191 protein-coding genes, 7 tRNA genes and 3 rRNA genes (2 of these 201 cut by a window edge) are annotated in these 230,686 nt (G+C 43.0%); 146 read left to right on the top strand and 55 right to left on the bottom strand.

Features of this window, described 5'->3' with window-relative positions; genetic code table 11:
* The 3 genes from gltB (OCU48_RS11115) to gltB (OCU48_RS11105) all read right to left on the bottom strand — a co-directional run.
* Window positions 1–1,039, bottom strand: partial view of a glutamate synthase large subunit gene (gene gltB / locus OCU48_RS11115; protein ID WP_141344964.1) — the start only. It extends 3,425 nt beyond the left edge of the window; the window shows 1,039 of its 4,464 coding nt (coding positions 1–1,039); its start codon is at window positions 1,037–1,039; its stop codon lies off the left edge, out of view.
* Between the two features lie 401 nt (window positions 1,040–1,440).
* Entirely contained in the window at window positions 1,441–2,910 is a 1,470-nt protein-coding gene (locus OCU48_RS11110; protein WP_141344965.1) for a glutamate synthase subunit beta, read from the bottom strand.
* 2 nt (window positions 2,911–2,912) lie between these two features.
* Entirely contained in the window at window positions 2,913–7,454 is a 4,542-nt protein-coding gene (gltB, locus tag OCU48_RS11105; RefSeq protein WP_141344966.1) for a glutamate synthase large subunit, read from the bottom strand.
* Between the two features lie 522 nt (window positions 7,455–7,976).
* Between gltB (OCU48_RS11105) and mnmL the strand changes: the two genes are divergently transcribed.
* From mnmL to OCU48_RS11090, 3 genes are all read left to right on the top strand, one after another.
* A complete protein-coding gene (gene mnmL / locus OCU48_RS11100; RefSeq protein WP_141344967.1) occupies window positions 7,977–8,915 on the top strand; it encodes a tRNA modification radical SAM protein MnmL/YtqA in 939 nt (312 codons plus the stop codon).
* Between the two features lie 86 nt (window positions 8,916–9,001).
* On the top strand, window positions 9,002–11,371 hold the full coding sequence (gene arcB, locus OCU48_RS11095; RefSeq protein WP_141344968.1) for an aerobic respiration two-component sensor histidine kinase ArcB: 2,370 nt from the start codon (window positions 9,002–9,004) through the stop codon (window positions 11,369–11,371).
* 50 nt (window positions 11,372–11,421) lie between these two features.
* Complete coding sequence (locus OCU48_RS11090; RefSeq protein ID WP_141344969.1) at window positions 11,422–11,886, top strand: hypothetical protein; 465 nt, start codon at window positions 11,422–11,424, stop codon at window positions 11,884–11,886.
* Window positions 11,887–11,963: 77 nt separating this feature from the next.
* Here OCU48_RS11090 and arcA read toward each other — a convergent pair whose 3' ends face one another.
* The gene (gene arcA, locus OCU48_RS11085; protein WP_141344970.1) at window positions 11,964–12,677 is read right to left on the bottom strand and encodes a two-component system response regulator ArcA; all 714 of its coding nucleotides are present in this window, start codon (window positions 12,675–12,677) and stop codon (window positions 11,964–11,966) included.
* A 415-nt stretch (window positions 12,678–13,092) separates the two neighbouring features.
* Complete coding sequence (locus OCU48_RS11080; protein WP_141344971.1) at window positions 13,093–13,605, bottom strand: hypothetical protein; 513 nt, start codon at window positions 13,603–13,605, stop codon at window positions 13,093–13,095.
* Between the two features lie 427 nt (window positions 13,606–14,032).
* Between OCU48_RS11080 and thrA the strand changes: the two genes are divergently transcribed.
* The 3 genes from thrA to thrC are packed head-to-tail and all read left to right on the top strand — an operon-like array spanning window position 14,033 to window position 18,734.
* Entirely contained in the window at window positions 14,033–16,492 is a 2,460-nt protein-coding gene (gene thrA, locus OCU48_RS11075; RefSeq protein WP_141344972.1) for a bifunctional aspartate kinase/homoserine dehydrogenase I, read from the top strand.
* 2 nt (window positions 16,493–16,494) lie between these two features.
* Complete coding sequence (gene thrB / locus OCU48_RS11070; protein ID WP_141344973.1) at window positions 16,495–17,457, top strand: homoserine kinase; 963 nt, start codon at window positions 16,495–16,497, stop codon at window positions 17,455–17,457.
* Window positions 17,454–18,734: a threonine synthase gene (gene thrC, locus OCU48_RS11065; RefSeq protein ID WP_141344974.1), complete on the top strand. Its 1,281-nt coding sequence runs from the start codon at window positions 17,454–17,456 to the stop codon at window positions 18,732–18,734. The genes thrB and thrC overlap by 4 nt, the downstream gene beginning before the upstream one ends.
* Before the next feature lie 120 nt (window positions 18,735–18,854).
* Here thrC and grcA read toward each other — a convergent pair whose 3' ends face one another.
* On the bottom strand, window positions 18,855–19,232 hold the full coding sequence (grcA, locus tag OCU48_RS11060) for an autonomous glycyl radical cofactor GrcA (RefSeq protein ID WP_141344975.1): 378 nt from the start codon (window positions 19,230–19,232) through the stop codon (window positions 18,855–18,857).
* A 319-nt stretch (window positions 19,233–19,551) separates the two neighbouring features.
* Here grcA and nfo point away from each other — a divergent pair, with 319 nt between their 5' ends.
* The 3 genes from nfo (at window position 19,552) to OCU48_RS11045 (ending at window position 21,946) form a co-directional block, all read left to right on the top strand.
* Window positions 19,552–20,403: a deoxyribonuclease IV gene (gene nfo, locus OCU48_RS11055; RefSeq protein WP_141344976.1), complete on the top strand. Its 852-nt coding sequence runs from the start codon at window positions 19,552–19,554 to the stop codon at window positions 20,401–20,403.
* A 240-nt stretch (window positions 20,404–20,643) separates the two neighbouring features.
* Window positions 20,644–21,324, top strand: a complete 681-nt coding sequence (ung, locus tag OCU48_RS11050) for a uracil-DNA glycosylase (protein ID WP_141344977.1) — start codon at window positions 20,644–20,646, stop codon at window positions 21,322–21,324.
* A 70-nt stretch (window positions 21,325–21,394) separates the two neighbouring features.
* A complete protein-coding gene (locus tag OCU48_RS11045) occupies window positions 21,395–21,946 on the top strand; it encodes a hemerythrin domain-containing protein (RefSeq protein ID WP_141344978.1) in 552 nt (183 codons plus the stop codon).
* Between the two features lie 58 nt (window positions 21,947–22,004).
* On the opposite strand, the gene OCU48_RS11040 is transcribed toward OCU48_RS11045, so the two are convergent.
* Window positions 22,005–22,190: a DUF3545 family protein gene (locus OCU48_RS11040; protein ID WP_141344979.1), complete on the bottom strand. Its 186-nt coding sequence runs from the start codon at window positions 22,188–22,190 to the stop codon at window positions 22,005–22,007.
* Between the two features lie 401 nt (window positions 22,191–22,591).
* Here OCU48_RS11040 and OCU48_RS11035 point away from each other — a divergent pair, with 401 nt between their 5' ends.
* The 4 genes from OCU48_RS11035 (at window position 22,592) to OCU48_RS11020 (ending at window position 25,997) form a co-directional block, all read left to right on the top strand.
* Window positions 22,592–24,046 (top strand): alanine/glycine:cation symporter family protein, encoded by a 1,455-nt coding sequence (locus tag OCU48_RS11035; protein ID WP_141344980.1) that lies wholly within the window; start codon window positions 22,592–22,594, stop codon window positions 24,044–24,046.
* Window positions 24,047–24,151: 105 nt separating this feature from the next.
* Window positions 24,152–24,925, top strand: a complete 774-nt coding sequence (yaaA, locus tag OCU48_RS11030; RefSeq protein ID WP_141344981.1) for a peroxide stress protein YaaA — start codon at window positions 24,152–24,154, stop codon at window positions 24,923–24,925.
* Between the two features lie 51 nt (window positions 24,926–24,976).
* Complete coding sequence (locus OCU48_RS11025; protein ID WP_141344982.1) at window positions 24,977–25,531, top strand: GNAT family N-acetyltransferase; 555 nt, start codon at window positions 24,977–24,979, stop codon at window positions 25,529–25,531.
* A gap of 37 nt (window positions 25,532–25,568) precedes the next feature.
* On the top strand, window positions 25,569–25,997 hold the full coding sequence (locus OCU48_RS11020; protein WP_141344983.1) for a VOC family protein: 429 nt from the start codon (window positions 25,569–25,571) through the stop codon (window positions 25,995–25,997).
* A gap of 39 nt (window positions 25,998–26,036) precedes the next feature.
* Here the strand turns inward: OCU48_RS11020 and srmB are convergent, their stop codons facing one another.
* On the bottom strand, window positions 26,037–27,257 hold the full coding sequence (srmB, locus tag OCU48_RS11015) for an ATP-dependent RNA helicase SrmB (protein WP_017026883.1): 1,221 nt from the start codon (window positions 27,255–27,257) through the stop codon (window positions 26,037–26,039).
* A 74-nt stretch (window positions 27,258–27,331) separates the two neighbouring features.
* A complete protein-coding gene (locus tag OCU48_RS11010) occupies window positions 27,332–28,057 on the bottom strand; it encodes a tRNA1(Val) (adenine(37)-N6)-methyltransferase (protein WP_141344984.1) in 726 nt (241 codons plus the stop codon).
* 307 nt (window positions 28,058–28,364) lie between these two features.
* Here OCU48_RS11010 and brnQ point away from each other — a divergent pair, with 307 nt between their 5' ends.
* Window positions 28,365–29,678 carry a branched-chain amino acid transport system II carrier protein gene (gene brnQ, locus OCU48_RS11005; protein ID WP_141344985.1) on the top strand — a complete coding sequence of 438 codons (1,314 nt, stop codon included), beginning with the start codon at window positions 28,365–28,367 and terminating at the stop codon, window positions 29,676–29,678.
* 88 nt (window positions 29,679–29,766) lie between these two features.
* On the opposite strand, the gene fldB is transcribed toward brnQ, so the two are convergent.
* Window positions 29,767–30,285: a flavodoxin FldB gene (gene fldB / locus OCU48_RS11000; RefSeq protein ID WP_141345015.1), complete on the bottom strand. Its 519-nt coding sequence runs from the start codon at window positions 30,283–30,285 to the stop codon at window positions 29,767–29,769.
* Window positions 30,286–30,402: 117 nt separating this feature from the next.
* On the opposite strand from fldB, the gene xerD reads away from it, so the two are divergent.
* The 5 genes from xerD (at window position 30,403) to lysS (ending at window position 36,681) form a co-directional block, all read left to right on the top strand.
* Window positions 30,403–31,314, top strand: a complete 912-nt coding sequence (xerD, locus tag OCU48_RS10995; RefSeq protein ID WP_280176872.1) for a site-specific tyrosine recombinase XerD — start codon at window positions 30,403–30,405, stop codon at window positions 31,312–31,314.
* 52 nt (window positions 31,315–31,366) lie between these two features.
* Window positions 31,367–32,107 carry a bifunctional protein-disulfide isomerase/oxidoreductase DsbC gene (dsbC, locus tag OCU48_RS10990; protein WP_141344987.1) on the top strand — a complete coding sequence of 247 codons (741 nt, stop codon included), beginning with the start codon at window positions 31,367–31,369 and terminating at the stop codon, window positions 32,105–32,107.
* Window positions 32,108–32,168: 61 nt separating this feature from the next.
* Complete coding sequence (recJ, locus tag OCU48_RS10985; RefSeq protein ID WP_141344988.1) at window positions 32,169–33,908, top strand: single-stranded-DNA-specific exonuclease RecJ; 1,740 nt, start codon at window positions 32,169–32,171, stop codon at window positions 33,906–33,908.
* 117 nt (window positions 33,909–34,025) lie between these two features.
* A protein-coding gene (prfB, locus tag OCU48_RS10980; protein ID WP_141270722.1) for a peptide chain release factor 2 occupies window positions 34,026–35,124 on the top strand; the annotation gives its coding sequence in 2 pieces (ribosomal slippage) (window positions 34,026–34,100 and window positions 34,102–35,124; 1,098 coding nt in all).
* Between the two features lie 39 nt (window positions 35,125–35,163).
* Window positions 35,164–36,681: a lysine--tRNA ligase gene (gene lysS, locus OCU48_RS10975; protein WP_141344989.1), complete on the top strand. Its 1,518-nt coding sequence runs from the start codon at window positions 35,164–35,166 to the stop codon at window positions 36,679–36,681.
* A gap of 51 nt (window positions 36,682–36,732) precedes the next feature.
* Here lysS and OCU48_RS10970 read toward each other — a convergent pair whose 3' ends face one another.
* On the bottom strand, window positions 36,733–37,176 hold the full coding sequence (locus OCU48_RS10970; RefSeq protein WP_141344990.1) for a CBS domain-containing protein: 444 nt from the start codon (window positions 37,174–37,176) through the stop codon (window positions 36,733–36,735).
* A 247-nt stretch (window positions 37,177–37,423) separates the two neighbouring features.
* Between OCU48_RS10970 and queA the strand changes: the two genes are divergently transcribed.
* The 7 genes from queA (at window position 37,424) to ispH (ending at window position 44,871) form a co-directional block, all read left to right on the top strand.
* Window positions 37,424–38,476, top strand: a complete 1,053-nt coding sequence (gene queA, locus OCU48_RS10965; protein ID WP_141344991.1) for a tRNA preQ1(34) S-adenosylmethionine ribosyltransferase-isomerase QueA — start codon at window positions 37,424–37,426, stop codon at window positions 38,474–38,476.
* 308 nt (window positions 38,477–38,784) lie between these two features.
* The gene (gene tgt / locus OCU48_RS10960; RefSeq protein ID WP_141344992.1) at window positions 38,785–39,921 is read left to right on the top strand and encodes a tRNA guanosine(34) transglycosylase Tgt; all 1,137 of its coding nucleotides are present in this window, start codon (window positions 38,785–38,787) and stop codon (window positions 39,919–39,921) included.
* Between the two features lie 144 nt (window positions 39,922–40,065).
* Window positions 40,066–40,401 carry a preprotein translocase subunit YajC gene (gene yajC, locus OCU48_RS10955; protein WP_141270717.1) on the top strand — a complete coding sequence of 112 codons (336 nt, stop codon included), beginning with the start codon at window positions 40,066–40,068 and terminating at the stop codon, window positions 40,399–40,401.
* Between the two features lie 22 nt (window positions 40,402–40,423).
* Window positions 40,424–42,277, top strand: a complete 1,854-nt coding sequence (gene secD / locus OCU48_RS10950; RefSeq protein WP_141344993.1) for a protein translocase subunit SecD — start codon at window positions 40,424–40,426, stop codon at window positions 42,275–42,277.
* 14 nt (window positions 42,278–42,291) lie between these two features.
* On the top strand, window positions 42,292–43,239 hold the full coding sequence (gene secF / locus OCU48_RS10945; RefSeq protein ID WP_141344994.1) for a protein translocase subunit SecF: 948 nt from the start codon (window positions 42,292–42,294) through the stop codon (window positions 43,237–43,239).
* Window positions 43,240–43,327: 88 nt separating this feature from the next.
* On the top strand, window positions 43,328–43,759 hold the full coding sequence (gene fkpB / locus OCU48_RS10940; RefSeq protein ID WP_141344995.1) for an FKBP-type peptidyl-prolyl cis-trans isomerase: 432 nt from the start codon (window positions 43,328–43,330) through the stop codon (window positions 43,757–43,759).
* 167 nt (window positions 43,760–43,926) lie between these two features.
* Window positions 43,927–44,871 carry a 4-hydroxy-3-methylbut-2-enyl diphosphate reductase gene (gene ispH / locus OCU48_RS10935; protein ID WP_141345016.1) on the top strand — a complete coding sequence of 315 codons (945 nt, stop codon included), beginning with the start codon at window positions 43,927–43,929 and terminating at the stop codon, window positions 44,869–44,871.
* A gap of 65 nt (window positions 44,872–44,936) precedes the next feature.
* On the opposite strand, the gene OCU48_RS10930 is transcribed toward ispH, so the two are convergent.
* Entirely contained in the window at window positions 44,937–46,421 is a 1,485-nt protein-coding gene (locus OCU48_RS10930) for a carbon starvation CstA family protein (protein WP_141344996.1), read from the bottom strand.
* A gap of 218 nt (window positions 46,422–46,639) precedes the next feature.
* Here OCU48_RS10930 and OCU48_RS10925 point away from each other — a divergent pair, with 218 nt between their 5' ends.
* The gene (locus OCU48_RS10925) at window positions 46,640–46,984 is read left to right on the top strand and encodes a DUF2799 domain-containing protein (protein ID WP_141344997.1); all 345 of its coding nucleotides are present in this window, start codon (window positions 46,640–46,642) and stop codon (window positions 46,982–46,984) included.
* Window positions 46,985–47,041: 57 nt separating this feature from the next.
* Here the strand turns inward: OCU48_RS10925 and murQ are convergent, their stop codons facing one another.
* Together murQ and OCU48_RS10915 are read right to left on the bottom strand one after the other, a co-directional pair.
* Window positions 47,042–47,944, bottom strand: coding sequence for an N-acetylmuramic acid 6-phosphate etherase (murQ, locus tag OCU48_RS10920; protein WP_141344998.1), 903 nt, complete (start codon window positions 47,942–47,944; stop codon window positions 47,042–47,044).
* 8 nt (window positions 47,945–47,952) lie between these two features.
* Window positions 47,953–49,071: an anhydro-N-acetylmuramic acid kinase gene (locus OCU48_RS10915; protein WP_141344999.1), complete on the bottom strand. Its 1,119-nt coding sequence runs from the start codon at window positions 49,069–49,071 to the stop codon at window positions 47,953–47,955.
* A 94-nt stretch (window positions 49,072–49,165) separates the two neighbouring features.
* Between OCU48_RS10915 and nagZ the strand changes: the two genes are divergently transcribed.
* Window positions 49,166–50,155 (top strand): beta-N-acetylhexosaminidase, encoded by a 990-nt coding sequence (nagZ, locus tag OCU48_RS10910; protein WP_141345000.1) that lies wholly within the window; start codon window positions 49,166–49,168, stop codon window positions 50,153–50,155.
* Here the strand turns inward: nagZ and btsR are convergent.
* Together btsR and OCU48_RS10900 are read right to left on the bottom strand one after the other, a co-directional pair.
* Window positions 50,129–50,854, bottom strand: coding sequence for a two-component system response regulator BtsR (gene btsR / locus OCU48_RS10905; protein WP_141345001.1), 726 nt, complete (start codon window positions 50,852–50,854; stop codon window positions 50,129–50,131). The genes nagZ and btsR overlap by 27 nt on opposite strands.
* The gene (locus OCU48_RS10900) at window positions 50,847–52,532 is read right to left on the bottom strand and encodes a sensor histidine kinase (RefSeq protein WP_167496169.1); all 1,686 of its coding nucleotides are present in this window, start codon (window positions 52,530–52,532) and stop codon (window positions 50,847–50,849) included. Before OCU48_RS10900 ends, btsR begins: the two co-directional genes overlap by 8 nt.
* Before the next feature lie 266 nt (window positions 52,533–52,798).
* On the opposite strand from OCU48_RS10900, the gene OCU48_RS10895 reads away from it, so the two are divergent.
* Together OCU48_RS10895 and tyrA are read left to right on the top strand one after the other, a co-directional pair.
* Window positions 52,799–53,869 carry a 3-deoxy-7-phosphoheptulonate synthase gene (locus OCU48_RS10895; RefSeq protein WP_141345018.1) on the top strand — a complete coding sequence of 357 codons (1,071 nt, stop codon included), beginning with the start codon at window positions 52,799–52,801 and terminating at the stop codon, window positions 53,867–53,869.
* A 16-nt stretch (window positions 53,870–53,885) separates the two neighbouring features.
* The gene (gene tyrA / locus OCU48_RS10890; protein WP_141345002.1) at window positions 53,886–55,013 is read left to right on the top strand and encodes a bifunctional chorismate mutase/prephenate dehydrogenase; all 1,128 of its coding nucleotides are present in this window, start codon (window positions 53,886–53,888) and stop codon (window positions 55,011–55,013) included.
* 61 nt (window positions 55,014–55,074) lie between these two features.
* Here tyrA and ettA read toward each other — a convergent pair whose 3' ends face one another.
* A complete protein-coding gene (gene ettA, locus OCU48_RS10885; RefSeq protein WP_141345003.1) occupies window positions 55,075–56,742 on the bottom strand; it encodes an energy-dependent translational throttle protein EttA in 1,668 nt (555 codons plus the stop codon).
* Between the two features lie 198 nt (window positions 56,743–56,940).
* Between ettA and OCU48_RS10880 the strand changes: the two genes are divergently transcribed.
* Window positions 56,941–58,863 carry a transglycosylase SLT domain-containing protein gene (locus OCU48_RS10880; RefSeq protein WP_141345004.1) on the top strand — a complete coding sequence of 641 codons (1,923 nt, stop codon included), beginning with the start codon at window positions 56,941–56,943 and terminating at the stop codon, window positions 58,861–58,863.
* 32 nt (window positions 58,864–58,895) lie between these two features.
* Complete coding sequence (gene trpR, locus OCU48_RS10875) at window positions 58,896–59,192, top strand: trp operon repressor (RefSeq protein WP_141345005.1); 297 nt, start codon at window positions 58,896–58,898, stop codon at window positions 59,190–59,192.
* Window positions 59,193–59,248: 56 nt separating this feature from the next.
* On the opposite strand, the gene yjjX is transcribed toward trpR, so the two are convergent.
* The 5 genes from yjjX to bamD all read right to left on the bottom strand — a co-directional run bounded on the left by yjjX (window position 59,249) and on the right by bamD (window position 63,977).
* Entirely contained in the window at window positions 59,249–59,764 is a 516-nt protein-coding gene (gene yjjX / locus OCU48_RS10870) for an inosine/xanthosine triphosphatase (protein ID WP_141345019.1), read from the bottom strand.
* A 12-nt stretch (window positions 59,765–59,776) separates the two neighbouring features.
* Window positions 59,777–60,955, bottom strand: coding sequence for a prephenate dehydratase (pheA, locus tag OCU48_RS10865; protein WP_141345006.1), 1,179 nt, complete (start codon window positions 60,953–60,955; stop codon window positions 59,777–59,779).
* Window positions 60,956–61,082: 127 nt separating this feature from the next.
* On the bottom strand, window positions 61,083–61,442 hold the full coding sequence (gene hpf / locus OCU48_RS10860) for a ribosome hibernation-promoting factor, HPF/YfiA family (protein WP_141345007.1): 360 nt from the start codon (window positions 61,440–61,442) through the stop codon (window positions 61,083–61,085).
* 268 nt (window positions 61,443–61,710) lie between these two features.
* Complete coding sequence (locus tag OCU48_RS10855; protein ID WP_141345008.1) at window positions 61,711–63,162, bottom strand: MltF family protein; 1,452 nt, start codon at window positions 63,160–63,162, stop codon at window positions 61,711–61,713.
* A gap of 89 nt (window positions 63,163–63,251) precedes the next feature.
* Complete coding sequence (bamD, locus tag OCU48_RS10850; protein WP_141345009.1) at window positions 63,252–63,977, bottom strand: outer membrane protein assembly factor BamD; 726 nt, start codon at window positions 63,975–63,977, stop codon at window positions 63,252–63,254.
* 142 nt (window positions 63,978–64,119) lie between these two features.
* Here bamD and rluD point away from each other — a divergent pair, with 142 nt between their 5' ends.
* The 11 genes from rluD to OCU48_RS10795 all read left to right on the top strand — a co-directional run bounded on the left by rluD (window position 64,120) and on the right by OCU48_RS10795 (window position 74,725).
* Window positions 64,120–65,094, top strand: a complete 975-nt coding sequence (gene rluD / locus OCU48_RS10845) for a 23S rRNA pseudouridine(1911/1915/1917) synthase RluD (RefSeq protein ID WP_141345010.1) — start codon at window positions 64,120–64,122, stop codon at window positions 65,092–65,094.
* On the top strand, window positions 65,094–65,816 hold the full coding sequence (pgeF, locus tag OCU48_RS10840) for a peptidoglycan editing factor PgeF (RefSeq protein ID WP_141345011.1): 723 nt from the start codon (window positions 65,094–65,096) through the stop codon (window positions 65,814–65,816). Before rluD ends, pgeF begins: the two co-directional genes overlap by 1 nt.
* 89 nt (window positions 65,817–65,905) lie before the next feature.
* The gene (gene clpB, locus OCU48_RS10835; RefSeq protein ID WP_141345012.1) at window positions 65,906–68,482 is read left to right on the top strand and encodes an ATP-dependent chaperone ClpB; all 2,577 of its coding nucleotides are present in this window, start codon (window positions 65,906–65,908) and stop codon (window positions 68,480–68,482) included.
* Between the two features lie 506 nt (window positions 68,483–68,988).
* Window positions 68,989–70,541: ribosomal RNA gene (locus OCU48_RS10830) — 16S ribosomal RNA — on the top strand.
* A gap of 126 nt (window positions 70,542–70,667) precedes the next feature.
* Window positions 70,668–70,743, top strand: a tRNA-Glu gene (locus tag OCU48_RS10825).
* 2 nt (window positions 70,744–70,745) lie between these two features.
* A tRNA-Lys gene (locus tag OCU48_RS10820) sits at window positions 70,746–70,821 on the top strand.
* A 36-nt stretch (window positions 70,822–70,857) separates the two neighbouring features.
* Window positions 70,858–70,933 (top strand) — tRNA-Ala (locus OCU48_RS10815).
* Window positions 70,934–70,968: 35 nt separating this feature from the next.
* Window positions 70,969–71,044 (top strand) — tRNA-Val (locus OCU48_RS10810).
* Window positions 71,045–71,490: 446 nt separating this feature from the next.
* Window positions 71,491–74,380 (top strand): 23S ribosomal RNA (locus OCU48_RS10805).
* Between the two features lie 92 nt (window positions 74,381–74,472).
* Window positions 74,473–74,588 (top strand): 5S ribosomal RNA (rrf, locus tag OCU48_RS10800).
* The 16S, 23S and 5S rRNA genes sit together here with 5 tRNA genes alongside, the layout of an rRNA operon.
* Before the next feature lie 60 nt (window positions 74,589–74,648).
* Window positions 74,649–74,725 (top strand) — tRNA-Asp (locus OCU48_RS10795).
* A gap of 540 nt (window positions 74,726–75,265) precedes the next feature.
* Here the strand turns inward: OCU48_RS10795 and OCU48_RS10790 are convergent.
* The 5 genes from OCU48_RS10790 to rdgC form a co-directional block, all read right to left on the bottom strand.
* Window positions 75,266–76,096 carry a DMT family transporter gene (locus tag OCU48_RS10790; protein ID WP_141345526.1) on the bottom strand — a complete coding sequence of 277 codons (831 nt, stop codon included), beginning with the start codon at window positions 76,094–76,096 and terminating at the stop codon, window positions 75,266–75,268.
* A gap of 29 nt (window positions 76,097–76,125) precedes the next feature.
* The gene (locus tag OCU48_RS10785; protein ID WP_141345363.1) at window positions 76,126–76,581 is read right to left on the bottom strand and encodes a DUF6314 family protein; all 456 of its coding nucleotides are present in this window, start codon (window positions 76,579–76,581) and stop codon (window positions 76,126–76,128) included.
* 104 nt (window positions 76,582–76,685) lie between these two features.
* The gene (locus OCU48_RS10780) at window positions 76,686–76,940 is read right to left on the bottom strand and encodes a YfhL family 4Fe-4S dicluster ferredoxin (RefSeq protein WP_017028938.1); all 255 of its coding nucleotides are present in this window, start codon (window positions 76,938–76,940) and stop codon (window positions 76,686–76,688) included.
* A 3-nt stretch (window positions 76,941–76,943) separates the two neighbouring features.
* A complete protein-coding gene (gene trhP, locus OCU48_RS10775; protein ID WP_141345364.1) occupies window positions 76,944–78,317 on the bottom strand; it encodes a prephenate-dependent tRNA uridine(34) hydroxylase TrhP in 1,374 nt (457 codons plus the stop codon).
* Window positions 78,318–78,445: 128 nt separating this feature from the next.
* Window positions 78,446–79,354, bottom strand: a complete 909-nt coding sequence (gene rdgC, locus OCU48_RS10770; RefSeq protein WP_141345365.1) for a recombination-associated protein RdgC — start codon at window positions 79,352–79,354, stop codon at window positions 78,446–78,448.
* 181 nt (window positions 79,355–79,535) lie between these two features.
* On the opposite strand from rdgC, the gene phoB reads away from it, so the two are divergent.
* The 3 genes from phoB to OCU48_RS10755 are packed head-to-tail and all read left to right on the top strand — an operon-like array spanning window position 79,536 to window position 82,525.
* A complete protein-coding gene (gene phoB, locus OCU48_RS10765) occupies window positions 79,536–80,225 on the top strand; it encodes a phosphate regulon transcriptional regulator PhoB (RefSeq protein ID WP_141345366.1) in 690 nt (229 codons plus the stop codon).
* A 36-nt stretch (window positions 80,226–80,261) separates the two neighbouring features.
* The gene (gene phoR / locus OCU48_RS10760; RefSeq protein ID WP_141345367.1) at window positions 80,262–81,575 is read left to right on the top strand and encodes a phosphate regulon sensor histidine kinase PhoR; all 1,314 of its coding nucleotides are present in this window, start codon (window positions 80,262–80,264) and stop codon (window positions 81,573–81,575) included.
* Window positions 81,572–82,525, top strand: coding sequence for a PstS family phosphate ABC transporter substrate-binding protein (locus tag OCU48_RS10755; protein WP_141345368.1), 954 nt, complete (start codon window positions 81,572–81,574; stop codon window positions 82,523–82,525). Before phoR ends, OCU48_RS10755 begins: the two co-directional genes overlap by 4 nt.
* A 22-nt stretch (window positions 82,526–82,547) precedes the next feature.
* Here the strand turns inward: OCU48_RS10755 and ppx are convergent, their stop codons facing one another.
* Entirely contained in the window at window positions 82,548–84,080 is a 1,533-nt protein-coding gene (ppx, locus tag OCU48_RS10750) for an exopolyphosphatase (protein ID WP_208727131.1), read from the bottom strand.
* A 4-nt stretch (window positions 84,081–84,084) separates the two neighbouring features.
* A complete protein-coding gene (gene ppk1 / locus OCU48_RS10745; RefSeq protein WP_141345370.1) occupies window positions 84,085–86,178 on the bottom strand; it encodes a polyphosphate kinase 1 in 2,094 nt (697 codons plus the stop codon).
* 200 nt (window positions 86,179–86,378) lie between these two features.
* On the opposite strand from ppk1, the gene OCU48_RS10740 reads away from it, so the two are divergent.
* The 4 genes from OCU48_RS10740 to phoU all read left to right on the top strand — a co-directional run bounded on the left by OCU48_RS10740 (window position 86,379) and on the right by phoU (window position 91,777).
* A complete protein-coding gene (locus OCU48_RS10740) occupies window positions 86,379–88,559 on the top strand; it encodes an ABC transporter permease subunit (RefSeq protein WP_141345371.1) in 2,181 nt (726 codons plus the stop codon).
* Between the two features lie 61 nt (window positions 88,560–88,620).
* Complete coding sequence (gene pstA / locus OCU48_RS10735) at window positions 88,621–90,252, top strand: phosphate ABC transporter permease PstA (protein WP_141345527.1); 1,632 nt, start codon at window positions 88,621–88,623, stop codon at window positions 90,250–90,252.
* On the top strand, window positions 90,242–91,060 hold the full coding sequence (gene pstB, locus OCU48_RS10730) for a phosphate ABC transporter ATP-binding protein PstB (protein ID WP_141345372.1): 819 nt from the start codon (window positions 90,242–90,244) through the stop codon (window positions 91,058–91,060). The genes pstA and pstB overlap by 11 nt, the downstream gene beginning before the upstream one ends.
* A 15-nt stretch (window positions 91,061–91,075) precedes the next feature.
* Window positions 91,076–91,777, top strand: a complete 702-nt coding sequence (gene phoU, locus OCU48_RS10725) for a phosphate signaling complex protein PhoU (RefSeq protein WP_141345373.1) — start codon at window positions 91,076–91,078, stop codon at window positions 91,775–91,777.
* A 24-nt stretch (window positions 91,778–91,801) separates the two neighbouring features.
* Here the strand turns inward: phoU and OCU48_RS10720 are convergent, their stop codons facing one another.
* Together OCU48_RS10720 and OCU48_RS10715 are read right to left on the bottom strand one after the other, a co-directional pair.
* Window positions 91,802–92,542, bottom strand: a complete 741-nt coding sequence (locus tag OCU48_RS10720) for a copper homeostasis protein CutC (protein ID WP_141345374.1) — start codon at window positions 92,540–92,542, stop codon at window positions 91,802–91,804.
* Between the two features lie 217 nt (window positions 92,543–92,759).
* A complete protein-coding gene (locus OCU48_RS10715) occupies window positions 92,760–93,368 on the bottom strand; it encodes a peroxiredoxin C (protein WP_141345375.1) in 609 nt (202 codons plus the stop codon).
* 195 nt (window positions 93,369–93,563) lie between these two features.
* On the opposite strand from OCU48_RS10715, the gene OCU48_RS10710 reads away from it, so the two are divergent.
* Together OCU48_RS10710 and OCU48_RS10705 are read left to right on the top strand one after the other, a co-directional pair.
* On the top strand, window positions 93,564–94,475 hold the full coding sequence (locus OCU48_RS10710; RefSeq protein ID WP_141345376.1) for a hydrogen peroxide-inducible genes activator: 912 nt from the start codon (window positions 93,564–93,566) through the stop codon (window positions 94,473–94,475).
* 125 nt (window positions 94,476–94,600) lie between these two features.
* Window positions 94,601–94,912: a DUF6482 family protein gene (locus OCU48_RS10705; RefSeq protein ID WP_141345377.1), complete on the top strand. Its 312-nt coding sequence runs from the start codon at window positions 94,601–94,603 to the stop codon at window positions 94,910–94,912.
* Between the two features lie 17 nt (window positions 94,913–94,929).
* Here OCU48_RS10705 and mutH read toward each other — a convergent pair whose 3' ends face one another.
* Window positions 94,930–95,595, bottom strand: coding sequence for a DNA mismatch repair endonuclease MutH (mutH, locus tag OCU48_RS10700; protein WP_141345378.1), 666 nt, complete (start codon window positions 95,593–95,595; stop codon window positions 94,930–94,932).
* Between the two features lie 612 nt (window positions 95,596–96,207).
* On the opposite strand from mutH, the gene rppH reads away from it, so the two are divergent.
* The 6 genes from rppH to OCU48_RS10670 all read left to right on the top strand — a co-directional run bounded on the left by rppH (window position 96,208) and on the right by OCU48_RS10670 (window position 102,595).
* Complete coding sequence (rppH, locus tag OCU48_RS10695; protein WP_141345379.1) at window positions 96,208–96,726, top strand: RNA pyrophosphohydrolase; 519 nt, start codon at window positions 96,208–96,210, stop codon at window positions 96,724–96,726.
* Between the two features lie 12 nt (window positions 96,727–96,738).
* Entirely contained in the window at window positions 96,739–98,991 is a 2,253-nt protein-coding gene (gene ptsP, locus OCU48_RS10690; RefSeq protein WP_141345380.1) for a phosphoenolpyruvate--protein phosphotransferase, read from the top strand.
* 2 nt (window positions 98,992–98,993) lie between these two features.
* Entirely contained in the window at window positions 98,994–99,788 is a 795-nt protein-coding gene (locus OCU48_RS10685; RefSeq protein ID WP_208727135.1) for a sulfite exporter TauE/SafE family protein, read from the top strand.
* Window positions 99,789–99,810: 22 nt separating this feature from the next.
* Complete coding sequence (gene lgt, locus OCU48_RS10680; RefSeq protein WP_141345382.1) at window positions 99,811–100,635, top strand: prolipoprotein diacylglyceryl transferase; 825 nt, start codon at window positions 99,811–99,813, stop codon at window positions 100,633–100,635.
* On the top strand, window positions 100,635–101,486 hold the full coding sequence (locus OCU48_RS10675; protein WP_141345383.1) for a thymidylate synthase: 852 nt from the start codon (window positions 100,635–100,637) through the stop codon (window positions 101,484–101,486). The genes lgt and OCU48_RS10675 overlap by 1 nt, the downstream gene beginning before the upstream one ends.
* Window positions 101,487–101,638: 152 nt before the next feature.
* Window positions 101,639–102,595: a Solitary outer membrane autotransporter beta-barrel domain gene (locus OCU48_RS10670; protein WP_141345384.1), complete on the top strand. Its 957-nt coding sequence runs from the start codon at window positions 101,639–101,641 to the stop codon at window positions 102,593–102,595.
* A gap of 63 nt (window positions 102,596–102,658) precedes the next feature.
* On the opposite strand, the gene OCU48_RS10665 is transcribed toward OCU48_RS10670, so the two are convergent.
* Window positions 102,659–103,807 (bottom strand): Na/Pi symporter, encoded by a 1,149-nt coding sequence (locus tag OCU48_RS10665; RefSeq protein ID WP_141345385.1) that lies wholly within the window; start codon window positions 103,805–103,807, stop codon window positions 102,659–102,661.
* Between the two features lie 343 nt (window positions 103,808–104,150).
* On the opposite strand from OCU48_RS10665, the gene nhaR reads away from it, so the two are divergent.
* Window positions 104,151–105,038: a transcriptional activator NhaR gene (gene nhaR, locus OCU48_RS10660; RefSeq protein ID WP_141345386.1), complete on the top strand. Its 888-nt coding sequence runs from the start codon at window positions 104,151–104,153 to the stop codon at window positions 105,036–105,038.
* A gap of 84 nt (window positions 105,039–105,122) precedes the next feature.
* Window positions 105,123–105,422 carry an ArsR/SmtB family transcription factor gene (locus OCU48_RS10655; protein WP_141345387.1) on the top strand — a complete coding sequence of 100 codons (300 nt, stop codon included), beginning with the start codon at window positions 105,123–105,125 and terminating at the stop codon, window positions 105,420–105,422.
* A gap of 97 nt (window positions 105,423–105,519) precedes the next feature.
* On the opposite strand, the gene rpsT is transcribed toward OCU48_RS10655, so the two are convergent.
* Window positions 105,520–105,780, bottom strand: coding sequence for a 30S ribosomal protein S20 (gene rpsT, locus OCU48_RS10650; RefSeq protein ID WP_141345388.1), 261 nt, complete (start codon window positions 105,778–105,780; stop codon window positions 105,520–105,522).
* A 300-nt stretch (window positions 105,781–106,080) separates the two neighbouring features.
* On the opposite strand from rpsT, the gene murJ reads away from it, so the two are divergent.
* The 18 genes from murJ (at window position 106,081) to OCU48_RS10560 (ending at window position 127,658) form a co-directional block, all read left to right on the top strand.
* The gene (gene murJ, locus OCU48_RS10645) at window positions 106,081–107,640 is read left to right on the top strand and encodes a murein biosynthesis integral membrane protein MurJ (RefSeq protein ID WP_141345389.1); all 1,560 of its coding nucleotides are present in this window, start codon (window positions 106,081–106,083) and stop codon (window positions 107,638–107,640) included.
* A 125-nt stretch (window positions 107,641–107,765) separates the two neighbouring features.
* A complete protein-coding gene (ribF, locus tag OCU48_RS10640) occupies window positions 107,766–108,698 on the top strand; it encodes a bifunctional riboflavin kinase/FAD synthetase (RefSeq protein ID WP_141345390.1) in 933 nt (310 codons plus the stop codon).
* A gap of 94 nt (window positions 108,699–108,792) precedes the next feature.
* Window positions 108,793–111,624, top strand: a complete 2,832-nt coding sequence (gene ileS, locus OCU48_RS10635) for an isoleucine--tRNA ligase (protein ID WP_141345391.1) — start codon at window positions 108,793–108,795, stop codon at window positions 111,622–111,624.
* Window positions 111,617–112,138 (top strand): signal peptidase II, encoded by a 522-nt coding sequence (gene lspA, locus OCU48_RS10630; RefSeq protein ID WP_141345392.1) that lies wholly within the window; start codon window positions 111,617–111,619, stop codon window positions 112,136–112,138. Before ileS ends, lspA begins: the two co-directional genes overlap by 8 nt.
* A gap of 187 nt (window positions 112,139–112,325) precedes the next feature.
* Entirely contained in the window at window positions 112,326–112,661 is a 336-nt protein-coding gene (secG, locus tag OCU48_RS10625) for a preprotein translocase subunit SecG (RefSeq protein WP_141345393.1), read from the top strand.
* 15 nt (window positions 112,662–112,676) lie between these two features.
* Window positions 112,677–112,760, top strand: a tRNA-Leu gene (locus OCU48_RS10620).
* Between the two features lie 50 nt (window positions 112,761–112,810).
* Window positions 112,811–112,887: transfer RNA gene (locus OCU48_RS10615), tRNA-Met, on the top strand.
* A 208-nt stretch (window positions 112,888–113,095) separates the two neighbouring features.
* The gene (gene rimP, locus OCU48_RS10610) at window positions 113,096–113,551 is read left to right on the top strand and encodes a ribosome maturation factor RimP (RefSeq protein ID WP_141345394.1); all 456 of its coding nucleotides are present in this window, start codon (window positions 113,096–113,098) and stop codon (window positions 113,549–113,551) included.
* Window positions 113,552–113,574: 23 nt separating this feature from the next.
* Window positions 113,575–115,062 (top strand): transcription termination factor NusA, encoded by a 1,488-nt coding sequence (gene nusA / locus OCU48_RS10605; RefSeq protein WP_141345395.1) that lies wholly within the window; start codon window positions 113,575–113,577, stop codon window positions 115,060–115,062.
* A gap of 20 nt (window positions 115,063–115,082) precedes the next feature.
* Window positions 115,083–117,779: a translation initiation factor IF-2 gene (gene infB / locus OCU48_RS10600; RefSeq protein ID WP_141345396.1), complete on the top strand. Its 2,697-nt coding sequence runs from the start codon at window positions 115,083–115,085 to the stop codon at window positions 117,777–117,779.
* A 110-nt stretch (window positions 117,780–117,889) separates the two neighbouring features.
* A complete protein-coding gene (rbfA, locus tag OCU48_RS10595) occupies window positions 117,890–118,285 on the top strand; it encodes a 30S ribosome-binding factor RbfA (protein WP_141345397.1) in 396 nt (131 codons plus the stop codon).
* Window positions 118,285–119,235 carry a tRNA pseudouridine(55) synthase TruB gene (gene truB / locus OCU48_RS10590; protein WP_141345398.1) on the top strand — a complete coding sequence of 317 codons (951 nt, stop codon included), beginning with the start codon at window positions 118,285–118,287 and terminating at the stop codon, window positions 119,233–119,235. The genes rbfA and truB overlap by 1 nt, the downstream gene beginning before the upstream one ends.
* A gap of 564 nt (window positions 119,236–119,799) precedes the next feature.
* A complete protein-coding gene (gene rpsO / locus OCU48_RS10585) occupies window positions 119,800–120,069 on the top strand; it encodes a 30S ribosomal protein S15 (protein WP_141345399.1) in 270 nt (89 codons plus the stop codon).
* A gap of 347 nt (window positions 120,070–120,416) precedes the next feature.
* The gene (pnp, locus tag OCU48_RS10580) at window positions 120,417–122,540 is read left to right on the top strand and encodes a polyribonucleotide nucleotidyltransferase (protein WP_141345400.1); all 2,124 of its coding nucleotides are present in this window, start codon (window positions 120,417–120,419) and stop codon (window positions 122,538–122,540) included.
* Between the two features lie 119 nt (window positions 122,541–122,659).
* The gene (nlpI, locus tag OCU48_RS10575; protein ID WP_141345401.1) at window positions 122,660–123,571 is read left to right on the top strand and encodes a lipoprotein NlpI; all 912 of its coding nucleotides are present in this window, start codon (window positions 122,660–122,662) and stop codon (window positions 123,569–123,571) included.
* Window positions 123,572–124,014: 443 nt separating this feature from the next.
* Window positions 124,015–125,319, top strand: coding sequence for a carbohydrate porin (locus OCU48_RS10570; RefSeq protein WP_141345402.1), 1,305 nt, complete (start codon window positions 124,015–124,017; stop codon window positions 125,317–125,319).
* 301 nt (window positions 125,320–125,620) lie between these two features.
* Entirely contained in the window at window positions 125,621–126,631 is a 1,011-nt protein-coding gene (locus OCU48_RS10565; RefSeq protein ID WP_141345403.1) for a LacI family DNA-binding transcriptional regulator, read from the top strand.
* A gap of 19 nt (window positions 126,632–126,650) precedes the next feature.
* Window positions 126,651–127,658, top strand: coding sequence for a LacI family DNA-binding transcriptional regulator (locus OCU48_RS10560; RefSeq protein ID WP_141345404.1), 1,008 nt, complete (start codon window positions 126,651–126,653; stop codon window positions 127,656–127,658).
* Window positions 127,659–127,669: 11 nt separating this feature from the next.
* Here the strand turns inward: OCU48_RS10560 and OCU48_RS10555 are convergent, their stop codons facing one another.
* Both OCU48_RS10555 and ubiU read right to left on the bottom strand, forming a co-directional pair.
* Window positions 127,670–128,551, bottom strand: coding sequence for a U32 family peptidase (locus tag OCU48_RS10555; RefSeq protein ID WP_141345405.1), 882 nt, complete (start codon window positions 128,549–128,551; stop codon window positions 127,670–127,672).
* A gap of 14 nt (window positions 128,552–128,565) precedes the next feature.
* A complete protein-coding gene (gene ubiU, locus OCU48_RS10550) occupies window positions 128,566–129,579 on the bottom strand; it encodes a ubiquinone anaerobic biosynthesis protein UbiU (protein ID WP_141345406.1) in 1,014 nt (337 codons plus the stop codon).
* A 193-nt stretch (window positions 129,580–129,772) separates the two neighbouring features.
* On the opposite strand from ubiU, the gene ubiT reads away from it, so the two are divergent.
* From ubiT to deoD, 14 genes are all read left to right on the top strand, one after another.
* Complete coding sequence (gene ubiT / locus OCU48_RS10545; RefSeq protein WP_141345528.1) at window positions 129,773–130,309, top strand: ubiquinone anaerobic biosynthesis accessory factor UbiT; 537 nt, start codon at window positions 129,773–129,775, stop codon at window positions 130,307–130,309.
* Window positions 130,299–130,802: a GNAT family N-acetyltransferase gene (locus OCU48_RS10540; protein WP_141345407.1), complete on the top strand. Its 504-nt coding sequence runs from the start codon at window positions 130,299–130,301 to the stop codon at window positions 130,800–130,802. Before ubiT ends, OCU48_RS10540 begins: the two co-directional genes overlap by 11 nt.
* A 7-nt stretch (window positions 130,803–130,809) precedes the next feature.
* Window positions 130,810–131,211 carry a DNA polymerase III subunit psi gene (locus OCU48_RS10535; RefSeq protein ID WP_244312294.1) on the top strand — a complete coding sequence of 134 codons (402 nt, stop codon included), beginning with the start codon at window positions 130,810–130,812 and terminating at the stop codon, window positions 131,209–131,211.
* A complete protein-coding gene (gene rimI / locus OCU48_RS10530) occupies window positions 131,204–131,647 on the top strand; it encodes a ribosomal protein S18-alanine N-acetyltransferase (RefSeq protein WP_141345409.1) in 444 nt (147 codons plus the stop codon). Before OCU48_RS10535 ends, rimI begins: the two co-directional genes overlap by 8 nt.
* 341 nt (window positions 131,648–131,988) lie before the next feature.
* Complete coding sequence (gene hcp / locus OCU48_RS10525) at window positions 131,989–133,650, top strand: hydroxylamine reductase (RefSeq protein WP_141345410.1); 1,662 nt, start codon at window positions 131,989–131,991, stop codon at window positions 133,648–133,650.
* Between the two features lie 67 nt (window positions 133,651–133,717).
* On the top strand, window positions 133,718–134,701 hold the full coding sequence (locus OCU48_RS10520; RefSeq protein ID WP_141345411.1) for an FAD-binding oxidoreductase: 984 nt from the start codon (window positions 133,718–133,720) through the stop codon (window positions 134,699–134,701).
* A 106-nt stretch (window positions 134,702–134,807) separates the two neighbouring features.
* Complete coding sequence (gene prfC / locus OCU48_RS10515; protein ID WP_141345412.1) at window positions 134,808–136,397, top strand: peptide chain release factor 3; 1,590 nt, start codon at window positions 134,808–134,810, stop codon at window positions 136,395–136,397.
* A 97-nt stretch (window positions 136,398–136,494) separates the two neighbouring features.
* Window positions 136,495–137,268: a TatD family hydrolase gene (locus tag OCU48_RS10510; protein ID WP_141345413.1), complete on the top strand. Its 774-nt coding sequence runs from the start codon at window positions 136,495–136,497 to the stop codon at window positions 137,266–137,268.
* A gap of 201 nt (window positions 137,269–137,469) precedes the next feature.
* Complete coding sequence (locus OCU48_RS10505; RefSeq protein ID WP_141345414.1) at window positions 137,470–138,714, top strand: NupC/NupG family nucleoside CNT transporter; 1,245 nt, start codon at window positions 137,470–137,472, stop codon at window positions 138,712–138,714.
* Window positions 138,715–138,899: 185 nt separating this feature from the next.
* Entirely contained in the window at window positions 138,900–139,070 is a 171-nt protein-coding gene (locus tag OCU48_RS10500; protein WP_017028884.1) for a XapX domain-containing protein, read from the top strand.
* 370 nt (window positions 139,071–139,440) lie between these two features.
* The gene (gene deoC, locus OCU48_RS10495) at window positions 139,441–140,217 is read left to right on the top strand and encodes a deoxyribose-phosphate aldolase (RefSeq protein ID WP_141345415.1); all 777 of its coding nucleotides are present in this window, start codon (window positions 139,441–139,443) and stop codon (window positions 140,215–140,217) included.
* 82 nt (window positions 140,218–140,299) lie between these two features.
* Window positions 140,300–141,634 (top strand): thymidine phosphorylase, encoded by a 1,335-nt coding sequence (deoA, locus tag OCU48_RS10490; protein ID WP_141345416.1) that lies wholly within the window; start codon window positions 140,300–140,302, stop codon window positions 141,632–141,634.
* A 15-nt stretch (window positions 141,635–141,649) separates the two neighbouring features.
* Window positions 141,650–142,870: a phosphopentomutase gene (locus tag OCU48_RS10485; protein ID WP_141345417.1), complete on the top strand. Its 1,221-nt coding sequence runs from the start codon at window positions 141,650–141,652 to the stop codon at window positions 142,868–142,870.
* 74 nt (window positions 142,871–142,944) lie between these two features.
* Window positions 142,945–143,664, top strand: a complete 720-nt coding sequence (gene deoD, locus OCU48_RS10480; protein ID WP_141345418.1) for a purine-nucleoside phosphorylase — start codon at window positions 142,945–142,947, stop codon at window positions 143,662–143,664.
* An 81-nt stretch (window positions 143,665–143,745) separates the two neighbouring features.
* Here the strand turns inward: deoD and OCU48_RS10475 are convergent, their stop codons facing one another.
* Window positions 143,746–144,309 carry a YtjB family periplasmic protein gene (locus tag OCU48_RS10475; RefSeq protein WP_141345419.1) on the bottom strand — a complete coding sequence of 188 codons (564 nt, stop codon included), beginning with the start codon at window positions 144,307–144,309 and terminating at the stop codon, window positions 143,746–143,748.
* Between the two features lie 107 nt (window positions 144,310–144,416).
* Between OCU48_RS10475 and serB the strand changes: the two genes are divergently transcribed.
* The 3 genes from serB to fusA all read left to right on the top strand — a co-directional run bounded on the left by serB (window position 144,417) and on the right by fusA (window position 148,990).
* Complete coding sequence (gene serB, locus OCU48_RS10470; RefSeq protein ID WP_141345420.1) at window positions 144,417–145,334, top strand: phosphoserine phosphatase SerB; 918 nt, start codon at window positions 144,417–144,419, stop codon at window positions 145,332–145,334.
* Window positions 145,334–146,713, top strand: a complete 1,380-nt coding sequence (gene radA / locus OCU48_RS10465; RefSeq protein ID WP_141345421.1) for a DNA repair protein RadA — start codon at window positions 145,334–145,336, stop codon at window positions 146,711–146,713. The genes serB and radA overlap by 1 nt, the downstream gene beginning before the upstream one ends.
* 192 nt (window positions 146,714–146,905) lie before the next feature.
* Entirely contained in the window at window positions 146,906–148,990 is a 2,085-nt protein-coding gene (fusA, locus tag OCU48_RS10460) for an elongation factor G (RefSeq protein ID WP_141345422.1), read from the top strand.
* Between the two features lie 75 nt (window positions 148,991–149,065).
* Here the strand turns inward: fusA and OCU48_RS10455 are convergent, their stop codons facing one another.
* Window positions 149,066–150,772, bottom strand: coding sequence for an AMP-binding protein (locus OCU48_RS10455; RefSeq protein WP_141345423.1), 1,707 nt, complete (start codon window positions 150,770–150,772; stop codon window positions 149,066–149,068).
* A gap of 138 nt (window positions 150,773–150,910) precedes the next feature.
* Window positions 150,911–151,615 (bottom strand): helix-turn-helix domain-containing protein, encoded by a 705-nt coding sequence (locus tag OCU48_RS10450; protein ID WP_167496181.1) that lies wholly within the window; start codon window positions 151,613–151,615, stop codon window positions 150,911–150,913.
* A gap of 156 nt (window positions 151,616–151,771) precedes the next feature.
* Here OCU48_RS10450 and OCU48_RS10445 point away from each other — a divergent pair, with 156 nt between their 5' ends.
* The 13 genes from OCU48_RS10445 to OCU48_RS10385 all read left to right on the top strand — a co-directional run bounded on the left by OCU48_RS10445 (window position 151,772) and on the right by OCU48_RS10385 (window position 162,657).
* Window positions 151,772–151,954 (top strand): Flp family type IVb pilin, encoded by a 183-nt coding sequence (locus OCU48_RS10445; protein WP_141345425.1) that lies wholly within the window; start codon window positions 151,772–151,774, stop codon window positions 151,952–151,954.
* 152 nt (window positions 151,955–152,106) lie between these two features.
* A complete protein-coding gene (locus tag OCU48_RS10440; RefSeq protein WP_141345426.1) occupies window positions 152,107–152,280 on the top strand; it encodes a Flp family type IVb pilin in 174 nt (57 codons plus the stop codon).
* Window positions 152,281–152,367: 87 nt separating this feature from the next.
* A complete protein-coding gene (locus OCU48_RS10435) occupies window positions 152,368–152,877 on the top strand; it encodes an A24 family peptidase (protein WP_141345427.1) in 510 nt (169 codons plus the stop codon).
* A gap of 11 nt (window positions 152,878–152,888) precedes the next feature.
* Window positions 152,889–154,238 (top strand): AAA family ATPase, encoded by a 1,350-nt coding sequence (locus tag OCU48_RS10430; protein ID WP_141345428.1) that lies wholly within the window; start codon window positions 152,889–152,891, stop codon window positions 154,236–154,238.
* Window positions 154,235–154,966, top strand: coding sequence for a Flp pilus assembly protein CpaB (gene cpaB / locus OCU48_RS10425; RefSeq protein ID WP_141345429.1), 732 nt, complete (start codon window positions 154,235–154,237; stop codon window positions 154,964–154,966). Before OCU48_RS10430 ends, cpaB begins: the two co-directional genes overlap by 4 nt.
* An 8-nt stretch (window positions 154,967–154,974) precedes the next feature.
* Window positions 154,975–156,438: a type II and III secretion system protein family protein gene (locus OCU48_RS10420; protein WP_141345430.1), complete on the top strand. Its 1,464-nt coding sequence runs from the start codon at window positions 154,975–154,977 to the stop codon at window positions 156,436–156,438.
* A gap of 16 nt (window positions 156,439–156,454) precedes the next feature.
* A complete protein-coding gene (locus OCU48_RS10415; protein ID WP_141345431.1) occupies window positions 156,455–156,694 on the top strand; it encodes a hypothetical protein in 240 nt (79 codons plus the stop codon).
* A gap of 27 nt (window positions 156,695–156,721) precedes the next feature.
* Window positions 156,722–156,973 (top strand): pilus assembly protein TadG-related protein, encoded by a 252-nt coding sequence (locus OCU48_RS10410; protein WP_141345432.1) that lies wholly within the window; start codon window positions 156,722–156,724, stop codon window positions 156,971–156,973.
* A gap of 20 nt (window positions 156,974–156,993) precedes the next feature.
* Entirely contained in the window at window positions 156,994–158,208 is a 1,215-nt protein-coding gene (locus OCU48_RS10405; RefSeq protein ID WP_141345433.1) for a CpaE/TadZ family protein, read from the top strand.
* Between the two features lie 14 nt (window positions 158,209–158,222).
* Window positions 158,223–159,680, top strand: coding sequence for a TadA family conjugal transfer-associated ATPase (locus tag OCU48_RS10400; RefSeq protein ID WP_141345434.1), 1,458 nt, complete (start codon window positions 158,223–158,225; stop codon window positions 159,678–159,680).
* A gap of 12 nt (window positions 159,681–159,692) precedes the next feature.
* Window positions 159,693–160,658: a type II secretion system F family protein gene (locus tag OCU48_RS10395; RefSeq protein ID WP_141345435.1), complete on the top strand. Its 966-nt coding sequence runs from the start codon at window positions 159,693–159,695 to the stop codon at window positions 160,656–160,658.
* Between the two features lie 3 nt (window positions 160,659–160,661).
* Window positions 160,662–161,606 carry a type II secretion system F family protein gene (locus OCU48_RS10390; RefSeq protein WP_141345436.1) on the top strand — a complete coding sequence of 315 codons (945 nt, stop codon included), beginning with the start codon at window positions 160,662–160,664 and terminating at the stop codon, window positions 161,604–161,606.
* A 16-nt stretch (window positions 161,607–161,622) separates the two neighbouring features.
* The gene (locus OCU48_RS10385; protein WP_141345437.1) at window positions 161,623–162,657 is read left to right on the top strand and encodes a tetratricopeptide repeat protein; all 1,035 of its coding nucleotides are present in this window, start codon (window positions 161,623–161,625) and stop codon (window positions 162,655–162,657) included.
* A 48-nt stretch (window positions 162,658–162,705) separates the two neighbouring features.
* Here OCU48_RS10385 and OCU48_RS10380 read toward each other — a convergent pair whose 3' ends face one another.
* Window positions 162,706–164,079: an O-antigen ligase family protein gene (locus tag OCU48_RS10380; protein WP_141345438.1), complete on the bottom strand. Its 1,374-nt coding sequence runs from the start codon at window positions 164,077–164,079 to the stop codon at window positions 162,706–162,708.
* A 680-nt stretch (window positions 164,080–164,759) separates the two neighbouring features.
* Complete coding sequence (locus OCU48_RS10375; protein ID WP_208727129.1) at window positions 164,760–166,103, bottom strand: MATE family efflux transporter; 1,344 nt, start codon at window positions 166,101–166,103, stop codon at window positions 164,760–164,762.
* A gap of 294 nt (window positions 166,104–166,397) precedes the next feature.
* Here OCU48_RS10375 and galM point away from each other — a divergent pair, with 294 nt between their 5' ends.
* The 3 genes from galM (at window position 166,398) to OCU48_RS10360 (ending at window position 170,681) form a co-directional block, all read left to right on the top strand.
* Window positions 166,398–167,468 carry a galactose-1-epimerase gene (gene galM / locus OCU48_RS10370; protein WP_141345440.1) on the top strand — a complete coding sequence of 357 codons (1,071 nt, stop codon included), beginning with the start codon at window positions 166,398–166,400 and terminating at the stop codon, window positions 167,466–167,468.
* Window positions 167,469–167,840: 372 nt separating this feature from the next.
* Window positions 167,841–169,067 carry an ABC transporter substrate-binding protein gene (locus tag OCU48_RS10365; protein ID WP_141345441.1) on the top strand — a complete coding sequence of 409 codons (1,227 nt, stop codon included), beginning with the start codon at window positions 167,841–167,843 and terminating at the stop codon, window positions 169,065–169,067.
* A 309-nt stretch (window positions 169,068–169,376) separates the two neighbouring features.
* The gene (locus OCU48_RS10360; RefSeq protein WP_141345442.1) at window positions 169,377–170,681 is read left to right on the top strand and encodes a dicarboxylate/amino acid:cation symporter; all 1,305 of its coding nucleotides are present in this window, start codon (window positions 169,377–169,379) and stop codon (window positions 170,679–170,681) included.
* Window positions 170,682–170,793: 112 nt separating this feature from the next.
* On the opposite strand, the gene dapD is transcribed toward OCU48_RS10360, so the two are convergent.
* From dapD to OCU48_RS10345, 3 genes are all read right to left on the bottom strand, one after another.
* The gene (gene dapD / locus OCU48_RS10355) at window positions 170,794–171,825 is read right to left on the bottom strand and encodes a 2,3,4,5-tetrahydropyridine-2,6-dicarboxylate N-succinyltransferase (RefSeq protein ID WP_141345443.1); all 1,032 of its coding nucleotides are present in this window, start codon (window positions 171,823–171,825) and stop codon (window positions 170,794–170,796) included.
* A gap of 290 nt (window positions 171,826–172,115) precedes the next feature.
* Window positions 172,116–172,409, bottom strand: a complete 294-nt coding sequence (locus OCU48_RS10350) for a YebG family protein (protein WP_141345444.1) — start codon at window positions 172,407–172,409, stop codon at window positions 172,116–172,118.
* A 54-nt stretch (window positions 172,410–172,463) separates the two neighbouring features.
* On the bottom strand, window positions 172,464–173,396 hold the full coding sequence (locus tag OCU48_RS10345) for a LysR substrate-binding domain-containing protein (RefSeq protein WP_141345445.1): 933 nt from the start codon (window positions 173,394–173,396) through the stop codon (window positions 172,464–172,466).
* A 104-nt stretch (window positions 173,397–173,500) separates the two neighbouring features.
* Between OCU48_RS10345 and OCU48_RS10340 the strand changes: the two genes are divergently transcribed.
* The 4 genes from OCU48_RS10340 (at window position 173,501) to recD (ending at window position 184,195) form a co-directional block, all read left to right on the top strand.
* A complete protein-coding gene (locus tag OCU48_RS10340; RefSeq protein ID WP_141345446.1) occupies window positions 173,501–174,451 on the top strand; it encodes a TDT family transporter in 951 nt (316 codons plus the stop codon).
* 211 nt (window positions 174,452–174,662) lie between these two features.
* Complete coding sequence (recC, locus tag OCU48_RS10335) at window positions 174,663–178,094, top strand: exodeoxyribonuclease V subunit gamma (RefSeq protein ID WP_141345447.1); 3,432 nt, start codon at window positions 174,663–174,665, stop codon at window positions 178,092–178,094.
* A gap of 357 nt (window positions 178,095–178,451) precedes the next feature.
* On the top strand, window positions 178,452–182,036 hold the full coding sequence (gene recB, locus OCU48_RS10330) for an exodeoxyribonuclease V subunit beta (protein ID WP_141345448.1): 3,585 nt from the start codon (window positions 178,452–178,454) through the stop codon (window positions 182,034–182,036).
* Complete coding sequence (gene recD / locus OCU48_RS10325) at window positions 182,036–184,195, top strand: exodeoxyribonuclease V subunit alpha (protein WP_141345449.1); 2,160 nt, start codon at window positions 182,036–182,038, stop codon at window positions 184,193–184,195. Before recB ends, recD begins: the two co-directional genes overlap by 1 nt.
* Before the next feature lie 17 nt (window positions 184,196–184,212).
* On the opposite strand, the gene argA is transcribed toward recD, so the two are convergent.
* The gene (gene argA, locus OCU48_RS10320) at window positions 184,213–185,532 is read right to left on the bottom strand and encodes an amino-acid N-acetyltransferase (protein ID WP_141345450.1); all 1,320 of its coding nucleotides are present in this window, start codon (window positions 185,530–185,532) and stop codon (window positions 184,213–184,215) included.
* Between the two features lie 192 nt (window positions 185,533–185,724).
* Here argA and mltA point away from each other — a divergent pair, with 192 nt between their 5' ends.
* The 3 genes from mltA (at window position 185,725) to csdE (ending at window position 188,363) form a co-directional block, all read left to right on the top strand.
* On the top strand, window positions 185,725–186,819 hold the full coding sequence (gene mltA, locus OCU48_RS10315) for a murein transglycosylase A (RefSeq protein WP_141345451.1): 1,095 nt from the start codon (window positions 185,725–185,727) through the stop codon (window positions 186,817–186,819).
* A 278-nt stretch (window positions 186,820–187,097) separates the two neighbouring features.
* Window positions 187,098–187,910, top strand: a complete 813-nt coding sequence (gene tcdA / locus OCU48_RS10310) for a tRNA cyclic N6-threonylcarbamoyladenosine(37) synthase TcdA (RefSeq protein WP_141272076.1) — start codon at window positions 187,098–187,100, stop codon at window positions 187,908–187,910.
* Window positions 187,911–187,922: 12 nt separating this feature from the next.
* Complete coding sequence (csdE, locus tag OCU48_RS10305) at window positions 187,923–188,363, top strand: cysteine desulfurase sulfur acceptor subunit CsdE (protein ID WP_141345452.1); 441 nt, start codon at window positions 187,923–187,925, stop codon at window positions 188,361–188,363.
* Window positions 188,364–188,398: 35 nt separating this feature from the next.
* On the opposite strand, the gene csdA is transcribed toward csdE, so the two are convergent.
* The 4 genes from csdA to OCU48_RS10285 form a co-directional block, all read right to left on the bottom strand.
* On the bottom strand, window positions 188,399–189,610 hold the full coding sequence (gene csdA / locus OCU48_RS10300) for a cysteine desulfurase CsdA (protein ID WP_141345453.1): 1,212 nt from the start codon (window positions 189,608–189,610) through the stop codon (window positions 188,399–188,401).
* The gene (locus tag OCU48_RS10295) at window positions 189,603–190,208 is read right to left on the bottom strand and encodes a DJ-1 family glyoxalase III (protein WP_141345454.1); all 606 of its coding nucleotides are present in this window, start codon (window positions 190,206–190,208) and stop codon (window positions 189,603–189,605) included. The genes csdA and OCU48_RS10295 overlap by 8 nt, the downstream gene beginning before the upstream one ends.
* Window positions 190,198–191,088 carry a 2-dehydropantoate 2-reductase gene (gene panE / locus OCU48_RS10290; RefSeq protein ID WP_244312296.1) on the bottom strand — a complete coding sequence of 297 codons (891 nt, stop codon included), beginning with the start codon at window positions 191,086–191,088 and terminating at the stop codon, window positions 190,198–190,200. The genes OCU48_RS10295 and panE overlap by 11 nt, the downstream gene beginning before the upstream one ends.
* A 114-nt stretch (window positions 191,089–191,202) precedes the next feature.
* Window positions 191,203–192,006 (bottom strand): nucleoside-specific channel-forming Tsx family protein, encoded by an 804-nt coding sequence (locus OCU48_RS10285; RefSeq protein WP_141345456.1) that lies wholly within the window; start codon window positions 192,004–192,006, stop codon window positions 191,203–191,205.
* Between the two features lie 291 nt (window positions 192,007–192,297).
* Here OCU48_RS10285 and OCU48_RS10280 point away from each other — a divergent pair, with 291 nt between their 5' ends.
* From OCU48_RS10280 to OCU48_RS10265, 4 genes are read left to right on the top strand one after another with little or no spacing between them, the layout of a single operon-like run.
* The gene (locus tag OCU48_RS10280; protein ID WP_141345457.1) at window positions 192,298–192,867 is read left to right on the top strand and encodes an LON peptidase substrate-binding domain-containing protein; all 570 of its coding nucleotides are present in this window, start codon (window positions 192,298–192,300) and stop codon (window positions 192,865–192,867) included.
* A 24-nt stretch (window positions 192,868–192,891) separates the two neighbouring features.
* Window positions 192,892–194,271 (top strand): DUF4397 domain-containing protein, encoded by a 1,380-nt coding sequence (locus OCU48_RS10275; RefSeq protein ID WP_141345458.1) that lies wholly within the window; start codon window positions 192,892–192,894, stop codon window positions 194,269–194,271.
* A 43-nt stretch (window positions 194,272–194,314) separates the two neighbouring features.
* Window positions 194,315–194,902 (top strand): sigma-70 family RNA polymerase sigma factor, encoded by a 588-nt coding sequence (locus tag OCU48_RS10270; protein WP_141345459.1) that lies wholly within the window; start codon window positions 194,315–194,317, stop codon window positions 194,900–194,902.
* A complete protein-coding gene (locus tag OCU48_RS10265; RefSeq protein WP_141345460.1) occupies window positions 194,899–195,567 on the top strand; it encodes a ChrR family anti-sigma-E factor in 669 nt (222 codons plus the stop codon). The genes OCU48_RS10270 and OCU48_RS10265 overlap by 4 nt, the downstream gene beginning before the upstream one ends.
* A gap of 74 nt (window positions 195,568–195,641) precedes the next feature.
* Here OCU48_RS10265 and OCU48_RS10260 read toward each other — a convergent pair whose 3' ends face one another.
* The 4 genes from OCU48_RS10260 to OCU48_RS10245 all read right to left on the bottom strand — a co-directional run bounded on the left by OCU48_RS10260 (window position 195,642) and on the right by OCU48_RS10245 (window position 199,461).
* Window positions 195,642–197,042, bottom strand: coding sequence for an AmpG family muropeptide MFS transporter (locus tag OCU48_RS10260; RefSeq protein ID WP_141345461.1), 1,401 nt, complete (start codon window positions 197,040–197,042; stop codon window positions 195,642–195,644).
* A 74-nt stretch (window positions 197,043–197,116) separates the two neighbouring features.
* Window positions 197,117–197,662 carry a peptidylprolyl isomerase gene (locus tag OCU48_RS10255; RefSeq protein ID WP_141345462.1) on the bottom strand — a complete coding sequence of 182 codons (546 nt, stop codon included), beginning with the start codon at window positions 197,660–197,662 and terminating at the stop codon, window positions 197,117–197,119.
* Window positions 197,659–198,234 (bottom strand): YajG family lipoprotein, encoded by a 576-nt coding sequence (locus OCU48_RS10250; RefSeq protein WP_141345463.1) that lies wholly within the window; start codon window positions 198,232–198,234, stop codon window positions 197,659–197,661. The genes OCU48_RS10255 and OCU48_RS10250 overlap by 4 nt, the downstream gene beginning before the upstream one ends.
* A 75-nt stretch (window positions 198,235–198,309) precedes the next feature.
* Window positions 198,310–199,461, bottom strand: a complete 1,152-nt coding sequence (locus tag OCU48_RS10245) for a methyltransferase (protein WP_141345464.1) — start codon at window positions 199,459–199,461, stop codon at window positions 198,310–198,312.
* 204 nt (window positions 199,462–199,665) lie between these two features.
* On the opposite strand from OCU48_RS10245, the gene OCU48_RS10240 reads away from it, so the two are divergent.
* From OCU48_RS10240 to nqrM, 9 genes are all read left to right on the top strand, one after another.
* Window positions 199,666–199,968, top strand: a complete 303-nt coding sequence (locus tag OCU48_RS10240) for a BolA/IbaG family iron-sulfur metabolism protein (RefSeq protein WP_141345465.1) — start codon at window positions 199,666–199,668, stop codon at window positions 199,966–199,968.
* 336 nt (window positions 199,969–200,304) lie between these two features.
* Window positions 200,305–201,645 (top strand): Na(+)-translocating NADH-quinone reductase subunit A, encoded by a 1,341-nt coding sequence (locus OCU48_RS10235; RefSeq protein WP_141345466.1) that lies wholly within the window; start codon window positions 200,305–200,307, stop codon window positions 201,643–201,645.
* 3 nt (window positions 201,646–201,648) lie between these two features.
* Window positions 201,649–202,890 carry an NADH:ubiquinone reductase (Na(+)-transporting) subunit B gene (locus OCU48_RS10230; protein WP_141345467.1) on the top strand — a complete coding sequence of 414 codons (1,242 nt, stop codon included), beginning with the start codon at window positions 201,649–201,651 and terminating at the stop codon, window positions 202,888–202,890.
* Window positions 202,880–203,647, top strand: a complete 768-nt coding sequence (locus tag OCU48_RS10225; protein WP_141345468.1) for a Na(+)-translocating NADH-quinone reductase subunit C — start codon at window positions 202,880–202,882, stop codon at window positions 203,645–203,647. The genes OCU48_RS10230 and OCU48_RS10225 overlap by 11 nt, the downstream gene beginning before the upstream one ends.
* Window positions 203,647–204,279 (top strand): NADH:ubiquinone reductase (Na(+)-transporting) subunit D, encoded by a 633-nt coding sequence (locus tag OCU48_RS10220; protein WP_141345469.1) that lies wholly within the window; start codon window positions 203,647–203,649, stop codon window positions 204,277–204,279. The genes OCU48_RS10225 and OCU48_RS10220 overlap by 1 nt, the downstream gene beginning before the upstream one ends.
* A gap of 7 nt (window positions 204,280–204,286) precedes the next feature.
* Window positions 204,287–204,883, top strand: a complete 597-nt coding sequence (nqrE, locus tag OCU48_RS10215; RefSeq protein ID WP_141345470.1) for an NADH:ubiquinone reductase (Na(+)-transporting) subunit E — start codon at window positions 204,287–204,289, stop codon at window positions 204,881–204,883.
* 23 nt (window positions 204,884–204,906) lie between these two features.
* Window positions 204,907–206,133 carry an NADH:ubiquinone reductase (Na(+)-transporting) subunit F gene (gene nqrF / locus OCU48_RS10210; protein ID WP_141345471.1) on the top strand — a complete coding sequence of 409 codons (1,227 nt, stop codon included), beginning with the start codon at window positions 204,907–204,909 and terminating at the stop codon, window positions 206,131–206,133.
* A 99-nt stretch (window positions 206,134–206,232) separates the two neighbouring features.
* Entirely contained in the window at window positions 206,233–207,267 is a 1,035-nt protein-coding gene (locus OCU48_RS10205; RefSeq protein WP_141345472.1) for an FAD:protein FMN transferase, read from the top strand.
* A 9-nt stretch (window positions 207,268–207,276) separates the two neighbouring features.
* Window positions 207,277–207,510, top strand: a complete 234-nt coding sequence (gene nqrM / locus OCU48_RS10200; protein ID WP_017029139.1) for a (Na+)-NQR maturation NqrM — start codon at window positions 207,277–207,279, stop codon at window positions 207,508–207,510.
* Window positions 207,511–207,573: 63 nt separating this feature from the next.
* On the opposite strand, the gene OCU48_RS10195 is transcribed toward nqrM, so the two are convergent.
* On the bottom strand, window positions 207,574–208,830 hold the full coding sequence (locus OCU48_RS10195; protein ID WP_141345473.1) for a uracil-xanthine permease family protein: 1,257 nt from the start codon (window positions 208,828–208,830) through the stop codon (window positions 207,574–207,576).
* Between the two features lie 310 nt (window positions 208,831–209,140).
* Here OCU48_RS10195 and OCU48_RS10190 point away from each other — a divergent pair, with 310 nt between their 5' ends.
* From OCU48_RS10190 to OCU48_RS10145, 10 genes are all read left to right on the top strand, one after another.
* Window positions 209,141–210,361 carry a site-specific integrase gene (locus tag OCU48_RS10190; protein ID WP_141345474.1) on the top strand — a complete coding sequence of 407 codons (1,221 nt, stop codon included), beginning with the start codon at window positions 209,141–209,143 and terminating at the stop codon, window positions 210,359–210,361.
* Complete coding sequence (locus OCU48_RS10185) at window positions 210,354–212,618, top strand: hypothetical protein (protein ID WP_141345475.1); 2,265 nt, start codon at window positions 210,354–210,356, stop codon at window positions 212,616–212,618. The genes OCU48_RS10190 and OCU48_RS10185 overlap by 8 nt, the downstream gene beginning before the upstream one ends.
* Before the next feature lie 12 nt (window positions 212,619–212,630).
* Window positions 212,631–215,420: a hypothetical protein gene (locus OCU48_RS10180; protein ID WP_141345476.1), complete on the top strand. Its 2,790-nt coding sequence runs from the start codon at window positions 212,631–212,633 to the stop codon at window positions 215,418–215,420.
* On the top strand, window positions 215,413–215,964 hold the full coding sequence (locus OCU48_RS10175; protein WP_141345477.1) for a hypothetical protein: 552 nt from the start codon (window positions 215,413–215,415) through the stop codon (window positions 215,962–215,964). Before OCU48_RS10180 ends, OCU48_RS10175 begins: the two co-directional genes overlap by 8 nt.
* Before the next feature lie 386 nt (window positions 215,965–216,350).
* Window positions 216,351–216,947, top strand: a complete 597-nt coding sequence (locus OCU48_RS10170; RefSeq protein WP_141345478.1) for a restriction endonuclease subunit S — start codon at window positions 216,351–216,353, stop codon at window positions 216,945–216,947.
* Window positions 216,947–218,221 carry an N-6 DNA methylase gene (locus tag OCU48_RS10165; protein WP_141345479.1) on the top strand — a complete coding sequence of 425 codons (1,275 nt, stop codon included), beginning with the start codon at window positions 216,947–216,949 and terminating at the stop codon, window positions 218,219–218,221. The genes OCU48_RS10170 and OCU48_RS10165 overlap by 1 nt, the downstream gene beginning before the upstream one ends.
* Before the next feature lie 66 nt (window positions 218,222–218,287).
* Window positions 218,288–219,925 carry a class I SAM-dependent DNA methyltransferase gene (locus OCU48_RS10160; protein WP_141345480.1) on the top strand — a complete coding sequence of 546 codons (1,638 nt, stop codon included), beginning with the start codon at window positions 218,288–218,290 and terminating at the stop codon, window positions 219,923–219,925.
* Complete coding sequence (locus tag OCU48_RS10155; RefSeq protein WP_141345481.1) at window positions 219,925–221,073, top strand: restriction endonuclease subunit S; 1,149 nt, start codon at window positions 219,925–219,927, stop codon at window positions 221,071–221,073. Before OCU48_RS10160 ends, OCU48_RS10155 begins: the two co-directional genes overlap by 1 nt.
* Window positions 221,074–221,081: 8 nt before the next feature.
* On the top strand, window positions 221,082–223,670 hold the full coding sequence (locus OCU48_RS10150) for an AAA family ATPase (RefSeq protein WP_167496182.1): 2,589 nt from the start codon (window positions 221,082–221,084) through the stop codon (window positions 223,668–223,670).
* Window positions 223,670–226,855 carry a type I restriction endonuclease subunit R gene (locus OCU48_RS10145; protein ID WP_141345483.1) on the top strand — a complete coding sequence of 1,062 codons (3,186 nt, stop codon included), beginning with the start codon at window positions 223,670–223,672 and terminating at the stop codon, window positions 226,853–226,855. The genes OCU48_RS10150 and OCU48_RS10145 overlap by 1 nt, the downstream gene beginning before the upstream one ends.
* A gap of 105 nt (window positions 226,856–226,960) precedes the next feature.
* Here the strand turns inward: OCU48_RS10145 and OCU48_RS10140 are convergent, their stop codons facing one another.
* Window positions 226,961–227,266, bottom strand: a complete 306-nt coding sequence (locus OCU48_RS10140; RefSeq protein WP_141345484.1) for a helix-turn-helix domain-containing protein — start codon at window positions 227,264–227,266, stop codon at window positions 226,961–226,963.
* A gap of 105 nt (window positions 227,267–227,371) precedes the next feature.
* Between OCU48_RS10140 and OCU48_RS10135 the strand changes: the two genes are divergently transcribed.
* The 5 genes from OCU48_RS10135 to OCU48_RS10115 all read left to right on the top strand — a co-directional run.
* A complete protein-coding gene (locus OCU48_RS10135; RefSeq protein WP_141345485.1) occupies window positions 227,372–227,902 on the top strand; it encodes a hypothetical protein in 531 nt (176 codons plus the stop codon).
* On the top strand, window positions 227,896–229,275 hold the full coding sequence (locus tag OCU48_RS10130) for a DEAD/DEAH box helicase (protein ID WP_141345486.1): 1,380 nt from the start codon (window positions 227,896–227,898) through the stop codon (window positions 229,273–229,275). The genes OCU48_RS10135 and OCU48_RS10130 overlap by 7 nt, the downstream gene beginning before the upstream one ends.
* Before the next feature lie 107 nt (window positions 229,276–229,382).
* Complete coding sequence (locus OCU48_RS10125) at window positions 229,383–229,634, top strand: hypothetical protein (RefSeq protein WP_141345487.1); 252 nt, start codon at window positions 229,383–229,385, stop codon at window positions 229,632–229,634.
* A 347-nt stretch (window positions 229,635–229,981) separates the two neighbouring features.
* Complete coding sequence (locus OCU48_RS10120) at window positions 229,982–230,350, top strand: hypothetical protein (protein ID WP_141345488.1); 369 nt, start codon at window positions 229,982–229,984, stop codon at window positions 230,348–230,350.
* Between the two features lie 263 nt (window positions 230,351–230,613).
* Window positions 230,614–230,686, top strand: partial view of a hypothetical protein gene (locus tag OCU48_RS10115; protein ID WP_141345489.1) — the 5' portion only. 632 nt of this gene lie beyond the right edge of the window; 73 of the gene's 705 nt are visible here — the first part of the coding sequence; its start codon is at window positions 230,614–230,616; its stop codon lies beyond the right edge, outside the window.

Raw genomic sequence — 230,686 nt, 5'->3', positions numbered from 1 at the left:
AGCGACCATTGGACAACACTATACCTGCCGGTCCATCCCATGGTTCCATGTGCTTGGAGTTGAAATCATAGAAAGCCCGCAAATCAGGATCCATATCTGGATGGTTTTGCCATGCGGGTGGAACGAGCATTCGCATGGCTCTAAATATATCCATTCCTCCAGCAAGGAAGAGATCCAGCATGTTATCTAGGCTTGATGAATCCGATCCAGTTTCATTGACGAATGGAGCCGCAGTTTGTAGATCGGGCAACAGTGGTGAAGCAAATTTATAGGCTCGAGCTTTCGCCCACTGCCTATTCCCTTGAATGGTGTTGATCTCACCATTGTGAGCAAGATAGCGAAACGGCTGTGCCAATGGCCAGCGAGGTTGAGTATTGGTCGAGAATCGCTGGTGGAATAGACAGATCGCAGACTCAAGACGAAGATCTGCGAGATCAAGGTAGAAGCGCGGTAGATCCGCTGGCATACACAGGCCTTTGTACACGATCACCTTGGTTGAAAGGCTACAAATATAGAAGTCTTGTTGCTCAGCTAGTACTTTTTCAATTCGGCGTCGCGCTATATATAGGCGGCGCTCAATGTCTTTTTCACTCCAGCCTGCAGGCGCTGAAACAAAGACTTGCTCAATGGAGGGAAGGGATTCTAATGCGATAGGACCGAGGACATCACTGTTGGTTGGCACAGTTCGCCAGCCCTCTACTGATAGTGTTTCCTGTCCGAGTTCTTTATCAATGGTCGCTTTGCATTGTTCGCTGATAACAGGGTCGCGACTTAAGAAGAACATGCCAACGGCATATTGTTTACCTAGGTTCCATTGCTGTTCTTGGGCAATCATACGGAAGTAAGAGTCGGGTTTTTGTAGCAACAATCCACAACCATCACCCGTTTTACCATCGGCGGCAATACCACCTCGGTGAGTCATTCTATCCAGTGCTGATATGGCGGTACGTACCAATTTATGACTTGCCTCGCCTTCCATATGGGCGATTAATCCAAATCCACAGTTGTCTCTTTCAAAGCTCGGATCATACAAAGCCATCGCATTACTCCTTTTGCTCATTGCATTAGCAATGACATATCCAATGAATATTTAAGCATTCCAACGCCCAAAATATGTCACATTATGGATACATTTTTTTTGCATGGGTTTGACAAATTAAATCCAAAACAGAAAAAGGTCAAGGAATGAACGATGCAGAAGTAGGGTGATATGATACTAATCGTAGTAAATAACTGCTCATCCTAGCTTGTTAAAATACTCGATAACAGCGTTAGTATTTTTAATTGTAGAACAAATGCTTATCAAAGATTCCGCTTTGATTTTCAGCGCTATTTCTGATCACTGACTTACAGTGATTGGGGATGAGGCAGTTTATGCTAGATACAAAAAAGGCCAGCGTTGTTACGGCTGGCCAAAGATTGGAATTTTTAACTGTCTAACTATTCAGCAAGCATTAAAGAATCAGCTTTAGCTTCAAGGTTAGAGTTTTGCATTAGGTATTTGTCGATAGCGATTGCGCTTTCACGGCCTTCGTTGATACAGCGAACAACTAAAGATTGCCCTGTGCGCATATCACCGGCAGCAAATACACCTTTTTGGTTTGTTGCAAACCCTTCGGTTGTTACATTGCCTCGGTCATCTAGCTTGATGTCTAGTTGAGCTAAGATGCCTGTTGGTTCTGGATGTAAGAAGCCCATCGCTAGGAATGCTAAATCACAAGCGATCACTCGTTCGCTACCAGCAACTTCTTCAAATGATGGACGCTCTCCAGGAGCTGCGTCTTGCCAAACGATATCAGCAATGCGCAGACCGGTTACCTCACCTTTATCGTTACCGATAAACTCTTTGGTTAGGATATTCCAATGACGTTCACAGCCTTCTTCGTGAGAAGTGGTTGTTTTCATTATCATTGGGTATTGCGGCCATGGCATGTTAGCAGGGCGCTTCTCTGGTGGGATCGGCATGATCTCAACCTGAGTAATGCTTGCAGCTTTATGACGGTTAGAGGTACCTACACAGTCAGAACCTGTGTCACCACCACCGATAACGACAACATGTTTTCCTGCTGCGTGAATCTCTTCACTCTTTAAGTCCATGTCATTAGCACGACGATTGTTTTGACCCAAGAATTCCATAGCGAAGTGAACGCCGGAGAATTCACGGCCCGGAATTGGAAGATCACGCGGTACAGTAGAACCACCAGTGAGCAATACAACGTCAAAGTCTTGGCGTAATTGCAGAGCGTTGATATCAACGCCAATATGAGCATTGACCTCAAACTTCACACCAGCTTCAGCCATAAGATCAATCTTACGGTCAATAATATCCATGCTCAGTTTAAAGTCAGGGATACCAAAGCGCAGTAGACCACCTACTTTTTCGTCACGCTCAAATACAGTCACGCAATGACCGGCACTGTTTAGCTGTTCAGCAGCAGATAGACCAGCAGGACCACTACCAATGATTGCAACACTCTTGCCTGTACGTGCACGTGGCTTCTTCGGTTTCGCGTAACCTTCTTTATAGGCACGTTCGACGATAGTTTTCTCGATGTTACAGATAGTAATAGGGTCTTGGTTGATCCCTAATACACAGGCTGTTTCACACGGAGAAGGACATACACGCCCCGTAAACTCTGGGAAGTTATTAGTAGAGCTTAGGATGTTCCAAGCCTCTTCCCAGCTGTCTCGGTAAACCGCATCGTTGAACTCAGGAATAATGTTACCGATAGGGCAACCGCTGTGGCAAAAAGGTACGCCACAGTCCATACAACGAGATGCTTGAGTATTAATTTTTTCACCGAACTCTTCGTTGAGTACAAACTCTTTGTTGTCCTCGATACGAACAGATGGGTCGCGTTTTTGTGGAAGCTCACGACCGTGCTCCAAAAATCCAGTAGGCTTACCCATGATTAAACTGCCTCCGCTTCTGTTTGTTGCGCAGCTTTTGCCTCGCGTTTTTGAAGAACAGCTTTGTAGTCACGTGGCATTACTTTAACCAATGACTGCAAGCTCACCTCAAAATTGTCGAGGAAAGACTGACCAACCTCACTTCCTGTGAATTGAACATGTTTAGTTAGCATATCGAGTAGCAGAGCTTTGTCTTCTGCTTCGATAGGATCTAGGTCTACAAGCTCAGCATTAAGCTTGCTTTCAAAATCACCGCCTTTATCCCAAACGTACGCAACACCGCCACTCATACCAGCAGCAAAGTTACGACCTGTAGAGCCAAGAATTACTGCTACACCACCCGTCATGTACTCACAGCCATGGTCGCCGACACCTTCAACAACTACCTTAGCGCCGGAGTTACGAACACAGAAGCGCTCGCCTGCCAGACCACGGATGTATGACTCGCCAGAGGTTGCACCGTAGAAACATACGTTACCGACAACAATGTTGTCTTCAGGAACGATGCTTGAGTTAGCATTCGGGTAAAGTACTAGCGTACCGCCAGATAGGCCTTTACCCCAGTAGTCGTTTGCATCGCCCTCAACTTCAAACTTAACGCCTTTAGCAAGGAAAGCACCAAATGACTGACCTGCGCTACCGTTAAACTTAACGTTCATTGGTTCAGGCAGGCCTTGGTCTTTATACACCTTTGAAATTTCGTTAGACAACATGGTGCCTACACTTCGGTCAGTGTTGATGATTGGGAATTCAGCTTCAACAGTAGCGCCATTTTCTAAAGCAGGAATTGCCGTTTGGATAAGCTTACGATCCAATACATCTTCTAGATTATGGTTTTGCTCAATTTGATTAAATACGCCATCTTCCGCACGGGCAGGTTCCACGTGTAGAACAGGTGATAAGTCTAGATTTTTGTATTTCCAATGTGCGATATCTTCGCGTATTTTCAGCTTCTGGGATTGGCCGACCATCTCTTCGATAGTGCGGAAACCAAGTTCAGCCATGATTTCACGCATGCCTTCAGCCATGTATTGGAAGAAGGTTACTACGTCTTCTACGCGGCCATCAAAGCGCTCACGCAAAGTTTTATTTTGAGTCGCGATGCCTACAGGGCAAGTATTTTTATGACACTTACGCATCATGATACAACCTTCAACAACCAATGCGGCAGTTGCTACGCCCCACTCTTCAGCACCGAGTAGTGTTGCCACTGCAAGGTCTCGAGGTGTTTTCATTTGGCCATCAGACTGAACAACGATACGGTTACGTAGACCATTCTTCAGCAGTGTTTGGTGAGTTTCAGCTAGACCTAGCTCCCACGGTAAACCAGTGTGACGAATAGAGGACATTGGCGACGCACCTGTACCACCATCAAAGCCAGCAATTAGAACAACGTCGGCTTTTGCTTTCGCTACGCCAGATGCGATCGTACCTACACCGGCTTCTGATACTAGTTTCACGTTAACGCGACCAGTACGGTTTGCGTTTTTCAAGTCGTAGATAAGCTGAGCTAAATCTTCAATTGAGTAGATATCATGGTGTGGCGGTGGTGAAATCAAGCCAACCCCTGGAGTGGAGTGACGTGTTGCACCGATCCAGTCATCGACTTTATCACCCGGTAGCTGGCCACCTTCACCTGGCTTAGCTCCCTGTGCCATCTTAATCTGAACTTCGTCAGAGTTGGTCAGGTAGTAAGAGGTTACACCGAAGCGGCCTGAAGCGACCTGTTTAATAGCAGAACGCTCCCAATCACCATTCTCTTTACGCTCAAAACGAGATGGGTCTTCACCACCTTCACCTGAGTTTGATTTAGCACCGATGCGGTTCATAGCAACAGCAAGGGTAGAGTGTGCCTCGTAAGAGATAGAACCGAATGACATAGCACCTGTTGCAAAGCGCTTGAGGATGCTTTCGATTGGTTCTACTTCTTCAATTGGGACTGAGCCAGCTGGATTCTTAACAAAATCCAATTGACTACGCAGAGTCGCAGCGTTATCACCTTGGCTATCAACAGCCTGTGTGTATTGCTTAAACTGAGCAAAGTCTTTATTGCGAGTTGACTGTTGTAGAAGTGAGATTGTTTCAGGGTTAAACAGGTGTTTTTCACCACGTTGTTTCCACTGATAAACGCCGCCTACATCAAGCAGTTGTACTGGGATCTCACGCGTAGGGTAACCGATACGGTGACGGACCATCACTTCTTTTGCGATGTCATCAATCGTTAGACCCTGAATACGAGAAACCGTACCAGTGAAGTATTTATCGACAACAGATTTGCTGATACCTAGTGCTTCAAAGATTTGAGCACCATGGTAAGACTGCAGTGTCGAGATACCCATCTTAGAGAAGATCTTCAGTAGGCCGCCATTAACGCCCTTACGGTAGTTCTCAAATAGGTCTTTTATGTGCGTTTCTGGATCCAGTTTCTTAGTGCGCTGCAGGTCAACCATAGTTTCAATTACTAGATAAGGGTTGATTGCGTTAGCACCGTAACCGATTAGCGTTGCAAAGTGGTGCGTTTCACGAGCGTCGCCCGTTTCAACCACGATGTCACACTTAGCACGTAGGCCTTTACGGATCAGGTGATGGTGTACTGCGCCCACAGCTAGCATCGCTGGGATTGCAGCATGGTTTGAGTTCACTGCACGGTCAGTTAGAAGGATGATTGAGTAGCCATCGACTACGGCATCTTCTGCGTATTGGCAGATACGTTTTAGGGCACGCTCTAGCTTGCCTTTGTCTTCGCCTGCTTGGAATACGATATCCAAAGTTTTAGCTTGCAGGTGCTCATTATCGATAGCACGCAGTTTCTCAAGTTCAGAGTTTGATAGAACAGGAGACTCAAGCTCTACTTTTTGACAGTGTTCAGGAGTTTCAGTCAGTAGGTTCTGATCTTTACCAAGGTAAGTATTCAGAGACATAACCATGCGCTCACGAATTGGATCGATTGGCGGGTTGGTTACCTGAGCAAATAACTGCTTAAAGTAGTTAGAAAGGTGTTGAGACTGATGCGATAGCACTGCTAGAGGCCAGTCAGCACCCATTGCAGAAAGAGGCTCTTTGCCTTCTTTTGCCATTGGTACAATAATTTCGTTTACTTCTTCAGAGCTTACACCGAATGCTTGTTGTTTATGCAATAGGCGCTCTGCAGAAGGTTGGTTGAATTCATTTTCTGCGTCAGGCAATTTTTTCAGACTCAATAGGTTTTCTTCAACCCACTTCTCATACGGCTGAGCATTTGAGATTGAATCTTTTACTTCTTCATCTGAGATGATGCGACCTTGTTCAAGGTCAGCAACGAAGATACGACCTGGTTGTAGACGACCACGGAATTCAACGTTCTCTGGTTCAATTTCTACTACACCAGATTCTGATGCCATTACTAGGAAGTCATCTTTAGTTACTGTGTAGCGAGAAGGACGTAGACCATTACGGTCTAGTGTTGCGCCAACTTGAACACCATCAGTAAAACATACTGATGCAGGGCCGTCCCATGGTTCCATGATGTTCGCGTGGTACTGATAGAACGCACGACGCTTAGGATCCATGTTTTTGTTTTCTTGCCATGCTTCTGGGATGAGCATCATCAAAGCGTGTGGAAGAGTACGACCAGATAGCACTAGAAGCTCTAGAGCCATATCAAAGTTGGATGAATCTGAGCTACCTTCCTGACAGATAGGTAGAAGCATATCGATTTCAGCTTGGCTGAATAAATCAGATTCAAGAATTGCCTCACGTGCCTTCATCCAGTTCAGGTTACCGCGAACTGTGTTGATCTCACCATTGTGTGCAATGTAGCGGAAAGGCTGAGCCAGACGCCATCTTGGGAATGTATTGGTTGAGAAGCGTGAGTGAACCAAGGCAAGTGCAGTCACCATGGTTGGGTTCTGTAGGTCAAGGAAGTACTGAGGTACTTGCTCTGTAGTTAGCTGACCTTTGTAAACTAATGTCTTATAAGACAAAGAGTTGATATAGAAGTCATCGCCAATGTTAGAAACACTTTCCAGACATACTCGAACAGTATAGTTACGCAGAACGTATAGCTTTCTTTCAAGCTCCTCAGGTGTTGTGCTTGGGCCACCTGTAATGAATACATGTTCGAATTGAGGCTCAGTGCTTAATGGGTCGGCACCCAGCATTGAGTTATCTGTAGGCAGAACGCGATAACCTAGAACTTCAAGGTCTAGTCGTTGTGCATTGCGCTCTAGAATGTCGCGACACTGTGCACGTTTGTACTCATCACGAGGGAAGAGTACTACACCCACACCGTATTTCTCAAAAGACGGTAGGCGAATGCCCAGTTTAACAGTCTCTTCTAGTAGAAACTCATGCGGCTTCTGAAGCAGAATACCTGCACCATCGCCTGAACATGGATCACAGCCTTGGCCACCACGGTGTTCCATACGGGCTAGCATATCCAATGCTTGAGTTACAACTTGATGAGATTTTCGGTTTTTGAGGTGAGCAACAAAACCGATGCCACAAGCGTCATGCTCCAATTCAGGAGTATATAAACCTTGGGCTGATTGCTCTGTATCCAACATAGGTAAATCCTTCCAATCTAATGCGGCAGTGGGAGTGCTCCCGTGCCATTCCTTATAATTGTCTTCTTAAGGGCTAATTGTGTGCATTAGCCTGCTTCCATTCCGTCTCTCGCTGAAAAGTTTGCGAGAAAAACATTCCTTGGTCATTTCCAATATTTAGCTTCTGATTAATAGAATCTTATAAAGGTAGGTGCGGAATATGACCGACTATTCGTCTAAATCGAAGGCTTTAAAATAGCCGATTTTAGGCGATAGTTGTAACTATCCTACAATTTTGTCTAGCTTAATTCCAACTAAAGTTGCACCAAAATGGATTTTTTATGAACAGTTCCAGCTTACATTTATTTAACATTCTTGCGTTTATATTCACATGCAACCCTTTGCGTGAATAGTTAGTGCAAAAAATACCCATCGATATAAAAAGGTGAAAATGCTAAAATATGCGACCTTTGCTTGCAGGGATGTAATTAAGTTTCATGACAGGATGTCAGCCATAAATCGCTTTTACAGGTTAATAATCCAATGCAGTTACATGAACTCGTCAATACCTTAGGTCAGGACCTTCAACGTCGTTATGGCGAAAAGGTACACAAACTGACTCTTCATGGTGGTTTTAGCTGTCCTAACCGCGATGGAACGATTGGTCGTGGTGGCTGTACGTTCTGTAATGTCTCATCATTTGTCGATGAATCGACACAAGCACAAGCAATCCAAGTTCAACTGAGCGAGCGCTCCAAAGAAATAAAACGTGCTAAGAAATACTTTGCGTACTTTCAGGCTTATACCAATACTTTTGCAGAGGTTCAGGTTCTAAGAAGTATGTATGAAGAAGCTTTAGAGTCTGCAGATATAGTGGGGCTTTGTGTTGGAACACGTCCAGACTGTGTTCCTGATGCAGTGATGGAACTGCTGGTGGAGTACAAGCAAAAAGGCTACGAAATCTGGTTAGAGTTAGGTCTACAAACCGCGAACAACGATACTTTAAAGCGTATAAATCGTGGCCATGACTTCGAATGCTATGCAGATATAACCAAGAAAGCTCGTGAAAATGGCATTAAAGTATGTACGCACTTGATTGTGGGCCTACCTAAAGAGACCAAACAAGACAATATCGAAACATTACAGAAAGTACTAAAGGTTGGAACTGATGGTATTAAACTGCATGGTTTACATATTGTAGAAGGGAGTACCATGGCTAAAGCATGGAAGGCGGGCAAACTTGAGGCTCCAGAGCTTGATGTTTATGTTGATATTGCGTCAGATCTGATTCGAATGACACCTCCAGAAGTGGTTTACCATCGAGTATCTTCGGCGGCGCGCAGGCCTACTTTGTTATCCCCATTATGGTGCGAAAATCGCTGGCTGGCGATGACTGAAATAGGGCGAGCACTGGATCGCAATGGTGCGCAGGGCTCTCTTATTGAACAACCTTTTATCTACACTAAGCCGATATTGAGCTAACTTACCTCTAAATTACTCCCTTGCCTTACTTACTTTTACGGTTAGGCAAGATAGACTACAAGCAGTTACAGCAATTGGACTGCTTGATGAAACAGCTGAAAACCTACTCACAATACTACGTTGACCTACTGGTCAAACTCGGGATCTATCGATTCTCTTTTCTCATTGCCGTTGCATTGATCACTTTAGCGATCTTGGTACAGCTAGGTATTAGCTGGGTTCTAGTTGAAGAGTTTGAGTATAAGCACATGCTTCGTTCTCTCGCCTTTGGACTGATCATGACACCTTGGGCGGTGTATTTTATTTCGATAGTGGTTGAGCAACTTGAAGAATCTCGTCGCCGCCTGTCAAAACTAGTATCAAAGCTTAGCGATATGCGAGAGCGGGACTTAGAACTCAATAATCAACTTACCCAGAACTTAGATAAATTAAATCTCGAGATGAAAGAGCGCTTGTCCGCAGAGGAGTCTCGAGAGCAAGCGATGCTCGACCTTGAACACGAAGTGATTCAGCGAGAAGTCACTCAGATAGCCCTTTCTGAAAGAACGGCGCTACTGCGTTCATTTATCGATGCTTGTCCTGATTTGTTTTATTACCGCACTGCCGATGGTGTCTTTTCTGGGTGTAACCAAGCCGTAGAAAAACTCACCGGTAAGAAGGAAAAAGAGCTTGTTGGTTTAACGCCATGGCAGGTCTATAAAAAAGAGATCGCGCAACAGATCGTAGAGACCGATCAGATCGTGTTTGAAAACAAAGAAGAGCTCATCTACGAGCAATGGCTTGAGTACCCTGATGGTAGAAAGGCCTACTTTGAATTGCGTAAGGTGCCATTCTTCAACAAAGATGGCCAGCATCTTGGTTTAGTGGGCTTTGGTCGTGATATCACAGAGCGTAAGCTTAATGAAAAATCCCTAGAGAAGGCCAGCCGAGATAAAACTACTTTTATTTCTACTATTAGTCATGAGCTACGAACGCCACTTAACGGTATTGTTGGGCTTAGTAGAATGCTATTGGACACCAGTCTTGATAAAGAGCAGCGTCAGTATATGCAAACTATAAATGTCAGTGCGATTACTCTTGGGCATATCTTTAACGATATCATTGATATAGATAAGTTTGACCGTAATAAATTGGAGCTTGTTCCATCAGAGCTAAATTTTAATGACTTTGTTACTGAACTAGATAGTTTGTCGCGCCTTATGGCAGAACAAAAAAGCCTTAGGTTTGAGTTAGAGCGCTTAACCGATATGCCTGATAGCATTGTTGTTGATGCTACGAGGCTGCGCCAAGTGTTGTGGAACCTTATTAGCAATGCGATGAAGTTTACCGCTGAGGGCGGGGTATTCGTGAATGTGAGTGCTGACCCAACTGAAGACAACCAAATAGCGATTCGCTTTGAAATAGAAGATACCGGTGTTGGGATCCCAGAGTCTGAATTGGAAAAGATCTTTGCCATGTATTACCAGGTGAAGTCAGAAGAAGGTAATCTGCATGCTGTAGGTACCGGCATTGGTCTTGCTGTTTCCCAGTCGTTGATTAGAAAAATGGGTGGTGATATTTACGCAAATAGTGAATTGGGACATGGCAGTACTTTTACTGTTGAGATTGTCGTTCCGCGTGGAAAAGGCGTGACAGCGATAGTTGAAACCCCTGAACCACTGCAACGCCCCCTTTCTATTTTTATGATTGAAGATATTGAACTCAATGTCACTGTTGCCCGCTCCTTGATTAATAGCTTTGGTCATTCGGTTGATGTTGCTATGACAGGCCAAGAAGCCCTGAGTAAGTTTGAGCCAACCAAATACGATATCGTACTATTGGATATACAACTGCCTGACATGACAGGATTTGATATCGCAGAAGAGCTACAAAGTCGCTATACAAACTTACCTCCTATCGTTGCGCTAACGGCAAATCTAGTGAAGGACAAAACCGCTTATCGTGAAGCAGGAATGCAGGATGCGATTAGCAAACCATTATCAGCTAAAGCACTACGAAAAATATTGAAGAAGCTATGTTATTTAGATGATCAAAGCATCGATGAGAAAACTCACGCAACTAAGTCTGTGCTTGAAGACTCAGCTGTAGAGCAGGCCGTAACGGACGAATTGGTCGATAAAGAGATGCTAACTTCTTACATAGAGATCGTCGGCAAAAAGCCGGTTCTGGATAGCGTGGAGTTGTTTAAAGAAATGATGCCTGAATATGTCGCGATTTTGGACTCCAACTTGGTGGCAAGGGATCAAGACGCGATTGTCTCTGAAGCACATAAGATCAAAGGAGCGGCTGGCTCGGTTGGACTTAAGCGCATTCAAATGGTTGCCCAGCAAGCGCAGTCACCAGAGTTGCCTGCATGGTGGGAGAACATTAATGATTGGATCGATGAGATAAAAACCAGTTATCTCGCGGATATAGATGTCCTTAGAGATTGGATTGAACAAGAGTTTGATAAATAATAGGTTTATAATCAAATACATTCATAATGGTTTACGAACAGGAGTTAGCCATGAGAGTTAAAGTATTAGGAACAGTATTGCTTGGTTCTGCATTATTGTTTGGTTGTGCCTCTACAGGCGAACAAGTGCCTTGGATGGAAGCTGCATCAACAGTACAGGTTGAACAAACTAGTGTGACACTTGAATCAACCATGTGGGGCAATAAAATGCCGACCTTTGATGAGGTGCACTCTATTCCTCTACACGGCAGCTTAATCTTGAGTTCAAGTGATGCTATTCCGGCGGATCTAGGCGTGACCTCCATCTGGATTCGACACAATGGCGAGGCGTTTCAAATTGATGCTAATGCTTTTGATTTAGAAGCGGTTACTGAAAAGCAGTGGAAGATTTCATTTAAGCAGATGGAACACTACGACGGCAATTTTGAGTCTGCTGATGTAGCGGTAGAGTTGGAGAGTGATGTTCAAAAAATCTGGCTAGTTGAAAAGTCCGTTGATGTGGATACGGTTTACTAGTTCAAAACTTTGCTAAGTACAGAAACGAAAAAACCCAGCGCTAGCTGGGTTTTTTATAATCAATATACAATCGACTATTAGTCTAAGTCACCACAGAAGCGGTAGCCTTCACCGTGAATGGTCGCGATGATCTCAGGAGTACCAGCAACTGACTCGAAGTGCTTACGAATACGACGGATAGTTACGTCTACTGTACGATCGTGTGGCTTAAGCTCACGTCCAGTCATCTTCTTAAGCAATTCTGCACGAGTTTGGATTTTGCCTGGGTTTTCACAGAAGTGAAGTAGGGCACGAAACTCTGAGCGAGGTAGCTTGTAGCCTTCGCCGTTTGGATTAACCAAAGAACGGCTGTTGATATCTAGAACCCAACCGTTGAACGTGTACTTCTCAACGTTTTTGCTTTCTTCTTCATCTTTGCTCACATTCATTGAGCGAGAAAGAAGGTTACGAGCACGGATAGTGAGTTCACGCGGGTTGAAAGGCTTAGTGATGTAGTCATCAGCGCCGATTTCAAGGCCCAAAATTTTGTCAACTTCGTTGTCACGGCCAGTCAAAAACATTAGTGCAACGTTAGCTTGTTCTCTTAGCTCACGCGCTAAAAGCAGACCATTTTTACCTGGTAGGTTGATATCCATTATCACCAAGTTTACTGAGTTCTCAGAGATCACTTGATGCATAGAGTCGCCGTCGGTAGCTTCGAATACACTGTATCCTTCAGCTTCAAAGATGCTCTTGAGGGTACTACGAGTAACTTGTTCGTCTTCTACAATAAGAATGTTAGGGGTTTGCATTGGCTCTACCTAAACTTGTGTAATGGGTTTTAAAAGTATAAATTCTAGGCAAAAAAATAACATTAAGGTAATCATTTGTGCATACTTATTGATGCAGCTTATGACCTCTTTAACCTCAATGTCCCCCTCCTTGGAAATTCTCTAAGATACCTATATGTCCGTAAGTATCTTTCATTCTTAGCCAAATTAGTTGCGCATCATACCGACTTAACAGCTTTCTAACAATCGGTCTTTGTTAATTTATTTCACTTTATTGATTTAAATCAATCGATATTTTTAACAATGTTCCGAAAAGGTCGTGAAAAACCGTGATGTAGCTCTATATTACCTGTTGCTAAGTTACAGAACTGCGTATTGTAGTGTGACATGAAAGGAGGATAGTTACGCGGGTGTAAAGATCATGTGTGAGAAAAACTTAAAAACTGAACCCCAACTTCACTTCGATTGCACTTTGCCAGTCTTCGTAATCTAAGGTTGCTTTTAGATTAAGGCTTTCTGTAAGCATATATTTACCTGATAGTTCAGCCCCCATGGATTCAGCGATGCTCTCCTCGCTAGAGTCTGAAGCGGTGTAGATGGCACTGTTGAGCGACAGTTTTTGGTTAAATTGATAATTGACACCACTGAGAAACCCTCGGTTGGGTTGGCTATCACCTGAGTTTGAGATTCGGGTAGCGACAAATAAGTCTATGTTGTCGAGGACTGAATAGGCATACCCTGTGTCCATTCGCCATTCATCAAACTGTTCACCAGAAGTAGAGTCTGCAGACATGAATAGTCGGTGTGGGGATTGAGAACCCAAAGAAACAGCGCTGGCGTCATACTCTATTTCGTTGTCAAAATCAGAAGCAGCATGAGCGAATGCAGTCAGTAATAAAGAAGCAGCTAGTGCAGCAAAAAGTATCGCACTACGAACATTCAATCGCATTTTGCCTCCTAATCAGTCCTTTGAAGAGTATCAATTATGGATGGAGAAAAGACGATTTTCCATTCTGTTGGCAATAATTTGTTTGTCTAGTTTATGCAATATTGTGCACTTACTGTTTTTAGTTAAATTTTTCATGTTGTTATACGACCTTTGTACTCTCATTTTTATTACCAAAAATGAAAAATTAATCTGTTTTGTTAATTTGTCGTTGACGAATTAAAGCAAAATAGGTAATTCTAGAGTCAGACACAGAAAATAGATTGATTAGAATAGATTGATGAATACACGTAGCCTGATTACCCGAATGATTATTACCAGCACCACGAGTGTTGGGGCAGGCTGCTGAAAGAAACATTTTTTAAAAAAGGCCTGTATCCCACAAGATACAGGCCTTTTTTTTGACAATTTTTAGCTCAGGGAGAATGGAATGCGAGTATTGAAATTTGGAGGCTCTTCGCTAGCAGATGCAGATAGGTTTTTGCGAGCGGCGAACATCATTGCGAACAATGCGGATCAGGAAGAGCTAGCAGTAGTGCTGTCAGCTCCAGGAAAAACCACCAACAAGCTGGTAGCGATTATTGAAGCCGCTTTGCAAAAGCAAGGTGCTGAACTTCAGATAAAAGAATTGCGTAACTCTTTCACTGAGTTGGCGAGTGAGATTAAGCTAGAGTTACCAAACATCCAATTGGAAGAGTTTGAGGCTCAAGTTAAAGAGTCCTTAGATAATCTCGTTGAATTTGTTCAAGGTATTGAGCTTCTAGGCATGTGCCCAAACAACGTGAATGCTCGGATTATCAGTAAGGGTGAGAAAGTTTCTATTCGCTTGATGAGAGCAGTACTTGAAGCTAAAGGACAAGCAGCTGGTCTTATTGACCCAGTTCAGTACCTTTACGCGAAGGGTGACTACCTTGAAGCTATGGTAGATGTGGAAGTCTCAACACAAAACTTTGTTCAATCTCCGCTTCCAAAAGGGAAAGTACATTTAATGCCAGGCTTTACAGCCGGCAATGAAAAAGGTGAACTGGTTACACTAGGTCGTAACGGATCTGACTATTCAGCAGCAGTATTGGCTGCATGCTTAAGAGCCGATTGCTGTGAAATCTGGACAGATGTTGATGGTGTCTATAATTGTGACCCTCGCCTTGTAGAAGATGCACGCCTACTAAAATCTCTAAGCTATCAAGAAGCGATGGAGCTTTCTTACTTTGGCGCATCGGTTTTGCATCCAAAGACCATTGCCCCGATTGCCCAATTCCATATTCCATGCCTAATTAAAAATAGCTTTAACCCGCAGGGTGCAGGTACTTTGATTGGCCTAGATACTGGCGAAGATAATCTAGACATCAAGGGTATTACTACTCTGAATGAGTTAACAATGGTGAATGTCTCAGGCCCAGGAATGAAGGGTATGGTAGGCATGGCAAGCCGCGTATTTGGCGCCATGTCTTCAGCTGGCATCTCTATTGTTCTCATTACTCAGTCTTCTTCAGAATACAGCATCAGTTTCTGTATTGAAGCGGTGGATCGTCAGCGAGCAAAAGCCGTACTTGAAGATGCGTTTGAGCTAGAGCTAAAAGACAGCTTGTTAGAGCCTGTTGAATTTATTGACGATGTGGCTATTTTAACGCTAGTGGGTGATGGAATGCGCACCTCTCGAGGGGTTGCGTCTAAATTCTTTACCTCTTTAACTCAGGTGAACGTGAATATTACCGCCATTGCTCAGGGGTCTTCTGAACGAGCGATCTCGGCCGTTATTCCTGAAGATAAAATCTCTAAGGCCATTAAGGCATGCCATGAAAACCTATTCAACTCTAAGCACTTCCTTGACCTATTTGTTGTAGGTGTCGGTGGTGTTGGTGGTGAACTTGTGGATCAAGTAGCTCGCCAGCAACAAAAACTTGCGAAGAAAGGCATTGTAATTCGCGTATGCGCTTTGGCAAATAGCCAAGGTATGCTGTTGGATGGTGAAGGACTGAACCTTGAGCATTGGCGTGACCGCATGAGCAATGCAAGCGAGAAGTTCAGCCTAGCATCGCTAAGTGCAATGGTTCAGCGTAACCACATCATCAACCCTGTATTAGTCGATTGTACTTCTAGTGAGAACGTTGCGGGGCAATATGCGGACTTCCTTCAATCGGGTTTCCACGTAGTAACGCCAAACAAGAAAGCCAACACGGCGAGCATGGCGTACTACCATCAGCTTCGCCAGGTGGCACGATCTTCCCGTCGTAAACTTATGTATGAAACTACGGTAGGTGCAGGCTTACCTGTAATCGAAAACCTACAAAACCTGATCAATGCAGGTGATGAGTTAGTTAAGTTCAACGGTATCTTATCGGGCTCCCTTTCTTTCATCTTCGGTAAGCTAGATGAAGGTATGACACTAAGTGAAGCGACTAAGGTTGCTATGGATAATGGCTTTACTGAGCCAGACCCTCGTGATGATTTATCAGGTATGGATGTGGCGCGTAAGCTTCTTATCCTAGCGCGTGAAACTGGAATGGCGATTGAGCTAGAAGACGTGGTTGTTGACCAAGCGCTACCGCCAGGCTTTGATGACTCAGGTTCAATTGAAGAGTTTGTCGAGCGTCTACCGCAAGCAGATGCTTACTTCTCTGAAATGTCGAAAAAGGCTGCAGAAGAAGGCAAAGTACTTCGTTATGTCGGTGAAATTGTTGACGGAAAGTGCCGTGTTACGATTGCTGCGGTTAATGATGATGATCCGCTATTTAAAGTTAAAGATGGTGAAAATGCTTTAGCATTCTATAGTCGTTATTATCAACCAATCCCATTGGTTATGCGTGGCTATGGTGCGGGTACAGAGGTAACTGCAGCCGGTGTATTCTCTGATGTCATGCGTACATTGGGCTGGAAGTTGGGGATCTAAACATGAAAGAGAGTGTTTGTGTTTATGCTCCTGCATCAATCGGTAATGTGAGCGTTGGCTTTGACGTATTAGGAGCTGCGGTATCTCCTGTGGATGGTACGCTGCTTGGTGATCGTGTGATGGTCACAGCAGGAGAATCTGAATTTGAACTAAAAACAGCAGGTCGCTTTGTTGCAAAGCTACCTGCTGATGCGAAACAAAATATAGTGTATCGCTGCTGGCAAGTGTTTGCTCGAGAAATGTCGAGTAAGGGACTGCCTATACATCACCTAGAAATGACGCTAGAAAAGAACATGCCGATTGGTTCTGGACTAGGTTCAAGTGCTTGCTCTATTGTAGCTGCGCTGGATGCATTGAATCAGTTTCATGACAATCCACTTAACGAAACAGAGTTGTTAGCGTTAATGGGGGAAATGGAAGGCGAAATATCTGGTGGTGTTCACTATGATAATGTTGCACCTTGCTACCTTGGTGGTGTGCAGTTAATGGTTGAAGAGTTAGGCATTATCAGTCAAGAGGTACCAAGTTTTGAAAACTGGTACTGGGTGATGGCTTATCCTGGCATCAATGTGTCGACGGCCGCTGCGCGTGAAATCCTACCTGCTCAATATCGTAGACAAGATATTATTGCTCATGGGCGTCACTTGGCTGGATTTATTCATGCCAGCTATTCGGGACAGCCTGAACTTGCCGCTAAGATGATCAAAGACGTCATTGCCGAACCTTATAGACAGCGCTTATTACCTGGTTTTCCTGAAGCACGGAGTTATGCGGCAACCGCTGGCGCTCTGACCTCCGGAATTTCAGGTAGTGGTCCCACAATGTTTACTATCTGTGATAGTTTAGAGGTTGCGGAGCGAGTCAAATCTTGGCTTGAAGTTAATTATGTACAAAATGATGAAGGATTCGTGCACATCTGCAAGATAGATCAGCTGGGCTCGAAAGTAACAGGAAGTAAATTATGAAGCTGTATAACATCAAAGAAAATGACGAGCAGGTCTCTTTTGGACAAGCGGTTCGTCAGGGATTAGGTCGTAATCAAGGGTTGTTTTTCCCAACTGATATCCCTGTACTCGATAACATCGATGCGTTGCTCGAGGAAGACTTTGTAACCCGAAGCAGTAAGATACTTTCGGCGCTTATTGGTGACGAACTTTCTGAGTCTCAGGTATCTCAGATGGTAGATACCGCATTCCAGTTCCCTGCGCCTATCAAATCAGTAAAAGATGGCACCTATGCATTAGAGTTGTTCCATGGCCCTACGCTTGCGTTCAAGGACTTTGGTGGTCGCTTTATGGCTCAGTCACTAGCAACAGTTTCAGAAGGTGGCAAGATCACCATTCTTACCGCTACTTCAGGTGACACTGGTGCAGCGGTTGCCCATGCCTTTTATGGTATGGCTGATATCAACGTTGTTATTCTATATCCAAAGGGCAAGATCAGCCCTCTTCAAGAGAAACTGTTCTGTACGCTTGGTAAGAATATCCACACTGTTGCTATTGATGGTGATTTTGATGACTGTCAGGCATTGGTTAAGAAAGCGTTTGATGATGAAGCTTTGCGTCAAGAAATTGGCTTAAACTCAGCAAACTCAATCAACATTAGTCGTTTGATGGCTCAAATTTGTTATTACTTTGAAGCAGCTGCTCAGATGAGCAAGTCAGAGCGCGAAAATCTAGTGATTTCAGTGCCAAGTGGTAATTTTGGTAACTTAACCGCAGGTTTGCTTGCGAAAGCACTGGGCTTGCCGATTAAGCGTTTTATTGCGGCAACTAATGCCAATGATACTGTACCTCGCTATCTAAAAACGGGTAAATGGGATCCTAAGCCAACGGTTGCTACAACCTCAAACGCAATGGATGTTAGCCAGCCGAACAACTGGCCTCGTATTGAAGAGCTTTGTCAGCGTAAAGGTTGGGGATTAGATACTCTAGGAAGCGCAACAGTTTCTGATGAGCAAAGCGCTGAGAGTGTTAAAGCGCTCTATGATTCTGGTTACCTTTGTGAGCCTCATGGTGCGATTGCGTATCGCGCACTTCAAGAGCAACTAAATGAAGGTGAAACAGGATTATTCTTGTGCACCGCTCATCCGGCCAAGTTCAAAGAAGTCGTAGATGATATCCTAGGCAGCGATATTGAATTACCAGGTCCTTTGGCAAAGCATGCTGTAATGGACTTGCTATCAGAAGATCTTGCTAATGATTTCGACCTTCTAAAAGTCGTATTAAGAAAAGTTCAGTAACCTTTTTAATATAGAAAACGGCGCTTAGGCGCCGTTTTTTTATATCTGTAGCAAATGAACAGATATAAAAAAGCCCGGCGTGAATTGCCAGGCTTTTAGAATTTTTACTGAAGTTCTAGATTATAGAGACTCAGTGAAAGTACGTGCGATAACGTCTTTTTGTTGTTCAGCTGTTAGAGAGTTAAAACGTACAGCATAGCCCGATACACGGATAGTTAGCTGAGGGTACTTCTCTGGGTGCTTAACAGCATCTTCTAGCGTATCACGTTTAAGAACGTTCACGTTTAGGTGCTGACCGCCTTCGATTTTTGGTGCTTTTTCGATAGCGATTTCACGGCTCTCGTAGTCACCTAGATCTGAAGTTGGGATTACTTGATCTGCTTCATAGCCAGACGCTGCAATAACACAACGAGCTTCGTTTTTTTCAGAATCTAGTAGCCAGATAGAGTTTAGAAGCTCATCGTTAGCTGCTTTAGTGATTTGAATTCCTTGGATCATAATTTTCTCCTCAGCCACATATGTGGATTCGATTTACGGATAAACTTGGAGCTTTTTCAATCGCTCACTGCATGTTTGCCATTTTAATATTGATTTACGTCAAAAAACAACTAAAAACCATAATTATTTTAAGGTGTTTTCCATGACTATGATCAAGTTATAATTAATTCATTGATTTACCGACTGATCTTTAACAAGATTGGCGAAGTTAGCCGTTTTTGTGTAGTTATTTAACGACACCTGTATAAAATTTGTTGCTGTGCATGTTGAGCGTATCACGCTGTAAGTGGCAAAAATTAGAAGATAAAGAGAACCTTTTATGTCAACAAACAAGTTTATTGGTGCACATGTATCAGCCGCGGGTGGCGTGGAGAATGCACCTCTTAGAGCCAAAGAAATTGGTGCCAATGCCTTTGCCTTATTTACTAAGAATCAGCGTCAGTGGTTGGCAAAACCTTTAACGCAAAAAAGTATCGATTCGTTCAAGAAAAACTGTACGGCTTTGGGGTTTACTTCAGAACAAATTTTGCCACATGATTCATACCTAATTAATTTAGGTGCACCTGAAGAAGAAAAATTAGAGAAGTCCCGCGCTGCATTTATTGATGAAATGGAGCGTTGTGAGCAACTCGGTTTGACGTTATTGAACTTTCATCCAGGTAGTCACTTAAAGAAGATCTCAGAAACGGAGTGCTTAGCTCGCATTGCTGAGTCCATCAATCTTGCACACAAAGCGGTACCTAATGTCATTGCGGTTATAGAGAATACTGCGGGACAGGGTACTAACCTAGGCTGGCGATTTGAGCATTTAGCAGAGATCATTGAGCAGGTTGAAGATAAAAGCCGTGTTGGTGTGTGTATTGATACTTGCCACACTTTTGTTGCTGGATACGATCTACGAACGTTTGAGGCGTGTGAGGAGACGTTTGCAGAATTTGATCGAGTGGTAGGTATGCACTATTTGCGTGCAATGCACATCAATGATTCAAAAATAGTCTTGGGTGGTAAGGTCGATCGACACCATTCTTTAGGGGCTGGAGAAATTGGATGGGATTGTTTTAAGTATATTTGTCAGGACTCTCGTTTTGATGGGATCCCGCTAATCCTAGAGACCATCGAGCCTGAGATATGGAAAGATGAAATTCAAAGCCTGCGAGCGTTCGCGCTTTAAATTATTTTTTATATAATTTGCTTTTTTGGCATGCTTCTTCCATTACTTAACGTGACAGCCGTCACAAATAGAATTGGAGTGTGCCATGTTTACATCTATCTTTCCCCAAGCTCGTCCATGTCAACGTGGTCAAGGTCATCACCGCTCACCTCAGCGCAGCACTAAAAAGAAGTAATACCTAATTCCGACTCAGTATGCCAATATCTTCTTAATTGTTAGAAAGAAATAGAGAAGACGGCATTGAGTTGGCAAGATTTTATTGAACAGGAACACTCACAAGAGTACTTCCAAGCTTTACAGGCTTTTATTGATGAAGAGCGTGCGTCGGGTAAAGCTATTTATCCTATACCAGAGCATGTGTTCGCTGCGTTTGAGCAGACGCCGATAGAGAAGATAAAGGTAGTCATTCTGGGGCAAGACCCGTATCACGGGCCGAATCAGGCACATGGACTTAGTTTTTCAGTATTGCCGGGTAATAAAATCCCTCCCTCTCTTCGCAATATCTATAAAGAGCTCTCGCAAGATATAGAAGGCTTTGAAGTTCCAGAGCATGGATACTTAAAATCTTGGGCCGAACAGGGCGTGCTGTTATTGAATACGGTCCTGACTGTTGAACAAGGCAAAGCACACTCTCATGCTAAAAGTGGCTGGGAGATCTTCACACAAAGAGCCATTGAATATTTGGTTAACCATCAGAAAAACATTGTATTTATACTTTGGGGAGCACACGCTCAGAAGAAAGTAGCGAGCATCAATGCGGATGATCATTGTATATTGATATCAGCTCATCCATCACCGTTATCGGCTCGACGTGGCTTCTTTGGTTGTCGACACTTTTCCTTAGCCAATCACTATTTAGATCAACATGGCAAAAACAGCATAAACTGGCATATCCCAACAGCTAATTTGACACTTTTTTGAGGTATCCCTAAAACATAGATCGGTAAAATTGCTTAAACTTAAGACAATTATCGATATGGAGGGATGAATCATGATGATTGAAAGGATCCGTCGCGAGCACGGATACATGGTGCGCCTACTGGCGATCTTGAGAAAGAAGCTGATGCAATTGAAAAGTGAAGAGCCGATCAACTATGCCTTGCTAAAAGAGATTGTTGATTATCTATGTGATCACTCAGAAAAAACGCATCATCCTAAAGAAGATCTTATTTATCATTACTTTATTGAGAAGTATGGTGAGCAAGAGAAGATCAGTAACCTTGAGGCTGAACACATAGTTCTATCTAAGACTACCCATGAATTCTTAGATGCTGTTGAGATGATTCTGCAAGATGCTGTTGTTCCTCTAGATGTGTTTTCACGACAACTTGAAACTTTTATTCAAGAGCAAAAACGTCATTTAGATCTTGAGGAGCGTGAAGTTCTACCTTTGATCAATAAAACCTTTAGTACTTCAGATTGGCAATATCTCGAGAGAAAATGGGGTGCACAAGAAGACGACCCTGTGTTCGGCGAAACTATTGCTGACAAGTACAAGCAATTGGCTGAGAGAGTCAAGCAAACTGATAAAGAGTGTATTTAGTGTAGATATAAAAAAGGATGGGTTTAGGCCCATCCTTTGTCTTTCCGGGGAATCAGCTTTATAGCTGAATCTCTTCTAAGCGATATTCGCTGCATACGTCCAAATCCAACAACTCCTTTTGTAGTCTCTGACGATCTTTGATTGCTTCAATCTCTCGCCACTTACGTTTTACTGGTTTTGAGCGACCTCTACGAGTCCCACGTTCTTCTGATTCAAAGATACTTTCAAGTTGCAAGCCATCCATAAGCCATCCCTTCTAACTGTAATTAAGTACTTTTCTAGCGCATACCCAGCATGGGTTAAAAACCCTTTAACCAGCTAAGCAAGCTTGCCGACATTATTACCATGAACATTGCTACTTTATCTTTGAACTGTTTCGCATTTATTTCTCAATCGTGAAGCTTTTGTTCATCAATGAGCGCTATTTCACACTGATACATAACATAGCTGTATGAAAAATATACGGAAAAGTCTGTGATTTGATTTCTGATGACGATGACGGCATGATGCGCTCGAAAAATGTAATTCGAAGAATGATGTATGGGTAACCGTTTGCCTTCTACAATACTCAGGTCAAATTATAAAAAAACCGAGTAGTAACCATTCCATTGCTCTTAATTGAGCCTATTTGAGTACGAGGTTGATGTGACAGACATAATCAATTTAATGAACGATCTTCTTTGGGGATCAATCCTTGTTTATCTACTTGTAGGTGGCGGTATTTACTTCACCGTTCGTCTTGGTTTTATTCAGTTCAGACACTTTGGTCACATGTTCAGTGTCCTAAGAAACAGTCGTAAAGCAGACAAAGCTGGTATTTCTTCTTTCCAAGCACTTTGTACCAGTCTTGCTGCTCGTGTAGGTACCGGTAATATGGCCGGTGTTGCGGTAGCACTAACCGTAGGTGGCCCTGGTGCTATCTTTTGGATGTGGCTAATCGCTATGCTGGGTATGGCAACGTCGTTTGCTGAGAGTTCACTAGCGCAGTTATACAAGACCAAAGATGAAGACGGTAACTACCGTGGTGGCCCTGCTTACTACATGGAGAAAGGCCTAGGTATGCGTTGGATGGGGGTATTGTTCTCAATCTTCCTAATTATCGCTTTCGGTCTGGTATTTAACTCTGTGCAAGCGAACTCGATTGCGAGCGCGATGAACACTGCATTTGGTATTGATCCAATGTATGTAGGTATCGGTGTTGCAGTACTATCTGCATTCGTTATCTTCGGTGGTATTCGTAAAATTGCTCGCACTGCAGAGCTTATCGTTCCAGTGATGGCTCTAGCCTACCTTGCTCTAGCACTATTTGTGATGTTTAGTAACTTGGATAAAGTGCCAGATGTATTGGTTCTTATCTTTAAGAGTGCATTCGGTTTGCAAGAAGCTGCGGCTGGTGGCGTAGGTTACGCTATTGCTCAAGCAATGATTAATGGCATCAAGCGCGGTTTGTTCTCCAACGAAGCTGGTATGGGTTCTGCGCCTAACGCTGCAGCGTCTGCTACTCCGTATCCACCACACCCAGCATCACAAGGCTATGTACAGATGCTAGGTGTATTTACTGACACCATCGTTATTTGTTCTGCAACGGTTGCGATTATCTTGGTTTCAGGTGAATACGTACCTCATGGTGAAATTACAGGTATTGAGCTAACTCAACGAGCATTGACAGCAGAAGTCGGCGAATGGGGTGGTATTTTTATCGCTATCGCAATCTTCTTCTTTGCGTTCACGTCTATCATTGCAAACTACTCGTACGCAGAAACGAACCTTATCTTCCTTGAGCACAACCACAAAGCGGGTCTTAACATCTTCCGCGTGATTGTACTAGGCATGGTATTGTTTGGCGCTGTATCGAGCTTGCCGGTAGTTTGGGCTATGGCTGACGTTTCTATGGGCTTGATGGCTATAGTTAATATGGTCGCTATCTTGCTATTGTCAGGCATCGTAGTGAAGCTGGCAAAAGACTACAATCAACAGCTAAAAGCGGGTAAGGTTCCGACCTTTAACGCAGAAGACTACCCAGAGCTTCACTCTCAACTAGAAGAGGGAATCTGGGATGACCACGAAGAGCTTAAGGCTCAAGTGCAAAGAAACAAATAATCGAGAAGTCCGATTAAAACAATAGTAAGAGCCGTGCTGACTTAGCACGGCTTTTTTTATACCCTAGGGAAAATAAGGTAAGAAAACCGAGTTAAGGATATTGGTATGTTGATTTTAGTATCACCAGCAAAAACGCTAGACTTCGAATCACCATTGGCGACAGAACGCTACACACAACCAGAGTTTATTGCTGATTCAGCCGAGTTGGTGAAGGTTTGTAAAAAACTGACACCAGCCGATATCTCTGGTTTGATGAAGGTAAGTGATAAAATTGCTGGATTGAACGTGGCTCGCTTTCAAGAATGGAGCAAAACTTTTACGCCAGATAACTCACGTCCAGCGATCCTTGCTTTTAAGGGGGATGTCTATACCGGACTTGAGGCTGAGACATTTAGTGAACAAGACTTTGACTATGCTCAGAGTCACTTTCGTATGCTGTCGGGCCTTTATGGGTTGTTAAAGCCATTGGATCTTATGCAACCTTATCGTTTAGAAATGGGAACGAGGCTTGCTAATTATAGAGGCAGTAACCTGTATCATTTCTGGGGTGATAAGATCACCGATAAGGTTAATGAAACCTTGAGTGAGCAAGGTGATGATTTACTCATTAACCTAGCATCTAATGAGTACTTTAAGGCGGTCAAACCAAAGAACGTTCAAGGTCGAGTCATCACTCCTGTGTTTAAAGACCTGAAAAACGGCCAATATAAAGTGATTAGCTTTTTTGCTAAGAAGGCTAGGGGCATGATGGCGAAATACATTATTCAGAATCAAGTTGATAACCTTGAAGCGTTGAAGCAATTTGATTACGCGGGTTACTACTTTAGCGATACGGATTCCACCGCTCGAGAGTTAGTGTTCAAACGTGACCAACAGTAACAACCAGCCTTTAAGCCCAGCATCGGCTGGGTTTAGATTAAGGACGTTCCCATGATTCTAGACACTCCCAGACTTCTCTTGAGAGCATGGAAGCCGACGGATTTTGATGCCTTTGTGCAGATGAATCTCAGCCCAGAGGTAATGCGATTTTTCCCCGATACGCTGACACCAATACAAAGTGTAGAATCTGCACGACGTTTATCTGAAGAGTTGAATAGCTTAGGTTGGGGAATGTGGGCAATAGAATGTAAACGAACGCATCAATTTGTCGGTATGGTAGGCTTGCAGAAACGGTCGGCCGAAGACGGTATTCTGGATATTCCCTTTGTAGAAATTGCTTGGCGGTTGAAGACGGCATTTTGGGGGCAGGGTATGGCTCCAGAGGCTGCAAGTATTGTGTTAGCACATGCCTTTACACAACTGCAGTTCGATACCATCTACAGCTTAACTGCCTTGAGTAACCTTCCATCTCAGCGAGTAATGCAGAAGATAGGTATGCACAATACTGGTAAAGACTTTCAACATCCAAAACTCAACGTCGATTCTCCTCTTAGCTGGCACTGTCTATATAAAGTCACTCAATCACAGTGGTCAAACTCAAGATGATCCTAAACTAAGGGAGCATTTAATTGGGAGTAGAGTAATGGACGCGAGAGTAAGCATCATCACATTGGGGGTGTCTGATTTAAAGCGTTCACACGCCTTCTATTCTTCACTTGGCTTTCCCTCTAGTTATACTGAAGAACAAGATATTGTGTTCTTTAAAACATCGGGTGCCTGTGTAGCCCTTTATCCAATGCCAAAATTGGCCGAAGATATTGGTATAAAAATTCCAGACAATCAAAGCTTAATTCCGATGATAACCCTCGCGCACAATACCAAGACACAGTATGAGGTGGATGAAATCCTAGAACAGGCAGTGAAAGCCGGTGGAACTTTAGTTAAGCCCGCCGAGCGAGTATTTTGGGGTGGATATAGCGGTTATTTTCGAGACCCGGATGGGCATTACTGGGAGATAGCCCATGCTGATTTTTGGCAATTCAACGATGATGGCAGTTTGGTGATTGAGTAACAAAGAAAAATCCCCGACTCTTAAGAGTCGGGGATTATGTTATTTCTTCTTTTTCTTAGCCTTGGTTGCTGTTTTAGCCGCTGGCTTCTTTTTCTTTTTCTTAAACACTGGTTTTTTGTGCTTAGGACGAAGCTCTTTGATGAAACGCTCTTTTATGGCTTCTTTCGTGTAGCGCTCAACACGCTCAATCATTGATTGATCGTGTGCTTCGACGATAGATACAGCATTGCCTTTTTTACCTGCTCGCGCTGTACGACCAATACGGTGAAGGTATACATCAGCTGTGCGAGGTAGATCATAGTTGATAACATGGCTGACGTCTGGCAAGTCAATACCACGAGCGGCAACATCGGTTGCTAGCAATACGTTTACTTGACCATCACGGAAGCGAGCAATCGCGTTGTTGCGACGATCTTGAGGCATCTCGCCTTGGATCCAGCTACAAGGGATTTGCGCACTGTCCAATTGTTGACGGAGTTCAGCAAGACGCTCACGAGTCTTTAGGAAGATAATGCTTCTTTCCGCTTGCTCGGTAATGATGTGCTTAAGCAGTTCTAGCTTATGCTCTGCATCATCAGCACGGTGATACCATTGTTGAATCTTTTTACGTTCTTTTAGTGAAGGCTGTGCATCAATTTCTGCAGGATCTTTAAGTAGACCTTCAGTGAAGCCTTCAACGCCTTTGCCTTCGAGTGTTGCTGAAAACAAGAGCGTTTGTTTACGCCAGCGACACTCGTTAGACAGTCTGTCTACGATTGGACCAAAGCCCATGTCCAGCATTCGGTCAGCTTCGTCTAAGATCAACCATTCGATGGCACGGCAATCAAAACGCTCCGCATTGATGTATTCCATTAATCGACCAGGCGTCGCCACTACGATATCTTGGGTGGTTGACAAGATATCAGCGTGGTCTTGATACATAACACCACCGGTGATGGTGAAAATATTAAGGCTGGTATGTTTTGCTAACTCTTTAGCTTGCTCTGTAATTTGCATCGCTAACTCACGAGTAGGAGTTAGGATCAATACGCGTGCTGGACCACCACGGCGACGTGGAAAGTCTAAAAGGTATTGCAACGCAGGAAGTACAAAAGCGGCGGTTTTACCTGTGCCTGTTGGGGCAGAAGCTAGGATATCTCTACCGTCCAGGGCTTGAGGGATCGCTTCACTTTGTACTTTTGTTGGCCTTTCAAAGCCGATTTCTTCTATGGCTTTAATAAGGGATTGGTCTAAATCTAACTCAGCAAAAGTTCTTAACACTGCAGTGCTCCGCAAACGGGTGGACGATAAAAGAAAGTATTATAGTTTAATGGTGACGCACGTCACACTCTTATTTACATCTTTAAGTAAAAACTCTGTGTTAGCGCAACAAACTGTGGGCTATAGCCGTCACCTTTATGAATTATGAGCTCTGTTTCTTCGGTTGGATCGCTTTGAACCGCATTCAATTGCAATTCAAACAGGTAACGGGTGTGATCCTTTTTTTGTGTGGTTTTCACCTTGCACAACCGACTTAAATGCCATCCGTTGTCGGTAGCGCGCTGAATACACTGCTTCGCTTCTTCTGTAGGCAATATAAAACTCGCACTACCACCACTTAAGAGTAGCTCTTTACAAGAGTCTAGGAGTGCTGGATGAGATAGTGTATCGGTATGTCTAGCTGTGGCTCTGGTAGTGGATGAAGACTGTTCACCCGAATTGAAATAAGGGGGATTACAGATAATGGTATCAAATGCTGCCGTATTTGATTTAGAGAATGAGACGATATCCGAATGAACTAATTGGAAACGCGATCCCCATGGGCTAGCAACAAAATTTGTTTTTGCCGCTTCAATTGCGTGATCGTCAATATCGACAGCCACAATATTCAGTTCAGTGTTTCGTTGCGCGCACATCAGAGCCAGCAATCCCGTGCCTGTGCCTATATCAATTAGCTTGTTGCTTTGATTCACGTTTGCCCAAGCTCCCAGTAGCACTCCATCGGTACTCACTGGCATGCCACTATTCCCCCCCCAAATAGAGAAAGATTTGAACTGGAAGTTCTTTGTTTTTGCGGTCATGACGAAATTGAATCCTAGGTTGTTTGTAACGTGAATTGTGGTTTGTTTTATGCAAATGCAGTGTATGCAATGACTTTGTTATTACTTCTGAGTATTCTGTTGGATTTTAGTTTAGTTTGAAACACTGCTTTGCTGTGCTGATATTGGATTAATTCACTGCCAGTTGAGTAAAAAAGCGAAACTATATGGTGTTTATGGTTGTTTGCTTGAGATTCTTTATTGGTCTATTCATTATGCCTCTTATAAAAATTAATCATAGAGGCGCTGAATTGGCGCGTCCAGTAAACTATTTACCTTCGAGGTTGTTTTGAAGAAGAGCTTATCCATTTCAGACATTGTTGCACTTGGCTTTATGTTATTCGCATTTTTCTTAGGTGCTGGCAATATTATCTTTCCACCTATGGCTGGCCAATTGGCGGGTGAGAACCTGATACCTGCAATGGGGGGCTTTTTACTGACTGCTGCTGGACTGCCACTGATTACGGTTGTTGCGGTAGCTACAGCAGGTGGCACATGGGACCATCTAACTAGCGATCTTCCTAAAAAGGTAGCCTTGCTAATCGCAGCGCTGATTTTCATTATCATAGGCCCTGCATTTGCTGCGCCACGCGCAGGTCTAGTTGCCTATGAAATGGGTATTCGCCCGTTTGTTTCTCAACCAGGAATGCTACACCTTGCACTGTTTTCTATTGCCTTTTTTGTTCTTGCTATGGCGCTGGCTTGGGCTCAAGGGTCTTTGCTAGACACCATTGGCAAGGTGTTAACACCTATCATGTTTGTTGGCTTAGTCGCTCTATCTGTTGCTGTGGTTCTTAATCCTCAGGGGCCAATTATTCATGCTCAGGGCGACTATATAAGTCAGCCTTTTACTAAGGGTATCTTGGAAGGTTATCTGACAATGGATACCTTTGCTTCATTGATGTTTGGCATGCTACTTGTTCAAGCCATTAACTCTAAGGGTGTGACAGAGCGTAAAGATGTTGCCCGCTATCTGATTGCTGCTGGTGTTATTGCTGCTGTGGGTTTGTGTCTTGTTTATATTGCTCTGTTTTACTTAGGCGCGACTAGTAATGGCATTGCTGCAGGACTTGAGAACGGTGGAGCAATTCTTGCTGAATATGTGAAGGCTCTGTTTGGAGATAAAGGTCAGTGGGTTCTTTCTGTTATTGTGCTATTGGCTTGTTTAACGACGGCGGTTGGTTTGATTTCTGCAAGTTCAGATTTCTTCAGCAAAAATACAAAGCTGGGCTATAAGTTCTGGGTTGTTGTAAATGGCAGTGCTTGTGCGCTTGTTGCCAATGTAGGCCTTGCGCAGTTAATTGAGCTATCTGTTCCTGTACTATTTGCTCTCTACCCAATTGCCATTGCTTTGGTCGCACTTACATTTGTTCGACCATGGCTAGCTAATCCAAAATTGGCTTATCGTTTCGTGCTCATGATCGCTTTCATCTGCGCTTTAGTTGATGCTGCAAAAGTAGCAGGCTTCGATGTCTCTCTATTTAAATTCTTGCCTATGTTTGAGCTAGGTCTAGGTTGGGTATTACCGACTTCTGTTGCTTTGGTCGCTATGCTTTTCACCAATTCGCAACAATCGAAACTCGAGAAGCAAGTCGAAGCCTAGTTCATGTAGGACAACCCTGTTTTTGATATGTGAAAAACAATAAAAAAGGAGGCACTTTAAATGCCTCCTTTTTCTATTTCTGATTTATTTACAGAGAGTTAGCATATTCTATGAGAATTTGTTCACACCAAGAAGCGATGCGCTCATCACTAAAATCGTACTGAGAGTCTTCATCAAGTGCTAGCCCTACGAATTTGGAACCATCTTCGGTGAGTGCCTTTGAAGCTTGAAATTCATAGCCCTCTACTGACCAATAGCCAATAAAGCTAGGTTTGCTTGGCTGAAGCTGCTGATGAAGTAGTCCCATCGCATCCTGAAACCATTCGCCATATCCTTCTTGATCCCCTAAGCCGAATAACGCGACGTGCTTGCCTGTTAGCGGTACGCCATCTATGTCGTGCCATAATGCTCCCCAATCTTCTTGAAGTTCACCGAAATCCCATGTGGAAATCCCTAGAATCAAAAAATCATAGTCGTTCATCAGGGAGAGTGGGGTATCTTTTACATTGTGCAGATCTACAATATCGCTTCCAATGATGTCTCGAATTTTTTCTGCTGCCATTTCGGTATAGCAGGTGGTAGAGCCGAAAAATAGTCCTATTTTCATCATTTTAATTATAGCTAATGGCCATGCCTTAGATTCTACCTTTATTTTTACTAACTTTCAGTGTTCGCCACTAGCAATCAGCCTAATGCTTGTATACTTTAAGGTGACTATATTGGTATTACTGGAAGTTTTAGCTTGTTAAATCAAAATCTTATAGAGCAATTCTTAGACGCTATTTGGATGGAGAAGGGCTTATCAGAAAATACCTTGGCATCTTATCGATTGGATCTGAGTAAGCTATCGCAATGGCTTGAGCAGAACAAATCAGATTTAACCTCTGTCAGTTACCAAGAATTGTTAGACTATCAGGCTTGGCTGGTGGATAAGAATTTTGCACAGTCCAGTCGTGCGCGAATGTTGTCTGCTATGCGCCGGTTATTCCAGTATCTTTACCGAGAAAAAGTACGCGTTGATGATCCTAGTGCGTTACTAATTAGACCCAAGCTTCCAAAGCGATTGCCTAAAGATATTAGCGAGCAACAGGTTGAAAGTTTGCTCGATGCGCCTAATGTAGATGACCCGATAGAGCTTCGTGATAAGGCTATGCTTGAGCTTTTATATGCAACAGGTTTGCGAGTGTCGGAGCTTGTAGGACTGACCATGGAAAATATGAGCTTACGCCAAGGTGTTGTGCGAGTAGTCGGCAAAGGAGGAAAAGAGCGATTAGTTCCTATGGGCGAGAATGCCATTGATTGGATTGAACGTTTTCTTGCTCATGGCCGGTCTCAGTTGATGGGAGAAAATTCCTCGGATGTTGTCTTCCCAAGTAAACGCTCTCGTCAAATGACACGGCAAACGTTTTGGCATCGTATCAAGTACTATGCACAAATTGCGGGGATTGATGCAGATACCTTATCGCCACACGTGATGAGACATGCCTTTGCCACTCATTTATTGAACTATGGTGCAGACTTACGTGTCGTACAGATGTTGCTTGGACATAGTGACTTATCGACGACTCAAATTTATACTCATGTTGCCACAGAAAGATTGAAACAAATCCATCAGCAGCATCACCCAAGAGCGTGATCGTGCAGTTTTTATGCTCACACGCACTACCCATTATTTAGTAGGAAATTGTATGAATATTTTAGGTCGAGCTTTCGGCTTGGTTATGTGCTCTTTGGTTGCCTTTAGTGTGAGTGCAACAGAGTTTAACGAGGCTCAAATTAAGGAGCGATTCGCTAAAATCGGTGTATCCGTAATGCAAATTGATTCTATTGAGGTCGATGGATTAGTAGAGGTGACGACGAATCAAGGAACCTTCTATGCAACCCCAACGGGCGATTACTTTATTCCGGGTAAATTGTACTCTCTCGACGATAAAGGTAATTACCAAGATGTCGCTGCACTTAGAAATGGTCCAAAGATCGTAAACTTACTCGATCAAGCTAGCGATGAGATGATTATCTATAAGGCAGACAATGAAAAATATGTTGTGACTGTGTTTACGGATATCTCTTGTGGTTATTGCTTGAAACTGCACAAGCAAATGGCGGAGTACAATAAGCTGGGTATTACTGTGCGCTATCTTGCTTTCCCAAGAGCGGGTGATCGCAGTGACATCGGCCAAACCATGGCTAATATTTGGTGTAGTGCCGATCCTGCTAAAGCGATGAACGATGCGAAGTTACGCGGTGAAGACGTTAACGCTTCGAGCGACAGTATTCAGCAATGCCAAACTATGATTTCCGATCAGTACCAGTTGGGCAAAGCGATTGGTGTATCGGGTACTCCAGCGGTATATACCTCAAAAGGGATGAATGTTGGCGGTTACCTGTCACCATCAGATCTGTTGAAGCGATTAGAATCACAAGGCTAACCTTTATAAGCGCTGTCATTAATTACAGCGCTTTCCTTCCTCCTTACTAGACTAAGAAGCCATGATCGAGATTAAACGTCGTCCTGCTGCTGATATTTCCAATCTGCCCACCACACTGTCTGCATTGATGCGACGTATTTATGCCGCTCGTGGTATTGAGTCTTCGTTACAATTAGAACGCGGTGCCAAAGGCTTGCTTCCGCCACAAAAACTCCATGGTATCAAAGCAGCTGCAGCGCTGTTGTTGAGTGCTATTAAAGACAACAAACGTATTATTGTGGTTGGAGACTTTGATGCTGATGGCGCAACCTCTTCCGCGCTGTCTGTGCTGGCACTGCGTATGTTGGGCTCGAGTAATGTTGATTATCTCGTACCGAACCGCTTCGAAGATGGCTATGGTTTAAGCCCAGAGGTTGTAGAACAAGCCATAGAAATGGGCGTTGATCTCATCATGACCGTCGATAATGGTGTTTCTTCTATTGAAGGGGTGCGGTTTGCCAAACAAAACAATATTCAGGTTTTAGTCACGGACCATCACTTGCCAGGGCATGTTTTGCCTGAGGCCGATGCTATGGTTAATCCCAATCTTCATGAATGCGATTTTCCATCTAAGGCATTGGCAGGTGTTGGCGTTGCCTTTTATTTGATGGTGGCGCTACGCGCATTGATGCGTCAAACAAACTGGTTCAGTGAATCTGGCGTGGCAGAGCCGAATCTGACGGAATTGCTCGATTTAGTCGCACTGGGTACCGTTGCTGATGTTGTACCATTGGATGAGAACAATAGAATCTTAGTACATCAAGGTCTACAGCGTATTAGGGCTGGACTTGGTCGCCCAGGTATTCAGGCCCTCATTGAAGTGTCAAAACGAGAATCTAGCCGTTTGGTTGCGTCTGATTTTGGCTTTGCTCTCGGACCGCGTATTAACGCGGCTGGGCGATTGGATGATATGTCATTTGGTGTAGAGCTATTGATGAGCAATAACATTCATGCAGCGAGACGCATGGCAACTGAACTTGATGCACTTAATATTACTCGCCGAGAAATTGAAGAAGGAATGAAGCAAGAAGCACTCGCATTTTGTGAGCGATTGCAGTTCAGTGCCGATCAAGAAATGCCTTATGGAATTACGTTATTTCAGCGTGATTGGCACCAAGGGGTGATTGGCATCCTTGCTTCAAGAATCAAAGATAAATTCCATCGACCTGTTATTGCATTCGCTGATGGTGGTGACGGCTTGATTAAGGGGTCATGTCGTTCAATCAAAGGGCTGCATATGCGTGACGCCTTAGATAAGATTGACGTACAAAACCCTGGATTAATCCTAAAGTTTGGTGGACATGCCATGGCTGCAGGGTTGACCATTAAAGAGAGCGACTTTACTCGCTTTAGTGAGTTATTTGATCAAGCGGTTCGAGATGAGGTGGATGAGCATGCCTTAAAAGGTATTGTGTTGTCTGATGGCGAATTGACACCTGAAGAGTTTAACATGCACACCGCAATGGAGATCCGTAATGGCGGTCCTTGGGGACAAGCTTTTCCTGAACCTATCTTTGATGGCGAGTTCAAGGTGTTGCACCAAAAATTAGTAGGAGAGAAGCACCTTAAACTAATGCTTGAACCTCTGCACAAGTCTCATGCCACCAACATTATTATTGATGCGATTGCCTTCAATGTTGATCTACGCCGTTGGCCTGATCCCGCCACAACAAAGATCAGAATGGCCTATCGACTTGATATCAATGAGTTTAGAGGTAATCAATCTCTACAACTTATGGTTGAGCATATTGATGCTGCCTAATAAGGCAGCCTAGTTTTCTCATTCTTAATATCCACTAACTTCAAAATATTTCTGTATCTTGGTCACATTTTTGAGTAAAATTCCGCGGTTATTTTCTATTCAAAATATTGGCCCAAGATGTTTGAAATCAATCCGATTAAAAACCGCCTACAGGACGTGTCTGAACGCACGAATGTCCTGAGGGGGTACCTTTGACTATGACGCTAAGAAAGAGCGCTTAGAAGAAGTAAATGCAGAGCTAGAACAACCTGATGTATGGAATGAACCTGAACGTGCACAAGCACTAGGTAAAGAACGTGCATCACTAGAAGCCGTTGTTGAAACCATTGATTTACTGGATCAAGGTGTAGAAGACGTGGAAGGCTTGCTAGAATTAGCGGTTGAAGAAGAAGACCAAGAAACTTTTGACGAGATTGAACCTGAACTTGCTGAGCTTGAAGCAAAGCTTGCGAAGCTAGAATTCCGTCGTATGTTCTCTGGTGACCACGATGGTGCTGATTGCTACATAGATCTTCAATCAGGTTCAGGTGGTACAGAGGCTCAGGATTGGACCAACATGATGCTGCGCATGTATTTGCGCTGGGCTGATGCAAAAGGGTTCAAGACAGAGGTTATCGAGGTTTCTGAGGGTGAGGTTGCTGGTCTTAAAGGCGCAACAGTGAAGATCTCTGGTGAGTACGCTTACGGCTGGCTTCGTACTGAAACGGGCGTACACCGTCTGGTGCGTAAATCACCGTTTGACTCTAGTGGTCGTCGCCATACCTCGTTTGCATCTGCATTTATTTATCCAGAGATTGATGACAACATCCAGATCGATATTAATCCATCAGATCTTCGTATTGATGTATACCGCGCCTCCGGTGCAGGCGGTCAGCACGTAAATACCACAGAGTCTGCTGTTCGTATTACTCACGTACCGACTAATATTGTAGTTCAGTGTCAGAATGACCGTTCTCAGCACAAGAACAAAGACCAGGCAATGAAACAGCTTCGTGCTAAATTGTTTGAATTCGAGTTGCAGAAACAAAATGCTGAGAAACAAGCAAACGAAGATGCGAAATCAGACATCGGTTGGGGCAGCCAAATCCGTTCTTACGTATTGGATGACTCACGCATTAAAGATTTGCGTACTGGTGTTGAAAATCGTAATACCCAAGCCGTGCTTGATGGCGACCTAGACAAATTTATTGAAGCTAGCCTGAAATCAGGTCTGTAAGCTTTTCACCGAAAAAGAAGAAAACAGGATACATCGAAAATGACTGATGCTGTTCAAAATGAAAACCAACAAGAAGAGAATAAGCTAATTGCTGAGCGTCGTAGCAAGCTGGATCATATCCGCAAGACCTGCAAAGCAAATGGCCACCCAAATGACTTCCGTCGTGAGCACCTAGCTGGCGATCTTCAAGCGGAATTCGGTGAAAAGACTAAGGAAGAGCTAGAAGAGCTAAATCACATCGTAGCGATCGCTGGTCGTGTTATGGCGAAGCGTGGTCCTTTCCTTGCTATCCAAGAAACGTCTGGTCGCATCCAAGCCTACGCAGCAAAAGATGTTCAAAAGCAACTTAAAGAGCAATACCAAGGTCTAGACATCGGTGACATCATCGGTGTTAAGGGTGCGCTGCACAAATCTGGTAAGGGCGACCTTTACGTGAACATGGAAGAGTACGAGCTGCTGACTAAAGCATTGCGTCCACTTCCTGAGAAGTTCCACGGTCTAACAGACCAAGAGATGCGTTACCGTCAACGTTATGTAGACCTTATCGTAAATGAAGATTCTCGCTCTGCGTTCATCATTCGCTCTAAATTAGTGTCGTCAATCCGTAACTTCATGAGCTCAAAAGGCTACTTAGAAGTTGAAACGCCAATGATGCACGTGATCCCTGGTGGCGCAACAGCGCGTCCATTCATCACGCACCACAACGCGTTAGATATCGACATGTATTTACGTGTAGCTCCAGAGCTTTACCTTAAGCGTTTAGTGGTTGGTGGTTTTGATCGCGTATTTGAGATCAACCGTAACTTCCGCAACGAAGGTCTGTCTCCGCGCCACAACCCAGAATTCACTATGATGGAATTCTATCAAGCTTACTCTGACTACAAGGACCTAATGGACCTTACTGAAGAGATGCTAAGCACTGCGGCAATGGATGTACTGGGTTCAACCTCTATGCCTTACGGTGAAGAGACAGTGGAATTTGGTGGCACATACGCTCGCCTGAGCATGTTCGAAGCAATCAAGCACTACAATCCAGACCACGCTGAGATCCAAGCACTTACAGAAGCCGACCTACAAGATCGTGACAAGATGGTAGCGATTGCTAAATCTGTACACGTACAAGTAGAAACGTTCTGGACTTGTGGTCAACTTCTTGAAGAGATTTTTGGTGAAACCGCTGAACCTCAGCTAATTCAACCTACCTTTATTACTGGCTACCCAGCGGACATCTCGCCATTGGCTCGACGTAGTGATAGCAATCCGTTCTTCACTGACCGCTTTGAATTCTTCATCGGTGGTCGTGAAGTGGCAAATGGTTTCTCTGAGCTTAATGATGCAGAAGATCAAGATGCACGCTTTAAAGCGCAGGTAGATGCGAAAGATGCAGGTGATGATGAAGCAATGTACTACGATGCTGATTACATTACAGCGCTAGAGCACGGTCTTCCGCCGACAGCAGGTCAAGGTATTGGTATTGATCGCCTAGCGATGCTATTTACCAACACCCACACTATTCGTGACGTGATCCTATTCCCGGCGATGCGCCCTCAGCAGTAATCGCAGTTATAGAACAATGAGCAAGCCACATCAGCGATGATGTGGCTTTTTTTATGTCCCTGATTCTACCGGTTCCACTTCCTCTTGTAGTTCAAGTAGGTTAATCGCAATAGCGACAAAATCACTATCAGTAATAATACCGACCAACTTGCTATTTTGTACTACTGGTAGGCACCCAACTTTGCGTTTTTGCATCATCATGGCACTTTCTCGCAAGCCAGCATGAGGGCTAACGGTGATGACGCTCTTACACATAGCCTGGTTGAGGGGAGTCTCTAGGGTATAAGCGCTTTTGTCTGGGTTAATCTGCAAGCTAGAGTCCTGCGCGGCTAATATGTCCCTTTGAGTCACTAAACCCAATAGCTCATCATCAACATCGACAACAGGCACGTGTCTAACCTCGTGCTCTGCCATCAGCTTTTTAGCATCAGCCAAAGTGTTGGAACGCAACAGGGTGTAGGGGTTGCGAGTCATAAGCTCGGCAATTTTTATCATAATAATCTCCTAGTAAGTTCCTAATCGATTCATCTGATTTAACTATAGTAATCAGGCTCTATTTATACTTTGATTTACCCCTTAATTTGGATGAAAAAACGCAGAAAAACCGACTATCAGTTAAACTTGTGACCCGACAATATCTCAGCTGATTTTCGTTACTGATCGAGTATCTTTCCTTGATCTTGTCGGGGGGCAATCTATACTAGCGCCCTGCAAAATTTTTAGCCTAGGAACGTTAATCGCCATGCAAGTATCAGATTTTCATTTTGACCTACCCGATGAATTGATCGCGCGCTATCCAATGCCAGATCGTACTTCGAGTCGCCTGCTGCAATTAACGGGCAATAGTGGTGAAATTCAAGATAAAAGCTTTACTGACGTGCTGGACTTAGTAAATGAGGGTGATTTGTTAGTATTCAATAATACCCGAGTGATTCCGGCTCGTGTATTTGGCCGTAAGGCGAGTGGCGGCAAGATAGAGGTGCTGGTTGAGAGAATGGTGGATGAGCATACGATATTGGCTCATGTGCGCTCTTCAAAATCTCCAAAGCCGGGCACTGAACTGTTCCTTGGCGATAAAGATCAGTACGCAGCTAAAATGGTCGCTAGGCACGATGCCTTGTTTGAAATTCGCTTTACTTCTGATAAAGCCGTACTGCAGATCTTAGAAGAAGTCGGTCACATGCCTTTGCCTCCTTATATTGATCGTCCGGATGAGGACTCAGATCAGGAGCGCTATCAAACGGTTTACAATGAGAAGCCGGGGGCAGTGGCTGCGCCAACAGCGGGTCTGCACTTTGATGATGAGATCTTAGAAAAGATTAAAGCAAAAGGCGCAAACCTTGCGTTTGTTACCTTGCATGTGGGAGCGGGTACATTCCAGCCTGTACGTGTTGATAATATTCTCGAGCATCACATGCACGCAGAATACGTAGAAGTAACTCAAGAGGTTGTTGATGCAATCAACGAAACCAAAGCGAAAGGCGGTCGCGTTATAGCAGTAGGCACGACTTCTGTGCGCTCATTGGAGAGCGCAGCTCAAGATGCTGTTCGCAACGGCACTGGTTTAAAGCCATTCTTTGGTGACACAGATATTTTTATTTACCCTGGTTACGAGTTTCAGCTGATTGACTGTTTGCTTACCAACTTTCATTTACCTGAATCGACATTGATTATGTTGGTGAGTGCCTTTGCAGGCTACGATAATGTAATGGGAGCATACCAACATGCAGTGGAGCACAAGTATCGTTTCTTTAGTTATGGCGATGCGATGTTTGTCACTCGTAAGGGCTTGTAATACCAATCACAGTAAATGAGTGATCAGAAATAGCGCAGGGAAAACGCCGTTATCGAGTGTTTTAACCAGCTAGAGCGAACAGTTATTTGCTACGATTGGTATAAATTAAGTTGAAAAGTTAGATACCATTCCGGTTTAATTAGAAGGGTTCTATACAATTCATTTCGTGAGTGCTAGCTATGCTAGGAGGCCTTGTTTCACAAGGCCTTTCGCGTAAATCGCGACCACTCTTTTTTGGGACAAGTCGAAAGTAGATTATTGTCCTAAACTAACCGTCAGATTGTTTCTCTGGCACATTGGAGTAATTCGTGAAATTTGAACTTAAAAAAAACGACGGCACAGCTCGTCGCGGTCAGTTGCAGTTTGAACGAGGTTCGGTTCAAACCCCTGCGTTTATGCCTGTGGGTACCTACGGTACTGTTAAGGGTATGACACCAGAAGAAGTGAAAGGGACTGGAGCTGAAATATTGCTAGGCAACACATTCCACCTTTGGCTTCGACCTGGGCAAGAAGTGATGAAGTTACATGGTGATCTGCATGACTTCATGAACTGGCAGGGGCCTATCCTGACCGATTCAGGTGGCTTTCAGGTATTTAGCTTAGGCGATATCCGAAAAATCACAGAAAAAGGTGTTCATTTCCGCAATCCAGTAAATGGTGACAAAATTTTCATGGATGCAGAGAAATCGATGGAAATTCAAAAAGATCTTGGCTCAGATGTGGTCATGATCTTTGACGAATGTACTCCTTATCCTGCTACCCACAATGAAGCTAAGAAATCCATGGAGATGTCTCTTCGTTGGGCTCAGCGCTCGCGCGATCACTTCGATAAGCTAGAAAACCCTAATTCTTTATTTGGAATTGTACAGGGTGGTGTTTATGAAGACTTACGCGATGTGTCAGTTGAAGGTCTAACTAAGATTGGATTTGATGGTTATGCGGTAGGTGGTCTTGCCGTTGGTGAGCCAAAAGAAGATATGCACCGCATCCTTGAGCACACGTGTCCACAATTGCCTGAAGATAAGCCTCGCTACCTAATGGGCGTAGGTAAACCTGAGGACTTGGTTGAAGGTGTTCGTCGCGGTATCGACATGTTTGACTGCGTAATGCCGACTCGAAATGCACGTAACGGCCACCTATTTGTGACTGGCGGTGTGATCAAGATCCGAAACGCGAAACATAAAACCGATACAACCGCTCTAGATCCTGAGTGTGACTGTTACACTTGCCAGAACTATTCTAAATCGTATTTGCATCATCTAGATCGTTGTAATGAGATCTTGGGCTCTCGCCTTAACACCATTCATAACCTTCGTTACTATCAGCGCTTGATGGAAAGCATCCGCACAGCGATTGATGAAGACAGGTTTGAATCTTTTGTAGAAGAGTTTTATGCACGTCGTGATCGCGATGTGCCGCCGATGCTAAAAGCTGACGCAGAATAAAAAAACAAGCATAAAAGGAGATGTAATCATACAAATTGTTGCATCTTCTTTGGTGGCTTTATCGCTTGCCCCTTGAAAAAGGGCCGATGAGACCACATTTTGTCTTATAACTTAAATTTAGTATTTTTTTAAAGGGGATTTTTAATGAGTCTATTCATTTCTCAAGCTCATGCAGCTGCAGAAGGTGGAGCACAAGGTGGTGGTTTTGAAATGCTGATCATGCTTGGTATGTTCGCAGTTATCTTTTACTTCATGATTTATCGTCCACAATCTAAGCGTGTTAAAGAGCACAAAAACCTAATCGCTTCTATGAGCAAGGGTGACGAAGTTCTAACTAGCGGTGGTCTAGTTGGCAAGATATCTTCAATCTCTGAAGAGAATGATTTTCTTGCTATCGAACTAAACCCAAATAACGAAGTTGTAATCAAAAAGGACTTTGTTACTGCAGTGCTACCAAAAGGTACGCTGAAATCTCTTTAGGAACAGCTAGAGGATCCTCGCTGTGTTAAACCGTTATCCGTTATGGAAGTACTTGATGGTGGTTATGGCCATCTTAGTTGCGGCTTTGTACGCGCTTCCAAATCTTTACGGTGAAGATCCAGCCATACAAGTCACAGGGGCACGTGGTGCCTCTGTTGATATGGCAACCATGGATTCTGTCACCAATGCTCTCGATAAAGAGAACCTTTCCCACAAATCTATCGCCCTAGAGAATGGCTCCATTCTTGTTCGCTTTAGCGACACTGATACCCAAATCAGTGCTCGTGACATAATTAGCGAAGCGCTAGGCTCAGACCTTATTGTTGCACTTAACCTTGCTCCAGCGACCCCTCATTGGCTAGAAACCATTGGTGCGGCTCCTATGAAGCTTGGTCTTGATCTACGTGGTGGTGTTCACTTCTTGATGGAAGTGGATATGGACGCTGCGATGGACAAGCTGATTGCGCAGCAAGAAGAAGCTTTCCGTAGTGAATTACGTGAAGACAGAATTCGTTACCGTGCAATTCGCGCTGGTAAAGATTCAGTTGAAGTGATTTTGCGTGATGCTGAGCAGCTTGCTCAAGCGGAAACCACGCTTAAGTCTAAGCACCCAGACATGATCTTTGTTGATTCAGATAGCAATGGTCGCTTTATGCTGACGGCTACCTTCAATGATGCTCGTCTAACCGAAATTCGCAACTATGCTGTTGAGCAAAATATTACTATCTTGCGTAACCGTGTGAACGAGTTAGGTGTTGCTGAACCATTGGTTCAACGTCAAGGCTCTAGCCGTATCGTTGTTGAATTGCCAGGTGTTCAAGACACTGCACGTGCTAAAGAAATTCTAGGTGCTACGGCAACACTAGAGTTTCGTGAAGTGGATATGCAGGCTGACTTAGCCGCTGCTGCGAATGGTCGCGTACCAGCAGGTAGTGAAGTTAAGTACGATCGAGATGGTCGTCCGGCGGTACTGAAAAAGCGTGTCATTCTTGGTGGTTCTAGCATTACTGATGCAAGCTCAAGTGCTGACGAATATGGTCGTCCTCAAGTAAACATCTCGCTAGATAGCGAAGGTGGCAGCAAGATGTCTGCTTTCTCTCGTCAAAATATTGGCAAGTTGATGGCAACGGTATTTGCTGAATACAAAGACAGTGGTAAACGTACGCCTGAAGGTAAGGTCATCCTTGATAAACACGAAGAGGTGATCAACCAAGCGACCATCCAGTCTGCTCTTGGTCGTAGCTTCCGTATTACAGGTATTGATTCTGCTTCTGAAGCGCACAACCTAGCATTACTACTTCGTGCGGGTGCATTGATTGCGCCAATCTCGATTGTAGAAGAGCGCACCATTGGTCCTTCTATGGGTCAACAGAATATCGATATGGGTATTCAGGCATGTATCTGGGGTATGGTGGCAGTAATGCTATTTACTCTTATTTACTACCGTAAGTTTGGCTTTATTGCGAACATGGCGCTAATGGCGAACCTTGTATTGATTATCGGTGTGATGTCGATGATTCCTGGTGCGACAATGACGCTTCCGGGTATTGCCGGTATCGTATTGACTGTCGGTATGGCTGTCGATGCCAACGTTCTGATATTCGAGCGTATCCGAGAAGAGTTGCGTGAAGGGCGAAATCCTCAGCAAGCGATTCACCAAGGTTACGCGAATGCATTTAGTACGATTGCCGATGCCAACATTACAACGCTAATGACAGCAATTATCTTGTTTGCTGTAGGTACTGGTGCGATTAAAGGCTTTGCTGTGACTTTGTCTATCGGTATTTTAACCTCAATGTTTACTGCGATTATCGGTACGCGTTGTGTGGTTAACCTGCTGTATGGCGGCAAGCGTGTTAACAAACTGTCGATCTAATTGAAGGTATTTCCATGTTTCAAATAATGAAAGCTGACAAAACGATCGACTTTATGCGCTGGTCAAAAGGCGCAGTATTGTTTTCGTTGCTAATGATTGCAGCTTCTATCTATACCATTTCAACTAACTGGTTGAATTGGGGCCTAGATTTTACCGGTGGTACTCTGATTGAGGTGGGTTTTGAAAACCCAGCTAATCTAGAAGAAATCCGAGCCTCTCTTGATGAAAAAGGCTTTGGCGATGCAACCGTGCAAAACTTTGGTTCTGCTCGTGACGTAATGGTGCGTTTACGCCCTCGTGACGATCTACAAGGTGAGCAACTTGGTAGTCAAATCATTCGTGCTTTAGAAGAAGGCACTGGCGAATCAGTAGAGATGCGTCGTGTTGAATTCGTGGGCCCTAATGTTGGTGACGAACTTGCAGAGGCAGGTGGTCTGGCGATCATCGTTTCTCTTATCTGTATCTTGCTGTACGTATCTATGCGATTTGAATGGCGTCTAGCGGCTGGTGCGGTACTTGCACTAGCGCATGATGTTATCATTACGATAGGTATTTTCTCTATCATGCAGATTGAGGTAGACCTGACGATCGTAGCGGCGCTATTGACTGTTGTGGGTTACTCTCTCAACGATACCATCGTAGTATTTGACCGGATTCGTGAGAACTTCCGTAAGATGCGCAAAGGTGAATCGGTTGATGTTATCAACGAAGCGATCACTCAAACATTGAGCCGTACTTTAATTACTTCTGGTACAACCTTGTTTGTGGTTATTGCCTTGTTTACTCAAGGTGGTGCTAATATTCACGGCTTTGCAACTGCATTGCTATTGGGTATTACAGTAGGTACTTATTCATCTATCTACGTAGCTTCGAACTTGGCATTGAAACTAGGTGTCTCTCGTGAGCACTTAATGCCACCTCAAGTTGAGAAGGAAGGCGCAGAATTTGACGAAATGCCTTAAGCCTTCGTTTAATTTCTAGTAGTCTTTTAAAGCGGTCAACGGTGAGTTGGCCGCTTTTCTTTTGAGCCCAATGTTGTAAGGAAACACCATGTCAGTAATTTCAAATAACAGTGCAGTGACTATGCACTTTGCTATCAAGCTTGAGGATGGATCGATTGCCGATAGTACCTACCAAATGGGCAAACCCGCTAAGCTAGTGATAGGTGATGGTAGTTTGAGTGACAATTTTGAGGCTTGCTTGCTTGGTTTGCAGGCAGGAGACAAAAATAGTGTTGAGCTGAAAGCGGTAGACGCCTTTGGTTTGTCTAATCCAGATAACATTCATCATATGGATCGTGCCAAGTTTGTTGGTGAAGCTAAGGTGGAAGTAGGAACTATCATGGCGTTTAATGGCCCTGATGGTATGGAGATCCCAGGCATTATCACTGAGATTGCTGGTGATTCAGTAACCGTTGATTTCAATCACCCTTTAGCAGGCCGTGATGTGACTTTCGATGTGGAAATTGTCGCAATAGACTAACCCTCGAACATTTAACTCTTCAACTAAACTTACCTAACAGGAGTACCCATTCACTATTCATGGTCATTCCTGTCTTGAGGTTACCACGATAATATCGGTACAATGAGCGCGACTTTAGGTTGCTCATTGACTGGGTAACAAGGCCTTCACTAATGAAAGAAAAGACAATGGAAATCCTATTAGCTAACCCTCGTGGTTTTTGTGCCGGTGTAGACCGAGCAATTAGCATCGTCGAGCGAGCGCTTGAGATGTATCAACCACCGATCTATGTTCGTCACGAAGTGGTACACAACCGTTTTGTGGTCGAAGGACTTAAGGCACGTGGAGCCATTTTTGTTGAAGAACTTAGTGAAGTACCAGACGATAATATTGTTATTTTTTCAGCGCATGGAGTTTCTCAAGCCGTGCGTAAAGAAGCCAAACAACGTGATTTAACGGTGTTCGATGCAACGTGTCCTCTAGTGACTAAAGTGCACATGGAGGTTGCTCGTGCAAGCCGTAAGAGCATTGAAGTGGTACTTATCGGGCATGCTGGGCATCCAGAAGTAGAAGGCACCATGGGGCAGTACGCTAGCGAATCTGGTGGTATGTATCTAGTCGAGAAGCCTGAAGACGTCGACTTACTAACAGTGAAAGATTCATCAAACCTGCACTATGTAAGCCAAACGACGCTTTCGGTTGATGAAACTGCAGATGTTATTGATAGATTGCGCCAAGTGTTCCCTGAGATCCAAGGTCCACGTAAGGATGACATTTGCTACGCGACTCAAAATCGCCAAGATGCAGTACGCACAATGGCAAATGAAGTGGACGTCATGATAGTGGTTGGTTCTAAAAACTCCTCGAACTCTACGCGACTCAAGGAGTTAGCTGAGAAGCTAGGCACTCCAGCCTATCTAACAGATTGCCCTGAAGATCTTGATGCACAATGGTTTAAAGGGAAGAATAAAGTGGGTATGACAGCAGGAGCTTCAGCACCTGAAGAGCTGGTTAATACGATCCTGGATAAGATCAAAACCTTATCGGATTGCAATGAGGTGACAGAGATTACGGGTCGCGAAGAAAATATGTTTTTCGAAGTCCCTAAAGAGTTGCAGGTTAAAGCGATTTAGCTTTTATTTGAATAAAAAAACGGGCTCCCAATTGGGAGCCCGTTTTACTTTGTAATGATTGAATACTAAACGTTTTCTGTTATTGGTTTAGGCTTCTCCTCGTCAAGGTAATCATCTTCACCCTTGCCTTTAGAGATCTTAATTACTGTACCTGTAATACCTAGCATTGTTAGAACACCAACGATGGTAGAAATCTGCATACCTAGACCAAAACCAAGAGTTGAATTATTCAGGATGAAGGTAATAACTACGGTGGTCATGAACATTGCAGGAACCGTTGTTACCCAGTGGAATTTGTTGTGACGCAATAGGTAAGCCGAAGCGGTCCATAGCATCATTACTGCGGTTGTTTGGTTAGCAAAACCGAAGTAACGCCAGATAACACCGAAGTCTACTTGAGTTAGAATGCCACCTAGAACGAACAGTGGAACAGCCATCATTAGGCGGTTACGCATAGCTCGTTGATCTAAATTGAAGTATTCAGCAAGGATCAAGCGGCTTGAACGAAATGCAGTGTCGCCTGAAGTAATGGGTAGGATTACTACGCCTAGGAAAGCGATGATGCCACCAAATACGCCTAATAGACCAAATGATGAGTCATAAACTACTTTACCTGGGCCACCATTAGCAACAGCGTCAGATAGTGCCTCTACAGAGCCGAAAAATGATAGTGCTAGTGCACACCAGATAAGAGCGATAATGCCTTCACCAATCATTGCGCCGTAGAATACAAATCGTCCGTTCTTTTCGTTATCCATGCAGCGAGCCATCAATGGAGACTGAGTGGCGTGGAAACCAGAGATTGCACCACAAGCGATAGTGATGAATAACGCAGGCCATAGTGGTAGGTCGTTAGGATTCATGTTTGAGAACATATCCTTAACTTCGAAACCACCCATGATAGTGTGCTCACTTGACATAGCGACTGCTGAAATTAGGCCTACTGACATGAAGATAAGTAACGCACCAAACAGTGGGTAGAAACGACCGATGATTTTGTCGACCGGTACGATAGTGGCGATGATGTAGTAAGTGAAGATGATGGCGACCATGGTGCTCATAGTCACTGTCATATCGGTTTGGTCATTCACTAGATTTGTTATCATACCTGCTGGCGCTGATACGAAAACCACACCCACAAGAAGCAGAAGAACAATGGCAAAAATGTTCATAAAGTGTTTTGCGCCATTGCCTAGGTAACGTCCAGTCAGTGTTGGTACAGAAGCACCACCGTTGCGTACGGAAAGCATCCCAGAGAAGTAATCGTGTACGGCACCAGCAAAGATACAACCTAATACGATCCAAAGCATTGCCGCAGGTCCGTATAGTGCACCCATGATTGGACCGAAGATTGGGCCTACACCAGCAATGTTAAGCAACTGAACTAGGTAAACCTTTTTGGTCGACATTGGTACGAAGTCAACGCCATCTTGTTTAGTAATTGCAGGGGTTTGACGGTTTTCATTGATGCCGAATATCTTTTCTATCACGGCGCCATAGATAAAGTAGCCAGCAATCAATGCTGCTACGCAGGTAAGAAACCACATCATAACTATATTCTCTTTTGGTTACGGGTTTAAATCAGGTAAATTTCTGACTACATAGTATGAAAACCATGGTGCAACTACATTCAGAGCTTGGGTTAGTGGTCGAATAGCGGTTTAAGTGGCGAAATATCCCCTTGAGTGGTTTTAAGAAGTCTTACTTTTTAGATAATGTGATCTGTGTGTGCTAAGCTCTTAAAAAACAACATGTTAAGTGAGTCACAATGAAAGGATTTAAGCTGGTTCTACTTTCTACCATTCCATTTTTGTTTGCCTGCGCAAGTGGGGATGAGGCGTTAGCGGAGCAGGGGGACTGGGAAGGCATTGGTTACGCAGATGGTATGAAAGGGCGCACTCAGCGCTCTTATTCTACTCTTAATGAGCTTGGTCCAGCCAACATGGGAGATTATGAGCAGGGTTATAGCAAAGGCGTTACCGAGTTTTGTAACCCTAACTTTGCTTATCAGATGGGGGTGTCTGGTGTGTATTACGAAGGGGTATGTGAAGGGACCAAAGATGCACAAAAATTTCGTATGGAGTGGCAACGTGGTTGGAACGAGAGTAATTAACTTGGCTATTAATATAGTGAATTAATTACTCCTTTTATACGATCAAAAGTAAAGGATTTATCCGCGAATAAATCCTTTTTGTTTTTCTAATTGCAGCTCGGCTTGTTGCCTATTTTGTCCTGTGAGTTGCATCATAATTGCGAGCTTTACTTGCATCCCTGAGCTAAATAGGACATTTTCGGCCTCTTGCTCACTGCACTCGGTAGCTTGCATAATAATTCTTACCGCACGCGCATTGAGCTTTTCATTACTTGGTTTAACGTCAACCATGAGGTTTTGATAAGCCTTACCCACCTTAATCATACTGGCCGTACTCAACATATTGAGCACTAACTTCTGCGCAGTTCCTGCTTTTAGTCGAGTAGAACCGGTTAATACCTCAGGTCCCACTACGGGGCTAATTGCTATCTTAGCAAGAGAAGCAATATCTGAATCTGGATTGCAAGACAGTGAAATCGTATAGGCACCAATTGCATTTGCATAACTCAACGCGCCAATCACATAAGGTGTTCGTCCACTGGCTGCGATGCCAACAACAACGTCTTTATCGGTTAGGCCGAGTTGCTTTAGGTCTTGCTCTGCTAAGGTCAAGCTATCTTCTGCTCCTTCTTGAGCACGAAACATAGCCTCTTTACCTCCGGCAATTAACCCGATCACTACAGTGTCATCCACGCTAAAGGTAGGAGGACACTCTGATGCATCGAGTACGCCAAGTCGTCCACTGGTACCCGCGCCAAGATAGATGAGTCGACCACTCTGTTGGAATGCCTCGCAGATGTGCTCTACAGCCTTGGCTATGTATGGCAGCTCTTTTTGGATAGCCTTTGGGACTTCCGCATCTGCCTGATTCATTTTCTCAACGATGTCTAAATAGCTAAGGGTATCGATGTTCATCGTCTCAGGATTTCGATTTTCTGAGACTAATTTTGAGAGTGAGTTGATCAATGTATTTTGTGACATGTAAAACCTTATTCTGGGTTGTAGATGACGCCAAGGGAGGTTGCTTGGCGTGCCCCTGTGACTTTAGGTAGATTGCTAGGAAGATTGTGAATGCGGCGATAGGCTAACCAAGCAAAGGCCAGAGCTTCCATATAGTCTCCACTAATGCCTTGAGAGTCCGTGGTATCTATATTCCAATCCAAAAGCAGTGTCGTTAGTCTTTGCATGAGTGTTGTATTGCGAGCCCCACCGCCGCAAACTAACAACATGTCATCATGCTGAGTGCTGTAAAGTTGGCATTGCTGAGCAATACTAAGAGCTGTAAATTCCAACAATGTTGCTTGTACATCTTCAGCTGGCAATGGTTCTTCTAGCTTGTTAATAATATGTTCAAGCCATGCTAGGTTGTAATGCTCTCTTCCCGTGCTCTTTGGCGGAAGCTCCAATAGGTAGGGATCTTGTATCAATAGATTAAGTAATTGAGGTTGGATTTTCCCACTGCGAGCAAAAAGCCCATCATGATCAAATTGCTTATTAAGGTGCTTTTGTATCCAAGCATCCATCAACATGTTGCCCGGTCCAGTATCGTAACCAAGCACTTCTCGTGTGGGGTGAAGCACAGAGATATTTGAGATGCCACCGATGTTCAATACCAACTTACAGCCACTGGTTACTGCGAACAATGTCTGGTGATAGGCTGGCACCAAAGGAGCGCCTTGTCCGCCAAGGGCCATATCTTTTCGTCTAAAGTCGGCGACAGTGGTGATACCTGTGTTTACTGCAATTAGGTTGGCGTCACCAATTTGAGTGGTAAAGGGGAAATCGCCAGTCGGTTGGTGGTAAACGGTTTGGCCATGACAACCTATGGCGGTGATGTCCGAGGAATCTAACTTTAGATAAGTTAAAAAGGCCTTAACCGCATCGGCATACAGTAGAGCAAATTGATGGTCGAGAGTACCGAGCTCTTGTAGCGTTGTTGACTGCCCTTGGCAGACGTCAAGTGTTCTTTGTTTTAGGCCTTTGGGTAGAGGGAATTCAAATGTCTCGAGGCAATGAGTGTTGCCATGCTCAAAGTGAGCCAGTGCGAGGTCGACACCATCCAAACTAGTGCCAGACATGATTCCAATATAGAGCTCTTTTTTGTCCATATTTGAGGGGTCAAATTCGTTCAGTCATTGTCAAAATACAATAAACTGAATACTCTGCTAATGCCACACTAGATATGCGATATAAGGATGAAAGATGGGCCCGCTTTGGTTAGATGTTGAAAGCTTTGAAGTTGATGCAGAAGAAAAAGAAATCTTGCAGCACCCTACGGTAGGAGGTGTGATTCTTTTTGCACGTAATTACCATGATAATGAGCAGCTACAAGCTTTAACAGACTCTATCCGTTCTGCTGCAAAACGCCCAATATTGATTGGTGTCGACCAAGAAGGGGGGCGAGTACAGCGCTTTAAAGACGGCTTTACCCGCATTCCTGCTGCGCAAAGCTTCGCTACTCACGCCAATGGTGAGCAACTAGCAAAACAGGCCGGCTGGTTAATGGCCTCTGAAGTCATTGCACATGGTATTGACTTGAGCTTTGCTCCTGTTTTGGATCAAGGGCACCAGTGCTTGGCGATTGGTTCGCGTGCTTTTGGTGAAGATAAAGAGACCATACTTCGTCATAGCACAGCGTATATGCTTGGAATGAAACAGGCGGGCATGGCGACAACAGGCAAGCACTTTCCAGGGCATGGTGGTGTGATTGCTGACTCTCATAAAGAGACTCCCATAGATCAACGTGAGAACATTTTTGATCTCGATATGGATATCTTCCGTGCGCAGATTGAAGCAGGACTACTTGATGCCATGATGCCTGCACATGTGATTTATCCAGCCTATGACGATAAGCCTGCCAGCGGTTCTGAATATTGGCTAAAGTCGATACTTCGCCAAAAATTGGGCTTTCAAGGCTTGGTATTTTCTGATGATTTAAATATGGAAGGGGCGGGAGTGATGGGCGGTGCCGCAGATAGAGCAATACAAAGCCTAAATGCGGGATGTGATATGGTTCTGATGTGCAATAACCGTGAACGAGCAGTACAGATCCTTGATGCTCTACCTGTTACTGATGTACCAAAGGCACAACTGCTAATGAAGAAAAAGTCTTTCAGTTTGAAAGAGCTACGTGGAAACCGAGAATGGAAAGAAGCGACTGAAAGTTTAAGTAAAGCCGAGCTTTTCCTTTAACACCTTGAGATAGCGCCTACTTACAGGGGCTTGGTAACCACCGATGGTGATGATCTCTGCCAAGCCTTGGTCCAGTAATTTTATCTCGCGAATTGCTTTTGGGCTGACTAGATATTGCCGATGACAGCGCATCAGCGGAGTTTTCTCTTCAAGTACCTTCAAGGTTAATTGACTGCTAGTGGTGTGCTCACTTGTTTGAATGTTCACACCACTAATATCACTGTACGCAACTTCAATAGCTTCGACTGGGACGAGCATTATTCTATTGTGACCAATGCAAGGAACCTGCTCTAGGGTAGTTGGAGTAATGGCTGATAAATCAACACTAAGCTGCTCTTTCTTAAATCGTTTAATTAGACGACATACCGTTTTCTCTAATCGCAGAGGATCAACGGGTTTAAGAAGATAATCAAAGGCATTGTCTTCAAAGGCTTGCAAAGCATATTGATCATAGGCAGTAATAAACACGACCGCTGGCATAGTATCAGGGTCTAGCATGCTCAGTAATTCAATGCCCGATACCTGTGGCATGTGGATATCTAAAAACACCACATCTGGTTTCAAAGTATTGATCTTTTGTAGCCCTACTATGGCATTGGCTGCTTGATCAATGATTTCAATCTGTTGCGTTTGTTCAAGAAGCTCAATTAATTCTTCTCTTGCAAATAATTCATCATCGATGACTAGGGCCTTAAGCATGCTTGTCCTTATAGTTGTTTGGGATGATAAAACTCATTCGAGTGTAATCGTTAGGATTGCATTCAATCCTCAATTGATACTGCTCTCCAAAGTAATTGCTTAGACGCTTAGTGACGATTTGCATCCCAAGCCCTGTTTGATCTTTGTTTTCAGGCTCATAAGAACCGGCGTTATCTTCCACGGTAATGCGATCGCCGGTGGCATCTGTGCTGCTATAGATCTTGACTACGCCATTTTCCAGTAGGTTGGAAATGCCATGCTTGATGGCATTCTCAACTAGGGGCTGCAATGTGAAACTGGGTACCATTTTGTCTAACAGGTGCTCTGCAATATCAATCTCAACCTCTAAGCGATCGACAAAGCGTGATTTTTCGATAGTTAGGTAAGAATTAACGTGCGCTAACTCTTCTCTAAGAGTAACAAACTCAGTATTTCGCTTCAGATTCCCACGGAAAAATTGTGAAAGATGCTGGATAAGTTCTCTGGCTTTGTGAGGATCGCGACGCGTGATGGCGCTGATAGTGTTCAGCGCATTAAACAAGAAATGTGGATTTACTTGTGCGTGCAATAGTTTTATTTCAGCCTGAGAGAGCAGCATTTTTTTTTGTTGATATTCACTGTTAAGGATCTGGCTAGAAAGTAGCTCAGCAATCCCTTTTGCCATCGTCATATTGATGGATGAAAAAAGCTTCACCCTTGGCTCATAAAGTTTAATGGTACCTATTACTTTATTATCAGCAATAAGAGGAATAACTAAAGCAGAACCTAGCTTGCAGTCAGAGGAAAGGGAACATTGATAAGGGCTTTTTCTACCATCAAGATAGATAATTCGCTGCTCTCTGATGGAGGTGTGGGTGTATTCAGAAGAAATAGGGGTATTGGGTCTATGGTGATCCGAACCAATACCTTCGAAGGCTAAGATCTTATCTTTATCGGTAATGGCAACCGCGCCAACATGAGTTTCATCTTGAATAATAGAAGCAATTTTTTGGGCGCTTTGGGTATTGAGTCCATCAGACAGTACACCGATGGTTCTCTCTGCAATATTTAGGGCTCGCCTAGAATAAGCAGAAGAGTATTTCTCTAAGATGGCGCGCCTATCTTGTAGGATACTAATAAAGAACGCAGCGCCAAGGGAGTTGGCCAGAATCATTGGTATAGCGATAGCCTCTACCAGAGATATTGCTTGTTCCATGGGTTTTGCCACAATCACAATAATCAGCATTTGCATGATTTCAGCCACCAAGGTGACGTTAAATACAATTACTGCACTGAATAGGCGATCTGTTTTGCCTTTTTTGACCATATATAAGTGAACCAAGCCACCAATCAACCCTTCTGCTGTGGTGGAAATAGCACAAGCAAGGTCAGTGAACCCTCCCATTGAGTAGCGGTGCATTCCCCCCGTGAAACCTACCGCGAACCCAACCAGTGGCCCTCCAAATATTCCCCCAAGAACCGCACCAATTGCGCGAGTATTAGCGATAGCATCATCGATTTGTAAACCAAAGTAGGTGCCGAGAATACAGAACAGTGAAAACATGACGTAACAGATAAGTTTGTGGCTACGCCTTTCTGAAATATTGAGGAGAGGGATAACCAATGGGGTCTTGCTTAGTGTGTAAGCCACCATGAGATACACACACATTTGCTGTAGGAGAGAAAGGATTAATTCCATTTTTGGTAAACTCAGCGCATTAGATACTCCTAATTCTATACTTATTGTTGTTTTGAGCTGGATTTTTTATTGTGAAAACAAGGGGTAGAACATCAGTGAAGTGAATAGAGAGCGACAGCAAATAATTGCCATAACTCAGTGGTGTAAACTTTAACGTACGATAGGTGTATTTTTTGATGTACAAAGTGGTTGCTTTTAAATCTGGGTTCGGTATTGTTTCAAGCATACCTTGAAAGCTTATGTACAAATTTATTTACGGTGACACTATGCAACGCAGCGAACTTAGCAATATTCATATCAGTGACGAACAAATCCTTATTACTCCAGAAGAGCTAAAAGCGAAGATTCCTTTGAGTGAATCGGCAAGACAGTTTGTTCAACAATCGCGTGAAACGATTGCTGATATCATCAAGAAGAAAGATCATCGCTTATTAGTAGTATGCGGTCCTTGCTCTATTCATGATGTAGAAGCAGCTAAAGAATATGCGAAGCGTTTAAAAGCATTGTCAGACGTTGTCGGTGACCAGTTATACCTTGTGATGCGAGTGTACTTTGAAAAGCCTCGTACTACGGTAGGCTGGAAAGGCCTGATCAATGACCCACATTTAGATGGATCATTTGATATTGAACATGGCCTACACACGGCGCGTAATTTGCTGGTGGAACTGGCAGAAATGGGCATTCCACTTGCAACAGAAGCGCTAGACCCAATTAGCCCTCAGTACGTGGCAGATACCTTTAGTTGGTCAGCAATTGGTGCTCGTACTACTGAGTCTCAAACACACCGTGAAATGGCGAGTGGTCTGTCAATGCCTGTTGGTTTCAAGAACGGTACTGATGGTAGTCTTTCTACTGCTATTAACGCAATGCAAGCGGCATCCTCCAGTCACCGATTCATTGGTATCAACCGTGAAGGACAGGTTGCACTGCTGACAACTAAAGGTAATCCAGATGGCCACGTTATTCTTCGTGGTGGTAAACAAACTAACTACGATTCAGTGTCTGTTCGTGAGTGTGAAGATGAATTAGCAAAAGCGGGCCTAGATGCAGCGCTAATGATTGACTGTAGTCATGCCAACTCTCGTAAAGATTTCCGTCGTCAACCATTGGTAGCGTCTGATGCAATCCAACAGATCAGAGAGGGTAACAAGTCCATTATTGGCTTGATGATTGAAAGTAACATTAATGAAGGAAATCAAGGTTCTGATATTCCTCTAGACCAAATGAAATACGGTGTTTCTATTACCGATGCGTGTATCAATTGGGAATCAACTGAGGCACTATTAAATAAAACTCATGATGAGTTGATTCCGTTTTTACAAAACAGATTGAAGTAAGCAGTAGAGTACGAAAATGGCAAAGGAACTACAGGGTTTAAGAGATAAGATTGATTCAGTAGACAAGCAAATGCTTGATTTACTGGAGCAACGATTGAAGTTAGTGGAAGAGGTAGGTGAGGTTAAGAGCGAGCATGGCCTGCCTATCTATGCCCCAGATCGTGAAGCAGCAATGCTAGCCTCGCGTCGACAAGAAGCAGAAAAGCGTGGCGTTCCAGCTCAACTTATTGAAGATATCCTGCGCCGAGTGATGCGTGAGTCCTATGCCAGCGAAAAAGACTCTGGCTTCAAGTGCCTCAAACCCGATTTAGGTGACGTAGTCATTATCGGTGGTAATGGTCAGCTTGGCGGTTTGTTCAAGAAAATGTTTGAGCTATCTGGCTACAAGGTGAGTGTTGTAGGTAGTAAGAACTGGCATGAAGCCGATTCCATGTTTGCAACCGCGGGTTTGGTGGTCGTTACCGTACCAATTAATAAAACTGAGTCGATTATTGCTAAGTTAGGTAACCTGCCGAAAGATTGCATCTTATGTGACTTCACCTCAATTAAAGCCAAACCACTGCAGGCAATGATGGACGTACACGCAGGTCCCGTAGTGGGCCTTCACCCAATGTTTGGACCTGATGTGCCTAGCCTCGCTAAGCAGGTTATCGTTCATTGCGAAGGACGCGGTGGAGAAAACTATCAATGGCTTTTAGACCAGTTTGCTATTTGGGGGGCAAGTCTATGTCCTATGGATGCAGAGCAACACGATAACGGCATGACCTTGATTCAGGCGCTTCGCCACTTTACTTCTTTTGCTTATGGCTTACATCTAAGCAAAGAAAACCCGAACATTGATACCTTGCTGAAATTAAGCTCACCAATCTATCGTCTTGAAATTGCGATGGTCGGTCGACTGTTTGCACAGGATCCAGATCTTTACGGGGATATCATTCTGTCTTCAGAGCAAAACGTGGAGATGATTAAACGCTTCCACGCTCGATTTGGTGAGGCCTTGGCGTTATTGGATAACCATGATAAAACCGCCTTTGTTGAGCAGTTCAATGCGGTATCTGGGTGGTTTGGTGACTACTCACAACAATTTATGAGTGAAAGTCAGAACCTACTCAAACAAGCCAATGACTCGATACAAAGAGATTAAATGAACAAAGGGCCGCAATATGCGGCCCTTTTCTTATCGCTTGAAGCTAATAGCTGAGTGCTTACTTAGTTACGCGCTTGTACTTAATGCGGTGTGGTTCAGCCGCTTCAGGCCCCAGAGTTTTCTTCAGCCATTCCATGTATTCGTTGTAGTTACCTTCGTAGAAGTTAACCTGCCCCTCATCACGGTAATCAATGATGTGAGTTGCGATACGGTCTAGGAACCAACGGTCGTGCGAGATAACCATTGCACAGCCAGGAAACTCAAGTAGAGCCTCTTCTAGTGCACGTAAGGTTTCAACGTCAAGGTCATTGGTTGGCTCATCGAGAAGCAATACGTTGCCGCCTGTTTTAAGAAGCTTAGCAAGGTGAACACGGTTACGTTCACCACCAGAAAGCTGTCCCATGACTTTTTGTTGGTCTGAGCCTTTGAAGTTAAAGCGTGAGCAGTAAGCACGGGCTGGAATTTCAAAGTTGTTGATCTTGATGATGTCAGCACCCTCAGAGATCTCTTGGAAGACGGTCTTCTTGTCATCTATGCTGTCACGGAACTGATCAACAGAAGCCAGTTTAACCGTATCACCCATTTCAACAGTGCCTGAATCAGGCTGCTCTGTGCCGCTTAGCATCTTGAATAGAGTTGATTTACCCGCACCGTTAGCACCGATAATACCTACGATAGCACCCTTAGGCATGCTAAATGACAAGTCATCGATCAGTACACGGCCATCAAAAGATTTAGTTAGGTTCTTAACTTCGATAACTTTGTCACCTAGACGCTCACCTGGTGGGATGAATAGTTCGTTGGTTTCGTTACGTTTCTGACGATCGCCGCTTTGGAGTTCTTCAAAGCGAGCCATACGAGCTTTAGACTTAGATTGACGACCTTTAGGATTTTGACGAACCCATTCAAGCTCTTTCTCGATAGTCTTTTGACGAGCACTCTCTTGAGAAGCTTCTTGCTGTAGACGGGCGTCTTTTTGCTCAAGCCAAGAGGTATAGTTGCCTTCCCATGGAATACCTTCACCACGGTCAAGTTCTAGAATCCAGCCAGCTGCGTTATCCAGGAAGTAACGGTCGTGGGTAATCGCCACAACGGTGCCTGAGTAGTCAACAAGGAAGCGCTCTAGCCAAGCGACCGATTCTGCATCCAAGTGGTTGGTTGGTTCATCAAGAAGTAACATGTCAGGCTTCTCAAGAAGAAGGCGACAGATAGCAACACGGCGACGCTCACCACCAGAAAGGTGTTCAATTTTTGCATCCCACTCAGGTAGGCGAAGTGCATCAGCAGCACGCTCAAGAGAGTTTTCAAGGTTGTGCCCGTCTTTTGCTTGGATAAGCGCTTCAAGATCACCTTGTTCTTTAGCTAGCGCATCAAAATCAGCATCGGGTTCAGCATAAGCTGCATAAACCTCGTCCAGTCGCTTCATTGCACCGGCTACGTCTGATACCGCTTCTTCAACGATTTCACGAACGGTCTTGGATTCATCCAGTTTAGGTTCCTGTGGAAGGTAACCAACGTTCAGTCCAGGTTGAGGACGTGCTTCACCGTCGATATCTGTATCGATACCCGCCATAATGCGAAGAAGTGTCGACTTACCAGCACCGTTTAGACCCAGAACACCAATTTTGGCGCCAGGGAAGAAACTTAGTGAGATGTCTTTTAGGATTTGACGTTTTGGTGGCACAACTTTGCTCACCCGAGACATGGTATAGACGTATTCAGCCATTACCTAGAGATCCTGTGTTAAATGGAGATTAAGCGTTATTTTATACTATGCGAGCGCTTTTTGTTACTGCGTAAGACGCAAAATCCTGCGTCCTTGAATCTACAAATAGTTATTTACATGTTTCTTACAAATGTCACCAATTGTTGCGTATTATGAAGGAAGGCAATTGAACCATTATCATCACCATAAGAGAGAAACATGTCTGCATTCATTAAATGGTTAGGAGTAGGGGTAGGGATGGTTTCTCTATCTGTCTCAGCATTAACACTTCAACAGCAACGAGATATGTATGAGGAAGCTCAGTCTCTAATTACTGAAGACAACTTAACGGAATACCAACCTCTTAGAAAACAACTGGATAGTTACGCATTGACCCCTTATCTGGACTATCGCGTTTATATGACGGATATCGCAACGCGCACTCCTAATGAAGTAGAGCAGTATATTAAAGATAACTATCAGTATCCTTTTTCTCAGTCGGTGAGAGGCGCTTACCTTGATGCGCTAGTCGAAGCGGAAGATTGGCATGGATTTTATCGTTTTCAGGCCAGTAAACCTCGAATGCAAAGTTATCAATGCAGTTATTATTTTGCTCAATACCAAGTGGGTAAAACGGTTGATGCGTTCAAAGGGGCATCTGATTTATGGCTAACAGGTTCAAGCATTGCACCTGAATGTGACGAATTATTTGAAGCTTGGAGTGAGGCTGGTTTACGCAATGACGAGTTAATATTGCAACGTATTGAACTGGCATTTGCTCGTCGTAATGGTCGATTGCTCAATTATCTAAAGGATCTTCCTAAATCGGAAGTCGCGAGAGAAAACGCTGTTGCGATTTATAACCTATATAAAAATAAATCGAAGATCGAAACGTTTGCCACTTCTCAGCCACAAATAGAAATCAATAAAAAGGTCTCTTTGGCCGCGTTAAAGCGCATTACCTATCAAGAAGCGAATCCTGAGCTTGCGATACAGGCGTTAGACAACGTAGCTAAGGCTCAGCAGTTTTCCGACAAGGAGTATCAAGATACTGCGGATTACATCGCTTATAGCTTGATCAATACTGAAGATGAAGACCTCGCTAAGTGGCGCGACAAAGCACTTTTAAGTAGTACGAATCCAAAATGGCTAGAACGAAGAGCGCGTCTGGCGATTCAGCATCAAGATTGGAAAGGGCTAGATGTTTGGATTAATAAGTTGCCAAGCAAAGATAAAAACTCCAAGCGCTGGAAGTATTGGCAAGCTCGTACCGATATAGCATTAGGTGAAGTAGAGCAGGGCAAAGCACAAATGCAGACCCTATTGGGTGACAGAAACTTTTACAGTATTGCAGCCGCAGACTACTTGGGTAAGCCTATTCAATACAGCACTTCTGTATTGACCGAACAGAAGGTGTCTATCAAGCCATTTTCATCGTCACTATCACGTATCAAAGAGCTGATTGCTGTTGATAAAATCACGGCAGCAAAACGTGAATGGCGCTGGTTGTTAGCTCGAGCTAATTCGGAACAGAAAAAGGCATTGGCTCAATATGCAGCATCGATGCGCTGGAATCACCTGACTGTCATTGCGACTATCGACGCTAAAATGTGGGACCACATTAGTTTACGTTTTCCTATCGCGCATCAATGGTGGTTTAATTTTTATGCCGAGAAATATGTTCTTGACCCTGTAACGCTGATGGCGTTGGCAAGACAAGAAAGTGCTCTTGATATTGATGCCCAATCACCTGTTGGTGCCAGAGGATTGATGCAAATTATGCCAAAAACAGCTTCATATACCGCAAAGAAATACGATATTGATTATGCAGGAGCTGATGAGCTATTTGAGGTGAACAAGAATATCGAGATAGGCAGTCAATATCTTGCTGGACTACTCGGTGACTATCAGGGCAACCGCATATTGGCCTTTGGCGCTTATAATGCAGGGCCACACAGAGTTAAGCTTTGGAGAGAGCGCACCGGTGGCAAAGTCGATGCCTACTCCTACATCGAAGCGATTCCATTTAAAGAAACGCGAGGCTACATTCAAAATATTCTTATGTTTGAAGTCTATTATCGCGATATTTTGAATCAGCAAGGTTCATTTTTATCTGACTTAGAGTCTGAAATGAAGTATTAATAAGGGAGTTTCAATTAGTCAGTCAACATACTATGAATTCAGTTGAGCAAGAGTGGCAAAAGCTACTTTTCACTATTGCCAAGGCCACGGAAGAAGGAGAGCATCAGACGTTACTGTCTATTATGCTCACTCCTGACGAAAAAGAGGCCTTGGTAACTCGCGCCAAAATTTTGCATAAGTTGCTTAATGAAAAATGCTCACAACGCCAGATTAGCCAAGATCTTGGTGTTGGTATTGCGACAGTTACGCGTGGTTCTAATGAGTTAAAGAGACATTCAGAAGAGGAACAGGAGTTGGTTTCTCGCTTGCTTAAGCCATTCATAGAATAAAGCCCCAGTACTTATAAAAAATACTGAGGCTTTAGTGTCGTTTTGGTTCAAGACGCTCAAAAGGCGTCTTGATTAACAAATGGAATCAGAGCCAAGATCAAGGCTTGGTGATACACGCTACTTCGACTCAAGCAATTATTGGTTAAGATGCCAATAGCGCCACCTTTTTGTTTTATGTTCTTTGTACCATAGACTTCATCCATGGCATCGCCGAGTTCTTTGCCTTGCTCAATTAAGCTCAATACCTTAGGTGGCAGCATCAAACTAGACGACCGTGACTCTCCATGTCGATCTTGCGAGGCTATGATCATCCATGCAAACGTAGCATCATCTTCAATACCGGCTTCTAAACCCACATAATAATCCGCATCTTGGATTACTTGTTTTGCATTTGAAACACGGTTTTGAGCGCCTAATTTAGTCTCTTTGTTAGAAAGTGGTTGATCACTCACTCCACTATCAACACTCACTCCATCAAAGCTAAATGCTTGTTCAGGGAACATTTCACCAAAAGCACTTTCTACTGCTTTTATTTTTGCAGGGTTTAAAGAGGCGACAATGACTCTTTGCATCTCAATATTCACCTAAAGAACCTTAATTTGAGTAGGTTTGATGTTTTCACTTGGATAGCAGCCCAACACTTTTAGGAAACGAGTGATTTTTACCAGTTCGTTGATGGCCATCTGAGTTGCTTGTGAGTCTAGGTGTGCCTCAAGGTCCATGTAGAACATTTCTTCCCAAGGGTTACCCATGATTGGGCGTGACTCTAGCTTAGTAATGTTGATGCTGTGTCGCTGTAATACCAATAGTGTTTCAACAAGGGAACCCGCCTCTTGAGAGGTCGACATGATGAGAGTGGTTTTAGCTGGGATCTGATCAGAAACGCTTACAGATTTACGAGCGACAACAATAAAGCGTGTATGATTTTCTGTTTGGTTGGCGATATTTTCTTGAACGTTTTGCAGGCCATATAGCTTGCCACTTAACGCATTACCAATGGCGGCTGCATCAGGACGGTTAAGCTCTTTCACCTTCAGCATGGCATCTGCAGTACTTGCGCAGGTTTCTAATTTAACGCTCTTTAAGCGTCCCAAGAAATCACTACATTGCTGGTGAGGCTGCGGGTGAGAGTAAAGAGTCTTAATCTCTTCTAATCGCACGTCAGTAGTGGACAGTAAGCAATGTTCAATCGGCTGTGATAGTTCACCAACGATATATAGCGTAGTATGCTGAAGAAGGTCGTATACCTCATTGATAGAGCCAGAGCTGGTATTCTCTATTGGCAAAACGCCGTAATCGGCATGTCCAGACTCAACAGTTTTAGTCACTTCTTTAAAGGAGTCACAATTAAGTTCAATGAGGTCGGTATTACGACGGCTGAAGTAATCGCGACTTGCTAGGTGTGAATATGATCCTTTAGCTCCTAAAAATGCAACTCTTGCCAACGGTTTACGTTGCAGAGCAGGATTAACTAGGTTCTGCAGGTAGGATTGTTGCAACAATACCGAATCTTCAATGATGGTATGAAATACCTTAGTGATGTATTCCGCATCCAATTGGTACTTATCTTTACCATTGTTTATCAGCTTTACAAGAAGTTGCTGCTCTCTATCTGCATCGCGAACAGGCTTCGATGTTTCCACTTTGCTTTTCGCAACTTCTAGGCTCAAGCTACGACGCTCTGACAGCAAATTTAGAAGTTTATCGTCTAGAACATTGAGTCGATTGCGAATTTCATCGAGAGAAAGTGGTGCTTCAGCCATTCCTAATTCCTTTATATGGGGTTGCGAAAGAGATATACGATTCACAATAAGCTAAGGCAGGAATTAGGGTCAAGGAAAAACAGCGCCATAAAGGCGCTGTTTGTGCAAGTTAAGTTCTAGTGCTTAGCTAGTAGACTTCTTCTTCTTCTTCAATTACTGGCTCTTCTGGCTCAGCGAGAATCTCGGCATGACTAGCTCGCCGTGCTTCTGGTTTGTGACGAAGTTTGTTCAATTGTCTCTCTAGTTTCTGCTCTACTTCGTTAATCGCTGTATATAGATCTGCGTGAACAGCAGAGGCAACCAGTTGGCCTTTCGGTACGCTAAGTACGGCTTCAAATTTTTTATTTTTGTTTGGCTCTTCTTGGAAGCTAGCATTGCAACTAATAATGTCGACTTGCCATTTTTCTAGTTTCTTAAATTTTTCTTCAATGTGAGTGCGAATCGCAGAGGTGATCTCGATGTTTTTTCCTGTGATATTCATTTTCATATATGTCGCTTCCTCTGTGTAAACCCCTTATGGGATAACTTCAGATTACGACTCTGATGGAATTAGTTTTGTGATCCACGTCACATTAAGGTGCAATTGCTTAATTGCCGATAATGTTTGTGATTATTTACATAGCTTTGCAAGAAAACCCTTGCGATCATCACTTTTTGATGTCAAATTTGAATGGATAGAGGCACTAAGAATCAATGATTTTTAGTGCCTCTTTTCGTTTTGTAACTGCTTGTTTTACAACGCAGCTGGACCGAATTTAATCATCAACGTCAAAGATTAGCTGTACCGCTTCGATCTCTTCAATTAGTTCATTGCTATGTTCGTTTCGCTGATCTTGGATCTCACCTAACTGCTTATAGATGGTGTAGTAACGATTGATGTTAGCAACATACTGCACAGGTTCACGTCCAATGTTGCGTCGAGCCACAATCTCTACATTGTTAAACCATACGTTGTGATCAAAGCCTTGTTTCTTAGCTAGTGCTCGCATTCTGCGAATCTTTGCAGGACCAGCATTGTAGGAAGCGAGGCTAAAGTACACTTTATCGTTGGCGTCGATATCAGGATCGCTAAAGTATCGGTCGTGGATAAAGCGAAGGTATTTTGTGCCAGCATGAATATTGTTCTCAACAGGCTTGATATTGGGAATATTGATGTAAGGATCTCTCGCTGTAGCGGGCAATACCTGCATTATCCCAACAGCTCCTCGATGGGAGACCTTGCTGTTGTCTAAACCTGATTCCTGGAAAGCTTGAGCCGATAACATAACCCAATCAATCTGGTACTCCTGTCCATAACGCTCAAACAATTTAGACAGATTCGCTAACCTTGCCATTTTTTTAGGATTCAATGCGCGAGTTAACCAGCGAGTGTCTTGTAAGTATTTGCCGTAGATGACGTTGCCAAGTAAGGTTCCTCCCTTGGCAGTCTTCAAATAACTATTAATGACCTTCTTGAATTCAGGACTATCATGGCGCAGGGCCCATGCGATTTGTCCATCAGTGCGTAATGGCATCTGTTCGTGCACATGAACGTTTTCCATGACGTTCGTCCATAATTGGGCTTTGTGGCTATCAATGATAGTGGCCGGAATCAATCCTTGATTAACCATTTCGACCAGTTCGATGTCTTGAAGGTTCTCTTGAATAAAATTGACTCGAATCGGTGTATGACCACTATTGGATAGTTTTCGGTTGAGAACTTGAACGCTTTCAAAGTAGCTTGAGCTAGCGCGTATCCATACTTCCAAGCCACTAGCTTGTTCTAAAGAAGTAATTTCTGTAACTGTATTGCTGGTGAGAAACAATTCGCTTACCCCTTTTAGGATTGGGGTACTGAAGTCGATGATCTTCTCTCGACGCTCTGTAATGGTAAGGTTTGCCACTGCAATATCACCATACCCTTCATTCAACGCGTCAAATAATTCATCTCGGGCTACGGGAATGATTTTAATCCTCATATAAGGGTGCGTCTTTTTGAGGTTCATTTCGAAGTGATGGAGTTGTTCAGCAATAATGCCTTTGGGTCTTCCCCCTTCGACATAATAAAAGCCAAGATCAGCTGACACTAATGCACGTACAACACCCTTATCTTTAAGGGTTTTATAGTCGCCGGTATAGGTATTGTTAAGCAGAGGAGATAGCTCCAATGCTTGTGTAGAAAAGGATATTAATGATGAGGCAAGTAGCCAAACTATAAGATTTTTCATACAACATTCCGTGTTGGGTTATGAAAAAGTGACGCAAGCGCCGCTACGGAATGTTAAAAATTTAACATTCCGTATCTAGAATTTAACACTTAAAGGGGATTTAGCTCAATCAGTTTTTCAGTTCGAACTACAGCATCTTCTAAATTAAGCTCTTTATAAGCAATTAGTTGCAAGCGTAAAGACTTTCGTGCTGCTTCTGTATCAGGGTAGCTGCGCTGAATTTCTTGACTGCGATTAATAGCGGCTATCCATGCTTCACGGCGGATATAAAAATCTGCAGTCGCATAGTCATAGTTTGCTAGGCGATTTTTTAGAAAGACTAAGCGTTGCTGAGCATCTTCAGCGTATGGGCTATTTGGGTAGCGTTGTAGCAAGCGCTTGAAGTCGTTAAATGCCAGTTTCACAGGTTCTGGATCTCGATCTGAACGATCGATATTAAAGACATCGTGAAGGAAGTTTCTGTCCTGTGCCATATGAGAAAGGCCCCGCATATACAGAATCCAATCTGATTTTTCGTGCGTAGGGTTCAAGCGAGTAAAACGCTCAATGGTCGCCAGAGCTAATGGTAACTCATCGTTCTTATAGTATGCATATACCAGATCCAGTTGAACCTGCTCTGAATAAGGACCGAATGGGTAACGAGAATCCAAAGCTTCCAGTTTTTCCACAGCAGAAGACCAATTACCCTCTCTTAAAGAGATCTGAGACTCAGCATACAGCTCCGCTGGTGGGATATCAGGGACGATGTCATCGCTACTGCTGCATCCAAAAAGCAACAAAGCAGATAGAAGACCGATTATAGTTTGATGTTTCATGTTAAAACGAGAAGCCATGCTCAATTAAATTATTTCCTTGGTTGCCGTTACAATCGGCAAGTAAGCAGATACAATAACGGATAGAACGCTTATTTTTTCATATAAACAAGCATTAGTCCCACAGTTTTTTAAAAAGTTCGATATGGCCCAGCAGATAGAATTAAAAAGTACCGTAAAAGAGAGCCAACTAGGCCAACGCCTAGATCAGGCCATTGCAGAATTGTTCGACGAGTTTTCTCGTTCGCGCATGAAAGAGTGGTTGCTCAACGGAAAAGTCAGCGTTGATGGCGTTGTCGTAACCAAAGCTCGCGTGAAGGTAATGGGCGGTGAAGAGATCACTGTTCAAGCCGTAATCGAAGATGAAGAACGTTGGGAAGCACAAGATATCCCTCTAGATATCGTCTACGAAGACGAAGATCTATTGGTTATCAACAAGCCTCGCGGATTCGTTGTTCACCCGGGAGCAGGAACCCCTGATAGCACAGTGCTCAATGCCTTGTTGTTCCATTATCCGCAAATCGCAGAAGTACCGCGCGCGGGTATTGTGCACCGTCTTGATAAAGACACCACAGGCTTGATGGTGGTTGCGAAGAATGTACCAACTCAAACTCGTCTTGTACGTGCATTGCAAAAGCGCCGTATTACTCGTGAATATGAGGCGATTGCGATTGGTAAAATGACTGCAGGTGGCATGGTAGAAAAACCAATTGGTCGCCACTCCACTAAGCGAACCTTGATGGCGGTGAATGAACTTGGTAAGCCTGCGCTGACGCATTATCGAGTCGCGGAGCATTTCCGTGAACATACTCGTATTAGACTCCGTCTAGAGACCGGTCGTACTCACCAGATTCGTGTGCATATGTCTTATTTGCAGCACCCTCTACTTGGCGATATCGCTTATGGCGGTCGTGCTCGTATTCCTAAAGGTGCTTCAGAAGAGTTAACTGCGATGATTCGCGGTTTTGATCGTCAAGCTCTGCATGCTGTTATGCTGAAATTCGATCACCCATCTACAGGTGAAGAGATGCAATTCCATGCACCAGTACCTGATGATATGGTCGAAATGGCAGAGGCACTGCGTCAAGATATGCGTCTTAACCATGAAGACGACTATTAATGAGTTACTTGCATCCTAGTTGGAAAGTTGTAGATCGCGTGAAATCCATTAGCTCAACTCGAGTTGGTGGTTTTTCATTGGGCGATTTTGCAAGTCTTAACCTAGGGATGCATGTGAATGATGACCCTGTTATCGTTCAAAAAAACCGAGATCATCTTGCTCAGTTGAGTAAGATGCCTTCACCTCCAGTGTGGATGAATCAAACACACTCTACTGTTGTGGTTGAATTGACAGAGCCTACCTGTGAAACCATCGAAGCTGATGCATTGGTGACTTCTGTGCCAGGGGTGGTATGCAGTGTAATGACTGCCGATTGCTTGCCTGTTTTATTCGCTAGTGTCGACGGCACGAAAGTGGCGAGTGCTCATGCAGGATGGCGCGGCTTAGTCGGTGGAATTTTAGAAAATACTCTAAGTCATTTTACCTCTCCCGTTATTGCTTGGGTTGGCCCAGCGATTAGCCTGGATGCATTTGAAGTGGGAGATGAAGTAAGGCAGCAGTTTGTTGATAGTAACAATGACGATGCCATTGCCTTTCATCAGCACAAGCCAGGCAAGTGGATGGCCGATCTGCCCTTGCTTGCTAAGCTGAGACTGCAAAGGGCTGGTTGTCACAATGTTACTCTTTCAGGTTTATGTACCTACTCTGAAACCGAGCGTTTCTTTTCTTACCGTAGACAAGCATCCACTGGGCGGCAATCTAGCTTTATTTGGATTGAGTAACCCTTCTTCTTTTGCCTAACACTTGAAATCGTCTTTTGATGCAACCATGTGATTATTAGATAATCACTAATTGCTCTCAGGAGGCCAACATGCGTTACGATCGTTTAACCGGTAAATTTCAAGCCGCACTTTCTGATGCCCAATCTTTGGCAGTAGGCCGAGATCATCAATATATCGAGCCGTCACATTTACTCTTCTCTTTGCTCAATCAAGAGGGAGGTAGCGTCAGGCCATTATTGACCTTGATACAGGTTGATATTACGCAACTGCGAGCTCAATTATCAGAAAAGCTGGATAGTTTTCCAAAAGTCAGTGGCATGTCTGCTGAAGTTCAAGTTTCTTCATCACTGACCAAGCTACTTAACCTGTGCGATAAGTTCGCCCAAAAGCGCAACGATAGCTACATTTCATCTGAATTATTTTTGCAAGCGGCGATTCATGATAGCAGCCAACTAGGGCCTATGCTCAAGTCTCAAGGCGTAACCGAAAAGAAAATCGTTGAAGCAATCGAAAAGATCACGGGTGGTCAAAAGGTCGATGACCCTAATGCAGAAGAGCAGCGTCAAGCATTGGAGAAATATACCATTGACCTTACTGCTCGTGCAGAACAAGGCAAACTTGATCCTGTTATTGGACGAGATGATGAAATTCGCCGCACCATTCAAGTGTTACAGCGCAGAACTAAAAATAATCCGGTGCTTATAGGTGAACCGGGTGTAGGCAAAACGGCTATTGTCGAAGGACTTGCACAGCGCATCATTAATGATGAAGTTCCAGAAGGGCTTCGAGGTCGTCGCGTACTTTCTTTGGATATGGGAGCTCTGATAGCCGGTGCCAAATATAGAGGTGAGTTCGAAGAGCGCTTGAAAGCCGTGCTTAATGAATTGGCTCAAGAAGAGGGTAATATCATCCTCTTTATCGATGAAATGCATACTATGGTTGGTGCAGGCAAAGCCGATGGCGCTATGGATGCTGGCAATATGCTAAAACCGGCATTAGCTCGAGGTGAGCTTCACTGCGTAGGAGCGACAACATTAGATGAACATCGCCAATATATAGAGAAAGACCCCGCGCTTGAACGCCGTTTCCAAAAGGTGCTGGTGGATGAACCTAGCGTGGAAGACACCATCGCAATCCTTCGTGGTTTGAAAGAGAAGTATGAGCTTCACCATCATGTTGATATTACAGATCCAGCTATTGTTGCAGCTGCGACGTTATCACATCGGTATGTTTCAGATCGGCAATTGCCAGATAAGGCGATTGATCTGATAGATGAAGCGGCGTCTTCTATTCGTATGCAAATTGACTCTAAGCCAGAGGCGATGGATAAGCTTGATCGTAAAATCATCCAATTGAAGATGGAACAACAAGCGCTGAATAAAGAAGATGATGATGCGAGTCGTAAGCGCATAATGCTTATTAATGAAGAGTTGTCTGATAAAGAACGTCAGTATGCTGAATTTGATGAGGTGTGGGTTGCTGAGAAAGCCTCGTTATCTGGTACGCAAAATATAAAAGCAGAGTTAGAGCAGGCGCGTTTAGATATTGAGTTTGCTCGTCGAGCTGGCGATCTCAATAGAATGTCTGAGCTGCAATATGGTCGTATCCCGGAGTTGGAGAAACAACTACAACTTGCCTCTGAAGCTGAACAGAAGGAGTTGACCTTACTTAAGAACAAAGTAGGGGACGCAGAAATTGCAGAGGTACTATCTAAACAAACCGGTATTCCTGTCGCGAAAATGCTAGAGGCTGAAAAGTCGAAGCTACTTCGCATGGAAGACGAGCTGCATGAAAATGTTATCGGACAAAATGAGGCGGTAAGTGCAGTCTCTGATGCAATTCGTCGCAGTCGTGCGGGGCTCTCAGATCCCAATAAGCCAATTGGGTCATTCCTATTTCTAGGTCCAACCGGTGTAGGTAAGACCGAACTGTGCAAAACACTAGCGAACTTTATGTTCGATAGTGGGGATGCAATGGTTCGTATTGATATGTCAGAGTTCATGGAAAAACACTCTGTTGCTAGATTAGTAGGTGCACCTCCTGGTTATGTGGGCTACGAAGAGGGTGGGTACCTTACTGAAGCAGTAAGACGTAAACCTTATTCGGTCATTCTCTTGGATGAAGTAGAGAAAGCTCACCCTGATGTATTCAATATACTGCTGCAGGTACTTGATGATGGGCGACTTACTGATGGACAAGGTCGCACTGTTGATTTTCGTAATACCGTCTTAATCATGACCTCGAACTTAGGATCAGCGCAAATTCAAGAGGGATTTGGCGAGGCATCTTATATACAAATGAAAGAGCGGGTAATGGAAATAGTGAAAAGTCATTTCCGTCCAGAGTTTTTAAACCGTGTAGATGAAAGTGTCGTATTCCACCCTCTAGGTGAAAAACATATTCGCAATATTGCTTCTATTCAGCTTCAAGCATTAATTGCGCGCTTAGAGGCAAAAGAGTATCAACTGTCTATTACCGATGAAGCCCTGGATAAAATTGCTCATATTGGCTTCGACCCTGTTTATGGTGCAAGACCACTTAAGCGGGCTATTCAGCAATATATTGAAAATCCATTGGCAAAATCACTATTGTCAGGAAAATTTGCTCCAGGCGAGCAGATAGAATTGATTGTTGAAGACAGTAATATCGTAGCGAGACAAGGCTAATTCACTAAATTACTGGTTTGATTCATGATAGATTCACCACGAAAACGTTTGCTTTGCCTGAAAAGTAAACGGTTGGTGCGTTTTATTGAAAAAAGTGCTTTTTAGGGGTTGTCAGAGGGCGTTTTATTCTTATAATGCGCCTCCGTTGTCACGATAAACATCGCAGGCAACAAACGGTGCTAAAAAGATGAAATGATTAATAAAAAAGTGGTTGACACTGATAATTATCTCATTAGAATAGGCCGTCCGCTTGGAGAGGTAACCCTTGAAAAGCAACGCTCTTTAACAATTTAAACCTATCAATCTGTGTGGGCACTCGTTGATGATAATCGAAAAGATTTATCAATGAACTGAGTGACCAATACAATGATTTTTAATCATTGGCACAGTCAATTCATTATCGTTCTGTTGGAACGATAATAGCTTTAAAATTACTTCTTACTTTCGAGTAAGGAACAGTTTTGAAGTCAGTATTCATTGAGCCGGTCGAAAGACCAAAAAAACTTTAATTGAAGAGTTTGATCATGGCTCAGATTGAACGCTGGCGGCAGGCCTAACACATGCAAGTCGAGCGGAAACGACAACATTGACCCTTCGGGTGATTTATTGGGCGTCGAGCGGCGGACGGGTGAGTAATGCCTGGGAAATTGCCCTGATGTGGGGGATAACTATTGGAAACGATAGCTAATACCGCATAACGTCTACGGACCAAAGAGGGGGACCTTCGGGCCTCTCGCTTCAGGATATGCCCAGGTGGGATTAGCTAGTTGGTGAGGTAATGGCTCACCAAGGCGACGATCCCTAGCTGGTCTGAGAGGATGATCAGCCACACTGGAACTGAGACACGGTCCAGACTCCTACGGGAGGCAGCAGTGGGGAATATTGCACAATGGGCGAAAGCCTGATGCAGCCATGCCGCGTGTATGAAGAAGGCCTTCGGGTTGTAAAGTACTTTCAGTCGTGAGGAAGATATATAAGTTAATAGCTTATGTGTTTGACGTTAGCGACAGAAGAAGCACCGGCTAACTCCGTGCCAGCAGCCGCGGTAATACGGAGGGTGCGAGCGTTAATCGGAATTACTGGGCGTAAAGCGCATGCAGGTGGTTTGTTAAGTCAGATGTGAAAGCCCGGGGCTCAACCTCGGAACCGCATTTGAAACTGGCAGGCTAGAGTACTGTAGAGGGGGGTAGAATTTCAGGTGTAGCGGTGAAATGCGTAGAGATCTGAAGGAATACCAGTGGCGAAGGCGGCCCCCTGGACAGATACTGACACTCAGATGCGAAAGCGTGGGGAGCAAACAGGATTAGATACCCTGGTAGTCCACGCCGTAAACGATGTCTACTTGGAGGTTGTGGCCTTGAGCCGTGGCTTTCGGAGCTAACGCGTTAAGTAGACCGCCTGGGGAGTACGGTCGCAAGATTAAAACTCAAATGAATTGACGGGGGCCCGCACAAGCGGTGGAGCATGTGGTTTAATTCGATGCAACGCGAAGAACCTTACCTACTCTTGACATCCAGAGAACTTTCCAGAGATGGATTGGTGCCTTCGGGAACTCTGAGACAGGTGCTGCATGGCTGTCGTCAGCTCGTGTTGTGAAATGTTGGGTTAAGTCCCGCAACGAGCGCAACCCTTATCCTTGTTTGCCAGCACGTAATGGTGGGAACTCCAGGGAGACTGCCGGTGATAAACCGGAGGAAGGTGGGGACGACGTCAAGTCATCATGGCCCTTACGAGTAGGGCTACACACGTGCTACAATGGCGCATACAGAGGGCGGCCAACCAGCGATGGTGAGCGAATCCCAAAAAGTGCGTCGTAGTCCGGATTGGAGTCTGCAACTCGACTCCATGAAGTCGGAATCGCTAGTAATCGTGAATCAGAATGTCACGGTGAATACGTTCCCGGGCCTTGTACACACCGCCCGTCACACCATGGGAGTGGGCTGCAAAAGAAGTGGGTAGTTTAACCTTCGGGAGGACGCTCACCACTTTGTGGTTCATGACTGGGGTGAAGTCGTAACAAGGTAGCCCTAGGGGAACCTGGGGCTGGATCACCTCCTTATACGATGATTACTCACGATGAGTGTCCACACAGATTGATATGGTTTAGAAAGTAAAGAGATTTGAAGCACCTCCCAAGGTGCTTCGACAGTTTGTGTTTACTCTTCGGAGTGAAGATAAATCTAGTGTCCCGTTCGTCTAGAGGCCTAGGACACCGCCCTTTCACGGCGGTAACAGGGGTTCGACTCCCCTACGGGATACCATTGGGTCGTTAGCTCAGCTGGTAGAGCAGTTGACTTTTAATCAATTGGTCGCAGGTTCGAATCCTGCACGACCCACCATTTTCTCCTTTAAAGGGAGAAAATAGTTCCTAAGATGGGGCTATAGCTCAGCTGGGAGAGCGCCTGCCTTGCACGCAGGAGGTCTGCGGTTCGATCCCGCATAGCTCCACCATCTTAGAATGTTCATACCACTGAACAATAAAATGTGGGCGATTAGCTCAGTTGGGAGAGCACCTCCCTTACAAGGAGGGGGTCACTGGTTCGAGCCCGGTATCGCCCACCATTCTCTAACTATTTTTGGAAACTTATTCCAAACCAGAACAAGAAATTGATACTGGTTGGGATTTTTGTCGCCTAAGCGAAGTAACTGAAAGTAATTAGAAAATGTTTTTTTATTGCCTTTTGGCTAGAAAATCATGCTCTTTAACAATTTGGAAAGCTGACGATTAGCTTAATTATATTTACTTTTTATAAAGTAAAACAAAACAGCTCAGGCTGTTGATTAAGTTAATCAAATTTAAAAGTTCTCAAATCCTACGTCTTTATGATGTAGGTACCAACACACATTCAAGTGTTCTTGGGAATGTACTCTTGCCAGAGTGCATTCAAATTTGAGTCCGGCAAAATCGAATGTTATCTCGCTCATAATAAAGAGATAACGCACCTTGGAAACGTCATACTACGCTGTAGCAAGCGTATTGCGTTAAGCAAGACCCTTTGGGGTTGTATGGTTAAGTGACTAAGCGTACACGGTGGATGCCTTGGCAGTCAGAGGCGATGAAAGACGTAATAACTTGCGATAAGCCCAGATTAGGTAGTAATAACCATTTGAGTCTGGGATTTCTGAATGGGGAAACCCACGTGCATAAGCACGTATCGTTATGTGAATACATAGCATAACGAGGCAAACCCGGGGAACTGAAACATCTAAGTACCCGGAGGAAGAGAAATCAACCGAGATTCCGAAAGTAGCGGCGAGCGAAATTGGATTAGCCCTTAAGCTTTTAATGCGTCAGGTGAAGAGTCTGGAAAGTCTCGCAGTATAGGGTGATAGCCCCGTAACCGACAACGCATTTTAAGTGAAAACGAGTAAGGCGGGACACGTGATATCCTGTTTGAACATGGGGGGACCATCCTCCAAGGCTAAATACTACTGACTGACCGATAGTGAACCAGTACCGTGAGGGAAAGGCGAAAAGAACCCCTGTGAGGGGAGTGAAATAGAACCTGAAACCGTGTACGTACAAGCAGTAGGAGCGCCTCGAAGCGTGACTGCGTACCTTTTGTATAATGGGTCAGCGACTTAATTTTAGTAGCAAGGTTAACCGTATAGGGGAGCCGTAGGGAAACCGAGTCTTAACTGGGCGTCGAGTTGCTAGAATTAGACCCGAAACCAGGTGATCTAGCCATGGGCAGGTTGAAGGTTGAGTAACATCAACTGGAGGACCGAACCGACTAATGTTGAAAAATTAGCGGATGACTTGTGGCTAGGGGTGAAAGGCCAATCAAACCTGGAGATAGCTGGTTCTCCCCGAAAGCTATTTAGGTAGCGCCTCGGACGAATACCAATGGGGGTAGAGCACTGTTAAGGCTAGGGGGTCATCCCGACTTACCAACCCTTTGCAAACTCCGAATACCATTGAGTACTATCCGGGAGACACACGGCGGGTGCTAACGTCCGTCGTGGAGAGGGAAACAACCCAGACCGCCAGCTAAGGTCCCAAAGTATAGCTAAGTGGGAAACGATGTGGGAAGGCTCAGACAGCCAGGATGTTGGCTTAGAAGCAGCCATCATTTAAAGAAAGCGTAATAGCTCACTGGTCGAGTCGGCCTGCGCGGAAGATGTAACGGGGCTAAGCTATACACCGAAGCTGCGGCTGCATACTTTTGTATGCGGGGTAGGGGAGCGTTCTGTAAGCGGTTGAAGGTGGTCTGTAAGGGCTGCTGGACGTATCAGAAGTGCGAATGCTGACATGAGTAACGATAAAGGGAGTGAAAAACTCCCTCGCCGGAAGACCAAGGGTTCCTGTCCAACGTTAATCGGGGCAGGGTAAGTCGACCCCTAAGGCGAGGCCGAAAGGCGTAGTCGATGGGAAACGGGTTAATATTCCCGTACTTCTTATAATTGCGATGGGGGGACGGAGAAGGCTAGGTGGGCCTGGCGATGGTTGTCCAGGTTCAAGTATGTAGGCGGAAAGTTTAGGTAAATCCGGACTTTCTTAACGCTGAGATACGATGTCGAGCTGCTACGTGCAGTGAAGTCATTGATGCCATGCTTCCAGGAAAAGCCTCTAAGCTTCAGATTATAAGAAATCGTACCCCAAACCGACACAGGTGGTCGGGTAGAGAATACCAAGGCGCTTGAGAGAACTCGGGTGAAGGAACTAGGCAAAATGGTACCGTAACTTCGGGAGAAGGTACGCTCTTGGCGGTGAAGTCCCTTGCGGATGGAGCTACTAGGAGTCGCAGATACCAGGTGGCTGCAACTGTTTATTAAAAACACAGCACTGTGCAAAATCGTAAGATGACGTATACGGTGTGACGCCTGCCCGGTGCCGGAAGGTTAATTGATGGGGTTAGACTTCGGTCGAAGCTCTTGATCGAAGCCCCGGTAAACGGCGGCCGTAACTATAACGGTCCTAAGGTAGCGAAATTCCTTGTCGGGTAAGTTCCGACCTGCACGAATGGCGTAATGATGGCCACGCTGTCTCCACCCGAGACTCAGTGAAATTGAAATCGCTGTGAAGATGCAGTGTACCCGCGGCTAGACGGAAAGACCCCGTGAACCTTTACTACAGCTTGGCACTGAACATTGACCCTACATGTGTAGGATAGGTGGGAGGCTTTGAAGACGGTACGCTAGTATCGTTGGAGCCGTCCTTGAAATACCACCCTTGTATGCTTGATGTTCTAACGTTGGTCCCTTATCGGGATTGCGGACAGTGCCTGGTGGGTAGTTTGACTGGGGCGGTCTCCTCCCAAAGAGTAACGGAGGAGCACGAAGGTGGGCTAAACACGGTTGGACATCGTGTGGTTAGTGCAATGGCATAAGCCCGCTTGACTGCGAGAATGACAATTCGAGCAGGTGCGAAAGCAGGTCATAGTGATCCGGTGGTTCTGAATGGAAGGGCCATCGCTCAACGGATAAAAGGTACTCCGGGGATAACAGGCTGATACCGCCCAAGAGTTCATATCGACGGCGGTGTTTGGCACCTCGATGTCGGCTCATCACATCCTGGGGCTGAAGTCGGTCCCAAGGGTATGGCTGTTCGCCATTTAAAGTGGTACGCGAGCTGGGTTTAGAACGTCGTGAGACAGTTCGGTCCCTATCTGCCGTGGGCGTTGGAAGATTGAAGGGGGCTGCTCCTAGTACGAGAGGACCGGAGTGGACGAACCTCTGGTGTTCGGGTTGTCATGCCAATGGCATTGCCCGGTAGCTAAGTTCGGAATCGATAACCGCTGAAAGCATCTAAGCGGGAAGCGAGCCCTGAGATGAGTCTTCCCTGGCACTTTAAGTGTCCTAAAGGGTTGTTCGAGACTAGAACGTTGATAGGCAGGGTGTGTAAGTGCTGCGAGGCATTGAGCTAACCTGTACTAATTGCCCGTGAGGCTTAACCATACAACACCCAAGGGGTTTTGTGGACTCGAAGTAAGAACTTTGAATGTGTATTAAGAACTTTTAGATAATAGCTTTCCGAATTTTAAAATTTGCTTGGCGACCATAGCATTGTGGACCCACCTGATTCCATGCCGAACTCAGAAGTGAAACATAATAGCGCCGATGGTAGTGTGGGGTTTCCCCATGTGAGAGTAGGACATCGCCAGGCTTTAAATTAGATTGTATTGAAGCATTTACGTAAGACTTCAAAACAATAAAAATTAGGTGCGGAGTGGTAGTTCAGTTGGTTAGAATACCGGCCTGTCACGCCGGGGGTCGCGGGTTCGAGTCCCGTCCACTCCGCCACTAATAAAAAGCCCTAGTCGAAAGACTAGGGCTTTTTTACGTTTGTGGTTCACTGATTTGCAGCTAGCAAAGCCTCAGATTAGCCGTTCGCGTCGAAAGATTAGGGCTTTTTATTGCTCGTAAGAAATTATTACCCTTGTCGGCAATGAGTCCCAGTTGGTTGCAATTCCGATCACTCCGCTATTAAGGTGAAACCTTTATAGCTTTTCCTCGTCTGAAGAAAACTACTGTAACGCTTAGTTCATTAACCTTAGTTGCACTCAAGTCATCTAGATTAATGCTCTAACAACCGTTTAGTGACTAGAAACGACCTGCATAGTGTCTTATCTACTCACTTTTGTAATACTGAACGATGGATCACTCGAGAAGTCTTTAGAACTCATATCTTCAATTGGTATCAATGGTTTAAGTCTCTATCAATAGAGTAATTCATAAGACCAAAGCTAGTTGTTATTCTTTAGCTATAGAGCCTAGCTAAAGCGTTTTTCAAATACAAAAAAGGCCGCCTATCGGCAGCCTATTTACGTTTATCTATGCGAATTAACTATTAACTGTTTTACGCTTGAGCTTTGAGTGAATAAACAGAGCTAACAGAATAATGCCGCCACCAATGATTAGGCGGGTCATGTCTACGTCTCGATTCCAGATAGTGACATTAACAATCAATCCAGCTGGGATAAGTGCGTTGTTCATTATGGCAAGGTAACCAGGATCTACTTGGCTTGCACCTCTGTTCCATAAAAAATAACCTAATCCAGAAGCACCGATACCAAGCCAAAGCAGTACACCGATTTGTGTTGGGTCTGTAGGCAATTCAGCTTTGCCCCAAATAGCCCAAGCCACGGTAACTACGACTAAAGCACCAATATAGAACCAACCAAAGATATCCCGTTGCGCCATTTCTTCACGACTCTCTTTGAAGAACTTATAACCAACCTGACCAAATGCAAAACAGAGGTTAGAGCATTGGACAACCAAGAAGCCGATAAGATAGTCCTCTGTTAGATTGTCATAGCGAATAACTAGAGCGCCGATAACGGCAACAAAGGCACTGACTAAATAGAGAGGGTTGAATTGCTTTTTCAGAGCATCATAAATGAGGGTGACATAGATTGGGGTAAATACGGTGAACACCAACACTTCTGGTACCGTCAGTAGTAGGAATGATTGATAATAGAAAATGTACATTAAACCCAACTGGATACCACCAATCCCCATAAGTTGTAGAGCTTCAGATTTTTTAACTGCTTTTAAGCGGATCAAAGGTAAAAAAACGACTGCAGCTAAAGCTATACGAATCCAAACTGAGACATATGCGTCAACTTGTCCGGCTAAGTAGACACCAATTAAACTGAATGATAACGACCACATGATCGTTGTAACGATTAAATATCCCAAAACTACCTCGTATAGCAATAATGCAAGTTTTCTTGTTTACGCGGACCGCTGATTGACCAATTAAACTCGATAGAGTCATTATTCCATTTGGCCATGCCGCTATATAGGTCATCACCACAAACATGTGCTGAGTCACTAATCCATTGTTTTGTTTCAGTGTTATAACTGAGTACAAATAGCTCTACTGCATTTTCTCTGCCGAAGCGACTGTGCAGTAATTTAATTTTCGAAGCGTTCAGACGGTGCCATATGAACTCATTTTGAGTATCGACAGTATGTCCATTTTGCTTGAGAGTGAAACGCCCTTGCTCTTTAAAGTAAAGAGTGTCGCTTCCTTCCATTTCTATGTTGACTGAACCACTGCCTTCTCCAGCCCAGCCCATAACTGAACTGTCTCCAGGTTTTGATTGGTATTGGTAGTGATTAATCAATTGCAGTTGTTGCCAAAGATCAAACATAGTCGCTCTCGGTTTTCCCAAATTAGTGGAGTTTGCTTTAGTTATAAAAAATCCGATAGTCAGTAATGAATATCGGATTTTATAGGATGATAATTTAAGTGGCTCTACGCCATACCCTGAATAATCACAAACTTCTCGAGTAGTTCCTCTTCAGTCTCTACATGTTGAGGGTCAGTGATAATACACTTAGTAATAGGACACACCGACTGGCACGTAGGTGCGTCATAGTGCCCTTTACACTCAGTACACAGGTTTGGGTCTATCTCGTAGATAGAGTCACCCATGCTGATAGCATCGTTAGGACATTCAGGTTCGCACATATCGCAATTTATGCACGTTTTTTGGATCAATAGAGCCATCGATTATTTACCTGATGGGTTACGAGTATCTTGACCTGCGCTTAGGTTGCGCATCAGCAAGCCAAACTCTAAGTTCATATCTTCTGGTACTGGGATAAATACAAAGTGTCCATTACCTTTAGCATCATCGATGCTTTCAGACTTGCGGTTTTCCATGAGTTCAAGATTGAAGACAACGTTACCCTCTGGAGTCATTAGCTCTAGGCTATCGCCAACCAAGAATTTGTTCTTCACTTCTACTTCAGCAAGATCACCACGGCGTTTACCGGTAAATTCGCCCACAAACTGTTGAGAGTCTGATACTGAGTAACCGTACTCATAGTTCTGGTAAGCATCATGTGTATGGCGACGCAAGAAACCTTCAGTGTAACCACGGTGAGCAAGACTCTCTAGAGTGCCTAGTAGGTTTGGATCAAATGGTTTGCCTTCTACAGCATCATCGATAGCTTTACGGTAAACCTGAGCTGTACGGGCACAGTAATAGAAAGACTTAGTACGGCCTTCAATTTTTAGTGAATGTACACCCATTTTAGTTAAACGCTCTACGTGTTGAACCGCACGTAAATCTTTAGAGTTCATGATGTAAGTACCATGCTCATCTTCAAACGCTGCCATTTTTTCTTCTGGGCGATGAGATTCTGATAGCAAGATCACTTCATCCGTAGGCTTACCAAGACCTAGAGTATTGTCAGGACGCTCTTGGTTTTCTTGAGTAACCGCTTCTTGAATCTCAACGATTTGCCCCGTGTCATCTTCCGTTGCTTTCTCTGCCTTGTACTCCCAACGACAAGCATTGGTGCAGGTGCCTTGGTTAGGATCACGTTTATTCATGTAGCCAGACAGTAAGCAACGACCTGAGTACGCCATGCATAATGCACCGTGAACAAAGATTTCTAGCTCTGTTTCCGGGCAGTGCTCGCGGATCTCTTCAATTTCTTCTAGCGAAAGTTCACGAGAAAGGATAACGCGCTCTACACCTTGAGTAGACCAGAACTTTACTGTAGCCCAGTTTACGGCGTTTGCCTGAACCGATAAATGAATTGGCATTTCAGGAAATGCTTCACGAACCATCATAATGAGACCTGGATCTGACATGATCAGAGCGTCGGGGCCCATCTCAACAACAGGCTTAAGGTCGCGGATAAAGGTCTTTAGTTTAGAGTTATGAGGCTGGATGTTACAAACCACATACAGTTTCTTGCCTTGCGCATGTGCTTCATTGATACCGATTTGTAGATTTTCGTGATTGAACTCATTGTTACGAACACGAAGACTATATCGTGGTTGGCCTGCATAAACCGCGTCTGCACCGTATGCAAATGCGTAGCGCATGTTTTTTAGGCTGCCGGCAGGAGAAAGTAATTCTGGTTTGAACATGTTTATATACTCTATTCTGATTTCAAGTCAGGATCTCACCACCTTGTAGCGAGATATAAGGAGGGCGAATTTTACGGGATCGTCGCAAAAATCGCCACTAAAAAGTATACATGTCACAGAATGTAGGATTAGTTTTTCTCTAAACCGCCTAATTCGGTATGTAAATTGCCCACCAAGGCCAGCAATTCACTGCTCATTAATGAAAAGTCTGCATCAAAACGGGCAGCTTTATCTTCACGAGGAATATCTTCGTTCTGATCTTTTACCTCTTCACCAAATTTAATTCGCTTCAAACTCGCGTCTTCTGCAAGGATAAACTCGACGCGCTCTTGCCAGTTTAATGCCAATTTTGTAACAAACTTATTCGCTTCGATGTGATTTAAAATCTCTTCGCTTTGTAAATCTTGCTGCTTACAACGGATGATGCCACCATCCTCTAGTGCTGATTTTAGTTCTGCTTCATCGAGGATCTCGAAGCCTGTTGGTTGGCTTTCACCCTTAATCCATGCTGTTAATGTTGTCTCAACAGGTGTCTCTGGTAGGGCTGGTACGACAGGTAAACTACCGATAGTTTTACGCAGTAGTGCAAGTGCATCTTCTGCCTTTTTAGAACTGGCTGCATCCACTAGAATGACACCGTCTTCGATGGAAACAAGTAGGTAAGTCAGTTGGCTACGAGTGAAGGCTCTAGGCAGTAAATCCATAAGGATTTCGTCTTTAATGGTATCGCGCTCAGTCTTCTTGAGACGACGGTTTTCCTGCTCTTCAAGCATATCAACCTTGTTAGCCACAGCGTCATTGACCACTGAAGCAGGAAGTAGTTTTTCTTCTTTCTTTGCACATAGCAGAATGCGATTTTGCGCTACATGGCTGAGTAATTGATCTTGGCCTGGCATCGCGAAAGACCAACCAAATTTTTGTTTATCTTGGCTACCGCAAGGCTTGAATTGAAACTCTTTTAATTGCTCTTCAAGTGCTTCAGCTTGAATGTCTACTTCACGGTTGAAGCGGTAGACGAGGCAGTTTTTAAACCACATGATATGTCTCTGTATGGCAATGGAAAACCTAATGATAAAGGAAGGTTTATACCTATGGCTAATACAATATTCGTCTTGTGCGATGAATTTATTATGATTTTTTGTTTTCAATAGACACAAAAGTGTCATAATTTAGCAAGATAATATGCCGAGTTTACGAATAATCGAGGTTATCAGAAAAATGTCTAGAAGAATCCTAGTTGTAGAGGATGAAGCTCCAATTCGCGAGATGCTTTGCTTTGTTTTAGAGCAAAAAGGTTATGAAACGGTAGAAGCTGAAGACTACGATACCGCGGTAAGTATGCTTAAAGAACCTTTTCCAGATTTGATCCTTTTAGATTGGATGTTGCCTGGTGGTACTGGTATTAATTTCATCAAGCACCTCAAGCGTGATGAAATGACGCGTAACATTCCTGTTGTGATGCTGACGGCTCGTGGAGAAGAAGAAGATAAAGTTAAGGGCCTCGAAGTCGGTGCTGACGATTACATCACTAAGCCTTTTTCACCAAAAGAGTTACTTGCTCGTCTAAAAGCTGTGATTCGCCGCGCATCGCCCACTTCTACAGAAGAAGTGATTGATGTACAAGGACTGCGTCTCGATCCCGTATCACATCGAGTGACTGCGAATGACCAAGCACTTGAAATGGGACCAACAGAATTTAAAATGCTGCACTTTTTCATGACTCACCAAGAGCGAGTGTATAGCCGAGAGCAACTTCTGAACCATGTTTGGGGCACCAATGTTTATGTTGAAGACCGAACCGTCGATGTTCATATTCGTCGTCTACGTAAAGCGCTGGAAGCCACTGAACATCATAAACTTGTTCAAACTGTACGCGGTGCAGGTTACCGATTCTCGACGAAAGCCTAACCAGCAGGCTAGTCGAACTCTGGAGTACGCCTTTAGATGGTAGAAAAACTGACATGGAAAAAGCTGGCTTTAGAGCTGGCTTTTTTTTATACACCTTGGATTTTGCTTGGATGGTTTGTAGGGTACATGCCATGGATGCTGCTGATTGCAACTGTACTGCAATTAGGTTGGCATCTGCATAATCAAATCCGTTTCTCACAGTGGCTGTGGAATGATAAGCGCCTGTCGCCTCCTTCGAGCTCCGGTAACTGGGAGCCATTGTTTAATGGCATGTATCGCTTGCAACAGCGTCAACGCCGTAAACGCAAAGAGCTTACGGGTCTTATTCGCCGCTTTCGCAATGGTGCAGAATCCTTGCCCGATGCGGTAGTAGTGTTTCGTGATGAAGGTAATATTGTTTGGTGTAACCGATTGGCGCAGCAACTGCTGGGTTTTCGTTGGCCAGAGGATTCTGAATTACCTATTACCAATCTGCTTCGCTCCCCTGACTTTATTAAGTATCTGAACAAGAATGACTTTTCAGAACCTTTAGAGATGCGTTCTCCCCTGAATGTGGAACGCATATTGGAATTGCGTATTGTGCCGTATACCGACGGTGAGCACTTGATGGTAGTACGTGACGTCTCTCAATTGAAAACCCTAGAGGGTATGCGCCGCAACTTTTTTGCCAATGTGTCTCATGAATTGCGCACTCCGATGACAGTATTGCAGGGCTACTTAGAAATGACGGCCGATCCAGATATGCTGGTAGGGCCAATGTGGCCAAAAGCTCATGGTGTTATGACTGAGCAGCTTAATCGAATGAATAGCTTGGTGAATCAGCTTCTGACGTTATCTAAAATCGAAGCGGCGCCAATGGGGGGCGGCGAGGATATTGTCGATGTCCCTCGTATGCTGCATGTACTTGAGAAAGAAGCACAAGCATTGAGCGGTAACAAAGAACATCAGCTTAAGTTTGATATTGATGAGTCACTAAAGGTCATGGGTGATGAAGATCAGCTACGCAGTGCCATTTCTAACCTAGTTTACAATGCGGTGAAATACACTCCAGCAGGCTCTCATATTCATGTTACCTGGAATGAAACCGTGCAAGGTGCTTACTTGCAGGTTGCTGATACTGGTGAGGGAATAGAACCTCAACACCTGCACAGACTCACAGAGCGTTTTTATCGAGTAGATAAGGCACGCTCAAGGGAAACGGGGGGCAGTGGTTTAGGTTTGGCTATCGTGAAACACACTCTGAGTCACCATGATTCACAGTTAGAAATACAAAGTGAGGTGGGCAAGGGCAGTCAATTCTCCTTTGTACTTCCCAAGCGCTTAGTGGCTAGGGAGTTGACGCCATCGTGAGACGTTCATTGATTGCTGGTTTATTGGTTTTTGTGACGTCATTTTGTAGCGCATCAACCCCTTTACCTGATTACAAAGCCATTCAAGGAATCTCCGGTAACTTAACATCCGTGGGCTCAGACTCCCTTGCCGGTATTATAACTGCGTGGGCAGAGGAGTTTTCGGCCCTTTATCCTAGTGTTAATGTTCAGGTTCAAGCATCGGGCAGTTCAACTGCTGTTCCTGCTCTTACTCAGGGCACGGCCCAGTTTGGGCCTATGAGCCGTGAAATGCAGCCGAGCGAAATTGCTGCTTTTGAGCGTGAATATGGCTATGCACCTATCGAACTAGTAGTGGCACTTGATGCATTGGGTGTGTTTGTTCATCAAGACAATCCCATTCAAGGTTTAAACTTTGTTGAATTAGATGCCATCTTTTCAACCACTTACTTTTGTGGCACCAATCGATACATCGATACATGGAGTGACCTTGGGGTTTTACAACCTTGGGGAAAGTTAAAGATACAGAAATATGGTCGCAATCCGGTATCGGGCACTCATGGTGTATTTAAGAGTAAAGTGCTTTGTGGTGGTGACTTTGATAGCTCAGTAAATGAGTTGTTAGGGGCCACATCAGTAGTTCAGGGTGTGGCATCGTCGGTATCTTCTATAGGGTACTCAGGCGTAGCGTCTACAGCAGTAGGAACTCGACTACTTCCTATTGCTGAGTTTGATGACAACTACACTTTACCCACACCGGAGAACATTATTAGTGGTAAGTACCCACTTAGCCGCCAGCTTTATATTTATGTGAATAAACAGCCGAATAGGGCATTGCCGCGAAGTCAGCGAGAATTAATTCGCTTTATCTACTCTAAGCAAGGGCAACAAGCGGTGTCTCGTGAAGGGTATATCCCCATATCTCGTGAATTGGCACAAAAAGAACTGGGTAAGGTCGGTTTGAAATTATAAAGGGCTCTGAGAGCCCTTTTATCTATCTGTCTTCAAGTAAATCACAGAACTCGAACCTTAATCCCCAACCGACACTCTGCCAGTAGAGTTGTTCTTGCTCTAAGTCAGAGATCAGCAGGCGATTATCTCTCAAATGGTCTAAATCTGAGTGAGACAATATCCAGTCTCCATCCTCAATCGTGAGTTGCCAAAGGCTTGCTTTGATATCATTTCGGGAGACATTAATCACAATGGAGAGGCGTAATATCTTAATCAGCTCAAGAATGTCCTCTTTAGCATAAAGGCTAAACTCTTCCATCTCACTGAGTTTTAAGGCCTTCCTTTGGAATCGCACTAGGGTAGCGATCAGCCTTTGTTGCTCACTATTGAAGCCTGGCATATTGGTATGCTGAAGAAGGTAGTGAGAATGACGGTGATAACCCCGATAGCTTAAACTTAATCCTACTTCGTGTAATAAGGCGGCCCAGTTAAGCAACTTGACCAATTCACTACTCTTTTCTAAGTCCGTATCGTCAATGACCTGCTTGAGTAAATGCTTGCTGTGCTGCCTAACTCGATTAGCTTGCTCGATATCGATCCTGTGTTTAAGTGCTAGGTTCTCGGCGGTTCGCATACGAATATCTGAATGGGCAAAGCGTTCTTCCATTTCATACATCGCCCCTTCACGCAAAGCGCCAGAAGAATAATGAAGCTCTTCAATTTCTAGTGACTGCAAAATGGCTTGTAAGATGGCAACGCCCGGGGCTAGTACTGAGAGTCGTTCCTCGATAATGCCCTTGATCGCTATCTTCTCTACCTTCTTAAATTCACATAAGTGTTTCACCAGTTTCTTGAGACGCTTTGGCGTAATAATCCCGTCTTCATACTCCAGGCTAATCAAACACTCACGAATGGCTTTTACCGTTCCAGATGACCCTAAGGTTAACTCCCAGCCATGTCGCTTGTATTGTTTAGCCAGAAACTCTAACTCTCTCTGCGCAGCAAGGATTGCGGCGACAAAGTTATTTGTATTCAGCTTTCCATCACTAAAGTAACGATGAGCATAGCTGACACACCCCATTTGCTGGCTATTGACCAATTCAGATTCAAAGCCTTCACCAATCACAAGCTCGGTACTGCCACCACCGATATCAATAACAAGCTTGCTCTTTGATACGGGTTGAGTGTGAGCCACTCCAAGGTAGATAAGGCGCGCCTCCTCTTCCCCTGGAATGATTTCTATCGGGAACGGCAATACTTGCCGAGCTCTCTGAATAAACAGGTGGGCATTGTTGGCAATGCGTAGGGTATGAGTGGCAACGATTCTCACGTTGCCTTTTTTGAAGCCGTCTAGTCGTTCGGCGAACATTTTCAAGCAATCGAGGCCGCGCTGCATAGCCTCATTAGTGAGATTATTGTGAGCATCCAGTCCACTGGCCAGTTTAACTCGCTGCTTATGACGACTGACTATCTGTAGGTCTTGTCCTACCACCTTTGCTACAACCATGTGGAAGCTATTGGAGCCAAGATCAATGGCTGCAATATCTTTCTCTGGAATAGCTTCACTGCTGTGCATCACGTCAGGATGCTTCAATTGTTTGCTCACTCAGTTTTCTAGCCTGTTTTTCTACTTGTTTAATATACTCGTAGGTAGCGATCTGAGAGCGAACCTTGCGGCGATTTCCTCGTGCCACGTATCTGTTCGACATCTCCTTGTCGATCCATCGAGCCTTAACGGTATCCGTAAATTGTAGCTCCATAATATCAATGATTCTTTGCTTTAATTTATTATCATTAATTGGTGTTGCTACTTCGATACGGTGCTCAATATTTCTGGTCATCCAGTCTGCAGATGAGATAAACACTTTAGGGTCGCCATTATTTTCGGTAATGATGACTCTGGGGTGTTCAAGAAAGCGGTCTACCACACTGATAATTTTAATATTCTCACTGATTCCCTCTACGCCAGGAACGAGAGAGCACATGCCCCGAATAATCATACGAATAGGAACGCCAGCACTGCTAGCTTGATAGAGTTTGTTGATCAGTCCTTTATCTACAAGGTTATTGATCTTGAGGGTGAGTCCACTCCTATTGCCTAATTCAGCGTTTTCTATTTCATGATCTATTAGCTTGTAGAGACGCTTTCGTGAGTTCTTTGGAGAGACGATCAATTGATGAAAGGCGACAGGGCGATAAGGGTTTTCAATATAACCAAATACATTGCGGACTTCATCTGTGATCTCTGGCTTAGCAGTCAGCAAAGAGAAGTCGGTATAGATGCGAGCGGTTTTTTCGTGGAAATTACCCGTACCTATGTGTGCATAGCGTTTTATCTCCTCGCCTTCACGGCGGCTAATCAAGAGCAATTTAGAGTGTATCTTTAAACCGGGAGCACCAAAAACCACTTGCACTCCTGCGTCAGTTAAACGTTTTGACCACAAGATATTAGCTTCTTCATCAAAGCGTGCCTGCAACTCAACCACAACAGTCACTTTTTTTCCGTTGTTCACCGCATCGATCAATGAATTCATGAGTTTTGAGTCTTTTGCAACGCGATAGATATTGATCTTAATACTAATGACTTTCGGATCAAACGATGCCTGCCGAACAAGCTCAGAGACATGATCGAAGGTGTGATAAGGGTAATGAAGCAGAATATCTTCAGCACTAATGGCATCAAAGCTGTTACTGTATTGCTCGAATACAGCCGATTTAAGTGGGGGTAATGGTTTATTTTCCAGGTATTCACGCCCTACGTTTGGAAAGCCAATGAAGTCCTTGAAATTATGATAACGCCCACCTGGTATTAAGCTGTCATAGTTGGAGATCTCAAGTTTTCGGCATAGAAACTCTAGCATCTCACGAGGCATGTTTTTTTCGTAAACGAAGCGTACAGGCATGGCTGATAGACGCTGACTCAGGCCTTCCGACATTTGCTCAAGAAGACTGTGTTCGACCTCGTGACTTAAATCGTATTCCGCATCACGTGTCATTTTCATCGAATAGCAGTTGATTTCATCGTACTCAAAGAAGCCATTGAAGATATCGTCTAAGCAATGACGAATCACATTGTCTAGCAAGATAATGGTCTTTCGACGTTTTCCTTTTTGTTCTGGCACCATAACAAAACGCGGTAGATGATCGGTAGGGATCTCGAGTAGTGCATATTGGGATACGTTGTCTTTAACTAGCGCTACGCTTAGGTAAGCGTATTCATCTTTGAGGAAATCCAGTACATTAATATCTTCATGCATCACTACAGGGGTGATATGGGGCAGTACTTGTTTACGGAAAAATTTTCTTAACCATTGCTGCTGAGTTTCGTTGACCTGAGCTTCGTTGACTAAGAAAATACGGCGGCGAGCCATTTCGAGAAGCAATTCGTTGTACAGTTCATCAAAGCGCTGATTGAGTTTCATTGCCTTGCTCTGCATTTTACTGAGCAGGCGTTTTGAATTGTCATGGCGACCTCGTTCCTGATTGATCAAGATACGGCGTTTAACGTCGGAAAATCGTACCTTGTAGAACTCATCGAGGTTGTTGGAAAATATGCCCAGAAATCGGATTCTTTCTATTAAAGGAACCGACTTATCTGCGGCTTCTTGAAGGACTCGTTCATTAAAAGAAAGCCAGCTAAGTTCTTTTTCTACATACAGTTTTTCTGTGCTCATCTTCTGTTCCGTTTTCTAGTTTGCAATGCAAGTCTAGTGCTAAAATGGGGGGAGAGAATATTATTGCAGTTAGATTTCAGTCATGTGACAGCTATCACATTGCGTGTAAGGAAATGTGTCACACAAACTATTACTAATTTGTGTCACCTTTATGTCAAATGCTTGAGTTACAATCGCTAGATCAGAGAAGATCACACTAAATGAATAGGGCTACATCGTTGTTAAAAGAGACCAATAAAGCTCGTCTTATCAAGGACAAGGTGATAACTGTATTGGTCAAGGCTAGTGGCCTGGGAATGCTGGTGGGCTTATTCGGTATTCTTATTTATTTCATTTCAGAAACGCTGCCGATCTTTGGTACATCCACTTATCAGCAAACGGAATATCACTTGCCAATTTCTGGTGATTCATTCGTTGATATCAATATTGATAATACAGGGCGAAATGGAACGGCAATCAATAACAAAGGCGAGGTTCTATATTTCTCGCTAGATGATGAGATTAAAGTGATCAACCGAGCCTTGGCGCAAAAAGATCCGGTAGCCATTGCTAAGGATTCACCGCAGCCATGGACTGCGATGATAGATGCGAGTGGCAATATAGAGGTGGTAATGCCCGAATTTATCGTCTCTCACTCGCAAACCAGAAAAGTGTACTCACCCAATCTGAGAGTAAATCGTGAGTTGTCCGCTCTGCGATTCGAAAATCCCAACTTCGATACTCAATATTTTGATTTTTCCTTACTGCCTGCTGGTGCAATTATTGCTAGAGCCAGTAAAGCAGAGGTAGAAGTCTTTGATTATTTTTCAGGTAACAACTATCGGATAGCGTCATTGCCAGCATCATTTGAAGATGTCAACGGCCTTTATATCGCTAGAGATGGGCTTTATGTCGTAGTACTTGATGGGGACACTATAAAGTTATTTTCTCGTCGTACTAGGACTACAGAATTTAGGTTAGCGTTTCAGCACCAAGATAAAGCACCAGAAGGAACAAATAGAGAGTTTAAATTTCTCAACGGAGATAAAGGCGCCATTGTCTCTAATGCCAATGAGGATTTGGAGTTTTGGTTCTTAATTTTTCAAAATGAAAGACGCCTGCAGGCTGCTCGCAAATATATAACGAGCTCTGAAGTGACAAATATACTTTCAGAGCATACTACCAAGGGGTTCTGGACTATTGGTGCCGATGGTACACACAGTCTTTTTTATGCGACACGTTCTAAGCCAATTTTAAACATAAGTACTGACAGTCCTCCATTGCTGAGCACCTTATCGCAAAATGATCGTTATTTGATGAGTGTGTATCAGGACAAAGTTCAGCGATTTCGCATTGATGCACCTCATCCTGAAATCTCAGTAAAAGAGCTGACACAAAAGGTGCAATATGAAGGTTACTCTGAGCCAGATTATGTATGGCAAACTTCTGCGTCAGCAGAGGATGTCGAGCCTAAATTTAGCCTTGTCCCATTGGTGTTTGGTACCATTAAAGCGGCGCTGTATGCCATGTTTTTCTCTGTTCCTATTGCTGTACTAGGAGCTGTCTATACTGCCTACTTCATGTCGACCAAGATGCGGAACACCATCAAGCCGGCTATCGAATTGATGGAAGCATTACCCACATTGGTGATTGGTTTTCTTGCTGCTGTTTGGCTTGCGCCAATCATGGAGAAAAATCTACTCGCATTTATGCTTAGTATTTTGGTCATTCCGCTTACCGCTCTTGGATGTGGTGGTTTATGGGCATTGCTACCAATGCGGGTGAAATCTCAGGTACCCAAAGGGTTGCACCTTATTACTCTGTTGCCAGCGATTGTTCTGGTTTGGTGGGGGTTGTTTGAATACTCCCCTTATTTAGATAAGATTTTCTTTAATGATGGATTGATTTACTTTCTCGCCGATAAAGGGTGGGATTATCAGCAGCGCAATACCTTAATTGTAGGTATCGCTATGGGCTTCGCGGTTATTCCCACCATATTTACTATTTCCGAAGATGCTATTTATTCTGTGCCTAAGCATTTATCTAATGGTGCATTGGCGTTGGGTGCTACTGAGTGGCAAACCCTTACTCGAGTTGTATTATTAACCGCTAGCCCAGGCATTATATCCGCGATTATGTTGGGGTTAGGGCGTGCCATGGGAGAAACAATGATTGTGTTAACGGTCACGGGAAATACGCCAATTACAGACTGGAATGTGTTTGAAGGTTTACGTTCATTAACAGCAACCATTGCGACTGAGTTGCCTGAGTCAAAAGTGGGAAGTTCCCACTATCGATTGCTATTTTTGTCAGCATTAATTTTGTTTTTGTTTACCTTTATTGTGAATAGCGTCGGTGAAAGTGTTCGTCAGCGTCTTCGTGATAAGTATCGATCTCTATAGGCAGGAATACTGAGTGATTAAGTGGTTTAGATCGGGTAAACCTTGGATATGGTTAACTTCCATGGCAGTGTCAGTCAGCATACTCTCTATGCTGACTGTACTGCTGTTTATTGGTTGGAAGGGCATGAGTCACTTCTGGCCACAGACGGTTTATGAATGGAAGAATGATTCGGGGCAGACACTAATTGGTCAGATATATCAAAGACAACAGGTGCCGTGGTCTCAACTTTCCATAACCCAACGTCAAGCTGTCCCTAGTGCGTTGCGAAGTGAACTAGAGGTTCAAACTCTCCCTGAACTTGAGCGATTAGTGATTAAGGTTGGCAATCGAGATATCTATGGGGGGGAATTTGTCTCTGAGTTTTTTCACGATTGGTCACAACCTGTCGCTGAACCTGATTTATTGGTGGTAGAGCGTAAAAGAGGTGGGCAGTTTTTTGGTCGAGTTTTAGCCTTTGAGGAGCAAGGGACTAGACATTCGATTAGTTCTGCCAAAGAGATTAAAGCGTTACTTGAACTCACCCAACATGAAAGAGACAAGATAGAGTCTATCGTCGATACACAGGTAGAGCCTGCAACTGATGGGATGCGAAGAGCAGATCAAGCATTGCGTCGCTTACAAGCCGATAAATCGACAGATAAGCAACGAATTTCCCGATTAATCTCAACCAAAGATCAGTTAAATGCCAATAGAACTCAAGCGGAGTTGCAGATAGAAGAGATTCGCCAGCAAATCGAGCAACGTATGCTGGTGGTGAAGGATATGAACGGTGATCTTCACAGCATCAGCTTTTCATTGATTATCAATGCTTGGTATCCAAACCAAATGACGTTACTTGATAAAGTCGCGCACTGGTTTCATCAGGGGGCTTTGTTCTTATATGATGAACCTCGCGAGTCCAACTCTGAAGGGGGCGTATTCCCTGCTATTTTTGGCACCATATTGCTAGTGTTACTTATGTCGCTGGCTGTGATGCCATTAGGTGTGCTCGCAGGGTTATATTTGCATGAGTATGCTCAGAATAATTGGTTGACTCGATTAATTCGAATTACAGTGCAAAATCTCGCAGGGGTCCCGTCGATAGTCTACGGGGTATTCGGCTTAGGCTTCTTTGTGTACACCCTTGGTGGTAGCATCGATGACTTATTTTATTCTGACAACTTGCCTGCACCAACCTTTGGTACACCTGGCTTGTTATGGGCGTCTTTGACCTTAGCAATGCTAACCTTACCAGTGGTAGTAGTGACGATTGAGGATGGTTTGTCTCGCATCCCTAAATCAGTGAGATATGGTGCGTTTGCGCTTGGGGCGACTAAGTCTGAAACTATTTTTAGAGTGGTATTGCCAATGGCCTTCCCCGCTGTACTTACTGCGCTAATTTTAGCAGTGGCAAGAGCGGCCGGAGAAGTCGCACCTCTAATGTTGGTGGGGGTGGTGAAACTTGCACCAAACTTGCCGATTGATGGTCAGTTTCCATATATACATCTAGATCGTAAATTTATGCACCTTGGCTTTCATATTTATGATGCAGGGTTTCAAACCACCAATTTAGAAGGTGCTAAGTCATTGGTATATGCGACCTCTATGTTGCTCGTTACCGTTATTATTGGCTTGAACCTAATCGCGATTCGCATACGAAACTCTTTACGCAACAGTTACCGAAATTTAGGATTTGATGAGCATGTATTCTAGCCCTGCAACCATAAATGTATTGAAGCCTCTCGATGTTGCTAACCTACCTGCAGATAAAACTGCGATAGAGATAGAAAACCTCAACCTTTTCTATCGCCAAAAGCAGGTGTTGCATGATATCTCTATGCGAATTCCCAGAGGAAAAGTAACGGCTTTTATTGGGCCATCGGGCTGTGGAAAGTCAACTATCATGCGTTCCATCAACCGGATGAATGACTTGATAGAGGGATGTAAAGTCGAGGGGAATATTCGATTACTTGGTAAGGATATCTACGATGAAGAAGTGGATGTCTCTGCGCTAAGACGAAGAATTGGCATGGTTTTTCAAAAACCTAATCCTTTCCCTAAAACTATTTACGAGAATGTGGTTTTTGGGCTTCGTTTACAAGGTATAAGGAACAGTCGAGTACTTGATGATTGTTGTGAACAAGCATTGCGCGGTGCAGGATTATGGGGAGAAGTAAAAAACCGCCTTCATGAAAGTGCAGTGAATCTAGCCGCAGGTCAGCAGCAGAGACTCGTTATTGCCAGAGCTATTGCTATTGAACCAGAAGTATTACTGCTCGATGAACCGACCTCGTCTTTGGATCCTATATCTACACTTACCATTGAAGAGCTGATCAATGATCTAAAAACAAAATATACAGTGGTAATTGTCACCCATAACATGCAGCAGGCTGCGAGAGTGAGCGATTATACGGCGTTTGTGCATATGGGAAGGATTGTTGAATACGCAGATACAGACACAGTATTCACATCACCGAAAGAAAAGAAGACTGAAGATTACATAACGGGTCGAATAGGATAAGGAGAAGTAAATTAAATGCATACTGGTCGCCATATATCAGGGCAATACAACGTTGAGCTAGAGGCTATTCGAAGCCATGTCCTCACTATGGGTGGGCTAGTCGAGCAGCAATTGGCCTATGCGTTGCGCTCACTGGTCAAGCAAGACTATGAGTTGGCGAAGAAGGTTGTAGCCGAAGACCATAATGTAAACTCTATGGAAGTTATTATTGATGAGGCTTGCACTCGGATCATCGCAAGGCGCCAGCCAACAGCTGGTGATTTAAGATTGGTCATGACCATTATCAAAACCATCACCGAGCTCGAACGCATTGGTGATGTCGCTTCAAATCTTGCTCGCACCTCATTGGAAAACAAAAGTGCAGATCCTCGCTATCAAAACGCCCTTGAGCCTCTTTGCCGATTAGCTATTGATATGCTTCATCAAGTGCTTGATGCCTTTGCTCGTCTTGATATCGATGCGGCAGCGAACATCTATGAGATCGACGATAGAGTGGATGAGGAATATCAGAATATCATTCGTCAGTTGACTCAGAATATGATGGATGAACCTGAAATGATTCCAACCATCTTGCAAGTTATGTGGTCAGCTAGAGCTATAGAACGAGTTGGGGACCGTTGTCAGAATATCTGTGAATACATCATTTACTGTGTGAAGGGCAAAGATGTTAGGCACTCTGATGATGAAGAAATCTATAAATATAAAGATAAGGAATAAGTCTTATTCTATAGGTTTACAGACTCATTTACTGCAAAGTTTTTTAACGGACTGAACAGCCTCATACCCCGTCACTGGAATCTGAAAATCATCCACATCAGTAGACCCCATTTGAGCTTCATTATGAATAGAGTTCATCTTGCTTGCTCGCACGGTTTTTCCTGATAGGTGCAGTTCGTTAATTCTTGTCTTTTTCAAAATCTCTTGCGCATTGCTAGCATTGACGCCTGCTCCTGCCATTATTTGAATTCGACCTGCTGCTTGTTGATGTAGCTTAGTTAATATGTTGATACCTGCCTGTGCTGTGCTTTTTTGTCCAGATGTCAGTATTCGTTCGCAACCTAGGGAAATAACGTCTTCCAGTGCTTGTTCAATATCTTGGCATTGATCGATTGCTCGATGAAACGTTACGCCCATGTCTGAAGCTGCGTTTATCAGTCTTTTGCAAACCGGAACATTAATTTCAGCATCAGCGGTTAAAGCACCAATTACGATGCCATCTAACTTCGCATCTTTCGCAGCCTGAATATCAGAAAGCATGATTTCGACCTCTTGTTCTAAGAATAGAAAGTCGCCCTGTCTTGGCCGGATCATGGCATAAATAGGGATAGAAGAAGCTTGTTTAGCTTGCTTCATGAATCCAACGCTGGGAGTAAGCCCACCAAGAGTAAGAGAAGAACAAAGCTCGATGCGTGTAGCGCCAGCGTGGATAGCCGTGTGCAGCGATTCTATATTGTCGATACAAACTTCAAGTTGATAGGTCATAGGTGTAGGTAGGCCAAGTGATTTTCTGTGATTATATCAGCCGTTAAGGCTAGTTGCTCTTTTGAGTTTATTTTTGTAGCGATTTGTAGGGTATTTAAAAATTAGTCGTTTTTAGGTGTTAGGGTTCCATATGAAAAAGGACTAAACAACAGATAATAAAAAGCCGACCAATACGAGGTATTGGCCGGCTTAACGTAATCTAGTTACAAGTATTAAATTACTTGCTTAGGTCTGAAGCGTGCTCAGATAGGAAGTCTGCAACACCTTTTGGCGATGCGTCCATACCTGCTTTGCCTTCTTCCCATTGTGCTGGACAAACTTCACCGTTTTTCTGGTGGAAGTTAAGAGCGTCAACCATACGTAGCATTTCGTCGATGTTACGGCCTAGAGGAAGGTCGTTAACTACTTGGTGACGTACTAGACCGTCTTCGTCGATAAGGAAAGAACCACGGAAAGCAACGCCTGCTTCTGGATGCTCAACATCGTACGCTTTACAGATCTCGTGCTTAACGTCAGCAACTAGAGGGTACTTAACTTGACCGATACCGCCATCTTCGATAGCAGTGTTACGCCATGCGTTATGAGAGAATTGAGAATCGATAGAAACGCCGATTACTTCAACGCCTTTGTCTTGGAAATCTTGTAAACGGTTGTCGAACGCGATCAACTCAGATGGACAAACGAATGTGAAATCTAGAGGGTAGAAGAAAACTACCGCTTTCTTGCCTTTAGTGAATTCTGCAAAGTTGAAGTTATCAACGATCTCACCGTTACCTAGTACAGCTGCTGCTGTGAAATCTGGTGCTTGACGGCCTACTAATACCATTTTGAACTCCTAAAATTTATAATGACGCCTGTGTTTCAGGCTTAGTCCATGTTTGTACGAGACAAACTATAATACACAATATACTATTGAAAAAAGCGAATTAAATAGATTAAGTCAATCGAAAAAAACGATGTTTAAAACTTGTTAACTAGCGCACAAAACGATTGATAACCGACGGTAATTTTTGAACTTTATATGAATAAATGGCCCAGTCTTAAACAGCTCCATTATCTGATCACGCTGCACGAAACGCGTCACTTTGGTGAGGCAGCTCAGCTGTGTTTTGTTAGCCAATCCACCTTAAGCAAGGGAATTCAGAATCTCGAAGAACAATTTGGTTGTTCGTTGTATGAGAAGAAAGACAAAAAAAGTGCACTGGTATTTACCCATGTTGGTGAAATGGTGATTAAACAAGGGCGAGAACTGCTAACGAAGAGCCAAGATTTGATGGAGCTTGGTCAACTTGCATGTGGCGGTGCAATGCAGGGGCAACTAAGGCTTGGAGCTATCCCTACCATTGCTCCGTTTCTTTTAAGTGGTCTAGTTCATGAGGTAAACAAGAATTTTCCTGATTTAACCTTGTTACTACGAGAAGATACTACAGCAAACCTGCTGACGGCTTTGCAAGATGGCCAATTGGACGTATTGGTGCTGGCATTGCCTGTGGATATCGGAAATTTTGCCAGTAAGGTGGTGGGGCGAGATCAGTTCAGAATGGTGATCAGTGAATCGCAGGCTGAGAGTGTAAAGACGCCTTTGCACTATTCGGACCTTCCGGATGAGTCGGTGTTTCTACTTGAGAAAGAACATTGCCTTACCGATCATGCTGTTTCAGCGTGCAATCTCACCGAGAAAAGTAAGATAAACCCATTCACAGCAACGAGTTTGCATACTTTAGTACAGATGGTTGCTAATGGTCTTGGCACAACCTTTATTCCTCAAATGGCGATTGATCACGGATTACTGGCAAACCATTCATTACGTGTTATCGATCCACCTGGTCGTCAGGCTTATCGAAACATAGGGTTGGTGTGGAGGCCAAGCAGTACTAGAACCGAAACCTTCACTCAGTTGGCCGAAGTAATAGAGAAGCTACTAGAAAAATAACGGTATAACCCCATTGATTGCTCTTTTACGTATATTTAACTAAGTCCAATATGCAGAAAGATCCTCAATTTAGTTGATCCTCTATAGTTGGTGGTCTTTACTAGAAAGTAGTGTGGGGGTGTATCATGCAAAAACATCAGTTCGACCAATGGATTCATGCTGATATCGAGAGGCATATGGAAGTGCCAAAAGTCTTCGTTATCGGGTGTGCTGATCTTTCTACTTACCAACTTGCTGTTGAATTTAAACACAAGCTTGAGCCGATACGTGAAGATGATAAGCCTATGTCTTTTGCTTCATTAGAGATCGTCAAAGAAGAGTTGATTAGGCTTGGATTAAATAGCGCATATCTGCGATTGCATAACGCTTATGATGAGTGTGGAGCGCCAGAGGATAAGCTTTACTGCGATATTGAGCTATCTCTAAAGAGTTATTAGCGCTAAGCAAACTTGAGCTATTGGCTTTCAAGCAAGATAGAGTGGGTAAAGTGGCTTCGCAGGTAAAAACCTCGAGGCAGGGTTTTTATTTGCTTACCGCTAGCGCCATAGGCATCAGTTAATGCTCGACTGTTAGCCGCTTTAGGGCGAATTTGCATGACTTCCCCATGTCTTGCATTGATTTCATGGATCCGTCCTGTAGCAATCATTTCCATTAACTCTTCCCAGTCCGCTCTCAATAAAGTCTCTTGTTCAAGGGAGGGTGTCCATAATTTGGGAAAACCAACGTGGCGCTCCGAGATAGGTAACTCCCTCTCTCCTTCTACGGGTACCCACAATACCTTACTTAATTTTTGTCTTACATGACTTTGTTGCCATGTAAGTCCATGAATTCCAGTCAAGGGTGCAACACAAACAAAAGTGCTCTCTAAAGGTTTACCTATGTGACTCAGAGGAATTGTTTTTAGTTCGATACCAAGATGAGCAAAGTCTTGTTCAGGTCTGCTCCCTGCTTCAGCACCAAGGTGAGCTTCGATAAGTTGGCCTACCCAACCTTTATCACGACGAAGATCTTTTGGCACTGCAATTCCCGCTTCTTCTGCTAGTTCAGCAAAAGAATATCCAGTTAAGGATTCAGCCCTGTTAACCAGTTCTAGCTCAGATTGTGGGGGAGTTGTCTGCACAAAAGATCTCCAATTGCAAAAGATCGTAACTTCTCAAAGATCTTTGATGATACGGGAATGCCCAATTATAAGCCAACTAGAGTGCAAAATGAAGGTTATCCACAGGGCGAGGGAGAATTACTGTAATAATTGATACTTATGTATAAATAAACAGGGGTTGTTGTCACGTTATATGCTTGTTTTACAGAGTTAAGTGTGCCTTGCTTGTCTTGCTATGTGGATAAATGAATGAGTGGTTGAATTTTAAACGATCCGAAAGGATCAAATATTAATCAGTTTTAGTCTTGGTGAACTATGTGGCTGAATTTACATATCTTGTTAATATTAAAAGCTTAATTTGGTTTTTGTTATGTTTTTTAAATTTCTGTCGAGATCAAAAATTAAGCCGTACATTAATTATCTCAAGTTTCCTCACAAAGTTATTCACAGATATAGTGAATAAATAGCTCTAATTGAAGTGGTTCTGTTGATAAGGTTGAATTTGCTCGCTATTTATCCAATGGTGTCACTCTGACTTCATAGTTTGACAACTTTTACTTCAGTTGCATTTGCTCAACTGGGGGATCTGTGGAAAAATCGACTCATATAAAATTTATCAGTAGAGGTTAGCCAGTGATCGATGGCGATGGTTACCGCTTAAATGTGGGAATCGTAATATGTAACAACCACGGTCAAGTGTTTTGGGCTAAACGATACGGACAACATTCATGGCAATTTCCACAGGGTGGAATAGATGACGGTGAGACGCCAGAACAGGCGATGTACCGAGAATTGTATGAAGAGGTTGGATTAACCAAACAAGATGTAAAGATTGTCACTACTAGTCGCCATTGGTTGCGGTATCGCTTACCAAAAAGATTAGTACGTTGGGACTCCAAACCTGTCTGTATCGGGCAAAAACAGAAATGGTTCTTATTGCAACTAACCTGTGATGAATCGCAGGTTAATATGCAAAGAGGGCCAACTCCAGAATTTGATGGATGGCGTTGGGTAAGCTTTTGGTACCCAGTGAGACAAGTTGTCTCCTTTAAAAGGGATGTCTACCGCAGAGCAATGAAAGAATTCGCTTCTTTTGCTATGCCTTTCAAAGATCGAAAGCAAAACCGAAAACGCAAACACCGCAGAGGGTAGTGAGGCGCAATAATGCTAAATCAGCTAAGGGATATAGTTGAGCACGTATCTCGGGTCGAAGATATACATCAAGCACTTGAAGTGTTTGTTGAGCGTACCTGTGATGCTATTAATAGCGAATGTTGCACCATTTACCTTTCTAATCACCAAAAGCAGCGCCTTGAGTTAATGGCAACCAAGGGGCTGACTTTTTCTGGTGAACGCCTGCACATAGGCTTCCAAGAAGGGTTAGTCGGCTTAGTCTACAGAACCGCTGAACCATTAAACGTCGCAAAAGCTTCTCTCCATCCTGATTTTAAATTTTTCCCACAACTTGGCGAAGAGGTCTATCAAGCCTTTTTAGCCACGCCCATAGTCCACCGCAAGCGTATGCTGGGTGTCGTGGTTATCCAACAGAAAACTCCGCGGTTATTTAGTGATACCGAAGAGTCTTTTCTAGTCACTCTTGCGGCCCAGTTAGCAGTGCTTATTGCTAGCGAGCAACAGCAAGGTAACTGGCTTCTACAAGAACGAAAAAGCTCCACCATAAAAGGCCTTTCTGCATGTAACGGGATTGCGATTGGACCTATCTGGCGTGGTAACGACGAGCCTTTGCTTAAAGACGTATCCCCGTCTTCGGCGGTTGATACCGAAAAAGACAAAGAGTGGCTGCTCGTTGCAGTAGAGTCGGCCTTGACTGAATTTAGGCGCCTTAGAAAGCAACTCGATAGCGACCTCAACAAAGATGCCTTAGCTATCTTTGATTTGTTTACTCACCTTTTGAATGATCCCAAACTTCGAGGGGATTTGATTAAGCAAATCGAAAAAGGGGATACTGCTGATTGGGCATTGCGCCAGGTGATAGAGCGTTACTCCAATCACTTTGCCCGTATGAATGATATTTACCTTCAAGAGCGCTCTCAAGATGTTCGAGAGTTAGGTCAGAGGTTGCTGTATTTCCTCTATCATTCGCAAGCCAAAGAAATCAAACTCGAGAAACCGGTTATCTTTGTCGTAAATGAACTTACAACGACATTGTTGGCATCAGTACCTAGAGATAAACTTTTGGGGGTGATCTCACTACAAGGTGGGGTGAACTCTCATGCTGCAATCCTATCTCGTGCTCTGGGCATACCATCGGTCATTGGTTCAAACCTAAATGGCATTGAAGCTGATGATAAGCAGGTCATCTTAGATGGCTATAGCGGTGAGGTATTGCTAAACCCAACAGCCAAAGAGATGAGCGACTATCAGAAGTTACTGGCAGAAGAGCAAGAAGTTCGCTCTATGGTTGAATCTGAGGTGCGTGAGCCTGCGTTAACTTCAGATAAAGTGCCCATCACTATTTTGCTTAACGCTGGTCTAGGTGCCGACGCAAGCTACTCATTCTTTGATGTTGTGGATGGCGTGGGACTCTATCGTACAGAGATATCGTTCATCGTTAAGCAGGCCTTCCCCTCCGAAGATGAACAAGTTGAGACGTATCGAAAAGTACTGGCTTATTCACAAGGCAAACCTGTTGTGATGAGAACTCTAGATATTGGTGGTGATAAATCACTTCCGTACTTCCCTATGGAAGAGGAAAACCCATTCTTAGGCTGGAGAGGGATTCGCTTTACTCTCGATCATCCCGATATCTTCTTGATTCAAGTTCGAGCAATGATGAGAGCAAGTGTTGGACAAAAGAGTGAATTAAAGATCCTCTTACCCATGATCTCGGGTGTCCCTGAATTGGATTCAGCGTTATCTTTGATTGCTCAGGCGTATCATGAGGTGGCACTTACTTATCCGAATGTGAAAAAACCTAAAGTCGGGATCATGCTTGAAGTACCTTCCATGATCTATCTGCTCCCGGTTATCGCCAAGCGAATAGATTTTGTTTCTGTGGGTACCAATGATCTTACTCAATATCTATTAGCCGTAGATCGAAATAACAGCCAAGTTTCAGAGCTATATGAAGTAGTCCATCCTTCTGTACTAATGGCGCTGAAACAAATACATGATGCTTGCCGACATTCAAAAATCCCAGTATCAATCTGCGGTGAGTTAGCGGGCGACCCTATCGGTGTTCTGCTATTGCTTGGTTTGGGGTTTAAGCAACTCAGTATGAACTCAGCTAATGTGGCCAATATCAAATATGTGATAAGACAATCAAATTTCGATGACTTAGAGACACTTGCCAATCAAGCCATAACCAAAGCGTACGCTTCTGATGTGCATAAGCTTGCGTTTAACTACCTAGAGAAAAGAGACCTTGCCGGGTTTGTTCGGCCTGGAAAACATTAATGATTACATTCGAATTAATCGCCATCTTAGCAATGATCGGTGCGCTGGTGGGCGTACTTGCAGGATTGTTAGGAATTGGCGGTGGCCTTATTATCGTTCCTGCATTGTTATTTCTATTACCAAAGTCTGGTGTATCAGCAGATATTGCCATGCAAATGGCGCTAGCCACTTCTTTAGCTTGCATCATCATTACCTCCGGTTCCTCGGCACTCAATCATTATCGAGTGAACAATGTCGATATGTTTGTGGTCAAATTCTTGATTCCAGGTGTCATACTTGGTGGCTTCGGTGGTAGTTTTGTAGCGGAATTTATACCAAGTCAGTATTTGCCTCCTGTTTTTGGGTGTATAGTTCTGTTTTTATCCATCAAGATGTTTATCTCGGTGAACGTAGGGACTGTAAAACCTTTACCTAGCGCAATAAAGACCTTTATATCTGGAACTACGATCGGTACTATTTCAAGCCTAGCGGGTATAGGCGGTGGATCTCTGATGGTTCCATTTCTCAACCGACATGGAATAGAAATGCGCAAAGCGATAGGCACCTCATCGTTTTGTGGCGCATTACTTGCTGCTTCTGGAATGATTGGCTTTATTTTTCATGGTGTAGGGGCGAAAGATCTACCAGACCATAGCGTGGGTTATGTGTATATTCCTGCCTTGCTAGCGATTGCATGTAGTTCAGTTCTAACCAGTAAGCTCGGTGTGAGGTTAACCTCTGTGTTACCCACTAAAGTACTGAAAAAATGTTTTGCAGTATTGCTATTGATAATAGCGATACGAATGCTTTTCTTTTAATGATTTGCTCTAAGAAGATTTTATGAATCAAGGATTTATCTCTTTCCCTCATATCGATCCCGTACTACTTGAAATTGGTCCAGTTTCTATTCGTTGGTATGGACTGATGTACCTTTTTGGCTTCGCATTTGCTATGTGGTTAGCTAATCGTCGCGCCGACCAACCGAATAGCGGCTGGACGCGAGAACAAGTGTCCGACATGTTGTTTTTAGGATTTCTCGGCGTAGTCGTTGGTGGGCGTGTTGGGTATGTGTTGTTCTACCATTTCGATCTATTTTTAGACAACCCGCTTTACTTGTTCCAAGTATGGACAGGTGGCATGTCATTCCATGGCGGTTTGTTAGGCGTAATATCAGCAATGGCATTCTATGCCTACCGCAACGGTCGTACCTTCTTCAATGTAGCTGACTTTATCGCTCCGCTTATCCCGTTTGGGTTGGGAGTTGGCCGTATAGGCAACTTTATGAATGACGAACTGTGGGGCAGGGTAACGGATGTTCCATGGGCGGTAATGTTCCCATCTGGAGGATATCTGCCACGACATCCTTCGCAACTTTATGAAGCGATTCTAGAAGGGATTGTGTTGTTCTTTATCTTGAACTTCTTTATTCGTAAACCTAGACCAGCTGGCGCTGTCTCAGGGTTGTTCTTGATTGGCTATGGCTCTTTCCGCTTTATCGTCGAGTACTTCCGTGAACCGGACGCTCACTTAGGGCTGTTTGGTAACTGGATCTCTATGGGGCAAATACTGTCAACACCAATGATCCTTATTGGCGCCGCTATGATGTTATGGGCATATAAATATAACCAGAAGTCCCTTGAAGTAAACAAGGCGAAGGAGAAGTAATGAAGCAGTATCTAGATCTATGTCGCCGTATCGTTGATGAAGGGCACTGGATTGAGAATCAGCGTACGGGTAAGCGTTGTTTGACCGTTATTAATGCTGATTTAACCTATGACGTGGCGAATAATGCTTTTCCATTGGTGACGACTCGTAAAAGCTTCTGGAAAGCGGCTGTTGCGGAACTGCTAGGATACATTCGTGGTTACGATAACGCAGAACAGTTTCGTCAGCTAGGCACAAAAACATGGGATGCAAACTCGAACCTGAACGATGCGTGGTTAAATAATCCATACCGTAAAGGTGAGGATGACATGGGCCGTGTATATGGTGTTCAAGGTCGTCAGTGGGCTAAACCAGACGGTGGGCATATTGACCAGCTACGCAAGATTGTTGATGATCTTAAACAGGGCATCGATGACCGTGGTGAAATACTGAATTTTTACAACCCTGGTGAGTTTCACATGGGCTGTTTACGTCCATGTATGTACAGTCATCACTTCTCTTTGCTTGGTGATACCTTATACCTAAATAGTACTCAGCGCTCTTGTGATGTCCCTCTGGGGCTAAATTTCAATATGGTGCAAGTGTATGCGTTTCTGGCCATCATGGCACAGATCACAGGTAAGAAAGCGGGTGTGGCCTATCATAAGATTGTTAATGCGCATATTTACGAAGATCAGCTTGAGTTGATGCGAGATGTACAGTTGCCGCGAGAGCCATTAAATGCTCCTAAGTTTATTATTAATCCTGAGATTAAGAGCTTAGAAGACCTAGAAACTTGGGTTACTTTGGATGATTTCTCAGTGGAAGGGTACGAATCTCATCCCGCGATTCGCTACCCATTTTCGGTATAAGAGCAAATAATTAAAATTTATCTCACTGAATTATAAAAACTATTATTTAAGAGGCTAATATTTAGGTATTAGCCTTTTTTAATGCTCGGAACTCAGTGGATAGAGTTAACTTTACAGTGAAACATGGATGTAATGTCGCGTTGGCAGTAGCTATGTTGGGATCCTCTACAACTGCTTTTGCTAGCCTTATTGACCCTGACCAGTATCTAACGGATATCTATTCAACGGCCTTGGTGTTGACCGACAGTGAACTGCTGACTATTGGCTTTGGTAGCTTCGACCCTAATCAAATATTTGGTACTAGTAATCCAGACTTTGGAGGGCAAGAGTCGATTAATACCAAGCGTAGGATAACAGTGACCTCTCTTCCTATCTCCTTCTTGTTTTCTAATGATGAAAGTCCTTGGTTACATCGTTTAAAACTCAGAGCTGCTTATATGGGTTTAACAAGAGATGTTGATTATGACCAACTAGAAGATCTTGGCATTACTTGGGAAAGTGATAAGAATGAAGACGAGGTAATAGCGGGTTATGCCGAATACGCTGTGGGCTATCAGATATCAGAAGGGTGGCAGCTATTTACAGGTTCAGGACTTCATCTTATGCACTACAGGAATAAGTTTACCGCTAATAGCCCAGCAGCAGAGACTATTGAAGCGAAAGGCATTAATTCCGTTATCAATGGTACGTCGAATATTTGGATAGTTGAGCCTCAAGCTGATTTGATTTATACCAAAGATACAGGTCCGGGAGAGATCCGCTTTAATAGCGAATATCACTATTTCTGGGGCAGAAGCTTTGGTGGCAGTATTGGTACTGCTAATGCCACCCCTGAAGGCTGGCGCATAATGAACGGTATACAGTACAAGTATCACCTAGACCCTTGGGGAAATCGAAAACAAGATCTTTTGTTTAGAGTACGCAGAATTGATGTAGGTGGTGATTTAAGAGAGCCTTTAGATACGACTCATTATGCCGAATACAGCTTTGGTTGGGTAATGGACACCAGCGACTACTCTTCATTGATATACAACGTAGGTATTGGTATTTCACTGAACTATGGGAGTTCATTGAAGGGCGGTGCATTAGTCATCTATTACAATGAGTAATCTCTAAGATTCAGACGAAAAAAAACCTGCCACATTTGGCAGGTTTTTTAAATTTTTTAATTGCTACGCAGTCATCGCAATAATTGCACCAGGCATTACAACGAATACAGCAATCAGATATCCAGCTACGACGCTCTTGTTCTTAATCGCCATTGTTGAGATCCAATCTGCACCTTTCAATGGTAGTTCTCGCAAGAACGGAATACCAAAGATGAATGCGGTTGCAGCAATGTTGAATAGCAAATGAACTAGAGCAATTTGAAGCGCAAAGGCGGCAAATTCACCGGTTACTGCTGTTGCAGCAAGAAGCGCGGTAATACAGGTACCGATATTTGCACCTAGTGTAAATGGATACACATCACGAACTTTAAGAACGCCAGAGCCTACTAATGGAACCATTAAGCTAGTCGTCGTCGATGAAGATTGAACTAATATGGTGACAACAGAGCCAGAGAAGATACCGTGAAGAGGACCGCGACCGATAGCGTTCTTCAAAATTTCACGTGCACGACCTACCATTAGGCTCTTCATGAGCTTACCCATGATGGTGATAGAGATGATGATGGTAGCGATACCTAAAATAATCATACTCACACCAGCAGCGATAGGACCGAAGGCAGTTAGCGGCTCTTGAATAACACTAAGTAGAGGCTTTGTTAGAGGCTTAATGAAGTTGAAGCCACCCATGTTTAGGTCACCGGTGTTCATTAAAGGAGCGACTAACCAAGCTGAAAGCTTGCCAAAGATACCAAACATCATTTCTAGTGGTAGGAAAATCAATACCGCCAGCAAGTTAAAGAAGTCATGAACGGTTGCACTTGCAAATGCGCGTTTGAACTCTTCTTTACAGCGAAGGTGACCAAGGCTAACTAAAGTGTTCGTTACCGTGGTACCGATGTTTGCACCCATAACCATAGGGATAGCGATTTGAACGGGAAGCCCGCCTGCTACAAGACCTACAATAATAGAGGTTACTGTACTAGAAGACTGAATAAGAGCCGTTGCTACAAGGCCAATCATTAAGCCTGCTACTGGATGAGAAGCAAAGTCAAAAAGTGTTTTGGCATGTTCGCCAGAGGCCATCTTAAAGCCGCTGCCAACCAATGAAACTGAAACAAGTAGTAGGTACAGCATGAAAGCCAAGTTAGCCCAACGTAGCCAGCTGGTTTTACCTGCTATTGCTGCTGAAACTGAGGATGCTTGGTTGTTCATTTGTTATCTCCGGGCCCGTTTTAGGCTTTTAATCAACTGTTGGCGAGTTTAGATAACTAATATTTCAGTTATATTACAGTTTTATAAATAATCGCCTTTTTCTTACTCAATTAAAGTAAACGTTTGCGTGAGTTTCTTTGTTTGTTAAGTTGTTGATTTTTAATGCTTTAATGTCCGGTATTACCTTTATGTTTGGACGCTCCTTGAGCAACTTTAGTGTCAAATATTGATCTGGTCCAAATATTAATGTGACAAAATTGTCATCTTGCTTTAACTTGGATTCGGTAATATCGAAGTTTAATGCACTTTACCTTTATATTTGAAGGTTTACACAGGAGGGGAAATGTCGCATTTAAATTACAATCATCTCTATTATTTTTGGATGGTTTGCAAGCAAGGGTCTTTAACTAAGGCTGCTGATGCACTATTTCTAACACCACAAACGGTGACAGGGCAAATCAAGGCATTAGAGCAGCGCTTGAATGGTAAGCTCACCAAACGTAATGGTCGGAGTATAGAACCCACGGAGCTTGGTCAGTTGGTATTTAAATATGCCGATAGAATGTATGACTTAAGCTATGAAATGCTAGATATCGTTAATTACAGTCAACGAGCCAATCTATTGTTTGAAGTGGGAGTGGCGGATGCTCTCTCAAAAAGCTTAGTAAGTCGCATTCTTTCTACGACAATTCCTGCGGACGGTCATATTCATCTTAGGTGCTATGAGTCGACTCATGAGCTTCTACTGGAACAACTGTCTCAGCATAAATTAGACATGATTCTATCTGACTGTCCTATTGATTCATCACAAAATGCAGGCTTATACAGTAAAAAACTAGGGGAGTGTGAAATGAGCTTTTGCTCCGCGACTTCCATAGATGAGAAAGAGTTTTTAGCTAACCTAGAAAAATACAAGCTGCTGATCCCTGGTTCAAGAACTTCGATGGGACGTAAAATTACGGAATGGTGCGATAGACAAGGCTATCAACCAACAATTCTAGGTGAGTTTGATGATTTCGCATTGATGAAAGCCTTTGCCGAGGCGCACCCAGATACCGTGTTTGTAGCCCCTACTCGCTATCCCTATAAAACAGATACAGGTGGCTTTCACCGAATAGCATCGATAGACGCTTTAAAGGAAGAGTATTATGTGATCTTTGCGGAAAGAATGATTCAACATCCAGCGGTGAAAAGTGTTTGTGATGCTAATTTTTCGAATATTTTCCATTAATTTGTACCGACAGAGGTTTAACTTTGTAGGTCTCAACGGTAGTCTTAATCCAATTACTGAACTAATAGATATGATTGATACGCTATGAACTTGAAAGCAATGGAGAAAAACTCTCCTCAAGCCATCTCACTGCTTAAGGCAATGGCAAATGAGAGACGCCTATTTATCTTGTGTATGTTACATGACCGAGAGTTATCTGTAGGAGAATTGTGCCAACAGTTAGACCTCAGTCAGTCAGCATTATCTCAACATCTCGCTTGGCTTAGGGGGGATGGGTTAGTTGAAACTCGCAAAGAAGCCCAAACGGTGTATTACTCGTTGAGTAGCCCAGAGGTTAAGCGCATGATTCATCTGTTGCATGATATGTATTGCTCAGAGGAGTGAGAATAGAGGAAAAACTAGAGCGGTCTGATTAATTTCAGGATCTATAGATACAAAAAAACCGGCAAAAGCCGGTTTTTTATCTGAATCGAAGTTCTAATTAAAGAGCTTTGATTGCAGCAGTGAAGCGTGCTTTATGACGAGCAGCTTTATTCTTATGAATAAGGCCTTTAGTCGCAGCGCGATCTAGGATCGGTGCAACAGCTTTTAGTTCAGCAGTTGCAGCTTCTTTGTCGCCAGCTTCAATAGCAGCGATAGTTTTTTTCATGTAAGTGCGCATCATAGAACGACGGCTAGCATTGTGCTGGCGACGTTTCTCAGCTTGGATAGCGCGCTTCTTAGCAGATTTACTGTTTGCCAAGGGTCTAACTCCCAAAAACTTGTTCGGTAACAATATAGGGCGTGGAGAATGCCTGTTTGCTAATCGAAAGTCAATTGATTTGTGTGAAAACTCATCTAAAACAAGGTAATTTTGTTTCGACGGGTTAACACGGTTAAGATGGCGGGGATTTTAACAGCATTTATGGGTTAGATCTACACTCAACCTAAGATACTTATCTCTAAGTGTATATATCAATAAGTTGGAGTCGCTTTCTGGTAGGCTGTGTCTTCGCTAGAAGCATGCTAATTACTAGTTGCATCAGTTAATTAAGGAATAAAAGTGAGTAAAGGCCTTCTTCGGTCGGGCGCCATTGTTAGTGCCATGACCCTAGTCTCTCGTGTTTTAGGGTTAGTTCGAGACGTTGTGGTTGCTAACCTTATGGGTGCAGGAGCCAGTGCAGACGTATTTTTCTTTGCCAATAAGATCCCAAACTTTTTAAGACGATTGTTTGCTGAGGGGGCTTTCTCGCAAGCCTTTGTACCCGTGCTTACTGAATATCACTCTAAAGGTGATATGAATGAAACGAGGCAATTGATCGCTAAGGTATCAGGAACGCTAGGTGTGATTGTCTCCATTGTGACGGTTGTTGGTGTTTTGGGATCCGGTGTAGTCACCGCCATCTTCGGTACGGGGTGGTTCCTAGATTGGCTAAATGGTGGTCCATCTGCTGAAAAATTCGAGATGGCCAGCTTAATGCTGAAGATCACCTTTCCTTATTTATGGTTTATTACCTTTGTTGCTCTATCAGGGGCAATATTAAATACGTTGGGTAAGTTTGCGGTTTCTTCTTTTACCCCCGTATTCTTGAATGTGATGATCATCTTGTCTGCATCGTTGATCTCACCACGTTTAGCCAACCCTGAGATAGGACTGGCGATCGGTGTTTTTCTTGGTGGCTTGGTTCAATTTTTCTTCCAACTTCCTTTTCTTATTAAAGAAGGTGTTCTTGTTAGACCAAAGTGGGGGTGGCGCGATCCTGGTGTAGTGAGGATTCGCACTTTAATGATCCCTGCGTTATTTGGTGTTTCTGTTAGTCAGATTAACTTGTTGCTAGACACTTTTATTGCCAGTTTCCTACAAACAGGCTCAATCAGTTGGCTCTATTACTCAGACCGCCTTCTTGAATTTCCATTGGGTTTGTTCGGTATTGCCATAGCTACTGTGATTTTGCCAGCACTATCTAGAAAGCATGTTGATGCGCAGGGTCAAGGTTTTGCCTCAACGATGGACTGGGGTGTGCGTATGGTGCTGCTGCTTGGCCTGCCAGCCATGTTGGGCTTGATCGTATTGGCGAAACCTATGCTAATGGTGCTGTTTATGCGTGGAGAGTTTGGTGTCTATGAGGTGCAGCAGTCCTCTTATTCTTTGGTAGCCTATGCATCAGGTTTACTTAACTTTATGTTAATTAAGGTATTGGCACCCGGGTATTATTCTCGCCAAGATACGAAGACACCTGTGCGTTACGGTATTATCGCGATGACCTCTAACATGGTGTTCAATATCATTTTTGCTTGGCATTACGGCTATGTAGGATTAGCTATGGCAACGGCCTTATCGGCATTTGTGAATATGGGCTTACTGTATAGAGGTTTGCATAAAGCACAGGTTTATCGTTTAACTCGTCAAACTCTGGGTTTCATGTTGCGACTTGCGGTATCTGGTGGCGCTATGGTAGGCGCTATTCTTTATCTACTTAAACCGCTAGAGAGCTGGATTAGTATGTCTCTCACTGACAGAGTGCTTGAGTTAACCTTAATGATAGGTACTGGTGCAATGGCGTATTTATTGACAGCATTAGTGCTTGGAGTTCGATTTAAACACCTAAAAGTACACGCTTAATTTAGGTCAATATAAATCAGCGCTTCTCGTTGCTAGCATCTATTAGAGGTTTCGGTATATAATTCGCCAGTTTAGGGCTTTATGGTCCGCAATGTCGACTGAGAAGGTTAGGTTTTACACGTTACATGCATCTTATCCGAGGTAGCCACAACATACGCTCTGAGCATCAGGGGTGTGTCTTGACCATAGGTAACTTTGATGGTGTCCACTTAGGGCATCAAACGGTCTTGAAGCAGGTACAACAAAAAGCTGAAGTTCTTGGTCTTCCCGCTGTGGTGATGACGTTTGAACCGCAGCCTTTAGAGCTATTTCTGCAAAGTAAGGCGCCAGCTAGACTAACTCGGTTGCGTGATAAATATGTGCAACTTAGTAAATTGAACCTAGAGCGACTGCTTTGTGTGAACTTTAGTAAGCGCTTTGCGGGACTTCCCCCAGAGCAATTTATTAAAGAACTGTTAGTGGAAAAGCTCGGAGTTAAATTTCTCGTTGTCGGTGATGATTTTCGCTTTGGTCGTAAGCGTCAAGGTGACTTTTCTATGCTTCAACAAGCAGGGAAAGAGTATGGATTTGAGGTTGTGAGCACTGAAAGTTTCTGTCTAAATACAGAAAGAGTCAGCAGTACAGCCATTCGTCAGGCATTAGCTCATGATGAACTGGCACAAGCCAAATCCATGCTAGGAAGGCACTACAGCATTAGTGGACGTGTATCACACGGACGAAAGCTAGGAAGAACTATAGGTTTTCCTACTGCGAATATCCCATTAAAGCGAACTGTGTCTCCCGTTTTAGGCGTGTATGTGGTGGAAACGAGCATAGACGGTCGAATGGTCGGTGGTGTGGCTAATGTTGGCCAGCGACCAACAGTAAACGGTGTACGACAGCAACTAGAAGTACACTTTTTTGATTTTGCAGAAGATTTATACGGTAGACAATTAGAGGTCTGCCTTTTACACAAGTTGCGCGAAGAAGTGAAATTTCCTTCATTCGAAGCACTTAAAACTCAAATAGAATTAGATGCAGAAGCAGCTCGGGTGTGGTTGCTTCAGCACAGGCGCTGACGATATTTAAGGCTTTGCAAATCCGTTTGCACTGTATTGAATAGGCGTTCGCCATAATGTCTAACTTCGCCCAATATTACGGAACTAAGAATCGATGACTGACTATAAAGATACCCTGAACCTCCCAGAAACAGGGTTTCCAATGCGCGGTAATCTGGCGAATCGTGAACCAGAGATGCTTAAGCGTTGGTATAAAGAAGATCTTTACGGTGCTATCCGTGAAGCTAAAAAAGGCAATAAGCCTTTTGTTTTGCATGATGGCCCTCCATACGCAAACGGTGACATCCATATTGGTCACGCGCTAAATAAGATTCTTAAAGACATTATTATTAAATCAAAGACTCTTTCTGGTTACGATGCACCTTATATCCCAGGTTGGGATTGCCACGGTCTTCCAATTGAACTAATGGTTGAGAAGAAAAAAGGCAAGCCAGGGCATAAGATCTCTGCTGCTGAGTTCCGTGAAGAGTGTCGCAAATATGCGGCAGGTCAAGTTGAAGGCCAAAAAGAAAGCTTTAAACGTCTTGGCATCATGGGTGAGTGGGATAAACCATATCGCACCATGGATTTTGGCACTGAAGCCAATATCATTCGCGCTCTGGGTAAAATTGCAGACAACGGCCACCTATTGAAAGGCTTTAAGCCTGTTCACTGGTGTACTGACTGTGGTTCTGCTCTTGCAGAAGCGGAAGTTGAATACAAAGATAAGGTTTCTCCATCAATTGATGTGAAATTTGCTGCGGCAGATGAAGAAGCAGTATTAAGCAAATTCTCTCTAGCTGACGGCCATGAAGGTAAAGGTGATATCTCTGTTGTTATCTGGACAACGACACCTTGGACTCTTCCTGCTAACCGCGCAGTGTGTATGCGCGATGATCTTGAATATGTATTAGTTCAAGTTGAAGGCGAAAACCCTCAGCGTTTGATCTTAGCTTCAGATCTTGCAAAAGACGTGATGGATCGTGCGGGTATCGAGCACTTCCATAACCTTGGTTTTGCTAAAGGTGCAGAGCTTGAACTGTTGGATTTCCAGCATCCATTCTATGACTTTACTGTACCTGCAATCTTGGGTGAGCACGTAACAACAGATTCAGGTACGGGTATCGTCCATACTGCACCTGGTCACGGTCAAGAAGATTTCGTGGTTGGTCAACATTACAACTTAGAAGTCGCTAATCCTGTTGGTTCAAATGGTGTGTATCTTCCAGATACTGAACTATTCGCAGGTCAGCACGTGTTTAAAGCAAATAACTCTGTACTAGAAGTACTAAAAGAGAAAGGTGCTCTGCTACATCACCATGCTTATGAGCACAGCTACCCACATTGCTGGCGCCACAAAACGCCGATCATCTTCCGTGCTACGCCACAATGGTTTGTTTCTATGGACCAAGCAGGCTTGCGTTCAAATGCACTTGACGCAATCAAGGGCGTTCAATGGATGCCAGAGTGGGGTCAAAGCCGTATTGAAGGAATGGTCGAAGGTCGCCCTGAGTGGTGTATCTCTCGTCAACGTACATGGGGCGTACCGATCACTTTGTTTGTACACAAAGAGACGTCTGAACTTCACCCTAATACTCAAGAATTAATTGAGAAAGTCGCTCAATTAGTTGAAGAGAAGGGCATTCAAGCTTGGTGGGATGTCGATGCAGTAGAACTTCTTGGTGAAGAAGACGCGGCTAACTACGAGAAAACGCTAGATACCCTAGATGTATGGTTTGATTCAGGTGTGACTCACTACTCTGTAGTTGATGCGCGTGAAGAATTTAATGGTGCAAGTGCAGATCTATACCTTGAAGGTTCAGATCAACACCGTGGTTGGTTCCAATCTTCATTGATCACATCTGTTGCAATGAAAGGCGAAGCTCCATACAAGCAAGTGCTCACGCATGGCTTCGTTGTTGATGGCCAAGGCCGTAAAATGTCTAAGTCAGTGGGTAACGTTGTTGCACCTAAAGATGTAACCAACAAGCTAGGCGCGGATATTCTTCGTCTGTGGGTTTCTTCTACCGATTACACTGGTGAAGTAGCGGTTTCTGATGAAATTCTAAAACGCAGTGCTGATGCGTATCGTCGTATCCGTAACACGGCTCGCTTCTTCCTGGCAAACCTAAGTGGTTTCAACCCTGCAACGGACCTTGTTCCTGCAGATGAAATGGTTGCTTTAGACCGCTGGGCAGTAGGACGTGCACAAGCGGCTCAACAAGAAATTGTTAAAGCTTACGAAGATTACAATACGCACGCAGTAACACAGCGTTTGATGCAGTTCTGTTCTATTGAAATGGGTTCTTTCTACCTAGATGTAATTAAAGACCGTCAGTACACAGCGAAGAAGGGCAGTCATGCTCAACGCAGCTGTCAGACTGCACTTTACTACATCGTTGAAGCACTTGTTCGTTGGATGGCTCCAATCATGTCTTTCACTGCAGACGAGATCTGGAATGAAATGCCAGGCGAGCGCGATAAGTTTGTATTCACTGGTGAGTGGTTCGATGGTCTATTCGGCTTAGCGGAAGGCGAAGAGCTAAATAATGAGTTCTGGAATGACGTACAACAGGTTCGTGCTTCTGTGAATAAGCTTCTTGAAGAAGCGCGCAAAGAGAAGCTGATCGGTGGTTCACTTCAAGCAGAAGTTACTCTGTACGCAGACGATGCATTGGCTAGCAAGTTAAACAACTTGGGCGATGAACTCCGTTTTGTTTTGCTAACGTCTCGCGCAGATGTAGCACCAGTATCAGAAAAACCTGACACAGCTCAACCAACAGAAATTGAAGGTCTATTCGTTCAAGTCAATGCGACAGAGCTTGAGAAGTGTGACCGTTGTTGGCACCACACTGCAGATGTAGGCACTATCGAAGGCCATGAAACAATCTGTGGTCGTTGTGTGTCAAACGTAGAAGGCGAAGGCGAGGTTCGAAAGTTTGCCTAATATGAGCTTACTAAAGCAAACAGGGTTGCGCTGGCTTTGGCTGGCGGCTCTGATCTTTATTGCTGATGTAGCAATAAAGCTAGTGGTGATGGACACCATGGGGTATGGCTGGGCGAACCGCATTGAGGTATTGCCCTTCTTTAACCTGCTTTATGTACACAACTACGGTGCTGCATTTAGCTTCCTAGGCGACCAAGGTGGTTGGCAACGCTGGTTATTTACCGGTATTGCTATTGCTGTGTGTGGAATGTTGATGTTCTGGATGCGAAAACTTCCTCAAACTGAAAAGTGGAATAACATAGCGTATTCACTGATCATTGGTGGTGCTCTAGGCAACGTTTTTGACCGTATCGTGCATGGTTTTGTGGTTGATTACCTCGACTTTTTCGTGGGAACCTATCACTGGCCTGCATTCAACCTTGCTGATAGTGCTATATGCATTGGTGCTGGCATGGTTATTCTTGATGGCTTTATTAGCGGAAAACGCGACTCAGCAAATTCTACTGAGAAGTAATGAACTTTGTCTGTGTGCTCGATAAGTGAGCACTCGGTGGTGGTGGCAGTATATTTTACTTGTCACCGCTACAAGGTTTCGCTACTATTGCGTCCGCCCTATAAAGGGCGCGCTAGCTTTGTTGTAATCTTATTTTAAATCACGATTATGACGCGCTGGCTCAACAATTTGGAACATAGGTGGAAAGATGTTTGAAACTCTACTTGTGATTTACCTGTTGGCTGCGCTTGGTGTGATTGGCCTAGTTCTGATTCAACAAGGTAAAGGCGCAGATATGGGAGCCTCGTTCGGTGCAGGCGCATCAAATACAGTATTTGGCGCAGGCGGCTCTAGTAATTTTTTAACCCGAATGACTGCAGTTTTTGCAACAATCTTCATCGTTGTTTGTTTGTTTCTTGGAAATATGTCTACGCATAAGACTGAGTCTCAGTGGGTTGACCCAACAGCTGGTCAAACTATTCAAAAAACAGACGACGCAGTGAGTGAAATTCCAGCCGAAAAAGGCGCGGATATTCCTCAGTAAGCTGAAATGCTTATTGCCGAGATGGTGAAATTGGTAGACACGCCAGCATGAGGTGCTGGTGCCTTTGGTGTGAGGGTTCGAGTCCCTCTCTCGGCACCATATATTGTTTGAAAAGCAATCTATTAGGCATATAATGTTTAATAGTCGGACGCGGGGTGGAGCAGCTTGGTAGCTCGTCGGGCTCATAACCCGAAGGTCGTCGGTTCAAATCCGGCCCCCGCAACCATTTTTAGTTGAATCTGAATTTTCAAACATCATAACTGAAATTTTTCGGTTATGAGCTAAGCTTCTTTTAGCTTAGTGATATCAGGGTCCAGCAGCATAAAACCCCGACTATCGGGGTTTTTTGTTATCTGCGGTTTATCACTGTGGATGTGTGCTTGGTAAATGAAATGGGCTTTATGCCCTTTTTTTGTTTCTGGAGTGGTTGAACAATGACTGGTTTAGAAAGACAACTAACTGAGATGCTTGAAGCGCCTGTAGAGGCATTAGGTTATGAGTTAGTTGGACTTGAGTTTATTCGCGCAGGCGAATATTCGACATTACGCATTTATATCGATAGCGAAAACGGTATTAATGTTGACGATTGTGCTGAAGTAAGCCATCAGGTTAGTGCTGTAATGGATGTAGAAGATCCTATTTCTGTTGCTTATAACCTTGAAGTGTCTTCACCAGGACTTGAGCGACCGCTTTTCAAGACTGCACACTATGAACAGTTTGTAGGCCAAGAGGTCAGCATTGTGTTGAAGATGGGTGTTGGAAATCGCCGCAAGTGGAAGGGCGTTATCAAGGGTGTTGATGGTGAGCTCATCACCATTGAAACTGACAACCAAGATAATGAGTTTGCTCTGAGCAACATATCTAAAGCCAATCTGATCCCTAAGTTTTAAGTCTATTTAAAGAGGCTATAAGAATGAATAAAGAAATTCTAGCTGTAGTAGAAGCGGTTTCAAATGAGAAAGCCGTTCCTCGCGAACGTATTTTTGAAGCGCTAGAAATTGCGCTTTCAACTGCGACAAAGAAAAAGTACGAGATGGAAATCGAAGTACGTGTTGAAATCGATCGCAAGAGCGGTAACTTCGAAACTTTCCGTCGCTGGGAAGTGGTTGCTGAAGTTGAAAGTCCAACATTGGAAATGTCAATTGAAGCTGCACAGTTTGACGATGAAACTCTAGATTTGGGTGATTTCGTTGAAGACGAAATCGATTCGGTTAAATTTGACCGTATTACTGTGCAAACAGCGAAACAAGTTATCGTTCAGAAAGTTCGTGAAGCAGAGCGTGAGCAAATCGTTGAACAGTTTATTGATAACGAAGGTGAGCTAATCACTGGTGTTGTTAAGAAAGTAAACCGTGAAACAGTAGTTCTAGACCTTGGTAACAACGCTGAAGCCGTTATCCTTCGTGATGACCAGTTACCTCGTGAAAACTTCCGTCCAGGCGATCGCGTACGTGGTCTTCTTTATTCTGTACGTCCAGAAGCACGCGGCTTCCAGCTATTCATTACTCGCTCTAAGCCAGAAATGCTAACTGAGCTATTCCGTATCGAAGTGCCTGAAATTGCAGAAGATATCATTGAGCTTAAAGCAGCAGCTCGTGATCCAGGTTCTCGTGCGAAGATCGCAGTTAAAACTAACGATCGCCGTATCGACCCAGTAGGTGCATGTGTGGGTATGCGTGGTGCACGCGTACAAGCAGTCTCTGGTGAGTTAGGTAATGAGCGTATCGATATCATCCTTTGGGATGACAACCCAGCGCAATTTGTTATCAACGCAATGGCTCCAGCTGATGTAGCGTCAATCATCGTAGATGAAGATACGCACTCAATGGATATCGCTGTTGAAGCTGATAATCTAGCGCAAGCAATTGGCCGTAGTGGTCAAAACGTACGTTTGGCATCTCAACTGACTGGTTGGGAACTGAACGTAATGACTGTAGAAGATTTAAAGAAGAAACACGAAGCAGAATCAACTGAAGCTATTGAAAGCTTCATGAAGCACCTAGACCTTGAACAAGATTTCGCAGAAATGTTGGTAGAAGAAGGCTTCTCAACTCTTGAAGAAGTGGCATACGTGCCAATGAGTGAGCTTTTGGAAATTAACGGTCTAGATGAAGATTTGGTCGAAGAACTACGTAGTCGAGCTAAAGATGCACTCACCACCCTTGCACTAGCGCAAGAAGAGTCGTTTGAAGGCCTACACCCAGCTGATGATCTATTAGCATTAGAAGGCTTAGAGCGCGAAATGGCGTTCAAACTAGCGGCTAAAGGTGTAGTGACCCTAGAAGATCTTGCTGACCAAGGCACAGATGATCTTGAAGGTATCGACGATTTAACAGAAGAACGTGCTGGTGAGTTAATCATGGCTGCACGTAACATCTGTTGGTTTGGTGACGAAGAATAATCCGGCACGGAGGTAGTTGCATGACACAACTTACAGTTAAAGCCCTAAGTGAAGAAATTGGTACGCCGGTTGAGCGCTTAATTGAACAACTCGAAGACGCAGGTCTGAAAAAGAACTCTAGCGACAATGTGACTGACGAAGAAAAGCAGACATTGTTGACGCACCTTAAGAAAGAACATGGTGATACGTCTGGTGAGTCTGAACCAACTCGTCTAACTTTACAACGTAAGAAGCGTAGCACACTGAGTGTTGCAGCTGGCGGCGGCAAGAGCAAGGATGTGACAGTAGAAGTACGTAAGAAGCGTACCTACGTGAAGCGTAGCTCTGTTGATGAGCAAGCTCGTCTTGAAGCTGAGGAAAAAGCGCGCCTAGAAGCAGAAGCTGCAGCTAAAAGCGAAGCTGAAGAGAAAGCGAAACGCGATGCTGAAGAAAAAGCACAGCGTGAAGCAGAAGCAAAAGCAAAACGTGACGCTGAAGAAAAAGCGAAACAAGAAGCGGCTGCTAAGGCAAAAGCTAATTCAGCAGAAGCTCCACAAATTGACTCTGAAGAGCGTAAAGTGAAAGATCAAGCAGCAAAAGACGCGGCTGACCTAAAACGTCGCCAAGAAGAAGAAGCTAAGCGTAAAGCAGAACAGGAAGCTGAAAAACTTCTTGAAGACGCACGTAAACTTGCAGAAGAAAATGCAGAGCGCTGGGCAAAAGAAGAACAAAGCAAGAAGACCGAGACTACGGACTACCACGTAACTACGTCTACTTACGCTCGTGAAGCTGAAGATGCAGCTGACCGTCGTGCAGATGGCGGTGGCCAGCGTAAGAAGAAAAAGAAAAAGCCAGCTGATGCTAACGCGAACTCAAATGCTCGTGGCAACCAACGTAACCAACGCGGTCAACGTGGTCGTAAAGGCAAGCTAGCTAAACCTACTTCAATGCAGCAAGGTTTTGATAAGACAGCAACAGTAGCGAAAGCTGACGTTGCGATCGGCGAAACTATCGTTGTGTCTGAACTGGCTAATAAGATGTCAGTGAAAGCGACTGAAGTAATCAAGGTTATGATGAAGATGGGCGCTATGGCGACTATCAACCAAGTAATCGACCAAGAAACTGCAGCACTAGTTGCTGAAGAAATGGGTCACAAAGTGGTTCTTCGTAAAGAGAACGAACTTGAAGAAGCAGTAATGTCAGACCGTGACAGCTCACTTGAGTCTGTTTCACGTGCACCTGTTGTTACTATCATGGGTCACGTTGACCACGGTAAAACTTCTACACTTGATTACATTCGTAAAGCACATGTTGCTGATGCGGAAGCGGGTGGTATTACCCAGCACATCGGTGCTTATCACGTAGAAACTGATAACGGTATGATTACCTTCTTGGATACTCCTGGACACGCAGCGTTTACTGCAATGCGTGCTCGTGGTGCTCAAGCGACAGATATCGTAGTTCTAGTTGTTGCTGCAGATGATGGCGTAATGCCACAGACTGTGGAAGCGATTCAGCACGCACAAGCAGCTGGCGTTCCATTGATCGTAGCAGTGAACAAGATCGATAAAGAGGGTGCAAACCCAGACAACGTTAAGAACGAACTAGCACAATACGACGTTATCCCTGAAGAGTGGGGCGGTGAGAACATGTTTGTTCACATCTCTGCGAAACAAGGTACTAACATCGAAGGTCTACTAGAAACTATCCTTCTACAATCTGAAGTTCTTGAACTTACAGCTGTAGCAGAAGGCATGGCATCTGGTGTAGTTGTAGAATCTCGCCTTGATAAAGGTCGTGGTCCTGTTGCAACGGTTCTTGTTCAGTCTGGTACGCTTAATAAGGGCGATATCCTACTTTGTGGTCAAGAATACGGTCGTGTTCGTGCAATGCGCGATGAGAACGGTGCTGAAATCACAGAAGCCGGTCCTTCTATCCCTGTAGAAATCATCGGTCTATCTGGTGTTCCTGCGTCAGGTGACGAAGCTACTGTTGTTCGTGATGAGCGTAAAGCTCGTGAAGTAGCGAACTACCGCCAAGGTAAATTCCGTGATGTGAAACTAGCACGTCAACAGAAAGCGAAGCTAGAGAACATGTTCTCTAACATGGAAGCTGGTGAAGTTGCTGAGCTTAACGTTGTACTTAAAGCTGATGTACAGGGTTCTGTGGAAGCTATCGCAGATTCTTTACGTAAACTTTCTACTGAAGAAGTGAAAGTGAACATCGTAGGTTCTGGTGTTGGTGGTATCACTGAAACTGATGCAGTACTTGCTGCAGCATCTAACGCTATCATTCTTGGCTTCAACGTTCGTGCTGATGCATCTGCTCGCCGTGCTATTGAAAACGAGAACCTAGACCTTCGTTACTACTCAATCATTTACCAATTGATTGACGAAGTTAAACAAGCGATGGGCGGTATGCTTGCTCCAGAATTCAGACAAGAAATCATTGGTCTTGCTGAAGTTCGTGACGTATTTAAGTCACCTAAACTAGGCGCAATCGCTGGTTGTATGGTTACTGAAGGCGTGATTAAGCGTAGCAACCCAATCCGCGTACTTCGTGAAAACGTTGTAATCTACGAAGGTGAGCTAGAATCTCTACGCCGCTTCAAAGATGACGTTCAAGAAGTTAAGAATGGCTACGAGTGTGGTATCGGCGTTAAGAACTACAATGATGTTCGCGTTGGTGACCAGATCGAAGTATTCGAAATCGTTGAAATCCAGCGTACGCTAGACTAATCAACATGTTGACTAAAATCATCTTCGAACCTAGTTTTGAAGATGATGGTTGTTGAATACACCATGGGGGGCTTATGCCCCTCATTATTTTTTCTAAAGTGAGAAAAGCAATGTCAAAAGAATTTAGCCGCACACAACGTGTGTCGCAACAGTTGCAAAAAGAGCTCGCTGTATTGCTACAGCGTGAAGTGCGTGACTCTCGTATTGGAATGGTCACCATTTCAGATGTAGAAGTGTCTCGTGACCTAGCGGTTGCTAAAGTATTTGTTACCTTCTTCTGCGTGGGTGACCAAACGCCAGAGTCTTGCCTTGCTGCTCTTCAAGAGCATGAAGTTGAGATTCGCATGATGCTAGGTAAACGTATCCGCCTTCGTTTAACACCTGAAGTTCGCTTTGTTTATGACAACACTCTGGTTGAGGGCATGCGCATGTCAAACCTAGTAAGTGAAGTTGTATCTAAAGATGCTAAGAAGAAAGCTGAATCAGGTCGTGAGGACGAAGAGTAATGGCAAGACGTCGTAAAGGCCGTCCAGTCAACGGCGTCGTTCTGTTGGATAAACCAACAGGGATCTCTTCAAATGATGCACTGCAAAAAGTAAAACGCATTTATTTTGCAGAAAAAGCAGGCCACACAGGAGCTCTTGATCCTCTAGCTACTGGCATGCTACCTATCTGTTTAGGTGAAGCGACTAAGTTTTCTCAGTTCTTATTGGACTCAGATAAACGCTATCGCACTATTGCAAAATTAGGTGAACGTACTAATACCTCTGATTCAGATGGTGAAGTGGTAGAAACTCGCCCTGTTGCGGTTACTAAAGAGCAACTGCTTGAAGCAATTGCATCATTTCGTGGTACAACAGATCAAGTTCCTTCGATGTTCTCTGCCTTAAAATACCAAGGCAAACCTTTGTACGAATATGCTCGCGCAGGTATTGAAGTGCCGCGTGAATCTCGTCGAATTACCGTCTATGAGATTGAGCTTATTCGTTTTGAAGGCGACGAGGTTGAACTAGAGGTTCATTGCTCTAAAGGCACTTATATTCGTACTATCGTTGATGATCTTGGCGAGATGTTAGGCTGTGGCGCTCATGTTAACTACCTACGTCGTACTGGTGTTGCTAAATACCCTTACGAAAAGATGGTGACATTAGAGCAACTACAAGCATTACTTGAAAAAGCCAATGCTGAAGAGATTGCACCAAAAGAACTATTGGATGAACTATTACTGCCAATGGATACTGCTGTAGAGGATTTGCCTGAAGTAAATCTGATTCCAGAGTTAACCAATATGGTTCAGCATGGACAACCGGTTCAAGTTTTTGGTGCTCCTACAGAAGGCGTGGTTCGCATGACTTCGGGTGAAGAGAAAACCTTCATTGGTGTTGCTGAAATCGACGATGATGGACGCATTGCACCTAAACGTTTAGTTGTGTTTCGCGAAGAAGCTGATAGCTGATAGCCTCTGTCTTGCTAGTGTATATGTCATGCCCGAATGTTTTTATCGGGCATCTGTTTCTGAGCAATACTGCTGACTAGGTCCCCGATAGAAGCACTCGGGGACGACGGTTTGTTCGGCATACGTTTGTTAATATCCACTCAGAGCTTAGAATCAACAATTGAAACTAATCTAGCTTGTGTAATAACAAGCTGATAGCTTGTCTCTTGCTAGTGTATTTGTCATGCCCGAGTGCTTTTATCGGGCATCTGTTTTTGAGCAATACTACTGTCAAGGTCCCCGATAGAAGCGCTCGGGGACGACGGTTTGTTCGGCATACGTTTGTTAATATCCACGCAGAACTTAGAATCAACAGTTGAACTAATCTCATTTGTGTAAAAACTAGCTGATAGCTGATAGCTGATAGCTGATAGCTGATAGCTGATAGCTGATAGCTGATAGCTGATAGCTGAAATTATATCCTTGCTTTAGAAGAATCTTATCCGTATAATTCGCGCTTCGCGTAGCGGCTGAATCAGAGATTGGCGCTACAACTTTTAAACTTACTCTTATCAGGAGAGATTCATGTCTCTGAATGCAGAAACTAAAGCAGCAATCGTTGCAGAATACGCACAATCTGAAGGCGATACAGGTTCACCAGAAGTTCAAGTAGCACTACTTACTGCTTCTATCAACCACCTTCAAGGTCACTTTGCTAACCACAAACACGACCACCATAGCCGTCGCGGCCTACTACGTATGGTATCAAGCCGTCGTAAGCTTCTAGACTACCTTAAAGGTAAGAATCTTGGTCGTTACCAAGAGCTAATCAAACGTCTAGGCCTACGTCGCTAATTAAGCGACTGCGCTCAGCAGTTTGAAAGAAAAAGGAGCCTATGGCTCCTTTTTTTGTATCTGTGTCCCGTCCTAAATACCGTGTTTACAGGTATAGTTCAGCTTTTTCCGCTCTAGATTACAAAATCTAACCCAAGTAGTTTATACTACGCCTCGTTATTTGTATTTTCACAAATAGCTACCGACCCAACACATTACAGTCACAGATGTCGGCCACTAGGTCGCGACTATTACAAGTAGATTCAAGAACCTTTCTTTAGTCTATTTTTACTAGTCGCGATTGGTAGTGTTTTGGGTTTTCACTAAATTTTTCTATAGCTGAAACGCTATGGAACAAGGAAACAAGAATGTTCGAAAAACCAGTTGTTAAGACTTTCCAGTACGGTAACCACACGGTTACTCTAGAGACTGGCGTAATTGCACGTCAAGCTACCGCAGCAGTAATGGCGACTATGGACGATACATCTGTATTCGTATCTGTTGTTGCTAAGAAAGAAGCAGTAGAAGGCCAAGATTTCTTCCCTCTTACAGTAAACTACCAAGAGCGCACATACGCTGCGGGTAAAATCCCTGGTGGTTTCTTCAAGCGTGAAGGTCGTCCTTCAGAAGGCGAAACACTAACGGCTCGTCTAATCGACCGTCCAATTCGTCCTCTATTCCCAGAAGGCTTCAAGAACGAAGTTCAGGTTATCGCGACAGTAATGTCTGTTAACCCTGACGTACAACCAGATATGGTTACTATGCTTGCAACTTCTGCTGCATTGTCTATTTCTGGTGTTCCTTTCAACGGTCCTATCGGTGCAGCACGTGTTGCTCACATTGATGGCGAGCTAGTGCTTAACCCGTCAATGACTGAACTAGAAAGCTCTAAGCTAGACCTAGTTGTGTCTGGTACTGAAGGCGCTGTTCTTATGGTTGAATCTCAAGCAGACAACCTAACAGAAGAAGAAATGCTAGCGGCTGTTGTTTACGGTCACGACCAACAACAAGTTGCGATCCAAGCAATCAATGAGTTTGCTGCAGAAGTAGCGACTCCTTCTTGGAACTGGGAAGCACCAGCTGAAAACACTGAGCTTGTAAGCAAGATTGCTGAACTAGCAGAAACACAAGTAGTTGAAGCTTACCAAATCACTGAAAAGATGGCGCGTTATGATCGTATCCATCAGATTGGCGACGAAGTAAAAGCGACTCTACTTGCTGAAAACGCTGAGCTTAACCCAAAAGAAATCCACACTATTTTCCATGATTTAGAGAAGACAGTAGTACGTCGTGGCATCATCGCGGGTAACCCTCGTATCGATGGTCGTGAAAAAGACATGGTTCGTGCTCTAGATGTACGTACTGGCGTTCTTCCACGTACTCACGGTTCTGCGCTATTCACTCGTGGCGAAACTCAGGCTATCGTTACTGCAACTCTTGGTACTCAACGTGATGCACAAATCATCGACGAGCTAACAGGCGAGCGTAAAGATAACTTCCTACTGCACTACAACTTCCCTCCGTACTGTGTAGGTGAAACTGGTTTTGTTGGTTCTCCGAAGCGTCGCGAAATCGGCCACGGTAAACTGGCTAAGCGTGGTATTGCAGCTGTAATGCCTTCTGTTGAAGAATTCCCATACACAGTTCGTGTTGTATCGGAAATCACTGAATCTAACGGTTCTTCTTCAATGGCTTCTGTATGTGGTACTTCTCTTGCTCTTATGGATGCAGGTGTACCAATTAAAGCGTCTGTTGCAGGTATTGCAATGGGTCTAGTTAAAGAAGGCGAAGAGTTCGTTGTTCTTTCTGACATCCTAGGTGATGAAGATCACCTTGGTGACATGGACTTTAAAGTAGCCGGTACTAACGACGGTATCACTGCACTGCAGATGGATATCAAAATCGAAGGTATCACTAAAGAGATCATGCAAATTGCTCTTAACCAAGCGCAAGGTGCACGTAAGCACATCCTATCTGTAATGGATGATGCTATCGCTGGTCACCGTGAAGAGATTTCTCAGTTCGCTCCACGCATTCACCAAATGAAGATCAACCCTGAGAAGATCCGTGACGTTATAGGTAAAGGCGGCGCAGTAATTCGTTCACTTTGTGAAGAAACTGGCACAACTATCGAAATTGAAGACGACGGTACAGTGAAGATCGCTGCAACTTCTGGCGAGCAAGCACAAGATGCAATCGACCGCATCAAGGCGCTAACGGCTGAAGTAGAAGTAGGTACTATCTACACTGGTAAAGTTGCTCGTCTAGCTGACTTCGGTGCGTTCGTTACTATCCTTCCTGGTAAAGATGGTCTAGTACACATCTCTCAAATCGCTGACAAGCGCGTAGAGAAAGTATCTGACTACCTAACTGAAGGCCAAGAAGTGAAAGTTAAGGTTCTTGAGATCGACCGTCAAGGTCGTGTACGTCTAAGCATGAAGGAAGCTGTTGAAGCTCCTGCAGCAGATGACGCAGCACCAGCCGCTGAATAATATTGATTTTTAAGAAAAAATCGATGTATGTGTAAATAAAGAGGAGCTTTTTAGCTCCTCTTTTTCTATGCTAAAGGAATATGATTCGAATTCGAAGATCCACATGGAGGTAGTATTTCGTGAAATGGTTTAGTGTGCTGATAGCTGGTGCGGTAATGATGATGTCCGGCTGTTCAAGCATTGGCGGTCAAAGTCAAAAGTGGGCGCCACCACCAATGGCCGTTCCCTTGCAGCCTTCAATTCAACAAGAAGTGCAGATTGCTCGTACAACGCAATTACTATTGCGTAATGATATTAATGATCAAGAAAGGGCTGAACTGCATTTTCAGCGTGGTGTCTACTACGATAGCCTAGGACTACGTGAGTTAGCTCGTTACGACTTTAACCAAAGCTTATCTATAAATCCGGCCCAACCGGATATCTTCAATCTACTTGGTGTTTATTTTACTCAGGTAGGGCAATACGACGCAGCCTACGAAGCGTTTGACTCTACTCTGGAGTTAGACTCGAATAATCAGTATGCAGAGCGTAACAGGGCAATTGCGCTTTACTACGGTGATAGAACTGATTTGGCTCTAGAGGAAATCACTCGCCACTACAATGATGATCCAAGTGACCCGTTTCGCGCACTGTGGCTTTATATCATTGAATATGAAACTAACCAGCAACAAGCGCTGGAGAAACTGAGTAAAAGCTATGCTAATCGAGACCAAGAGTGGGGATGGGTTCTCGTAGGTTTGATGCTTGATGAAGTGCCAGAAGATGATGCATTTATGGAAGTTGCTGCCGGAGCAAAAGACAATCTCACCTTAGCTCAACGCTTAACTGAGGCGTACTTCTATCTTGCGAAACGACATCAGCTTAAAGGCGAATACGCAGAAGCAGTTAGTTTGTATAAGCTCTCTTTAAGTCTGAACGTTTATGAGTATGTTGAACACAGATATGCGTTTTTAGAGCTGGGGCGGATATTTTCTGATATTCGTGCAGAGCGAAAACAACAACTAGAGCAAATATCGCAAGAAAATGAGTAGTTGATGTAATCTTATTGAACTTACTTCTGTCTCTACACTCTTATAAATACCGTTCTCATTGAGGCGGTATTTTTTATTTTTATTCCCATCACCATAGCCATCGTTTCATTCATCGGCGTTATCACGCGCATCTCTTTCATAATTTTCAAAAATATGAAATTTATGAAAGAAACAGACTGAAAATTCATTTCTTTCCCTGATATTTTTGTGACCATTTCTTGCTATCTCATGAAATGAAACCGCTTTCTCTAGATTGTGTTCTTTTTGTTTTTTCTAGTAAGTCATTGTATTTAAAGGGTAGGTGATGTTGTTTCAGTTGATGAATATTTCATGGAATATCCATCAGTGTTTCATTGTGAGGCACCGCTGAACTTTCATCCCTTTCATTGGATAACATTTGTTTCGTGGACATAAAACCTATAACAAAAAAATTAGGAAATAACATGAAACTTTTTAAACTCTTACCTCTATCCCTAGCCGTGGCTGGTACCCTAGCTTCTGCTGGTGCAATCGCTGATAATCACGACATCGATGCGATGGAAGCTCGTCTTGCTGAGCTTGAAGCTCGTGTTGGCGGTGAATTTAACGACACACAACAACCAGCGGTATTAAATGCTCAGTCTGAAGTTCCTTTGGGTATCGTTTTTTCTGGTTATGCTCGTTACGGTGCTGGCTACCAAGGTAGCGACTCACTGTACGTTGGTACCCATGACTCTCTAAACGCAAATGCAACAGGTCGTCTAGGTAATGAACAAAATGGTGGTGAGATCCAATTTGCTAAAGCATTTGAAAGTGATGCTGGCGCAATCTGGGATATCGTATTCATGGTCGACCATTGGTCTGATGCTTCTTGGGCAACTAACGGTGGTGTTCAGGTTAAGAAATTGTACGCTGGTGCATCAAACGTATTTGAATCTCAACCAGACCTATACATTTGGGCTGGTCGTGACTTCCATCAACGTCCGCAAACCGATCTAGATGATTACTTCTGGATGATGCACGATGGTCAAGGTGCCGGTTTCTACAACATGGACTTTGGCGGAATGAAGTTTGACTTCTCTGTTGTAGGTCAAGTTGATGGCGAAATGGTTGGTGACAACGGCCGTTATGCCGCAACTTCTAAGTTCCATGGTTTCAATACTGGTGATGTTGATTTAGCCTTCTACGCTAACTACGGTTTCCACTCTGAAAAAATTGACAATGACCCAACTATTGATGCTGCCGATAGTGCTTATCAAGTAGCTGCAGAAGTGAAGTTCTCAGGCCAAAAATTCATTGTACGTTACTCTGATAACGCAAAAGACAGTGTATTTGACCTAGCAGAAGATCAAGAAGCATTGTTATTCAGCCTTGGTGGTGGTTTTGGTTTAACAGACAACGCTGGTATCCAGTATCAAGCAGCGTACCAATCACTAACTGGTGATGCAGTAGAAGATCGTGCAAACTACAACGTCATTGTTCGTCCAACGTACCAATGGAATGATGTTCACTCTACATGGTTAGAAGGTGGTTACAGCGTTGTTGATTATGATGATATCGATGCGACCAACCAATCTTGGAAAGTAACATTGTCTCAAAACATTGCAATCGGTCCAGAAACTTGGTCTCGTCCAATGCTTCGCTTCTATGCGACAGTGGGTAACTCTGATAATGAGTACACTGGTGGTCAATCTGATGACCCAAGTACTTGGACAACTCGCGACGAAGATACACTAACTGTTGGTGCTATGTTCGAAGCTTGGTGGTAAACACTAGCCTATTGTTAATTTGATGTAAGTTCTTCAATTGGTCCCTTTTCCCTTGGAGGGACCATTTTTCGACAAAATAACTCCCGTCGGTTGGGCGCAATTAGTGCCCATTTTTCTCGTTTTAATGCCTTTACTCTGAGGTGTTACCTCTGTTTCATACTTGAAAGCGTTATGTCGCTCAAACTTCTAGAGATCTTTTTGTTCAAGATCCTCACCCTGTGATCCTCTTCCTTAAATTTATGCCACTTCATTGATATTGTCTCAACCCGAGAAAGCGCTTTCTTTTTGGTTGGAGGTAAATGTGGCAACAATTAAGGATGTATCTGAACTGGCCGGAGTGTCTCAAGCAACGGTATCTCGAGTGGTAAACGGTACAACTCGAGTTAGTCATACCAAAAAATTAAAGGTAGAAAAGGCGATTCGAGAGCTAGGATATAAACTTAGCGCTTTTGGTCGTACTCCGAGTAATACTCGTACAGGCAGTATTGGGATAATTGTTCCTGAACTAGGTGGACCTTTTTATTCTGAGATCCTTAATAATATTGAAAGCACCCTTAGCCGTTACGGTTATCACACCATAGTGACCTCAGGACAGTCTTCAGAACACTGCCAAAAAGAGTCCATCGAGTTTTTACTCGGGCGAAGAGTGGATGGCATCATACTGCTTACCCCAAATCTTACCGATGACTATTTGATCAATCTAGAAGATCAAGGTGTCCCTTTAGTTGTTTTAAATCGCACAATTCCAGAATTACCTCGTAGCTGTATCAATATTGACAATGAACTTGGCGGCCGTATTGCCGTTCAACACTTAATTAAACAAGGTCACACCTCAATAGCATGCATTTCAGGACCGTTATCAGAAGCAGATGCTAGAGCCAGATTATTAGGTTATCGCAAAGCCCTTGAAGAAGCGGATATTGCCTACGATGAAATGCTAGTGTGTGAAGGCGAATATACCGAGACTTCAGGCAAAACCGTAATGGCAAAACTGCTTCGCAGAGAACGCGGTTTTACTGCGGTGTTTGCTTGCAATGATCATATGGCATTTGGTGCGTATGAGACGCTTCGCGAAGAAGGGATTTCTGTACCGGACGATATTTCGTTGATTGGTTTTGATAACGTTAATTTTGCTCGTTACTTAACGCCAGCTCTGACAACCGTTAGTTTTCCGATTAAAGAAATGTGTATGGAGGCGGTAGAGTTGATGTTCCAAAAACTGAATAAAACCCAAACTCAAGTACGCTATCGTTTATTACCTTCATTGGTGATCCGTGACTCTGTTGTAGAAAAGTCGCTGATTCATTCATAGAGATCAGGTGAGCTTTACTATGGATATATCTAAGGTAAAAAAGAAAGTCACAGTACATCAGGTAGCCAAAGAGGCGGGCGTTTCTGCAAGCACAGTTTCTCGATTTTTGAATCAAACCACTTTTGTTGCAGAAGATAAACGTAAACAGATTTTAGAGGCCATTCGTAAAACAGGTTACCAATCACAAGCAGAAAACAGTAAGTCGTCTGCTTTGGGTAGTCGAACCATTGGCGTGCTAGTGCAAAACCCCGAAAGTCCCCATAACACTCGAATCCTTGAAGACATGGAAAAGGTGCTCTTTTCCTATGGTTACTCCACCTTGATTGCTGCTGGGCACTGGAAGATAAAAAACCAGTTACATGGGTTGGAGTACTTAAAGAAAAGTGGGGTAGATGGAGTTATTGCGGTGATGGGAAATCTAAAAGATGAGCATATTCAGGAATATGCGAAGACGATCCCTGTCATTGCCGTAGGCTATCGAATATCCGGACACAATGTACACTCACTTTGTATCGATAATACCATTGGTGGGTATATGGCTACCTTGCATTTGCTGCAAAAGGGGCACAAGAGAATAGCGCACATTAAGGGAGTGCAGGAACAACCCGATGGTGTGACGCGTTGTGAAGGATATAAACGAGCTTTAATAGAAGCAGGTTTGAATATTGATCCACAACTGATTAAGCAAGGGGATTTTGGTTCTGAGCTGGGGTATAAAAAAACGATAGAGCTTATTGAATCGCGCACCTCATTTACCGCTATTTTTGCCGCTAACGATCAAACAGCCTACGGTGCTATTAAAGCTATTCATGACAAAGGCCTACGAGTGCCGGAAGACATTGCAGTGATTGGGTTTGATGATCTCGCCACTTCTCGTTATTTCACTCCATCGTTGACTACTATGCGCCAGCCCATTGAAGAAATAGGTGCAATCTGTGCTGAGTCTATGGTGCGATTCTTAGAGGCGGGGAAGCAACTGAAGCCGCGACTTCCCCCGATAGAATTGCTCGTCAGGCAATCAACCTAACGAGTTTCAGCTTAATGACTATTGCGTAATTCAAGACCAGCAATTTGATGCCAATAGCCATTGCATTGGCGATCTTCAATTACAATTGGGCTATTGCCCTTTTCATTTGCTTTAAAGGTATCAAGATGACCTAAGGTCTCTACGCCTAGTGGACTCAGACGGATAACATCCACCAAGCCTTGCATTGATGGGATATCATTGCCTAGGTTGTAGCAGTAACCCGATTGAGTCTGAATACCGTTTAAATTAAATACCGTTTGCCCCTCTTGGCTATCTACCTTTAGGCCTGTTGGATATTTAATGCAGCAAGTTTCGCATTCATCCTTTGCTTTGTCTTCTGCACGAGCAGTAAAGCAACGTGCAGAGTAAGCCAGAGGAAGGTAGCCATGGCTGAACACTTCAACCTCAAACTTATTTCGAATGCCAATTTCATCGCACTGATTTAAGGTGTTCGCTAGCCAATCTCGGGAGAGCTCTACAGGCATACACCAGCGGGTCATCCCTTGTTTAAGAAATAGATTAAGGGTGTGTGCATTGTAGGTGTTGATGGCTGGTCCAACGACAAAGGGCACGCCTTTTTCATGGGCAAGCTGTATCCCAGACACATCATTGGCTTCAATAGCGAAATCACCGTTATCGATGTATTTCTTCATGATGTTTACTTCGCTTGGTGCTTCTAGCAACGCCATAGTCGATAGCACGACTTGCTTACCTGAGCCGGCAAGCTCTTTAGCGATATCAAACCAATGTTTTGGTTTTATTTCTCTGCGTTTTGAGCAAACCGACTCACCCAAATAAATAATGTCAGCGTTAGATTGCTGCGCTTGCTGATAAAAGCTTTCTACATCTTGTTTTGGCCAAAAATAGAGTAGAGGGCCTAATGAGTATTTCATGTTAATTTCTCCTACTACTGCCATTTACGATGATAAGCACCAAGGGTCGTTTGGGTGCCTTCAGATACATTGGCTAATGCTCTATCCCATTCAGGTTGCACCTGATAGTTTTCTGGGTTTCGCTGATACGCATCAATGGCGGATCGCCAAGTACGGGTTACTTGTTCAACATAAGCAGGGCTACGCTGGCGGCCTTCTATTTTTACAGATGCAACGTTGGCTGCAAATAGTTCAGGGAGTAACGATAAAGTATTGAGGCTTGTTGGCTCTTCTAGGGCATGGTAAAGCTTGTTTTTACCTTCAACTGCGGCATTGAAACGACCTTTGCACAGAGTTGGGTAGCCGGCATTCTCACCTTTTCCATAGCGGTCAATCAGGATCTCATTCAATCGCGATTCTAGACCTGTATCGGTTTCTTGCCAACGAACATACTTAGCCGGAGAGCATGCGCCAACAGTATTTGGAGACTCACCGGTCAAATAAGAAGAGAGATAACAGCGACCCTCGGACATGATGCATAAACTGCCGAAGGCAAAAACTTCGAGTTCTACATCAGAGGTGAGGTTTCTAGAAAGTTGTTTTACTTGGTGGATGGATAGTACTCGTGGCAGAACGACGCGTTTAATGTTGAAATTACTGTGATAGTAATCAACGGCCGCGACGTTAGTTGCTGAAGCTTGAACCGACAGATGAAGCTCAAGTTCAGGGTAGCGTCTTGCTGCATATTCTAATACTGCAATATCCGCAACAATGAGTGCATCTATGCCGTTTTGTGCTGCCATATCGACAGCGTTGGTCCATCGCTCAAACCCAGATGGTTGGGCAAAGGTATTGAGTGCAACATGAATTTTCTTGTTGGCGTTGTGCACATACTGCACCGCTTTTTCGAATTTTTTACCATTGAAGTTTAAACCAGCGAAGTGACGGGCATTGGTATCGTCTTTAAAGCCGACATAAACCGCATCAGCTCCGCAATCAATGGCCGTTTTCAGTGCAGGTAGGTTACCCGCTGGGCAGAGTAGTTCCATAATTCTGATAATTTACTGAGCAAATAGTGAAGTAGTGTATCTAGTGGTAATGAACCGGTAATTGATATGGGGCAGTTTTGTTATTCGTCTGTACGAATTTCAATCACCTCACATTGTAGTTTGACCAAACTCAGTTCATTTATTTGTGCAATTCAGTATGATGAGCACCAAACTATGGATGAGAGTAGTAATCGTGCTTGAGAGAGTTAGACAGCAATTAGTCGCAAATGCAGCGACCATTTTCCGCATTCCAGCCAAATTAATGCCTGCAAAGATTCAAAGCATGACCTTATTAGAGGGACTCAAGCTTGTTTTTAAAGAAGCGTTAGAGGATGGTGATTTTGAGTTTCTTGAGGGGAAGTGGCTCAAAGTGTCAGTTAGCGATTTGGATCTTAGCTGGTTCATCAGTTGTGATGACGGACAGTTATTGGTGAGTGTTGAGCCTGTTGAACATCATGTTAGCTTTAGTGGCTCATTGAATGATCTGGTTCTCATAGCAGGAAGAAAAGAAGATCCGGACACCTTGTTTTTCCAACGCCGTTTGAGCATTGAAGGTGATACTGAACTAGGGTTAGAAGTTAAGAACTTAATGGACAGTGTTGATTTAGATGCACTGCCAAAAACAGTGAAAGTTGGCCTGGAGCAATTAGCGACATTTGTTTCTAAAGGCGTTCAGAATTCAACTGAATTATCATCAAACTCGGTGAGAGAGACTGGAAATGCTTATTAGAACGGAAGCACCTGCAGATAATCTTGGAATTCTCGCTCTTCTGGAACACGCGTTTCCGACAGACGCTGAATCTAAGCTAGTAAATAGCCTAAGAGAAAATGGCAAGATCACCCTAAGTATCGTGGCAAGTGATGATGAAGGGAAAGTGATTGGCTGTGCTCAATTTTCACCAGTAACGCTTTCTGGGAATGATTATGGCTGGCAGGGTTTAGCACCTGTGGCTGTGCATGAAGATTATCGCAATCAAGGCATTGCTGAAAAAATGATCAAAGAAGGTCTGGATTCGCTGTTGGAGTTTGGTTATTCAGCGTGTGTCGTTTTAGGCGAACCTGATTATTACTCTCGCTTTGGCTTCTCGTGCGCTGAAAAGAATCGCTTTCGTTGTCAATGGGATTTACCGGTAGGCGTTTTTCAGGTGTTAGATCTTACTGGCGAAAGCTTTGAGGGCCTTTCTGGTCTTATTGAATACTGTGAAGAATTTGATCAATTCTGAGGCTCCATTGAAATCGAATATATCCTCTGCATTTCTGGCCGAAATGGACATACAAGAGTGGCAACTTGCTCACCCTGAGAAACTACAAGGCTACCAACAACCAGAGATCTCGCTCGACGGCTCGGTGAAGCTACTGTTTGTGTCACCTCAGGTGCCTTCCAGGCACTATGCTGAATTTCTGCAGAAAGTATTGAAAGCAATGCAATTAGATCTTGATGATTGTCGCCATCTTTACCCAAATCAAATACAGCAGTTAGGTGCACATTCTTTACAGTGGTTGTGGTTCAGTGATTGTGTTTCACTGCCACTCGATGGCGTGAAGCTCATTGCCTCTCCCGCACTCTCTGAGATTGACGGAAACAATCAAAACCGTCGCCAACTATGGAATCAAATTCAAGCTAATGCTTAACCTTATCCCTTTAGCCCAACCGCACCTTGAAAAGGTGTGGCAGATAGAATCTAAGGCGCACTCTCATCCTTGGAAACGCTCCATGATTGATGATTTGGCGAGTCGTGGTGCTATGCACTTTGCTTTTGTCCAAGATGATCAAGTTGTGGGGTATTTTTATGCTCAAAATATTGTAGGTGAAGTGACTTTGCTTAATATCGCTATCGATCCGCATTGCCAAGGCCAAGGGCTTGGTCGTAAGTTGGTAGAAGGCTTTATTGAAATGTGCGAGCAAAAGGGGATTGAAAGTATTTGGCTTGAGGTTCGTGAATCAAACCAAAGAGCACAATCGCTATACCTTAATGCTGGCTTTAATGAAGTCGATAGGCGTAATAACTACTACCCAACTGCTGGTGGTCGTGAAGATGCGATTATCATGAGCTATCTCTGCCTTTAATCTCTCTAAGAATCGCTACCGCTTAAGCTAGTAGCGATTTTTTCGATCTTTTTTTTACTCTGCATTGACTCACGATAGCTCTACCTATTTTTCCCGCCTCATACTTATACCAACCGCAACAAATAACTGTTCAGCCTCGCTAGTTATTAAGTGGTTTTACTGCGCTATTTACTTATAGTGATTGATGTTAAATAAGACTGCTTCTCATTCATTGATGGTATTTTTTGATCTAGATCATTTCGATATTAAGTTGTAATTAAAATACTTCTTTAAGCATTGAAGAAGGTCTAATATTTCGCGCTCATAACATGTATTTTAAATATCATTTAAAGGAAGGCGAAATGTTCTGTATTCAATGTGAGCAAACAATGCAAACCCCAGTTGCCAATGGCTGCCAATACGCCATGGGTATGTGTGGTAAAACAGCAGAGATTTCTGATCTACAAGATGTATTGATTTACATCCTTCAAGGTGTGAGTGCGTACGCAAATGCTGCTCGCAGTTTAGGCGTTGTAGATTCAGAAGCTGATGCATATGTACCACAAGCATTTTTCGCAACCCTAACCAACGTAAACTTTGATGATGCACGTCTGATTGAATACACAGAACAAGCTCTTGCTTACAAAGCTAAATTAAAAGCGGCATACGAGGCGGCTTGTTTGGTACAAAATGTGGAGCCCCAGGTTCTTGAAGGTGCAGCCCAGTTCACTATCGAAGCTGAAAAAGTGACATTGCTAAGCAAAGCAACGGATGCCGCACTTAATCATGATGTGGGTGAAGTGGGTGAAGATATCATGGGCCTAAGACTACTTGCGCTTTACGGCCTGAAAGGTGTCGCGGCTTACATGGAGCATGCACGTATCCTTGGTCAGCAAAATGATGAAGTTTACGCTGAGTATCACCGCATTATGGCTCGCCTGGGTGAGAACCCAAGCGAAATGAATGAGTTGCTAGAGCTTGCTATGGCGTGTGGTCACTTGAACTACAGCGTTATGCAGATGCTAGATGCTGGTGAAACAGAAGCTTTTGGTCACCCAGTACCAACAAAAGTAAACATGAAGCCAATCGCAGGCAAGGCGATCTTGGTCTCGGGTCACGACCTTATTGACCTGAAGTACATCCTTGAACAAACACAAGACAAAGGCATCAACGTGTACACGCATGGTGAGATGCTTCCTGCACACGCGTACCCAGAATTGGGTGGTAAATATTCACACCTAGTCGGTAACTACGGCAGTGCTTGGCAAAACCAACAAAAAGAATTTGCTAACTTCCCTGGCGCTATCGTAATGACATCTAACTGTCTGATTAATCCAGAAACTAACGGCTATGCTGATCGTATGTTCACTCGTAACATCGTAGGCTGGCCTGGTGTTGAGCATCACACTGGACATGATTTCTCTGCAGTTATTGACAAGGCATTGGAGTGTGAAGGCTTCAAATTTGACGAAATTCCGTTATACACAACCACGGGCTTTGCTCGCAATGCTCTAATGGAAGCGGCTCCTGCAGTTATTGAACAAGTGAAAGCGGGTAATATCCGTCACTTTTTCCTAGTCGGTGGCTGTGATGGTGACAAAAAAGAGCGTAACTACTTTACTGAGTTCACGAAAGCGACACCTCAAGATACGCTGATCCTGACGCTTGCTTGCGGTAAATTTAAGTTTAACGACCTCGAGTTTGGTGATGTGAATGGCATTCCTCGTTTATTGGATGTGGGTCAATGTAACGATGCTTACTCTGCAATTCAATTGGCTCTTGCTTTAGCGGAGGCCTTCGAGTGCGGTGTCAACGAACTACCTTTATCTCTGATTTTGTCTTGGTTTGAGCAAAAAGCCATCGCTATTCTGCTTACCTTGCTAGCTCTAGGTATCAAGGACATTCGTGTTGGGCCTACTGCGCCAGCATTCTTAACTACGAACCTGCTTAATCACCTTAATGAGCAAACGGGTCTTCGTTTGACCACTACGGTTGAACAAGATCTGGCTGATATCTTAGGTTAATCCTAGTAGCCACCACTAAGAGGAGCTTAGCTCCTCTTTTTTTAACTGCTGACAATGAGTTTTAAAGATGCAATTGACCTGTACTGACATTCGACAAGATACTGCTGATGTAACGACTTACTGGTTTGAAACCAGTGGTGATATTGATTTTATTCCTGGGCAATTTTTGCCTCTCGAAGTGGATATTGATGGAAAAACCCATCAACGCTGTTATTCATTGGCATCTATGCCGGGAGAAAAGCAATGCAGCTTTACGATTAAGCGCGTAGCCGGTGGTGTGGTATCGAACTATCTAGCGGAACGTTTTTTAGTGGGAGATAGCCTACACAGTGCAAGCGCTACAGGTGATTTTAATATTCAGTTAGTAGATGAACAGCCATTGTTGATGCTTAGTGCTGGTTGTGGGATTACGCCTGTTTATTCAATGCTACAAGCTCGATTAGCACAAGATCCTAATGCGGATATTGTCTTTATCCACAGTGCCAGTACGCCGAGTGATCGCATATATGTGAAAGAGCTAGAGACACTTGCGATGCAGTACTCAAATTTGAATCTGATTTGGGCTGTGAGCCGCGAAGATGAGTTAGATCTGTATCATGGACGTTTAACTCAAGAGCTTCTGCAATCACAAGTCAGCGATGTTGCCTCTCGTACCGTATTGATGTGTGGGCCTGACGCTTACATGCAATCGGCTAAAACTTGGTTTGAGGCTCTAGGTGTTGATGAAGGGCAAGTTCATCATGAGCAGTTTCATGCGGCTATCGAAAAAGTAGCCACAGGTTCAGATGCACAATCTCATACGTTAAGTGTTAATGGCACAGACGTGACTATCTCTGATGATGAAACGGTACTTGAGGCGCTAGAGAAAGAAGGACTGCCTATCTTCGCTGCTTGCCGTGCAGGTGTGTGTGGAAGCTGTCGTTGTAAAGGTGACAAAGACAAAGTGGTAAGTTCTACCACTGGTGCTTTAAGTGAGGAAGACGTAGAGCAAGGGTATTTTCTTGCCTGTGCTAGCCAAGTTAACGACGATATGTTTGTTGAAATTGGCTGATTAACTTGTTGTTATTGGTATTATTCTATAGATAGATTGTGAAATGGCGCAGAATCAGCGAAAATAGCGCCAATTTTCGCCAGTGTACCAACTAAAGAATTCGAACATGACAAATAGTCCATTTCAGCAAGAAGTGAGCAAGCGCCGTACGTTTGCGATTATCTCTCACCCGGATGCGGGTAAGACAACCATTACCGAAAAAGTTTTGCTATTCGGAAACGCGATCCAAAAAGCAGGTACGGTAAAAGGTCGTGGCTCGAACCAACACGCAAAATCTGACTGGATGGAGATGGAGAAGGAGCGTGGCATCTCGGTGACGACCTCTGTGATGCAGTTTCCTTACAACGACTGTCTAGTAAATCTTCTAGATACTCCAGGACACGAAGACTTCTCGGAAGATACCTACCGTACTCTAACCGCAGTAGACTCTTGTTTAATGGTTATCGATGCAGCGAAAGGTGTCGAGGATCGTACGCGTAAACTAATGGAAGTTACGCGTCTGCGTGACACGCCAATCGTTACCTTCATGAACAAATTGGACCGTGACGTACGTGATCCAATGGAAGTTTTGGATGAAGTTGAAAGCGAACTCAAGATGGCATGTGCGCCTATCACTTGGCCTATTGGTTGCGGTAAAGAGTTTAAGGGTATTTATCATATTCATCGTGATGAGACGATTCTGTATGAATCTGGCCATGGTCATGAGATCCAAGAAGTCCGTATCATTAAAGGACTTGATAACCCTGAGCTAGATGTAGCAGTAGGCGATGATCTAGCTGAAAGTGTGCGTGAAGAGCTAGAGCTTGTTATTGGTGCTTGTCCAGAGTTTGATCTTGAGTTGTTTCTTGCGGGTGAATTAACGCCTGTTTACTTTGGTACTGCATTGGGTAACTTCGGTGTTGATCATATGCTTGACGGCCTAACCAAGTGGGCACCGGGTCCGCAAGCTCGTGAAGCAAACGAGCGTAAAGTCGTTGCAGATGAAGAAAAATTCTCTGGTTTCGTATTTAAGATTCAAGCAAACATGGATCCTAAACACCGTGACCGCATTGCCTTCATGCGTATTGTATCGGGTACTTACTCACAAGGCATGAAGATGAATCATGTGCGTACGGGTAAAACGGTCAGTATCTCAGATGCTGTAACCTTTATGGCGGGTGACCGCGCTCGCGCAGAAAAAGCGTATGCAGGCGATATCATTGGTTTACATAACCACGGCACCATTCAAATTGGCGATACCTTCACTCAAGGTGAAGCGCTAAAATTTGCTGGTATCCCTAACTTCGCACCAGAGCTATTCCGTCGTATTCGCCTAAAAGATCCATTGAAGCAGAAGCAGCTTCTAAAAGGTCTGGTACAGCTTTCTGAAGAGGGTGCAGTACAGGTGTTCCGTCCACTACAAAACAACGATTTGATTGTTGGCGCGGTGGGTGTGCTTCAGTTTGATGTGGTAGTAGCTCGTCTGAAAGCGGAATACAACGTTGAAGCTATCTACGAAGGCGTTAACGTGGCAACAGCTCGCTGGGTTGAATGTGACGATGTTAAGAAGCTAGAAGAGTTTAAGCGCAAGAACCAAACTAACCTTGCATTGGATGGTGGAGATAACCTCTCTTACGTTGCTCCAACAATGGTGAATCTAAACTTAGCCAAAGAGCGTTTCCCTGACGTTCAGTTCCGCGCTACTCGCGAGCACTAATTTCCTGAAAGCCAGTTGCATGCAACTGGCTTTTTTTTACTTCGAAATCGAGAACATGAGATAGGATTAGAAGAACGATTGTTGTTATAGGTGACTTATGTGGTTCGATACGCACTGCCATTTAGATTTTTCTGAATTCATCTCTCAACAAGAGAGGTATAACAAGTTATTTAATCAGAATAATCTCGCTCGATTCTTTGTTCCTAGTGTTGGGCCTAACAATTGGAAGTCTGTACTTGGTTTGGCAAGCGAACACCTTCGTGTTGGCCTTGGTATACATCCGTGTTTTTTACCGTCCTTGATAGACCAACAAACTGTTGATGAAGATCTTGAGTGCCTTCGTCGTTTAGCGTTTAAACATCGAGAATCCATTTCGGCTATCGGAGAGTGTGGTTTAGACAAACGCATTGATACTCCTATTTCAATTCAGTCATCTGTGTTTAGTTTTCAGGTTGATTTAGCTGAACAGTTGCAACTTCCCCTGGTCATACACTCTGTCCAGCAACATCATAATATTCAAGAATCTTTAAAAAGCAGGCTGAGAGATAATCTTGGTGTTGTTCATGCGTTTAGCGGTAATTATCAACAAGCTAAAGCATTTGTCGATTTGGGCTTGAAAATCGGCGTCGGGGGTGTGATTACTTGGCCAACTGCACAAAAAACACGCGAAGCAATAGCAAAGCTACCACTAGATAGTATTGTATTGGAGACGGATGCTCCTGATATGAGGATTTCTGGGCGGCAACGTGAACCCAATTCGCCACACTTAATACCTATAATATTTAATCACTTAGCTGCTCTTAGGTCAGAGAACCCTTCTATACTGGCAGAGCAGATATGGAAAAACAGTATTCACTTGTTTTCAGATTAGTTTCATTTAGATACAACAAACACTGAACTTAGATTGAAAAATGTGACATTGATCAATATTAAGGTAAACGTTTGCGTATAGAATCTCGCGCAAATGTGAGCGGTGACCAGTTTTACTATTTTTTGAACTGTATAATCGCCGTCGTTTTAGACACTTTTTACATCTTTTTTTAAACATTTTAGAATAAGGAAGCCATAAACTATGAGCCTGTTTATGAGCATAGTAGGTATGCTGGTACTGATTTTAATCGCAGTACTACTATCAGATAACCGTAAAGCAATTAACGTTCGTACAGTAGGTGGCGCATTTGCTATCCAATTCGCATTGGGTGCATTCGTACTTTACGTACCTTGGGGTAAAGACCTTCTGAAAAGTGTTTCAGACGGTGTTTCAAGTGTAATTAACTATGGTGCTGACGGTACTGGTTTCCTTTTCGGAAACTTAGTTAACTTCTCAGTAGACGGCATTGGTTTCATCTTTGCTTTCCAAGTTCTTCCAACACTAATTTTCTTCTCTGCACTTATCTCTGTACTTTACTACTTAGGTGTTATGCAGTGGGTTATCCGCATTCTTGGTGGTGGCCTTCAGAAAGCTCTAGGTACTTCTCGTGCGGAATCAATGTCTGCAGCAGCAAACATCTTTGTTGGTCAAACAGAAGCGCCTCTAGTTGTACGCCCATTTGTTCCGCGTATGACTCAATCTGAGCTATTCGCAGTAATGTGTGGTGGTCTAGCTTCTATCGCTGGTGGTGTATTAGCAGGTTACGCATCAATGGGCGTGCCAATCGAATACCTAGTAGCGGCATCATTCATGGCTGCACCAGGTGGTCTACTATTCGCTAAAATCATCAAGCCAGAAACTGACGAGCCTATCGATCAACTTGCTGACATGACTGCTGAAGGTGAAGATAAGCCTGCAAACGTTATCGATGCGGCAGCTGGCGGTGCATCTGCTGGTCTAAGCCTAGCACTTAACGTTGGCGCAATGCTTATCGCATTCATCGGTCTTATCGCACTGATTAACGGCTTACTAGGCGGCGTTGGCGGCTGGTTTGGTTTCGAGAACTTAACTCTAGAAATGCTTCTAGGTTGGGCATTTGCTCCTCTTGCATTCCTAATCGGTGTTCCTTGGAGCGAAGCGGTTGTTGCTGGTGAGTTCATCGGTCTTAAGACTGTTGCGAACGAATTCGTAGCTTACGCTAACTTTGCACCTTACCTAGGTGAAGCTGCTCCAGTTGTACTGAGCGAGAAGACTAAAGCAATCATCTCATTTGCATTGTGTGGTTTTGCTAACCTTTCCTCTATCGCTATCCTATTGGGTGGTCTAGGTAGTATTGCTCCTAAGCGTCGTGGTGATATCGCGCGCATGGGTATCAAAGCGGTTATCGCAGGTACTCTATCTAACCTAATGGCAGCAACTATTGCTGGTTTCTTCTTGTCTTTCTAAGACTCTAGAAACAGTCCTTTTAAAACGCCCTAGTGAGTTTCACTAGGGCGTTTTTGTTTTCATATTATTGGCTAGAACTTCATCTCTTTTTTTGAGATGCAAACCGTTTGCTTTCATCATAAATGCAACATTGATCATACTTCGCACTATACTAAGCATCGAAGTTAACAAGATGGATGAACATTATGAATGAAGTTTTGCTAGCTGTATTTGCTGGCTTTGCGGTAGGGATATTGTTTTCTGCTTTGAAGCTACCTATTCCTGCTCCACCAGTATTATCTGGCGTTATGGGAATCGTAGGTGTATATCTTGGAGGACACTTCTATCAATGGTTGATAGAAAGGTTTTTTCAATAATACCAATCACACTAAGTAAGTGTTCAGAAATAGCGCAGGGGAAATGCTCGAGAACAAGGCAGAATTTTTCGATAAGTAGTTATCTTACAATCAAAGATTCTAATGCAGTTATCATGTATTTTAACAAGCTAGAATGACCAGATATTTAGTACGATTGGTATAAAACCCTACATCCGTTGTAGAATGCAACGGTCAGCGGTTTAGGATTAAAAACCGTGCGGTGACAAGGAAAGCAATTGGTCAATTCACCAAGTCTTCATGGAACCAAGTCCGTTCATTGAGTCTGGATGCGCAAATGTTGGAACCCTATCTATACTGGAAGAGTTCCAATTAATGCCCCCAAAACTATTCAAACTTTTCGGAGAAAAAAATGAGCGATTTGAAAGCTGCAGCTTTGCGTGCACTTAAATTAATGGATCTTACTACTCTTAACGATGACGATACTGATCAGAAAGTGATCGATCTTTGTCATGCAGCGAAATCAACCGTGGGTAATACTGCGGCTGTGTGTATTTATCCTCGTTTCGTCCCTATTGCGAAGAAGACATTACGTGAGCAAGGCTCTCCTGATGTGAAAATTGCGACAGTAACTAACTTCCCTCATGGTAACGACGATATCGATATTGCTGTTGCTGAAACCAAAGCCGCGGTTGCGTACGGTGCTGATGAAGTGGATGTGGTATTCCCATATCGTGCGCTGATGGCTGGCAATGCTGAAGTAGGCTTTGAGTTAGTAAAACAATGTAAGGCTGCGTGTGGCGATATTCTGTTAAAAGTAATTATCGAAACTGGAGAGCTAAAAGAAGAAGCCTTGATCAAGCAAGCATCAGAGATCTGTATTAAAGCCGGTGCTGATTTTATTAAAACCTCTACAGGTAAAGTACCTGAAAACGCAACACCAGAATATGCCCGCATGATGCTTGAAGTGATTCGTGATATGGGCGTAGCTGAATCTGTAGGCTTTAAGCCTGCTGGTGGCGTGCGTACTGCAGAAGACGCGGCACTATACCTTGCAATGGCTGATGATATCCTTGGAGATTCTTGGGTAGACAGTCGCCATTATCGCTTTGGTGCTTCTAGCCTGCTAACGAACCTACTTAATACCTTAGAAGTCACAGACGAGAAAGCTGATCCAGCAGCATATTAATTTGTCTGAGAAGGCTCGTGTTTTTATATTTATAGAGTAGCGAGCCTTTGTTTCTCATAATAATAATCTAAGGTAGGGCTTTATGTATTTACCTCAAGAGATCATCCGTAAAAAGCGTGACGGCGAAATCCTTACAGCGGATGAAATCAACTTCTTTATTCAAGGTGTTGCTAAAGATACTGTCTCTGAAGGGCAGATAGCAGCATTTGCTATGACGATATTTTTCAACGAAATGACGATGCCTGAGCGTATTGCGCTAACGTGCGCGATGCGAGACTCTGGCATGGTTATCGATTGGAGCCACATGAACTTTGATGGCCCTATTGTTGATAAACATTCCACCGGTGGGGTGGGTGATGTGACCTCATTAATGCTCGGCCCTATGGTTGCCGCATGTGGCGGTTATGTGCCAATGATTTCTGGTCGTGGCTTAGGTCATACCGGCGGAACATTGGACAAACTTGAATCCATTCCGGGTTATAACATTACTCCAAACAATGATGTATTTGGCAAAGTCACTAAAGAAGCGGGCGTAGCCATTATTGGTCAAACTGGCGACTTAGCTCCTGCTGATAAGCGAGTCTATGCTACGCGCGATATCACTGCCACGGTTGATAATATCTCATTGATCACCGCCTCTATTTTGTCCAAGAAATTGGCCGCAGGGCTCGATTCATTAGTGATGGATGTAAAGGTTGGCTCTGGTGCTTTCATGCCAACCTATGAAGCCTCCGAAGAACTGGCACGTTCTATTGTAGCGGTTGCCAACGGCGCAGGTACAAAGACCACTGCAATTCTTACCGATATGAACCAAGTATTAGCGTCTTCTGCCGGTAATGCAGTAGAAGTAAGAGAAGCCGTTCGATTCTTAACTGGCGAATATCGTAATCCTCGTTTGCTTGAAGTGACCATGGCGTCATGCTGTGAAATGTTAATACTAGGCAAGCTTGCAGATTCTACTGAGCAGGCTGAAGAGAAACTTATGGCCGTGCTCGATAATGGCAAAGCCGCTGAGTGTTTCAACAAGATGGTTGCAGGTTTAGGTGGCCCATCAGATTTTGTGAGCAACTATAATAAGTACTTGCCAGAAGCTGAAATCATTAAGCCAGTATTTGCCGATACTAGTGGCGTCATTATTAACATGGATACTCGTGCAATTGGTATGGCTGTTGTGGGGATGGGCGGTGGTCGCCGCGTTGCAACGGATAGTATTGATTATGCTGTAGGCTTTGATCAGTTTGCTCGCCTAGGTGATACAGTTAGTGCTGAACAGCCTCTTGCGGTAATTCATGCTCGCAACGAAAAGCAATGGCAAGAAGCAGCAGATTCATTAAAAGCTGCGATTAAAATTGGTGACAAATCTCAGTATCAAGCAACACCAAACGTGTATGCGAAGATACGAGCCGAAGACTTATAGGCCGAGGATACAGTAATGAAACGAGCCATAATTTTAGTATTAGATTCATTTGGTATTGGCGCTACAGAAGATGCTGACAAATTCGGCGATGTGGGCTCTGATACCTTGGGGCATATTGCAGAACAATGTGCAAAAGGCCTTGCTGATAGCGATACTCGTAGCGGTCCATTGACGCTGCCAAACCTATCACGTTTAGGCTTGGGATTAGCTGCCAAAGAGTCAACTGGAAGCTTTCCTATCGGTTTAGATGCCAATGCGGAAATCATTGGTGCCTACGGCCATGCAGCCGAGCTTTCGTCAGGTAAAGATACTCCATCAGGTCATTGGGAAATGGCTGGCGTACCTGTACTGTTTGATTGGGGTTACTTTACCGATAAGCAAAACAGTTTCCCTAAGGCGTTGCTTGACAGAATTGTTGAGCGTGCAGGTCTTAAAGGCTACCTAGGTAACTGCCATGCTTCAGGTACTCAGGTGCTAGACGATCTTGGCGAAGAGCATATGCAAACTGGCAAACCTATCTTCTATACCTCAGCGGATTCTGTATTTCAGATTGCGTGTCATGAAGAAACTTACGGTTTGGATAACCTGCTTGAGTTGTGTCATATCGTTCGTGAAGAATTAGAAGATTACAATATTGGTCGAGTTATAGCGCGCCCATTTGTTGGAGATAAAGCAGGAGAGTTTAAGCGTACTGGTAATCGTCGCGATCTTTCTGTTGAGCCGCCGGCGGAAACTGTGTTGCAAAAGTTGGTTGAAGAGAAACGCGGTGAGGTGATCTCTATTGGCAAAATTGCAGATATATACGCCAACTGCGGTATTACTAAGAAAGAGAAAGCGACAGGCCTAGAAGACCTATTCGATTTAACTCTTGAGCAAGTTAAAAAGGCCGAAGACAACACCATCGTATTTACCAACTTTGTTGATTTCGATTCAGCTTATGGTCATCGTCGTGACGTTCCTGGATATGCGGGAGCGCTTGAGTATTTCGACAAACGCCTTCCTGAAATTCTTGAGATTTTAGAGCCTAATGATGTGCTTATTCTTACTGCAGATCATGGCTGTGATCCGACTTGGGAAGGTACAGACCATACTCGTGAGCATATTCCTGTATTGGTTTATGGACACAAGATTGAGGCAGGTTCATTAGGCCGCCGCTCTACTTTTGCTGATATAGGTCAGAGTTTGGCTCACTATTTCGGTACATCGAAGATGGATTATGGAACTAACTTCCTTTAATCAAGGAAGGTGAAAATTGCGCTAATAGGGCCTGTTGACCCTAACTAAAAATAAATTAGAAAAGGAAAGATAAAATGGCTACTCCTCATATTAATGCAGAAATGGGTGATTTCTCAGATGTAGTATTGATGCCTGGTGACCCGCTACGTGCTAAATACATTGCCGAGACCTTCCTAGAAGATGTGGTTCAGGTGTGTGATGTACGCAACATGTACGGCTTCACTGGCACATACAAAGGTCGTAAAATTTCTGTAATGGGACACGGTATGGGTATTCCATCATGTTCTATTTATGCCACTGAGCTGATCAAAGACTACGGCGTTAAAAAGATCATTCGTGTGGGCAGTTGTGGCGCAGTACGTGATGATGTGAATCTACGTGATGTTGTGATTGGCATTGGTGCATGTACTGACTCAAAAGTGAACCGCATTCGCTTTAAAGATCACGACTTTGCTGCGATTGCAGACTACGGTATGGCGAGAAACGCTGAGCTAGCAGCGCAGAAATTAGGCATTAATGTAAAGGTAGGTAACTTATTCTCAGCTGAGTTGTTCTACACACCAGACCCTGAAATGTTCGAGGTTATGGACAAGTACGGCATTCTAGGTGTGGAAATGGAAGCAGCTGGCATGTACGGCCTTGCGGCTGAATACGGCGCAAAGTGTCTGGCTATTTGTACTGTGTCAGACCACATCAAGCGTGGTGAAGTGACGACATCTGATGAGCGTGCAACAACGTTTAACGAAATGATGGAAGTGGCTCTAGAGTCTGTATTACTAGGCGACGCAGAATAATTCTTTTCTATTAGAAAAGACAAAAGCTTGGTTCCTGAAAGGGAGCCAAGCTTTTTTTGTATGGTTACTTTCTGCTTAAAACTACTTTCTTCTCAAAACAAGAGTAAGCAAAACACCAGACAGAAAGCTCATCATGATCATCAGAAACATCGCTCTATCGCTGTTACGATAATGGTGATCAGAAAAGGCCGTAACGCGTCCTTTTTCAAAGGTAATACGCACATAGCCGATAATGGCATCTTGAGAAAATATAGGCTCAACCAATTGCTGTTTTCCAATCCCAGCTGAACCTAAAGGTGTATCCATACCCAGAGATTCACGCACCGTCTTCGCATTGGTACTAGAGGCGATTTTGACACCGCTGTTGTCATACACAGTTGCATCCGACACCAAAGTATCACGCGCCAATTGATTTGCGAGATAACGAAGCTTTTCTTGGTCTTCAGTCACTAAAAAGTCACTAGCACTCAATGCAGCTTGAGAAATCAATAGCTTGGTTAGAGTCTGTAACTGCTTAGTTTGAATTTGCTGATTACCTTGGCTGATATAAACGCTATTGCGCACAATTGCGACTAGCATCAAAACCAGTAAGCCAATAAAGATCAGTTTTATAAATCGACGCAGTGAAAATAGGGATTCTTTCATTTTGCTAAACGTAATTAATGTATGCCATTGCATAGTGAGACTTGCGCAATCAAATTGCAATAGGGTAAGTTGAGGGGAGTGTTATCCTCAAAATGGATTTGAATTTCATGGAAGTCAAACAATTACAATCCCTCACTGCATTGACAGATTTTAACCTTAGCGAATTAGCAGTTGTCTTTGCTGATAACAACAATGACGTATTGAGTCAGCTATTTGCTATTGATGAGCAATTTGCAACTTGGAATATCGGTCGCTATCAAGTTGTTTTAACTAAAAGCTCATTGGTAACCAAGTCCCTAGCATTGTTAGCCGCAAACAGGGTAGATTTTGCTCATCTTGTTGATTTACCCGATATGAGCGAGCCAGGTCTTGCCCTGTTTGATATGGACTCTACCTTAATCGAGATAGAGTGTATTGATGAGATAGCAAAGCTTGCCGGAGTAGGGGAGGAAGTCTCTGAAGTAACCGAGCGTGCTATGCAAGGTGAGCTGGATTTTGAGCAAAGTTTAAGACAGCGAGTATCTAAGCTTGCTGATGCTGATGAATCCATCCTTAAAGAAGTGCGCAGTGAACTACCATTGATGGCCGAAGCTAAATTACTCATTGATGGACTTAAAGCGTGTGGCTGGAAGGTGGCTGTGGCGTCTGGCGGTTTTACCTACTTTTCTAATCATCTTAAAGAGTTACTCGAGCTAGATTTTGCCCAATCTAACCAGCTAGAAATCACGGAGGGCAAACTCTCCGGCAAGGTGGTTGGCGATGTGGTCTCGGCTCAAACCAAGGCTGATATTCTTGAGCAGCTAAAAAACGACTATCAGCTAGAGAGGCGCAACTGTATTGCTGTAGGTGATGGTGCCAATGACTTAGTGATGATGGCGGCTGCTGGCCTAGGGGTTGCCTACCATGCAAAACCTAAGGTAGTCGAACAAGCTCAGACTGCGGTAAACTATGCCGACCTTGGTGGTGTGCTGTGTATCTTGTCAGCGAGCCACGTCTTACAAACTCTAAAAACAAAGAATCTTTAATGGCAAAAGTAAAAACAGCTTACGTCTGTAATGACTGCGGCGCAGATTTTCCGCGCTGGCAAGGTCAGTGCAGTGCGTGTGGTGCTTGGAATACAGTAACAGAGGTGCGTTTAGCAGCCTCTCCGCAAGTGGCACGCAACGAACGACTAAGCGGCTATGCGGGCAACGCTGAGCAATCCAAGGTTCAGATGTTAGCGGATATTGATCTGCAAGATGTTCCTAGGTTCACCAGTACTTTCAAAGAGTTCGACCGAGTGATGGGGGGAGGCATTGTACCGGGAGCCGCAATTTTGATTGGTGGTAGTCCGGGTGCGGGTAAATCTACCTTGCTATTGCAAACTATGTGTCGTCTCGCAGCGGATATGCCCACCCTTTATGTTACGGGTGAGGAATCTTTGCAACAGGTAGCAATGCGAGCCTCTCGCCTTGGCTTACCTAAAGACAACCTTAAAATGCTCTCTGAAACCAACGTTGACAAGATTTGTCAGGTGGCAGAAAAAGAACAGCCAAAGATTATGGTCATCGACTCAATTCAGGTGATGCACGTCTCTGATGTTCAATCCTCACCAGGTACCGTAGCTCAAGTTCGCGAATCGGCTACAACGCTAACGCGATTCGCTAAGCAAAATAATGTGGCTGTATTTTTGGTTGGACACGTAACTAAAGACGGTTCGTTAGCAGGTCCTAAGGTGCTTGAGCACATTATTGACTGTTCCGTGCTACTTGATGGCGGTGCAGACAGCCGCTTTAGAACCCTACGTAGCCATAAAAACCGTTTTGGCGCTGTTAATGAGCTAGGCGTTTTCGCGATGACAGGGCAAGGGCTTAAAGAGGTGTCTAACCCATCGGCGATCTTCTTGTCTCGTGGTGAAGAACAAACCTCTGGCAGTTCTGTCATGGTTATCTGGGAAGGTACAAGGCCACTTCTTGTCGAAATTCAAGCGCTGGTGGATTACTCCCAATTAGCCAATCCACGAAGAGTGGCTGTGGGACTCGAGCAAAATAGACTCTCAATGCTTCTTGCGGTGCTTCATAAACACGGCGGGCTACAGATGGCGGATCAAGACGTATTCGTCAATGTGGTTGGTGGCGTTAAGGTAACCGAAACCAGTGCTGATCTTGCGTTGCTAATGGCTCTGTTATCAAGCTTTAAAGACCGAGCATTGCCAAAAGATGTGGTGATCTTCGGTGAAGTTGGCCTTGCCGGTGAGATTCGCCCAGTGCCTAGCGGTCAAGAGAGGCTAAATGAAGCCTTTAAACATGGTTTTACCAAAGCTATTGTTCCTGCAGCAAACATGCCCAAAGGCGGCATCGCTGGCATGCAGATCCACGCGGTTAAGAACCTTTCTGAAGCGATTCAAGCGTTTGATGAAATGTAACAAGTCGTTCTATATATAATATTACTACCTAGGTTCAAAAGACCGCTTTTCACAAGCTTGATTCTCATCTATAGTTCTTGGATTGAAAAGAAAAGGGCGAATTTTCCGCTCAACAAGCACACAGAGCTATCAGTCTATCCAGATTGTGGTATACTCTGCGCGCATTTTATATCCTATTGATAGAGTAAAACGATGACTGATTTATCAAAATACAGAAATATTGGTATTTTCGCGCACGTTGATGCGGGTAAAACCACGACAACTGAGCGTATCCTAAAGCTTACCGGCCAGATCCACAAAACTGGTGAAGTTCATGATGGTGAATCAACTACTGACTTCATGGAACAGGAAGCTGAGCGCGGTATTACTATCCAGTCAGCAGCAGTAAGCTGTTTCTGGAACGATCACCGTCTAAACGTTATCGATACTCCTGGACACGTTGACTTCACAGTTGAAGTTTACCGTTCACTTAAAGTACTTGATGGCGGTATCGGCGTATTCTGTGGTTCTGGTGGTGTTGAGCCTCAATCAGAAACTAACTGGCGTTACGCTAACGAATCAGAAGTATCTCGTCTGATCTTCGTTAACAAACTAGACCGTATGGGTGCTGACTTCTACAACGTTGTTGACCAAGTTAAAAACGTTCTAGGTGCTACTCCTCTAGTTATGGTTCTACCAATCGGCCGCGAAGATGACTTCGTTGGTGTTGTAGACCTTCTAACTCGCAAAGCATACGTTTGGGATGACACTGGTCTTCCTGAAAACTACGAAATCCAAGATGTTCCAGCGGACATGGTTGATGACGTAGAGCAATACCGTGAAGAACTAATCGAAACTGCTGTAGAGCAAGACGATGACCTAATGATGGCTTACATGGAAGGCGAAGAACCTTCTATCGAAGACATTAAGCGTTGTATCCGTAAAGGTACTAACAACCTATCGTTCTTCCCTACGTACTGTGGTTCTGCATTTAAGAACAAAGGCGTACAAATCGTTCTTGACGCAGTTGTTGATTACCTTCCATCTCCAACAGAAGTTGATCCTCAACCTCTTATGGATGACGAAGGCAACGAGAATGGCGAGCACGCTATTGTTTCTGCTGACGAAACATTCAAAGCGCTTGCATTTAAAATAATGGATGACCGTTTCGGTGCTCTAACTTTCGTTCGTATTTACTCTGGTAAATTGAACAAAGGCGACACCATCATGAACTCATACACTGGTAAAACAGAGCGTGTTGGCCGTATGGTTGAGATGCAAGCTGATGACCGTAACGAACTAACTAGCGCACAAGCTGGTGACATCATTGCGATCGTTGGTATGAAGAACGTTCAAACAGGTCACACTCTATGTGATCCTAAAGATCAAGTAACTCTAGAGCCAATGGTATTCCCAACTCCAGTAATCTCTATCGCTGTATCTCCAAAAGATAAAGGCGGTTCTGAGAAAATGGGTATCGCTATCGGTAAAATGGTTGCAGAAGATCCATCTTTCCAAGTTGAAACTGACGAAGAAACTGGCGAAACCATCCTTAAAGGTATGGGTGAGCTTCACCTAGACATTAAAGTTGACATCCTTAAGCGTACTTACGGTGTTGACCTAACTGTTGGTGCTCCTCAGGTTGCTTACCGTGAAACTATCACTCAACCAATTGAAGATAGCTACACGCATAAGAAACAGTCTGGTGGTTCTGGTCAGTTCGGTAAGATCGACTACCGCATCAAACCAGGCGAAGCTGGTTCAGGCTTCAGCTTTAAGTCTTCTGTTGTTGGTGGTAACGTTCCTAAGGAATTCTGGCCTGCAGTTGAGAAAGGCTTTGCTGGCATGATGGAAAACGGTGTTCTAGCTGGTTTCCCAACTCTAGATGTTGAAGTTGAACTATTCGACGGTGGCTTCCACGCAGTGGATTCATCTGCAATCGCATTTGAAATCGCAGCGAAAGGCGCATTCCGTCAATCAATGCCTAAAGCTGGCGCGCAACTTCTTGAGCCAATCATGCACGTTGACGTGTTCACTCCAGACGATCACGTTGGTGACGTAATCGGTGACCTTAACCGTCGTCGTGGTATGATCAAAGATCAACAAGCTGGCGCTACTGGTGTTCGTATTAAAGCTGACGTACCTCTTTCTGAGATGTTCGGCTACATCGGTCACCTACGTACAATCACTTCTGGTCGTGGTCAGTTCTCTATGGAGTTCTCTCACTACGCAGCATGCCCAATGAACGTGGCAGAAGAAGTAATTGCTAAAGCTAAAGCTGAGAAAGAAAACAAGTAATTGTTTCTTCTTAAATAGCTAAAAGAAAGCCCCGATAGTGAAAGCTATCGGGGCTTTTTGTTTGTATCGTAACTGCTATTCTTCCCAGACTACGAACTTGTCTTTAGGCCACTCGGCACCAACATCGTGGTATTTCTTCTCTAGCATATGTCGTTTTATTTTCAGAGTAGGCGTGAGTATCTCATTCTCAATACTCCATGGTTCCTTGATCAGCAAAACACCTTTTATCTTTTCGTGCCCCTCAAGTTTTTCATTAATATGAGTAATTGCTTTAGCAATACTCTTCTCATATCGCGCCTTATCAAAGTTAGGGAAATCGTGAGGCACAATCAGAAGGATAGGACCTGGCATCCCTAGTCCTACCAAACAAAGCATTTCCACCCGAGCGACTTCAATAATCGCTTTTTCAATAGGTACAGGAGCGACAAATTTCCCCTTGGCAGTTTTGAATGTATCTTTTTTACGTCCTTGAATGGTTAGATAACCTTCTGAATCGATAGAGCCAATATCGCCAGTATGCAACCATCCGTCTTCGTTGAATGTCCTTGCGGTCGCTTCGTCGTTTTTGTAATAACCGGAGAACATCCCTTTACTGCGCACAAGGATCTCTTCGTCTTCTGCAATTTTAAGTTCAATACCCGGCCCTGCTTGACCTACAGTACCAATCTTTGAGGCATTGAAAGGGTAGCTGAGTGTGCTATATGCGAAGGTTTCAGTCATGCCCCAAGCTTCGGTAATATTAATGCCTACCTTGTGATACCACTCCAATATTGCAGGGCTGATAGGAGCTGAACCACACCCGAGAACACGACCTTGATCTAGGCCTAAACCATCGACAATCTTCTTTTTAATGATTGAATTTAAAATTGGGATCTTAAGTAAAAAATTCAGCTTCTTCGGTGGAAGCTTATCTTGTATCCGCTGCTGGAAGAGAGTCCATAAACGAGGAACCGAAATGAACAGAGTAGGGCGATGCATTTTCACGTCTTCAATAAACGTCTCCAGAGACTCAGGAAATGCAGTTTCTAATCCTGCCTGAATAGATGAGCCAAAGATATACACCCGCTCTGTAATGTGCGCTAGTGGAAGGTAAGAGAACATTCTATCGCCAGGTTGAATGCCTATATGATCTACTAAATTTTTAACAGACCAACTAAAGGCGCCATAAGTCAGCATAGCTCCCTTAGGAACACCAGAGGTACCAGAGGTGTAGACAATTGACATCAACTTATCATCATGATGCTGAGGGTGTTCGTCGTGAGGAATTGCATCATGAACTAGCTGTGCAAATTTATACTGACATTCGGGCGCAGAATCATACGGGAAAGAAATAGTTATAAGCTCTGGTAGGCGTTTCATCGCCTCTGTTGTGGCTTGAGCATCATCGAGTTTTCCTGCTATAAGCACCTTACTTTCACTGTGCGTCAAACAGTATTCGATGGTATCTGCACCAGCTGTAGGGAAAATAGGCACACTGATAAAATCACCAAGCATCATGGCTAAATCAGTAATAAACCACTCAACACAGTTCTTAGAGACAAAAGCTATTTTATCTCGAGGTTGTAGCCCCAATTCGCGCAGAGCGCTCACCAATTTCAAAGCCATATTAGCGACTTCGGAGTAGGTATATTCAACAAAATTACGGTCGATTATCTGTTTGAGGTAAACTTCGTTGGGGCGTTCATGGGCCCACTTGAGTATTAGATCATTGGGTGGGGGTAGTGTGCAAGGTGGGTTTTCGAATACTTGCTGATTTGCTTCGGTCCTTGAAGCCTTTTCCATAAGCTACTCTTCCATTAGTTGATTATTACATTAATCAGAAGCTTAGCAGGTTTATGATTAATGTAGATATTTAAAGATAAATATAGCTCTTAAGCAGTTGCTGGATACATTATAATCTGGCAATGTTTGTATTAATAACTATGCACTTTGTAATAACGAATTCCGATATTGAGTAGGAGTTAACGAAGTTTTCTTTTTGAAAACTCGATTGAAATAGGCGACATCTCCGTACCCTGCTTGGTAGGCGACAGAGCTTATCTTTTCACTAGGGTATTGCCCTAATATAGTCTGAGCAAGCTCAATTCTTTGTTGAGTAAGGTAGTCTTGGAAGCTTATATCCTTGTGTTTTCTGAAGAAACGAGAAAAATAAGTAGTGGAGAGGTTTGATAACTTAGCGACATCCTCTTCTCTAATTTCTCTTCCTATATTATTTGAAACAAATGCCTCTATTTTTTTTATTCGAATATCAGAGCTATCCCGCAATGATGAAGATTTCTCTGTACCAGTCTGTGTTGCATAATTAACTAGCAGAAATCTATCAGATGCCAAGGTTAAGTTGAAGACTTTATCTATAGTATCAGTAGAAAAACTCTCTTCTAAAAAATCACCTTCATGTACTAAAACAATGTTCTTTCTGAGATTTCGACATATTTTTATTGAGATTTCTAATAGATCTCCAAGATCTTTCGAAAAGTAAAAGTAAACTTGTTTCACGTCTTGCTCACTCACCACAGATATGTCTGTGCCGCATTCAGAAAAGAGTGAAAGAGAAGTGCTATATTTGTTCATGCACTGAGGTAAGCGATCTAAGGGCTGTCCTAGCCAATATACTTTTGAATTCATTTTCTTTCCTAACTTAAACACAGAATTCATCCTTAATTCCATGTACATTCTATGACCATAAGTCGATAAAACGCAACATTATCATTACAATTATAAGGTGTTTATCAGGTTGTTCAACTAGAATTTCTAATCGTAAGATGGACAAAGGAGTTAAGAATGAAAGTTTCAGTAATTGAATCCGCAAAAATCATATATTTTGATGAGGAAGCCTTGACGGTAGTGGAGTATGTTATCGGAGCAGCATTGTTGGTTGCAGTAGTGTCTTCAGTTTTTTTTGCTTTAGAAGTTGGATTAAGTAGCAAATTCAGTAATACCTTGAACAACATAGGAAAAGAGTAGATTTTGATTAGTGCAATAAGTATAAGTCGTGCTTATTTAGTACTAAAAAGTACAATAGATGGGCAAGAAAGTCCTAACTTAGTTGCTGGAGTGTCGTTAGAGTTGTTAATGCGACTCGATTTTAGGGCGTTATATTTTTGGAGAGTAAATTTATGGACAAATTCATTTCTAGAGCTAAAGAATTCGCGAAAGACGAAGAGGGACTTACTGTAGTTGAGTATGTGATCGGTGCTGCCCTACTTGTAGGTGGTTTAGTTGTTATTTTTAACAACCTTGGCACTTCATTAAGTACTAAACTAAACACTGTCATTAGTGAGATTAGTTAACGAAATTCGTTATTACATACAATATGGCGGTTAAAATTAATTGAGAGACCGTATTTTCTATTATTTAGATACGGTCTTAATTATATTATGAACAGCACAATTATTTTTTGGTCTTTACTATTTCTTATTTCAATTAGTGACATGAAGGAAAATAAAATACCAAATGTCCTGCTGATGCTTTTGGTAGCGTTTCAACTCCTCTATATACACTCTTCTGAAATCTCTCAAATCAACTTTATTTTTGGCGGCATCACTATGTTTGCTATTTCTTTGATCTTGTTTTTTCTCAAAGTGATGTCTCCAGGAGATGTGAAGTTATTGGGAGTTGTCGGATTTTGCGTTGGTTTTGATAACTTATTAGGTACCACAATCTGGATTATTTTTTCGTCTGGATTAATGGGGATTATTTTTATGTCCTATAATTTCAGTTTCTTAGGTATAAGTAATCCAATTGCCCTTATTAATGAACCAAAACTTTATACTCGAATCAATAAAAATAGCAAAAATGTTAATCCTTGGAGATATGGTGAAAAATTAACCATGCCATTTGCTCCATCGGTAACTGTAGGTTTGGCTCTTTTCTATTACTTTAATTAGAGGGAACACTAATGAGTACACTAGAAAAAAAGGATTATTCTCATAAACTTAAGCCTCAAGTAAGTTCACCTCCTATTGTTTCTTCGTTTGATGAACTAGAAATTCCTCAAGCAGTTGTTGAAAATCTAATAATCAAGCATCTTGCAGCATATCCAAAATCTGATGTACTCCAGTTGGCTAAATCTCTAGGGATAGTGACTCATTTAATTGAGGATATTTTAGCTGATTTAAGAACGAAAGCCGTAATTGAAGTGTTTCAGCCTTCATCTCAGTCTTTATTTTCGGAGGCCGCAAAAAGCCATGTAAGATATGCTCTTTCAGAGTTAGGTCAAACACAAGCTGACATTGCTTTTAAAAAAGATGCTTACATTGGGCCTGTACCGGTTTCATTGCAATCTTATAACAGTATGGTTAAGGCGCAAGACTTACGGATCAATCTGATTACAAGACCTGATGTAGAGCGTGCTCTTGATGATGTATATGGTTCACAACGGCTTATACCTGTTTTAGGGCCGGCTATAAATTCGGGGAGGGCATTATTGTTATATGGCCATGCTGGTACGGGAAAAAGTTTTGTAGCTGCTAGAATTCTGAACTCTCTTAATACATCTGTTTATATCCCACATGCGGTTTATGCAGCAGGCAACATCATAAAGGTCTTTTCTGAACAACATCACAAGCCTATCGACGATAGTCATGATAGAGAAGTGATTAGTTTAAAAAGTCATTATGATAAACGTTGGGTTTTATGCGAACGTCCAAATGTTCAGGTAGGTGGTGAACTTACTATGGACATGTTGGAGGTCAATCATTCTGAGCACAATCGTATTTGGATTGCACCATTGCAGATGATTGCAAACAATGGAATTTTGGTCATTGATGATCTCGGACGACAACCAATGCCCGTAGCCGCACTATTGAATCGTTGGATTGTCCCAATGGAATACAGTTATGACCATTTATCCTTGCCAAGTGGGCAACAAATTACAATTCCATTTGTGTTAACTATGGCTTTTTCTACTAATTTAGACCCGCAAAAAATAGCGGATCCAGCCTTTTTAAGAAGGCTTGGGTATAAAATTCAATTTCAACCACTTGTAGAATCTGATTATTTGAAGTTGTGGTCTGACTTGTCTTCTGCGAAAGAATTGGATCTTCTTCCTAGTGCACTAGAATCATTACTGAGCCTGCATAGTTTACATGGGATCGGTTATTTCCCATGTCTACCGAAAGATTTATTAGGGATAAGTCATGATATTATTCAGTTCGAACAAATTGCACCTCAGGTAGACTCGTCTATATTACAAAGGGCATGGGATCTTTATTTCACTGCTGACGAACAGGGAGAATCAGTATTATGAGTAAAGGAACAGTATTATTCTTATTAATCTTGTCAGTGGTTTTTGGCTTGGGCGCAGTCATGGTCGCGAAGCAATGGATGGAAGGTCAGACTCAGCCACAAGTTAAAGTAGAGACTGTCGAAAGAGCTCCAACTGTTATTGCAGCAGTGGATATTCCGGAAGGCACAGTCATTGAAGAAAAGCATTTAACAAAAAAACAATTAGAATCTGCTTGGCAAAACTCTAACCAAATTAAAGATTACTCTGAATTAGTAGGGATGGTTTCTAAATCAGATGTGTTTGAAGGGGAGCTTATTCACAAGTCCCATTTTGGGGGGCCCAATGAAGGCGCAAGCTTGGCAGTGTTGATACCTGAAGATAAACGTGCTGTTACGATACGGGTTAATGACGTAGTTGGAGTAGCGGGATTTTTGTTACCGGGGAATAAAGTGGATATTCTTAACACCGTAAATAACAGAACGACTACCGTTCTGAAAGATATTAGGGTTCTTGCTGTCGACCAAACAGCCAAAACGAATGAGAATAAGCCTATTATCGTGCGGGCAGTTACTTTAGAAGTAACACCAAGAGAAGCTGAACGTCTATTGACTGAGAACAGTAGAGGCGCGATTCAGTTGGCGCTTCGTAACCCCCAGGCCATAGATCCACCTGTTAAAAGATATGTCGCTCCCCCTAGTGTCACAATTATCAAAGGCACGAACCAATCTAATGTTCGCGTGAATAATTGAGGTTTATCATGAAAAGGATTTTTACATTTATTACCTTATTGGTATTTCTTCTCCCAGTTTCAGTAGCGTCTACGACTCAAACTGGAAATACGATCACTATACCTCATCATAAATCTACACACGTCAAGATTTCAGGTAAGGCAAAGAAGGTATCTTTAGGTGACCCTGAAGTGCTAGATATTGTCATGTTAAAAGCGGATGAACTTTTTCTGATCGGTAAAAAGTTAGGCTCAACTAATTTATCTGCATGGGATGCTCAAGGTCGTTTGATTGAATCTTTAAACATTGAAGTTACTCATGACTTAAACAATTTGAAATCAAAACTCTATGAGTTTCTTCCCGAGGAGAAGATTCAGGTACATAGTGCTCAAGACAAGCTTATTCTTAGTGGTCTAGTCAGTAGCCAAGAAAAAATGAATATTGCAGTTAAAGTGGCTCAAACCTTCTCTGGTGGTCAAGCGGTAAATGCGTCTGATGGAGACGCAGGTCAGGCTGAATCAGGTGTTATTAACCTGATGACTATCGGTGGTGCTCAACAAGTTATGCTTGAAGTGACTGTGGCAGAAGTTCAGCGTTCTTTAGTGAGACGATTTGATTCAAATTTTCGCTTTTTCCAACAAAGTGGGGATTTTACTTGGGGGTTAACTAATGGTGGTGGTGGTCTCGGAGAAGCAGGAGGCAGCATATTACCAATTGTTGATGCTGTAAGCTCTAGCAATTTTGGATTGCTTGGTGGTTTAGTTGATAGCAACACTCTTTTCACATTTGCACTTGATATAGCGAAAGAAACTGGGGTTGCAAAGGTGTTGGCTGAACCAAACTTGACGACACTCAGTGGTTCAGAAGCTAAATTTCTTGCTGGTGGGGAGTTTCCAATCCCAATTCCAAGTGACGATGGCATAGGTATAGAATATAAAGAATATGGTGTTAGTGTGCACTTTACCCCCATCGTTTTAAGCGATCAAAAAATTAATCTAGAGTTGGCCGTTGATGTCAGTGAAGTCTCTACTTCTGGTGCTTTGACTTACGATCCGGGCGATGTCAACGCAGCATATATTGTGCCTCCATTAACAAAGCGAAGTGCTTCATCAACACTGGAACTTGCTGATGGACAGACTATAGGTATTGCTGGACTGTTGAACGAGAACAGTCGTGATGCCGCAAGTGAGATGCCCGGAGTTGGTGATATTCCAGTTTTAGGCAACCTGTTTAAAAGTAAACAATATATATCGGGCGAAACAGAACTTGTTATTTTGGTAACTCCAAGGTTAGCGAAGCCAGTTGATAGAGATAAGATTGCATTGCCTACAGATGCTTTCGTCGAACCGACAGACATGGAATTTTATTTAATTGGAAAGTCAGCTTACCTAGACAATGAGAGAGTAAAACCAAAGCAACAGCAAACGACTGAACCTGTGCAAGCCTCAACTGCAACGGGTGGATCTGAAGGTAAATTCGGACATTCACTATAACTGCAAGGAGCTAGTTATGAGCGTTAAATTAATAGTTGTGCTTGTGTCAGTGATGGGCATTGCTGCATGTTCAAATAACCCTCGGTTAGGCACTGCCATGACATTGGTAAAAAATGAACAAGTCTACAACCCTCAAGCAACCGAAGAAAATAAAGGTGTGCTTCCTGAGGGGAGTGGTGAAAGGTCGCAATCTGCGATTAAAGGCTATAATAAAGGTAGCAGTAAAGATATATCTATCACAGGGTTTCAGCTCTAAGTATAGATTTAGGTATTAGGGGGTCTTATGCACGGAAGCTTAAGCAATCGAAACAAACCATCGGGATTGGTGATTATTCTATTCACTATATCTCTCGTTGTTCTTTTAGGCTTTGCAGCATTAGCTATTGATTTAAATCATGTAGTCTTGAACAAAGCACATCTTCAAAATGGTATTGATGCCTCTGCATTAGCCGCCGCTGTTGTTGCTGATTCAGGTCAAAGCGAAAGTGACATTGCAATCGCAATAGGTAGTACCGATTGTTTAAGTAATGTTTAAAACTCTAAGGTCATGGATGAATGAGTGAAGTAGTGCAAATGAATGCAGGTGACAATTATAGGTTAGGACTTAAAAGCCAAGTAGTTGTATGGCTTATTTATAGTTCTGATGGCTTTAAGTTACATATGGAAAGAGAGTTAGGAAAGTGCACTAATCTTTCCGTTGAATTTATTAGCCTTAGTCAGTTTAATTTTCAAACTATCAAAGATAGAGCGGAACCGGATCTAATTTTTATTCAAGCTGGAGGTGATTGGTCACAAAAACTTACAGAGCTCTACGCCAATAGCCTTGTATTGCAAAATAGTAATTCGTCTTTAGTTGTATTTGGTGATGAAACTAACAATTTGGATCTTAAAATAGCTTTGAGAATAGGAGCCTCTGATTTTGTTGCAGAATCTATTTTCTTAGAGGGAATTGCATCAATATTAACATCGGTGTCTGACGAGAAATTAGCAAATAGAGACCTTGCTGATTTGCTTGTATTTGTTAATAGCAAGGGGGGAAGTGGAGCTTCAACTGTTTCATTGAATACAGCTATTGAACTAGCTAAAAACAAAGAGAACAAGGTTTTATATTTAGATTTAGATGTACAGTTTGGAGCTATACAGGATTATTTAGACCTTAAACCTCAATATGGTCTCCATGATATTATTGACGGTTCAAACGAACTAGATGAAGTTTCTCTCCAAACTTTGGTAACTACTCATTTCTCTGGACTTAGCTTTTTAAATTTTCAACAAATGCATCCTATAGAGAATGAACTGAAAGCTCGAAGCTTACATACGGTTATTCCTAGTTTGAGGGAACATTACTCTCATGTAGTTGCTGATCTCTCTAGAGGAATTGAAGCTAACTATAGCTCTTTGATATTACAGGCAACAAAAGTTTATTTTATTGCACAACAAAGCTATGTATCAATTAAAAATACTAACGATATGCTTGGTGTTGTTGAATTGGAATTTGGTTTGTCTAGAGACCAAGTTGAAGTTGTGGTTAACAGGTATGATAAAAAGCAACATTTAAAGATTACGGACATAGAAGAGGCATTGGGGCAAATTAGAGTACATGTCATGCCTAATGATTACAAAATAGTCAACGAGAGCTCTAACCTAGGTAAGCCTTTTTCGCTAAGCAAGAAAAAATCACCAGTATCGGAAGCGATTGAAAGGTTAGCTTCTTCAATTTCGAAAAATGAAGAAGAAACAAAAAGTTGGTTTGGAAAAATTTTTAGCTAATTTTGGGATGAATTATGTTTTTTAAAAGGAAGAATATTAATCCAGATTTTGAGCAAAAAGCTCGATCTATGACAGTATCGGATAATTTGGAAAACCAAAAACTAGCAAATGACCCCAAACCACAACCGGTTAAAGATGTGGCTCCTGAAGCGGTTAACCCTAAGGCAGAAATCGTTCCTGAATCGAACAAACATCTAAAGCAAGAGCTAGATGTTAAACATTATTTTCACAAGAAGCTTCTTGAAACTTTAGATCTTGGCGTTCTTTCAAACCTCGAAGAGAGTAGAGCTAAAAAAGAGCTTCAAGAAGCACTTCATCAATTGATGAATGATGATAAAACGCACCCTGTCAGTTTGGAAGGTAGGAAGCGTGTTGTTAAGCAAATCGAGGATGAAGTTTTTGGACTAGGTCCATTAGAACCTCTTCTTCACGATAAAAGCGTATCGGATATATTGGTTAATGGGCCTAAAAACGTATATGTAGAACGGTTTGGTAAGTTAGAACGAACACCACATACTTTCTTAGATGAGAAGCATTTAAGAAACATCATTGATCGTATAGTTAGCCAAGTTGGCCGGCGTATAGATGAAGCTTCGCCGATGGTTGATGCTAGATTAAAAGATGGTTCTCGTGTTAACGCTATAATACAACCACTAGCAATCGATGGTGCTTCCGTGTCAATTCGACGTTTTGCTGTTGACCGCTTGAATATGGAGAATATGTTAGAGTTTAATTCTCTTTCTGCAGAGATGGCGAAGTTAATTGAAGCTGCTGTCAAGGGCGAGTTAAATATTCTAATATCTGGAGGAACAGGTTCAGGTAAGACGACAACTTTAAATATTTTCTCATCATTTATTCCTAGTGATAAACGTATAGTCACGATCGAGGACTCCGCGGAACTTCAACTTCAACAACCACATGTAATTAGGCTAGAAACTCGCCCTGCAAACCTTGAAGGTAAAGGAGAGATTAATCAGCGTGATCTCGTAAAAAACTCACTTCGTATGAGGCCAGATAGAATTGTTATAGGAGAGGTTCGTGGTTCTGAAGCTGTTGATATGCTTGCGGCAATGAACACTGGTCATGATGGTTCTTTAGCTACGATCCACGCCAACACCCCGCGTGATGCGCTAAGTCGTGTTGAAAATATGTTTGCTATGGCCGGTTGGAATATGTCGGCTAAGAATCTGAGATCGCAAATAGCTTCTGCCATTCATATGGTCGTTCAAATGGAACGTCAAGAAGATGGCAAGCGTAGAATGGTTAGCATTTGTGAAATAAATGGTATGGAAGGCGATATTATTACTATGTCCGAAATATTTAAATTCCAGAGGCAAGGTATAGATCAAGACGGAAATATTATTGGTGATTATATTGCAACCGGAATAGTTCCTGCGTGTCATGATAATATGATTAAGCGAGGGTTGGATCTACCTTTTGAAATATTTAAAGCTTCAAAGGAATTAAAATAGGGAAAGCGTAATATGGACGATTTAGGACTATTCTTAATATTATTGTTTTTTGCAGTTCTTTTTATTTCTCAAGCATTACTTCTTCCTGCAGCAGGAAAAAAAGCAAAGCATGGAGAGCTAACAAGCCGTTTAAAACAAGCTCAAAAAAAACTTGATGAAGAAAGTCTTTCTCTTCTCCATGAGTATTATTTAAAGGAGATGACGCCTTTTGAAAGAAAAATAATTAAAATTTCAATTTTTGAAAGATTAAAAAAAATGATAGAGCTAGCTGGCATGTCAGTGACAATGGGTAAGTTACTTGGATGGACGTTGTTAGTTAGTATTGTTGTTGGATTGGTTTCAGTAGCTTTAAATCATCTATGGTACATGAGTATTGCATTGTTTATTGGTGTATGGGTTATCGTTTACTTATACATTCAGAAGAGCATAACCAACAGGCTTCATAAATTTGAAGAACAACTTCCTGAAGGTTTAGATATTATCAAGAGAGTTTTACAAGCAGGTCAACCTATTAACCAGGCCTTTAAAGAGGTTGGAGAGGAAATGCCTGATCCTATTGGTGTCGAATTTAAAAAAACATTTAATTTACTCAATTTCGGATACGATATGAGATTGGCCATTTTACAAATGGTAGAACGTACACCAACTGTTTCAATGCTAGCATTTTCAAGTGCAGTAATCTTGCAAAAAGAAACCGGCGGGAATCTAACAGAGAACCTAGATAAAGTTTCAAAGGTTCTGAGAGCACGATTCAAGTTATCTAGGAAGATAAGAACCCTGTCAGCAGAAGCTCGCTTGTCTTCATGGATATTAGTATTATCTCCTTTTGCTCTATATTTAATGACTATGGTTATTAACCCTAATCATGCAGAGTTATTGATAACAGATCCGCGTGGTATTACTGCAATCAGTGTAGGGATCATTAGCTTGGCTGTAGGTTCCCTTTGGATAAGAAAAATTGTCAATATAAGGGTGTAAGGAATGGAATTAGAAGGAATTACATCGTTATTTGGAGATTCAAACCTATTGACTAGAGATAATTTATTTCTTCTCATGGTTCTGATAGGTACGATACTTGCTGTATTGTCGGTTGGGATGATTGTATTAGGAGTTAATTCTCCTTTGAAACGAAAAATAAAATCAATACAAGGCGCCGTAGATTCATCTTCAAGTTCAGAGCGAATAGGTGGAGCTTTGGAAAATATGGCTCCAATTATGGTTCCAAATAGTAAGAAAGAAAGGGAAAGTGTCCAAGCTTATCTTATCCAAGCTGGCTTTCACGATCCTACGGCTCTGTCTTTATTCTATGCTATCAAGCTCATCACTGTACTCGTAGGCTTATTTTTAGGTGCTGCTACTTATTTATTAATGCAAGATTCCGGTTATATGCCACTGGTTATAATAGTAATCTTTTGGATTGGCCTTTTTGGGCCCAATATGGTTCTTACAAAATTAGTTTCTAACAGAAGAGATGAAATTAGAGCGGCAGTACCCGATGCGTTAGATCTGCTTGTCGTTTGTACTGAGTCTGGCTTAGGGTTTAATGCAGCACTAAAAAGGGTCGGAGATGAACTAATTATTAGCCATCCGAGTCTTGCGGAAGAATTGGATACGGTTTGTGCCAAGATCCAGGCGGGTGTAGAAATGCCAGTAGCATTTAAAGAGTTGGTTGAACGCACCGGCGTAGAAGAGCTTATTGGACTAGTTACTATGCTGTCACATGCATCTAAGGTGGGTGGAAGTATCGCGCAGACCCTTAGAGATTATACTGAAGACTACCGTGATAAACGAACACAGGCAGCAGAAGAAGTGGCAGCAAAAATTCCGACAAAAATGTTGTTTCCAATGGTGCTTTTTATTTGGCCCTGTTTCTTCATTGTTGCTCTTGGCCCTGGCCTAATTACACTGTTTGATGCGCTAAAATAAGTAAGGATAATTGATCATGGACGTTAATTTTAAAAGAGCTGCGCTTACTGCTTTAGTCTGTGTTGGGCTAATTGGTTGTGCATCTTCTGACCCTGAGCCAGTAGAGTTCGATGGTTCGTTGTATGCAGGGAAACCGGTTGACTCTCTGACAAATGAAGAGCCCCCGAAAACAGAAATGGAAGCTATTACTCGAGGAGATACAGCATTAAACACAAAAAATTATGACCTTGCCTTATATGAGTACCTTCGATCTCTTTCTTTTTCTGATGCTACTCATCAAAACAAAACACTGTATACGGTGGGACGAATACACGCAGCAAAAGGTAACTTTCCTTTAGCCGAGAAAGCTTACATGAAAGCGTTAGAATACGATGAAAATGATGTAAAATCTCTTGAAGAGCTAGGCATGCTATATTCTAGACAAGGTTTAACTGCGGAAGGTCGTACCTATTTCTTTAGGGCTATTAACGCCGATCAAGTCAGGCTAAATAATCCAAACCTATTAACAAGTTATTCTGAAGTAACGGAAGAAACGCTCAAGAACTTGCCTTATGATTCAAATAGCCCATATAAGAGTTACATGGGGCTTGGTATTCTATCCGATGTTGATAAGAAAAATGATATAGCAAAGCGATATTATGAAAGATCTCTTGAGATTAATCCCAACTCAACAAAAGCAATGGTAAATTTAGGTTACTCTCATTACATGAGCGCTAATTACTATTTGGCTCAGAGGATTACTAATAGAGCTTTGAAACGTGACCCTAATAATGAGAAAGCGCTTAATAACCTTGCGTTAATTTATATTGCTTTAGGTGATAACAGGCAGGCACTAAATATTTTTAAACGAAATATGACCACCCCAGAAGCTTTAAACAATGTAGGGTATTTTTTGATGATTAGAGGTAAAGCCGATGAAGCCATACCATATTTTCAACAAGCAATAGATCAAAACCCGTCGTATTATAAAGTTGCAAACGAAAATTTAGAGCGTGCTTTATCTGAAGTAAGATTAGATAAAGTAAAACAGGTTGAAACAACTCAATCTTGAAGTTATATAAATGACCTCTAACATAGAGGTCATTTATAATTAATCTATTCACTTGGTCAATATGCAATTGTTACCTAACCAAAATTGAGGTTTATAGATTTCAGGTATAAACTCATCTGCTAGGTAAAAGTTATTACTTATTCGTTCTGTTAACTTGAATGATATTGCAGATAATGAAAGTATTGATATCACAATTATTATACTATGCATATTTGTATTGAGTATATTTTTTTTATATTTACAGCTATTCTTCCTTAGTAAAACACCCCAGTAAATAGATAATAATATGCAGCCTAGAAGTAGGCTAAATGGTGAATCTAACACTCCCGAAATTAAACTATAAGATATGCCGGAAAGTATTGTAACCCCGAGCGCCTGTAGCTTTAAGCTTTTAGTATTAATAGTTTTTAAAAATAGCTTAACAATCAAACATGAATATAAGAGTGCTGGAATTAACCCCCAATTAACCATTATTAGTAGCACTGAATTATGAGGTCTAGAATTTAGAATAGAATTACAAACAAAGGCATCGCCCCCTTTCCCCCAGAAGGTTACCATTTCTAGCGCATGCTTCCAAAGTTCTATTCTACCTGAATCAGAAGTTCTAATTCCGAGCAATGATTCAGGTATTTTACCATGAAATATAAGACTTGGTATTGGTGATAAAGTAATTAGCTTTATAAAATATGAAATAATTAGGCATGAGATTACAATCTTTATTATGCTAATTCTTTTTTCTTTATTAATTAAACACCAAAGCCCAATACCAAAGATAACTGCAATGAATAAACCTCTAGCATCTAAAGCATACATTGTAGAAAAGTTTAAGATTATAGGAATGTATGATTTTTTACTTTTAGTTATCAATGCAATATAGATACTGGGTATAATTAACCATACTTGAACTTGATTTAGCATTCTAGGGTTACCATAGCTTAGTATTGTCCATATGCTACTACCATCACCATATAGATTAGTGACAGTAAAACCAATAAAAACTGACAGATAGCATAGAATGCTTATTAGAGAAAAAAGTTCATAGTTTAATTTATTAGTATTGTTATTTGAAAGTGCAAGTATCAATATAAATATGCCTGTATAATAAAACAGGTCTATAAAGCCACGACTAGGATATAACCCGAACATATTCGATATAAAAGAAAATATAAAGAACAAACATAGTAACGATAAAGTTAGTGGACTAAGTGAGGTCAGTTTATTGATAGCATCTTGTCTGATAGAATTAGACAGCGTTAGCAATAAGCAACTAGTTATAATTAAAGTACAGAAAAAAATTCTTTTATAGTCATAGAGCAAGACGGGCTGATCAGGTAAAATGAAAAGGTTGAAACTAAAGAGTGAAATACCAACCAGAGACAAAACTACCAAGTTATCGGTTAGTAATTTAGGAATGAATTTCATTGTTCTTCTTGTCCTTTTATTTCAGATTCTAAAGCCAGAAGACAAATATGTTATCCAGAACTTTATCTAGAAACACCCATACGACTTCGTTAATAACCTTTCATATATATCTGACTGATAGAGTTGTTCTTTTTATTTTGCACGAATATTCATATTTTTCAAGTGTTTATAAGTGATAGCTTTTGTGTAAAGGTTCTTATCAGGTTGAAAGGGATGGTAAATTTTGATAACGCTATGGTAGAAGGCCTAGTAATGACTTTTCAACAACTTATTGATACAAGAGATGGGGTAGATTCTTGTTTGTATTTGAGTAGCGGAATTATTGCATAGTCTAAGCTAAAACCTTATTCGTTTGATGTATATGTCAGCAAGGAATTCTTGAAAAATAACTAATCTTGATCTTCTTAATCGTTCTTCAAAAGACAATGTTTGTTAAAGATAATAGTGATTAGATTTGTTTGATTGTGCTCTCAAGGGATAAAAGTATTCTCATTCATTGGAATGAGAAAAACTCCCCGCTAATCAATACGTAAAAGTAGAATAAAGCGCACTAAGTCAGATAGGTTTTTCATTGCCGATGCAAAAGCCTTAAGCCTGTTGGGTTCTTCATTCAAAATATATGACGGTGTGTCATGTATCCTAAAACACTAAGGGCGAACTCACTGAGCCCGCCCTTATACTTAAATCAGCTTAAATCTTTCCCAAATTCTGGAACGCCAGCGAAAGGCCATAATAATTCCGCGAATCCATTCATCGACCGCAATGGCTAGCCATGCGCCTATAACGCCTAGGCCAAAGTAGATGCCAAACACATAGGTAAGGCCTACACCAAATCCCCACATGCATAAGATACCTACTTGTACTGGGTATTTTACATCGCCAGTTCCTTTGAGCGCAGAGATAAAAATAAGGTTAAATACACGCCCACTTTCTAGCAGTATTGAACCCAACATTAAACCCATCGCCAGTGTTATTACTTCCGGATCTTCGGTGAAAATTCGAAGTAGGGTTTCGCTACCAAGGTAGAAGAGGGTACTTACGCCGACAGAAGCGAGAAAGCCCACGACAAAGTATTTTTGGACCTTAAGCAGTATGCTGTCATTCCAACCTCTACCGATGAAGTAGCTGGTTTGGATTTGGCTGGCTTGCCCTAGTGATAAAGAGAAAGCAAAAGTAAATCGCGCCAAGTTTTGTGCGTAAGTAAATGCGGTTAGTGATGCTGTGCCCATTTGCACGACAAAATAAATGATGACCATTTGAGAAAGGTTGTAAGAGAGGATCTCTCCTGCGTTCATAACCCCTAGACGAAGTATCTTTCTATAAGTGGACGAGAGCACTTCTGCTGCTTTGCTTAGTCTAGGCTTGAGATCTTTGTTGTTCAGCAGATACCACATGCAGATCGCCCCAAGCAATTGGCTGATCACGGTAACAGTGGCAACGCCAGCTACACCATAAACCGGCAAGCCAAATGGTGAATACAAAACACAGTAGTTACCAATAACATTTAAAATGCCAAAAATAAGGTTTATTAACATTGGAGAGCGAGAGAAACCGTGGCTACGCAAAATGGTAGAAAAGACCACGCTGGTGGTGACAAACCCTGCACATGTACCACTGATGACTAGGTATTGCTGAGCATACTCAGCAACTTGTGGTTCAAGGCCAAACATCCCTACAATATTATCTGAGAAAAAGAAGAACAAACTTCCTAAAATAAGGGAAACGGCAAAGCCTAAGATCACGCTAGCAATCCCTACATGTTCTGCTTCACTTGACCGTCCGGCACCATTGTATTGAGCGATTAAGATACCGGTGCCTGTACTTACCATCATAGACACAATGATAATAAAGAAACTTATTGGAGATATAACGCCAACGGCAGAAACCGCAAGATCTGAGTAGCCGCTTAGCATGAACACATCACTGGTGTTTAGGGCATTGCGCAATAATGCCTCGACAAATATCGGCCAAGTTAAAGCGACAATATTCATTCGTTTGTTCATGGTTTGCGAGGAGTCTGACATAAAATGTGTACGGGATTTTAATCGGTGCGCAAGTATACAGATATCATCATTTTGATGCATTGATTAATACACAGGTTTCATCAAAATAATCAATGATTGATTAGCGTGGAGTGAGCACAATAATGTTAGATTTTGACCCTCAACAACAAACTCAAGAAACAATGCGTGATGAGTTAGCCATAACCGCTATTGGAGTAGATACCTGTTTGATAATTATTGTTATCTTTACTTAAAAGAATATCGATTTTACGGGGATAGAAACGCGTAAAATATTCATTTAAAGGATAGAGTTCAATGACCATTTCACATGCTCATTTATTAGAAAGTATAGGCAAGGGGGCTGCCAGTGATGGACAGCCCGCAAAAGTATATCAACTGAAAAATAGCCACGGCATGGTGGCGACATTTATGGATGTTGGAGCGACATGGTTGAGCTGTCAGGTTCCAGTTCGAGAGGAAATGCGAGAGGTTCTTCTAGGCTGCGATACCATCGAAAAATTTACCCAACATTCAGCGTTCATGGGAGTGACGGTAGGGCGTTTCGCTAATCGTATTGCTAACGGTCAGTTTAGTATTGATGGCGTGCCTTTTCAGATAGAGGTCAGTGAAACGGGCCATATGCTGCATGGAGGTAACGTTGGATTTGATAAATATCGTTGGAATGTTGAAGCGGCTAGCGAACAGAAAGTTCAGTTTTCCATCGTATCAGAAGATGGCGATCAGGGTTTTCCTGGTGAGGCTAAGGTAACCGTCATCTATGAATTGACTGAACTCAATGAGGTTAAGATTGGTTATACCGCAACAACAACCAAGCCGACCTTGATGAACCTGACGAATCACGCCTACTTTAATTTAATGGGTGCTGATTCAGGAGAAGATTGTTTGGGGCATGTGCTCAGTGTTAATGCGAGTCAATTCTTACCTACTGATGAACTAGGTATCCCTTTTGGAGAGTTGTGCGAGGTTGTTGATACTGGTTTTGATTTCTTGTCGCCGAAAGTAATTGGTCAAGATTTGCTATTAGACGAAGAGCAGAAGCATTGCAATGGATACGATCATTCCTTCTTATTAAGTGAAGCATGCTTAGAGGGAGAATGTGCGGCAACGGTGACTTCTCCGGATAGTTTACTCACGATGAAGATGTTTACTACTAAGCCTGCTGTTCAACTTTATACGGGGAACTTCTTACAAGGTAGCCCAAACCGCATCGATGGCCAATATGATACTTACGCTGGAGTGGCATTGGAAACTCAGTACCTTCCTGATAGTCCTAACCATCCCGAGTGGCCACGGCAGAACTATGTCCTTAGACAAGGTGAAACCTATAGTCACAGCACGACCTATCAGTTCCTAAACAATATGTAGTTTTTCTCGCTACTTCTTCCAACTTAGAGGCACCTTGGAGTGCCTTTTTGCATTTCTGATCAATAAAAAAGCCATTAATGAGATCAAAAGCTTCTTGCCTATATAACTGACAAAAAACTACCACATAGGTAACAAAACGAACATCACTTGATATCGGCCTATTAATTGCTGTCTAAACTCAATTGATTGTGACAGAGACTATCTAGTGTTGAAATTTTTTCTGACCATGATCTAGGAACTGATGATTGCATGTGTTAAGGGGTGTTTTAGTCATCCAAGTTCCTTTCACTATGCTGCGAATTTTATTACCAACTTAACCCTTGTAGCGACCAAATAACGCTGTTGAGTAGTTAATATTAAGGACTAATGCCTATGAAATACGTGAAGCTACTCTTTGCCTATATAGCCTTGAGTGCTCTGCAGGGAATTTCAGTTCAGGCGAGAACTCTAGTTATCAACTCTGATGCATCAGATCCGGCTCCAAAAAAGGCATGGGCAGAGATTGTTGAGCGATTTGAAAAAGCTAACCCTGAAATTGAGATTAAATATAATATTTATGAGCACGAGTCTTACAAGACCACAATTCGCAATTGGCTACTGACCTCACCACCGGATGTAGTGTTTTGGTATGCGGGTAACCGTATGAAAGCTTTTGTAGAGCGTGGTTTGTTTGAAGATGTCAGTGATATCTGGCAAGACAATAATATGATGCAAGACTTTGCTTCTACAGCATCCGCGATGACGGTTAATGGTAAGCAGTATGGTGTGCCATACACATATTACCAATGGGGCATTTATTACCGTAAAGATATCTTTGATAAGCATGGCATCACTGAACCCAAAACATGGGATGAACTCAAGGCAGCATCGGCTAAGTTAAAAGAGAATGATATCACCCCATTTACCATTGGTACTAAATACCTTTGGACCGCTGCAGGGTGGTTTGATTACCTTAACTTACGCACCAATGGTTTAGAGTTTCATATGCAGTTAATGGATGGGAAAATACCTTATACTGATGACCGTGTGAAGAAAATATTCGCAAACTGGGCTGAGCTGGTGGAGCCAGGCTATTACCTTATAAACCACGCGTCATATTCATGGCAGGAAGCGCAACCTTTCTTGTATAACGGACAGGCTGCAATGTATCTAATGGGTAACTTTATTACGCCTAATTTCCCAGAGGAACTTGACGGAAAGATGGGGTTCTTCCAGTTCCCAGTGATCGATCCTACAGTAGGGCTGGCGGAAGATGCACCAATGGATACTTTACACATTCCAAGCAAGGCAAAAAACAAAGCCGATGCGCGCTTATTCCTTGAGTTTGTTGCACGAGCAGAAAATCAGCAGTTAATTAATGAGTTGTTGCTTCAGATCCCTACCAATAGTAAAGCAAAAGCCAAACCCGATCCGTTTTTAGATAAAGGTGTGGCAATGTTAGCGGCTTCCGACGGTACTGCTCAGTTATACGACCGAGATACGGCTCCAGCAATGGCAAAAGAGGGAATGAAAGGCTTCCAAGAGTTTATGCTGCACCCAGATAGCATTGAGACAATATTAGAAAGGCTAGAGGAAACAAGAGTACGAACTTTTAAATAGCGTGCTTAATGAAATGTGCTTATCGACTTATTGCGTATTTTTTGTTCTGCAGAAGGCTTTAGATGGTCAATTATTGTATCACTGTGATTTTATAGACATTTACTGAGCAATATCTGCTCGCTAATGTGTGTTTTTTGTAAAGATACGGTGTTGTAATGCCTTTGATAAGACGGCGTAGTGTGATCTATATCTCATTTTAATTTCTTTTAAGCCAAATGATAATAAATATCACCTATTCGCCTGCTAATCTGCTCGCGACTTTGTAGCCGTTCAAAGCAAAAACTATAAAATGAATAGGAGTGTTCATAGATGAATACCGATAAGAAAATGTCACTGACCGCCCGAGTAATCCTCGGTATGGGTTTAGGGATCCTGACAGGCTTTATCATTCGATTAGCTTTTAGCGAAAACCAGTTTATTAATAACTATCTAGTCAATGGACTATTTGATGTAGGTGGTTCAATTTTTATCGCTAGCTTGAAAATGCTTGTTGTGCCCTTGGTGTTTGTATCACTTGTTTGTGGTACTAGCTCACTTAAGGACATTGCCACTCTAGGCCGTCTAGGTGGTAAGACAATCGCGTTTTACTTAGTAACTACGATGATCGCAATCTCAATGGCGATCTTCATGGGTACTGTATTCCAGCCTGGCGCTGGCGCAGACCTTGCTGCAGCAACAAGCTTTACTGCAACCGAAGCCCCGTCATTGGGTCAGGTTATTGTAGGCATGTTCCCAGAGAACCCAATTAACTCAATGGCACAGGGCAACACCCTACAGATCATTGTCTTTGCTGTATTGTTCGGTATCGCGATCAGTGCTTGTGGTGAAACTGGCGAGCGTGTAGCCGCTGCATTCCAAGACATCAATGAAGTAATTATGAAGCTAGTTGCGCTTCTAATGAATATTGCACCATACGGTGTGTTCTTCTTGATGGCGAAGCTGTTCACAACTATTGGCCTTGGCGCAATCATGAACCTAGGTGAGTACTTCCTAGTTCTAACTGCTGCACTTCTGATTCAAGGTCTAGTGGTTTACCCGCTTATCCTGAAGACAACCACAGGACTTAACCCTTTAAACTTCCTGAAGAAGATGGAAGATGCAGTAATGTTCGCATTCTCAACAGCATCTTCAAACGCGACGATTCCAGTTACTATGGAAACCGCAACTCATCGTTTAGGTGTTAAGAACCGCGTAGCTTCTTTCACTGTACCATTAGGTGCAACCATCAACATGGATGGTACTGCTATCATGCAGGGTGTGGCGACAGCCTTTATTGCTCAGGCATTCAATATTGACTTAACCATGGGGGACTACTTAACCGTTATCCTAACCGCTACGCTAGCCTCTATTGGTACAGCGGGTGTTCCAGGTGTAGGTCTTATCATGCTAGCTATGGTATTGAACCAAGTCGGTCTTCCTCTCGAAGGTATCGCTCTAATTATGGGTGTTGACCGTCTACTTGATATGATTCGTACTGCAGTGAACATCACTGGTGACAGTGCTGTTACGGTTATCGTAGGTAAGTCTGAAGGTGCATTGGATGTGGATACATTCAACAATCCAGATGCAGGCAAAAGGGAAGAAGAGGTTCATCTTCACCCTATGAGCAAATAATCTAAATAGATATGTTATTAAGGGAGCCTAGGCTCCCTTTTTTGTGTCTGCTAAAGAGGAAAAAAGGCTGCGTAAAAACGCAGCCTTTTCTATTCAAACTATCAGCTAGTGATTAGTTGTTGCTGTGCAGTTCGCTGTTGAGTTCTACTGCAGATTTGTTGGTTAGGCACTCAACGGCACCCGTTTGCGAGTTGCGACGGAACAGTAGGTCAGACTTGCCAGCTAGGTCGCGAGCTTTAGCTATTTCAACTTCTTGACCATTGTTGTCTAGCATGCGCACCTTAGTACCTGAAGTCACGTACAAGCCAGACTCGATAGTACAACGATCCCCTAGAGGGAAGCCAAGACCAGCGTTTGCACCAAGTAAGCTGTTCTCACCGATAGCGATAACCACTTTACCGCCACCGGATAGTGTACCCATTATAGATGCGCCACCACCGATATCAGAGCCATCGCCGACCATAACACCAGCAGAGATACGACCTTCAACCATGCTTACACCAGTGGTGCCAGCGTTGAAGTTGATGAAGCCTTCATGCATAACGGTAGTGCCTTCGCCCACGTGTGCGCCAAGACGAACGCGAGAGGTATCAGCAATACGTACACCTGCAGGAACCACGTAATCCACCATTTTAGGGAACTTGTCTACGCAATCTACGCTTAGTGCGCGACCAGCTAGGCGAGCTTCGATTTGACGATCAGCCAGTTCAGGAAGATCGATTGGACCTTCGTTAGTCCATGCGATGTTGTGTAGAAGACCGAAGATGCCGTCAAGTACAGTGCCGTGCGGCTTAACTAGGCGGTTAGAGATCAGTTGCAGCTTAAGGAAGCCTTCAGCAACCGATTGTGGTTTTTCATCGCTCTCAAGTACAACCACAACTAAAGGCTGCTCTGATGCCGCTGCTTTTGATGCAAAACTTGCACTTGCCGCTTGGCCATTGCTTTCAAATGCGCTTGCAAGTGCAGCACATTGCTCAGAGGTTATTTCTAAGCTTTGGTTGCCTTCCTCATAACCCGCAGCTTGTTTAACCGCTGCAACAAGTTCTGCTGCAGGGTTCAAGACAGGGGTTGGGAAGAAAGCTTCAATAATTTTGCCATCACGGTTTTTAGTCGCGCTACCGAGTGCTAGTGCAAAGAAAGACATCAATTAATCTCCATATATCATATTCACGTACGTCTGATGCACCCGCTTGTAATTCATTAAGGTGGAGAGACGTACCTCTCAAATTTTGTTGATAGCTTTACACTATAAAGAGCGTTCGCTTAGCTGAAAAGGGGTAAATCACGAAAACTGACAAAATGCTGAAACAAGAGGCGCAATGAGCATTGGAGAAGTAGCAAGCTTAGTGAATTGATATTGAGGAGATAGAGAGATGGGAAGAGGAAATCGCCCTACGCTTCAATGATGAGTGCAGGGCATTAATATAGCGTAGTTTAAGCAGCGTCAGACTCTGAAGAATCAGGTACGGCTTCAACCTTTGCTTTCTTTGGCGTTGGTTTGCGCTTAGCACCTAGAGCGTAAAGTACCTCTTCTTTGTGCTTAGCTAAATACATAGACAACTCTTCTTGCTGGCCTTCATCAGTGATGATCTCGCTATTGCTCAAAAGCTCGAACAATTCATCTGCCATATCCAGCATCTTGTCATATGCGTCCGCTTCGGCTTTCGAGGTAAAAGTCATCTTTTCTTCTCCGTTGCGTTCTACCACGTACTTGACGATAACAGCCATGGTCCATCCTCATAAAATTGTTTATAGATTGAATACTGGTTATTTATACATAAATCACTCTTTACAGTCTAGCCGAGTTAGTGATTTTGTGGGGTGATCGGTTAAACGCCATTCAAGGCTGTATTGCAAGAATGCATTGAGTAATGGGTTTAGGTACTTGTCTTTATGTAAAACGATCTGCATCGAGCGTTCTGGGGGCAAACTAATGTTGAGCTTCTTCACTTTGCCTGCCTTTATTGCGCTATCTACGGACAGTTCCGATAAACAGGCTAAGCCTAGCCCCGCGGTTACACCGTTGATGATTGCTTCGCTACTACTGAATTCAAGCTCTGTCTGCCAGTTTGATAAATGCTCAGCAATATGGGCAATGAAATAGTCACGAGATCCAGAGCCCGATTCTCGCAGTAACCACTTCGCATTTTCAAGGTCATTAAACATGAGGGTTTCCTTCAATGAAAGGGGATGATCAGCTTGGCTTATTACGCACATCTGATCAAAACCAAATGGGTGATGAATGAGCTTTGCTGAATCTTCGTTGCTTTCGATTAAGGCGATATCAATTTGATAGTCGAGTATTTTCTGCCCTAAATCAGAAGAATTTGATAACAAGGCTTTAAATTCGACTGCTGGATGTTTGCGCTTAAAGTCCCTGATTAAAAAGGGTAATAGTTGGTTGCCTATGGTGTCGCTTGCTCCCAATCGAAGTTCTCCACTGAGGGTTTCAGTGTTATTGAACAAGCTTTGAATCGAATGCGCACGATGCAGCAGTTCATCAGCAATAGGAAGTAGCTTTGTACCTTCATTGTTGATGAATAATCGATTGTTGATTCTATCAAATAAGGTATGACCCAATTGGTTTTCGAGCTCATTGAGAGATAGACTCACTGCAGCTTTAGACAAGAATAAAGTTTGGGCAGCCGCAGACAAAGAATTGGCTTTGGCCACAGAAGTGAACACTTCTAACTGACGTAGAGTAAATGGAATCATATCGTTTTACTTAACTTAACGTTGGTTTTAAATCTTTAAATATTAATAAACATAGCTCAAGAGTAAACTAAGCACATCAAATAAATTATGAGCGGAGCAATCTAATGCAAACACAACCTCGTTTGGCGAACGCACCCACCCCAATGGCAGGGCTGGCTCTAGGAATTGCAAGTTTAGGCTGGAGTTTAGAAAACCTAGGCATTTTTGGTGGTTATGCGCAAACCATAGGGGCTGTTATTGCATCAGTATTGCTATCTATTTTAGCAGGCAAATTTTTACTTCATACACACTTACTAAAGCAAGATCTTTCTCACCCAGTTGTAGGAAGCGTGGTGCCCACTTTTGCTATGGGATGTATGGTCGTTTCGTATGCGATCGGGCAACACTTAACATGGCTTGGTAATCTAATGTGGGTGATGTCTGTCGTTTTACATATTGTGTTTTTGGTGAGCTTTATTTTTCATCGGAGTCAAAACTTTGAGTTGCACCATATGGTTCCAAGTTGGTTCGTGCCACCTGTAGGCATTATAGTTGCGGCATTAACCTATTCAGGCAGTTCATCTTTGCATTGGATTGGTGAATATACCTTGTACTTTGGCATGGCGACTTACGCGGTTATGCTACCAATGATGATCTATCGTTTTATATTCTCTGATTTAGTACAAGATGCAGCTAAGCCAACTATCGCGATTCTGGCGGCGCCAGCAAGCCTCTCATTGGCCGGCTATCTTTCTTTTGTTGATGCTCCATCACCAGTTATCGTGGCTTTGTTGTTTGGTATTGCCATCCTAATGACATCGGTTATTTATATAGCGTTTTATCGCTTATTGAGACTGCCATTTAGTCCAGCTTATGCCGCTTTTACCTTCCCTCTAGTGATTGGTGCAACGGCCTTGTTTAAAGTTGTAGCATGGATGAATGAGATTGGTGTACCCGCTGACTATGTTGAGCAAGTACATGCAATAGCATTAGTGGAATTGACAGTAGCGACTCTCGTGGTGGGTTATGTGGCAATACAATATTTAAATAACTTATTGATTCAACCAAGGTTATAAATGAGTCTTAAATAACTCACTTTGAGACATCAATTGCACTAGGGTCTGTTGACCTTGGCGTTAGTCCCTTTTCATGTGGAACCACCACACCTTAAAGTGACTGCCTTGTTTAAATACCCAACAAATCGCTACAAAAATAAACTCAAAAGATCAACAGACCCTAGGGTGTGATAATCTTATTACAATTGATTCAACGGATTGTGAGCCTGCCTTGTTTACTGTTTATCATTCAAACCAGATCGATCTTCTTAAATCTCTACTCATTGCGCTTATTCACCAGCAACCTTTAACATCGCCCTTTGAACAAGAGCAAATCTTAGTTCAAAGCCCAGGTATGTCTCAGTGGTTAAAAATGGAATTGGCTAAGGATATGGGGATTGCTGCCAATCTCAATTTTCCTCTTCCAGCTACCTTTATTTGGCAAATGTTCATTGAAGTACTTCCTGATGTCCCTAAGCGTAGTGCTTTCAATAAAGAAGCAATGACTTGGAAGTTGATGCAGGTACTGCCAAGTAAACTTGAACGGGCTGAGTTTTCCTCCCTAGCGTCTTACCTTGAGCATGACGATGACAATTCAAAGCTGTTTCAGTTGTCGGGAAAAATTGCTGATATTTTCGATGGTTACTTGGTTTATCGCCCTGACTACATTACCGCTTGGGAAAATAATGATCACCCAACCGAATTAGAAGAGCAGGGGTTGTGGCAAGGTGAATTATGGAGAGAGTTGTATCGCTTTACTGAACAATTAGGTCAGTCGAAGTACCACCGTGCAAATTTGTATCAAGACTTCATCGATAAACTGGCAAATCTGTCAGAGATAAACAGTGCAAATGTTCCTAAGCGCTTGTTTGTGTTTGGTATTAGTTCCTTACCACCAAAATATTTAGAAGCGTTAAAGGCTCTAGGTGAGCATATTGATGTTCATTTAATGTTCCATAACCCGTGTCGTTATTACTGGGGTGATATTAAAGATCAGCGTACCCTAGTGAAAATGGCAGCTAAGGTGAGACCGCGTATTCGCTGGCATGGACAAAAGATAAGTGAAGATCAGGGGATCCCTATTCTTAAAGGGGATATTGAGCACAATGCCCTACCAGAGTTTCATCATGATGCGATCAGTAATAACTTGCTTGCCTCTATGGGGAAGCAAGGTCGTGATAATCTACATTTATTATCTGAGCTTGATAGCAATGAGGTTGAAGCTTTTGTTGATCTGGATGTTAAAACACTTCTGCAAAGTATTCAGCAAGATATCTTACAGCTCAATCAGCATCAAGATGATACCAAACTAGAACAAAGTCTGCATAAACAGCGAGTATCAAAACACGATAACTCTTTGTCTATACATTGTTGTCATAGTGCAACTCGCGAAGTGGAAGTATTGCACGATCAGCTTCTGCAACTGTTCAATCAAGACTCGTCACTAAAGCCGCGCGATATCATTGTGATGGTCGCGGATATTAATGCTTATTCTCCGGCAATAAATGCCATCTTTGGCAATGCGACAGGTGATAGAAGAATTCCATACTCTATTTCAGACCGAAGCGTGGCCGAAGAGACGCCTATCTTAAACGCGTTTCTTCAGCTGTTGGATTTACCTAACAGCCGTTGTGGTCGCAGTGAGTTGATGGAGATCTTGGAAACCCCAGCAATACTGCAACGCTTTGGGTTATCAGCTTCTGATTTTGAATTAATTAATTTATGGGTAGAGGAAGCCGGTGTGCGCTGGGGACTTGATGATTCGACCGCCATTGAATTTGAACTGCCTAGCTTAAATCAGAATACCTGGGTATTCGGCTTACAGCGTATTTTGCTGGGTTACAGCATGTCGACTATGTGCCAGCCGTTAGAGCTTAGTAACGGCATGCTTGCACCCTACGAACAAATTGAGGGGATGCAGGCTGAGCTAGCAGGAAAGCTCGCGACCTTTATCGATAAGGTATTACATTACCGCAGTGCTTTAACAGAGCAACAGTATAGTGCGCAGTGGCAAACACAGCTCAACGCTTTGGCCAATGACTTTTTTGAGCTAGACATTGAAAATGAGATAGCCTTAACCAGCATTCGTGACGCTCTATCTTCTCTGACGCAGCAAACTACAGAGTCTGGTCTAGATACTGCCTTGAGTCATCAAGTAGTATCCGAGTATCTGCAAGATAAACTGGATAATTCCCGTGTTAGCCAGCGTTTCTTAGCTGGGCAAGTAAACTTCTGTACCCTAATGCCAATGCGCTCAATCCCTTTTGATGTGGTGTGCTTACTGGGAATGAATGACGGGGTCTATCCTCGAACCGTTGCCCAAGAAGGGTTTGACTTAATGACCGTAAAGAGTCGCATCGGTGATAGAAGCCGTCGTGATGATGACCGTTATCTATTTTTAGAAGCGCTACTTTCTGCTCAACAAGGCTTGTATATCAGTTATATCGGACAATCTATTCTCGATAACAGCGAATGCTTGCCATCGATTTTGGTGACCGAATTGCTTGAGTATTGCTCACAGAATTATTGTCTAGAGGGCGATGAATCTCTATCTGTAGACGACTCTGGAAAGCACTTGCTTCACCATCTTAGTTCTTATCACAGCATGACTCCATTTAGTCGTGAGGCTTTTGAAAATAACCAAAGTTTTGCGGCTGAGTGGTTGCCTGTAGTGAATGGAGTCAGCTCTCAAGCAGACACATTAAATAGCTCCTTATCTGATTACTTTGTTGAACGAGAAGAGTTGTCTGAGATTGAATTGGAACAACTATTGTCGTTTTGGTCACTGCCTGTGAAGTACTTCTTTAATCAGAGACTCCAAGTGTGGTTTAACAGTGAAAAAGAGCTGATTGACGATGAGGAACCCTTCTCTTTAGGAGGGCTTGATCGTTACCTGCTACGGGATGAGATTGTCTCAGCCATGTTAAATGGTGGTGGCTCGAAGGTAGAGCAAGTGGCGAATTACTATCGTAGTTCAGGGCAATTACCTATTGGCAATTTTGGCGACCTAGAGGTTTTGGAAAATCGAGATGCCATGAAAGAGTTGGTCGCTGAGATTGAATTCTATGCTAGTAATAAACAGCCCTCGCTACCCGTGTCTTTGAAGGTACAGTACCGTGAGAAGTGGCTAACGATTAGCGGGTGGTTAGACAACTACTATGCATCCGGCCTCGTTCATTATCGCGTGGGTCGTATTCGCTCTAAAGATATTCTGCAGGCGTGGATTAAACATTTATGTGCTAGCGCCTCAGGTGTGCCTGTAACCAGCCATCTTATTGGAATATCTAGTAAAAAAGAGATTGAATACTTTTCCTTAGCTGCTATTGAACAGCAAGATGCATTGGATTTTCTACAAGATCTCGTTGCACTGTATTTTGAAGGAATGACCAATCCTCTGCCTTACTTTCCTCGTTCGGCGCATGCCGCGACGCAAGAGTTTGTTAAGAAAGCGAAGAAAGGGGATACCGAGGTTGCTCGAGAAGCAGCATTAGGCAAATTTAGCGCGACAGCTCTTGGTGATGACTATAACTCGGGTGAAACGGATGATATGTACATTCAGAGGGCATGGTCGCAATGGAGCGAAGAGTTGCAGCAGTCGGGATATCGGTTAGTTGAAAGGGTTTTGTTACCTGCACAAGAAAGACTGCAAGAAAAATCCAAATAACGGGAATAGGCTAAAAGAGAAAGGGTGGCCACCAGCATTTATTATTTGTAGGGTAATTGCTGGTGGCCAAAGGGTCAGAGAGACCTCTTATTTTTTAGTTCTTTATAGGCTTGGTGCGTAGCACTCATAATTTGAGGGCAAGCTTACGCATAACTGTTTGTTATATCAGTGAGTAGGATCGCAAACTTTACCGGATAATGCTTAACAATAAGCATAGAAACTCGGCGTTATTACATTGATCACATATTTATACCTATCAAGTGATCAGAAATAGCACAGTAAAAACGCTGGATAACAAGGCAGAACTTTTTGATAAGTAGTTATTCTACAATCAAAAATTCATTTATAGGGTTCACTATGACAAATGATGCGCAAATCCTTCCTGCGCCACTTGAGACAATGACATTCCCTTTGCATGGCGCACGTTTAATAGAGGCTTCTGCGGGCACCGGTAAGACTTTTACTATTGCTGGGCTCTATCTAAGGTTGTTGTTAGGGCATGGTGACAATGGATCAGCACACCAAATGCCACTTACTGTAGAGCAGATCTTAGTAGTGACTTTTACTGAGGCGGCAACCGCAGAGCTAAAAGATCGAATTCGTGCACGAATTCACCAAGCACGTATCGCTTTTAGCCGAGGCACTAGCGATGATCCCGTGATCAAGCCACTTTTAGAACAAACTGATGATCGTGATCGAGCCTGTGAACTGCTACTAGCAGCAGAACGCCAGATGGATGAAGCGGCGGTTTATACTATTCATGGATTTTGCCAACGAATGCTGACACAAAATGCGTTCGAGTCGGGCAGTCGCTTCAAAAGCCAATTTATTAAAGATGAAACTCAGCTAAAAGAGCAAGTGGTTGCGGATTACTGGCGTCGTCATTTCTATGACATGGGTGCCAGCATGGTGTCAGAGATCCGAAGTCACTGGAAAACACCCCAAGCGTTGTATGCTGACCTGAACAACTTCATAAGTGGTAATGAGGTTTATATTCATTCAGAGGTGGAGAAGGGAGATTTAGAGGCCCTATATGCTGAGCGTATAGCAATCCTTGGGGAGCTTCAAAAGCAATGGCTGTCAGGCAGTGCTAATTTTGAAAAGTTAATCCTAGAATCTGGCATTACCAAGAATCCCTACAATAAGAAGAATGTACCGAACTGGGTTGGGCAGATTGATAGTTGGGCCGCAAAACCGCTATCTAGTATCGCAGTGCCAGAATGCCTAGAACGCTTTAGTACTAGCGTGTTGCAATCCAAGACCAAACCAGACAAACAAGTGCCTGAACATGCCGTATTCGATCATATAGATGAGTATTGCTCATTGCCCGACCTTGAGGTAAAGCAAGCTATCTTAAAAAATGCTATTCCTGAGTGTCGTTCTGAGCTGCAAAAAGCAAAAGGGCTTCAGCAAAAGCTTTCCTTTGATGATTTGCTTAGCCAGCTTGACTATGCATTAGAAGTCGACGCTGACGGGTTGTTATCTGAGCGTATTCGCGGGCTATATCCGGTTGCGATGATTGATGAGTTTCAAGATACGGATCCGCAGCAATACAACATATTCAGGCACCTTTACCTGCAGCACCCAGAGTGTGGCTTGTTCATGATTGGTGACCCTAAACAGGCTATCTATGCTTTTCGTGGCGCCGATATCTTTACCTATATTCGTGCTCGCAAAGAGGTGACCTCGCACTTTAATCTCATGACTAACTGGCGTTCTAGTAAAGATATGGTAGAGGCAAGTAATGCGCTGTTCCAAGAAGCTCAGTCGGCATTTATTTATGATGAGGACATCCCTTTTACTGCTGTATCTGCAAGCCCCGGTGCAGACAAAAAGTCTTGGTCGTTAAATGGTGAAAATCAGTCAGCAATGACGGTCTGGCTCAAACAACAAGATGATGAAGCGGTAGCTAAGGGTGACTATAACCAGAGCATGGCTCAATCTACCGCAACGCAAATACAGCGTCTGCTAAGTGCTTCTGATGAGGGCAATGCCTTACTGCATGGTTCTAAAGATAAACCGATTCAAGCGGGCAATATAGCAGTGCTTGTAAGAACAGGGCGCGAGGCAAACTTGGTTCGACGAGCACTTTCAGAAAAAGGTGTTGCTAGCGTGTACCTCTCTAACAGGGATAGTGTTTTCTCTAGTTCTATTGCCAGTGATGTGTTGTTATTTTTGCGCGCGGCATTGCACTTTGATAACGATAGAGCACTGCGCACAGCAGCTGCAAGTGCTTTGTTTGATCTTTCTTTATTTGACCTAGAGCGCTTGAATCAAGATGAACAATACTGGGAGTTACTCAGCCAAGAGTTTAGTGATTACAGACAGTTGTGGCTAAAGTCAGGGATCATGCCGATGATCCGCAGACTCATTCAATACCGAGAGTTAGCTCAGAGGCTGAAAAATGAACACCAAGGCGAGCGAGTACTCACCGATCTTATGCATTTGGCAGAGTTGTTACAACAAGCCTCAGCAGAGCTAGAAAGTGATCATGCACTCCTACGTTGGTTTGAAGAGCATATCTTTGAGGCGGGCACTGGCGACGCTGGAGATGAACAGAAACAACGCTTAGAGTCAGAAAAGAACTTGGTTCAAGTGGTGACGATCCACAAATCCAAAGGTTTGGAATACGACATTATCTTTGTTCCCTTTGTTAGCGCTTATAGGAAGAGCGACAAGGCACTTTATTACGATGCTGAGCTGCATCGTACGCGATTTGATCTCGATAATAATAGCGATGGCATTGCACTCTCAGACAAAGAGAGGCTTGCCGAGGATTTGCGTCTTATCTACGTTGCTGTCACTCGTGCGGTCTATGGCTGCTACCTTGGTGTTGCAGCGCTAAAAGAAGGTCGCAGTAAAAAAGCGAGTTCTCACCTCAGTTCTATTGGTTATTTATTGCAAGGAGAACACGCGCAAGAAGCGTCTGCACTTTCTAATGCCTTACATGAGTTACAAAATAAATATCCATCTATACATGTTAGTGATCCCTTAGTCTGGGACGACGTTCGCTATCAAGCACCACAAGTTGAACAGTCGCTTTTAACCGCCAATAAGATGCAACAGAAGATTGATTGGCGTTGGAGAATGACCAGTTATTCTGGACTGGTAAAACAAGGGCATGGCTCAAGCCATAAAGATGAGAGTGTTTGGCTAGATACAGCCTTAGATATTGATGCTTCAGAGGATCAAGCACCACTACTTGATTTGAATAAAAAGACCATGTTCAATTTTCCTAGAGGTGCGAGACCCGGCACATTTTTGCATACCTTATTTGAAGAGATTGAATATACTCAATCTGCTTTTACTGTTGAAAATGAAGAGATCATTAAGCAACTTTTAGTTAAAGAGCAGCTAGACGAAGAATGGTTGCCTGTACTGCAAGACATGATAGATAAGGTCCTTAACACTGACTTAGATGGCAACGGCATCAAACTATCAGAAAAACAGCCACAGCAAAGATTGGTGGAAATGGAGTTTCTTCTTCCCATCGAAATCTTGTCCGCTCAGCGCTTTAATGCCATTACTCACAAGTATGACTCTTTGACTGCGCAAGCTGGAGACCTCGGCTTTGCCCCTGTTGAAGGGATGTTGAAGGGGTTTATTGACTTGGTGTTTGAGCATCAAGGCAAATATTATGTATTGGATTGGAAATCTAATCACCTTGGGGATAGTGCAGAGGACTATCATCAGAAGAGTCTCGATGAAGCAATGATAGGCCATCGCTACGATGCGCAGTATCAAGTTTACGCGTTGGCGCTACATAGATTCTTAAAAAGTCGGATACCAGACTACGCTTACGATGTTCATTTTGGTGGGTGTTTTTATCTTTTCTTGCGTGGTATGGATGGCAGTGGTGAGTATGGCGTCTTTTCAGCGAAACCATCACAACAAATGTTAGAGGAATTGGATGCGCATATTCGTGGCGAGGAGGCTATCTAATGGAAATGACGAGTGAAAACCTTCCTGAAACATTGAATATTAATGATATAGCACCACAACAGTTGACCCATTATCGACAAAAGAGTTGGTTGGAATGGTTGGAAGTCATGGCCAGTGTGGGAATGATTCGAGATATTGATTTTCAATTGGCTAAGTTCTTCGCGAAACAAGAGAAAGGTGCGTCAGCACAGCGTATTGCCGTTATGGCTTGTGCGGTGAGTTATGAGCTGAGCAAGGGCAATTCATGTTTACCGATTGCGGACAACTGGAGTCCTTTAAAGGCGTTAGGGGTCAGTCAGCTTCAGCCTTTATTTGCCCCAGACTTACTACAATGTGACTGGATTGGCGAGCTCAAATCCTCTAGCTTGGTGGCGCATGATTTCCAAGATGCAATGCGTCTGCCGCTAGTGTTTGAGTTCGGAAGCCTATATTTGCAGAAGTATTGGCATTTTGAGGGAGCGCTTGCTCAAAAAATTCTGGAGTATGCAGAGCCCATTACAATGGAGGCGAGTAGACTCTCCACATTACGGCTTCAGTTAGATCAATTATTTTCTTGGCAGTTAAACTACCTGTTTTCTGAGATCCAAGGATTAAAGAAAAACAATGTTAGTACGGCGATCATTCAACGGGCTATTTGTGAGTCGTTGGATGTGGTTGATGTTGAGGGGATTGCGATAGATAAAGTCGTGGCAATCGCTACACAGGCACGCAATATTAATGACCTTGAGGTACTCAAGGAATATATCCCTCTCAGTGCATGTTTAAATCATCAGAAGGTGGCGGCAGCTACTGCCCTAACTCGACGGTTTTGCGTAATTTCTGGAGGTCCAGGCACTGGAAAAACGACGACGGTCTCTAAGTTATTAGCCGCTTTGGTGTCATCAAGTGACTCAGAGATTACAATAAAGTTAGCGGCGCCTACGGGTAAAGCCGCCGCACGCCTTACAGAGTCCATTGGTCAAGCGATAGACTCTTTGCCAGTCTCTCCTGAAATAAAAGAAAGGATCCCAACATCAGCAAGTACACTGCATCGCTTGCTTGGCGCCATTCCTAATCGAACGGAGTTCAAACATAACTCTCACAACCCTTTACATTTAGATCTATTGATCCTCGATGAAGCATCTATGGTCGATTTGCCCATGATGTACAAATTGCTCAGTGCACTGCCTGCACATGCTAGGTTGATTTTACTCGGTGACAGAGATCAGTTGTCATCCGTTGAAGCGGGAGCTGTTCTTGGAGATATTTGCCAGCTTGGAGGTCAAGGTTATGGCGTAGCTCATCGAGAATTACTCAATAAGCTTACTGGTTATCAGCTTCCACCTTTCATTCATACAGGAACAGCGATAAGCGATAGCCTATGTGTTTTGCAAAAGAGCTTTCGATTCCATAGTCGTTCCGGCGTAGGGAAACTGGCACGGGCAATAAATTCGGGAAGTAGTAAAGAAGCTGAGCAGGTATTCTTAGCAGGCTTTGAGGATATAGAGCACTTAGAGGTAAGCGCAGAGAGCTACCAACAACTCATTAATACCTTGGTCGGTCGATACCAAGAGTATCTGTCATTGCGTTATGAAAATAATGGCGAAATGACAATGCCTTCATTCGCTCGTCGCGTTTTGCAAAGCTTTGCCAATACGCGATTACTGTGCGCTGTGCGTGAGGGAGAGTTTGGTGTAGAAGGGACTAATACCAATATAGAGCGAGCATTGGCGCGCAAAAGTCTTATACCCGTTGAGCGAGAAACATGGTATATCGGGCGTCCAGTGATGGTGACCAGCAATGACCATGGTCAGCAGTTGTATAACGGAGACATTGGCATTTGCTTACTTGATGAAAGTTTAGAAGAGCCTCGTCTTAAGGTATATTTTGAGCTACCGGATGGCACTGTGAAGGGGGTGCTGCCTAGCCGAGTTCCGCCACACGAAACGGCGTATTCAATGACAATACATAAATCACAGGGCAGTGAGTTTAGTCATACCTTATTATTGCTACCTAAAACGCCCACTCCTGTATTAACGAGGGAGCTGTATTACACCGGTGTTACTCGAGCGAAACATCACCTTAGTGTGTATGCAGATAAAGCCATTATGCAGCGAGCGATTAAACAAAAAACAGCAAGAAGTAGCCATCTATCGCAGCGTTTGGTAACCGATGGCTAATGTTTAACTGCTGCTGTTTAGGATACATCCAGCGCTAGGATTTTCGATTTACGCTGGAAGTTGTAAAGGTCCTGCTTTTTAATTGGCAGGGCCTCAAGATCAATTTCACTGAAGCCTTGCTCCCTAAACCAATGCAAGCTGTGGGTAGTAAGAATAAACAACTGCTTGATCCCTAAAGAGTCCGCTTGGTTTTTCATGTGAGCAAGTAAGTGAGCCCCTCGATTACCGTCGCGGTATTCAGGGTGAATAGCCACACACGCCATTTCAGCCATTTGGTCTTCAATATATGGATAGAGTGCGGCGCAGCCGATAATGAGTTGATCTTTGACTATGATGGTAAAGCGTTCAATCTCTTGTTCTAGCTGCTCACGAGAGCGGCGAACTAAGATACCATTGTTCTCCAGAGGCTCTATCAGATCCAAAATACCACCGATATCATCAATGCTAGCAATACGCACTTGCTCTGCACTTGCGGTGACAACTTGTGTGCCGATACCGTCTCTAGAGAAAAGCTCTTGGATTAATGCACCATCATCGACATAGCTAACCAAGTGACTGCGTTGTACGCCTTTGCGACATGCTTTTACTGCCGCTTGCAAGAAGCGATGAGTGCTTGGCGCATTGTTATTCTCCTCTTGTTGTAGAATATGCTCGACTTCATGAGGAAATAATTCTGCTGCAACTTCACCATTGGGTTTGATATAACCTTGATCCGAGCTAAACCCGATTAGCTTGTCAGCACTTAATTTAATCGCAACTTGGGTCGCTAATTCTTCTGAAACAAGGTTAAAGCATTCTCCAGTAACTGATCCCGCAACAGGGCCTATCAACACAATTGAGCCTTGCTCTAAAGTGCGGTTAATTCCCTCTACATCGATACGTCTTACTCGACCACTGTGTTGATAATCGATGCCATCTTCGATGCCTAAAGGCTGGGCGATAACAAAGTTGCCACTCACTACGTTTAATTGAGTCCCCGCCATTGGCGTATTGTTTAAGCTCATCGATAGATGAGCGGTGATAGCTAATTGCAATTGTCCAGAAGCTTGCATGACATGGGGCAGCATAGAAGATTCAGTGACGCGAATATCTTTGTGATAAGGAGAGCTTAATGACTGCTGACTTAGGCGCTGATCAATCTGCGGGCGAGCCCCATGTACCAATACCAGTTTCACCCCAAGGCTATGCAGTAGAGCGATGTCACTGACAATATTAGGGAAATTGTCATGGCTAAGTGCCTCTCCACACAGATAGATCACCATGGTGCTATCACGATGTGCGTTTACATACGGGGTGGACTGACGAAATCCTTTTACCAGCTCAGTACTGCGATACATGGTCAAACTCTTTGAGTGAATTTTTATACAATAATAATGACTATTTATATAATTACAACTATTAACCGCGTTATGAACAATGGCACACTTCAATGTTAATTGTGTGTGATTTTTCTTACAGGCATTGCGCAAAGCAGGGGAGTTTGTCATTCTGCTTTTCTACGGTTTATTCAAGGACATAAAACCCAGTCAATGCGCAAATTTATACCTCTTCTTACCCTTGCTACTTTGATGGCAGGGTGTGCTCAGCAAGTTGAACGCGGTCAGCAAGATTTTGATCAAGAGTTTCAGCAACCACTTACTCAAACAGAAACCATTGAGAGTAACGCCTTTAGGGATCTCAATTCATTTGATGCGCAGGCAAAGCAGGTGTTGGACAATTCGCCGTCAATGGCGACCAAGTATCAAGACCTTTATAAACAATTATCTGAGTGGGCACTGCAAAGTGGCGACCCTACTGATCTTGCCAACTATGGTGTACAAAGTGCGCAGATGAAAGGAGGGGATAGTAAGGGGAACGTGATGTTTACTGGTTACTTCTCTCCGGTGATTGAATTGCGTCATCAGCCCGATGCGACCTATAAATACCCAGTTTATGGTAAGCCAAATTGCACAGGTCAGTGCCCAACTCGCGCGCAGATCTATGATGGCGCATTAGAGGGGAAAGGACTTGAATTGGGCTATGCAGATAATATGATTGACCCATTTTTAATGGAGGTGCAAGGTAGCGGTTTTGTCCACTTTGGCGATGATAACAGCATGCAGTATTTCGCCTATGCTGGGAAAAATAACCGAGCTTACGTTAGCATTGGCCGCATTCTGATAGAGCGCGATTTGGTTGATAAAGAAAAGATGTCCCTTAAAGCAATCAAGCAATGGGTGACAGAAAATGACGAAGAAACAGTTAAGGAATTGCTTGAGCAAAACCCTTCTTATGTGTTCTTTGTGCCGAAAGATGATTTAGCTGTACGTGGAACAGCAGGTATTCCATTGCTACCTATGGCGTCTGTTGCTGGCGATAGAACGCTTTTGCCTATGGGTACTCCTATTCTTGCGGAAGTCCCTCTGTTAAATGCTGATGGCACTTGGTCGGGGGCTCATGCTTTGCGTTTACTACTTGTGCTAGATACAGGCGGTGCGGTAAAACAAAATCATCTCGACCTTTATCACGGCATGGGAGCGCGAGCTGGGGTGCAATCTGGGCACTATAAGCACTTTGGCCGGGTGTGGAAGCTAGGGTTAGAAAACTCAGAAACGGAAAATCCTTGGGAGTTACCGACAAAGTAAGCTTCTAGCCTGTCTATTAATCACAAGTCGGGTTTAGGGTACTCGTCGTCATGCTTGAATGCTTTTATCGAGCATCTGTTTCTAGAAAGGCCCCCGATAAAAGACCTCGAAGACGACGATTATTTGGCATATGTTTTGTTAATGTTTACTAAGCATCTAACACTGTGCCTAACTCGACTGACAGCTGAAAGCTATTTACTCTCCGAAGCTATAGACATTGATCACAAGAGTGCGTATAAAACGCACTCTTGTTGTTTTATGTTCAGAGAAAAATCGTCATGCGAGAATTAACGACCCCAGCATCCGAATCCTATGACCAACGTTTTGGTGGCACTCGTCGCCTGTATGGTAATAGTGAAGTAGAGATTTTACGCGCCGCTCATGTGTGTGTGATAGGTATTGGTGGTGTTGGTTCTTGGGCTGTTGAGGCTTTGGCACGAAGTGGTGTTGGTGAGCTAACGCTGATTGATATGGATGATGTATGTGTGACTAATATAAATCGCCAAATCCATGCAATGACAGGCACCGTAGGTAAAAGCAAGATTGAGGTGATGGCCGAGCGTGTCGCTTTAATCAATCCTGATTGCAAGGTGAACTTGATTGACGATTTCATTGATCAAGACAACCAATCTGAGTATCTGAGCAAAGAGTTTGACTATGTGCTGGACGCTATTGATAGCGTGAAAGCCAAGGCGTCATTGCTCGCCTATTGTCGTAGTAACAAAATTAAAGTCATTACCATTGGCGGTGCTGGTGGTCAGGTTGATCCTACTCAGATCTGTGTTGCAGACCTTAGCAAAACCGTGCAAGACCCACTTGCCAAGAAGATCAAAGATCAATTGCGTCGCTTTCATAATTTTAGTAAAAATCCAAAGCGTAAGTTTGCTATCGATTGCGTATTTTCTACGGAACAACTGAAATACCCACAAGCAGACGGCAGTGTTTGCGCTGTTAAATCGACAGCGGAAGGTCCAAAGCGTATGGATTGTGCCACTGGATTTGGCGCGGCGACCGTAGTGACAGCAACCTTTGGTTTCGTTGCAGTCTCGCGTATCATTGAAAAATTGATTCAAAAACACAGCTCGAACTAAGGCCAAATAGCAATGACCTATCCTGAAAACTTTACTGAGAACCCTTTTGGCACTTCAATTACAGAGGCTGATATTCTTGCGCAGATGCAACAATGTCAGGGCTGGGAACAACGCTATCGTCAAGTGATTCAGTGGGGCAAGAAATTGCCGGCAATGCCTGAGTCCCTAAAAGCAGAACAAGTACTTGTTGCAGGCTGCGAGAGTCAGGTATGGCTTATTGGAGAGCAGAATAACGGCGTTTGGCAGTTTTGCGCGGATTCAGATGCGCGTATTGTGCGTGGGTTGATTGCGTTAGTGTTAGCGGTTTTCAATGGTAAAACTAGCGCGCAAATCCAGCATTTTGACGTGGAAGGTTACTTTGAAAACCTTGGCTTGCTACAACATTTAAGCCCATCACGTGGTAATGGGCTTAAAGCGATTGTCGAGCAAATACAAACTTTAGTAGAAAAATAGCTTCAAGCTGACAGCTTGTAGCTTACGACTTTCTTTTACAACATATCTACAGCCTTAATAAGAGCAGCAATAAAAGCATCCACTTCTTGCTCTGTGTTGTACACCCCAAAAGAGACTCTCACGGTTCCTTTTATGCCTAAAGCATCCATTAATGGGTGAGCGCAATGATGACCAGCGCGTAGCGCAATACCTTGTTGATCAAGTAGAGTAGCAATGTCCTGATGATGCACGCCCGGCATGATAAAACTGATAACACTCGCACCAGGTTGATAGCCCACTAGATCTATATCTTCGATATTACCCATAGCCTGATAGGCTTTGTTCTGCAGTACCTGTACATGTTTTTCAGCGCTCTGATGATCAATCTCCTTGAGCCAATCTATAGCACTAGAAAGCGCTAATGCTCCAGCTACATTGGGCGTGCCCGCCTCAAATTTACCCGGAAGATCACTAAATGAAGTGCCAGAAAAGCTCACTTTTTGCACCATCTTTCCGCCGCCATGCCATGGAGGCATAGCGTTTAATAATGCTAACTTTCCATACAGCACACCGATACCTGTTGGCGCATATAGCTTATGTCCAGAAAACACGTAGAAATCACAATCGAGAGCCTGTACATCGATAGCTTCATGCACGATGCCTTGGGCACCATCGACGACTACTATGGTGTTGAATTGCCTTGCGAGAGCGATCATTTCCTCGATGGGATGGCGAGTACCTGTGACATTCGATACCTGACCAATAGCCAAGATCTTTGTTTTCTCACTTAGTAGAGAACGGTAAGCATCTAGATCCAGTGTGCAGTTCGCCAGCATAGGGATCTTAACGACTGTTGCGCCAGTTTGTTGTGCAACAATTTGCCATGGAACGATATTTGCGTGGTGTTCCATTTCACTTACGAGTATTTCATCACCGGCTTTCAAATTGCTTCGAGCATAAGTCTGTGCGATAAGGTTAATGGCTTCGGTTGCACCACGAGTCCACACGATCTCCTTATTAGAGGAGGCGTTGATAAAGGAGCGTACGTTGTCCCTTGCACCTTCAAAGGCAGTGGTCGCTGAAGCCGTTAGACTGTGGCTTCCTCTGTGCACATTGGCATTGTGTTGAGAGTAGTACTGACTAATAGTGTTGATAACTCTAGCGGGCTTTTGGGTGGTGGCTGCGCTATCAAGATAAACCAAAGGCTGTTGATTTATTTGTTGCTGCAAGGCCGGAAATTGGGCCCGAATGGCATGAATATCAAACACCTTTAGCTCCTAGTTTGTGATAATGAAGGTTGGGTAGTGGAACCATAGGCTGAGCTACGCTCCAGGCGAACGCTTTACCAGAAAGCAGAATAATAATTTCTATAGCAAACTCAAAAGCCGTAGCTGGACCTTGGCTAGTCAGTAGCTTATTAATTTGATCGTAAGTCACTCGTTTCTCGCGCCAGTTTTGTTCGGGGATATGCGATTTGAAGCTTGGATGGCAAGTCATAAGTGCGTTGGGATATAAATTATGGTGCTGAAGCACAAGAGCTGGGGTTGCACATATTGCAGCATTGAGCCTGCCATCGTATTGCTGCTGCTTTATCATTTCCAGCAGTAGAATGCTGCTTTGAAAAACTTCTGCACCACCAACGCCGCCAGGCATAGCAATGACATCAAATTCTTTATCGGCAACATCGACCAACTTGACTGCTGCAGTGAGAGGAATACCTCTTGAGCCTTTAAACGTCAGTGTTCCTTCTGGGTCAACACTGGCGACAGTCACTTGATAATTGGCACGAATAAGCACATCAATAATGGTGATCGCTTCCATTTCTTCCGTGCCAGGGGCAATAGGTACTAAGGCTTTAATGGTCATTTAGTGCCTCTTTTTGTTTAATCTGATCAAACAGCTTCTTGTTCATAGGCGTATCAATGTTATGCGCCTGTGCTCGCTGGAGTAAGTATCCAGTAATATAGTCGATTTCTGTAGGACGATTGTGATGAATATCTTGATGCATGGACGAAAAGTTCGCGCTAGTCGCCTCTATTACCTGTTTGGTTCGAGTAAATAGTTTGTTCTTGTCACAAGTATAACCCTCAGCGTTTATCACCATCGCTATCTCAATACATAAAGTCTCAATAGTCTCTAGAGTATCCTTAGCCGCCAATTCACCATTTCGGCAGTCCTTGAGCGTGGTGAGTGGATTGATGCAACAGTTGATGGCAAGTTTATTCCATAATGCTTGCCCGATGTTACTGTCTGAGTGCACAGGAGGTAGCGCTAGATTAAAAGCTTCAACTAATTTATCTAGTTGATCATCAGCAAGGTTGTTGAGAGAGCCAATGATGGTCTGCCCTTGACCAGTATGCTGTATCTGGTTTTTGTCTTTTCGCAATGCGCCATGAGTGGTTGTTGCAAAGTAAACGGGGTGGTCAGAAATTTGAGGCAAGACAGTCTCAACAGCGCCCATTCCATTGTGGCTAAATATAATAGAGCAATGGGGTTTGAGTAACGAAATAATCGGGTGAATCGCACTTTCTACCTGCCATGCTTTGACGGTCACGAGCAATACGTCGGTATCCGACAATTGAGATTCTTGATTACAGGGAAATACAAGTGGTGGGCGTTCGTCTAATGACAGTGAGATTGATGCTTCAGATCCGCGAGTCCATAAAGAGACAGTGTGGCCAGCGTTGTGAAGATAACAGGCCCACAGTGAGCCAATGGCACCGGCGCCAAGGATGCAAATATTCAAACCATACTCCAGAGTATTAATGCATGGCTAGGATACTCGGAATAGGTTCAATTCGCGAATCGACAAGATCAAAAAAGGCGCTAAAAGCGCCTTTTTTCTAACTTAGAGTTCGACTTAGAACTTGTAAGTTACTGCAACGTAGTGGCTTACGCCTGAAGATTCGAAGTCGTTAGTATCTTTGATGCCATATACGTCTTTGTATAGCTTAAGGCCGTAACCTACAGCGTAGCGATCTGAGTGCCAGTAAATGCCGTTAAACATTGCACCACCGTTGCTAGCAGAAGAATACTCTTCTTTCATGCCAAATTGGTAGTCAATGTAACCTTGGTAAGAAACGAATGAGCCATTTTCAAAGAAGTAGAAAGGTTTGAACCAGTTAGTAGATACTTGGTAACCGTTCCAGTCTTTTTTGTTTGAATCGTAAGTACCGTATAGGTTTAGGCCAATTTTACCAAGCCATGGAACCATTACGTCAGAACCAAGACCAATTTTTTGTTGGTTTACAGCAAACGCATCAACTTTCTGCGTAGCACCGTCCCAAGTGATTTCAGATGCAATGTATAGCTCTTGAACAGGACCGAAAGAAAGATCTTTCTTAGTTAGTGCATCAAGAGACATACGCGGAGCAAACTTCATGAAGATTTTGCTGCTAGCGTCTGCTTTGTCAGAGCTTGGGTTGCTCAGTAGGTTGAACACGTCGATGTAGCCGTAAAGATCGAAGATACCAGAGCGGCCGCCGAATTCCATTTCTAGATAGTCGTGGCTAGAGTTGCCAGGCTTTTCGTCAAAAGCACCCATTAGGTTAAATTGCATCCACTTGTAGTCGTTCTTGTGGATGTCACCGTCTGTGTAGTCAGCAGCGATTACTGGTGCTGATGTAGCCGCTAGTAGGCCAAGAGTTAAAAGTGATTTACGCATAATAATGGGTACTCTAAAAAATGTTTTGCGAAAAAAATGAACTTGCCATTCCATAGCAACCGTTTCCGTGAGGCGAATAATAGAGATCTGGCACGCAAATGGAAGCATCAAAATGTAAAAGTTCAATTCAGATCGGTGATATAGATCACATTTTTAAAAATAGGGTGGTTAAAGGTCGATCAAACGAACAAATTCTAGGGAACTTTTTGGGTAACAAAATATGGCGGGATTTCTGATCTATCTATTTTAGTTTGCGTAACAGTTTTGGAGATTAATAAAGAAGAGTAGCTTATGTCTGTCATCAAACTGTTTCCCCTAAGTTCAGTGGTATTACCTGAAGGGAAAATGAACCTAAGAATCTTTGAACCTCGTTATAAGCGTATGATCAGCGACTGTTGCAAAGCGGGAGAAGGTTTTGGTATTTGTTTGATTAGCGAACCGGGTATTTCTTCTCCTAGTAACATCTCACGTGTCGGCACACTTGCAGAAATTATTGATTTTGAGCAACTTTCAGACGGTTTCCTTGGCGTAACCATAGTAGGAACTCGTCGCTTCAGAGTGAAAAAGGTTTGGAGTGAATTTGATGGCTTAAGGTGTGGAGAGGTTGAAAACCTCAACAACTGGGACAGCCGAGAACTTTCTCGAGACAACCTTTTCATTAGTGACCAATTGCAACGCGTTTATCAGCGGTTTCCTGAAATCAAAAGCCTCTACTCACACTGCTTCTTTGACGATGCAACGTGGGTAAGTCAAAGATGGTTAGAACTGCTACCGATAGAACAACAGCAATTCGAGCACCTTATTTCCCAAGCGGATTGTGATGAAGCGTTGAGGTTTCTTAGTCAAGCCATAGAAACCTAATAACTGTGATACGGAGATACAATCATGTCAAATAAAACCCTTTCTGCCGTGCTAGCAGCCTCGGCTCTGATACTTGTCGGTTGTGACGACGACGATGATGATAACGCAGCTCAAACGCGAGTTCAGGCTGTACACGCTTCATCTGATGCGCCATTGGCCAATGTCACTATCAATGGTGACTCGTCGACCACTAGCTCGACCTATAACAGTCAAACGTTATCTGGTGTGAACTACGCCACTGCCTCTGGTTACATAGCGCTTGATGAGGGCGAGAATTCTGTTCAAGTCGACGTACAACTTCCGGGAGGAGAAGTCGCAACTGTAATTCCGAATACCGTACTCAATTTAGATTCAAGCCTTTCATATACGGTAATGGTCATAGGGAATGCAGACCCAAGTTCAGAATTTGCTGTTGAACCGCTCATTATCACTCGCGATGCTGCAGGCGATGGCGACACAAGTAATGTTGACGTCCAAGTAGTGCATGCTTCGCCGGGCATACCTGAGGTTGACGTTCATGTAACCGGCCCTAATGACGATATCAATCCAGCCGCGCCTTTAGCGACGCTCTCATACAAGGCTTCGACCGGAGTGGTTAGTGTGCCCGCGGCAGATTATCGAGTCCGCTTAGCATTAGCTGGCACAGATACGGTAGCATTTGATTCAGGCACAGTTCCATTGCCAGCGGGTGCGGAGCTGACTATTGCTGCCATTCCCAACGTAAACAATACGTCAGACGCAGACATGCCAGCAGCACCTGTGAAGCTACTTGTAATGGACGGAAGCGGTTCGTCGATTATCCATGATGCTAACGAAATTGCTCAGGTGCGTGTCGGTCACCTATCTGCCGATGCCCCAGATGTTGATGTTTCTGTGGATGGTGCGGTTGCGTTGAACGATGTGGTATTTACTGTGGTATCAGATTACCTAGATTTGGTGGCCAAAGCCTACGACTTAGGCGTTTTCGCATTCGATGACCCAACAACATTGCAGATTGACGCGCAAGGGGTAGAGTTTGAGAGAGGTAAAGACTATAGCGTTTATGCCATCAATGACTTAGCGAATATTGATGCGCTTGTTATAGAAGACAACCGTCGTCCAGTGGCAACCAGTGCAACCTTAAGTGTGCTGCACGGGGCATCTTTACCCGCAGCTGCAACTGTTGACGTATACTTAACAGATTCAACAGATTTGTCGAATAGTGATCCAGCCCTACCTGGGTTTGCGTATACAGACATAGTACAGAACGTTTATGTAGCAGAAGGCACCTACGTGGTGACAGTAACAGGGGTAGGTAGTAAAGACCCTGTTCTACAACTGGAAGGTGTGGCACTAGAAAACGGTAAGGTGTACAAGGCGATTGCAACCAATGGAGGCATACTCGCTGCAGACATCACCGAATAATCTACAGGGAGGCTCGTCCTCCCTAGCTCTCAAAAGGTGAATCATGGAAACGTTAGCCAAAGCCTCAAACCCGACTCGGGCAGAGTGGAACGAGTGCATGGTCAAGGTACAGCAGGGAGACAAGGCAGCCTTTGCTAAAGTGTTCAAACACTTCTCTCCACGTTTAAAGCAGTTTGCTTACAAGCACGTGGGAAATGAGCAAGTAGCAATGGAGCTGGTGCAAGACGCTCTGGCTGCAGTTTGGCAAAAATCTCATCTGTTTGACGGAACCAAGAGTGCATTATCTACTTGGATATACACCATAGCTCGAAACCTCTGCTTTGATCTTCTTCGCAAACAGAAAGGCCGAGAATTGCATGTTCATTCAGAGGATATTTGGCCAGATGATTATTGTCCACCTGACTTGGTTGATCAGTATTCACCTGAGAGAAATATGTTACGAGAGGAGATCGTTCGCTATTTAGATACGCTTCCGGTTAAGCAAAAAGAAGTGGTGAAAGCGATATACCTTGATGAGTTACCGCACCAAGAGGTGGCAGACAAGTTTGATATTCCTCTCGGAACGGTTAAATCGCGACTGAGATTGGCAGTAGAGAAGTTAAAAATCACAATAAGGGCGGATCAAGTATGAAACATCATCCAAGTAACGAATTGTTGAAAGCCTATGCGGATGGAACCATCGATGCTTGTAATGGACTGACGCTCGCAGCTCATGTAGAGACCTGTAGTCACTGTCACAGCAAGATAGAAGAGTTTGAAGCTCAAGCTTCCCAGTCTTTAATGGAGCAAGACGTAGAGGTAGAGTTCGACCAAATAATGATGGAAGCTATGTTTAACGACATCATTTCTTTAGATAAGCAGAGTTCCATCGCTAAGCCAAAATCGGCGGTGAAGATCGAAGTAGATGGAAAACAGTTCTTCCTTCCAAAATCTCTCAACAACGTAAGCACTAGACTGAGCGATTGGAAAAGTTATGGTGGTAAAGTGTACACCGCTCACCTTGATATTGGAGAGCAAGAGCGAGTGAGCTTGCTGTACATCACTGGAGGAGTGCAAGTTCCTCAACACACTCACAAAGGGGTCGAGACAACATTAGTACTTCATGGCAGCTTTAGTGACGAAGACGGACAATATAGTGCGGGAGACTTTACTGTTGCTGATGCTTCCACAAAACATGCTCCTAGGACTGAAGAAGGCCAAGATTGCCTCTGTTTAACTGTCCTGAGTGAGCCAATGGTATTTACTCAAGGGGTGGCTCGAATCTTTAATATGTTTGGGCGAGGGATGTACCCATAGGGAAGACGACTCTGAATACAAAAAATGCCACACTCAGTGTGGCATTTTTATTTGTGAAAGATTAGCTTTAAAAGCTAAGCCGAGTCTGATTCTTCTTTCAAGGCCTGGTTGTGCTTTCTTTCATCTTCTAAACCTCGCAGACGAGCCTTTTCTAAGACGTCATTAAAATATCCTCGGAGAGAATAGAGCATGACTAAGCTTGGAATGACCATAGCTGCGGTGATAATAAAGAACAGTGACCAGTCATTTAGATAATCAACGAGTTCACCACTGAAAGAGGCGAGGGTCGTTCTCCCCAAGTTCCCTAAAGAGGCAAGTAGTGCGTATTGGGTTGCAGAGAAGGCTTGCCCGGTCAGAATCGTCAAGAACGAAACAAAGGCCACGGTTGAAAAGGCTGTGGTAAAGTTATCGACAATAATTGTAGTTAAGAACAAGGTTTCACTAGGGCCTGCTTTCGCTATCCAAGCAAACATCAAGTTACTGGATGCCATGGCTACGCCACCAATCATCAAACCACGTACAATGCCAAATCTAACGTTGAACATACTACCGACGATGGTAAAGAGCATGGTTGCTCCCCACCCAATCAGTTTAGAGTAGTGACCGATCTGTTCGTTGCTAAAGCCTATTTCTTTATAGAATGGAATCGACATCCGACCAAGGAATGCTTCACCAATTTTAAATAAGAACACAAATAGCAACAGTGTTATTGCAACTCGAACACCATTGCGTCTAAAGAAATCAGCGAAGGGTTCGATTAAGGTTACACTCAACCATGCCACAATCCGAGAGCCTACCAGCTTACTATGGCGTTGTTCTGCTTCAGCTTGTAGTTTACTTCGGGCTGTGTGTGGCTCTTTAGTCAATAACGTAAACAGCATCAGTATACCTATGATGGCTGTCATCCCCATGTACACACCATTCCAGCCTATGCTATCTGCGTTAACGAAAGCTAAGTAGCCCGGCAGTGAATAACCTGTCCACCATCCAACAACCGCCATAGCTGACGCTTGTGGTAATTTAGAGGCTTCACTTTTTGGAAAGCTATCAATTCGGTATGCGTCGATGGCGACATCTTGAGTTGAAGACGCAATGGCGATGGCTAGTGCTAACATGGAGGTAAACATTAGGCTCTTGGCTGGATCAACGCCAGAAATAGCCAGAGTACATATCAACATGATGCCTTGGCATAAAAATATCCATGAGCGACGTTGACCTAATAGACGGTGCAAAAGAGGCAACTTAACGCGGTCGACTAATGGTGCCCACATGAAGTTAATGGCATATACCGCAAAGACTGAACCGAAATAGCCGATGGCTGCACGAGTTAGGCCCGCATCTTTTAACCAGCCTGACATGTTTGAGCCAATTAACACCCAAGGGAAACCACTTGAGCAACCTAACATAAATACCCAAAGTAGGCGCTTATCAAGGTAGCTTTTGAACGTCTCACTCCAAGACATCTTTTCCGTCATTCTATTTCCTTTTGCTCACTAGTGATGCAGGGCTTTAGACCCTGCATTTACCTTAGAGCAACTCTAGATGAGTTCTATTTTTGAATTGTCACTTTTGTGACAACGATAGGCGTGGAAGGAACATCTTTCATGAAACCAGAGCTCTTGGTAGGAACGCTGGCCATTTTTTGAACGACTTCATACCCATCAACCACTTGACCAAATACGGCATAGCCTGAGTTTGAAGAAGAGTAGTTCAAGAATGCATTATCCGAGTAGTTGATGAAAAACTGACGAGTTGCTGAATCAGGGTCGTTGGTGCGTGCCATGGCAACACTGGCAACCTTGTTTCTTAAACCATTGTTTGCTTCATTTTTGATTGGCCCATAAGTTTGAATCTGATTCATCTCTTCATCAAAGCCACCACCTTGTGCCATGAAGCCAGGGATCACACGATGAAAAATCGTGCCAGCGTAGCTGCCATCTTCAGCATAGCGTAAAAAATTCGCGCTAGTTACGGGGGCTTTTTCTTCATCCAACTGAATGGTGAAGTTACCAATAGTTGTTTCAAATACCACTTTGGTATTCGCAAAAACAGAAGCACTAAACAGTGCGCACATCATTAATAGAAATCGGCTCATTGAAATTTTTCCTCCATGTAATCGATAAGCTCTACGTCATTCGCAATCTCATTTAACACTAGTTTAGATACATGATTGAGAATGAGTTCAATTTGTTCATTGGAAGCGCCCATAGAATTCGTTGCTTTGGCACTGCCTGTATAAGTCTTTACAAATTTTCCGCTTGGTGTTTCAGCGGTCACCTTAAGAGTGACTTTAGCATCCATGTCGTTGCTAAATGTTGATGAGTTAACCCGCACTAAGGCTTCTTGAATTTCGACTTCAACATTATTTTCACTGCTGAGTGAAATAACAAACCCTTGAGATTCTAAAAGAGACTTCATTGCATTGTTGAAAGCAATTCTCGCATTTTGTTTCGCGTGAATCGGTAGCGCTTTATCCGCACCTTTCTTAACTAAAGCGAGATATTGAGCCGTTCTAACATCGGTTGTGCTCAATGCCAAAGATTTTTGTTCATTTAACGTAACCTGGTTACTGTCAGCCGCGGGAGCAAAGTTTAGCTGTTGATCTGTCGGGTTAGCACAGCCGCTCAGAATAAGAGCTGAAAAAGCAACAATCAGCAAGTGTTTCATCAATAGTTCCCTTAATGAGATAGTGAAAAATGAAAGAGTAATTCTGAGACTATCACAAGCTTCAGAATAATAGCGCTATTTGATTGATTTTCTTGATGCTTTCTCAGCAGAAACAATCGAGAACTTTTTATTATTTGCCATTACTTTTACTTTATCTGCTCCAAACAGTCGGCTAAGTTTGGTTGGATAACCTAGATGACTGTTACCGATCACTAGTAGTTTACCGCCATCCTCTAGCACTTTATGGGCATCCGTGAACATCTGCCAAGCAATATGGTCGGTTACAGTATTTTGCTGATGGAAAGGGGGGTTACATACAATGAGGTCATGGCTACTAGCTTCAAAGCCATCAAGACAGTTATTCGCGACAAAGGTGAACCTTTGTGGATTACTGACATTGGCTTCGACATTAGCGCGTGCTGACTCTACAGCCATAAAGCTCTCATCGACACTGGTAATTGTTGATTCAGGGTTGTTCCTGCCTAACTTGATTGACAGTACGCCGTTGCCACAACCTAAATCAATGATCTTCTTATATTTAAAGTTGCTAGGTAGGTGCTCGAGTACGAAGCGAGCTCCCAAATCTAAGCTCTCCCCAGAATAGACATTAGCAAGGTTGCACAGATGCATGTCATGTTCAGGCACGAGCCAGCAGGTTTTTGCGTCTACCTCTTTGATTGTCTGTGAATTACTTCTGCTAAACACGAGTCGGTGTTTTTTCCAAGCAAGGGAGGTGGACGTTTCGCCTAGGTGCTGTTCGAACAGTTTTAGCGTTGAAGCGTGAATGGCATTCGCTTTGTTTACAGCAACAACTGGAGTATTTTCAGGCAGAAGCTGTCTTATCTGATGTAATTGCCAAGTTAAGAATCGATTACTTTTAGGGATCTGTAAGATAACCGCATCAATATCGTTTGGGATTGTGTCGATAGAACGTAGAAATTCAACCTTATTACACTGATTGCGTTGCAGGTTCTTCAGGGCGCCCTTTTGACTGATAAGAGAGTCTGATTGTAGGTATACGTCATAATCTTGAGAGAACCAACAACTTAGTGCGCCAAAGTTATCGTTTAGGATAAGTATTTTAGAACCCGGTCGGAGAGGGTTCTCAACAAAGTGGTTGATGATGTACTCATCACCAGCATCCCAAGCTTGAAGGGTCTCGTTCGCCCTTTTGGGAAATCGATGTAAAGTAAATTGTTGATCGTGCAGTGCAAGCTCGGTTTTCATGATTATCAATGTTAAAAAAGTGGGATTAAACTATGTCTATTGTCGCAAATTAGCCCTATTTATGCGAATTAACTTATTGTTCTGATTTAGAATGAAGAAAATGAATAAGTCCAAATTCACTAGCAATTCGTACTAAAATATATCGATTGGCGAAAAAATTAAGCTTTTACATCATATTCAAGCGTATCAACTTAGAGAAACAGCATGCTACAGCAATTAATTGAGCAGAAATTGGATCATCACTTTTCTCCGCATCACCTAGAAGTCATCAATGAGAGTTATAAGCACAACGTGCCTGAAGGCTCAGAAAGCCATTTTAAAGTTGTTGTTGTGAGTGAAAGATTCGAGAATTTACGACTGATTGCTCGCCACAGATTAGTCAACCAAGTATTGAGTGAAGAGCTTGCTGGTGGTGTGCATGCCCTTTCTATGCACACCCTGACAAAAGATGAATGGAAGAATCAGCAAATTCCTGAATCTCCAGATTGCATGGGTGGGGGGCACTAACGAAAAGTCGATAATGGTTATTTGTTACATTTTTACCGATTGTTCACAAATTGACCTCGGATTCATAAAATAGGCGTCTCCGCTGTGCTTTAGATCAAGTTTTATGGCGCTTAATGACGTAAATTTGTAATTTATTGCTAATCCTTATCGCACAACATGGAATGTATCGGGCTGATGATGTTAGAATTGCAGGCCCGGAAGGAATCCCTTTAGCGGATTCGTATGGTAATTAACAAGGATATGTTAGAAAAAACTGACCTATCTGTTATGAACAAGCACATTATAGGTGTGCTTGTGTTTTGAAAGTCTTTTTTCCTTAAAATAGTGCAAGTGCGTATGATTACAATTAAAAAGGGTTTGGACCTTCCTATTTCAGGCGCTCCTACCCAGGTGATTAATGACGGTAATCCCGTCTCTAAAGTCGCCTTGCTTGGCGAAGAGTACGTGGGCATGCGTCCAACAATGCATGTTCGCGAAGGGGATGTAGTAAAGAAAGGACAGGTTCTATTTGCTGACAAAAAGAATCCTGGCGTAGTATTTACTGCACCTCAAAGTGGTACGGTCACACAAGTTAACCGTGGTGCGAAGCGTGTACTGCAATCAGTTGTTATCGAAATAGCTGGTGATGAGCAGATCACTTTCGACAAATATGAGCAAAACGAACTGGCTAAGTTAAATGCGGATGTGATTCGCAAGCAGCTTATTGATTCAGGCTCATGGACCGCTTTAAGAACTCGTCCGTTCAGCAAGGTACCAGCAGTCGACTCTACGACTAATGCCATTTTTGTTACAGCAATCGATACTAACCCATTAGCGGCAAATCCTGACGTTATTATTAACGAACAGTCTGAAGCATTTGTTGCCGGCCTCGACCTGTTATCAGTGTTGACCAATGGTAAAGTCTTTGTGTGTAAAAATGGTGGCTCACTTCCTCGTTCAGAGCAAAGCAATGTCGAAGAGCACGTATTCTCTGGTCCGCATCCAGCGGGTCTAGTGGGTACTCATATGCACTTCCTTTACCCTGTTAGTGAAGAGTATGTGGCTTGGGGTATCAATTACCAAGACGTGATCGCATTCGGTAAGTTGTTCTTAACCGGTGAGATCTATTCAGATCGCGTTGTTGCGTTGGCAGGTCCTGTAGTAAACAACCCTAGGTTGGTTCGTACTACTGTTGGCGCTTACCTTCCAGAACTAGCAGATAAAGAAATGATGCCAGGAGAAGTGCGCATTATTTCAGGTTCTGTACTTTGGGGTACCAATGCCGCGGGTCCTCATGCCTATCTTGGTCGTTACCATCAACAGGTTTCTGCGCTTCGTGAAGGCAGAGATAAAGAATTATTTGGCTGGGCAATGCCAGGTAAGAACAAGTTCTCAATTACTCGTTCATTCCTAGGCCACCTTTTTAAAGGCCAATTATACAACCTAACTACATCGCTAAATGGCGGTGAGCGTGCAATGGTTCCAATCGGCAACTACGAGAAAGTAATGCCGTTGGATATCGAGCCGACACTGCTTCTGCGCGATTTGTGTGCTGGTGATGTAGACAGTGCACAGCGCTTAGGTGTTCTAGAGCTATCAGAAGAAGATGTTGCTCTTTGTACTTATGTTTGTTCAGGCAAATATGAATACGGTGAGTTACTTCGAGAGTGCCTAGACACTATAGAGAAGGAAGGTTAAGTCATGTTGAAGAAATTTATTGAAGACATCGAACCGCATTTTGAAGCCAACGGTAAGTGGGAGAAGTGGTATCCGCTTTACGAAGCAGCTGCAACTCTATTTTACACTCCTGGTACGGTAACTAAGACTAAAGCTCACGTGCGTGATAGCGTTGATCTTAAGCGCATCATGATCATGGTGTGGTTTGCTGTTTTCCCAGCAATGTTCTGGGGCATGTACAACACAGGTAACCAAGCGATCAGCGCTCTGACCTTCTTACACTCTGGTTCTGAACTAGCGGGTATTGTGGCGGGCAACTGGCATTACTGGTTTACTGAGATGCTCGGTGGCACCATCAGTGCTGAGGCCGGATGGGGTAGTAAGATGTTGCTCGGTGCAACCTACTTCTTACCTATCTACGCGACAGTATTTATAGTCGGTGGTTTCTGGGAAGTTCTATTCTGTATCGTGCGTAAACACGAAGTGAATGAAGGCTTCTTCGTTACTTCCATTCTATTTGCATTGATTGTTCCGCCTACATTGCCTCTATGGCAAGCAGCACTAGGTATTACCTTCGGTGTAGTTGTAGCGAAAGAGATCTTCGGTGGAACAGGTCGTAACTTCCTGAACCCTGCTCTTGCAGGCCGTGCATTCTTATTCTTTGCGTACCCAGCTCAAATCTCTGGTGATTTAGTTTGGACAGCAGCGGATGGCTTCTCTGGCGCAACAGCACTAAGTCAATGGGCTCAAGGTGGCGACGCGAACCTAGTTCATAACGTGACAGGCCAAACGATCACTTGGATGGACGCTTTCATCGGTAACGTTCCTGGTTCAATAGGTGAGGTTTCGACCTTGTTCCTAATGCTAGGTGCATTGATGATCGTTTACATGGGAATTGCATCTTGGCGCATTATCGCTGGTGTGATGATCGGTATGATCGCAACTGCAACTCTATTTAACCTAATTGGTTCTGACACCAATGCGATGTTTAGTATGCCTTGGCATTGGCACCTTGTTCTAGGTGGCTTTGCATTCGGTATGTTCTTCATGGCGACAGACCCTGTTTCAGCCTCTTTTACCAATAGCGGTAAATGGTGGTACGGTATTCTAATTGGTCTTATGTGTGTGTTGATTCGTGTCGTAAACCCAGCGTACCCCGAGGGTATGATGCTGGCGATTCTATTCGCGAACCTATTTGCACCATTGTTTGACCATGTTGTTATCGAGAAGAACATTAAGCGGAGACTAGCACGCTATGGCAAATAAGAACGATAGCATTAAGAAAACGCTAGGTGTCGTTGTTGGTTTGAGTTTGGTCTGTTCTGTCGTAGTTTCTACTGCGGCAGTTGGCCTGCGCGATAAACAACAAGCTAACGCGGTACTGGATAAGCAAACAAAAATTGTAGAAGTCGCAAAAATCTCTGAGCAAGGAACTATCCAAGAGTTGTTTGGTGATTTCATTGAACCTCGTCTAGTTGACTTTAAAACGGGTGAGTTCGTTGAAGGTGATGCTGGCGCATATGACCAACGCAAAGCGTCTAAAGATCCAGCTGAATCAATCCGCTTAACCGCAGATGATGATAAAGCTAAGATTATTCGTCGTGCAAACGTCGGTACGGTATATCTTGTCAAGGACGGAGACAGCTATTCTAAGGTTATCCTTCCTGTGCACGGTAACGGTCTGTGGTCAATGATGTACGCTTTTGTAGCGGTTGAGATGGACGGCAACACGGTTTCTGGCATTACTTATTACGAGCAAGGTGAGACTCCTGGATTAGGTGGCGAAATAGAAAATCCTAATTGGGTAGCTCAGTTCGAAGGTAAGAAACTGTTTGACGACAACTTTAAGCCTGCGCTGAAGATTGTTAAAGGTGGTGCAACAGCCGGTGATATTCATGGTGTTGATGGACTTTCTGGTGCAACTCTGACGGGTAACGGCGTACAACATACTTTTGATTTCTGGTTAGGCGACATGGGCTTTGGACCATTCCTTGCTAAAGTACGCGAAGGAGAGCTGAACTAATGGCTATATCTAAAGAAGCGAAGCAAAACCTTTGGGCTCCTGTTTTAGATAACAACCCAATTGCTTTACAGGTTCTTGGTGTATGTTCTGCGCTTGCGGTAACCACCAAGCTTGAAACAGCATTTGTTATGACATTAGCAGTAATTTTTGTAACTGCTTTGTCTAACTTCTTCGTGTCTGTTATCCGTAATCACATTCCAAACAGTGTGCGTATCATTGTTCAGATGGCAATTATCGCATCGCTGGTAATCGTGGTAGACCAAATCCTTAAAGCTTACCTTTACGATATCTCTAAGCAGTTATCGGTATTTGTTGGCTTGATCATTACTAACTGTATCGTAATGGGTCGTGCAGAAGCATACGCTATGAAATCTGCACCAATACCATCGTTACTTGATGGTATTGGTAATGGTTTAGGGTATGGTTTTGTACTGATTACCGTTGCATTTTTCCGTGAGCTTATCGGTTCTGGTAAATTGTTCGGTATGGAAGTACTTCCTCTAGTGTCTGACGGTGGTTGGTATCAACCTAACGGTATGTTCCTACTTGCGCCGTCTGCATTCTTCTTGATTGGCTTTATGATTTGGGCAATCCGTATCTTCAAGCCTGAACAAGTAGAAGCGAAGGAGTAATAGCACGATGGAACATTATATTAGCTTGCTGGTTAAATCGATTTTCATCGAAAACTTAGCATTATCCTTCTTCCTCGGCATGTGTACATTCCTTGCTGTTTCTAAGAAGGTAAAAACCTCTTTCGGTCTTGGCGTAGCAGTAGTGGTGGTATTGACCATTGCAGTTCCTGTGAACAACCTGCTTTACACTCTGGTTTTGAAAGAAAACGCATTAGTCTCGGGTGTGGATTTAAGTTTCCTTAACTTCATTACCTTTATCGGTGTTATTGCGGCCCTAGTACAAATCCTGGAAATGGTGTTGGATCGCTTTTTCCCGCCTTTGTATAACGCGCTAGGTATTTTCCTGCCGCTCATTACGGTGAACTGTGCCATTTTTGGTGGCGTATCTTTCATGGTAACGCGAGACTATAACTTCGCTGAATCAGTAGTATACGGCTTTGGCTCTGGCATAGGTTGGATGTTAGCCATCGTTGCTCTTGCTGGTCTGCGTGAGAAGATGAAGTATTCAGATGTGCCTCCAGGTCTACGCGGCCTTGGTATCACCTTCATCACTGTAGGCTTGATGGCGTTAGGCTTTATGTCTTTCTCCGGTGTTCAACTGTAAGAGTAAATTATAAGGATTAGTCAATGAATACTATCGTTCTTGGCGTAGTGATGTTTACTCTGATTGTATTGGCTCTAGTGCTAGTGATCTTATTCGCTAAATCTAAGCTAGTACCAACGGGTGACGTCAACATTTTAGTAAATGGTGACCCAGAGAAAGGCTTTACGGTTTCTCCTGGTGATAAACTGCTTGGCGCTCTTGCTGGCAACGGTATTTTTGTATCGTCGGCTTGTGGTGGCGGTGGCTCTTGTGGCCAGTGTCGCGTAAAAGTGAAATCTGGCGGTGGTGATATTCTACCGACAGAGCTTGACCACATTAGCAAAGGTGAAGCACGTGAAGGCGAACGTCTAGCGTGTCAGGTAGCAGTAAAATCGGATATGGCTATCGAGCTTCCTGAAGAGATCTTTGGTGTTAAAAAGTGGGAATGTACTGTTCTTTCTAATGACAACGAAGCAACCTTCATCAAAGAGCTTGTGCTTCAAATCCCTGATGGCGAGGAAGTACCTTTCCGCGCAGGTGGTTACATTCAGATTGAAGCTGAACCACATCATATTAAGTATGCGGACTTTGATATCCCAGAAGAGTATCGTGAAGATTGGGATAAGTTTAACTTGTTCCGCTATGAATCAGTGGTTAATGAACCATCGATCCGTGCATACTCAATGGCTTCTTACCCTGAAGAAGAAGGTTTGATTAAGCTGAACGTGCGTGTTGCAACGCCGCCGCCTAACAATCCTGATGTACCACCAGGTATCATGTCTTCTTACATCTGGTCACTAAAAGCAGGTGACAAGTGTACTATCTCTGGTCCATTTGGTGAGTTCTTCGCTAAAGATACAGACAACGAGATGGTATTTGTTGGTGGTGGTGCAGGTATGGCACCAATGCGTTCACATATCTTTGATCAGCTACTGCGTTTGAAATCTAAGCGTAAGATGACGTTCTGGTATGGCGCTCGCTCGAAGCGTGAGATGTTCTACATTGAAGACTTCGATAACCTAGCAGCCGAAAACGAGAACTTTGTTTGGCATTGTGCGTTGTCTGATCCTCTTCCAGAGGACAACTGGGACGGTTACACTGGCTTTATCCATAATGTTCTGTACGAAAACTATCTGAAAGACCATGAAGCGCCTGAAGATTGTGAGTACTACATGTGTGGTCCACCTATGATGAACGCAGCTGTAATCGGCATGCTTAAAGACCTAGGTGTAGAGGATGAGAATATCCTACTCGATGACTTCGGTGGTTAAACCGTAATCGAATAAAACAATGGCTGGCTCTTTGAGTCAGCCATTTTGTTTTGTATTGGAAAGGATTAATACAATCCTAAATTGTTTATGGAGATCAAGATGAAAGCTGTAGGTCATCTTATTCAAAGTTCGAAGTGGTTAGTTGCGCTGTTGGTTTCAATAGTTGCGCTAACAGGCTGTGATCAGGCACCAAAGCAAGTAGCATTGAGTGGCAAGACGATGGGGACTACCTATCACATAAAGTATATTGCCGATGACAAGGCACCAGAGCCTGAAGAAATGCAAAAGCAGATTGATATCTTGCTAGAGCAAGTTAACGATCAGATGTCGACATACCGTCCAGAATCAGAGCTAAGTCAATTTAATCAATTGCAAACTTCAGAACCGTTTCCTGTATCAAAAGAAACAGAAATTGTAGTTAACGAAGCTATTCGCTTAAGTGAACTAACCGAAGGCGCTCTTGATGTAACGGTAGGTCCTTTAGTGAACCTTTGGGGATTTGGACCTGAAGCTCGTCCTGATAAAGTACCAACTGACGAAGAGTTGACTTCAAGACGTAAAATGGTAGGTATTAAACACCTTTCTGTTTCAGATAAAGGCTTATCAAAGGATATCCCTAATCTGTATGTTGATCTTTCAACCATAGCCAAGGGCTGGGGTGTTGATGTTATTGCGGACTACCTAGAGTCTCAGGGCGTTCATCGCTTTTTAGTTGAAGTCGGTGGTGAGCTCAGATTAAAGGGCAATAACAGTGAGGGCATCCCTTGGCGTATAGCTATTGAAAAGCCTACTGTAGATGCTCGTGAAGTGGAGCTAATCGTTCAACCTGGCGATATGGCGATGGCAACATCGGGTGATTATCGTAATTACTTTGAGCGTGATGGTGTGCGTTATTCGCACATAATTAACCCAAAAACTGGCAAACCGATCGCACACAAGGTAGTCTCTGTGACAGCGATTCATCCATCATGTATGACGGCTGACGGTTTAGCGACCGGCCTGATGGTGATGGGAGAAGAAAGAGGCCTTCAGGTTGCGAACGACAATGATCTAGCGATCTTTATGATCGTAAAAACTGAAGATGGTTTTAAAGAGGTATACTCAAAAGCCTTTGCTAAATATTTGAATAAATAGGATAGAGCAATGACAACGTTCTTAGTCACATTTGGAATTTTCCTAGGCTTCATTACTTTGATGTCCGTAGGCTATATTATCCAGAAGAAGGTAGTGAAGGGTAGCTGTGGCGGCCTAGACGCGATGGGCATCGATAAAGTATGCAGTTGTCCTGAGCCTTGTGATGCTCGTAAACGCAGAGAAGCGAAAGCGGCGGCAAGAGCTGAGAAAGTTGCATCTTGGGAAAAAGATCGTATTGCGTAATCGTATTTGAGCAACAAAAAATGCCAAGCGAAAGCTTGGCATTTTTGTTTTCAACAATAGGGATTATTTTTGCTCTGGATTCTCTTCCATCTGAGCGCTATCCACGACATGTGATTCACCAAGATCTCTTGGTAAAACTAGGTTCAGAAGAATCGCGACAATACCGCAAAGACTGATACCTTGTAGACTGAACTCACCTACACCAAATGCCATACCGCCAATACCAAATACCAGTGTTACACCGACGATCACAAGGTTGCGTGAGTTATGTAAATCGACACGGTTTTGGATGAGGGTATTTAGGCCCACAGTAGCAATAGAGCCAAACAGTAGCATCATAATACCGCCCATTACAGGTACTGGTATGGTTTGCAATATGCCGCCCAATTTACCGACTAGCGCAAGAATAATAGCGGTGACAGCAGCATAGGTCATGATTTTTGGATTGTAAGACTTGGTTAACATGACCGCACCAGTCACTTCACTATAGGTTGTGTTTGGTGGTGCACCCATCATGCTCGCTGCCATTGTTGCAACGCCGTCACCCGCCATGGTGCGGTGTAACCCAGGTTTCTTCAGGTAGTCTTTACCTGTCACATTAGAGATCGCTAGCATATCACCAACGTGCTCTACAGCTGGGGCAATAGCCACCGGAATCATAAATAGAATGGCATTGATGTTGAACTCAGGGGCAACGAAGTTAGGTAGGGCAAACCATGCGGCATTAGTTACAGGGCTAAAATCGACAATTCCCGCAAATAGACTCAAAGTATAACCTACGGCAATACCACCGAAGATAGGCAGCAGTTTTAAAAAGCCTTTCGCAAATACACTGATGATTATGGTAGTTAGTAGCGAAGCTAGGGAAATCCATAAAGCAACTTGCCCATCCACCAATTGAATAGCTCCGTCACCTGTCTTACCAAGAGCCATATTAACTGCAACAGGAGCAAGGCCTAGTCCAATAACCATGATTACCGGCCCTACAACAACGGGTGGTAACAACCTATGAATAATAGCTACACCTCGGACACGAATCAGGCCACCTAGTGCGATATACACAATACCTGCAGCCATTAGTCCGCCCATGGTAGCGGGAATGCCCCAAGTTTGAACTCCGTAGAGTATCGGTGCAATAAAGGCAAAAGAGGACGCTAAAAAGATAGGCACCGAGCGCTTAGTGATTAACTGGAACAGAAGGGTACCGACACCGGCACCAAACAGTGCCACGTTCGGGTCTAGTCCCGTTAATAAAGGAACAAGAACAAGAGCACCAAACGCAACGAATAGCATCTGCATACCCTGTAAAATAGAAGTCATGATTCTCTTTCTCCATTTTTTGGAAAATCGACAAATACTAGCATCTACCTATTGAATGTGATGTTTATTAGATCAATTTTTAATTGATTGAGCCGATACGGTAAGTAAAAAGTTATTGAACAGGGTAGAGAGTGGGTTAATATGCACTGTATGCCTGAACAGTATTCTAATGACGTACCACAACGAAAGATCATCCATATTGATATGGATTGCTTTTTAACTCTAGAGTGTAATCACCAAGAAATTTATGTAAGAAATCTGAACTCTACTAAACTGAAACAAAAGGCGTTGGCTAATTGGTAAGAAGTGTATGTATAGATATAATGATAAAAAACTGAATAGACACTATGTCTATTTGGATGATGACCTTAATCCAATAATATTACCGTGTCTTTTTGCTCGATATACACAAGTTCATAATTTTAGAGTAGACTCAAATTCCTATCAAGATGAAACGTCCAATAAAATAAATTTCAACTTGATAGAAAAAGAAATAGGGCCTGATGCGAGTTATAAAATATGTAATAACTTAGGGCGATTTTTAGAGTGGGTTAATAATTACAATAGCATTGATCATGTTAATGTCTATACGCATACAGCATTACCAGATTTAATAATTAACGAATATGTAAATGAATTTTTAATCGGTGAATGTTCAAAAAGTGAAGCAGTTGTAAATCAGGCCGTTAACTCGATTACTTCTTATTATAATTGGTTAAGTCTTTTTTTTGGAAATAAATATAAATATATTGGGGTGAAAACAGCATTCCGTGCAGCCGCAAGAAATAATAATAAGAGTTCTTTAGTTATAAACTACTTATTACCTCAAACTCGTGAAATAATTTATCGGAACACAAATACTCTATTACAGGAAATTGTTCTTAGAAACGGTGGTGAATTGGGATGCCGCACTATGGAAAACAGAGGTTTTTTACTAAATGATTTTAAAGCTAATCAAATTAATCACAATGGAATACTAAGTTTATTTGAACAGCTAGAGTCAAATCATAGTCAGAAAGAATTTAAATACCACTTACCATCTTTATATACAAAGTATGGGCGGAGTAGAATATTATATATTCCTCAGGAGTTACTACAAAAAATGAAACAATATTATGACTTGGAAAGACCTAAGTCTAACTCAAATCACTTATTGATAGCAAGTTCAGGAAAGACGAAGGGGCAATGCATAGATAGATCTTTTGGGTCAAATACCTTTCTTTCAGTGACAAGGAAAGTAATGGAAAAAATAAATTCTGGGGATTATTTATACTCTGAAATGCAAAATATTACAGAAGAAAATGTATATCACCATTTAAGACACTCTTTTGGTACTGATATTTTTTACAACCTATGTGAAGGGCAAAATAAGAGTTATGAAAGTATAACTACAACATCAGCAGTATATATAGAAACGGCGAGAAGACTAGGTCATAAAGTTGATGGAATGTATGCGAATGAAACGACGAAGCGTTATATTCATTCGTGTGGTTATCGAGAGCATATACTGAAGGATGTCGCTTATGGCTAGTAAAGGTATCTCAAAAGATCATGAAAATAGAGGAACCTTTGACTCTGAGCTATTAGAAGAGAAAATCTTAAGCGATCTTCAAACTCGCCAAACACTCCTAGCATCTCCATATCCACTCAATTCGACTTCTATCGTGCTTCAAGAAATTCCTGGTACTCGGCTCAAAGAACGTAAATTGGTCTTTGTGGACATAAATGATCCAACGAAGGCTTTTTTATATCGTGTGGTAGTTGCCGCATATAACTACGCATATGTTAGTGAGTTTGCGCCGAAATCAGCAAAAGTTACTGTTGAGCGGTATGCTGTACGTTTTGTTGCTTGGTTGAATGAAGCAAGAATATTTAATAGGTTCAATGTACTTAAAGAGTATGAAAAATATCATTTTGATTTATTGGGGAACCACGGCGGGCATAGTGTTTTAAGTAAGTTGATGCCAATACTGTCCTATGCTTACGAATTTGACGAATTTCGGCTTACCTTGACAACTGATGAGGCAGAACTCTTTAGGAAGCTAAAAGGTACGTCAGTTAGCCCCAATCTAAATACAAAGCAAATTTCATTAGCTAGTTACTTTGGAGCGCTTGACTGGCTGAGACGAGATGATGTAGGAGTTGGTAATCAACTTTATCTGACGCTAGCATCAGCTAAGTTGACGGTCAACTCACTAAAGTGGACGGCCTCTACAATTATTATCAAACTATTTGAGTCTAAAGTTGCGTTACAACGATTTTTGGTTGTGAGCGGATTCACAGCTAGTGATTTTCAATTTATGGACGACCGGAGCCTAACAACCTCTGGTAAGAAAGTGCATATAGGAAAACTAATCTATCGTTTGATAGAAAGCTTTCATGCTTTAGATGAAAAACCTTTAGAATTAAGAAACGCACTAGAGTTGTTAATACTGTCAAATGTCACCAATGTGACCAATTTCGAAAAAATTAGGCCTGCACTTATTTCTAATGAAGTTTTTAATGAGATATTTCATAATAAATATATAAATGATGAAAGCAAATTTTCAGCTTCTATAGCAGAGCGTAATATTAAGAGTTGTTATAATGGCAATTTGCTTTCTATGAATGTTTTATCTCGCCTATTAGGTGCCGATAAAGTAATGCCGATTACAGAGTTGGAAAAATTAATGTTCAGCTGGTTAATGGCAAGTCTTACAGTTCAGCCTTCTGATATTACGAAACTATCGTGGAATTCATTTCGAAGATTAGTAATCGGGGGACGGGTAGGGCATATAGAATGCGAGTACTTTAAAGGTCGTTCAAATGCAATTCATATTACTCAGACTTTATCAACAAAAAAAGTAGAAGGCAAAGCACTGCTTATTTACTTGGAACAGCATAAAAATAAGAAAGTGTCTGCTTTTAAAGGGGGAGCACCAGTTATTCTTAATGGGATAGCTAGTATCTTTGGGAGTTTAATTGTTGTCTTTAAACTGCCTCATATAAGTAATCACCTAGCGACCTCACATTTACAAAATGGTAAAAGTCCAATAATTATTCCCAAAGTGCTTGAGGCATTAAAACCTCATCAAGATAAGACTTCCAATAACCATTTGTTTGGATTGCAATCTATAAAAAATTCAGCTGTTCATGCATATGCTGACCCTTACACTTTACACTACCTTATCAATCGTAATTCACATTCTAATAAGACAGAAAAGCTCCATTATCTAACCCAGGACAATGAAGAGTTTATTAATTCTTCAGGTCGTATCACTCGAAGTATCATGATAGATCTAATTAATAACGTATTTGATCTAGACTTCAATGAGTCAAACGAGTCCGAACTATATGGCAAGGAACTTAAAAGAAGTAAAAATGATTTTGAGACTAAAAAGGCCATCTTCAATAATGAATTTGCTAATGTTACAGATTCTATATCTTATAAATCGGAAGATATGCTATCCAGATTAAAGGTAGTGACTGAACAGAGTAAGGGGGTAGTAAATGAAGTTGGAATTTTATCATTCTCTAATCTTAGAGAAGAAAACTTACTACCGATTTATGTACTAGATAGTAAGACTACCGTATTCAAAATGCTCAATTATCTTAATGAATTTAAAAAAAATTACAAGAAGTTGTTATGCAGTAACCCTGATTATCTCTACTTAACTGTATTCCCATATGTAGAGTGGATAGAGAAAGTACTGCCTAAACTTAGCAAGAAATCAATAAGAGATGGAGAAAAACTCTATAATACTACGAGAGTTAATGGAGTGACTATAAGTGTTTTTCATTCACTCTAGTAAGGAAATCCTATGTTGACAAGTTTTAAAAATGACCAATTAGATATTTTCTGGGAAACGCAAAATACTAAGTTACTTGCCCATGAAAGCTTTCTAAGTGAATACGGAGATATCTATTCTGAAAAGTTATATTTTCGGAAAAGTAATGGTGGTAAGACTGAGTTAGATTTTTCAGTATTCGAAATGCCACATTTAAATTTAGGTAGACCTGCGAGATTGAATATTGGTGACGTTTGTTATTCACTATCAATGGCTGAATATGTGAAGCTCTCTGTGCTTTGCGCTGTTGATGAGAAAAAGACAGATTTGGCACGTGTTGTATATCAGTTTAGTATCGATTTAGTCGGTTTTTTAAAACTTCAAAACTGTAATTTACTTGATTCGAAGAATGTTGAAAGTTTTCATTTGAATTTTCTAACAAATAGGTTCTATCGTGAAGGAATGTCCACTCGTTTGAGTGCTCCAGCTTATCATTCGACATATGGTTTTTGTAACTTAATTGAACAGCGCGATGCCCTACAAGCGATAGGCGTATCAGGATTTGTTGATGATAAATTAACAAGAAAAATGTTCCAATCGGCCTTGAATAATAATTGTAAATCCTTGATGGGAATAACTCTATCAGAGTACAAGAAAGGTGGTAGTTTAAATTTTTTGACCTTGGAAATAGGTCAGTATTATATGGACTATTTGCGAGGGTGTTATGAGGATAACTACTTTTACACACTTATATGCCAGCGCTCAATATCGGCAGTATATAATAATATTGGTGTAAATGAGGGAGAAAACCAAAATTCCGGTAGTGTGAATATATGGAGACTCATTATATTAGACACTATTCGCGGTACTTACCAATTTAACAAAAAATCCAATACTACTGGCCTTAACTCAGATGAACTGCACTATGCGACTAAATTAGTACTTTTCAATGAGTACCAGAAAAATTTTGAAAAGATCATGTCTGTTAGAGAAAAGAATATCCTCATGGTAGTTAGGGAACTTGGTTTGGAGTCACGCTTTGATGCAGTTGAAGTGGTACGTTTACTCATGCTCCAAAAATACTTTCCTTTTAATGCAAGCAAACATCCAAAAGACATTTGGATAGACTACTTATGTTCTTTGAGTAGAACTACTGTAGACAGCCACAATTTGAATAAAATAACAATTGACGATATTTATGAGTTAATGCGTAAGTTTATTGATAAGCAACGTCTTGATGAAGTGGCTTTTTTTAATTCTCTTCACGTTTGGTGTGTAGACTTGGTGGGGGACTCTAGAGTTAGAGGGATAGTGGATTTTATATTTACACTCGATCGTGTGACGGATGCAATGACTTGCTTGATGGTGGGGTGGCTTGGGTACAGAAAAAGTGAATATGGATTTCCTCTTTCGGCTATACATGTAGAGCCTAACTTAGATATTTTAGATAACTCGCACGTCCCTTTTCGATTTAAATTGAAGTGGGTTGTTCCTAAGACCAATGGGACATCAAAATTGGATCGAGAAATCACATCTCAGTGCTACCAAGTTGCTTTAGAACTGAATGAACTTTTTCAACCGCCTGAGGGTGGACCTTGTTTGTATAAGTCATCTGGGTCAATAAAAAATCAGCCTACGTCCAATCAATCAGGTGTATATCTTGAAAAGCGAGTAAAGAGTAACTGGTTCAGATTTGTTCAACGATATAAGCCATTTAACGATGTTTTGGAGCTTGAACGGTTATCAATGAAAGAAAATATCGAGTTGTCTCTCTCCAACAAGCAAAGGTTTACGGAACTGATTCAGCAGTATGATCTTTCAAGTGCCCGCGGCAAACACTTGTTAGAGAGTAGCAAAGAGCTTAGAGAAGGGTTAGTCATACTGAACTGTACATATGTCGCAGGAGCAAGACCACTTGAGCGTTTCAAAAATTCTTTAATTGAATATCAGCAGACCGAAGATATTTCGAATCTAGAACACAAAAAGGTAGTTGAAAAATACCTATCAGAAGAGACTAAAGTTTGGTTGAGCAGTAGCAATAGCCGAATAGACAGAAGGGCAATGAAGAGTATCTCAACGGAGCTACTTCGTAGCGTAAGTTATCCGACTCCGCACGCGTTTCGCCATATTTGGGCGGAAGCAGTACTTATGCGTTATCAAGGGGACGTAGGTGCAGCAGTGCGCCATCAATTCTGTCATATGGATAATTCTTTTTTCATGGCTTACCTTAGAGATAAAGAGGCGAAGAGTTTGATCAGCGTTGCTCGGCCTAAAGTATTAAACTCGATTATTGATACATTATTAATTGAACATAAAGCTATCGGGCGTAATTACTTGGGCGGGTTTGCCCGGTTTGTCGGCAAGTCGGTCAATATAACGCAAGTTGTCTCACCCAGTGAGCTAAGGGCTCTTAGAGAGCAAATTACTAGCCGAGTTATTTCCGTAAACTCAGCACAGTACGCAACTTGTATCCCCAGAGAGGGGGCAGAAGCTAGAGCTAAGTGCGCTGAATTTGGAGATATAAATCCTCATAATGCTAAGTTAGCATTTTGCCTAGATTGTACAAACGCTCTTATTACCGAGGGCAATCTGAGAGGGATATGGGAAGTGATTCAACCGTTCCTTAAAGAGTCCCTACATGAAGATATTATGGGTTTTATGGTGCAGCACCATTTGCCAACGTTACGTTCTTCTGAAAGAAGAGTAAAGGAAATGCGTTTAGACTCCAATGCTGAAAAAGTTGACAAGATGCTATATTGGATTCGCAAGGCAATTGAAAGCATTGAGACAAAACTGTATGCGGAGGATGGGTTACATGACTGAGTTAGATACATTGATGTCAGATGATTTCCTTAATAGCTTAGACGTAAAAAGTAAAGACGATAAGCATCATCAGCAAGTAAGTCAGCCATCTTGGATTAAAAATGAGGATCATACAACACACCGTGTATGGAAAGCGATATTGAAGCTTAAAGTAACGAAAGAACTTCAAATAGCCAATTTCGGGAAGGTCGCCGACGGAAAAACACCCAAAAGTCTCTATCGGATGAAGAAGTCTGAGGTGGCGCTCGCTGTCGGTGTATCTGCTCAAAGTATATTTAGAAGTTCAACGTTCAGTAAAGATGTATTGCAGTTTTTTGATATGGTGAATAAAGAGCTTCTTGAAAGATACCAGAGAGAGCAAAAAAAGCAAAAATCCAGACTTATAGCTACAGGGGTTCGGACAAAGAAAAAAGATGACTTGGTTCTTGAAGTGCAGGATCTTCGTAACAAAGTTAGAGAGTTGGAATGCAGGCAAGTAAAGGACACGCTTGATTTAGTGCTTTCTAAAATGCCAATTGATTTAAGAAGAAAACTTAGAATGTGAGTTTATGCCCTACCATTCACTAGGTGTAACCGACTAAAAAACGCTCAAAGTGGCTATGTCGTTACTGAATTTTTGTAACTTTCTAACTCTCCGCCTTTCCTCGCTTAATAGTTTTTACTATTTCTCACCCTAAATCAGTAGAGGGGCACCCGACTGGAATTCCGACGGAATCAATCTTCGATTGGGCCGGAAGAGTTGCAGATAAGCTGTAGTCTCAATAAAGTTCAATTAAAACAGTGAGTTACATTTTTAGCGCCTAAGCCTAACAAATCGTACTATAAATACGATTTAATAAAATAGCAAAAACTACTTGCTCTTATTGAGATTGATCAGCTATTATCCTCCTAACGAAATAAATCGTACAGTGAAAACGAAAAGGCTTTAATATGAAAACTATAGAAATGCTGTGTAATGAGCTAACCACAGGCGCAACAAATGCGTTGTTTGAAAAAACTAACCAAAAAGATGAAAAACCTTTGTACTTATTAACGGGTAACTCTCTGAGCTCAAATGGTGAGATTATTGAAGAGCAGCTTGGATCTGTAACCTTAAAAGAAGGAAAGGAGATCCAACGCTTCTTACTACAACAAGGTGATGTGGTGTTACTTGCTAAAGGTAATTCAATTAGAGCTGGTTACGTCACGGAGCATATTGCCAAACTTAACGTTATTGCTTCAGCCAACTTTATTCTAATTCGACCAAACAATAATGAGTTACTTGGCGAGGTACTTGTTGCTTACTTTAACTCCCCTGCTGGCCAAAGCTTGTTAGATGCTACCAGTACTGGTGCAACGATAAAAAACATAAGCCTATCAAATATTAAGAAGCTAGGTGTTGAGTTTCCAGCGCTAGGTAAGCAACATGAAATTGCCGAACTATTCCATGCCAGCAATCAGGCTTATCAGGCAACAATCAATTTAGCAGAACAACAAAAAAAAGCTGCTTTGGCATGTATTAGTCAACTTATCAAGGGGGCAGCGTAATGGATAATCTAACAAAACAGTTATGGACCTTAATGGATAGTAGCCGAGGCTCAATGGAAGCATCGCATACATTGGAATTAATCGTTTACGTTGCGTTTGTTGCAAAAGAGAATCCAGAGTCCTTTCAAGCGATTGTAAATAGCGGTCATGCTAAACAACTGAATATGTTAATAGAAGCAGGTCAGCTCTTGGAAGCAACTCATCCAGCTGACGTCTGTGCAGCACCAAACCATTATAAAACTGATGCAAAGGTCGTGAACAAGGTTGTTTCTTTCATCGCTGAGATTTCTAATTTTGGTTCACTAGCTAGTGCTTTAAGAGATTTGAGTGCACAGACACTTGGCAAATTTAACGTGTCTTCAGCCAATCAGAATATGCAAAGAGTCTTCTCTGCTATCGTTGGTGATTGTAGTGATAGAACTTTATACGATGGTGCATGTGGTTTAGCCAGAGTCGCTTCTAGCTCTAACTCGAATGCCCTCTACCTTGAAGAAAAACACCATAGTACTTATTTAACGGCTTACCGATTGTTAACGCTTGAGGATAAAAATTTCAGCTTGGTTAATGCCGATTCGTTGTTGGAACATGCCTTTGATCAAGAAAAGCAATTTGATGTGGTCGTCATGGAGCCGCCAATGGCTCAAAAATTTAATGCGGATGAGCGACGTATGCTGGTTGAGGCCCCTTTTATCTCAGTTCCTGTTGGTAAAGCCGTATCGGCTAACTCAGGTGATAGCCTATGGGTTCAGCAAGCAGTCAGTAACCTAAACGAGACAGGTAAAGGATACATTGTTTTGCCTCAAGGGATTCTATTCAGAGGTGGTTATGATGCAAAGGTCAGGGAATATTTACTAGAAAATGAACTACTTGAAGCAGTAATCGGGCTCCCAGCGTCAATACTAGACGGTACCAGTATCCCGCCAGTAATTTTAGTGCTGAATAAGAATAAACAAGCGGGCTCTCCTGTTGTCTTTGTCGATGCCAGTGACATAGGTACCGTAGATAAACATAAAGTCACGATAACAAGTCAAGATGCGGAATTAATCGCTGATTTAGCAGCAGGAAAGCGAGGTGATGATGAACGCTACAAGGCGGTATTCATCCCCGAAATTAGACAGCAAAATAACGAGTTAAGTATTTCGCGTTACATAGCCAAAGAGATTGAAGTCGAAGAGCTAGACATTGAGCAAGAACTAAAAAAACTAAAAAGCTACCAAGCTGACTTTGAGCAATCTCAACAAGTGCTGACAGCATTACTTACTAGGTATCAATAATATAGCTACATGGTTGTGTTCCCTGATTAGCGAACCCTGTAGTAACGAAATATAAGGAATTAGAAAATGGCAGATTTTAAAAAGATAGAAGAACTAGAAAAACGCTTGTGGTCAGCCGCTGACTCATTGCGTGCGAACACTGGCTTAACGGCGCAAGAATACTCTCGCCCAATTCTGGGCTTGATATTCCTCAAGTACGCTGAATATCGTTTCACGTTGGCAAAGAGTAAAATTGAAGAACAAACCAGTTCGCGTCGTCGTGGAAGCGGCGACATTAAATCCAAGATCCAAGCAGAAGGCGCAATGTATGTACCAGATGAGGCACTTTACACCAAGCTATTAGCGCTTCCAGAAGGTGCAAACATCGGCGTTAAAGTTAATGATGCAATGAAAGCACTAGAGGCTGAAAATGAAGCAATCAAAGATGCACTGCCTAAGACCTATAGTCGCTTTGAAAATGACATACTAAAAAGCCTACTGAAAAACTTTAGTGACATCGATTTTAGCCTTGGCTCAGATATCTTTGGTCGAATCTATGAGTACTTCCTCAATGAGTTCGCCAAAACCGAGGGTCAAGGCGGTGGCGAGTTCTTCACGCCTTCTGCACTGGTCAAGCTCATCACGGAAATTATCGAGCCTTATCATGGCAAAGTGTTCGATCCAGCTTGTGGTAGTGGCGGTATGTTTATCAGTTCAGCCGACTTTGTGGCAAAGCATAATAAAAATGCGTCTGATGAGCTGTCTATATTCGGGCAAGAAAAAACCGGCGATACCGTTCGCTTATCTAAGTTAAACCTTGCCGTTCATGGTTTACAAGGCGATATCCGCGAAGGTAATTCCTACTATGAAGACCCATTCGAGCTAGCCAAAGGTCCAATTGTAGATGGTAAACAACATGGTCAATTTGATTATGTTATGGCGAATCCACCATTCAACGTAAATGAAATACAAAAAGACCGCTTAGAAGGTGATAAACACAGGTTTCCTTACGGTATGCCGCGTAACGACAACGGCAACTACCTCTGGATTCAAATGTTCTATACCGCGCTTAATCAAAAAGGTCGAGCAGGCTTTGTTATGGCGAACTCGGCTAGTGATGCCCGAGGCTCAGAGCAAGAGATCCGCCAAAAGATGATTGAAGACGATGCTGTAGATGTCATGGTGGCGGTATCAAGTAACTTCTTCTATACCGTAACCTTGCCATGTGCGTTGTGGTTCCTAGATAAGAACAAACCTACGCATAACAAAGACAAAGTGCTGTTTATCGATGCACGTCATATCTTCCGTCAAGTCACCCGAGCTGTGCGTGATTACACCAGCGAGCAACTTAACTTTATCGCCAATATTGTGCGCTTACATCGTGGTCAAGATATTGATAATACTTATCTTGAAGCGCATCCAGATGCTGGCAGCGATGGGAAGTTTAAACTAGAAGACTTCTTTGCCAATGATAACGGTGAACTGGCTTACCAAGATATCGCAGGCTTATGTAAGGTGGCTTCTAAAGCAGAAATCATAGAACAAGGCTATAGCTTAAACCCTGGTCGCTATGTAGGTGTTGCTGAAGGTGAACAGGAGCATGACGAAGACTTTGCTGCTAAGTTAGAGGCACTTCAAGAAGAGTTGGAAGTGTTGAATGCAGAGGCGCATGGTTTAGAAGGACTAATATCTGGCAACGTGGCTAAAGTTTTGGAGTCTATATAATGAAGGAATATAAACTCGGTGATATTGTTACTTTTCATTATGGAAAATCACTTCCAAAAACAAAAAGAATAAATGGACCTTTTCCTGTAATGAGTTCGGCTGGTGTTACAGGTTGGCACAATGAATCTTTAGTTAAAGGACCTGGTGTCATTGTTGGTCGAAAAGGCTCTATTGGTACCGTTTTTTACGAAAAACGTGATTTTTTTCCGATTGATACCTGTTATTTCTTAACCGTTAATGAACCACAAGTAGTAGATCTAAAGTTCCTATATTATTTGTTACTAGGCTCAAACCTTAAAGATTTAAACTCAGACGCTGCTGTACCAGGGTTAAACAGGGATATTGCTTATTCTCAGAAATTCTTAATTCCAGAACTGAATGTTCAAGAGAAAGTTGTTGAACTGATTGATGATTACAATGACCTAATCGAAAACAACAACCGCCGTATCACTATCTTAGAAGACATGGCGCAATCACTTTATCGCGAATGGTTTGTTAACTTCCGTTACCCAGACCACGCAGATAATCTTGATGCAGATGGCAACCCAAAGCTCGTTGATTTGCCGCTAGGTTTAATTCCTGAGGGGTGGGAAGTCAAACCGTTGGGTGAACTAGTAGAGTTTAAAAGGAAAACCATAAAAAAAGGCACAGTGTCTGAAAACACACCATATATGGGTTTAGAGCATTTCCCTAGAAAGTCGATAGCGCTATCAAATTGGGAGGAAGTATCTGAAATCGGTAGTAACAAGTTGGCTTTCAGTCGTGGCGATATATTGTTTGGCAAGATACGACCAAATTTTCATAAAGTTGGTGTTGCGCAAGTTGATGGTCTTTGTTCTTCTGACACATTCGTTCTTTCTCCAAAGGAGCGCACTCACCATTCATTAATCGCTATGGTCACCTTTTCTAACGAGTTTGTTGCTCAAGCGGTGCAAACAGCGCAAGGCAGTAAAATGCCGAGAGCTAGTTGGGACGTTCTGCAAGAGTTTGCTGTATACGTACCAGACTTGAAAACACTTGAAAGTTTTAACAGTGTTGTAACTCCAGCAATAGAGCAAATAAGAGCCCTTAGTCTTAAAAATAGGAACTTAAAGCTGCAACGAGATATGTTATTGCCAAAGCTAATCTCAGGCCAAATAGAGTTATAAGGATGATTATGCAGCCGATTGAAAAGCTCGTTGACTGGGTGAAAGATAAGCCCGTCTTTTGGCGTCATGCTGTTAGGCTGGCGCTTACTAAAGGGGAATTGACAGAGAAACAGCACCGTTTGATTTGGTCAATAGCACAGATGGAATATGGCGTTATTGAGAAAAATGAGCTTTACGCTCTCTATGAAACGCCAGTTACCGCAGCAGGGTTAGTTTCAGAGGTGTCTGAGGTAAAGCTATCTTCGATTTCTGATGTCGTTAATGTAGGTTCTTTGGCACCTAATCAAACTCTAGATTTAAATTCTAACGGCTTAAACATTGTTTATGGCGACAACGGTACGGGAAAGTCAACTTACGCGCGTATTTTAAAACACGCTTGTTTAACTAGGGGAGATGTTAGCTCAATTCTCGGTAATGTGTTTAATAAATCGGATGAAGCCTCTTCCGCTAAATTAACCGTTTGTGATGACAGTGATACCTTAACGGTTGATTGGACAAAAACGGCTGAAGCTAATGAAAAGCTGAAGTCCATTAGGGTGTTCGATACAGATAGCGCCTCACACTATGTGAGTAAAAAGGAAGGAACGCTGGGCTACAAACTATTCGCTCTGAAAGTATTAGAGTGCTTAGCGGCTGCAATGGACTATGTAAAAAGACAAATCGCTGAAGAGTTGATGCCAGGTAATGGTATGCAAACTCTTCCAACGTTTTCTGATGAGACGTTAAGTGGAAAGTTTGTTAACGGATTAAGCCACCTTTCATCGGTGCAAGATGTCGAGAAGCATTGTGGAAGTGATGATGAAATCGGTCAAGTAGAACCACTTAAGCAACGTATTTTCGAGCTCAAGTCTCAATCTGTCGCTAGTTTAAAGAAAGGGTTGAGTACAAAGGTCGCACGTATTACGCCTTTTTTACGCAAACTTAACGAGTTAGATGGTCCTTTAACAAAGAAAGCCTATACAGAGTTAATAGCTCTTAAGCATGATGCTGATGAAAAGGCAGGGCTTGCAAAAGAACTCAGAGAGTGTGTTCTATCCGGTTTGCCTTTTGAAGGTATTGGTGACGCTAAGTGGTTAACCCTATGGAAGGCAGCTGAATCATTTATTAAATCACAAACGAATGAAGTTTCTTTTCCGCCAGCAGAGTCAGATACATGCCCATTGTGTTTGCAACCTGTCAGTAGCGATAGTGCAGAAAAATTGACGTCATTCAAGGAATTTGTTGCAGACCAAGCTGTTCAAGAAGCAGAAACAGCCAGTAAAAAACACAAAGATGCCATTAAGGAAATTGACGAACTTGTAATTGATATTAGTGATTACGATGCCGTTATTGATGAGCTGACACCTGAAGGTAGTTCATTTAAGGCTGACGTGGCTACGTTGGTTGAGTCGCTAAAGTTGCGTCAATCGGAGTTTTTAAGTCAAGATTCAGAAATAGGTTTGTCCGATATCGATAAACGGCCAATAACTAATTGTGAAGAAAAGCTAGAAGCGCTGCATGCTGATATTCAGTTGCTAGCAAAAAATGATGATGAGTCTCATAGCGCATTACTTGCTGAAAAGGAAGAAGCTCTGGCAGAGCTAAAATCGCGGCAGTTAGTGGCAGAAAATAAGGACAGTATCATCAAAAACATATCTCGGTATGTTCTTGAAAATAAGCTAAAAGCGATTGAGGAAGTTACGACAACTAGACAAGTAACGCTTCTCTCTAATGAACTGAGCAAATCGACGATAATTGAGCCGTTAGTGAAGTGCTTTGGCGAAGAATTGAAAAAGTTTGGGTTTGATAGGTTCAATGTAGAAGTAAAAACAAGAGGATCTGCAAGTCAGCAACTTTCAAAATTGGAAATTACCGACGGTAGCAAGAATGTCGTTGCTGAAATTGCTAGTGAAGGTGAGCAACGGTGTATAGCGATTGCTTGTTTCATGGCGGAAATCATCTCAGATGGTAGACGTTCCGCTGTTATTTTTGATGATCCGGTTAACTCACTTGACCATCGATGGCGTGAAGACATCGGTAAACGTCTTGTAGACGAGTCACTTGAAAGGCAAGTGGTTGTGTTTACACATGATATTGTATTCTATAAGTATTTGCTTGAATGTGTGGAGAAAGTAGAAGGAGCTTCCGTTACACAGGTTCGTTTAGACCGTAGTCGTAAGCATACCGGCCTTGTTGACCATACACCGCCTTGGGATGCCTTACCGATAAAAGCAAGAATTGGACAACTAAATGCGGCATATCAAGCATTAGAAAAAGTAGAGCGGACAGGAACCGAGTTTGATTACTCACAACAGTGCTACCGCTTTTATAATCTACTTCGTGAAGCATGGGAAAGGTTGGTTGAAGAGAAGTTGTTCAATAATGTTGTAACTAGATTCGGGCGCTCGATCCAAACGCAACGCATCACGAAATTAATAGAAGACATAACCCAAGCAGATTACGATGCGATTCACTTAGGGATGTCGAATTGTAGTACGTTCTTTCAGGGACATGATACGGCAACAGGGTTACAGCAGCGGCCTAGAAGCATAGCTGAAATTAAAACTGATTTGGACTTAATTGTCGGCTTAGTAACTGATTTGAATAAGAGAAGATAATGACATATACGGAAGACGCTTTAGTAGAACAACCAGCGATTAACCTTTTCTCTGACTTAGGCTGGGATACGGCAACGTGTTGGGACGAGGTTTTTGGCTCTCTTGATGATGACCATCTTACTGATAATCCATTATACTTTGGCAGAGAAACTCGCAACGATGTGGTTTTATTTACAAGGTTAAAAGCTGCACTGCTAAAGCTGAATCCAGATGTGAACACGCTTGTAATTCAAGAGGCGATTGACCAAATATCACGAGATAGAAGCGCAATGACGGCTATTTCAGCGAATGAAGAGGTCTACGAGCTGTTAACTAATGGCTACGTATACACTACGAACTCTGAAGATGAAGAAGACTGCGTTGTACAGTATATCGATTGGTCCAACACCAGTAACAATGACTTTCTGCTTTGTAGCCAAATGAGTATTACCGGAGAAATTGAAACCCGTCGCCCTGATTTGATAGGCTTTGTTAATGGATTGCCGCTTGTTTTTATCGAACTGAAAGCAAGCCATAAAAACCTTCTAACGGCTTATAAAAACAACCTATCTGATTATAAAAATACCATCCCTCAGCTCTTCACATACAATCAGATAATTATTCTTTCGAATGGCGTACAGTCTAAGGTTGGTTCGATATCTAGCCAATGGGAGCACTTCGCTGAATGGAAGAAGGTTGAGTGCGAAAAAGAAGAGCGTCGAGTCAGTTTAGAGGTGGTTATACGAGGTGTGTGTGAACAAAACCGCCTGTTAGATATCATTGAAAACTACACTCTATTTGTAAAATCAAAGCACACCGTAAAAATCATTGCTAAGTACCACCAATACTTGGGTGTTAATCAGGCTTTATCTGGTCTAAGTAACGTGAAAGAGCGTGCTGGGCAATTGGGTGTTTTTTGGCACACTCAAGGCAGTGGTAAAAGCTTTTCAATGGTATTCTTCTGTAAAAAAGCATTTCGCAAATACACTGGTAACTGGACGTTCGTATTAGTCACAGATAGAACGGATTTAGACGACCAAATATACAAAACTTTCAACTCAGCTGGCATCGTAACTGAAAACTGCCAGGCAGATTCCGGTGCAGAGTTAAAAGCCCTACTCGGTGAAGATCACCGATTTGTGTTTACCTTGATCCAAAAGTTTAAAGGTGATGAGAAAGGCAATTTTCCAGTACTTTCAGAGCGTGATGATATCATTGTGATTACCGATGAAGCACACCGTAGCCAATATGATTCATTGGCGATGAACATGCGTAATGCTATGCCAAATGCCTCATTCATGGCATTTACGGGTACGCCGTTATTAGCTGGTGAAGCAAAAACACAAGAAGTGTTTGGTGACTACATTAGTATTTATAACTTTGCTGACGCTGTGGATGATGGTGCAACCTTACCGCTCTATTACGAGAACCGTGTGCCCGAAGTTTCTGTGTCGAGTGATACGATAGGTGAAGATATTGCCGAGATACTTGATCAGGCAGATCTTACAGAAGAGCAAGAGACTCGCTTAGAAACTGAGTTTTCCAAAGCCTACCATATCATTACACGAGATGACCGCTTAGAAACCATTGCCGCTGATTTGGTTGAACACTATATAAATCGAGATCCTTTCAGTGATGGTATGTTAGGTAAAGCGATGGTGGTTTCAATCGATAAAGCAACCACCATTAAGATGTACGATAAAGTTCAGTTAGCATGGAAGACTAAGCTCAATAGCCTAAAATCACAGGCAAAATATGCCTCTGGTAGTAGGTTAAACAAACTTCAATTTCAAATTGATCATATGGAAACGACCGATATGGCAGTCGTTGTTTCTGGGGGGCAAAATGACGATGAACGCCTTGCTAAAAAAGGTCTGGATTACAAACCTCACAGAGAACGTTTTCTGAAGGAAAAAATTGATGAAAAATTCAAAGATCCTGAGGATGACTTAAGAATCGTCTTTGTATGTGCAATGTGGTTAACAGGTTTTGACGCACCATCTGTTTCAACACTTTACTTAGATAAGCCCCTAAAGAGTCATACATTGATGCAAACCATCGCACGTGCAAACCGTGTCTTTGAAGGAAAATCAGCAGGGCAGATAGTCGATTACATAAATATATTCAGTGCCCTGCAACAGGCCTTAGGGTTATACGGTGGCGGTGTAGCAGAAGGTGGGGCACCTGATAAGGTTGATAGTCCAGCAAAAGATAAGTCTGAACTTGTCGCGGCTTTAGGTGTGGCTATCAATGAGCTAATCGTATTCTTAAATGGTGTTGATATTGACCTAAACCAGATCGTATCAGCTCCAGCAGATGGTTTTGCCAAGCTATCACTTTTGGATAATGCCAGCGAAATACTTCTAGAGCCAAAGAATAAAGAAGAGTTCACATCCTTCTTAAGACAGATAAATCGTATCTTTAAAGCGATTATGCCTGATGATAGCGCTAACCAGTATGTGCCGTACCGAATTGCTATCAATATCATCTATTCTCAAATGCGTTTGAAATCTGGTTTGTCCATTGATGATGAGGATGTTTTAGATGTTGTTCGCAATCAGGTCAACGAATTGCTAGATGAATCGATATCTACAATCAAGATTCAAAGCAACTTACCTGAACCGGTAAACATAGCGAATATCGACTTTGATGCGTTAGCGACTATGGTAGCCAAGGTTGAAAAGCCGAAGCAATCTGATGCGGAAAAACTAAAAAACCTCATTGAGCGTAAGTTGCAGCCTATGGTGCTTAAAAATAAAACGCGTCAAGATCTACAGCAGAAATTTCAAGAGCTGATCGAAGCGTATAACTTAGGTGCATACACCGCAGAAGAGTTTTTCAATCGCTTAAAAGAGTTCATCATTAAGTTGGAACATGAAGAAAAACGTACTGTACGCGAAGGCTTAACGGAAGAAGAATTGGCAGTATACGACCTGATGGTTCAAGAAGCTCCTTTGACCGATAAGGAGCGCAATCAAATCAAAGAGATTGCCAAAGTGCTGACGGAAAAAATGAAAGAAATTTTGGTTATTGATTGGCGTAAGAAGCAGCGAACTAAAGCCAGAGTTAAAAACATGATTGAGGAAGTACTGGATAGCCTACCAGAGTCTTATGACGATGACTTGTGGCCTAAAACTTGTAGCGAAGTATATATGCATATCTTTGAGAAGTATCCTGGGCAAGGGCAAAGCCCTTATACTCATTGAGTAGATATCTCCTTGAATTGTAAAGGTTAGATATAAATGCTGCCTCTGCCGTTCTCATTTTACCCATCAAGGGTAACACTTACTCCTCACCTCTTATCCTTAGCTCTATTCTCGGCTAAGTGCAGCAATGAGTTTCTTTCTCTCGCTCTCTGTCAATTGAGCAATAAGGCACGCTAACTCGGCTGAGCTATCATCTTCACAAAAAAAGTAGTTAAGTGGCACACCTAGTTTGTCGGCTATTGCCTTCAAGGTTTGAACATCAGGCGTGTGCTTACCTTTCTCATATTGATTCATACGAGGGCTTGCTGAGCTTTCATCCATACCTATGCTTTCTCCCAAGGATTTTTGAGAGAGTTTTGCTTTTTTGCGCGCTTCTTTGAGTCGCACTGGGATTGGATTTGTAAATGGCACTTAAACTTCATTTCTCTGAGCTCAACTTAACTAAGATTTTCTTAGTTTTATAGATTTCTGTATACTAAGCAATCCTTAGTTTTTTTGGTTGGTGTGAATTTAGATATGAGTTTGTCTCGAAGAATTGGCGTGCTGATGCACAAGTTATTGATTGAAAATAGGTTAGATGGATTTACAGTGATAGAAGCCAGAGATATGTGGCTGTCTATTGATGGTGCCACATCTGACCCAGTTGAAGCTCGTAAAAAGGTGTATCGACAAATTCTTCGCTTTGAGAAAAACAAATGGCTACGCAATGAAGGCTCAGGTCGAACAAAACTCTATTTCCAAACTGAGCAGCTTAAGAATATGTTTTCGTTTGCTAGCTCTAGGGATCAGGTTGAATTAGAACCTCAAGGTACAGTTCAAAACTATTCCGTTTTGATCAATGAACGAAATGAATATAAGGGTGAACTAGAGATAGTGCTTGGCGAAGTTGACGAGTATCAATCAATAGTCGTTAGATTTCCTGAACTCGAAAATCAGTTAGCACCATTGCACCAACAAGCCAAAGAGCGTGCTGCATTGCTGCTTGGTAAAGTAAATGTTTTAACAAAGGTTCTTAATACTTTGTCTGTAGGAAATGAACCGTGTTAAGAAAATGGCAAGCTGAATGCTCAGACATCGCGATGAGTAAGTTTAGAAACGACCACTCTCACTTCTTCTGTCAAGCAACGCCTGGGGCTGGTAAAACAGTGCTTGCCGCCAATGTTGCACTAAGACTATTACAAAGCGACATGGTGGATCTTGTATTGTGTTTCTCACCATCATTAACAGTATCTGATGGTATAAAAAGAACCTTTTCTTCAATACTTAACTGCACTTTTAACGGGGGTTTAGGTTCCATTGGGCAATCATTAACGTATCAATCAATCCAGTTTCTCAACGACGAGTTTTGGCAAACATTACGGAGCCACCGAGTCTTTGTTGTGTTTGATGAGATACATCACTGCTCTGGCTCAGAACTTGAAAATGCGAACGTTTGGGGTCTACAGGTGTTAACTAAGATTCAAGGTCTTGCCACTTATACACTCGCGCTATCGGGAACACCTTGGAGATCAGATTCTTTGCCCATTGTAATGGGTAAATACAGCGATCCTGATGGGCAACTGCTTGTTGATTATCAATATACCTTAAAGCAAGCGATTGAAGATGGGGTTTGCCGAGCGCCGAAAATCACTTTGATTGATAATGAACACTTATCCGTGACCAATAGCGAAAAAGTTGAGTCATTTTCATCGATATTAGAGATGCTTAAACAAACCAAGGCTTCGTACCAGAGCGTGATACACAACCAAGAGGCTATGGAGTATTTGCTTGGTTTAGGTTGCGAGCGGCTAGCAATGGTTCGCAAGGACTCACCAAACGCAGGTGGTTTAGTCGTTGCGGCATCGGTTCAGCATGCGCAGACTATCAAAGAGATACTTTCACAAAAGTTTGGGCAAACAGTCGCAATTGTTACCTATCGCCATGAAGAACCACTCGCAGAGATCGAGCGTTACCGACACAGCGATGCTCAGTGGATTGTTAGTGTTGGAATGATTAGCGAAGGTACTGATATTCCGAGACTTCAAGTTTGTTGTCATATGAGTTCTGTCAAAACCGAACTGTATTTTAGACAGGTTCTTGGGCGCATACTTAGAGTGAACTCTTCATCAGAACAACAAGCGTGGTTGTTCACATTTGCCGAGCAAAGTTTGATTCAATTTGCAGAACGGATTGAACAAGACATTCCAGAGTCTTGTGTGTTTGCGAATATGGGAGTGTTGGTAGAGGCTGATACAAGTGTTCAGCAAAATCATTTGGGATCTAAAGCGTTACTTGGGTCGCATGGTAGTCAGAGTTCTAAAGTCTCTTGGGGAGATGGTTCGAATGGAAGTACCAATTTATATGGGACTCTAGGGACGTTTGATGAGCTTCGACTCGGGGCTTTTAGGCAGAGGGTTATTTCGGCGTTTGTGGTTTCATGAGGTCCCAAAAGTATTTTCCCATTGGGTTTAAGGGCAGACTTTACGTTATCGCCAGTAATGCATTGTGTTCTTAATTATCTAATTCACTTTCAATCAAGGAGCGAGCTATGAGCCGTAAACCAATTTCAGGAAAAGGACTGCTTGAGGGTCTTACATCAAATACAGCACATGCTGATGAACTGGCTGCGATAACATTGGATGAATTTGACCTTGAACCCTCTGAAAGTGATTATCAAGCCGCATTGAAGCGAATTGAATCTCTGTTTGATGTTGCTAAACCAGGTACTCCAGGAGGTGACGAACTTGAAAGACTGGTTCTATTGGTTGAAGAGTATGAAGAAAAACACTTCCCCATTTGAAAATTGCAACGCATTTTTGCCCCATTATGAGTTTTGGAGGGGATTACCCTTCAATTTAAGCTTTGTTATTTGGCTTACTTTTCTTCATCGTTAGAATTTTGCCTAGTTACTCTCGTCCTCTATATTGAATAATCGTACCTTTGATGCTCTCCAGTGTTGATTTATAGCGAAATTTTCTTTCGCATCTATGAATAGAGGGAGATGGTTGTTTCATATTTGAAATTTTATCTTTCTTACCAAAAACACAGTCTGACTTCATGTAAGTTATGGAAATAGTGTAACAGCAACTACTGTCATATTTCTTGGTTTAATTATGTTAGCTTTAAAAATATTTAGGAGTGAGAACAATGAAAAAAAATGGGCTTATTTTAAGTGTACTTCTCGTTTTTGTGGGAAGTGCAAATGCTTCTGTTAACTGTGTGTGGGATGAATCTGAAGGTCAACATTTTGACAGTGAATCAGCTATTCAAACTAATCTATATTTAGCTTCTAATAAAGTTACCAGTAATGATGCTTTAATGAGTGAAAATGTAATAACTGATTTTAAAGTGCAATCAGATGGTAAAATGTACTTTCTACAAAGTGAGTATAGTAGCTATTCTTATGTTATTTACGACGGTTATAATGGAGTCGATGTAATGGCGATGTTTGCCAATATAGATGAAAATGCCAAACCAATGAGAGTGTGGACAGGTAAATGCATTAATAGTAATTAATTATGGTATAAATAAAATCAATGAGTGAGATTTATAAACTTATTTATATACCCTCTAATTATTTTGTTCATGAGTTTCTTAGCGAAGATTGTTACTCATTCTGTTGGAGGGTTATTGGGATTAATCCATAGTGGATATATGTTAGTTAGGTATGAATCCGATGTTGACCCACTTCATATGAAAAATTTAATTTTCATGGATTATATTTCTCTATTATAACTTCGATGTACATTAAAATTTATTAGATGTGAGCGGCAAACTCAATGAGTAATATTAAATTTATTTTTATTTTCACCCTTCTATCTTTAAGTGCTTTCAATACATATGCTGAAAACA

Source organism: Vibrio inusitatus (assembly GCA_024346935.1).
In the GTDB taxonomy this organism is placed as follows: domain Bacteria; phylum Pseudomonadota; class Gammaproteobacteria; order Enterobacterales; family Vibrionaceae; genus Vibrio; species Vibrio inusitatus.
This window is presented reverse-complemented; position numbering and strand designations above follow the sequence as displayed.

Coding starts and splice junctions, on each gene's coding strand:
- OCU48_RS10155 (WP_141345481.1), top strand. CDS start 219,925: ATGAAGGAATATAAACTCGGTGATATTGTTACTTTTCATTATGGAAAA.
- yjjX (WP_141345019.1), bottom strand. CDS start 59,764: ATGCAAAGAGTCATTGTCGCCTCTTTAAACCCTGCAAAAATAAAAGCA.
- mltA (WP_141345451.1), top strand. CDS start 185,725: ATGCGCAAATTTATACCTCTTCTTACCCTTGCTACTTTGATGGCAGGG.
- OCU48_RS10230 (WP_141345467.1), top strand. CDS start 201,649: ATGTTGAAGAAATTTATTGAAGACATCGAACCGCATTTTGAAGCCAAC.
- OCU48_RS11020 (WP_141344983.1), top strand. CDS start 25,569: ATGGACGCGAGAGTAAGCATCATCACATTGGGGGTGTCTGATTTAAAG.
- OCU48_RS10350 (WP_141345444.1), bottom strand. CDS start 172,409: ATGGCTGTTATCGTCAAGTACGTGGTAGAACGCAACGGAGAAGAAAAG.
- clpB (WP_141345012.1), top strand. CDS start 65,906: ATGCGTTACGATCGTTTAACCGGTAAATTTCAAGCCGCACTTTCTGAT.
- ubiU (WP_141345406.1), bottom strand. CDS start 129,579: ATGGAACTACTCTGCCCAGCGGGTAACCTACCTGCACTGAAAACGGCC.
- OCU48_RS10435 (WP_141345427.1), top strand. CDS start 152,368: ATGAACAGCACAATTATTTTTTGGTCTTTACTATTTCTTATTTCAATT.
- prfC (WP_141345412.1), top strand. CDS start 134,808: ATGACAAATAGTCCATTTCAGCAAGAAGTGAGCAAGCGCCGTACGTTT.
- OCU48_RS10430 (WP_141345428.1), top strand. CDS start 152,889: ATGAGTACACTAGAAAAAAAGGATTATTCTCATAAACTTAAGCCTCAA.
- hpf (WP_141345007.1), bottom strand. CDS start 61,442: ATGAAAATGAATATCACAGGAAAAAACATCGAGATCACCTCTGCGATT.
- OCU48_RS10450 (WP_167496181.1), bottom strand. CDS start 151,615: ATGAATTCAAAAGTATATTGGCTAGGACAGCCCTTAGATCGCTTACCT.
- deoA (WP_141345416.1), top strand. CDS start 140,300: ATGTATTTACCTCAAGAGATCATCCGTAAAAAGCGTGACGGCGAAATC.
- OCU48_RS10710 (WP_141345376.1), top strand. CDS start 93,564: ATGAATAAATGGCCCAGTCTTAAACAGCTCCATTATCTGATCACGCTG.
- OCU48_RS10670 (WP_141345384.1), top strand. CDS start 101,639: ATGTTGGGATCCTCTACAACTGCTTTTGCTAGCCTTATTGACCCTGAC.
- OCU48_RS10245 (WP_141345464.1), bottom strand. CDS start 199,461: ATGAAAACCGAGCTTGCACTGCACGATCAACAATTTACTTTACATCGA.
- pstA (WP_141345527.1), top strand. CDS start 88,621: ATGGCAGTGTCAGTCAGCATACTCTCTATGCTGACTGTACTGCTGTTT.
- ettA (WP_141345003.1), bottom strand. CDS start 56,742: ATGGCTGAATACGTCTATACCATGTCTCGGGTGAGCAAAGTTGTGCCA.
- arcA (WP_141344970.1), bottom strand. CDS start 12,677: ATGCAAACCCCTAACATTCTTATTGTAGAAGACGAACAAGTTACTCGT.
- OCU48_RS10440 (WP_141345426.1), top strand. CDS start 152,107: ATGGACAAATTCATTTCTAGAGCTAAAGAATTCGCGAAAGACGAAGAG.
- OCU48_RS10220 (WP_141345469.1), top strand. CDS start 203,647: ATGGCTATATCTAAAGAAGCGAAGCAAAACCTTTGGGCTCCTGTTTTA.
- OCU48_RS10380 (WP_141345438.1), bottom strand. CDS start 164,079: ATGAAATTCATTCCTAAATTACTAACCGATAACTTGGTAGTTTTGTCT.
- OCU48_RS10270 (WP_141345459.1), top strand. CDS start 194,315: ATGGAAACGTTAGCCAAAGCCTCAAACCCGACTCGGGCAGAGTGGAAC.
- OCU48_RS10250 (WP_141345463.1), bottom strand. CDS start 198,234: ATGAAACACTTGCTGATTGTTGCTTTTTCAGCTCTTATTCTGAGCGGC.
- OCU48_RS10175 (WP_141345477.1), top strand. CDS start 215,413: ATGACTGAGTTAGATACATTGATGTCAGATGATTTCCTTAATAGCTTA.
- ppx (WP_208727131.1), bottom strand. CDS start 84,080: ATGCACAGCAGTGAAGCTATTCCAGAGAAAGATATTGCAGCCATTGAT.
- deoD (WP_141345418.1), top strand. CDS start 142,945: ATGGCTACTCCTCATATTAATGCAGAAATGGGTGATTTCTCAGATGTA.
- infB (WP_141345396.1), top strand. CDS start 115,083: ATGACACAACTTACAGTTAAAGCCCTAAGTGAAGAAATTGGTACGCCG.
- OCU48_RS10785 (WP_141345363.1), bottom strand. CDS start 76,581: ATGTTTGATCTTTGGCAACAACTGCAATTGATTAATCACTACCAATAC.
- rluD (WP_141345010.1), top strand. CDS start 64,120: ATGGCCCAGCAGATAGAATTAAAAAGTACCGTAAAAGAGAGCCAACTA.
- OCU48_RS10265 (WP_141345460.1), top strand. CDS start 194,899: ATGAAACATCATCCAAGTAACGAATTGTTGAAAGCCTATGCGGATGGA.
- OCU48_RS10285 (WP_141345456.1), bottom strand. CDS start 192,006: ATGCGTAAATCACTTTTAACTCTTGGCCTACTAGCGGCTACATCAGCA.
- trhP (WP_141345364.1), bottom strand. CDS start 78,317: ATGTTCAAACCAGAATTACTTTCTCCTGCCGGCAGCCTAAAAAACATG.
- bamD (WP_141345009.1), bottom strand. CDS start 63,977: ATGAAACATCAAACTATAATCGGTCTTCTATCTGCTTTGTTGCTTTTT.
- tcdA (WP_141272076.1), top strand. CDS start 187,098: ATGCGAGAATTAACGACCCCAGCATCCGAATCCTATGACCAACGTTTT.
- OCU48_RS11080 (WP_141344971.1), bottom strand. CDS start 13,605: ATGCGATTGAATGTTCGTAGTGCGATACTTTTTGCTGCACTAGCTGCT.
- OCU48_RS10135 (WP_141345485.1), top strand. CDS start 227,372: ATGAGTTTGTCTCGAAGAATTGGCGTGCTGATGCACAAGTTATTGATT.
- secG (WP_141345393.1), top strand. CDS start 112,326: ATGTTTGAAACTCTACTTGTGATTTACCTGTTGGCTGCGCTTGGTGTG.
- hcp (WP_141345410.1), top strand. CDS start 131,989: ATGTTCTGTATTCAATGTGAGCAAACAATGCAAACCCCAGTTGCCAAT.
- OCU48_RS10120 (WP_141345488.1), top strand. CDS start 229,982: ATGAAAAAAAATGGGCTTATTTTAAGTGTACTTCTCGTTTTTGTGGGA.
- OCU48_RS10790 (WP_141345526.1), bottom strand. CDS start 76,096: ATGTGGTCGTTATCATTCAGTTTAATTGGTGTCTACTTAGCCGGACAA.
- yajC (WP_141270717.1), top strand. CDS start 40,066: ATGAGTCTATTCATTTCTCAAGCTCATGCAGCTGCAGAAGGTGGAGCA.
- OCU48_RS10375 (WP_208727129.1), bottom strand. CDS start 166,103: ATGTCAGACTCCTCGCAAACCATGAACAAACGAATGAATATTGTCGCT.
- dsbC (WP_141344987.1), top strand. CDS start 31,367: ATGAATATTTTAGGTCGAGCTTTCGGCTTGGTTATGTGCTCTTTGGTT.
- OCU48_RS10555 (WP_141345405.1), bottom strand. CDS start 128,551: ATGAAATACTCATTAGGCCCTCTACTCTATTTTTGGCCAAAACAAGAT.
- OCU48_RS10915 (WP_141344999.1), bottom strand. CDS start 49,071: ATGGACAAAAAAGAGCTCTATATTGGAATCATGTCTGGCACTAGTTTG.
- gltB (WP_141344966.1), bottom strand. CDS start 7,454: ATGTTGGATACAGAGCAATCAGCCCAAGGTTTATATACTCCTGAATTG.
- OCU48_RS10275 (WP_141345458.1), top strand. CDS start 192,892: ATGTCAAATAAAACCCTTTCTGCCGTGCTAGCAGCCTCGGCTCTGATA.
- trpR (WP_141345005.1), top strand. CDS start 58,896: ATGAATTCAGTTGAGCAAGAGTGGCAAAAGCTACTTTTCACTATTGCC.
- OCU48_RS10475 (WP_141345419.1), bottom strand. CDS start 144,309: ATGAAAGAATCCCTATTTTCACTGCGTCGATTTATAAAACTGATCTTT.
- cpaB (WP_141345429.1), top strand. CDS start 154,235: ATGAGTAAAGGAACAGTATTATTCTTATTAATCTTGTCAGTGGTTTTT.
- rimP (WP_141345394.1), top strand. CDS start 113,096: ATGACTGGTTTAGAAAGACAACTAACTGAGATGCTTGAAGCGCCTGTA.
- OCU48_RS10485 (WP_141345417.1), top strand. CDS start 141,650: ATGAAACGAGCCATAATTTTAGTATTAGATTCATTTGGTATTGGCGCT.
- OCU48_RS10345 (WP_141345445.1), bottom strand. CDS start 173,396: ATGATTCCATTTACTCTACGTCAGTTAGAAGTGTTCACTTCTGTGGCC.
- OCU48_RS10240 (WP_141345465.1), top strand. CDS start 199,666: ATGCTACAGCAATTAATTGAGCAGAAATTGGATCATCACTTTTCTCCG.
- pnp (WP_141345400.1), top strand. CDS start 120,417: ATGTTCGAAAAACCAGTTGTTAAGACTTTCCAGTACGGTAACCACACG.
- OCU48_RS10740 (WP_141345371.1), top strand. CDS start 86,379: ATGAATAGGGCTACATCGTTGTTAAAAGAGACCAATAAAGCTCGTCTT.
- pheA (WP_141345006.1), bottom strand. CDS start 60,955: ATGGCTGAAGCACCACTTTCTCTCGATGAAATTCGCAATCGACTCAAT.
- OCU48_RS10780 (WP_017028938.1), bottom strand. CDS start 76,940: ATGGCTCTATTGATCCAAAAAACGTGCATAAATTGCGATATGTGCGAA.
- nfo (WP_141344976.1), top strand. CDS start 19,552: ATGTCAACAAACAAGTTTATTGGTGCACATGTATCAGCCGCGGGTGGC.
- OCU48_RS10540 (WP_141345407.1), top strand. CDS start 130,299: ATGCTTATTAGAACGGAAGCACCTGCAGATAATCTTGGAATTCTCGCT.
- OCU48_RS10720 (WP_141345374.1), bottom strand. CDS start 92,542: ATGACCTATCAACTTGAAGTTTGTATCGACAATATAGAATCGCTGCAC.
- radA (WP_141345421.1), top strand. CDS start 145,334: ATGGCAAAAGTAAAAACAGCTTACGTCTGTAATGACTGCGGCGCAGAT.
- OCU48_RS10445 (WP_141345425.1), top strand. CDS start 151,772: ATGAAAGTTTCAGTAATTGAATCCGCAAAAATCATATATTTTGATGAG.
- nqrF (WP_141345471.1), top strand. CDS start 204,907: ATGAATACTATCGTTCTTGGCGTAGTGATGTTTACTCTGATTGTATTG.
- OCU48_RS10180 (WP_141345476.1), top strand. CDS start 212,631: ATGTTGACAAGTTTTAAAAATGACCAATTAGATATTTTCTGGGAAACG.
- nhaR (WP_141345386.1), top strand. CDS start 104,151: ATGTCGCATTTAAATTACAATCATCTCTATTATTTTTGGATGGTTTGC.
- rbfA (WP_141345397.1), top strand. CDS start 117,890: ATGTCAAAAGAATTTAGCCGCACACAACGTGTGTCGCAACAGTTGCAA.
- OCU48_RS10655 (WP_141345387.1), top strand. CDS start 105,123: ATGAACTTGAAAGCAATGGAGAAAAACTCTCCTCAAGCCATCTCACTG.
- OCU48_RS10930 (WP_141344996.1), bottom strand. CDS start 46,421: ATGATGTGGTTTCTTACCTGCGTAGCAGCATTGATTGCTGGCTACTTT.
- OCU48_RS10675 (WP_141345383.1), top strand. CDS start 100,635: ATGAAGCAGTATCTAGATCTATGTCGCCGTATCGTTGATGAAGGGCAC.
- lgt (WP_141345382.1), top strand. CDS start 99,811: ATGAATCAAGGATTTATCTCTTTCCCTCATATCGATCCCGTACTACTT.
- OCU48_RS11040 (WP_141344979.1), bottom strand. CDS start 22,190: ATGGATGGCTTGCAACTTGAAAGTATCTTTGAATCAGAAGAACGTGGG.
- fusA (WP_141345422.1), top strand. CDS start 146,906: ATGACTGATTTATCAAAATACAGAAATATTGGTATTTTCGCGCACGTT.
- rdgC (WP_141345365.1), bottom strand. CDS start 79,354: ATGTGGTTTAAAAACTGCCTCGTCTACCGCTTCAACCGTGAAGTAGAC.
- OCU48_RS10340 (WP_141345446.1), top strand. CDS start 173,501: ATGCAAACACAACCTCGTTTGGCGAACGCACCCACCCCAATGGCAGGG.
- ptsP (WP_141345380.1), top strand. CDS start 96,739: ATGCTAAATCAGCTAAGGGATATAGTTGAGCACGTATCTCGGGTCGAA.
- OCU48_RS10185 (WP_141345475.1), top strand. CDS start 210,354: ATGGCTAGTAAAGGTATCTCAAAAGATCATGAAAATAGAGGAACCTTT.
- fkpB (WP_141344995.1), top strand. CDS start 43,328: ATGTCAGTAATTTCAAATAACAGTGCAGTGACTATGCACTTTGCTATC.
- OCU48_RS11110 (WP_141344965.1), bottom strand. CDS start 2,910: ATGGGTAAGCCTACTGGATTTTTGGAGCACGGTCGTGAGCTTCCACAA.
- fldB (WP_141345015.1), bottom strand. CDS start 30,285: ATGAAAATAGGACTATTTTTCGGCTCTACCACCTGCTATACCGAAATG.
- deoC (WP_141345415.1), top strand. CDS start 139,441: ATGAGCGATTTGAAAGCTGCAGCTTTGCGTGCACTTAAATTAATGGAT.
- nqrE (WP_141345470.1), top strand. CDS start 204,287: ATGGAACATTATATTAGCTTGCTGGTTAAATCGATTTTCATCGAAAAC.
- OCU48_RS10410 (WP_141345432.1), top strand. CDS start 156,722: ATGCACGGAAGCTTAAGCAATCGAAACAAACCATCGGGATTGGTGATT.
- recJ (WP_141344988.1), top strand. CDS start 32,169: ATGATCGAGATTAAACGTCGTCCTGCTGCTGATATTTCCAATCTGCCC.
- secF (WP_141344994.1), top strand. CDS start 42,292: ATGTTTCAAATAATGAAAGCTGACAAAACGATCGACTTTATGCGCTGG.
- OCU48_RS10455 (WP_141345423.1), bottom strand. CDS start 150,772: ATGGAAAAGGCTTCAAGGACCGAAGCAAATCAGCAAGTATTCGAAAAC.
- ribF (WP_141345390.1), top strand. CDS start 107,766: ATGCATCTTATCCGAGGTAGCCACAACATACGCTCTGAGCATCAGGGG.
- OCU48_RS10255 (WP_141345462.1), bottom strand. CDS start 197,662: ATGAGCCGATTTCTATTAATGATGTGCGCACTGTTTAGTGCTTCTGTT.
- OCU48_RS10705 (WP_141345377.1), top strand. CDS start 94,601: ATGCAAAAACATCAGTTCGACCAATGGATTCATGCTGATATCGAGAGG.
- ileS (WP_141345391.1), top strand. CDS start 108,793: ATGACTGACTATAAAGATACCCTGAACCTCCCAGAAACAGGGTTTCCA.
- argA (WP_141345450.1), bottom strand. CDS start 185,532: ATGTATCGCAGTACTGAGCTGGTAAAAGGATTTCGTCAGTCCACCCCG.
- phoB (WP_141345366.1), top strand. CDS start 79,536: ATGTCTAGAAGAATCCTAGTTGTAGAGGATGAAGCTCCAATTCGCGAG.
- pstB (WP_141345372.1), top strand. CDS start 90,242: ATGTATTCTAGCCCTGCAACCATAAATGTATTGAAGCCTCTCGATGTT.
- OCU48_RS10225 (WP_141345468.1), top strand. CDS start 202,880: ATGGCAAATAAGAACGATAGCATTAAGAAAACGCTAGGTGTCGTTGTT.
- OCU48_RS10900 (WP_167496169.1), bottom strand. CDS start 52,532: ATGGAATTAATCCTTTCTCTCCTACAGCAAATGTGTGTGTATCTCATG.
- yaaA (WP_141344981.1), top strand. CDS start 24,152: ATGTTGATTTTAGTATCACCAGCAAAAACGCTAGACTTCGAATCACCA.
- tyrA (WP_141345002.1), top strand. CDS start 53,886: ATGGCAAAGGAACTACAGGGTTTAAGAGATAAGATTGATTCAGTAGAC.
- OCU48_RS10395 (WP_141345435.1), top strand. CDS start 159,693: ATGGACGATTTAGGACTATTCTTAATATTATTGTTTTTTGCAGTTCTT.
- galM (WP_141345440.1), top strand. CDS start 166,398: ATGACCATTTCACATGCTCATTTATTAGAAAGTATAGGCAAGGGGGCT.
- OCU48_RS10385 (WP_141345437.1), top strand. CDS start 161,623: ATGGACGTTAATTTTAAAAGAGCTGCGCTTACTGCTTTAGTCTGTGTT.
- rpsO (WP_141345399.1), top strand. CDS start 119,800: ATGTCTCTGAATGCAGAAACTAAAGCAGCAATCGTTGCAGAATACGCA.
- OCU48_RS10520 (WP_141345411.1), top strand. CDS start 133,718: ATGCAATTGACCTGTACTGACATTCGACAAGATACTGCTGATGTAACG.
- OCU48_RS10405 (WP_141345433.1), top strand. CDS start 156,994: ATGAGTGAAGTAGTGCAAATGAATGCAGGTGACAATTATAGGTTAGGA.
- thrC (WP_141344974.1), top strand. CDS start 17,454: ATGAAGCTGTATAACATCAAAGAAAATGACGAGCAGGTCTCTTTTGGA.
- OCU48_RS10170 (WP_141345478.1), top strand. CDS start 216,351: ATGAAAACTATAGAAATGCTGTGTAATGAGCTAACCACAGGCGCAACA.
- OCU48_RS10510 (WP_141345413.1), top strand. CDS start 136,495: ATGTGGTTCGATACGCACTGCCATTTAGATTTTTCTGAATTCATCTCT.
- ppk1 (WP_141345370.1), bottom strand. CDS start 86,178: ATGAGCACAGAAAAACTGTATGTAGAAAAAGAACTTAGCTGGCTTTCT.
- OCU48_RS10150 (WP_167496182.1), top strand. CDS start 221,082: ATGCAGCCGATTGAAAAGCTCGTTGACTGGGTGAAAGATAAGCCCGTC.
- mnmL (WP_141344967.1), top strand. CDS start 7,977: ATGCAGTTACATGAACTCGTCAATACCTTAGGTCAGGACCTTCAACGT.
- truB (WP_141345398.1), top strand. CDS start 118,285: ATGGCAAGACGTCGTAAAGGCCGTCCAGTCAACGGCGTCGTTCTGTTG.
- OCU48_RS10560 (WP_141345404.1), top strand. CDS start 126,651: ATGGATATATCTAAGGTAAAAAAGAAAGTCACAGTACATCAGGTAGCC.
- OCU48_RS10420 (WP_141345430.1), top strand. CDS start 154,975: ATGAAAAGGATTTTTACATTTATTACCTTATTGGTATTTCTTCTCCCA.
- murQ (WP_141344998.1), bottom strand. CDS start 47,944: ATGTCACAAAATACATTGATCAACTCACTCTCAAAATTAGTCTCAGAA.
- arcB (WP_141344968.1), top strand. CDS start 9,002: ATGAAACAGCTGAAAACCTACTCACAATACTACGTTGACCTACTGGTC.
- OCU48_RS11025 (WP_141344982.1), top strand. CDS start 24,977: ATGATTCTAGACACTCCCAGACTTCTCTTGAGAGCATGGAAGCCGACG.
- rimI (WP_141345409.1), top strand. CDS start 131,204: ATGCTTAACCTTATCCCTTTAGCCCAACCGCACCTTGAAAAGGTGTGG.
- OCU48_RS10505 (WP_141345414.1), top strand. CDS start 137,470: ATGAGCCTGTTTATGAGCATAGTAGGTATGCTGGTACTGATTTTAATC.
- OCU48_RS10260 (WP_141345461.1), bottom strand. CDS start 197,042: ATGACGGAAAAGATGTCTTGGAGTGAGACGTTCAAAAGCTACCTTGAT.
- OCU48_RS10125 (WP_141345487.1), top strand. CDS start 229,383: ATGAGCCGTAAACCAATTTCAGGAAAAGGACTGCTTGAGGGTCTTACA.
- OCU48_RS10895 (WP_141345018.1), top strand. CDS start 52,799: ATGCAACGCAGCGAACTTAGCAATATTCATATCAGTGACGAACAAATC.
- pgeF (WP_141345011.1), top strand. CDS start 65,094: ATGAGTTACTTGCATCCTAGTTGGAAAGTTGTAGATCGCGTGAAATCC.
- phoR (WP_141345367.1), top strand. CDS start 80,262: ATGGTAGAAAAACTGACATGGAAAAAGCTGGCTTTAGAGCTGGCTTTT.
- btsR (WP_141345001.1), bottom strand. CDS start 50,854: ATGCTTAAGGCCCTAGTCATCGATGATGAATTATTTGCAAGAGAAGAA.
- nusA (WP_141345395.1), top strand. CDS start 113,575: ATGAATAAAGAAATTCTAGCTGTAGTAGAAGCGGTTTCAAATGAGAAA.
- OCU48_RS10400 (WP_141345434.1), top strand. CDS start 158,223: ATGTTTTTTAAAAGGAAGAATATTAATCCAGATTTTGAGCAAAAAGCT.
- OCU48_RS10145 (WP_141345483.1), top strand. CDS start 223,670: ATGACATATACGGAAGACGCTTTAGTAGAACAACCAGCGATTAACCTT.
- OCU48_RS10235 (WP_141345466.1), top strand. CDS start 200,305: ATGATTACAATTAAAAAGGGTTTGGACCTTCCTATTTCAGGCGCTCCT.
- OCU48_RS10165 (WP_141345479.1), top strand. CDS start 216,947: ATGGATAATCTAACAAAACAGTTATGGACCTTAATGGATAGTAGCCGA.
- OCU48_RS10205 (WP_141345472.1), top strand. CDS start 206,233: ATGAAAGCTGTAGGTCATCTTATTCAAAGTTCGAAGTGGTTAGTTGCG.
- OCU48_RS10925 (WP_141344997.1), top strand. CDS start 46,640: ATGAAAGGATTTAAGCTGGTTCTACTTTCTACCATTCCATTTTTGTTT.
- queA (WP_141344991.1), top strand. CDS start 37,424: ATGCAAGTATCAGATTTTCATTTTGACCTACCCGATGAATTGATCGCG.
- OCU48_RS10295 (WP_141345454.1), bottom strand. CDS start 190,208: ATGACCATTAAAGCCTTAGTACCTATTGCCCCTGGCACGGAAGAAATG.
- recD (WP_141345449.1), top strand. CDS start 182,036: ATGGAAATGACGAGTGAAAACCTTCCTGAAACATTGAATATTAATGAT.
- OCU48_RS10500 (WP_017028884.1), top strand. CDS start 138,900: ATGAATGAAGTTTTGCTAGCTGTATTTGCTGGCTTTGCGGTAGGGATA.
- OCU48_RS10665 (WP_141345385.1), bottom strand. CDS start 103,807: ATGAACAACCAAGCATCCTCAGTTTCAGCAGCAATAGCAGGTAAAACC.
- OCU48_RS10570 (WP_141345402.1), top strand. CDS start 124,015: ATGAAACTTTTTAAACTCTTACCTCTATCCCTAGCCGTGGCTGGTACC.
- grcA (WP_141344975.1), bottom strand. CDS start 19,232: ATGATCCAAGGAATTCAAATCACTAAAGCAGCTAACGATGAGCTTCTA.
- OCU48_RS10160 (WP_141345480.1), top strand. CDS start 218,288: ATGGCAGATTTTAAAAAGATAGAAGAACTAGAAAAACGCTTGTGGTCA.
- thrB (WP_141344973.1), top strand. CDS start 16,495: ATGAAAGAGAGTGTTTGTGTTTATGCTCCTGCATCAATCGGTAATGTG.
- serB (WP_141345420.1), top strand. CDS start 144,417: ATGGAAGTCAAACAATTACAATCCCTCACTGCATTGACAGATTTTAAC.
- thrA (WP_141344972.1), top strand. CDS start 14,033: ATGCGAGTATTGAAATTTGGAGGCTCTTCGCTAGCAGATGCAGATAGG.
- OCU48_RS10715 (WP_141345375.1), bottom strand. CDS start 93,368: ATGGTATTAGTAGGCCGTCAAGCACCAGATTTCACAGCAGCAGCTGTA.
- OCU48_RS10880 (WP_141345004.1), top strand. CDS start 56,941: ATGTCTGCATTCATTAAATGGTTAGGAGTAGGGGTAGGGATGGTTTCT.
- csdE (WP_141345452.1), top strand. CDS start 187,923: ATGACCTATCCTGAAAACTTTACTGAGAACCCTTTTGGCACTTCAATT.
- OCU48_RS10190 (WP_141345474.1), top strand. CDS start 209,141: ATGTATAGATATAATGATAAAAAACTGAATAGACACTATGTCTATTTG.
- OCU48_RS11010 (WP_141344984.1), bottom strand. CDS start 28,057: ATGACCGCAAAAACAAAGAACTTCCAGTTCAAATCTTTCTCTATTTGG.
- phoU (WP_141345373.1), top strand. CDS start 91,076: ATGCATACTGGTCGCCATATATCAGGGCAATACAACGTTGAGCTAGAG.
- recB (WP_141345448.1), top strand. CDS start 178,452: ATGACAAATGATGCGCAAATCCTTCCTGCGCCACTTGAGACAATGACA.
- OCU48_RS10390 (WP_141345436.1), top strand. CDS start 160,662: ATGGAATTAGAAGGAATTACATCGTTATTTGGAGATTCAAACCTATTG.
- nqrM (WP_017029139.1), top strand. CDS start 207,277: ATGACAACGTTCTTAGTCACATTTGGAATTTTCCTAGGCTTCATTACT.
- OCU48_RS10195 (WP_141345473.1), bottom strand. CDS start 208,830: ATGACTTCTATTTTACAGGGTATGCAGATGCTATTCGTTGCGTTTGGT.
- nagZ (WP_141345000.1), top strand. CDS start 49,166: ATGGGCCCGCTTTGGTTAGATGTTGAAAGCTTTGAAGTTGATGCAGAA.
- dapD (WP_141345443.1), bottom strand. CDS start 171,825: ATGTCTTTCTTTGCACTAGCACTCGGTAGCGCGACTAAAAACCGTGAT.
- OCU48_RS10415 (WP_141345431.1), top strand. CDS start 156,455: ATGAGCGTTAAATTAATAGTTGTGCTTGTGTCAGTGATGGGCATTGCT.
- OCU48_RS10365 (WP_141345441.1), top strand. CDS start 167,841: ATGAAATACGTGAAGCTACTCTTTGCCTATATAGCCTTGAGTGCTCTG.
- lysS (WP_141344989.1), top strand. CDS start 35,164: ATGACTGATGCTGTTCAAAATGAAAACCAACAAGAAGAGAATAAGCTA.
- OCU48_RS10970 (WP_141344990.1), bottom strand. CDS start 37,176: ATGATAAAAATTGCCGAGCTTATGACTCGCAACCCCTACACCCTGTTG.
- OCU48_RS10280 (WP_141345457.1), top strand. CDS start 192,298: ATGTCTGTCATCAAACTGTTTCCCCTAAGTTCAGTGGTATTACCTGAA.
- OCU48_RS11090 (WP_141344969.1), top strand. CDS start 11,422: ATGAGAGTTAAAGTATTAGGAACAGTATTGCTTGGTTCTGCATTATTG.
- OCU48_RS10360 (WP_141345442.1), top strand. CDS start 169,377: ATGAATACCGATAAGAAAATGTCACTGACCGCCCGAGTAATCCTCGGT.
- OCU48_RS11045 (WP_141344978.1), top strand. CDS start 21,395: ATGATGATTGAAAGGATCCGTCGCGAGCACGGATACATGGTGCGCCTA.
- OCU48_RS10855 (WP_141345008.1), bottom strand. CDS start 63,162: ATGAAAAATCTTATAGTTTGGCTACTTGCCTCATCATTAATATCCTTT.
- ispH (WP_141345016.1), top strand. CDS start 43,927: ATGGAAATCCTATTAGCTAACCCTCGTGGTTTTTGTGCCGGTGTAGAC.